Source organism: Brevundimonas sp. AVps5 (assembly GCF_058681515.1).
Window position 1 is genome coordinate 2,531,092 of record NZ_CM178740.1, and the last position, 222,816, is coordinate 2,753,907.

General features: G+C 66.9%; 221 protein-coding genes, 2 tRNA genes and 2 pseudogenes (2 of these 225 cut by a window edge). 100 read left to right on the forward strand and 125 right to left on the reverse strand.

Translation table 11 applies throughout. The features are described 5' to 3' along the window. The 11 genes from ACW18A_RS12815 to ACW18A_RS12865 all read left to right on the forward strand — a co-directional run. A protein-coding gene (locus ACW18A_RS12815; protein ID WP_492022104.1) for a S9 family peptidase crosses the window boundary here: on the forward strand, positions 1 to 932 show its 3' end. The gene continues 1,174 nt to the left of window position 1, outside the view; the window shows 932 of its 2,106 coding nt (coding positions 1,175–2,106); the start codon falls outside the window, past its left edge; it ends in the stop codon at positions 930 to 932. Positions 933 to 993: 61 nt separating this feature from the next. Continuing rightward, positions 994 to 1,332 (forward strand): acyl-CoA thioesterase, encoded by a 339-nt coding sequence (locus tag ACW18A_RS12820; protein ID WP_492024391.1) that lies wholly within the window; start codon positions 994 to 996, stop codon positions 1,330 to 1,332. A gap of 99 nt (positions 1,333 to 1,431) precedes the next feature. Beyond that, positions 1,432 to 2,004, forward strand: a complete 573-nt coding sequence (gene def, locus ACW18A_RS12825) for a peptide deformylase (RefSeq protein ID WP_492022105.1) — start codon at positions 1,432 to 1,434, stop codon at positions 2,002 to 2,004. Next, complete coding sequence (locus tag ACW18A_RS12830; protein WP_492022106.1) at positions 2,004 to 2,222, forward strand: hypothetical protein; 219 nt, start codon at positions 2,004 to 2,006, stop codon at positions 2,220 to 2,222. The genes def and ACW18A_RS12830 overlap by 1 nt, the downstream gene beginning before the upstream one ends. A gap of 27 nt (positions 2,223 to 2,249) precedes the next feature. Continuing rightward, positions 2,250 to 3,194 (forward strand): methionyl-tRNA formyltransferase, encoded by a 945-nt coding sequence (fmt, locus tag ACW18A_RS12835; protein WP_492022107.1) that lies wholly within the window; start codon positions 2,250 to 2,252, stop codon positions 3,192 to 3,194. Then, positions 3,194 to 3,937 (forward strand): tRNA pseudouridine(38-40) synthase TruA, encoded by a 744-nt coding sequence (truA, locus tag ACW18A_RS12840; RefSeq protein ID WP_492022108.1) that lies wholly within the window; start codon positions 3,194 to 3,196, stop codon positions 3,935 to 3,937. Before fmt ends, truA begins: the two co-directional genes overlap by 1 nt. Positions 3,938 to 3,968: 31 nt before the next feature. Next, positions 3,969 to 4,229: a type II toxin-antitoxin system ParD family antitoxin gene (locus tag ACW18A_RS12845; RefSeq protein ID WP_492022109.1), complete on the forward strand. Its 261-nt coding sequence runs from the start codon at positions 3,969 to 3,971 to the stop codon at positions 4,227 to 4,229. 2 nt (positions 4,230 to 4,231) lie between these two features. Next, the gene (locus tag ACW18A_RS12850) at positions 4,232 to 4,543 is read left to right on the forward strand and encodes a type II toxin-antitoxin system RelE/ParE family toxin (protein ID WP_492022110.1); all 312 of its coding nucleotides are present in this window, start codon (positions 4,232 to 4,234) and stop codon (positions 4,541 to 4,543) included. After that, positions 4,540 to 5,289: a DUF72 domain-containing protein gene (locus ACW18A_RS12855; RefSeq protein WP_492022111.1), complete on the forward strand. Its 750-nt coding sequence runs from the start codon at positions 4,540 to 4,542 to the stop codon at positions 5,287 to 5,289. Before ACW18A_RS12850 ends, ACW18A_RS12855 begins: the two co-directional genes overlap by 4 nt. A gap of 118 nt (positions 5,290 to 5,407) precedes the next feature. Continuing rightward, positions 5,408 to 6,133, forward strand: a complete 726-nt coding sequence (gene phbB, locus ACW18A_RS12860; protein ID WP_428151750.1) for an acetoacetyl-CoA reductase — start codon at positions 5,408 to 5,410, stop codon at positions 6,131 to 6,133. Positions 6,134 to 6,183: 50 nt separating this feature from the next. Next, on the forward strand, positions 6,184 to 6,966 hold the full coding sequence (locus ACW18A_RS12865; RefSeq protein WP_492022112.1) for a DUF4908 domain-containing protein: 783 nt from the start codon (positions 6,184 to 6,186) through the stop codon (positions 6,964 to 6,966). Positions 6,967 to 6,973: 7 nt separating this feature from the next. Here the strand turns inward: ACW18A_RS12865 and gloB are convergent, their stop codons facing one another. After that, positions 6,974 to 7,702 carry a hydroxyacylglutathione hydrolase gene (gene gloB / locus ACW18A_RS12870; RefSeq protein ID WP_492022113.1) on the reverse strand — a complete coding sequence of 243 codons (729 nt, stop codon included), beginning with the start codon at positions 7,700 to 7,702 and terminating at the stop codon, positions 6,974 to 6,976. Positions 7,703 to 7,749: 47 nt separating this feature from the next. Here gloB and ACW18A_RS12875 point away from each other — a divergent pair, with 47 nt between their 5' ends. From ACW18A_RS12875 to ACW18A_RS12895, 5 genes are all read left to right on the forward strand, one after another. After that, a complete protein-coding gene (locus ACW18A_RS12875) occupies positions 7,750 to 8,529 on the forward strand; it encodes a class I SAM-dependent methyltransferase (protein WP_492022114.1) in 780 nt (259 codons plus the stop codon). Between the two features lie 9 nt (positions 8,530 to 8,538). Continuing rightward, entirely contained in the window at positions 8,539 to 9,051 is a 513-nt protein-coding gene (locus ACW18A_RS12880; protein ID WP_492022115.1) for a SixA phosphatase family protein, read from the forward strand. After that, complete coding sequence (locus ACW18A_RS12885) at positions 9,051 to 9,497, forward strand: DUF952 domain-containing protein (protein WP_492022116.1); 447 nt, start codon at positions 9,051 to 9,053, stop codon at positions 9,495 to 9,497. Before ACW18A_RS12880 ends, ACW18A_RS12885 begins: the two co-directional genes overlap by 1 nt. Further along, entirely contained in the window at positions 9,498 to 10,535 is a 1,038-nt protein-coding gene (locus ACW18A_RS12890; protein WP_492022117.1) for a quinone-dependent dihydroorotate dehydrogenase, read from the forward strand. It begins immediately after the preceding gene. A gap of 157 nt (positions 10,536 to 10,692) precedes the next feature. Further along, complete coding sequence (locus tag ACW18A_RS12895) at positions 10,693 to 12,621, forward strand: hybrid sensor histidine kinase/response regulator (RefSeq protein WP_492022118.1); 1,929 nt, start codon at positions 10,693 to 10,695, stop codon at positions 12,619 to 12,621. 109 nt (positions 12,622 to 12,730) lie between these two features. Here the strand turns inward: ACW18A_RS12895 and ACW18A_RS12900 are convergent, their stop codons facing one another. Then, entirely contained in the window at positions 12,731 to 13,216 is a 486-nt protein-coding gene (locus ACW18A_RS12900; protein ID WP_492022119.1) for a peroxiredoxin, read from the reverse strand. Positions 13,217 to 13,351: 135 nt separating this feature from the next. On the opposite strand from ACW18A_RS12900, the gene ACW18A_RS12905 reads away from it, so the two are divergent. Beyond that, the gene (locus ACW18A_RS12905) at positions 13,352 to 13,921 is read left to right on the forward strand and encodes a YqgE/AlgH family protein (protein WP_492024392.1); all 570 of its coding nucleotides are present in this window, start codon (positions 13,352 to 13,354) and stop codon (positions 13,919 to 13,921) included. 152 nt (positions 13,922 to 14,073) lie between these two features. On the opposite strand, the gene ACW18A_RS12910 is transcribed toward ACW18A_RS12905, so the two are convergent. The 11 genes from ACW18A_RS12910 to coxB all read right to left on the reverse strand — a co-directional run bounded on the left by ACW18A_RS12910 (position 14,074) and on the right by coxB (position 24,567). After that, positions 14,074 to 15,741, reverse strand: a complete 1,668-nt coding sequence (locus ACW18A_RS12910; protein ID WP_492022120.1) for a putative bifunctional diguanylate cyclase/phosphodiesterase — start codon at positions 15,739 to 15,741, stop codon at positions 14,074 to 14,076. Positions 15,742 to 15,757: 16 nt separating this feature from the next. Then, positions 15,758 to 16,345 carry a GNAT family N-acetyltransferase gene (locus ACW18A_RS12915; protein WP_492022121.1) on the reverse strand — a complete coding sequence of 196 codons (588 nt, stop codon included), beginning with the start codon at positions 16,343 to 16,345 and terminating at the stop codon, positions 15,758 to 15,760. 188 nt (positions 16,346 to 16,533) lie between these two features. After that, complete coding sequence (locus tag ACW18A_RS12920) at positions 16,534 to 17,745, reverse strand: M16 family metallopeptidase (RefSeq protein WP_492022122.1); 1,212 nt, start codon at positions 17,743 to 17,745, stop codon at positions 16,534 to 16,536. A gap of 70 nt (positions 17,746 to 17,815) precedes the next feature. After that, positions 17,816 to 18,544: an SURF1 family protein gene (locus ACW18A_RS12925; RefSeq protein ID WP_492022123.1), complete on the reverse strand. Its 729-nt coding sequence runs from the start codon at positions 18,542 to 18,544 to the stop codon at positions 17,816 to 17,818. A 142-nt stretch (positions 18,545 to 18,686) separates the two neighbouring features. Further along, a complete protein-coding gene (locus ACW18A_RS12930; RefSeq protein WP_492022124.1) occupies positions 18,687 to 19,082 on the reverse strand; it encodes a DUF983 domain-containing protein in 396 nt (131 codons plus the stop codon). Between the two features lie 8 nt (positions 19,083 to 19,090). Next, positions 19,091 to 19,963 carry a cytochrome c oxidase subunit 3 gene (locus ACW18A_RS12935; protein WP_492022125.1) on the reverse strand — a complete coding sequence of 291 codons (873 nt, stop codon included), beginning with the start codon at positions 19,961 to 19,963 and terminating at the stop codon, positions 19,091 to 19,093. Positions 19,964 to 20,022: 59 nt separating this feature from the next. After that, the gene (locus tag ACW18A_RS12940) at positions 20,023 to 20,601 is read right to left on the reverse strand and encodes a cytochrome c oxidase assembly protein (protein WP_492022126.1); all 579 of its coding nucleotides are present in this window, start codon (positions 20,599 to 20,601) and stop codon (positions 20,023 to 20,025) included. Beyond that, positions 20,601 to 20,807 carry a hypothetical protein gene (locus ACW18A_RS12945; protein ID WP_492022127.1) on the reverse strand — a complete coding sequence of 69 codons (207 nt, stop codon included), beginning with the start codon at positions 20,805 to 20,807 and terminating at the stop codon, positions 20,601 to 20,603. Before ACW18A_RS12945 ends, ACW18A_RS12940 begins: the two co-directional genes overlap by 1 nt. Before the next feature lie 4 nt (positions 20,808 to 20,811). Then, positions 20,812 to 21,786, reverse strand: a complete 975-nt coding sequence (gene cyoE, locus ACW18A_RS12950) for a heme o synthase (RefSeq protein WP_492022128.1) — start codon at positions 21,784 to 21,786, stop codon at positions 20,812 to 20,814. Positions 21,787 to 21,851: 65 nt separating this feature from the next. Then, on the reverse strand, positions 21,852 to 23,543 hold the full coding sequence (ctaD, locus tag ACW18A_RS12955; RefSeq protein ID WP_492022129.1) for a cytochrome c oxidase subunit I: 1,692 nt from the start codon (positions 23,541 to 23,543) through the stop codon (positions 21,852 to 21,854). Between the two features lie 19 nt (positions 23,544 to 23,562). Further along, positions 23,563 to 24,567, reverse strand: coding sequence for a cytochrome c oxidase subunit II (gene coxB, locus ACW18A_RS12960; protein ID WP_492022130.1), 1,005 nt, complete (start codon positions 24,565 to 24,567; stop codon positions 23,563 to 23,565). A gap of 266 nt (positions 24,568 to 24,833) precedes the next feature. Here coxB and ACW18A_RS12965 point away from each other — a divergent pair, with 266 nt between their 5' ends. The 4 genes from ACW18A_RS12965 to tldD all read left to right on the forward strand — a co-directional run bounded on the left by ACW18A_RS12965 (position 24,834) and on the right by tldD (position 28,294). Continuing rightward, positions 24,834 to 25,208, forward strand: a complete 375-nt coding sequence (locus ACW18A_RS12965; protein WP_492022131.1) for a PadR family transcriptional regulator — start codon at positions 24,834 to 24,836, stop codon at positions 25,206 to 25,208. Further along, on the forward strand, positions 25,205 to 25,795 hold the full coding sequence (locus tag ACW18A_RS12970) for a DUF1700 domain-containing protein (protein WP_492022132.1): 591 nt from the start codon (positions 25,205 to 25,207) through the stop codon (positions 25,793 to 25,795). The genes ACW18A_RS12965 and ACW18A_RS12970 overlap by 4 nt, the downstream gene beginning before the upstream one ends. Then, complete coding sequence (locus ACW18A_RS12975) at positions 25,792 to 26,661, forward strand: GIN domain-containing protein (RefSeq protein ID WP_492022133.1); 870 nt, start codon at positions 25,792 to 25,794, stop codon at positions 26,659 to 26,661. Before ACW18A_RS12970 ends, ACW18A_RS12975 begins: the two co-directional genes overlap by 4 nt. A 202-nt stretch (positions 26,662 to 26,863) precedes the next feature. Further along, complete coding sequence (tldD, locus tag ACW18A_RS12980; RefSeq protein WP_492022134.1) at positions 26,864 to 28,294, forward strand: metalloprotease TldD; 1,431 nt, start codon at positions 26,864 to 26,866, stop codon at positions 28,292 to 28,294. Between the two features lie 193 nt (positions 28,295 to 28,487). On the opposite strand, the gene ACW18A_RS12985 is transcribed toward tldD, so the two are convergent. After that, positions 28,488 to 29,438 carry a TraB/GumN family protein gene (locus ACW18A_RS12985; protein ID WP_492022135.1) on the reverse strand — a complete coding sequence of 317 codons (951 nt, stop codon included), beginning with the start codon at positions 29,436 to 29,438 and terminating at the stop codon, positions 28,488 to 28,490. A 133-nt stretch (positions 29,439 to 29,571) separates the two neighbouring features. On the opposite strand from ACW18A_RS12985, the gene ACW18A_RS12990 reads away from it, so the two are divergent. The 3 genes from ACW18A_RS12990 to ACW18A_RS13000 all read left to right on the forward strand — a co-directional run bounded on the left by ACW18A_RS12990 (position 29,572) and on the right by ACW18A_RS13000 (position 32,675). Beyond that, positions 29,572 to 30,111, forward strand: a complete 540-nt coding sequence (locus tag ACW18A_RS12990) for a hypothetical protein (protein WP_492022136.1) — start codon at positions 29,572 to 29,574, stop codon at positions 30,109 to 30,111. A 121-nt stretch (positions 30,112 to 30,232) separates the two neighbouring features. Further along, positions 30,233 to 32,299, forward strand: coding sequence for a TonB-dependent receptor plug domain-containing protein (locus ACW18A_RS12995; protein WP_492022137.1), 2,067 nt, complete (start codon positions 30,233 to 30,235; stop codon positions 32,297 to 32,299). A 106-nt stretch (positions 32,300 to 32,405) separates the two neighbouring features. After that, positions 32,406 to 32,675: a hypothetical protein gene (locus ACW18A_RS13000; RefSeq protein WP_492022138.1), complete on the forward strand. Its 270-nt coding sequence runs from the start codon at positions 32,406 to 32,408 to the stop codon at positions 32,673 to 32,675. Positions 32,676 to 32,846: 171 nt separating this feature from the next. On the opposite strand, the gene ACW18A_RS13005 is transcribed toward ACW18A_RS13000, so the two are convergent. The 4 genes from ACW18A_RS13005 to ACW18A_RS13020 all read right to left on the reverse strand — a co-directional run bounded on the left by ACW18A_RS13005 (position 32,847) and on the right by ACW18A_RS13020 (position 41,491). Then, positions 32,847 to 34,775, reverse strand: a complete 1,929-nt coding sequence (locus ACW18A_RS13005) for a peptide MFS transporter (RefSeq protein ID WP_492022139.1) — start codon at positions 34,773 to 34,775, stop codon at positions 32,847 to 32,849. Between the two features lie 1,115 nt (positions 34,776 to 35,890). Then, complete coding sequence (locus ACW18A_RS13010; protein ID WP_492022140.1) at positions 35,891 to 39,271, reverse strand: error-prone DNA polymerase; 3,381 nt, start codon at positions 39,269 to 39,271, stop codon at positions 35,891 to 35,893. Beyond that, positions 39,268 to 40,887 carry a Y-family DNA polymerase gene (locus ACW18A_RS13015; protein WP_492022141.1) on the reverse strand — a complete coding sequence of 540 codons (1,620 nt, stop codon included), beginning with the start codon at positions 40,885 to 40,887 and terminating at the stop codon, positions 39,268 to 39,270. The genes ACW18A_RS13010 and ACW18A_RS13015 overlap by 4 nt, the downstream gene beginning before the upstream one ends. Further along, positions 40,805 to 41,491, reverse strand: a complete 687-nt coding sequence (locus ACW18A_RS13020; protein WP_492022142.1) for an ImuA family protein — start codon at positions 41,489 to 41,491, stop codon at positions 40,805 to 40,807. The genes ACW18A_RS13015 and ACW18A_RS13020 overlap by 83 nt, the downstream gene beginning before the upstream one ends. 148 nt (positions 41,492 to 41,639) lie before the next feature. Between ACW18A_RS13020 and ACW18A_RS13025 the strand changes: the two genes are divergently transcribed. Next, complete coding sequence (locus tag ACW18A_RS13025; protein ID WP_492022143.1) at positions 41,640 to 42,758, forward strand: GNAT family protein; 1,119 nt, start codon at positions 41,640 to 41,642, stop codon at positions 42,756 to 42,758. Between the two features lie 33 nt (positions 42,759 to 42,791). On the opposite strand, the gene ACW18A_RS13030 is transcribed toward ACW18A_RS13025, so the two are convergent. From ACW18A_RS13030 to aroA, 7 genes are all read right to left on the reverse strand, one after another. Next, entirely contained in the window at positions 42,792 to 43,166 is a 375-nt protein-coding gene (locus tag ACW18A_RS13030; RefSeq protein ID WP_492022144.1) for a four helix bundle protein, read from the reverse strand. A gap of 65 nt (positions 43,167 to 43,231) precedes the next feature. Continuing rightward, positions 43,232 to 43,651 (reverse strand): large-conductance mechanosensitive channel protein MscL, encoded by a 420-nt coding sequence (mscL, locus tag ACW18A_RS13035; RefSeq protein WP_492022145.1) that lies wholly within the window; start codon positions 43,649 to 43,651, stop codon positions 43,232 to 43,234. A gap of 47 nt (positions 43,652 to 43,698) precedes the next feature. Beyond that, on the reverse strand, positions 43,699 to 43,989 hold the full coding sequence (locus ACW18A_RS13040) for an integration host factor subunit beta (protein ID WP_492022146.1): 291 nt from the start codon (positions 43,987 to 43,989) through the stop codon (positions 43,699 to 43,701). A 282-nt stretch (positions 43,990 to 44,271) separates the two neighbouring features. After that, a complete protein-coding gene (rpsA, locus tag ACW18A_RS13045; RefSeq protein ID WP_492022147.1) occupies positions 44,272 to 45,975 on the reverse strand; it encodes a 30S ribosomal protein S1 in 1,704 nt (567 codons plus the stop codon). Between the two features lie 158 nt (positions 45,976 to 46,133). Further along, positions 46,134 to 46,784, reverse strand: coding sequence for a (d)CMP kinase (cmk, locus tag ACW18A_RS13050; protein ID WP_492022148.1), 651 nt, complete (start codon positions 46,782 to 46,784; stop codon positions 46,134 to 46,136). Beyond that, positions 46,781 to 47,092: a hypothetical protein gene (locus tag ACW18A_RS13055; protein ID WP_492022149.1), complete on the reverse strand. Its 312-nt coding sequence runs from the start codon at positions 47,090 to 47,092 to the stop codon at positions 46,781 to 46,783. The genes cmk and ACW18A_RS13055 overlap by 4 nt, the downstream gene beginning before the upstream one ends. Then, positions 47,089 to 48,405 carry a 3-phosphoshikimate 1-carboxyvinyltransferase gene (gene aroA, locus ACW18A_RS13060; protein WP_492022150.1) on the reverse strand — a complete coding sequence of 439 codons (1,317 nt, stop codon included), beginning with the start codon at positions 48,403 to 48,405 and terminating at the stop codon, positions 47,089 to 47,091. Before aroA ends, ACW18A_RS13055 begins: the two co-directional genes overlap by 4 nt. A 133-nt stretch (positions 48,406 to 48,538) precedes the next feature. Here aroA and ACW18A_RS13065 point away from each other — a divergent pair, with 133 nt between their 5' ends. Together ACW18A_RS13065 and ACW18A_RS13070 are read left to right on the forward strand one after the other, a co-directional pair. Continuing rightward, the gene (locus tag ACW18A_RS13065; RefSeq protein WP_492022151.1) at positions 48,539 to 48,997 is read left to right on the forward strand and encodes a TIGR02300 family protein; all 459 of its coding nucleotides are present in this window, start codon (positions 48,539 to 48,541) and stop codon (positions 48,995 to 48,997) included. Between the two features lie 182 nt (positions 48,998 to 49,179). Further along, a tRNA-Ala gene (locus tag ACW18A_RS13070) sits at positions 49,180 to 49,255 on the forward strand. A gap of 49 nt (positions 49,256 to 49,304) precedes the next feature. Here the strand turns inward: ACW18A_RS13070 and ACW18A_RS13075 are convergent. The 6 genes and pseudogenes from ACW18A_RS13075 to ACW18A_RS13100 all read right to left on the reverse strand — a co-directional run bounded on the left by ACW18A_RS13075 (position 49,305) and on the right by ACW18A_RS13100 (position 53,924). Continuing rightward, a complete protein-coding gene (locus ACW18A_RS13075) occupies positions 49,305 to 49,757 on the reverse strand; it encodes a hypothetical protein (protein ID WP_492022152.1) in 453 nt (150 codons plus the stop codon). Between the two features lie 57 nt (positions 49,758 to 49,814). After that, the gene (locus ACW18A_RS13080; protein ID WP_492022153.1) at positions 49,815 to 50,180 is read right to left on the reverse strand and encodes a hypothetical protein; all 366 of its coding nucleotides are present in this window, start codon (positions 50,178 to 50,180) and stop codon (positions 49,815 to 49,817) included. A 189-nt stretch (positions 50,181 to 50,369) separates the two neighbouring features. After that, positions 50,370 to 50,630 (reverse strand): hypothetical protein, encoded by a 261-nt coding sequence (locus ACW18A_RS13085; protein WP_492024419.1) that lies wholly within the window; start codon positions 50,628 to 50,630, stop codon positions 50,370 to 50,372. 130 nt (positions 50,631 to 50,760) lie between these two features. Next, positions 50,761 to 50,949, reverse strand: a pseudogene (locus ACW18A_RS13090) (LuxR C-terminal-related transcriptional regulator); the annotation flags it as partial. Positions 50,950 to 51,247: 298 nt separating this feature from the next. Beyond that, complete coding sequence (locus ACW18A_RS13095; protein ID WP_492022154.1) at positions 51,248 to 51,619, reverse strand: leucine zipper domain-containing protein; 372 nt, start codon at positions 51,617 to 51,619, stop codon at positions 51,248 to 51,250. A gap of 91 nt (positions 51,620 to 51,710) precedes the next feature. Beyond that, complete coding sequence (locus ACW18A_RS13100) at positions 51,711 to 53,924, reverse strand: AGE family epimerase/isomerase (RefSeq protein WP_492022155.1); 2,214 nt, start codon at positions 53,922 to 53,924, stop codon at positions 51,711 to 51,713. Positions 53,925 to 54,182: 258 nt separating this feature from the next. Between ACW18A_RS13100 and ACW18A_RS13105 the strand changes: the two genes are divergently transcribed. Both ACW18A_RS13105 and ACW18A_RS13110 read left to right on the forward strand, forming a co-directional pair. Then, on the forward strand, positions 54,183 to 54,599 hold the full coding sequence (locus ACW18A_RS13105; protein WP_492022156.1) for an Hsp20 family protein: 417 nt from the start codon (positions 54,183 to 54,185) through the stop codon (positions 54,597 to 54,599). Positions 54,600 to 54,681: 82 nt separating this feature from the next. Beyond that, entirely contained in the window at positions 54,682 to 54,936 is a 255-nt protein-coding gene (locus ACW18A_RS13110) for a DUF1150 family protein (protein WP_492022157.1), read from the forward strand. Between the two features lie 115 nt (positions 54,937 to 55,051). Here the strand turns inward: ACW18A_RS13110 and ptsN are convergent, their stop codons facing one another. The 10 genes from ptsN to ACW18A_RS13160 all read right to left on the reverse strand — a co-directional run bounded on the left by ptsN (position 55,052) and on the right by ACW18A_RS13160 (position 62,156). Beyond that, positions 55,052 to 55,522, reverse strand: a complete 471-nt coding sequence (gene ptsN, locus ACW18A_RS13115) for a PTS IIA-like nitrogen regulatory protein PtsN (protein WP_492022158.1) — start codon at positions 55,520 to 55,522, stop codon at positions 55,052 to 55,054. A gap of 86 nt (positions 55,523 to 55,608) precedes the next feature. Next, a complete protein-coding gene (gene hpf / locus ACW18A_RS13120; RefSeq protein ID WP_492024393.1) occupies positions 55,609 to 56,274 on the reverse strand; it encodes a ribosome hibernation-promoting factor, HPF/YfiA family in 666 nt (221 codons plus the stop codon). Between the two features lie 74 nt (positions 56,275 to 56,348). Continuing rightward, positions 56,349 to 57,851, reverse strand: coding sequence for an RNA polymerase factor sigma-54 (gene rpoN / locus ACW18A_RS13125; protein WP_492022159.1), 1,503 nt, complete (start codon positions 57,849 to 57,851; stop codon positions 56,349 to 56,351). Positions 57,852 to 58,073: 222 nt separating this feature from the next. Further along, the gene (gene csgH, locus ACW18A_RS13130) at positions 58,074 to 58,460 is read right to left on the reverse strand and encodes a curli-like amyloid fiber formation chaperone CsgH (RefSeq protein ID WP_492022160.1); all 387 of its coding nucleotides are present in this window, start codon (positions 58,458 to 58,460) and stop codon (positions 58,074 to 58,076) included. A gap of 66 nt (positions 58,461 to 58,526) precedes the next feature. Next, positions 58,527 to 59,030, reverse strand: a complete 504-nt coding sequence (locus ACW18A_RS13135; protein ID WP_492022161.1) for a hypothetical protein — start codon at positions 59,028 to 59,030, stop codon at positions 58,527 to 58,529. 128 nt (positions 59,031 to 59,158) lie between these two features. Further along, complete coding sequence (lptB, locus tag ACW18A_RS13140) at positions 59,159 to 59,950, reverse strand: LPS export ABC transporter ATP-binding protein (protein ID WP_492022162.1); 792 nt, start codon at positions 59,948 to 59,950, stop codon at positions 59,159 to 59,161. 6 nt (positions 59,951 to 59,956) lie between these two features. After that, positions 59,957 to 60,448, reverse strand: coding sequence for an LptA/OstA family protein (locus tag ACW18A_RS13145; RefSeq protein WP_492022163.1), 492 nt, complete (start codon positions 60,446 to 60,448; stop codon positions 59,957 to 59,959). Between the two features lies 1 nt (position 60,449). Continuing rightward, the gene (gene lptC / locus ACW18A_RS13150; RefSeq protein WP_492022164.1) at positions 60,450 to 61,106 is read right to left on the reverse strand and encodes an LPS export ABC transporter periplasmic protein LptC; all 657 of its coding nucleotides are present in this window, start codon (positions 61,104 to 61,106) and stop codon (positions 60,450 to 60,452) included. Then, positions 61,103 to 61,717 carry a ribonuclease D gene (locus ACW18A_RS13155; protein ID WP_492022165.1) on the reverse strand — a complete coding sequence of 205 codons (615 nt, stop codon included), beginning with the start codon at positions 61,715 to 61,717 and terminating at the stop codon, positions 61,103 to 61,105. The genes lptC and ACW18A_RS13155 overlap by 4 nt, the downstream gene beginning before the upstream one ends. A gap of 352 nt (positions 61,718 to 62,069) precedes the next feature. Further along, positions 62,070 to 62,156 (reverse strand) — tRNA-Leu (locus ACW18A_RS13160). Positions 62,157 to 62,355: 199 nt separating this feature from the next. Between ACW18A_RS13160 and ACW18A_RS13165 the strand changes: the two genes are divergently transcribed. Beyond that, entirely contained in the window at positions 62,356 to 63,348 is a 993-nt protein-coding gene (locus ACW18A_RS13165; RefSeq protein ID WP_492022166.1) for a complex I NDUFA9 subunit family protein, read from the forward strand. Positions 63,349 to 63,521: 173 nt separating this feature from the next. Here the strand turns inward: ACW18A_RS13165 and ACW18A_RS13170 are convergent, their stop codons facing one another. Beyond that, the gene (locus ACW18A_RS13170; RefSeq protein WP_492024394.1) at positions 63,522 to 64,433 is read right to left on the reverse strand and encodes an isopenicillin N synthase family dioxygenase; all 912 of its coding nucleotides are present in this window, start codon (positions 64,431 to 64,433) and stop codon (positions 63,522 to 63,524) included. A gap of 255 nt (positions 64,434 to 64,688) precedes the next feature. Between ACW18A_RS13170 and ACW18A_RS13175 the strand changes: the two genes are divergently transcribed. The 3 genes from ACW18A_RS13175 to ACW18A_RS13185 all read left to right on the forward strand — a co-directional run bounded on the left by ACW18A_RS13175 (position 64,689) and on the right by ACW18A_RS13185 (position 66,945). After that, complete coding sequence (locus ACW18A_RS13175; RefSeq protein ID WP_492022167.1) at positions 64,689 to 65,363, forward strand: YiaD family glycine zipper/OmpA-like lipoprotein; 675 nt, start codon at positions 64,689 to 64,691, stop codon at positions 65,361 to 65,363. A gap of 219 nt (positions 65,364 to 65,582) precedes the next feature. Beyond that, positions 65,583 to 65,768, forward strand: coding sequence for a hypothetical protein (locus tag ACW18A_RS13180; protein ID WP_492022168.1), 186 nt, complete (start codon positions 65,583 to 65,585; stop codon positions 65,766 to 65,768). A 43-nt stretch (positions 65,769 to 65,811) separates the two neighbouring features. Beyond that, positions 65,812 to 66,945: a DegT/DnrJ/EryC1/StrS family aminotransferase gene (locus tag ACW18A_RS13185; RefSeq protein ID WP_492022169.1), complete on the forward strand. Its 1,134-nt coding sequence runs from the start codon at positions 65,812 to 65,814 to the stop codon at positions 66,943 to 66,945. Between the two features lie 153 nt (positions 66,946 to 67,098). Here ACW18A_RS13185 and ACW18A_RS13190 read toward each other — a convergent pair whose 3' ends face one another. Continuing rightward, positions 67,099 to 68,274 (reverse strand): outer membrane beta-barrel protein, encoded by a 1,176-nt coding sequence (locus ACW18A_RS13190; protein WP_492022170.1) that lies wholly within the window; start codon positions 68,272 to 68,274, stop codon positions 67,099 to 67,101. 923 nt (positions 68,275 to 69,197) lie between these two features. On the opposite strand from ACW18A_RS13190, the gene ACW18A_RS13195 reads away from it, so the two are divergent. Genes ACW18A_RS13195 through ACW18A_RS13210 form a run of 4 tightly spaced genes read left to right on the forward strand, consistent with a single transcriptional unit; the run spans position 69,198 to position 72,764 of the window. Beyond that, complete coding sequence (locus tag ACW18A_RS13195; protein WP_492022171.1) at positions 69,198 to 69,974, forward strand: ABC transporter permease; 777 nt, start codon at positions 69,198 to 69,200, stop codon at positions 69,972 to 69,974. A 38-nt stretch (positions 69,975 to 70,012) separates the two neighbouring features. Then, positions 70,013 to 71,176 carry a KpsE/RkpR family capsule polysaccharide export protein gene (locus ACW18A_RS13200; protein WP_492022172.1) on the forward strand — a complete coding sequence of 388 codons (1,164 nt, stop codon included), beginning with the start codon at positions 70,013 to 70,015 and terminating at the stop codon, positions 71,174 to 71,176. Continuing rightward, positions 71,176 to 71,853, forward strand: coding sequence for an ABC transporter ATP-binding protein (locus tag ACW18A_RS13205; protein ID WP_492022173.1), 678 nt, complete (start codon positions 71,176 to 71,178; stop codon positions 71,851 to 71,853). Before ACW18A_RS13200 ends, ACW18A_RS13205 begins: the two co-directional genes overlap by 1 nt. Next, positions 71,853 to 72,764, forward strand: a complete 912-nt coding sequence (locus ACW18A_RS13210) for a hypothetical protein (protein ID WP_492022174.1) — start codon at positions 71,853 to 71,855, stop codon at positions 72,762 to 72,764. Before ACW18A_RS13205 ends, ACW18A_RS13210 begins: the two co-directional genes overlap by 1 nt. Here ACW18A_RS13210 and ACW18A_RS13215 read toward each other — a convergent pair. From ACW18A_RS13215 to rfbC, 5 genes are all read right to left on the reverse strand, one after another. Next, positions 72,751 to 73,635: an FkbM family methyltransferase gene (locus ACW18A_RS13215; RefSeq protein ID WP_492022175.1), complete on the reverse strand. Its 885-nt coding sequence runs from the start codon at positions 73,633 to 73,635 to the stop codon at positions 72,751 to 72,753. The two genes, ACW18A_RS13210 and ACW18A_RS13215, sit on opposite strands and share 14 nt — an antisense overlap. A 158-nt stretch (positions 73,636 to 73,793) precedes the next feature. After that, on the reverse strand, positions 73,794 to 74,666 hold the full coding sequence (gene rfbA, locus ACW18A_RS13220) for a glucose-1-phosphate thymidylyltransferase RfbA (RefSeq protein ID WP_492022176.1): 873 nt from the start codon (positions 74,664 to 74,666) through the stop codon (positions 73,794 to 73,796). Then, positions 74,663 to 75,577, reverse strand: a complete 915-nt coding sequence (gene rfbD, locus ACW18A_RS13225; protein WP_492022177.1) for a dTDP-4-dehydrorhamnose reductase — start codon at positions 75,575 to 75,577, stop codon at positions 74,663 to 74,665. Before rfbD ends, rfbA begins: the two co-directional genes overlap by 4 nt. Then, complete coding sequence (gene rfbB / locus ACW18A_RS13230) at positions 75,570 to 76,628, reverse strand: dTDP-glucose 4,6-dehydratase (RefSeq protein WP_492022178.1); 1,059 nt, start codon at positions 76,626 to 76,628, stop codon at positions 75,570 to 75,572. The genes rfbD and rfbB overlap by 8 nt, the downstream gene beginning before the upstream one ends. 24 nt (positions 76,629 to 76,652) lie before the next feature. Next, the gene (gene rfbC / locus ACW18A_RS13235; protein ID WP_492022179.1) at positions 76,653 to 77,228 is read right to left on the reverse strand and encodes a dTDP-4-dehydrorhamnose 3,5-epimerase; all 576 of its coding nucleotides are present in this window, start codon (positions 77,226 to 77,228) and stop codon (positions 76,653 to 76,655) included. Positions 77,229 to 77,440: 212 nt separating this feature from the next. Between rfbC and ACW18A_RS13240 the strand changes: the two genes are divergently transcribed. The 3 genes and pseudogenes from ACW18A_RS13240 to ACW18A_RS13250 form a co-directional block, all read left to right on the forward strand. Further along, a complete protein-coding gene (locus ACW18A_RS13240) occupies positions 77,441 to 80,194 on the forward strand; it encodes a glycosyltransferase (protein WP_492022180.1) in 2,754 nt (917 codons plus the stop codon). A 207-nt stretch (positions 80,195 to 80,401) separates the two neighbouring features. Beyond that, positions 80,402 to 81,094, forward strand: coding sequence for a class I SAM-dependent methyltransferase (locus ACW18A_RS13245; protein ID WP_492022181.1), 693 nt, complete (start codon positions 80,402 to 80,404; stop codon positions 81,092 to 81,094). Between the two features lie 106 nt (positions 81,095 to 81,200). Next, positions 81,201 to 81,446, forward strand: a pseudogene (locus tag ACW18A_RS13250) (tetratricopeptide repeat protein); the annotation flags it as partial. On the opposite strand, the gene ACW18A_RS13255 reads toward ACW18A_RS13250, so the two are convergent. Beyond that, the gene (locus ACW18A_RS13255; RefSeq protein WP_492024420.1) at positions 81,384 to 81,623 is read right to left on the reverse strand and encodes a hypothetical protein; all 240 of its coding nucleotides are present in this window, start codon (positions 81,621 to 81,623) and stop codon (positions 81,384 to 81,386) included. The pseudogene ACW18A_RS13250 and the gene ACW18A_RS13255 overlap by 63 nt on opposite strands. Positions 81,624 to 81,770: 147 nt before the next feature. Here ACW18A_RS13255 and ACW18A_RS13260 point away from each other — a divergent pair, with 147 nt between their 5' ends. From ACW18A_RS13260 to ACW18A_RS13300, 9 genes are all read left to right on the forward strand, one after another. After that, complete coding sequence (locus ACW18A_RS13260; protein ID WP_492024395.1) at positions 81,771 to 83,270, forward strand: glycosyltransferase; 1,500 nt, start codon at positions 81,771 to 81,773, stop codon at positions 83,268 to 83,270. Positions 83,271 to 83,338: 68 nt separating this feature from the next. After that, entirely contained in the window at positions 83,339 to 84,238 is a 900-nt protein-coding gene (locus ACW18A_RS13265; protein WP_492022182.1) for a glycosyltransferase family 2 protein, read from the forward strand. 97 nt (positions 84,239 to 84,335) lie between these two features. Further along, positions 84,336 to 85,139, forward strand: coding sequence for a methyltransferase (locus ACW18A_RS13270; protein ID WP_492022183.1), 804 nt, complete (start codon positions 84,336 to 84,338; stop codon positions 85,137 to 85,139). 19 nt (positions 85,140 to 85,158) lie between these two features. After that, on the forward strand, positions 85,159 to 86,814 hold the full coding sequence (locus ACW18A_RS13275; RefSeq protein WP_492022184.1) for a glycosyltransferase family 4 protein: 1,656 nt from the start codon (positions 85,159 to 85,161) through the stop codon (positions 86,812 to 86,814). Beyond that, a complete protein-coding gene (locus ACW18A_RS13280; protein ID WP_492022185.1) occupies positions 86,811 to 88,388 on the forward strand; it encodes a glycosyltransferase family protein in 1,578 nt (525 codons plus the stop codon). The genes ACW18A_RS13275 and ACW18A_RS13280 overlap by 4 nt, the downstream gene beginning before the upstream one ends. Further along, the gene (locus tag ACW18A_RS13285) at positions 88,385 to 89,437 is read left to right on the forward strand and encodes a hypothetical protein (protein ID WP_492022186.1); all 1,053 of its coding nucleotides are present in this window, start codon (positions 88,385 to 88,387) and stop codon (positions 89,435 to 89,437) included. The genes ACW18A_RS13280 and ACW18A_RS13285 overlap by 4 nt, the downstream gene beginning before the upstream one ends. Before the next feature lie 116 nt (positions 89,438 to 89,553). Next, positions 89,554 to 91,188, forward strand: a complete 1,635-nt coding sequence (locus ACW18A_RS13290) for a sulfotransferase family protein (RefSeq protein ID WP_492022187.1) — start codon at positions 89,554 to 89,556, stop codon at positions 91,186 to 91,188. 3 nt (positions 91,189 to 91,191) lie between these two features. After that, positions 91,192 to 92,838, forward strand: coding sequence for a glycosyltransferase family protein (locus ACW18A_RS13295; RefSeq protein WP_492022188.1), 1,647 nt, complete (start codon positions 91,192 to 91,194; stop codon positions 92,836 to 92,838). 22 nt (positions 92,839 to 92,860) lie between these two features. Then, on the forward strand, positions 92,861 to 93,421 hold the full coding sequence (locus ACW18A_RS13300) for a class I SAM-dependent methyltransferase (protein ID WP_492022189.1): 561 nt from the start codon (positions 92,861 to 92,863) through the stop codon (positions 93,419 to 93,421). A gap of 5 nt (positions 93,422 to 93,426) precedes the next feature. Here ACW18A_RS13300 and ACW18A_RS13305 read toward each other — a convergent pair whose 3' ends face one another. Genes ACW18A_RS13305 through ACW18A_RS13315 form a run of 3 tightly spaced genes read right to left on the reverse strand, consistent with a single transcriptional unit; the run spans position 93,427 to position 96,696 of the window. Continuing rightward, positions 93,427 to 95,100: a glycosyltransferase family 4 protein gene (locus ACW18A_RS13305; RefSeq protein ID WP_492022190.1), complete on the reverse strand. Its 1,674-nt coding sequence runs from the start codon at positions 95,098 to 95,100 to the stop codon at positions 93,427 to 93,429. Next, entirely contained in the window at positions 95,097 to 95,792 is a 696-nt protein-coding gene (locus ACW18A_RS13310) for an acyltransferase (protein ID WP_492022191.1), read from the reverse strand. Before ACW18A_RS13310 ends, ACW18A_RS13305 begins: the two co-directional genes overlap by 4 nt. 34 nt (positions 95,793 to 95,826) lie before the next feature. After that, complete coding sequence (locus ACW18A_RS13315; protein ID WP_492022192.1) at positions 95,827 to 96,696, reverse strand: class I SAM-dependent methyltransferase; 870 nt, start codon at positions 96,694 to 96,696, stop codon at positions 95,827 to 95,829. Between the two features lie 172 nt (positions 96,697 to 96,868). On the opposite strand from ACW18A_RS13315, the gene ACW18A_RS13320 reads away from it, so the two are divergent. Further along, a complete protein-coding gene (locus ACW18A_RS13320) occupies positions 96,869 to 98,113 on the forward strand; it encodes a glycosyltransferase (protein WP_492022193.1) in 1,245 nt (414 codons plus the stop codon). A 381-nt stretch (positions 98,114 to 98,494) separates the two neighbouring features. On the opposite strand, the gene ACW18A_RS13325 is transcribed toward ACW18A_RS13320, so the two are convergent. The 5 genes from ACW18A_RS13325 to ACW18A_RS13345 all read right to left on the reverse strand — a co-directional run bounded on the left by ACW18A_RS13325 (position 98,495) and on the right by ACW18A_RS13345 (position 107,768). Further along, positions 98,495 to 100,177 (reverse strand): glycosyltransferase family 4 protein, encoded by a 1,683-nt coding sequence (locus tag ACW18A_RS13325; protein ID WP_492022194.1) that lies wholly within the window; start codon positions 100,175 to 100,177, stop codon positions 98,495 to 98,497. Positions 100,178 to 100,287: 110 nt separating this feature from the next. Then, on the reverse strand, positions 100,288 to 103,518 hold the full coding sequence (locus ACW18A_RS13330) for a beta strand repeat-containing protein (RefSeq protein WP_492022195.1): 3,231 nt from the start codon (positions 103,516 to 103,518) through the stop codon (positions 100,288 to 100,290). Between the two features lie 272 nt (positions 103,519 to 103,790). Further along, positions 103,791 to 104,561, reverse strand: coding sequence for a sulfotransferase domain-containing protein (locus ACW18A_RS13335; RefSeq protein ID WP_492022196.1), 771 nt, complete (start codon positions 104,559 to 104,561; stop codon positions 103,791 to 103,793). A gap of 7 nt (positions 104,562 to 104,568) precedes the next feature. Continuing rightward, on the reverse strand, positions 104,569 to 105,945 hold the full coding sequence (locus ACW18A_RS13340; protein WP_492022197.1) for an HlyD family type I secretion periplasmic adaptor subunit: 1,377 nt from the start codon (positions 105,943 to 105,945) through the stop codon (positions 104,569 to 104,571). Continuing rightward, positions 105,942 to 107,768 carry a type I secretion system permease/ATPase gene (locus tag ACW18A_RS13345; protein WP_492022198.1) on the reverse strand — a complete coding sequence of 609 codons (1,827 nt, stop codon included), beginning with the start codon at positions 107,766 to 107,768 and terminating at the stop codon, positions 105,942 to 105,944. Before ACW18A_RS13345 ends, ACW18A_RS13340 begins: the two co-directional genes overlap by 4 nt. A gap of 143 nt (positions 107,769 to 107,911) precedes the next feature. On the opposite strand from ACW18A_RS13345, the gene ACW18A_RS13350 reads away from it, so the two are divergent. Then, positions 107,912 to 108,166 carry a DUF6471 domain-containing protein gene (locus ACW18A_RS13350; protein ID WP_492022199.1) on the forward strand — a complete coding sequence of 85 codons (255 nt, stop codon included), beginning with the start codon at positions 107,912 to 107,914 and terminating at the stop codon, positions 108,164 to 108,166. Positions 108,167 to 108,196: 30 nt separating this feature from the next. Here ACW18A_RS13350 and ACW18A_RS13355 read toward each other — a convergent pair whose 3' ends face one another. Then, a complete protein-coding gene (locus tag ACW18A_RS13355) occupies positions 108,197 to 111,799 on the reverse strand; it encodes a M10 family metallopeptidase C-terminal domain-containing protein (RefSeq protein ID WP_492022200.1) in 3,603 nt (1,200 codons plus the stop codon). Between the two features lie 205 nt (positions 111,800 to 112,004). Next, positions 112,005 to 112,856, reverse strand: a complete 852-nt coding sequence (locus tag ACW18A_RS13360; RefSeq protein ID WP_492022201.1) for a class I SAM-dependent methyltransferase — start codon at positions 112,854 to 112,856, stop codon at positions 112,005 to 112,007. Positions 112,857 to 112,989: 133 nt separating this feature from the next. Here ACW18A_RS13360 and argB point away from each other — a divergent pair, with 133 nt between their 5' ends. Genes argB through dapD form a run of 3 tightly spaced genes read left to right on the forward strand, consistent with a single transcriptional unit; the run spans position 112,990 to position 115,474 of the window. Beyond that, a complete protein-coding gene (argB, locus tag ACW18A_RS13365) occupies positions 112,990 to 113,916 on the forward strand; it encodes an acetylglutamate kinase (protein WP_492024396.1) in 927 nt (308 codons plus the stop codon). Next, positions 113,913 to 114,605 (forward strand): pyrimidine 5'-nucleotidase, encoded by a 693-nt coding sequence (locus tag ACW18A_RS13370; protein WP_492022202.1) that lies wholly within the window; start codon positions 113,913 to 113,915, stop codon positions 114,603 to 114,605. The genes argB and ACW18A_RS13370 overlap by 4 nt, the downstream gene beginning before the upstream one ends. Next, positions 114,602 to 115,474, forward strand: coding sequence for a 2,3,4,5-tetrahydropyridine-2,6-dicarboxylate N-succinyltransferase (gene dapD / locus ACW18A_RS13375; protein ID WP_492022203.1), 873 nt, complete (start codon positions 114,602 to 114,604; stop codon positions 115,472 to 115,474). The genes ACW18A_RS13370 and dapD overlap by 4 nt, the downstream gene beginning before the upstream one ends. Here the strand turns inward: dapD and ACW18A_RS13380 are convergent. Next, entirely contained in the window at positions 115,471 to 116,499 is a 1,029-nt protein-coding gene (locus ACW18A_RS13380; RefSeq protein ID WP_492022204.1) for a class I SAM-dependent methyltransferase, read from the reverse strand. The two genes, dapD and ACW18A_RS13380, sit on opposite strands and share 4 nt — an antisense overlap. A gap of 410 nt (positions 116,500 to 116,909) precedes the next feature. Here ACW18A_RS13380 and ACW18A_RS13385 point away from each other — a divergent pair, with 410 nt between their 5' ends. Both ACW18A_RS13385 and recQ read left to right on the forward strand, forming a co-directional pair. Further along, positions 116,910 to 117,830 (forward strand): class I SAM-dependent methyltransferase, encoded by a 921-nt coding sequence (locus ACW18A_RS13385; RefSeq protein WP_492022205.1) that lies wholly within the window; start codon positions 116,910 to 116,912, stop codon positions 117,828 to 117,830. Between the two features lie 84 nt (positions 117,831 to 117,914). Next, positions 117,915 to 119,789, forward strand: a complete 1,875-nt coding sequence (gene recQ / locus ACW18A_RS13390) for a DNA helicase RecQ (RefSeq protein ID WP_492022206.1) — start codon at positions 117,915 to 117,917, stop codon at positions 119,787 to 119,789. On the opposite strand, the gene ACW18A_RS13395 is transcribed toward recQ, so the two are convergent. Together ACW18A_RS13395 and ACW18A_RS13400 are read right to left on the reverse strand one after the other, a co-directional pair. Continuing rightward, positions 119,786 to 120,319 (reverse strand): phosphoribosyltransferase, encoded by a 534-nt coding sequence (locus ACW18A_RS13395; protein ID WP_492022207.1) that lies wholly within the window; start codon positions 120,317 to 120,319, stop codon positions 119,786 to 119,788. The genes recQ and ACW18A_RS13395 overlap by 4 nt on opposite strands. Then, positions 120,312 to 121,241, reverse strand: a complete 930-nt coding sequence (locus ACW18A_RS13400; protein WP_492022208.1) for a zinc-ribbon domain-containing protein — start codon at positions 121,239 to 121,241, stop codon at positions 120,312 to 120,314. Before ACW18A_RS13400 ends, ACW18A_RS13395 begins: the two co-directional genes overlap by 8 nt. Positions 121,242 to 121,318: 77 nt before the next feature. Here ACW18A_RS13400 and ACW18A_RS13405 point away from each other — a divergent pair, with 77 nt between their 5' ends. From ACW18A_RS13405 to ACW18A_RS13420, 4 genes are read left to right on the forward strand one after another with little or no spacing between them, the layout of a single operon-like run. Next, positions 121,319 to 122,029, forward strand: coding sequence for a cell division ATP-binding protein FtsE (locus ACW18A_RS13405; RefSeq protein ID WP_492022209.1), 711 nt, complete (start codon positions 121,319 to 121,321; stop codon positions 122,027 to 122,029). After that, entirely contained in the window at positions 122,026 to 122,958 is a 933-nt protein-coding gene (locus ACW18A_RS13410) for a cell division protein FtsX (protein ID WP_492022210.1), read from the forward strand. Before ACW18A_RS13405 ends, ACW18A_RS13410 begins: the two co-directional genes overlap by 4 nt. Positions 122,959 to 122,966: 8 nt before the next feature. Further along, complete coding sequence (locus tag ACW18A_RS13415) at positions 122,967 to 123,617, forward strand: YdcF family protein (protein WP_492022211.1); 651 nt, start codon at positions 122,967 to 122,969, stop codon at positions 123,615 to 123,617. Next, entirely contained in the window at positions 123,614 to 124,318 is a 705-nt protein-coding gene (locus tag ACW18A_RS13420) for a lysophospholipid acyltransferase family protein (protein WP_492022212.1), read from the forward strand. The genes ACW18A_RS13415 and ACW18A_RS13420 overlap by 4 nt, the downstream gene beginning before the upstream one ends. A 54-nt stretch (positions 124,319 to 124,372) precedes the next feature. On the opposite strand, the gene hisC is transcribed toward ACW18A_RS13420, so the two are convergent. The 3 genes from hisC to ACW18A_RS13435 are packed head-to-tail and all read right to left on the reverse strand — an operon-like array spanning position 124,373 to position 127,244. Beyond that, positions 124,373 to 125,464 (reverse strand): histidinol-phosphate transaminase, encoded by a 1,092-nt coding sequence (hisC, locus tag ACW18A_RS13425; RefSeq protein WP_492022213.1) that lies wholly within the window; start codon positions 125,462 to 125,464, stop codon positions 124,373 to 124,375. Between the two features lie 14 nt (positions 125,465 to 125,478). After that, positions 125,479 to 126,186: a hypothetical protein gene (locus tag ACW18A_RS13430; RefSeq protein ID WP_492022214.1), complete on the reverse strand. Its 708-nt coding sequence runs from the start codon at positions 126,184 to 126,186 to the stop codon at positions 125,479 to 125,481. 8 nt (positions 126,187 to 126,194) lie between these two features. Then, entirely contained in the window at positions 126,195 to 127,244 is a 1,050-nt protein-coding gene (locus ACW18A_RS13435; RefSeq protein WP_492022215.1) for a DUF2125 domain-containing protein, read from the reverse strand. 329 nt (positions 127,245 to 127,573) lie between these two features. Between ACW18A_RS13435 and ACW18A_RS13440 the strand changes: the two genes are divergently transcribed. Then, complete coding sequence (locus ACW18A_RS13440; RefSeq protein WP_492024397.1) at positions 127,574 to 128,710, forward strand: alkaline phosphatase; 1,137 nt, start codon at positions 127,574 to 127,576, stop codon at positions 128,708 to 128,710. Positions 128,711 to 128,767: 57 nt separating this feature from the next. Here ACW18A_RS13440 and ACW18A_RS13445 read toward each other — a convergent pair whose 3' ends face one another. Beyond that, positions 128,768 to 131,638: an ATP-dependent DNA helicase gene (locus tag ACW18A_RS13445; protein WP_492022216.1), complete on the reverse strand. Its 2,871-nt coding sequence runs from the start codon at positions 131,636 to 131,638 to the stop codon at positions 128,768 to 128,770. A 58-nt stretch (positions 131,639 to 131,696) separates the two neighbouring features. On the opposite strand from ACW18A_RS13445, the gene ACW18A_RS13450 reads away from it, so the two are divergent. Further along, positions 131,697 to 134,324, forward strand: coding sequence for a ligase-associated DNA damage response DEXH box helicase (locus ACW18A_RS13450; protein ID WP_492022217.1), 2,628 nt, complete (start codon positions 131,697 to 131,699; stop codon positions 134,322 to 134,324). Then, positions 134,321 to 135,064 (forward strand): ligase-associated DNA damage response endonuclease PdeM, encoded by a 744-nt coding sequence (gene pdeM, locus ACW18A_RS13455; RefSeq protein WP_492022218.1) that lies wholly within the window; start codon positions 134,321 to 134,323, stop codon positions 135,062 to 135,064. Before ACW18A_RS13450 ends, pdeM begins: the two co-directional genes overlap by 4 nt. Here pdeM and ACW18A_RS13460 read toward each other — a convergent pair. The 4 genes from ACW18A_RS13460 to ACW18A_RS13475 all read right to left on the reverse strand — a co-directional run bounded on the left by ACW18A_RS13460 (position 135,061) and on the right by ACW18A_RS13475 (position 140,357). Further along, a complete protein-coding gene (locus tag ACW18A_RS13460) occupies positions 135,061 to 135,483 on the reverse strand; it encodes a DUF3429 domain-containing protein (RefSeq protein ID WP_492022219.1) in 423 nt (140 codons plus the stop codon). The genes pdeM and ACW18A_RS13460 overlap by 4 nt on opposite strands. Next, positions 135,483 to 136,292, reverse strand: coding sequence for a TIGR02186 family protein (locus ACW18A_RS13465; protein ID WP_492022220.1), 810 nt, complete (start codon positions 136,290 to 136,292; stop codon positions 135,483 to 135,485). Before ACW18A_RS13465 ends, ACW18A_RS13460 begins: the two co-directional genes overlap by 1 nt. Continuing rightward, positions 136,292 to 137,215 (reverse strand): sulfite exporter TauE/SafE family protein, encoded by a 924-nt coding sequence (locus ACW18A_RS13470; RefSeq protein WP_492022221.1) that lies wholly within the window; start codon positions 137,213 to 137,215, stop codon positions 136,292 to 136,294. The genes ACW18A_RS13465 and ACW18A_RS13470 overlap by 1 nt, the downstream gene beginning before the upstream one ends. Before the next feature lie 166 nt (positions 137,216 to 137,381). Continuing rightward, positions 137,382 to 140,357 carry a tetratricopeptide repeat protein gene (locus ACW18A_RS13475; protein ID WP_492022222.1) on the reverse strand — a complete coding sequence of 992 codons (2,976 nt, stop codon included), beginning with the start codon at positions 140,355 to 140,357 and terminating at the stop codon, positions 137,382 to 137,384. 216 nt (positions 140,358 to 140,573) lie between these two features. Between ACW18A_RS13475 and ACW18A_RS13480 the strand changes: the two genes are divergently transcribed. Next, on the forward strand, positions 140,574 to 140,777 hold the full coding sequence (locus ACW18A_RS13480; RefSeq protein ID WP_492022223.1) for a hypothetical protein: 204 nt from the start codon (positions 140,574 to 140,576) through the stop codon (positions 140,775 to 140,777). 58 nt (positions 140,778 to 140,835) lie between these two features. Next, positions 140,836 to 141,357 carry a pyridoxamine 5'-phosphate oxidase family protein gene (locus tag ACW18A_RS13485; protein ID WP_492022224.1) on the forward strand — a complete coding sequence of 174 codons (522 nt, stop codon included), beginning with the start codon at positions 140,836 to 140,838 and terminating at the stop codon, positions 141,355 to 141,357. Between the two features lie 65 nt (positions 141,358 to 141,422). On the opposite strand, the gene argF is transcribed toward ACW18A_RS13485, so the two are convergent. The 4 genes from argF to ACW18A_RS13505 form a co-directional block, all read right to left on the reverse strand. Continuing rightward, positions 141,423 to 142,337, reverse strand: a complete 915-nt coding sequence (argF, locus tag ACW18A_RS13490) for an ornithine carbamoyltransferase (protein WP_492022225.1) — start codon at positions 142,335 to 142,337, stop codon at positions 141,423 to 141,425. Between the two features lie 186 nt (positions 142,338 to 142,523). Beyond that, the gene (locus ACW18A_RS13495; protein WP_492024398.1) at positions 142,524 to 143,705 is read right to left on the reverse strand and encodes an aspartate aminotransferase family protein; all 1,182 of its coding nucleotides are present in this window, start codon (positions 143,703 to 143,705) and stop codon (positions 142,524 to 142,526) included. Positions 143,706 to 144,003: 298 nt separating this feature from the next. Next, on the reverse strand, positions 144,004 to 144,825 hold the full coding sequence (locus ACW18A_RS13500; protein WP_492022226.1) for an ABC transporter permease: 822 nt from the start codon (positions 144,823 to 144,825) through the stop codon (positions 144,004 to 144,006). Positions 144,826 to 144,878: 53 nt separating this feature from the next. Beyond that, positions 144,879 to 145,073, reverse strand: coding sequence for a hypothetical protein (locus tag ACW18A_RS13505; RefSeq protein WP_492022227.1), 195 nt, complete (start codon positions 145,071 to 145,073; stop codon positions 144,879 to 144,881). Between the two features lie 210 nt (positions 145,074 to 145,283). Here ACW18A_RS13505 and gcrA point away from each other — a divergent pair, with 210 nt between their 5' ends. Further along, the gene (gene gcrA / locus ACW18A_RS13510) at positions 145,284 to 145,802 is read left to right on the forward strand and encodes a cell cycle sigma 70 cofactor GcrA (protein ID WP_492022228.1); all 519 of its coding nucleotides are present in this window, start codon (positions 145,284 to 145,286) and stop codon (positions 145,800 to 145,802) included. Positions 145,803 to 146,026: 224 nt separating this feature from the next. Here the strand turns inward: gcrA and apaG are convergent, their stop codons facing one another. Continuing rightward, complete coding sequence (gene apaG / locus ACW18A_RS13515; RefSeq protein ID WP_492022229.1) at positions 146,027 to 146,431, reverse strand: Co2+/Mg2+ efflux protein ApaG; 405 nt, start codon at positions 146,429 to 146,431, stop codon at positions 146,027 to 146,029. Between the two features lie 89 nt (positions 146,432 to 146,520). Between apaG and ACW18A_RS13520 the strand changes: the two genes are divergently transcribed. Next, on the forward strand, positions 146,521 to 147,543 hold the full coding sequence (locus tag ACW18A_RS13520; protein ID WP_492022230.1) for a 2'-deoxycytidine 5'-triphosphate deaminase: 1,023 nt from the start codon (positions 146,521 to 146,523) through the stop codon (positions 147,541 to 147,543). 124 nt (positions 147,544 to 147,667) lie between these two features. On the opposite strand, the gene ACW18A_RS13525 is transcribed toward ACW18A_RS13520, so the two are convergent. Next, on the reverse strand, positions 147,668 to 148,978 hold the full coding sequence (locus ACW18A_RS13525) for an MFS transporter (protein WP_492022231.1): 1,311 nt from the start codon (positions 148,976 to 148,978) through the stop codon (positions 147,668 to 147,670). Continuing rightward, a complete protein-coding gene (locus ACW18A_RS13530) occupies positions 148,962 to 149,438 on the reverse strand; it encodes a cupin domain-containing protein (protein WP_492022232.1) in 477 nt (158 codons plus the stop codon). Before ACW18A_RS13530 ends, ACW18A_RS13525 begins: the two co-directional genes overlap by 17 nt. Before the next feature lie 48 nt (positions 149,439 to 149,486). Here ACW18A_RS13530 and dapE point away from each other — a divergent pair, with 48 nt between their 5' ends. Next, on the forward strand, positions 149,487 to 150,674 hold the full coding sequence (gene dapE, locus ACW18A_RS13535; RefSeq protein WP_492022233.1) for a succinyl-diaminopimelate desuccinylase: 1,188 nt from the start codon (positions 149,487 to 149,489) through the stop codon (positions 150,672 to 150,674). Here dapE and ACW18A_RS13540 read toward each other — a convergent pair. The 3 genes from ACW18A_RS13540 to ACW18A_RS13550 form a co-directional block, all read right to left on the reverse strand. Continuing rightward, the gene (locus ACW18A_RS13540; protein WP_492022234.1) at positions 150,671 to 150,895 is read right to left on the reverse strand and encodes a hypothetical protein; all 225 of its coding nucleotides are present in this window, start codon (positions 150,893 to 150,895) and stop codon (positions 150,671 to 150,673) included. The genes dapE and ACW18A_RS13540 overlap by 4 nt on opposite strands. A gap of 38 nt (positions 150,896 to 150,933) precedes the next feature. Beyond that, positions 150,934 to 151,083 carry a hypothetical protein gene (locus ACW18A_RS13545; protein WP_492022235.1) on the reverse strand — a complete coding sequence of 50 codons (150 nt, stop codon included), beginning with the start codon at positions 151,081 to 151,083 and terminating at the stop codon, positions 150,934 to 150,936. 84 nt (positions 151,084 to 151,167) lie between these two features. Continuing rightward, the gene (locus ACW18A_RS13550) at positions 151,168 to 152,484 is read right to left on the reverse strand and encodes an amidohydrolase (protein WP_492022236.1); all 1,317 of its coding nucleotides are present in this window, start codon (positions 152,482 to 152,484) and stop codon (positions 151,168 to 151,170) included. Between the two features lie 92 nt (positions 152,485 to 152,576). Between ACW18A_RS13550 and ACW18A_RS13555 the strand changes: the two genes are divergently transcribed. Then, complete coding sequence (locus tag ACW18A_RS13555) at positions 152,577 to 152,921, forward strand: hypothetical protein (RefSeq protein WP_492022237.1); 345 nt, start codon at positions 152,577 to 152,579, stop codon at positions 152,919 to 152,921. Positions 152,922 to 152,926: 5 nt separating this feature from the next. Here ACW18A_RS13555 and ACW18A_RS13560 read toward each other — a convergent pair whose 3' ends face one another. Then, positions 152,927 to 153,328, reverse strand: coding sequence for an SRPBCC family protein (locus ACW18A_RS13560; protein WP_492022238.1), 402 nt, complete (start codon positions 153,326 to 153,328; stop codon positions 152,927 to 152,929). A gap of 253 nt (positions 153,329 to 153,581) precedes the next feature. On the opposite strand from ACW18A_RS13560, the gene ACW18A_RS13565 reads away from it, so the two are divergent. Both ACW18A_RS13565 and ACW18A_RS13570 read left to right on the forward strand, forming a co-directional pair. Further along, entirely contained in the window at positions 153,582 to 154,877 is a 1,296-nt protein-coding gene (locus ACW18A_RS13565; protein WP_492022239.1) for an MFS transporter, read from the forward strand. A gap of 37 nt (positions 154,878 to 154,914) precedes the next feature. Next, positions 154,915 to 155,346, forward strand: a complete 432-nt coding sequence (locus tag ACW18A_RS13570) for an SRPBCC family protein (RefSeq protein WP_492022240.1) — start codon at positions 154,915 to 154,917, stop codon at positions 155,344 to 155,346. Between the two features lie 6 nt (positions 155,347 to 155,352). Here ACW18A_RS13570 and ACW18A_RS13575 read toward each other — a convergent pair whose 3' ends face one another. The 10 genes from ACW18A_RS13575 to ACW18A_RS13620 form a co-directional block, all read right to left on the reverse strand. Next, positions 155,353 to 156,372: a type II secretion system F family protein gene (locus ACW18A_RS13575; RefSeq protein ID WP_492022241.1), complete on the reverse strand. Its 1,020-nt coding sequence runs from the start codon at positions 156,370 to 156,372 to the stop codon at positions 155,353 to 155,355. 9 nt (positions 156,373 to 156,381) lie between these two features. Further along, on the reverse strand, positions 156,382 to 157,362 hold the full coding sequence (locus ACW18A_RS13580) for a type II secretion system F family protein (RefSeq protein ID WP_492022242.1): 981 nt from the start codon (positions 157,360 to 157,362) through the stop codon (positions 156,382 to 156,384). A gap of 5 nt (positions 157,363 to 157,367) precedes the next feature. Next, positions 157,368 to 159,005 (reverse strand): TadA family conjugal transfer-associated ATPase, encoded by a 1,638-nt coding sequence (locus ACW18A_RS13585; protein WP_492022243.1) that lies wholly within the window; start codon positions 159,003 to 159,005, stop codon positions 157,368 to 157,370. Positions 159,006 to 159,008: 3 nt separating this feature from the next. Continuing rightward, positions 159,009 to 160,520 (reverse strand): CpaE/TadZ family protein, encoded by a 1,512-nt coding sequence (locus ACW18A_RS13590; protein WP_492022244.1) that lies wholly within the window; start codon positions 160,518 to 160,520, stop codon positions 159,009 to 159,011. A gap of 6 nt (positions 160,521 to 160,526) precedes the next feature. Further along, the gene (locus ACW18A_RS13595; RefSeq protein ID WP_492022245.1) at positions 160,527 to 161,204 is read right to left on the reverse strand and encodes a CpaD family pilus assembly protein; all 678 of its coding nucleotides are present in this window, start codon (positions 161,202 to 161,204) and stop codon (positions 160,527 to 160,529) included. A gap of 8 nt (positions 161,205 to 161,212) precedes the next feature. Then, entirely contained in the window at positions 161,213 to 162,880 is a 1,668-nt protein-coding gene (locus ACW18A_RS13600; RefSeq protein WP_492022246.1) for a type II and III secretion system protein family protein, read from the reverse strand. Further along, positions 162,877 to 163,821 carry a Flp pilus assembly protein CpaB gene (gene cpaB / locus ACW18A_RS13605; RefSeq protein WP_492022247.1) on the reverse strand — a complete coding sequence of 315 codons (945 nt, stop codon included), beginning with the start codon at positions 163,819 to 163,821 and terminating at the stop codon, positions 162,877 to 162,879. Before cpaB ends, ACW18A_RS13600 begins: the two co-directional genes overlap by 4 nt. 104 nt (positions 163,822 to 163,925) lie before the next feature. Further along, on the reverse strand, positions 163,926 to 164,453 hold the full coding sequence (locus ACW18A_RS13610; protein ID WP_492022248.1) for an A24 family peptidase: 528 nt from the start codon (positions 164,451 to 164,453) through the stop codon (positions 163,926 to 163,928). Positions 164,454 to 164,552: 99 nt separating this feature from the next. Then, the gene (locus ACW18A_RS13615; protein WP_298159380.1) at positions 164,553 to 164,717 is read right to left on the reverse strand and encodes a Flp family type IVb pilin; all 165 of its coding nucleotides are present in this window, start codon (positions 164,715 to 164,717) and stop codon (positions 164,553 to 164,555) included. Between the two features lie 346 nt (positions 164,718 to 165,063). Next, positions 165,064 to 165,228: a Flp family type IVb pilin gene (locus ACW18A_RS13620; RefSeq protein WP_298159380.1), complete on the reverse strand. Its 165-nt coding sequence runs from the start codon at positions 165,226 to 165,228 to the stop codon at positions 165,064 to 165,066. Positions 165,229 to 165,592: 364 nt separating this feature from the next. On the opposite strand from ACW18A_RS13620, the gene ACW18A_RS13625 reads away from it, so the two are divergent. Genes ACW18A_RS13625 through ACW18A_RS13635 form a run of 3 tightly spaced genes read left to right on the forward strand, consistent with a single transcriptional unit; the run spans position 165,593 to position 167,121 of the window. Further along, positions 165,593 to 166,024: a pilus assembly protein N-terminal domain-containing protein gene (locus tag ACW18A_RS13625; RefSeq protein WP_492022249.1), complete on the forward strand. Its 432-nt coding sequence runs from the start codon at positions 165,593 to 165,595 to the stop codon at positions 166,022 to 166,024. Positions 166,025 to 166,027: 3 nt separating this feature from the next. After that, entirely contained in the window at positions 166,028 to 166,579 is a 552-nt protein-coding gene (locus ACW18A_RS13630; RefSeq protein WP_492022250.1) for a TadE/TadG family type IV pilus assembly protein, read from the forward strand. Then, the gene (locus tag ACW18A_RS13635) at positions 166,576 to 167,121 is read left to right on the forward strand and encodes a TadE/TadG family type IV pilus assembly protein (RefSeq protein WP_492022251.1); all 546 of its coding nucleotides are present in this window, start codon (positions 166,576 to 166,578) and stop codon (positions 167,119 to 167,121) included. Before ACW18A_RS13630 ends, ACW18A_RS13635 begins: the two co-directional genes overlap by 4 nt. Here the strand turns inward: ACW18A_RS13635 and ACW18A_RS13640 are convergent. Genes ACW18A_RS13640 through ACW18A_RS13660 form a run of 5 tightly spaced genes read right to left on the reverse strand, consistent with a single transcriptional unit; the run spans position 167,077 to position 170,760 of the window. Further along, on the reverse strand, positions 167,077 to 168,426 hold the full coding sequence (locus ACW18A_RS13640; RefSeq protein ID WP_492024399.1) for an anthranilate synthase component I family protein: 1,350 nt from the start codon (positions 168,424 to 168,426) through the stop codon (positions 167,077 to 167,079). The two genes, ACW18A_RS13635 and ACW18A_RS13640, sit on opposite strands and share 45 nt — an antisense overlap. A gap of 2 nt (positions 168,427 to 168,428) precedes the next feature. After that, complete coding sequence (locus tag ACW18A_RS13645) at positions 168,429 to 169,208, reverse strand: tyrosine-protein phosphatase (protein WP_492022252.1); 780 nt, start codon at positions 169,206 to 169,208, stop codon at positions 168,429 to 168,431. Positions 169,209 to 169,227: 19 nt separating this feature from the next. Next, positions 169,228 to 169,530, reverse strand: coding sequence for a winged helix-turn-helix domain-containing protein (locus ACW18A_RS13650; RefSeq protein WP_492022253.1), 303 nt, complete (start codon positions 169,528 to 169,530; stop codon positions 169,228 to 169,230). Positions 169,531 to 169,532: 2 nt separating this feature from the next. Next, positions 169,533 to 170,159, reverse strand: coding sequence for a hypothetical protein (locus ACW18A_RS13655; protein ID WP_492022254.1), 627 nt, complete (start codon positions 170,157 to 170,159; stop codon positions 169,533 to 169,535). 28 nt (positions 170,160 to 170,187) lie between these two features. Continuing rightward, positions 170,188 to 170,760: a hypothetical protein gene (locus ACW18A_RS13660; protein WP_492022255.1), complete on the reverse strand. Its 573-nt coding sequence runs from the start codon at positions 170,758 to 170,760 to the stop codon at positions 170,188 to 170,190. Between the two features lie 109 nt (positions 170,761 to 170,869). Between ACW18A_RS13660 and ACW18A_RS13665 the strand changes: the two genes are divergently transcribed. Beyond that, a complete protein-coding gene (locus ACW18A_RS13665) occupies positions 170,870 to 171,616 on the forward strand; it encodes an SAM-dependent methyltransferase (protein WP_492022256.1) in 747 nt (248 codons plus the stop codon). Positions 171,617 to 171,967: 351 nt separating this feature from the next. On the opposite strand, the gene ACW18A_RS13670 is transcribed toward ACW18A_RS13665, so the two are convergent. Both ACW18A_RS13670 and ACW18A_RS13675 read right to left on the reverse strand, forming a co-directional pair. Further along, the gene (locus ACW18A_RS13670) at positions 171,968 to 173,422 is read right to left on the reverse strand and encodes an AMP nucleosidase (protein WP_492022257.1); all 1,455 of its coding nucleotides are present in this window, start codon (positions 173,420 to 173,422) and stop codon (positions 171,968 to 171,970) included. A gap of 124 nt (positions 173,423 to 173,546) precedes the next feature. Further along, the gene (locus ACW18A_RS13675) at positions 173,547 to 174,419 is read right to left on the reverse strand and encodes an alpha/beta hydrolase (protein ID WP_492022258.1); all 873 of its coding nucleotides are present in this window, start codon (positions 174,417 to 174,419) and stop codon (positions 173,547 to 173,549) included. A gap of 496 nt (positions 174,420 to 174,915) precedes the next feature. Here ACW18A_RS13675 and ACW18A_RS13680 point away from each other — a divergent pair, with 496 nt between their 5' ends. Continuing rightward, entirely contained in the window at positions 174,916 to 175,230 is a 315-nt protein-coding gene (locus tag ACW18A_RS13680) for a hypothetical protein (protein WP_492022259.1), read from the forward strand. Between the two features lie 8 nt (positions 175,231 to 175,238). Here ACW18A_RS13680 and ccmB read toward each other — a convergent pair whose 3' ends face one another. Then, complete coding sequence (ccmB, locus tag ACW18A_RS13685; RefSeq protein ID WP_492022260.1) at positions 175,239 to 175,904, reverse strand: heme exporter protein CcmB; 666 nt, start codon at positions 175,902 to 175,904, stop codon at positions 175,239 to 175,241. After that, on the reverse strand, positions 175,901 to 176,524 hold the full coding sequence (ccmA, locus tag ACW18A_RS13690) for a heme ABC exporter ATP-binding protein CcmA (protein ID WP_492022261.1): 624 nt from the start codon (positions 176,522 to 176,524) through the stop codon (positions 175,901 to 175,903). The genes ccmB and ccmA overlap by 4 nt, the downstream gene beginning before the upstream one ends. A gap of 203 nt (positions 176,525 to 176,727) precedes the next feature. On the opposite strand from ccmA, the gene acnA reads away from it, so the two are divergent. Further along, a complete protein-coding gene (gene acnA / locus ACW18A_RS13695) occupies positions 176,728 to 179,421 on the forward strand; it encodes an aconitate hydratase AcnA (protein ID WP_492022262.1) in 2,694 nt (897 codons plus the stop codon). Positions 179,422 to 179,584: 163 nt separating this feature from the next. Here acnA and ACW18A_RS13700 read toward each other — a convergent pair whose 3' ends face one another. Beyond that, positions 179,585 to 180,472 carry a hydrogen peroxide-inducible genes activator gene (locus tag ACW18A_RS13700; RefSeq protein ID WP_492022263.1) on the reverse strand — a complete coding sequence of 296 codons (888 nt, stop codon included), beginning with the start codon at positions 180,470 to 180,472 and terminating at the stop codon, positions 179,585 to 179,587. A gap of 154 nt (positions 180,473 to 180,626) precedes the next feature. Here ACW18A_RS13700 and ACW18A_RS13705 point away from each other — a divergent pair, with 154 nt between their 5' ends. Next, a complete protein-coding gene (locus ACW18A_RS13705) occupies positions 180,627 to 181,181 on the forward strand; it encodes a peroxiredoxin (RefSeq protein ID WP_492022264.1) in 555 nt (184 codons plus the stop codon). Positions 181,182 to 181,361: 180 nt separating this feature from the next. After that, a complete protein-coding gene (gene ahpD / locus ACW18A_RS13710; RefSeq protein ID WP_492022265.1) occupies positions 181,362 to 181,895 on the forward strand; it encodes an alkylhydroperoxidase, AhpD family in 534 nt (177 codons plus the stop codon). Here ahpD and ACW18A_RS13715 read toward each other — a convergent pair. Beyond that, positions 181,892 to 182,419 carry an ATPase gene (locus ACW18A_RS13715; protein WP_492022266.1) on the reverse strand — a complete coding sequence of 176 codons (528 nt, stop codon included), beginning with the start codon at positions 182,417 to 182,419 and terminating at the stop codon, positions 181,892 to 181,894. The genes ahpD and ACW18A_RS13715 overlap by 4 nt on opposite strands. Before the next feature lie 50 nt (positions 182,420 to 182,469). After that, a complete protein-coding gene (locus ACW18A_RS13720) occupies positions 182,470 to 183,321 on the reverse strand; it encodes a glutamate racemase (RefSeq protein WP_492022267.1) in 852 nt (283 codons plus the stop codon). Positions 183,322 to 183,518: 197 nt separating this feature from the next. On the opposite strand from ACW18A_RS13720, the gene ACW18A_RS13725 reads away from it, so the two are divergent. Next, on the forward strand, positions 183,519 to 185,699 hold the full coding sequence (locus tag ACW18A_RS13725; protein WP_492022268.1) for a M3 family metallopeptidase: 2,181 nt from the start codon (positions 183,519 to 183,521) through the stop codon (positions 185,697 to 185,699). 21 nt (positions 185,700 to 185,720) lie between these two features. Here ACW18A_RS13725 and ACW18A_RS13730 read toward each other — a convergent pair whose 3' ends face one another. The 5 genes from ACW18A_RS13730 to ACW18A_RS13750 all read right to left on the reverse strand — a co-directional run bounded on the left by ACW18A_RS13730 (position 185,721) and on the right by ACW18A_RS13750 (position 193,563). Further along, complete coding sequence (locus tag ACW18A_RS13730) at positions 185,721 to 187,697, reverse strand: hybrid sensor histidine kinase/response regulator (protein WP_492022269.1); 1,977 nt, start codon at positions 187,695 to 187,697, stop codon at positions 185,721 to 185,723. Positions 187,698 to 187,835: 138 nt separating this feature from the next. Continuing rightward, positions 187,836 to 188,150 carry a UrcA family protein gene (locus tag ACW18A_RS13735; RefSeq protein WP_492022270.1) on the reverse strand — a complete coding sequence of 105 codons (315 nt, stop codon included), beginning with the start codon at positions 188,148 to 188,150 and terminating at the stop codon, positions 187,836 to 187,838. Between the two features lie 168 nt (positions 188,151 to 188,318). Continuing rightward, complete coding sequence (locus ACW18A_RS13740) at positions 188,319 to 188,630, reverse strand: UrcA family protein (protein ID WP_492022271.1); 312 nt, start codon at positions 188,628 to 188,630, stop codon at positions 188,319 to 188,321. A 171-nt stretch (positions 188,631 to 188,801) separates the two neighbouring features. After that, positions 188,802 to 191,525, reverse strand: coding sequence for a phosphoenolpyruvate carboxylase (ppc, locus tag ACW18A_RS13745; protein ID WP_492022272.1), 2,724 nt, complete (start codon positions 191,523 to 191,525; stop codon positions 188,802 to 188,804). Between the two features lie 82 nt (positions 191,526 to 191,607). Continuing rightward, on the reverse strand, positions 191,608 to 193,563 hold the full coding sequence (locus ACW18A_RS13750; RefSeq protein ID WP_492022273.1) for a S9 family peptidase: 1,956 nt from the start codon (positions 193,561 to 193,563) through the stop codon (positions 191,608 to 191,610). A gap of 254 nt (positions 193,564 to 193,817) precedes the next feature. On the opposite strand from ACW18A_RS13750, the gene ffh reads away from it, so the two are divergent. The 3 genes from ffh to rimM all read left to right on the forward strand — a co-directional run bounded on the left by ffh (position 193,818) and on the right by rimM (position 196,610). Further along, positions 193,818 to 195,353: a signal recognition particle protein gene (gene ffh, locus ACW18A_RS13755; RefSeq protein ID WP_492022274.1), complete on the forward strand. Its 1,536-nt coding sequence runs from the start codon at positions 193,818 to 193,820 to the stop codon at positions 195,351 to 195,353. 21 nt (positions 195,354 to 195,374) lie between these two features. Beyond that, a complete protein-coding gene (rpsP, locus tag ACW18A_RS13760) occupies positions 195,375 to 195,971 on the forward strand; it encodes a 30S ribosomal protein S16 (protein ID WP_492022275.1) in 597 nt (198 codons plus the stop codon). 111 nt (positions 195,972 to 196,082) lie between these two features. Beyond that, positions 196,083 to 196,610, forward strand: coding sequence for a ribosome maturation factor RimM (rimM, locus tag ACW18A_RS13765; RefSeq protein ID WP_492022276.1), 528 nt, complete (start codon positions 196,083 to 196,085; stop codon positions 196,608 to 196,610). Between the two features lie 184 nt (positions 196,611 to 196,794). Here the strand turns inward: rimM and ACW18A_RS13770 are convergent, their stop codons facing one another. Next, a complete protein-coding gene (locus tag ACW18A_RS13770; RefSeq protein ID WP_298159296.1) occupies positions 196,795 to 196,971 on the reverse strand; it encodes a YegP family protein in 177 nt (58 codons plus the stop codon). 168 nt (positions 196,972 to 197,139) lie between these two features. Here ACW18A_RS13770 and ACW18A_RS13775 point away from each other — a divergent pair, with 168 nt between their 5' ends. After that, a complete protein-coding gene (locus ACW18A_RS13775) occupies positions 197,140 to 197,844 on the forward strand; it encodes a glutathione binding-like protein (protein ID WP_492022277.1) in 705 nt (234 codons plus the stop codon). Positions 197,845 to 197,981: 137 nt separating this feature from the next. Here the strand turns inward: ACW18A_RS13775 and dnaA are convergent, their stop codons facing one another. From dnaA to mutM, 8 genes are all read right to left on the reverse strand, one after another. Beyond that, positions 197,982 to 199,415 (reverse strand): chromosomal replication initiator protein DnaA, encoded by a 1,434-nt coding sequence (gene dnaA, locus ACW18A_RS13780; protein WP_492022278.1) that lies wholly within the window; start codon positions 199,413 to 199,415, stop codon positions 197,982 to 197,984. Between the two features lie 512 nt (positions 199,416 to 199,927). Further along, complete coding sequence (rpsT, locus tag ACW18A_RS13785; protein ID WP_298159288.1) at positions 199,928 to 200,197, reverse strand: 30S ribosomal protein S20; 270 nt, start codon at positions 200,195 to 200,197, stop codon at positions 199,928 to 199,930. Between the two features lie 163 nt (positions 200,198 to 200,360). Next, the gene (locus ACW18A_RS13790) at positions 200,361 to 201,149 is read right to left on the reverse strand and encodes an enoyl-CoA hydratase-related protein (RefSeq protein ID WP_492022279.1); all 789 of its coding nucleotides are present in this window, start codon (positions 201,147 to 201,149) and stop codon (positions 200,361 to 200,363) included. Between the two features lie 217 nt (positions 201,150 to 201,366). Beyond that, a complete protein-coding gene (locus ACW18A_RS13795) occupies positions 201,367 to 201,585 on the reverse strand; it encodes a helix-turn-helix transcriptional regulator (RefSeq protein ID WP_492022280.1) in 219 nt (72 codons plus the stop codon). Continuing rightward, entirely contained in the window at positions 201,582 to 202,109 is a 528-nt protein-coding gene (locus ACW18A_RS13800; RefSeq protein WP_492022281.1) for a hypothetical protein, read from the reverse strand. The genes ACW18A_RS13795 and ACW18A_RS13800 overlap by 4 nt, the downstream gene beginning before the upstream one ends. Further along, a complete protein-coding gene (locus tag ACW18A_RS13805; RefSeq protein WP_492022282.1) occupies positions 202,109 to 202,597 on the reverse strand; it encodes a hypothetical protein in 489 nt (162 codons plus the stop codon). Before ACW18A_RS13805 ends, ACW18A_RS13800 begins: the two co-directional genes overlap by 1 nt. 89 nt (positions 202,598 to 202,686) lie before the next feature. Continuing rightward, a complete protein-coding gene (locus ACW18A_RS13810) occupies positions 202,687 to 203,220 on the reverse strand; it encodes a DUF1697 domain-containing protein (RefSeq protein ID WP_492022283.1) in 534 nt (177 codons plus the stop codon). Then, positions 203,220 to 204,083 carry a bifunctional DNA-formamidopyrimidine glycosylase/DNA-(apurinic or apyrimidinic site) lyase gene (gene mutM / locus ACW18A_RS13815; RefSeq protein WP_492022284.1) on the reverse strand — a complete coding sequence of 288 codons (864 nt, stop codon included), beginning with the start codon at positions 204,081 to 204,083 and terminating at the stop codon, positions 203,220 to 203,222. The genes ACW18A_RS13810 and mutM overlap by 1 nt, the downstream gene beginning before the upstream one ends. 179 nt (positions 204,084 to 204,262) lie before the next feature. Between mutM and ACW18A_RS13820 the strand changes: the two genes are divergently transcribed. The 4 genes from ACW18A_RS13820 to ACW18A_RS13835 all read left to right on the forward strand — a co-directional run bounded on the left by ACW18A_RS13820 (position 204,263) and on the right by ACW18A_RS13835 (position 206,407). Further along, entirely contained in the window at positions 204,263 to 205,090 is an 828-nt protein-coding gene (locus ACW18A_RS13820) for a phosphatase PAP2 family protein (protein ID WP_492022285.1), read from the forward strand. A gap of 19 nt (positions 205,091 to 205,109) precedes the next feature. Then, entirely contained in the window at positions 205,110 to 205,382 is a 273-nt protein-coding gene (locus ACW18A_RS13825) for a hypothetical protein (protein WP_492022286.1), read from the forward strand. A gap of 88 nt (positions 205,383 to 205,470) precedes the next feature. Next, on the forward strand, positions 205,471 to 205,929 hold the full coding sequence (locus ACW18A_RS13830; protein ID WP_492022287.1) for a hypothetical protein: 459 nt from the start codon (positions 205,471 to 205,473) through the stop codon (positions 205,927 to 205,929). Between the two features lie 22 nt (positions 205,930 to 205,951). Continuing rightward, on the forward strand, positions 205,952 to 206,407 hold the full coding sequence (locus ACW18A_RS13835) for a COG3650 family protein (RefSeq protein WP_492022288.1): 456 nt from the start codon (positions 205,952 to 205,954) through the stop codon (positions 206,405 to 206,407). A gap of 4 nt (positions 206,408 to 206,411) precedes the next feature. Here the strand turns inward: ACW18A_RS13835 and ACW18A_RS13840 are convergent, their stop codons facing one another. After that, entirely contained in the window at positions 206,412 to 206,861 is a 450-nt protein-coding gene (locus ACW18A_RS13840; protein WP_492022289.1) for a hypothetical protein, read from the reverse strand. A gap of 48 nt (positions 206,862 to 206,909) precedes the next feature. Here ACW18A_RS13840 and ACW18A_RS13845 point away from each other — a divergent pair, with 48 nt between their 5' ends. The 3 genes from ACW18A_RS13845 to ACW18A_RS13855 all read left to right on the forward strand — a co-directional run bounded on the left by ACW18A_RS13845 (position 206,910) and on the right by ACW18A_RS13855 (position 209,596). Beyond that, positions 206,910 to 208,016 (forward strand): acyltransferase family protein, encoded by a 1,107-nt coding sequence (locus ACW18A_RS13845; RefSeq protein WP_492022290.1) that lies wholly within the window; start codon positions 206,910 to 206,912, stop codon positions 208,014 to 208,016. A gap of 73 nt (positions 208,017 to 208,089) precedes the next feature. After that, the gene (locus ACW18A_RS13850) at positions 208,090 to 208,599 is read left to right on the forward strand and encodes a CHAP domain-containing protein (RefSeq protein ID WP_492022291.1); all 510 of its coding nucleotides are present in this window, start codon (positions 208,090 to 208,092) and stop codon (positions 208,597 to 208,599) included. Between the two features lie 31 nt (positions 208,600 to 208,630). Beyond that, positions 208,631 to 209,596 (forward strand): magnesium transporter CorA family protein, encoded by a 966-nt coding sequence (locus ACW18A_RS13855; RefSeq protein ID WP_492022292.1) that lies wholly within the window; start codon positions 208,631 to 208,633, stop codon positions 209,594 to 209,596. A 98-nt stretch (positions 209,597 to 209,694) separates the two neighbouring features. Here ACW18A_RS13855 and ACW18A_RS13860 read toward each other — a convergent pair whose 3' ends face one another. Both ACW18A_RS13860 and ACW18A_RS13865 read right to left on the reverse strand, forming a co-directional pair. After that, the gene (locus ACW18A_RS13860) at positions 209,695 to 210,558 is read right to left on the reverse strand and encodes a lipid A-modifier LpxR family protein (protein WP_492022293.1); all 864 of its coding nucleotides are present in this window, start codon (positions 210,556 to 210,558) and stop codon (positions 209,695 to 209,697) included. A 200-nt stretch (positions 210,559 to 210,758) separates the two neighbouring features. After that, on the reverse strand, positions 210,759 to 212,651 hold the full coding sequence (locus ACW18A_RS13865) for a ribonucleoside-diphosphate reductase subunit alpha (RefSeq protein ID WP_492022294.1): 1,893 nt from the start codon (positions 212,649 to 212,651) through the stop codon (positions 210,759 to 210,761). Positions 212,652 to 212,910: 259 nt separating this feature from the next. On the opposite strand from ACW18A_RS13865, the gene ACW18A_RS13870 reads away from it, so the two are divergent. Further along, positions 212,911 to 213,675, forward strand: a complete 765-nt coding sequence (locus ACW18A_RS13870) for a phosphatase PAP2 family protein (protein WP_492022295.1) — start codon at positions 212,911 to 212,913, stop codon at positions 213,673 to 213,675. Positions 213,676 to 213,771: 96 nt separating this feature from the next. Then, positions 213,772 to 214,440: a hypothetical protein gene (locus ACW18A_RS13875; protein ID WP_492022296.1), complete on the forward strand. Its 669-nt coding sequence runs from the start codon at positions 213,772 to 213,774 to the stop codon at positions 214,438 to 214,440. A gap of 262 nt (positions 214,441 to 214,702) precedes the next feature. On the opposite strand, the gene ACW18A_RS13880 is transcribed toward ACW18A_RS13875, so the two are convergent. Continuing rightward, positions 214,703 to 215,164, reverse strand: a complete 462-nt coding sequence (locus ACW18A_RS13880; RefSeq protein WP_492022297.1) for a hypothetical protein — start codon at positions 215,162 to 215,164, stop codon at positions 214,703 to 214,705. A gap of 242 nt (positions 215,165 to 215,406) precedes the next feature. Between ACW18A_RS13880 and ACW18A_RS13885 the strand changes: the two genes are divergently transcribed. From ACW18A_RS13885 to ACW18A_RS13900, 4 genes are all read left to right on the forward strand, one after another. Continuing rightward, complete coding sequence (locus tag ACW18A_RS13885; RefSeq protein ID WP_492024400.1) at positions 215,407 to 215,487, forward strand: hypothetical protein; 81 nt, start codon at positions 215,407 to 215,409, stop codon at positions 215,485 to 215,487. Between the two features lie 200 nt (positions 215,488 to 215,687). Continuing rightward, entirely contained in the window at positions 215,688 to 217,718 is a 2,031-nt protein-coding gene (locus ACW18A_RS13890) for a response regulator (protein ID WP_492022298.1), read from the forward strand. Beyond that, positions 217,681 to 218,010: an SOS response-associated peptidase family protein gene (locus ACW18A_RS13895; RefSeq protein WP_492022299.1), complete on the forward strand. Its 330-nt coding sequence runs from the start codon at positions 217,681 to 217,683 to the stop codon at positions 218,008 to 218,010. The genes ACW18A_RS13890 and ACW18A_RS13895 overlap by 38 nt, the downstream gene beginning before the upstream one ends. Before the next feature lie 89 nt (positions 218,011 to 218,099). Continuing rightward, the gene (locus tag ACW18A_RS13900; protein ID WP_492022300.1) at positions 218,100 to 218,597 is read left to right on the forward strand and encodes a hypothetical protein; all 498 of its coding nucleotides are present in this window, start codon (positions 218,100 to 218,102) and stop codon (positions 218,595 to 218,597) included. A 3-nt stretch (positions 218,598 to 218,600) separates the two neighbouring features. Here the strand turns inward: ACW18A_RS13900 and ACW18A_RS13905 are convergent, their stop codons facing one another. After that, positions 218,601 to 218,906: a hypothetical protein gene (locus ACW18A_RS13905; RefSeq protein WP_492022301.1), complete on the reverse strand. Its 306-nt coding sequence runs from the start codon at positions 218,904 to 218,906 to the stop codon at positions 218,601 to 218,603. A 179-nt stretch (positions 218,907 to 219,085) separates the two neighbouring features. Here ACW18A_RS13905 and ACW18A_RS13910 point away from each other — a divergent pair, with 179 nt between their 5' ends. Then, on the forward strand, positions 219,086 to 219,754 hold the full coding sequence (locus tag ACW18A_RS13910; protein WP_492022302.1) for a hypothetical protein: 669 nt from the start codon (positions 219,086 to 219,088) through the stop codon (positions 219,752 to 219,754). A 10-nt stretch (positions 219,755 to 219,764) separates the two neighbouring features. Here the strand turns inward: ACW18A_RS13910 and ACW18A_RS13915 are convergent, their stop codons facing one another. Continuing rightward, complete coding sequence (locus ACW18A_RS13915; RefSeq protein WP_492022303.1) at positions 219,765 to 220,004, reverse strand: hypothetical protein; 240 nt, start codon at positions 220,002 to 220,004, stop codon at positions 219,765 to 219,767. 286 nt (positions 220,005 to 220,290) lie between these two features. Between ACW18A_RS13915 and ACW18A_RS13920 the strand changes: the two genes are divergently transcribed. Together ACW18A_RS13920 and ACW18A_RS13925 are read left to right on the forward strand one after the other, a co-directional pair. Next, on the forward strand, positions 220,291 to 220,878 hold the full coding sequence (locus tag ACW18A_RS13920; RefSeq protein WP_492022304.1) for a hypothetical protein: 588 nt from the start codon (positions 220,291 to 220,293) through the stop codon (positions 220,876 to 220,878). Between the two features lie 100 nt (positions 220,879 to 220,978). Next, positions 220,979 to 222,025, forward strand: a complete 1,047-nt coding sequence (locus tag ACW18A_RS13925; RefSeq protein WP_492022305.1) for a ribonucleotide-diphosphate reductase subunit beta — start codon at positions 220,979 to 220,981, stop codon at positions 222,023 to 222,025. Positions 222,026 to 222,084: 59 nt separating this feature from the next. On the opposite strand, the gene ACW18A_RS13930 is transcribed toward ACW18A_RS13925, so the two are convergent. Beyond that, on the reverse strand, positions 222,085 to 222,468 hold the full coding sequence (locus tag ACW18A_RS13930; protein ID WP_492022306.1) for an endonuclease domain-containing protein: 384 nt from the start codon (positions 222,466 to 222,468) through the stop codon (positions 222,085 to 222,087). 87 nt (positions 222,469 to 222,555) lie between these two features. Further along, positions 222,556 to 222,816, reverse strand: the 3' end of a protein-coding gene (locus tag ACW18A_RS13935) for a molybdopterin-binding protein (protein WP_492022307.1). It continues 510 nt past the right edge of the window; only the last 261 of its 771 coding nucleotides appear in the window; the start codon falls outside the window, past its right edge — the gene reads right to left on this strand; its stop codon occupies positions 222,556 to 222,558.

Below are 222,816 nucleotides of genomic sequence, written 5' to 3' on the forward strand. Positions count from 1 at the left end.
CTTTTCAGCAGACCCCGTCGGGTTTCGTCTTCGCCCAGGACAGCCTGACTTCGCCGTCCGAGCTGTTCGTGAAGACCTTCCGCGGCAAGGAAATGCCGCGCCAGATCACCGATGTGAACCCCGAGCTCGACAGCCGCCTGTTCGGCGAGGCCGAGCAGTTCAACTTCCCCGGCTGGAATGGTGAAACCGTCCACGGCTACGTCATCAAGCCGGCCGGCTATGTCGAGGGCCGCAAATACCCGGTCGCCTTCCTGATCCACGGCGGGCCCCAAGGTTCGTTCGGCAACTCCTGGTCCTATCGCTGGAACCCGGAGAGCTACGCGGGCGCCGGCTATGCGGTGGTGATGATCGATTTCCACGGCTCCACCGGCTATGGCCAGGCCTTCACCGACTCGATCTCCGAGCACTGGGGCGACCGCCCGCTGGAAGACCTGCAGAAGGGCTGGGCGGCGGCGCAGGAGCGCTATTCGTTCCTGGACGGCGACAACGCCTGCGCCCTCGGTGCCTCCTACGGCGGCTATATGATCAACTGGATCGCCGGCCGCTGGTCCGACGAATTCAAATGCCTGGTCAACCACGACGGCGTCTTCGACGTGCGCGGAATGGGCTACGGCACCGAAGAGCTATGGTTCACCGAGTGGGAGTACGGCGGCACCGTCTACGACAACCCCGAGGGCTATGAGCGCTTCAACCCGGTCCATCACGTGTCGGAGTGGAAGACGCCGATGCTCGTGATTCAAGGCGATCTGGATTTCCGGATCCCCACCTCGCAGGGGCTGTCGACCTTCACCGCCCTGCAGCGTCGCGGCATCGAGAGCCGGCTGATCGTCTTCCCGGACGAAAACCACTGGGTCCTCAAGCCGCAGAACAGCCTGCAGTGGCACAATGAGGTGTTCGGCTGGCTGGACGAATACCTGCAACCGGAAGACTGACCGCGTGACCCTTCCCTCCCCGGAAACGCCCGTCGGTGAACTCGTCGGGCGGGTCATCGCCATGCCGGCCGACACCAACCCCGAAGGCGACATCTTCGGCGGCTGGCTGCTGGCCCAGATGGACCTGGCCGGCTCGACCCCCGCCTTCGACCTGGCCCAGGGCCGTTGCGCCACCATCGCGGTCGACGCCATGGTGTTTCACCAGCCGGTCTCGGTCGGGGACGAAGTGTCCCTTTACGCGACGGTCATCAAATCGGGCCGAACATCGATCCGCGTGCGGGTCGAGGCCTGGAAACGGCCGCGCTCGACCCATGAAGTCTCCCGCGTGACCGAGGGCGTCTTCACCTATGTCGCCATCGACGAGGACCGGAAGCCGAGGCCGCTGCCGGGACAGGTGTAGCTCTTTCTTTCGTCATCCCCCGGTCTCGCTGCGCTCGCCGCAGGATGACGAAAGAGAGGCAAACTTGACCCTCCCGGCCCTCGCGCCTACCTGACGGCCATGGCTATCCGACGCATCCTGACCATCGACAACGCCGCCGACCTGGCGATCCTCAAGCAGGTGTCAAAGCCCGTGGAGATCGTCGACGACGCGATCCGCGCGCTGATGGATGACATGCTGGACACCATGTACGACGCGCCCGGCATCGGCCTGGCCGCCGTCCAGATCGGCGCGTTGCACCGCGTCGTGGTCATGGATCTGGGCGACGGCCCCACTCCCGAAGGCGCGGAGGGGCCTGCCGAGGGCGAGGAGACCCGTGTCCCCAACCCCCGCTTCTTCGTCAATCCGGAGATCCTGTGGGCCTCGGACGAGACCTATTGCTACGAAGAGGGCTGCCTCTCGATCCCCGAATATTTCGACGAGGTCGAACGCCCCGCCCGTGTGCGCGTCACCCACCTGGACCGCGACGGAAACCGCATCGAAGAAGAGATCGAGGGCCTCTATGCCGTCTGCTACCAGCACGAGCTGGACCATTTGAACGGCGTCCTGTTCATCGACCACTTGTCGCGCCTGCGCCGCGACCGGGCCATGTCCAAGGTCAAGAAGACCATGCGCCTGAGAGAGGACGCCTGATGACCCGTTTTCGAGACCGCATCGTTGACCGCTCCGGCCGTCGCCGCCTGACCCGGTCGGAAAAGATCGGCATTGGCTCGGTCGCCACCCTGGTCGGCGTCGCCGCCCTGGGCATCATCGCCGGCGTCCTGCTGGACCGGCTGCTGGAGTTCGACGACGCGCTCGACGCGGGCGGCGAATGGGACGAGGGCGGCGGCGTCTCCACCCGCTGGCAGTAACCGCCCTCAGCGTCTAAAGGCGGCCCCATGCGCCTCGCCTTCATGGGTACCCCCGAATTCGCCGTGCCGTCCCTGGCCGAGCTCATCGCCTCGGGGCACGATATCGTCGCCGTCTATTCCCAGCCGCCCCGGCCCAGGGGACGCGGCCAGAAACTGACGCCGTCGCCGGTCCATGCCTTTGCCGAGGCCATGGGCCTGCCGGTCTTCACGCCGGAGTCGATGAAGGCCCAGGATGCCATCGACACCTTTGTGGGCCTCGACCTCGATGCGGCCTGCGTCGTCGCCTACGGGCAGATCCTGAAGCCCGCCGTGCTGGAGGCACCGCGTCTCGGCTGCTTCAACCTGCACGGCTCCCTGCTGCCCCGCTGGCGCGGCGCCGCTCCGATCCAGCGCGCCATCATGGCCGGCGACAAGGAGACCGGCGTCCAGATCATGCGGATGTCGGAAGGCCTCGACGAAGGCGCGATCCTGCTCAGCGAGGTTCTGACGATCCAGCCCGACGACACGGCCGCCAGCCTGTCGGAGCGGATGTCGTCGGTCGGCGCCACCCTTTGGACCCGGGCCCTCGCCGCCATCGAGCGCGGCGGCGTCACCGAGACGCCCCAGGTCGGCGAACCGACCTATGCCAGGAAGATCACGCCGGCCGAGGCCCGCATCGACTGGACCCGTCCGGCCGCCGCGATCGACGCCCATATCCGCGGCCTGTCCCCCTTCCCCGGTGCCTGGTTCGAGGCCCCCGGGCCCGACGGCCCCGTCCGCGTGAAGGCGCTTCTGTCCTGTCTGTCCAGCGAGGGTGCCGGCGCGCCGGGAGAACTGCTCGAGGGCGGACTTCTGATCGCCTGCGGGCAAGATTCTGAAGGAACGAGGGGGGCCGTCCGCTTGTTGCGCGTTCAACGCGAGGGCAAGGCGCAGTCGTCGCCGTCCGACTTCCTCAACGGTTTCGCCCTGCCTGTCGGGACGATCCTGGGCTGATGCCCCGCTATCGGCTCGACATCGAATACGACGGCGGGCCCTACAACGGCTTCCAGTCCCAGGACGGCCAGCCGACGATCCAGGGCGCGATCGAGACGGCCATCCACGCCTTCTGCGGCCAGACCGTGCGCATCGCGGCCGCCGGACGGACAGACTCCGGCGTCCACGCCACGGGTCAGGTCGCCCATGTCGATCTCGACAAGGACTGGCCCGCCGCCACGGTGATGAACGCCCTCAATGCCCACCTGATCAGGGAAGGCGTCGCGGTCCTCGACTGCCGGGCCGTGGCCGACGACTGGCACGCCCGCTTCTCGGCGAAGGGCCGCAGATACCTCTACCGCATCCTCAACCGCCCCGGCCGCCCGGCGTTGGAGCGCGGCAAGGTCTGGCATGTGAGGAAACCCCTCGACGCCGAGACCATGCAGGCGGGCGCGAACCACCTGATCGGCCACCACGACTTCACCACTTTCCGCGACCTCGCCTGTCAGTCGAAGTCGCCGGAGAAGACGCTGGATGTCGCCCGCGTATCGCGTGTCGGCGAGGAGTTACATCTGGTGTTCGAGGCCCGCTCCTTCCTGCACCGCCAGGTCCGCTCCATGGCCGGCACCCTGGTCGAGGCCGGGCTGGGGCGCTGGACGCCCGACGACGTAAGAGCTGCGCTTGAAGCGAGAGATCGCACCGCCTGCGGGCCGGTCGCGCCTTCGGACGGCCTGTACCTGACGGGCGTCGACTACGGTTCTTGACAAGGTTTGCCATCAGGCAGACGCTGACGTCATGGCCACGATGAACATCTCCCTCCCCGATCCGATGAAGGCCTGGGTCGAAGAGCAGGCGAAAGACGGTCGCTATTCGAACTCCAGCGACTACGTCCGCGATCTGATCCGACGGGATCAGGTCAAGGCCGAGAAGATCGCCAACATGCAGCGGCTGGTCGATGAAGCCTATGCTTCCGGTATCAGCGACCGAAGCTTTGACGAGATCATCGCCTCGGCGCGGGGCGAGGCGGAAGCACGCTCCGGCTCTCAGGCCGCCTGACCTTGAATGTCCGCTATACGGCGGCGGCCGACGCCGATCTGAGGTCGATCTACCTCGTCGGCTCGGAAACATTCGGAACGCGCCGGGCTGAAGCCTATGTCGCCGGTCTGCGCGGCGCCGTTCAGATGATCGCGGATTTTCCTCTGGCTTGCCGGCTGAGAGAAACGATCCAGCCGCCGGTCCGCGCCCGCCCTTTTCAATCGCATGTGATCATCTACACCGTGGATGAGGCTGGCGTTCTGATCCTGCGGTTCCGTCACGGACTTGAGGACTGGCAGGACGACGTCTTCGACGACGGCAAGGACACCGCATGACCCACTCCGTCCATATCGGCATCGGCGGCTGGACCTTCGAACCCTGGCGCGGCGTCTTCTATCCGTCGGACCTGACCCAGAAGCGCGAGTTGGAGTATGCGTCGCGGGCCCTGACCTCGATCGAGATCAACGGCACCTACTATTCGACGTTCAAGCCTGACAGCTGGATGAAATGGCGCGACGAGACGCCGGAGGGCTTTGTCTTTTCCGTGAAGGCCAGCCGCTACTGCACCAACCGGAAAATCCTGTCCGAGGGCGGCGAGAGCTTCGCCAGGTTCCTCGACCAGGGCCTGACCCTGCTGGGCGACAAGTTGGGCCCCATCAACTGGCAGTTCATGGGGACCAAGAAATTCGATCCCGAGGACTTCGAGGGCTTCCTGAAGCTCCTGCCCGGGGAGAAGGACGGGGTGCGCCTGCGTCACGCCCTGGAGGTCCGCAACCCGACCTTCGCCACTCCGCAGTTCTATGATCTGGCAACGAAATACGGCGCGGCCATCGTCTATGCCGTCGATGACGAGGAGCCGACCTGGCCGCAGATCGATCAGCCGACCGCCGACTTCACCTATGCCCGTCTGATGTCGAGCCGCGAGGACGAACCGGCCGGCATGACCTCGGCCGAACTGGACGCGGTCGCGAAACAGACAAAGGCCTGGGCCAGGCGCGGCGAGATCTTCGCCTATTTCATCTCGGGTGCGAAGATACGGAACCCGGCGGCGGCGCAGGCCCTGATCGAAAAGGTCAGATAGCCGCCGACCCGTTTGACGAACATCCGCAGCGGACCTTCCCGCGAAACCCCCCAGCCGCTACACCGGTCGATGAACAGGCTCCGCAACAGACGGGGCCGTCAGGGAAACAGGAACGCACATGGCTCGAGTGGCTCTCGTTACGGGTGGAACCCGCGGTATCGGCAAGTCGATCGTCCAGCGGCTGAAGGAGGACGGCATGTCCGTCGCCGCCGGCTATTCGGGCAATATGGAAGCGGCCGAGGCCACAGCCCGCGAGCTGGGCGTCATGGTCGTGAAGGGCAATGTCGGCTCGTATGAGGACTGCGCCCGCGCCGTCGCCGACGTGGAGGCCGAGCTGGGCCCCATCGACGTCCTGATCAACAACGCCGGCATCACCCGCGACGGCTTCTTCCACAAGATGTCGTCGGACCAGTGGTCGGACGTCATCCGGGTCAACATGGACAGCGTCTTCAACATGACGCGCCAGGTGATCAACGGGATGCGCGACCGGGGCTTCGGCCGGATCGTCAACATCTCCTCGATCAACGGCCAGAAGGGCCAGATCGGCCAGACCAACTATTCGGCGGCCAAGGCCGGGATGATCGGCTTCACCAAGGCCCTGGCCCTCGAGAACGCGCGCAAGGGCGTGACCGTCAACTGTATCGCACCCGGCTATATCGATACGGAGATGGTCGGTGCCATGGACGAAAAGGTCCTGGCCGGCATCATCGCCCAAATTCCCGTAGGGCGTCTCGGCAAGGGCGAGGAGATCGCCGACATGGTGTCCTGGCTGTCCGGCGAGCGTGCCGGATATGTCACAGGTTGCACCCTGTCGCTGAACGGAGGTCAATACCTGGTCGGCTGACCTTCCCGTCGCCCAAAATCCGCCGCGCGCGCCACTCTAAACTTTCCGTCATGAGTTCAAGGGTCAGGCACGAGACGGCGCGATCGCCGATCCCGGCGGCGATGGCGTCCGCCGTCGTCGTTCTGGCGATCATGCTCGCTTCGGCCGCCCAGGCCCAGGTGCGCGGCAACGCCCAGGCCGAGCAGAACCGGACCTTCCAGAACGACAGCCAGCGCGGCCTGCCGGCTAACGGCCTGTATGCGTCGGAAGTCGGCGAGCGTTTCATCTTCGACGGCCGGGGCACGCGTCCCCTGTTCCGGTTCGAGCGCCGGGAAGAGACCTGGGTCCTGCGTTCTACGCCGGCGCCGCGCGGCGACGTCATCTACCGTAACGATGCGGGCGCCCAGATCCTGCGCGTCACCCCGGACGGCGGCCTGACCCTGTATACGGCGCGGGCCCCCAACGGCTCGCCGGCCTCGCGCGTCGGCGCGGCTCCGGCGCTCGAATTGCCGACGCTCGGCCCGATCCGTCTGTTCACCCTGATGAACCAGCGCGGCAGCCTGGTCAGCCAGGCTCTGGGCCGGTTGATCGTCATCAACCTGACGGGCGAACAGTCCGAGGCCCTGATGGTCGACGCCCTGATCGTGACCACAGAGGCTGTGATCCGCATGGCCCGCACCCCGACCTTCCGCGACCGGGTCAACGGGCTTCGCAGCATCACCCTGGTCGAGGGGCCGCGCAGTTCGGTGACCTTCGCGCGCGGCGACCTGCGGGTCGTCGTCAATCCGTCCGAAGGCCAGGCCGGACGGCCGTCGTCTTCCAGCATCATCCGGGCGGTCGCGCCCCGGGAGTAACCGGCGATCAGCCGGCGAAACTGTCCTTGGCCGTCCGACGCCGGGCGAACTCTTCCGCGTTTCCGGCGGTCAGGAAGGGATTGAACGACCGCTCGATCTTCATCGTCGTCGGCACCGTCGGCTCGCCCCGTTCGCGCGCAGCGAAGATGGTCTCGGCGTGCGCCAACACCTCGGTCCGGTCGTCGACGCTCAGGGTAAAGCGGGCGTTGGCAGCGGTGTATTCATGCGCCCCGTACAGCACCGTCTCGTCGGGCCAGGCGAGCAGGCGTGCCAGGCTGTCCCACATCTGCTCCGGCGTGCCTTCGAACAGCCGCCCGCAGCCGAGCGGGAACAGGGTGTCCCCTGTGAAGGCGATGGCGTCGGCCACCGAGCGGAAAACCACATGACCCAGCGTATGGCCCGGCGTCGCGGTCACGTGCAGGGGCGTCTTGCCGATCATAACCAGATCGCCTTCCTCCACCACCCGATCCAGCGGCGCGACCTTTCGCACCTCTTCCGGACCCCAGATGTCGCATCCGGTCTCGGCCTGAAGCCGGGCGTTTCCCTCGGTGTGATCGGGGTGCCAGTGGGTGTTGATGATCCGGTTGAGCCTGCCCCAGCCGAGGCTCTCGATGCCGTCCAGAATCACCTGGGCATCCGGCGTGTCGATGGCCGCGACCGTGCCCGTCGCCTCGTCCCGCGCCAGAAACGCATAGTTGTCAGTCCGCGCCGGAAACAGGTGAACGGTCAGGGGCATGGCATCGTCCTTGGTTCGGTAAGCCTCATGGCCATATAAGCGTGGTCATGCGTCGCGCCATCGAAGACCTGCGATCCTTCTACGGAGAGCCGACCGGCGCGCTCGTGCGTCGGCTGCTGGCGCGACGGCTGGAAGACGCCTGGGGCGAGGCGCCCGGCTGCGACGTGCTCGGCATCGGGTACGCCACGCCGTGGCTCGACGCCTTCGTGGGCGCCCGTCGCGTCATCGCCGCCATGCCCTCCGGACAGGGGGTCGAGGTCTGGCCCGCCGCCGGCCGAAACCGCACGCTTCTGGTCGACGACAAGCGCCTGCCCTTCGCGGCCGGATCGTTCGATCGCGTCCTGCTGGTCCATGCACTGGAGGAGGCGGACGATCCGACCCAGTTGCTGACCGAGGCCGTAAGGGCGCTCGCCCCCGCCGGTCGCATCATCCTCGCCGCTGCGGCGCGGGGCGGCATGTGGGCCCGCGCCGAGAGCACCCCCTTCGGCCACGGCCGCCCGTTCACCCGGGGTCAGCTGGAGCGGCTGGTCCGCGCTGCCGGACTGGAGCCCACCGCCTGGTCCCAGACCCTCTATGTCCCGCCGTGGACGCCGCTGCTGGGGCTCGCCGACGGGTTCGAACAGGTCGGCCGACGCGTCGCCCCGGGGGCGGCCGGGGTCATCCTGCTGGAGGCGACGCGTCAGGCCTATGCCCGGATCAGGCCGAGCGGCTCGGCCCAGCGCGTCCGCGCCGAGGTCACCGGCCTGCAGCCCCAACCGGTCACCCGTGGTCACCTCACGCCCGATCCTCTGACTCGCAGGCTGGATAGAGACGCCGAACCCGGCTAAGCGCGGGCCATGCACCGCCTGATCCTGATGCGCCACGCCAAGACCGAGCGGGCCGCCGAAAGCGGCCTCGACCGTGATCGCGCCCTGACGCCGCGCGGGCTGGACGACGCCGCCCTGATGGGGCGGATCCTGGCCGACAAGGGCCTGTGTCCCGACCTCGCCCTGGTGTCCTCCGCGACCCGCACGCGCCAGACCTGGGAAGTGATGCACGATGCGCTCGGCGACGTTGAGGTCCGCATCGAACCCCGTCTCTACGACGCCTCCACCGACACCATCCGCCGCCTTGTCGAGAGCCTTGAGGACTCGACGGGCTGCCTCCTGGTCATGGCCCACAATCCGGGCGTCCAGCTTCTGGCCATGGAGTATCTGACCGAAAGCGCGGCCTCCCCCTCCGTGCTCGACCGGATGGCGGGCGGCTTCCCGACCGGCGCGGCGGCCATCTTCGAGGTCGATGTCGCCGGCCGCTGCGTCTACGACGGCTTCCTGACGCCCAAGGCCTTCGGCGGCGGGGCCGAAGGGTGATGTCCGCCAAGGAAGCGAGGCATGGGGTCGCCTACAAGATCGTCGACGCCGCCGAGTGGCGCAGGGCCGTGGCTGAGGGCACCTATGCCGGGTCCGCCGTCGATCTGACCGACGGCTACATCCATCTCTCGACCGCCGATCAGCTGGCTGAGACGGCGCGCAAACACTACGCCGGGCGCGAGAACCTGATGCTGCTCACCGTCGATCTGACGGTGCTCGAAGACACGATCGTCTGGGAGCCTTCGCGTGGCGGTGCCCTGTTCCCGCACATCTACGGCCCCCTGCCGGTCAGTGCCGTCACCGTGGCCAGCCCCTATTCCTCCCCCCTTGGGGGAGGGGGACCACGAAGTGGTGGAGGGGGCCAACCCCAGACACCGCCTCCGCCGCACGCCCCCTCCGTCTCTCCGCTTCGCTCCGAGCCACCTCCCCCGACGGGGGAGGAATAGATGCCCGTCCCCGATATCGGCGCGGCCATCCTGCGCAATCTCGATCCGGAGACCGCGCATGGCCTGGCCATCGCGGCCCTCAAGTCGGTCCCGCTGCCCAAATCCCGCGCCGACGACCCGATCCTGGCGACGCAGATCGCGGGCCTCAATCTGTCCAACCCGATCGGTCTCGCCGCCGGGCTCGACAAGAACGGGGAGGCCCTGCACGGCCTTTCCCGCCTCGGCTTCGGGTTCATCGAATGCGGCTCGGTCACCCCCCTGCCCCAGGCCGGCAACCCGAAGCCGCGTCTGTTCCGCCTGTCGCAGGATCGGGCCATCATCAACCGGATGGGCTTCAACAACGCGGGTCTCGAGGCCTTCGCCGACAACCTGTCGCGTCGCCCCGACACCGTCGTCGGCGCCAATCTGGGGGCCAACAAGGACACGGAAGACCGCGCCGCCGACTATGTCGCCGGCCTCAAGCGCCTCGCCGGCCTGAGCGACTATTTCACGATCAACATCTCCTCGCCCAACACGCCGGGTCTGCGCGCCCTGCAGGGGCGGGATGCGCTCGACGACCTGCTCGGCCGCATCGCCGAGGCCCGCACCACGCCCGCTCCGGTCTTCCTCAAGATCGCCCCGGACCTGACCTCGGCCGAGATCGCCATGATCGTCGAGGCGGCCCTGGCTCACCGGATCGACGCCCTGATCGTCTCCAACACGACCCTCGACCGACCCGACAGCCTGACGTCGCCCGATCGCAGGGAGACCGGCGGTCTCAGCGGCGCGCCCCTCCGCGGCAAGGCCCTGGCCGCCCTGCGCGACGCGGCCGAGGCGGCCCAGGGTCGCATGCCCCTGATCGGCGTCGGCGGGATCGCCTCGGGCCAGGACGCATGGGAGCGCCTCCGCGCGGGGGCGAGCGCCATCCAGATCTACTCCGCACTGATCTACGACGGTCCTGGCCTCGTGGGTCGGATCAAGCGCGATCTGGCCGCCAGACTGCGGGCCGAAGGATTTTCGAGCGTCGCCGAAGCGGTTTCCCGGAACCTGATCGGCTGAAAGGGAATCGCTGCGCGATTCCGCTGATGCCATGAATCAGGCTCCGGATTCAGGCGAGAGCATGAAACAGGCTCGGGCGCCGTTGACGGAGCGTTAGGGGCAACGCGCCATAGTCCCCTATGCACGGCGCAAGACCGCGCGTTTTGTCGGGGGCGTGATGTCGGAGGCTGATACGAACGCGCCGCCGACAGGGGCGACAGCGATACGCCGCCGCCGCAAGGCCCTGCTGCAACGCCTGGCCATGGGCGTGGCCACCGCCATGATCTTCAGCCCCCTGTTTGGCTGGGCCTTCACGAGCCTCTGGATCGGTGCCTATTTCGCGGTCCAGCTGGTGGATCTGCTGATCTTCGGCCCCATCAACAGCGGCAAGGTCGAGCGGATGGGACCTGTCCGGTCTACCGCCGGCATGGTCATGCTGTTCCTTAACGCCGCCACGTTCGGCAGTCTGTCGATCCCGCTGTGGCTGACCGGCGGTGCCATGGGCGGGGTCTGTGCCGCCGTCCTGGCTGCCTCGGGCGCCATCTACGGCGTGGTCAACTCTCCGCGCTCGAAGGCGGTGCTCGCGATCACCGTCACGCCGCACTTCCTCTACATGCTGGCCACGCCGTTCTGGATGGCCTGGTACGGTGCCCCGACCCATTTTGTGGCCGCCGCCGCAGTCGCCTTCCTGGTATTCGGTCTTTACTGCCTGTCGACCTGGGAGCGGATGAACCAGGCCGCTGACGCCGAGATCGCCGCCCGCCTGGACGCCGATCACCGTCGCGCCGAGGCCGAACGTGTCATGGCCAGTCGTTCCGTCTTCCTGGCCACAGTTGGCCACGACCTTCGCACCCCCATCAGCGCCATCCTGACCGGCGCGGCTGAGCTGGAGCGGGGCGCGACCGATGGCGCGGCCCGCGCCCAGGCCGCCCTGATCACCGACGCGGGCATCATGATGAAGGCCCTCCTCGACGATCTTCTGGACCACGCCAAGCTGGACGCCGGCCGGATGCAGGTCGAAAACACCGACTTCAACCTGCGCGGCCTGATCGCCCAGACCCTGATGTTCTGGCAGGGCGAGGCCCGCGCCAAGGGCCTGACCCTGCGTGTCGAGGGCGCCACCAGCATTCCGCACTCGGTCAAGGGCGACCCGATGCGTCTGCGTCAGGTGCTCAACAACCTCGTCTCCAACGCGATGAAGTTCACGACCGAGGGTTCTGTCACCCTGCGGCTGCGGGCCTGGTTCGAGGAGCCGGCCCACTACGCCATCCTGATCGAGGTGGCCGACACCGGTCCCGGCATGACCAGCCAGCAGCTGGCCCGTCTGTTCACCCCGTTCGATCAGACCACGGAGGGCGTCAGCGCCCGCCACGGCGGCACCGGCCTGGGCCTCACCATCAGCAAGGACCTCGCCGAATTGATGGGGGGCCGTCTGACCGCCCGCAGCCGCCCGGGAGAAGGCGCTGCCTTCACACTGTCGCTCCTGATGCCGCGCGGCGACGCCATCGTTCTCGCCCCCAAGGGCTTTAACGAGGAAAGCCGGGGCGACATCGTCCGCAGCCTGGCACCACGCATGCCCCGGTCGGCTGCGCCCGCGCCCGTCGCGCCGGTCGTCGAGGCCGCGCCGCCGGTCGTCGAACCCGGGATCGAGGTCGCCGCCGTCGAGAGCAGCCACGAGGTCGAGGAGGACGGCGACCGGCCCCTGCGCGTGCTCGTCGTCGATGACCACGACATCAACCGTCGCGCGGTGGAGCTGATCCTCGCGCCGCTGGGCTGCGATATCGCGACGGCCGCCGACGGCCTCCTGGCCCTGGCCCAATGCGAGGCCTCGGCCTTCGACGTCATCTTCATGGACGTGCGGATGCCGGAGCTGGACGGTCGCGAGACGACCCGCAGGCTGCGCGCCGGCGGCGGCCCGAACGCCGCGATCCCTGTGATCGCCGTCACCGCCGACACCTCGCCGGACGACATCGCCGCCTGCATGGCCGCCGGCATGACCTATTTCGTGTCCAAGCCCCTGACACCGACCGCCCTGCTCGGCGCCCTCAGTCACGTGCTGGCGGGTGAGAGCTCCGAGGCCGAAGAAGCTGAGATCGCCGCCGCCTGACCGGTCACCCGACGCAGGACGGTGCTGCGCTCCTCGGGAGTGAACACGCCCGGGCTCATCACCTTCTCCGCCCACCCCCGCACTCGCGGGGATGAGCGGGTGTTTCAGATCAGAGCTGCGCCAGCAGATGCTCGGCCGAGGACACCTTGAACTCGCCGCCCTGTTCGATGTTCAGCTGGGTGACGACGCCGTCCTCAACCAGCATCGAGTAGCGCTGCGAGCGCTCGCCCATGCCGAAGCCGCGCGCGTCCAGCACGAGGCCGAGGGTGCGGGTGAAATCGCCCGAACCGTCGGCCAGCATGACCACGTCGTCCGGCGTCAGGCTCTGGCTCTCGGCCCAGGCGTTCATGACAAAGGCGTCGTTGACCGACAGGCAGGCAATCACGTCCACACCCTTGTCCGCCAGCGCCGACTTGTTGTCGACGTAGCCCGGCAGGTGACGCGCCGAGCAGGTCGGGGTGAAGGCACCCGGCACGGCGAACAGGGCGATGGTCCTGCCCTTGAAGAACTCGTCCGTCTGGACGGGTTTCGGGCCTTCCGGCATGCCCTGCGACAGGGTGGCCGAGGGGATGCGGTCGCCGATCTGGATCGTCATGGAAGGCTCCAAGGGGTGATGGATGAGGCGCCGGGCGCCGACGTTCGTCAGATAGGCGGCCAGATGGCCCGCGCCAAGCGCGAACGTGATCCGCACCGCCTTGCGAAACGGCGCGGTCGCACCGATCATTCGGTCATGGACGAATTCCAATCCCTCGCTGGCCGACTCCTGGTGGCCATGCCCGGCATCGGCGACCCCCGCTTCGAACATGCCGTCATCCTGGTCTGCGCCCACGGGCCGGACCATGCGATGGGCGTGCGCGTCGACCGCCCGGCCCCCGGGATCGACCTGAAGGCCGTTCTGACCAAGCTGTCGGTCAACGCCCCCGAGGCCGCCAAAGGTCGCCCCGTCATGGTCGGTGGCCCCGTAGAGAAGGAGCGCGGCTTCGTCCTTCACACCGACGACTGGATGATCGACGACACCTCCACGCCGTTCGGCACGGGCCTGGCCCTGACCGGAACGCGCGAGGCCCTTGCGGCAATGACCGACCCCCTCGCCGGCCCGCGCCGCTCGACCTTGCTGCTGGGCTACGCCGGCTGGGGCGACGGTCAACTGGAGGAGGAGCTGGGCGAGAATGTCTGGCTGACCGCCGACGCGGATCTGGAGCTGCTGTTCGACACCGATTTCGACACGAAGTGGTCCCGCGCGCTGGCCGGTCTCGGCGTCGATGCGGCGATGTTGTCGGGGCAATCGGGAAGGGCCTAGCCGCTTGCGTCTCCTCCCCATCGAAGATGGGGAGGAGACGCAAGCGTAGCGGAGAGACGGAAGGGTTCTTGCCGCCCTCCAGAACCCCTCCGTCAGCTCGCGAAGAGGCTCGCTGCCACCTCCCCATCCTTTGGATAGGGAGGAGACGAAAGTCAGCCCGATCGAGCCTTCAGCGGCGCAACGCCGTCGGACAGGCTTTCGTTCAGATAGACCTCGGCCTCCTGCGCCGGCAGGGCAGGCGCATAGCCGAAGCCCTGGCCGTAGTGGCAGCTGGCGTCGAGCAGCAGGGCCGCCAGTCCGGCGTTCTCCACCCCCTCGGCGACGACTTCCAGATTCAGGTCGCGACCCAGGTTGACGACCGATTTCACGATCTTCGCAGAGCCCTCGTCCTTGTCCATGGTCAGCACGAAATAGCGGTCGATCTTCAGCGTATCGAACGGCAGGCGCGCCAGATAGGACAGCGAGGAGAAGCCCGTGCCGAAGTCGTCCAGCGCCAGTGAGGCCCCGACGTCCTTCAGCTTCTGCAGGATCACGGCGGCTGACGCCGTATCGCGCATGATGTCGCCCTCGGTGACCTCCAGCTTCAGCGCGCCCCTTGGCAGGCCGGTCTCCTGGATCACCCGCGCGACGTCTTCGATCAGGTTCGGCCGTTCGATCTCGCCGACGGACAGATTGACGCTGCAGAACAGCTTGCCGGCCGAGGGATGGCGCTTCAGCCACTCCGCCAGCTGACGCGCCGACTGGGTCATCATCATCAGTCCCAGATCGTTCATCAGACCCATCTCGTCGGTCAGGCCCAGGAACTCGTCCGGCGGCACCAGTCCGCGCTTGGGGTGACGCCAGCGGGCCAGGGCCTCGAACCCGGCCACCGCGCCGGTGTTCAGGTTCACGATCGGCTGGAAGAAGGGTTCGATCTCGCCCCGCACGAAGGCGTTGCGCAGGTCGGCCTCGAGCGCGAGCCGGCTGAGGCTGTCCGACTCCATCGCCCGACCGTAGGCTGCAGCGCCGCCGCGCCCGGCCTTCTTGGCGGCGCCGACGGCGAGTTCGACCCGGCGCAGAAGCTCGGCCGCGTCCGGCGCGTCGGGCCCGCCCTCAAAGGTCACGGAGCCGATCGAGACGGTCGGGTAGATGTCGAAGCCCGCGACCCGCAACGGCTGTTCCAGCGCGTCCCTGAGCCGATCGGCGGCGTTGCCGACCCCGCGCGGCACGAGCACAGCGAACTCGTCCTCGCCGATCCGGGCGGGGTTGGCGTCAAACGAGAAGGCGGCGGCCATGCGAGATCCCAGAGCCGAGATCACCATATCGGTGCGCTCGTGGCCCAGAGCCTCGTTGAGGCGACGCAGGCGGTCGATGTCGGCGACGACCATGTCGTATTCGCCCGGCGCAGTCAGGGTCTCGGTGGCGCGTCCGAGGAAGCTCTTGCGGTCCAGCAGACCGGTCAGCACATCCTTGTCGGACCCGGCGATCCTGGTCTCCAGCGCCACCATCCCGGCGGCACGCAACCCGTCCTCCAGCCAGACACCACGCCACAGGCAGGTCTCGGCCGCACCCATGCGCAGGCGCACGGCGACCTCGGTCCCCTCTGCGGCGGGTTTCAGGATGCGTTCGGCCAGAGAACGGTCCTGCGGCAGGGCCAGGGCGACGAAGGCGGCACCCGAGCATTCCGGCGCGAGCGGGCCGAGGCCCAGCGACCGGGTCGCCCCGGTGAAGCGGATCTGATCGTCGCCCGGTGTCCAGATCCACAGGGCTGAATCGGCTGCGGCCAGCGCCTCGATGGCCGTGGTCGCGTCCCAGGTGATGGTGCGGGGTCGCGGGGTCACGGGTGCAGGCGTTCCTTCAGGACACGGCGACGTTTTCCGACACGAGGCCGAACAGGACATGATCTGCCCATACGCCGTTAATTTTAAGATAAGCCCGGGCCTCCCCCTCCTTCACGAAGCCCGATTTCTCGAGCACGCGGCGCGAAGCGAGGTTGGTCGGCAGGCAGGACGCCTCCAGCCGATGCAGACGCGCCGAGCGGAAGGCGAACCCCTTCATCGCCTGAACGGCCGCCGTCGCCACACCGCGTCCGGCGAACGGCTGCCCGATCCAGTAGCCGAGGGTCCCGGTCTCGGCGACGCCGCGTCGCACGTTCGACAGGGTAATGGCGCCCATCAGGGTCCGCCCCTGCGCATCGAAGACGAAGAACGGCCAGGCGTGGCCGACTTCCATCTCGCGCGCATAGACCCCCAGCCGCCGGCGATAGGCCGCCCGGGTCAGGTCATCGTCGGGCCAGGACGGCTCCCACGGCTGCAGGTAATCCCGGGAATGCTCCCGCAGATCGGCCCATGCCCTATAGTCGCCGGTGCGCGGCGGCCGCAGCAGCACGCCGGCCCCCTCGACCACGGGACCGGTCGCATCCGTCATCCAGTCCAGCAGGGCCATGGGAGGAGGTTAGACTGTTCCCTCTCCCGTTGGGAGAGGGCTTGAGGCCCGCAGAGCGAAAGCGAGGCGTTTCGGCCGAAAGGGTGAGGGTCGTGCGCTACCGGTGAGGTCAGACCCTCACCCTTTCGCACGAGAACGGCGGCTATCGCCGCCGTGTGCTCAAGCCCTCTCCCACCGGGAGAGGGAAATCAGGTCGCCACTCTATCGGAGAACGCCCGGCCTGCCGGCGCTGCGGTCTTCGGACCCAGCACCGCCGTCGCCGCCTTGCCAGACGACATGATCCGCTCTCCAACCGCCTTCAGGTCACCCGCCACGGCCGCCTCCATGCGCGCCGCCGTATCGTCAGACGGCACGGGCGCGCCGAACATCAAGGTCTGGGCCGCATTCCTGCCCGCGCGGCTGGCAGGGCTTTCGTCCGACATCCACAGAGCGCCCTTCAGCACCGCCTTGGCGCGCGACAGTTCGGCGTCGGTCGGGCCTTTCAGCGTCAGGTCGCGCATCTCGTCGGCGCAGACCCGGGCCAGCTCCGCTGCCCTGTCCGCCGCCGCGCCGGCGTAGATCCCCAGCACCCCGCCGTCGTCATAGGGCTCCTGATAGGCGTCGATCGCATAGGCGAGGCCCCGCTCCTCACGCGCGCTCTGGAACAGGCGCGACGCCATGCCCCCGCCGAGGATTTCGGTGAACAACCGCAACGCCGGAATGCCTGGATCTCCCGCCGCCAGCGAGGGTAGCTGGAAGACCAGATTGGCCTGTTCGATCTTGCGCGTCAGCGCCGCCGTCCCGCCGACGAAGGTTGCGGGCTCCGGCGCATCGGCGGGCTGGGCCACCGCATCGCCGAACCAGCGCTCGGCCAGGGCCAGCAGTTCGGTCTCATCCACCGCGCCGGATACCGCCACCACCATGCGGTCGGGCGAATACAGCCGCGCGCGCCAGTCACCGATGGTCGAACGGTCCGCCGGTTTCAGACTGGCGATGGAGCCCAGGATAGGTCGCCCCAGAGGCTGACCGGCAAAGGCCTGTGTCTGGGCCATTTCGAAGACATGGTCGTCGGGGGTGTCGAAGGCCTCGGCGATCTCCTGGGCGACGACGTCCTTCTCGCGCTCGATCTCGGCGGCGTCGAGCGTGGGCCGGAAGACCAGATCTGAAACGATCTGCATGGCGAGGCCCAGCGACCCGTCCAGCGCCCGGATTTCAAAACTGGTCCGTTCGTAACCGGTGGCGGCGTTGATCGATCCGCCCTCGGCCTCGATCCGCTCGACAATGTCGCGTGCGCCCATTTCGCCCGCGCCCTTGAACACGAGATGTTCGAGAAGATGGGACCAGCCGGAGCGCGCTTCGGTTTCCCATCTCGCGCCGCCCTTGACCGCCACGGTCAGCGCCAGGGTGCGCAGGCCGGGCATGGGATCGCAGACGACGCGGACGCCGTTCGAAAGGGTGTGAAGGGTCGCGGTCAGGGGGCTTTCCTTTTCCCTATCGCTCCGCACCCGGTGCGGAGTTGCTTGAGGGAGGTTTTCTGCGTCGGAAGAGCACAGCCACATAGAAACCCAGGAGGGCCAGCGCCAGTCCGTACCAGGTCAGGGCGTAGCCGAGGTGGTCGTTCGAGAAGGCCGCCGGCGGGGCCGAGGCGACCAGTGCTCCCAGCTCCGGATTAGGCGAGGTCAGGGCGAACAGGGTGAACTCCGAAGGCGTCCCGGCTCCGAGCTGTGCAGCGATCGCGGCGTTGTCCCGCCCATAGAAGCGGCCATTGGCCGGCTCCGGCGTCATCCCGCCCGGCGGAGGCGACCGCCTGAGTTCGACCGCCATGGCCAGCGGCAGGGTCGAGGCCAGCACCCGGGGCCGGGACGAAATGCTGTCGGCCAGGAAGCCGCGATCGACGAGGAAGGTCAGGGTCATCCCTTCCGGCACGCAGGCCGAGATCAACCGGCTGCCCGGCTGGCCGTCATGGATCGACTGGAGCTCCACGAACGGAGCCGTCGGCAGGCCGCGACAAACGACAAGCGCCTTCCTGAATTCCGGGTCGACGGCGGTCAGCACTTCTGTCAGCGGCGCGGGCGGGAGCTGGGCCGCCGCCCCGGCCTGGGCGATCAGCCCGTCCTTCCACGACAGCCGTTGCAGTTGCCAGGTCCCGAGCCCGCACAGGACGACGAGGCATGCGGCGACGAACAGGGTCAGCAGGATGGGGAAACGGGCACGTTGCAAGTCCTCCGCCGTCGGGGGAGGGGGCGCGGTGCCGCCTTGCGCCGTGACGAACGGGGCCTGCTCCGCATTCGGTGTCCGGGGCCGGTCCCCTCCACCACTTCGTGGTCCCCCTCCCCCGTCGGGGGAGGATTGTTGGTCGTTCTCAGTCATCGTTGCGCGCCTGGCCCGCCCGGTTGCGCATCTGCAGGGCGACCATGAAGCCCTTGCCCGGCCGCATCAGCCCCAGCGACAGGCCGACGACCAGGGGCAGGGCGACGATCAGCATGGCCCAGATCGGCGGGCTGTAGGCGACCTGTACGAACAGCGCACCGAACACCACCAGGCCGCCGGCGATCTGCATGATGAAGATGGCGGCACCGTCACCGGTGTTCAGCCGGGTAAAGTCGAAGCCGCAGACGGAGCAGCGCTCGACCACCTTGAGGAAGCCCGAAAACAACGGCCCCTTGCCGCAGTTCGGGCAGCGGCAAAGCAAACCGGCGCGGATCGTATCGATCCGCGCCGGCGCAAGAGGGTCAGGTTGGATCGGACCGCTGTCCAAGGCCGTCCCTAGCCGAACGTCACATAGACGAAGGCGAACAGGAACAGCCAGACCACGTCCACGAAATGCCAGTACCAGGCGGCGGCCTCGAAGCCGAAATGCTTCTGCGGGGTCAACTGGCCGGCGAGCAGGCGGAGCAGGCAGACGGCCAGGAAGATGGTGCCGAGCAGGACGTGGAAGCCGTGGAAGCCCGTCGCCATGAAGAAGATCGAACCGTACAGGCCCGAGTTGACGGCTTCTTCGTTGAAGAACAGGTGCTCGTGGAGAATGTGCTGGTATTCATAGACCTGAACGGCGGTAAACAGCGCGCCCAGGGCGACGGTGATGATCAGGCCCATCTGGGCGCCCTTGCGATCGCCGACCTGCAGCGCGTGGTGCGCCCAGGTCACGGTCGTGCCCGACAGCAGCAGGATGACGGTGTTCAGCAGCGGCAGCTGCCACGGATCCAGGACTTCGATGCCCTTCGGCGGCCAGGTCGACCAGGCGGCGGCGGTATCGGCCCAGTTGGAGATTTCCGGGATATGGGCACGGGCTTCGTTGAAGACCGCCATCTCGAAGAACATCCAGAAGAAGGCCGCGAAGAACATCACCTCGGAGGCGATGAACAGCACCATGCCGTAGCGCAGGCCGATCGAGACGACAGGGGTGTGATCGCCCCTGTGGCTTTCCTTGATCACATCCGCCCACCAGCCGAAGGCCGAATAGAGCACGCCGGCCAGTCCCGTGAAGAACAGCCATGACGTGCCTTCCTCAATGCCGAAGAGGCCCTTCATCCAGGCCACGGCACCGACCATCATGATCGTCGTGGCGATGGAGGCGACCAGCGGGTAGGGGCTGGGATCGACCAGATGATAGTCGTGGTGCGGAGCGGCGTGGGCCATGCGTCGTGTCTCTGAATCGGCGAGAGAAGAGAAGTTCGAACGGGCTATAGCGTCGGTGTTCAGCCCGCGCCAGTGCCCCTGCGGGAGGCGTTCTGATTAGGAGCCCCCTGATCGTCCTGCACGGGGTAGAAGGTGTAGCTGAGGGTGATCTCATTGACGCCCGCGACCTCGCGGTCATCGACCATCTCGGGCGCGATGAAATACTGCATCGGGAACTGTCGGGTCTCGCCCGCCGCGATGGTCTGATCGTCGAAGCAGAAGCATTCCAGCTTCTGGAAATAGGCCCCGGTCTGCTCAGGCACGACGTTGTAGCTGGCGCGCGCCAGGATCGGCTTGTCCGAGGTGTTGGTGACGTCGAAATAGGCAATGCCGGTCTCGCCGACCTTCACCCGCTGGGTGACCTGTTCGGCCTTGAACACCATGGGCAGGCCCCGGACATTGGTGTCGAAGCGGATCACCACTTCCCGGTCCAGGGTCTCGGTCGGGGCCTTGTCCGCCCTCATGGTTGTCCCGTTGAAGCCGGTGACCTGGCAGAACATCCGGTACAGCGGCACCGCTGCGAAGGCCGCGCCGGTCATGGTCACGACCACCCCGGCGCACAGCAGGGCGATCAGTTTTGCGGATCGGGGCGCGGCCATCAGCTGGACGCTTCCGCCATGGTCGCGGCCTGGACCGGGGCCGTCGCCACTGCGCGGTCCTGGGCCGTACGGGCCGTCAGATTCGCCTGCATCCGCATGAAGGTCGTGGTGAAGATCAGCACGATGAAGGCCACCAGACCCAGGGCGATCCACAGGCTGCGCTTGTTGCGTGCGGCGAGTTGTTCGGGCGTCAGATAGGCGGGCATGGGCTCAGGTTCCGGGAACGACGAAGCTCTCGACCAGAAGGGCCGCGAACAGCGCCATGAGATACAGGATCGAGAAGGCGAACAGGTTCCGCGCCGGTTTGGCCTCGGCGCGAACGTCATACAATGCGGCCTCTCGCCCCACGGCCTCGGCCTTGTCAGGCTCGTCTCCGGCGCGGGACCGCCACAGACGGGCGGCCAGGCCCAGGAAGGCCAGTCCGCCGACGATCGCTACGATCCTGTAGATCATGTCGCCCATGCCGACGAAGCCAGGGGCGATCGCGACCGGGACGAAGATCAGGCTGTAGAGCAGGATCTGCAGCCGGGTCGATTTCGCCCCCCTGGCCACCGGCATCATCGGGATGCCGGCCTTGGCGTAGTCGCCGGCCGAATAGAGTGCGAGCGCCCAGCTGTGCGGCGGGGTCCACAGGAAGATGATCAGAAACAGCAGCCACGCCTGCCACGGCGCGTCCCCGGTCGCGGCGGCCCAGCCGATGACCGGCGGAAACGCGCCCGCCGCCCCGCCGATGACGATGTTCTGCGGCGTCCGGCGCTTCAGCAGCATGGTGTAGAAGACGGCGTAATAGACGATGGTCATGGCCAGCAGACCGGCCGCGAACCAGTTCGTGTTCATGCCCAGCAGCATGACCGAAAAGACCGACAGGACGATGCCGAAGGCGATGGCGTCGTTGCGCTTCAGCCGTCCCGCAGCGACGGGGCGACCCCGCGTGCGGCGCATCAGGGCGTCGGTCTCGCCCTCGATGGCCATGTTCAGAGCGCCCGCCGCACCGGCGCCCACGGCGATACACAGGATGGCGATGGCGGCGACCAGCGGATTGATCGAACCCGGCGCGACGACCAGGCCGGTCGCGGCCGTGAACACCACCAGCGACATGACGCGCGGCTTCAGCAGCTGGAAGAAGTCTTCCGGCTGGGTGGTCGACGGGACGTGGGCTTGGCTTGGGCTTGGGGCTTGGGTCATCAAATGAGAGGGGCCGCCTCCCGGGGTCGGAAGGCGGCCCTTATCCTAACACGAACAGGGAAGGCCTAGTGGCTGTCGTCCTTGACCACCGGCAGTTCGTTGAACTGGTGGTGGGGCGGGGGCGAGGACAGGGTCCACTCCAGGGTCGTGGCGCCTTCGCCCCAGGGGTTGGCGACGCCTGGACGACGACGCACGGCGGCCTCGACCAGCATGATCAGGAAGACCAGAACGCCGACGGCGGTGATGGCATAGCCCCACGACGAAACCTGGTTCCACAGGGTATAGGCTTCCGGATAGTCGATGTAGCGGCGCGGCATGCCCTGCAGACCCAGGAAGTGCTGCGGGAAGAAGACGATGTTCACGCCCACGAACATGATCCAGAAATGGGTCGCGCCGAGGAACTCGTTGTATTTCACGCCGAACATCTTCTCGAACCAGTAGTAGAAGCCGGCGAAGATCGCGAACACGGCACCCAGCGACAGCACATAGTGGAAGTGGGCCACCACGTAATAGGTGTCGTGCAGGCTGTAATCGATGCCGGCGTTCGACAGGACCACGCCGGTCACGCCGCCGACGGTGAACAGGAAGATGAAGCCGATGGCCCACAGCATGGGGGTCTTGAAGCTGACCGAACCGCCCCACATCGTTGCGATCCAGCTGAAAATCTTCACGCCCGTGGGCACGGCGATGATCATGGTCGCGGCGATGAAATAGGCGCGCAGGTTCACGCTCATGCCGACCGTGTACATGTGGTGCGCCCACACGATGAAGCCGACGAAGCCGATGGCGACCATCGCGTAGGCCATGGCGAGGTAGCCGAAGACGGGCTTCTTCGAGAAGGTCGAGACGATGTGCGAGATGATGCCGAAGCCTGGCAGGATCAGGATGTACACCTCGGGGTGACCGAAGAACCAGAACAGGTGCTGGAACATCACCGGGTCGCCGCCGCCGGCCGGATCGAAGAAATGGGTGCCGAAGTTACGATCCGTCAGCAGCATGGTGATGGCACCAGCCAGAACGGGCAGCGACAACAGCAGCAGGAAGGCGGTGACCAGCACCGACCAGGCAAACAGCGGCATCCGGTGCAGGGTCATGCCCGGCGCGCGCATGTTGAAGATGGTGGTGATGAAGTTGATCGCGCCCAGGATCGACGAGGCCCCCGCGACGTGCAGCGAGAAGATCGCCAGGTCCATGGCCGGCCCGGTGTGGCCGACGGTGGAGAGCGGCGGATAGATGGTCCAGCCGCCGCCGAAGCCCTTGCCAGGGCCGCCGTCGACGAACATCGACAGGCACAGCAGCACCCAGGCCGAGACCAGCAGCCAGAAGGAGATGTTGTTCATGCGCGGGAAGGCCATGTCCGGCGCCCCGATCATGATCGGAACGAACCAGTTGCCGAAGCCGCCGATCATGGCGGGCATGACCATAAAGAAGATCATGATCAGGGCGTGGGCCGTGACGGTGACGTTGTAGCCGTGCTTGGACGCCTCGACGATGCCCAGCTGCTGGATCAGGCCGCCTTCGACGAAATACTGGATGCCCGGCTCGGCCAGCTCCAGGCGAATCAGTCCGGAGAGGAAGCCGCCCACGATGCCCGCCATGATGGCGAACAGCAGGTACAGGGTCCCGATGTCCTTGTGATTGGTCGAAAGGAACCAGCGGGTGAAGAAGCCCGGCTTGTGGTCGTGCTCGGCGTGGGCGTCGTGGCCCGGCCCGGAGTGATCAGGGGCGTGGGTGTCGGCGGTGATGTCGGTGGCCATGTCGGTCTCTGGCTCGCGGTTACTGGGCGGCCGGGGCCGCGGCGGCGGGAGCCGTCGCAGCGGGAGCGGTTCCGGCGGCGGGAGCCGTCGGCGTGGTTGCAGTCTGGGCGGTCGGAGCCGCGGCGTCGGTCGCGGTCACGGCGCCGGTCGTGCCGGCGGCGACCTGGGCGGTGGTGCCGCCTGGCGCTTCGGCGGCCGTTTTCGGCGTCATCGAACCACCCTTGGAGGCGACCCAGGCGGCGAACTCGGCCTCGGTCACGACATTGATCTGGATCGGCATGAAGGCGTGGTCGACGCCGCACAGTTCCGAGCACTGGCCGTAGAAGATCCCGGTGCGCTCGGCGCGGAACCAGGTCTCGTTGACCCGACCCGGGACGGCGTCGGTCTTCAGGCCGAAGGCCGGCAGGGCGAAGGCGTGGATGACGTCGGCGGCCGTGACCAGAACGCGGACGGTCTTGCCGACCGGCACCACGATCGGCTCGTCGGCGGCCAGGCGGTACGGAACGTTCTGGGCGCGGGCCTCGTCTTCCGGCAGCATGGACGAGATGTATTCGGCGATGCCCTGGTCCGGATACTCATAGGCCCAGTTCCACTGGTTGCCGGTCGCCTTAACCGTCAGGTCGGGCGTCGGCATGTCGTGGTAGGCGAACAGCAGGCGGAACGAGAACAGCGAAATCCCGACCAGGATCATGACGGGCAGGACCGTCCAGATGATCTCGATCAGGGTGTTGTGGCTCCACTTCGCCGGCACCGGATTGGCCTTGGCGTTGTAGCGGATCGCGATCCAGATGATCAGGCCCAGCACCAGCACGCAGATCGCGGTGATGATCGGCATCAGGATGGCGTCGTGGAAGATGTGCGCCTCGTGCTTCAGCGGTGAGGCGGCCGGCTGCAGACCGATCCCGCCCGGGGTCGGCTGGCCCATCAGGTCCTGCGCCCACGTCGGTGTGGCGAAGAAGACGGCGAGCGATGCGGAGGCCAGAACGCCACCGGCCTTGCTCAGGGCTCGTGTGCCCAGTCCCATGCGAGAAATCCTCATCAAAGTCATCTGCATCAAGTATTTGAGATTCACTCGCAAACACTTGGCCGGGCTCTCGGGAGACGCGGCGTTTCAGGGCCGGTCCATATCGCCCCGGTTCGCGGTTGCCAAGCGATTGGGCGTCGCAGGCGCGATTTCGTCGCGTCGTCGCGACGGCACGGGATTCTTAAATCGCTGTCATGTTTGAACAGCTACCTTGCGCTACAAGATACCTTGCGATAGCCTGTGAAAATCAAAGGAGGTGTTCGGACATGCCCGAAACCATAGAGATTCAGCTGAAGAAGGGGGTGTTGGGACTGTGTGTCCTGGCCCTCCTGGCCCGCGCCGACAGCTATGCCTACGAGATCGCCAGCCGCCTGTCGGATGCGATCGACATGGGCGAAGGCACCATCTACCCGCTCATGCGCCGCATGCAGACTGACGGGCTGGTGGAGACCTATCTGGTCGAATCATCGTCGGGGCCATCGCGTAAATACTATCGGCTCAGCCCGGCCGGCCGCGATGCGCTGGCCGCCCAGTCCGCCGAATGGACCCATTTCACCCGCGCCGTGGACGCCATCGTCGCAAACGACGCACCCATTGCCGCCGCCCCCCCCGTCGTCGCTGAGCCTGGAGAGCCCGCATGACCCGTACAGAATTCCTCAGTCGCCTGAGACAGGGCCTCGTCGGCCTGCCGATGTCTGTGGCCGCCGAGATCGCCGCCGACTACGAGACCCATTTCGACGACGGCATAGCCGCCGGCAGGTCCGAGGCCGAGGTGGCGGCCGCGCTCGGCGATCCCGCACGCCTGGCTCGCGAGCTGCGCGCCGAGGCGGGCGCCCAACGCTGGCATCAGGAAAAGAACCCCTCCGCCGCCGCCGCCGCCGTCTTCGCGGTCCTGGGCCTGGGGGCCATCGACATCCTGATTCTGCTGCCCATCCTGATGGGCGTGATCGGCACCCTGTTCGGCATGTTCATCGCTGTGATCGCGCTGTTCGTCTCAGGTGGTGCCATCATGGTTGCCGGGCCGTTCGCCGGGTTCCCGGGTGGCGTTGCCGCAGCGCTGCTGGCGGGTCTTGGCCTGATGGCCGGGGCAGCCTCGGCCGGGGCCCTGCTGGCCGTCGTCACCATCTGGCTGGTCAACGGCATCGTCTGGTTCGCCCGCCTCCACTACCGCCTGCTCAAGCCTGCGCTTGAGCCCCAGTCCAACACTGTCACGGGAGATCCCGCATGATCCGGACCCTTCTCATCATCGCCGCCGCCGGGCTCGTCCTGGCCACAGCCTCCCTCGCCGGCGCCTTTGCCCTGGGGGGCCGCGACATGGCCCGCAACGGCTGGGAGTGGACCTTCAACGACCCTGATGGCGACACCGTCTCGTTCAGGCGCGAGGACGGCACGCGCGGTCCTGACACGACCCGGACCCTCGAGTGGACCGGCGGCCAGACCCTGACCGTCGATCTGTCGGCCGACGTCGAATACGTCCAGGGCGATACGCCGGGCGTCACCGTCACCGGCCCGGCCCAACTGGTCGAGAAGGTGCGACTGGTCGACGGACGCCTGACCTGGGCGGACACAGACGGCCCCAACCACGAGACGGTCGTCTTCGGCCGGAACGAACACGGCCGGGGCATCTGGGTCCATTCCGAAGAGGTGAAGATCGTCGTCACGGCACCCGCCATCAACACCTTCAACGTGGAAGGATCGGCCAGTGTGCTGCTGCGCGACTATGACCAGGACACCCTGTCGGTCGATATCTCGGGTTCCGGCGAGGTTTCGGCGACCGGTCGCACCCGCGCCCTCGAAGTCGACATCTCCGGCTCCGGCGACGCCGACCTGGGCTCGCTCATGACAACTGACGCCAATGTCGCCATCGCCGGGTCGGGAGACGCGGTGGTGGCGCCAACGGGCAAGGCGGACATCTCGATCTCCGGATCGGGCGACACCGTCCTGACCACCCGCCCCGCGACGGTGAACCAGAACATCTCGGGCTCGGGCGAGGTGGATTTCGCAACGGTCTCCACCACGATCACCACCTCGCGGGAACTCGCCCGGGGCCCCGGCGTATCGGTCAGCACCTCAAGGGAAGTTCCGGCGCCTTAAGCGACCGGCAGGCGTCTCCTCCCTGTTCGCCGCTTGGCGAATGGGGAGGTGGCAGCGAGCTCTTGCGAGCTGACGAAGGGGTTCTTAACGCCGCCAAGAACCCCTCCGTCTCCTTCGCTTCGCTACGGATCCACCTCCCCGTCGCTGCGCGACGGGGAGGAGACGGTTGGACCGCAGCCCCTTCCCTCCCTATCTTCCCCGCATGACCGTCCACATCCCCCCGCCGCCCCTGCTCGAAACCTCCGGCGTCGATCCCGACGAGGCCCTGTCGATCCTCCAGGGCGCGCTGCACGGCGCCGACGACGGCGAATTGTTCCTCGAACGCTCCGAATCCGAATCGCTCGTCTTCGATGACGGTCGTCTGAAATCCGCCGCCTATGACGCCACCGAGGGCTTCGGTCTTCGCGTCGTCGCCGGTGAGACCGCCGGCTACGCCCACGCCAACGAGATCAGCCCGGCCGCCCTGCGTCGCGCCGCCGATTCGGCCGCCCTCGCCAAGTCCGGCCATGCCGGCGTCACCGCCGAAGGTCCGCGCGCCACCAACCAGAAACTCTACGACGCGATCGATCCCCTCGCCTCGCCCGCCTTCTCCGACAAGATCGCCCTGTTGCAGGAGATCGACGCCTGGGCCCGCGCCCGCGACCCTCGCGTCGTCCAGGTCTCGGCCTCCATCGTCGGCGAGCGCCGCGCCATCGAGATATTGCGCGCCGACGCCCTGACCGTGCGCGACGTGCGCCCGCTCGTGCGGCTGAACGTCTCGATCACGGTCGAGAAGGACGGTCGGCGCGAAACCATGTCGAACGGTGCCGGCGGCCGCGCCGGGTTCGAAAACTGGATTACCCCCGACCGCTGGCAGGCCCAGGTCGACGAAGCCCTGCGCGGCGCACTGGTCAACCTCGAGGCCGTCGACTGCCCGGCCGGAGAGATGGACGTGGTCCTCGCCGCCGGCTGGCCCGGCGTCCTGCTGCATGAGGCCATCGGCCACGGCTTCGAGGGCGACTTCCACCGCAAGGGCTCGTCCGTGTTCTCGGGCATGATGGGCCAGCGCGTCGCCGCGCCGGGCGTCACCATCGTCGACGACGGCTCCATCGCCGGTCGTCGCGGTTCGCTCAGCGTCGACGACGAAGGCACCCCGACGTCGCGCACCGTCCTGATCGAGGACGGCATCATGGTCGGGCTGATGAACGACCGCATGTCAGCCCGTCAGCTGGGCCAGCGCGCCACCGGCAATGGCCGGCGCCAATCCTTCGCCCACCAGCCCATGCCGCGCATGACCAACACCTTCATGGAGGGCGGCTCGGCCAAACAGGCCGACATGATCGCCTCGACAAAACGCGGTCTCTATGCGGCCAATTTCGGCGGCGGCCAGGTCGACATCACCAACGGCAAATTCGTCTTCCAGTGCACCGAGGCCTACCTGATCGAGGACGGGAAGATCACCGCCCCGGTCCGCGGCGCGACCCTGATCGGCGACGGTGCCACAGCCCTGACCAATGTCTCGATGATCGGAGACGATTTCGCCTTCGACCCCGGCGTCGGCGTCTGCGGCAAGGCAGGCCAGGGCGTGCCCGTCGGCATCGGCCAACCTTCTCTCAAGATCGGCGGCCTGACGGTCGGCGGCACGGCGGTCTGAGGCCCATACCCATCAACAGACGCGCCGATTCCGTCAATCGAATCAAGGCGCGGCCCTGCTGAAGCGTCGTTTGTCCATCACTGTCCAAAACGACCTTACACTTCTCTCCGTGCGTCCCGGGAACTGAGGAGATGGTGAATTGGCCGGACGCTTCGAACGCTACGGACGCTTCGGACGGCGTTTTGGAGTCCGGTCAGGGCTCGACCTTCCAGTCCGGGCCGAGGATGTCGGCCCCTTCGGCTTCCAGCTGGTCCAGCACGCCGCCGGGCTCGGCAAGGATGCGCAAGGGCGCGACGCCCATGGTGACGCCGGGCTGGGCGAGGGCGGTTTGCGTCGCCGTGCGCCACTGCTCGCGAAGGGCGGGGGCAATTTCCGGATCGCCGGACGGCCAGCACAGGTTCAGAGCCTGATCCAGCGGGTTTGCCAGCACATCGGCGACCCGCAGCGACCGCCACGCCTCCAGACGCTCGACGGCACCGTCCGGGCCGGCCTCGGCGGCAGCGGCGGCAACGGCGATACAGGGGATATACTGGGCCGGGGGATTGGAAATCAGACCCTCAACCATCTCGTCGCCCCGGATGATCCCGACCGGTTCGCCGGGGAGCCGGGCCTCGCGCGCCGCGCGGCGCACGACGTCGGTGGCCCCCGAGCTACGACGCTCGCGACCCGCCATTTCAAGCAGGTCGAAGCCGAGGCCGATCAGGCTCTGGGTGCGCCAACGCTGGTTCTCTTCGACCATCAGAACCTCGATCCGGGCCTGAAGGTCCGGGGGCAGATAGTCGGCGGTTGTCGTCCCTTCGGGCAGGGTTGTGATCGTGCGGATGCGCCACACCAGACGCAGCATGTCGCTCATCGAGGCCCGGCCCTCGGTTGGATAGAGCACGCGTTGCGCGCGGGCGGTGGCTGCCTGAAGCGCCTCGGGCCGCCAGGCGAAATCGCGCGGCACGCCGCTGATCGATCCGACCAGGATGACCGTGCTTTCGCCGCGGGTCACCGTCCACATCGGCGCTCCGGCCCGGCGCGCAGTGACCACGATATCCTCGACCCGGTCTTCTTCCTGAGCGGTGACTGCGTCTTGAGCAAAGCTGGGCGCCGCTCCTCCCAGGGTCGCGATCAGCGCCAGTCCTGTCAGCCACGTTTTCATGCTCGAATCCCTTGAGTCTGTGTCGCGCTGGACCATCCGCAGCGGTTGTGGCTCAAGCGTGGCAGTGGCGACGGAACCTCACCGCCGCCGCCGGGTTTCGCTCCCGACTTCCCTTGTTCAGGTCTCGCCCGCCATGGCCCACCCCCTGTCCCGCACCGACGTCCGACTCGGCCTCGCCGCCGTGGCTTTGGTCGGCGTCATCGGAACCGGCTCCCTCATGCTGGGCGGATCGGAGACGGGCCGCCCGTTCGGACGCGGCCTCGCCATCGCCGTTGTGCCTCCGGTCGAGCCCGGGGTTCTGCCCGGCGAGACGATGGAGGTCGGTGCCCTGAGCGACGGCTTCGACCGCGCCACTCTCGAACGGGTCGCCGAGCCCCCCCTGGACGACACCCTGCCACCACAGGCCTGGATCGGCGACGAATCCCCCGATGACCCAACGCCTCGCATGCCCATGCCGACGCCGGTCAGCCCTCCGCGCGTCATCGAGGTCGCCGCGCCCCCCGCCGATCCGCTGGCCGACGGCTCTCGCGCCTTCGGGTTCGACCAGCCCCGGCCGGACTACGCCCGCGAGCGCGCCCTGCGCTGGAACAGGCTGGAAACAGTCTCCCCGCAAGGTCCAGCACCGGCTCCTATCAATGACGGCGGCGAAGTCGTTCAGTATTCGTCCGAATAAGCCACAAAGATTGCGGCGCTGTAATGCTGTCGTAGATTTAATCCACCTGTCCAGCTTGTAACTGGAGATAAAGGTGCACGGCCGTCACACGTCCCTCCAGCAACGAGGGGAACCCCAGGCGATGACCAAGACCATTCTTCTGGCCACGACGGCCATCATGTTCAGCGCAGGCGGCGCACTGGCGCAGACCGCCCCCCAAAACCCGGCCCCGCTCCCGGCTTCGGCCGCCCCGACCCCCGCCGCTGATTCCACCCAGGCCGGCGTCCTGGTCTTCACCCCCGACTTCTTCGCCGACCAGCGCCCGAACACGGCGCTCGACATGGTCAACCGCGTTCCCGGCTTCTCGGTCCAGGACGGCGACGGCTCGCGCGGCTTCGAAGGCGCGGTCGGCAATATCCTGATCAACGGCGCCCGCCCGGCCTCCAAGAACGACGCCGGCTCCTCGGTCCTCAGCCGCACCCTCGTCCCCCAGGTCGAGCGTATCGAACTGATCCGGGGGGGCGCGCCCGGCATCGACATGCAGGGCTATTCGGTCGTGGTGAACGTCATCACCAAGACCCAGTCCAGCCATGAATCGATCCTGACCGGAACGGCCTTCCTGTTCGAGGGTGGCCAGGACGCCGCCAACGGCAGCTATCAGTTCACCGCCCGCGACGGCGACCGCACCTGGGGCTTCACCCTGTCGGACGGCATCAGTGTCAACGATTCCAATGGTGTAGGCCGTGTCATCCGACGTGACCGCAACGGCGTCGTGCTGCGCGATGAGGGCTATTTCAACGACCAGCAGGGAGGCGGCCAGAGTATCCGCGGCAACTACGCCGATGCCTTCCTGGGCGGCAAGATCGACCTGACCGCCCGGGTCGGCCAGTTCGACTACAGCCAGTGGAGCCGGCAGGATGCGCCGGGCGTTCTGCGCCAGAACGCCTACGAAGAAGACGAGACCAACGGCGAGGTCGGCCTGGTCTTCACCCGGCCCCTGCGCTCCGGCCTGGTCTCCGAGACCCGGTTCATCCGTGAATGGGAGGACTCCGAAAGCGCGGCCGTCTCAACCAACCGCGTCGGCGCCGTCGTCAGCCCGGAACAGCGTTTCGAAGCCAACGGGAATGCATCCGAGACCATCCTGCGGTCCTTGCTCCGGTGGGAACGGTCGTCATCGATGACGGTCGAGGCCGGCGGCGAGGTCGCCTACAACATGCTGGAGGTCGATCAGGCGTTCAGGGTCGGCGGCGTCGGGGTGCCGCTTCCTTCGGCCTCCGTGAAGGTCGAGGAGACCCGCGGCGAGGCGTTCGGCAAGGCGACCTGGCGGGTGCGCCCGAACCTGGCGATCGAGGGTGGCCTGCGCCTTGAGGGTTCGACCATCACCCAGTCCGGCGACGCCGATCAGGAAAAGAGCTTCTTCTTCGCCAAGCCGCGCGTCCAGGTCACCTGGACCCCCATGCCCCAGAACCAGTTCCGCTTCCGCTTCGAACGTGACCTGGGCCAGCTGGACTTCGGCGACTTCGCGGCCTCGTCGGAGCTGGCGGACGAGAACGTCTTCGGCGGCAACGTCGACCTGGAGCCGGAGCAGCGCTGGATCTCGGAGATCACCTACGAGCGCCGCTTCCTGGGCGACGGCATCGTGTCGGTCGGTTATCGCCACGACGAGATCATCGATGTGATTGATCGCCTGCCCCTGCCGGGAGACCTGTCTGCGACGGGCAACATCGGCGACGGCACCCTGGATCAGCTGGCGGTCAATGTCGTGATCCCGCTGGACTGGACCGGCTTCTCCGGCGGCCAATTCCAGTTCCGCAACACCTGGAACAAGACCGAGGTCACCGACCCGACCACCGGCCTGACGCGCCCCATTTCCGGCGTTCGTCCGTCCCAGCCCGGGTTCACCTTCTCCCAGGACATCACGAGCTGGAAGATCAACTGGTCGGCCACCTATCTCGATAGTCTGCGCCAGACTTCCTACGATCCGGACCAGACCTCCGGGTTCACGGGCCACGACTATTTCGAGGGCGTCGTCGAATACAAGCCGACGCCTACGCTTGGGATCATGGTCAAGGTCAACGTCTGGAACGACTTCCAGGTCGAACGCACCGTCTATGCCAACCGCACCGCGGCGCGGCCGATCGCGTTCGTCGAACTGCGCCCGGTCGATCCCCGAACCTTCTGGCAGATCCGCGTGCGCAAGACGTTCTGACCGTTCGCCACATCGCCGCCGCCGCACAGAGCACGGGATCCGCACCGACGTCCGCGGCGGAGGCTCCGGCAAGTCGGACTTCCAGCAGATCGCCCTGACCCTGCCGATGGACCGGCTGGGGCTGACGAACGCCCGGCTGCAGGCGCGGGCAACGTTCCGTCAGGCCAGAATCACCGACCCCCTGACGGGTAAAGACCGGCCTCTGTCGGGTCAGGGCGCGTTCGGCTGCGGCGTCAGCTTCAACCCGGGTCTGCGGGGCGGGCGCTGGTCCTGCGGCTTCGACTACGGCCGCAACAGCGCGCCCCTGTCGTTCCGCGAGGAACGGGGCACGAAGATGAGCCCGTGGCTGTTCATCCAGATCCGCAAGACCCTGTAGGTGTGCCGACCGGGAGGGCAACCTGACGGCTGGCGATGTCAAAGACCGTTCCGACAGAGGGCGGCCCGGCTTCGCGGCACAAGGGTCGGGTAGCGAATTAATTCCCATTCCTCGGGTTTGAAAAAGGCGGCGCCCGCGAGGACGCCGCCCTTTCTCTTGCCGACAGGCGGGTCAGCCCGTCGTGGTGGCTCCAGGCCGGGCGACGTTTCCGTCTTCGCGACCCGCGTCCGTCAGGGACGGTCCCGGGTGGTTGTCCGGATCGTTCGCCCCGTTCGACCACTTCGCGATGAAGACGCTGAGGACGATGAAGCCGATGCCGATGCCTACACCCCACAGACCGATCAGATTGAAGGTCTGCAGCGAGGTCTGGAGCGCGGCCTCGGGATTCGAGACCTCGCCGCCGACGGTGTCGGTGCCGGCCATTTTGGCGATCTCGCCGCCCAGGAAGTGGGCGATGGCGGAGGCCATGAACCAGACCGCCATCATGAAGCTGACGATCGAGGCGACCGACAGTTTCGTGATCTCGGACAGGCCAACCGGCGACAGGAACAGCTCGCCTGTCGTGTGCAGCATGTAGAGGAAGGCCAGCAGCACCAGCGGGGTGCGGAAGGCATCGTCAACCATGCCTGAGTTGGCACCCCAGACCACGACCAGGAAGCCCAGGCCGACCTGCATGATGCCGAGGCCGAACTTGACCACCGGATTCGGGTCCATCTTGCGCTGGGCCAGGAAGGCCCACAGGGCCGCGAAGATCGGCGCGAAGATCAGGATGAAGCCGGCGTTGAACGACTGGGTCTGGGAGGCCGTGATCGAGGTGTCGATCCACAGGCCCGTGGTCGGCAGGCCCGCCGCCGCGATCTGCACCGGCGTGCCGTAGGGGACGCCGAGGACGGTCCCGGCCGCGCCCGTCAACGACAGGTCGACGTTACGGTCGGCGAACAGGTTCAGCGAGGAACCGGCCTGTTCGAACAGGGTGAAGAACACCGCAGACCCGAAGATCAGCACCATGGCCAACATCATCCGCTCGCGCGCGACCTTGTCGCCCTTGAGCTTGAAGACGATGAACCAGACGACGAAACCGATCGCGGCGATGGTCGACAGCAGAAGACCCTGACCGACCAGAGTATGGTTCGGCACGATAAAGAACAGGGCGCCGACGCCGACGAAGGCCAGCAGATAGATGATGGTTTCCCGGTTCAGGAAGCCGGCGACCGGCTTCCTGATCAGCTCGGGGAACGGGCTCTCGCCCTTGCCCTGCAGCAACGGCTTGCCCAGCCAGAAGACGACCAGGCCGAAGGCCATGCCGATACCCGCGAGGCCGAAGCCCCAGCTCCAGCCGAAATTCTGGCCGAGATAGCCGCACAGCACCGCCGCCCAGAAGGCGCCGAGGTTGATGCCGTAGTAGTAGAGGGTGAAGCCCGAATCCCGCCGGGGATCGCCCTGCGGATACAACTGGCCCACCAGGCTGGAGATGTTCGGCTTCAGGAATCCGACCCCCATGATGATCAGGGACAAGGCCAGGAAGAACCAGGGCTCGCCGGTCGATTTGATCACATCGGACTGGACCGGAGCCGTCGCCAGGGGCGAACCGGCCGGCAGGCCGGCAATGGTGACCGCGCCGCTTTCGCCGGTCGTGTAGTCATAGGCCTGACCGTCGACAAGGACCTGGGCGATGTTCAGTTCGCCGCGCTCGACGCTCTGGACCTGATAGGTCTGATCGCCCGAACGCAGGACCTGCTGGGCCGGGCTGCCTTCGACGGCCATCAGGCCGTGACCCATGACCAGCAGGACGGCGCCGAACATGATGGCCTTGCGGGTGCCGATGTAGCGGTCGGCGACGATGCCGCCGATCAGCGGCAACAGATACACCAGCGAGCCGTAGGTGCCGTACTGGCCGGAGGCCTGCTCGTCGGGAAAGAGGAAATGCTGGGTCAGATAGAAGATCAGCAGGCCGCGCATGCCATAGAAGGAGAACCGCTCCCACATCTCGGCGAAGAAGCAGATCAGCAGGCCCTTGGGGTGCTGCTTCAGGATCTGCAGCAGGACCGGAATGCCGGTCGCCAGGGTGATGAACACCCCCAGAAGGATGACGATGTTCACGCCTGGCCTCCTGCACTGTTCACAAGTCGTCGAAGCCCGAGGGCCCCCTCTTCGGTCTGGATCAACCGCCCACTCCCTAACACCGCGCCGAACCGGCGCGCTCAACCCGGCATAAGCAGCACGCCGGGCAAGACCGGACAAGCCTTATGGATAACCGAACCGTCACAAGGCGGCGATGCAGCGCCGGTGAGGCGGAGAAAACGCCCTCCCCCTCGGGGGAGGGGCTTGGCGTCGCGCCGGGGCGGGGGCGGCAGGGTGATGCGGATACAGGCCTCGGTTTTTGCCTTGCCGTCCCCACCCGGTCTGCGCCTTCGGCTCCGACCACCCTCCCCCGTGGGGGAGGGAAAATGCGGGACGTGATTCATCGCTCTTCCGCTGTGAACGGGTCGGGGAAGTGGACGGAGCCCGGGCGGTCGCCCGGAACCGGGATGGCCCCCTGCTTTCGCGTTACGGGGACCGGATGGGAATTTTCGGCTCGCGCCGGGGCTCCGTCGCGACCGGTTCACGCGAGCGGCCGGTGACGGGCTTCGTGCAGCCTGTGAGGTTTTCGTCGTTTTCGACCCCCACGCTTTGCGCCGCTTAAACCCAGTCCGGCCTCAGCCCGCGACGGGCGGAGGGTGTCAGGTCCCTCCGGGCTCCATGGTTTGTCACCCCATGGACAGTCCTGCATCAGCGCCGGTTCGTGCCTCCACAGATCCAGCTCCTCGCCGGATCAGGGTCCTCGGCCGCGCGCAGCGATACAGTTTCCCGCTCGATCGCGCCCCGCCGCACGTCCGGGTCCTGGGCCCAGGACGCCTTCCCCCTGCGACGGGACGGCGAGAAGTGTAGGCGCGGTTTGGGAGGGGGCGCACATAAAGGCTCTAAATAATCCCGGGCGTTGAAATCGTTGGGGTCCTGGGGGGATGTGTTGATGGGTATGGGGCCGTTTCCCTTCTCCCCTTGCGGGAGAAGGTGGCAGCCGAAGGCTGACGGATGAGGGGTCGTACGGGCGGCTGGGTTGGGGTTGGAACGGGCTCACTGGCCAAGGGCGGTGCGACCCCTCACCCGCCCGCGCCAGGACGACGGCTACGCCGCCGTGCGCGAGCTCCCTCTCCCGCAAGGGGGAGAGGGGCTTCCTAATGAAAATCCCGCGACCCCGGCAGGATGCGGACGTCGCGGGGATGCCGTCCGCGGGTCGGGGCGTGGCCGGATCCGGGCGTCTGGTCCGTGGACAGATGGCCCAGCATCGGGGTCCAGTCGACAAGGTCCTCGACCACCAGATGGGTCACCCCTTCGGCGCGCTGGACCTTGCCGGTGACCAGGACCATGCGGGCCCCCATGGCGATGGGGCGCAACCGTTCGAACACGTCGGGCCAGACCACGAGGTTGGCCACCGCCGTCTCGTCCTCGATGGTCAGGAACACCACCCCCTTGGCGGTACCGGGCCTCTGACGGACCAGAACGACCCCGCCGACGCGGACGCGGCGGTTCTCCCTGACCGTCCTGTAGGCCTCGGCCGTCACGGCTCCGGCCTGCGTCAGCCGCTCGCGCAGGAAGGAGACAGGGTGACCCTTCAGCGACAGCCGGAGGGTCTGATAGTCGCCGACCACCTCCTCGGCCTCGGTCAGGCGCGGCAGGGCGGCCGGGGGAGCGCCGTCCGCCTCGTCCAGACCCATGGCTGCGAACAGGGGCGCGGAGGACACCGGCACCGCCCCCCTGGCCACCCACATCCCCTGACGCCGCGACAGATCCAGCGACCCATAGGCGTCCGCCTCCGCCAGCCGGTCCAGGGCGGGAGGCGACAGCCCGGCGCGGACGCGCAGGTCCTCGAGGTCGCGGAAGGGCGCGAGGGCGCGAGCGGCGATGACAGGCTCGGCCCACGCCTCCCTGAACCCGTCGATGGAACGCAGGCCGAGCCGCAGGGCGCGCTGCCCGCCTGTCCGGCCCGGTTCCAGGGTCGCGTCCCAGTCGCTGGCGTTCACATCGGGATGCCGCACCTCGACCCCATGCTCCTGCGCATCCCGCACGATCTGGGCCGGCGCATAGAATCCCATCGGCTGGCTGTTCAACAGACAGGCTGCAAAGACGTCCGGGTAGAAGCATTTCACCCAGGCCGAGACATAGACCAGGAAGGCGAAGGAACAGGCGTGGCTCTCCGGAAAGCCGTACTCGCCGAAGCCCTTGATCTGGTCGAAGCATTTCCGGGCGAAGACGGGATCGTAACCCCGGTCCGTCATCCGGCCGACGAAGATCTCTTCATAGGTCCCGATCGTGCCCATGTGCCGGAAGGTGGCCATCGCGCGACGCAAGCCATTGGCTTCCCTTGAGGTGAATTTCGCCGCGTCCATGGCGATCTTCATCGCCTGCTCCTGAAACAGGGGCACGCCGAGGGTCTTGTCGAGGACGAGCTTCAGTTCGTTCTTCGGGCCGTGCTCCGGCGCCGGATGCGGGTAGTCGATGACGAAGGGGACGCCCGCCTTTTCCGCCGCGCGCCGCTCGGCCCGGCGCTTCAGATAGGGATGGACCATGTCGCCCTGGATCGGGCCGGGGCGAACGATCGCGACCTGGACCACCAGGTCGTAGAACACGCGCGGCTGAAGTCTCGGCAACATCGCCATCTGGGCCCGGCTCTCGACCTGGAAGACGCCGAGCGAATCCGCCTTGCAGAGCATGTCATAGACCTCCGGTTCCTCCCGCGGCACCGTGTGCAATTTCAGGGATCGCCCGTAGCTCCTTTCGATCATGCCGAAGGCGCGCTTCAGCGCCGTCAACATGCCCAGGGCCAGCACATCGACCTTCATCAACTTCAGATGATCGATGTCGTCCTTGTCCCATTCGATGAAGGTGCGGTCCTTCATCGCCGCATTGCCGATGGGCACGATCTCGCACAGTGGTCCGTGGCTCAGCACATAGCCGCCGACGTGCTGCGACAGATGGCGCGGAAACCGGATCAGTTCGGCCGTCAACGCCAGGGCCAGGGCCATGCGGGCGTCGTCACGGCTGACCCCGGTGCGATCGACGTCGTCCGCCCGGACCTCCGGGCCGTAGGAGCCCCAGACCGTATCGGCCAGGCGGGCGGTGACGTCCTCGGTCAGACCCAGAGCCTTGCCCACATCCCGGATCGCCGAGCGCGGCCGATAGTGGATGATGGTCGCCACGATGCCCGCCCGGTCACGGCCGTAGCGGCGGTAGACATACTGCATCACCTCCTCGCGCCGCTCGTGCTCGAAATCGACGTCGATGTCCGGCGGTTCGGACCGGTCAGCCGAGATGAACCGCTCGATCAGCACATCCTGTTCGGCCGGATTGACGTTGGTGATCCCCAGGCAAAAACAGACGATCGAATTCGCCGCCGAGCCCCGGCCCTGGCACAGAATTTCGCTGGGCCGGCTCCGGGCCCAGTCGACGATGTCGTGCACGGTGAGAAAGTAGTTCGGATATTTCAGCTGTTTGATCAGCTTCAGTTCACTGACGATCTTGACCCGCAGGGCGGCCGGGACAGACCCGTTCCGGTCCAGACGTTCGCGCGCGCCCTTGAAGGTCAGGCGGATCAGCCGGCGCTGGGCGGTCCAGCCGCCAGGCACCGGTTCGTCCGGGTACTGATAGCTGAGCTCCCGCAGGGAGAAGGTGCATCCCCGCACCACCTCCATCGTGCGGGCCAGCGCCGCCTCGTGGCCTCTGAACAGGCGCGCCATTTCGGCAGGTGGCTTCAGGTAGCGCTCCCCGTTGGCCTGAAGGCAGAGCCCCGCCGTGTCGATCGTGGTCCCCTCGCGGATACAGGTCAGGACGTCCTGCAGCGGGCGGCGGTCGGGGTGGTGGTAGATCGCCGCATTGGTGGCGATCATCGGGACGCCGGTCCGGCCGGCCATGGCCGCGAGACGGTTCAGCCGCCCCCGGTCGTCGCCGCGCCACAGGGGCTGGGCGGCCAGGTAGAGGGTGTCCGGCCAGGCGCGTCTCCAGGCGAGGAGGCGGGCCTCGAAAGCGGCGTCCGGAACCTCGGGCGCGACGGCCAGGGCGATCAGACCTTCGCCGTGGGCCACGGCCTCGTCGAAGGTCAGGCGGGTTTCGCCCTTGGCCGTGCGGTCGGGTTTCGCCTCGCCGGCCTCATCATCCTCCGGGCGACCGGGCTCGACCAGACGAAGGTGAGGGTGGGAAGGAGGCGCAGGATCGGACGGCGGCGGCGCGTCGTCGAGAATCTCGCTCTTGCCCAGGGTCAACAGGCGGCACAGGCGGCCGTAGGCGGCGCGGTCGCGGGGGAAGACGATCAGTTCGGTCCCGTCGAGGAAGCCCAGCCGAACCCCGACGACCAGACGAATGTCGGACGCCTCCGCCCCCATCAGGGCCCGGACGATCCCGGCCAGGGTGTTGCGGTCGGCGATGCCCACGGCGGCGAGACCCAGGGTCCTGGCCTGCATCATCATCTCGCCGGGATGGGACGCGCCCTCCAGGAAGCTGAAGTTGGTCAGGGCGCCGAGCTCGGCGTATTCGCCGTCCCATGCCGGGGTCGGGGCCGTCACGGGAACATCCCGTGCATCCACCACGAGGGCGCGCGCTCGTCCTTCGCGCCCGTGTATTCGGCACCGTACAGTCCCTCCCGGAACAGCCAGTAGCGCAGGCCCTGGTCGTCCTCGATCCGGTAATAGTCGCGGGTCCGGGCCAGACGTCCGTCGGGGCGGGGCCGCCACCACTCCGGCGACAGGCGTTCGGGGCCGTCGGCGCGGGACACTTTCCGCAGCACGCGACGCCAGGTGAACTGGGCCGGGGCGCGATCCGGCAGCCCGGCGACAACCTCCACCGGTTCGGGCGGATCGAGCAGCAGCAGGGGTCGCGTCCGGCCCGGATCCGACGCGCCTTCGGCCGGGGGAGACGCCCTGCCCGGACGGTGAGCCAGGCGGGGGGCCAGGGCGGGCCGCCAGCGTTCGGCGCGTTCGGGGATCCAGCTGCCGCCCGGCTCGGCGACCCGGACCGAGGCCTCGCCCAGACGGGCCGACAGACGGTCGATCAGGGCGGCCAGACCCTCGGCATGGCGGGCCTGTTGCTCATCGCCCATGGCGACCTGAAGCGTGACCAGGGGCTCGGCGAGGTCGGCGGTCAGCATCAGGGCGTCGATGCCGAAGCCGGGGTCGATCCGCTCGATGCCGGTTTCCCGGAACAGCCGCATCCAGATCGACACGTCGCGCAGGGCGCGGCCCATGCGGACCGAGACGGCGCTGGTCCGGCCGTCGACGCGGAAGGCGGTCAGGGTCAGGGCCCGCGCCCCCTGTCCGTCGCCCTCCATCGTTCGGGCCAGGCTCCCGGCGAGACCGGGCAGGCGCGCCTCGATTCCCGCCGTATCGGTCAGGGGATCGGCATAGGCCTCCCAGCCGCGATAGCGCGGCGGGGCGCGCGTCGGGATCAGGGCTTCGCCGGTCGTGCCCAGGGCCTGGTCGAGACGGCGGACCAGTCCGACCCCGGCCCCGTCGCGGAAGCGGCGGGCGAGGCCGGCGCGCGGCATGGGATAGAGGTCGCCGATCCGCCTGAGCCCGAACCGCCGGGTCTGTTTCAGGGCGGCGTCATCGATACGCAGGGCTTCGACCAGCAGGGGGGCCAGGGCCTCGCGGACATCGGCGTCCGTGGCGATCCGCGTCGCGCCGCCATAGCGGGCCAGGGCCCAGGCGGCGCCGGGGCCGGGGGCCATGGCGGCGCGGGCGCGGATGCCGGCCTCGGCCAGGCGCTGCTCGATGCGGACGATCGCCGCGTCTTCTCCCCCGAACAGATGGGTCGCGCCGGTCAGGTCGAGGAACAGCCCCTCGAGCCCGCCCCCGGACGGATCGACCGTGACAGCCGGCGACCAGCGCTCGCCCCAGACGGCCAGGGCCTCAAGGGCGTGCAGATCGGCCGCGAGGTCGGCCGGGTGGCAGGCCAGATGCGGGATCATGGCCAGGGCGTCGGCCTGGGTCTGGCCTCGTGACAGGTTCAGGGCGCGGGCGGCGGGGTTCAGGGCATGGATGATCGCCCCCCGCGCGGTGCGCAGGATCAGGGCCAGGGGACCCGCATGGGGCACGAACGGATCAGGCGTAGCGGGTCCGGCCGATCGAGCCCAGACCGTCACCGGCCAGTCGATCAGCCAGACGGAGACGATGCGTCTCATCATCCTGCTCCAGCATCCAGACGCCCGGCCGCTCCATCCGGCTGCGGGTCATTTCGGCACGGATCATCATCCGGCCCGGCGCGCGCTCGTCGAAGGCATCGCCAGAACTCGCAAAAGTTGTGATACACCAGCGCCGACGCGCGGCGCTGAGGTCGCCGGATCGGGCGCGGAGCAGAAGACCGGAACAGCCGCCGTCGCGGGCGGCGAATTCCAGCCGCCGGGTCTGGGCCAGTTCGGCCCCGTCGACGGTGCCGATCACCAGGGCGGCGCCGCCGGACCGCAGCGCCTGCTCCATGGCCCAGAGCGCCAGAGCCTCGGTCCGGGTCTCGACCAGAACAAAGCCGTCGCGCGCCTGAAAGGCCTGCAGGCCGGGACCGTAGGGGCGGCCATTCTCGTGAAGCCAGGCCTGGGTCACGCTCATCACCACACCCCGCCTCGCGTCCAGCGACGCGCGGCCGAGGGTGAAGGCGAAGGCCGCCGCCATGTCGCGGACGCCGCCGGCGCACACCTCCTCCAGCCCCTCCGACAGGGGAGACAGGGGCGGCGGGACAGCGTCCGGCTCTGGCGACGAATGGGTGAACATGGCGGGAAAGGACTCCATGTTCATTATTTGTTCCGTTTCAGGCAGAGTCAAACCGGAATCGCCTCGTCTGACGACGACTCCATAATTTCTACCTGTGGGTGTCCGTTCTGGCCCGCCTCCTGCAGGGATGCGCGGTTGAAGGGCGACGCTGTATCGCTTTGGAGCCTGACGGATGACCTTTTCGGTTCGACCCATCGACGCGAGCGACCACGGGGCCATCAACGCCCTGCATAGCTCCGTGGGCTGGCCCACCCGCTCGGAGGCAGGCTGGGACTGGCTGGCGAGCAATCCGGCGCGGCATGAAACGAAGGCACCCGCCGGCTGGCTGCTGGAGGCCGAGGACGGCGAGGCTTGCGGCTTCACCGGTAACTTCGTCCAGCGCTTCCACCACGGCGACCGGACCCTGTATGGCGCGACCGGCTTTTCGATCATCATCTCGCCCTGTGCCCGGGGTCGCAGTCTCAAGCTGCTGAACACCTTCACGCGACAGCCGGAGATGTTCGCCCACTACGTCTTCAACGCCAATCCGAGGTCCAGCCCTCTCTACAAGCGCCACGGCATGATCGCCTGGCCGCCCGAGACCCATGACGTGAAACTGTCCTGGCGGGTCGACGCCCTCGCCTGCGCCGGCGGCCGGTTGTGGAGGGAGATCGACCGCCGCGTTCCCCGCCTGACCGAGGCGCGGGCCGAGCGACTGCTGAATCCCCGATTGAACGGACCGGATGCCCTGCATCTGCCCGCCGGGGTGACGATGCTGACCGACCTGGCCGACCCGTCGCACTACGCGGATTTCTGGGAAGCGCTGAGGGGTGAGGACCGGCTGATCGCCGACCGCAGCCCGGCCATGCTGCGCTGGCGGCTGGCCGATCCCGACCTGACACTACGTCCGCTCGTACTGGCCTTCGGTCGCGGCGAGACGATCGGCGGGTATGCCATGGCGATGATGTCCAAGGGCAATCCGATCGAGCCGCCCATGCTGGAGATCGTCGATCTGATGGCGCTGGAAGACGAACCGCGCGCGATCCCGGCCCTGATCCAGGCCCTGCTGGCCAACGCCCACCGCCTCGGGGCGGCAAAACTCCGTATACAGACGATCAACCCTGAACTGCTCCGACGTATGGGCCCGCTGGCGGATACGGCCCGACGCGAAGGTGGCTGGGGTCATTGTCACGTGAGGTTCGACCCCGGGACACCGGCAATCGAGTCCTGGGCTCCGACACCGTTCGACGGCGACTACGGCATCTGTCTGAGGCCGGTGCCGGTGGCGGGGGATCAGCGTCGGGCGGCCTGACGTGGCACTAGGCAGTAGGCAGTAGGCAGTAGGTCAGCTGTCCTGGTGCTGTTCCAGGCGCACGATGAGGGCACGAAGCATGCGGCCGAGCTCATCCGTCTCAGAGAGGATTGGAGCGGTAGCATCTCCCGTGCATATCCAGACGCGAGTAGCGAGGATCAGATGCGTTTCGACTTCCTTCAGAGAGCCCTGCGCGATCCTTAGGAAGTGCAGATAGGAGCCCTTGCTGGAACGTCCGTAGCCTTCGGCGATGTTGGCAGCGATCGAGACCGACGCCCGTCTCGCTTGAGACGTCAGGCCGAATTGCTCGTCCTTTGGAAAATCGCGGGTCAGATCATAGACGAGGACCGCCAGGTCCATCGCGCGCTGCCAGACCTTGAGGTCTCGATAGCTGTTGACCGTTTCCAAGCTCCGCCCAACCTCGCTACTGCCTAATGCCTACTGCCTACTGCCTAATGCCTACTGCCCAACACCTACGTCCGCGCCTTCAGCTCGTCGCGGATCTCGGCGAGCAGGGCCTCCGTCGGTGTGGGCGCCGGCGGGGTCTCCGGCTCAGGTGCGGCGGCCTCGGCGCGGCGCATCCGGTTGATGCCCTTGACCATCAGGAAGACCACAAAGGCCACGATCACGAACTGGATGATGGTGTTGATGAAGGCGCCGTACTGGATGGCGACCTCCTCGATCGCCTCCGTGGTCGGGTTTTCGGGCGCCAGCACCCATTTCAATTCAGAGAAATCGACCCGGCCCAGCAGAAGACCGATCGGCGGCATCACCACCTGTTCGACCAGGCTCGTGACGATCTTGCCGAAGGACGCGCCGATGATGACGCCGACCGCCAGGTCGACGACGTTGCCGCGCGCGGCAAATTCCTTGAATTCGGTCAGCAGGCCCAAGGCGTGCCCTTTCTGTTTCCTAGCGTCAGGCACTCCGGCAGAACGGCCTACGCGTCCCCGGATGCATTGAGCCGCTCGCGCAGCTCCTTGCCGCTCTTGAAGAAGGGCACCGACTTGGCGGGCACGTCCACGGTCTCGCCGGTGCGCGGGTTGCGTCCGGCGCGGGCAGGCCGTGCTCGAACGGAGAAGGCCCCGAAGCCCCGAAGCTCGACGCGGCCGCCCTCAGCCATGGCTTCGGTCATGCGCCCGAGCACGACATTGACCACACGCTCGACCTCGGCATGCGTCAGATGCGTGTTCTCGCCCGCCAATTTCTCGATGAGCTCAGACTTGATCATGGCCAGGCCCCGGCCTTTCCTGCTCACCTGGAGCAAATAGGGGTGCAACTTCAATCGTCTTACGCCGGGCACCCTAGCCTTCGCGCGGCGAGCGAAAAAGGCCTGATCGTCAGTTTCCGTCAGGGAAGATCGTTAAATGTCGGCAACCGTACACAGATCAACAATCGACGACCGGCGTGCAATCAACCGGACACTGCATCTCCGGCCCGAAAGCGGACAATGAAAAGGGCGGCCGGATCACTCCGGCCGCCCCCTCACATTCTTGTCAGATCGGAAGGAGGACTACTCCTTGCCGGCTTTCTCACGCAGGGCCGCGCCGAGGATGTCGCCCAGCGAGGCGCCCGAGTCCGAGGACCCGAACTGATCGATGGCTTCCTTCTCGTCGGCCATTTCCAGAGCCTTGATCGAGACCGAGACGCGACGGGTGGCCTTGTCGATGCCCGTAATCTGGGCGTCGACGCGATCGCCGACAGCATAGCGCTCGGGGCGCTGCTCGTTGCGGTCGCGGCTGATGTCCGACTTGCGCACGAAGCTGGAGACCGGCGCGTCGTCTTCGCCGAACTTCACTTCGATACCGCCCGACTCGATGGACGTGACGGTCAGGGTGACGGTCTGGCCCTTCTTGTAGGTTTCGCCGTCGCCGACCGGATCGCCGCCCAGCTGCTTGATGCCGAGCGAGACGCGCTCCTTCTCGACGTCGACGTCGAGGACCTTGGCCTTGACCATCTCGCCCTTGCGGTAGCGCTGGATGGCTTCTTCACCCGAGACCGACCAGTCGAGGTCGGACAGGTGCACCATGCCGTCGATGTCGTTGTCCAGGCCGATGAACAGGCCGAACTCGGTGGCGTTCTTGACTTCGCCCTCGACGGTCGAGCCGATCGGGTTGGCGGCGACGAACGCATCCCAGGGATTGTCCTGGGCCTGCTTCAGGCCCAGCGAGATGCGGCGCTTGGAGGCGTCGACATCCAGAACCACGACGTCGACTTCCTGCGAGGTCGAGACGATCTTGCCGGGGTGGACGTTCTTCTTGGTCCAGGACATTTCCGAGACGTGCACCAGGCCTTCAACGCCGGCTTCCAGCTCAACAAACGCGCCGTAGTCGGTGATGTTGGTGATGCGGCCCGTGTATTTGGCGCCCGGCGGGTATTTGGCTTCGACGCCGTCCCACGGATCGGACTGCAGCTGCTTCATGCCCAGCGAGATGCGCTGGGTGTCCGGGTTGATCTTGACGATCTGGACCTGGACGGTGTCGCCGACGGCGAGCACCTGCGACGGGTGGGAGACGCGCTTCCACGACATGTCGGTGACGTGCAGCAGTCCGTCGATGCCGCCCAGGTCCACGAACGCGCCGTAGTCGGTGATGTTCTTGACGACGCCGTCGCGGACTTCACCCTCTTGCAGCTGGCCGACCAGCTCCGTGCGCTGTTCGGCGCGGGCTTCTTCCAGGATCGCACGACGCGAGACGACGATGTTGCCGCGCGGGCGGTCCATCTTGAGGATCTGGAACGGCTGTTCCTTGCCCATCAGCGGGCCGACGTCGCGCACCGGGCGGATGTCGACCTGCGAGCCCGGCAGGAAGGCCGAGGCGCCGCCCAGGTCGACGGTGAAGCCGCCCTTGACGCGACCGACGATGGCACCGTTGACCGGGTGACCTTCGGCGAAGACGACTTCCAGACGGGTCCAGGCTTCTTCGCGGCGAGCCTTGTCGCGGCTGATGACGGCCTCGCCCAGGGCGTTCTCGACGCGCTCCAGGTAGACTTCGACGTCATCACCGACCTTCGGGATGACGGCGCCTTCGCCCTGACCGAACTCGCGGGCGGGGATGCGGCCTTCGGTCTTCAGACCGACGTCGATGATGATGATGTCTTTTTCGATGCCGACGACGCGGCCGTGAACGACCTGGCCTTCGCCGAGATCGCGGCCTTGCAGCTGCTCGTCGAGCAGGGCGGAGAAGTCGTCGCGCGTGGGGTTGAGAGTATCAGACATGAAGCTCTGGTGTTTCCGATAGGGCTGTGGCGCGTGACCTGACGGCCCCGCGCGAGGTGAAGGAGAAGTTGGAAAGTCAAACGTTTCGAGGCGAGGCGATCTTGAGCCAGAGCGCCCGCGGAAGCCGAGGTTGGAGCGTTGGATTTGCGGAACGGGCCTTAGAGACCGTGTTTCGCGCGCGCCGCCTCGACGATACGGCGGGCCGCATCGAAGGCGGTCTCTATATCCATATCGGTCGTGTCCAGCAAGACGGCGTCGTCCGCCTGGACCATGGGGGCTGAGCCGCGGCCTGCGTCGCGCTCGTCCCGGCGCTGGATGTCGGCCAGCATGGCCTCGTAGGTGATGGGATCGCCGCGCCCGGTCAGCTGCAGCCAGCGGCGCCGCGCGCGGGTCTCGGGCGTCGCGGTGACGAACAGCTTGGCCTGGGCGTCCGGGGCGATGACGGTGCCGATATCGCGGCCGTCCAGCACCGCCCCGCCCGCCTGGCGCGCGAAGGCCTGTTGCAGATCCAGCAAGGCGGCGCGAACACCCGGGAAGCCCGCGACGCGGCTGGCCGCCTCGCCGGCGTCGCCACTGGTCAGGGCCGCGTCATCGGACAGGCGTCCGGCATCGAGGGCGCGGGCCGCCGCTTCCGCCGCCTTCGCATCGCCCAGGTCGCCGCCGCCGGTGATCACGTCGAGACCCACGGCGCGATACAGCAGACCCGTGTCGAGGAAGGGCAGGCCGTACCGGACGGCCAGGCGCGAGGCGATTGTGCCCTTGCCCGAGGCGGCGGGCCCATCGACGGCGATGACGAACGGTTGGGTCATGAACGACCGCTATCACGCCGCGCGGCAACGACAAGGTCCCAGGCCGTCGACGCCAGACCGGCCAGTGCGGCCAGAAAAAGAACACCGATGACAGCGAGGGCACCGTAGAACTGATCGGGGTCAGTCAACCGATCGGCCGAAAATGTTCCCCGTGCCGACCGCGGTCCGGCTCTGATGCTGATCTCGCCTGCGGCTTGCACAGCCAGGAACCACCAGCCGAGCAGGAAGGTGAGGACGGCTGCCAGGACCAGACGCACCGGATCGCCTTCTTCGCCACGGGCGACAGGAACTCCATTGTGCAGTTTCAACGGATGTCTCCGTCCAGCCCCTGCATCATTTGGACGAAGCCCGGAAAACTCGTGGCGATCATGTCAGGCTCGTCGACGGTGACCGGGTTCGCGGCGGCGAGGCCGAGGACCAGGTGGCTCATGGCGATGCGGTGGTCGTGGGCGGTCTGGACGGTGGCGCCGCCGGGAACCCTGCCTCCGGTGACCATGAATCCGTCGGGCTCCTCCTCCACGGCGACGCCGCAAGCGCGCAGGCCGTCGACCATCAGGCGGATGCGGTCGCTCTCCTTGACCCGCATTTCGCCGACGCCGCGCATGACGGTCCGACCCTCGGCGAAGGCCGCCGTGGCGGCGAGGATCGGATATTCGTCGATCATCGAGGCGGCGCGACTCTCCGGCACGACGACGCCCTTGAGGGCCGAATGCCGAGCCGTGATGTCGCCGACATCCTCTCCGCCCGAGACGCGGCGGTTGGTGATGGTCAGGTCGGCGCCCATCTCGATCCAGGTCTCGAACAGGCCGGTGCGCAGCGGATTGAGCATCACGCCTTCGACGGTGACCTCCGAGCCCGGGACGATCAGCCCGGCCGCCAGCGGGAAGGCCGCCGACGACGGATCCCCCGGCACGGACACGGAGGTCCCGGTCAGGGGCTGACCGCCCTTAAGGCGAATGATCCAGCCCTCGCCCTGCTCCTCGACATCCACGGTCGCGCCGAAGGCCCGCAGCATCCGCTCGGTGTGGTCGCGGCTCTTCTCCGGTTCGGTGACGGAGGTGACGCCCCGGGCGTTCAGCCCGGCCAGCAGGATGGCCGACTTCACCTGGGCCGAGACGACGGTCTGGACGTGGTCGATGGCGTTCAACCCGCCGCCGGTCAGGGTCGCGGGCAGGAGGCCCGGCTCTCCGCTCCAGTCGAAGGTCGCGCCCATCCGGGTCAGGTGATCGGTGACCCGGCCCATCGGGCGGGACCGCAAGGAGGCGTCGCCGTCGAAGGTCGCCGGGATCGGATAGCCGGCCGCCGCGCCCATCAGCAGGCGCACGCCGGTGCCGGCGTTGCCGCAGTCGATGACGAGGGACGGGGTCTGGAACCCGCCGCGCCCGGTGACCCGCCAGCGGCCGCCGCCGAGTGTCTCGACCGTCGCGCCGAAGGCCGCTGCCGCCCGAGCCGTGGCCAGGACGTCGTCGCCCTCCAGCAGCCCCTCGATCTCGGTCACGCCTGAGGCCATGGCGGCCAGGATCATGGAGCGATGGGAGATGGATTTGTCGCCCGGCGCCCGAACAGTCCCGCGCAAGGGGCGGCCGGGGCGCGCGGTCAGGTGGGAGGCGGTGGAGGCCACGGAGGCTCCATGGAATGCAGTGGGGGAGGGTGCGGGCGAAGGCCAAGCCGAACACGGCTTTTGACAGCGCCCCCCCATAGTGGCAAGGGACGCGGCCGAAATCCCCTCCTCCATCCAAAGGTCTCCATCACCCGTGGCCGATCCCAAACTTGGCGCCAAGCAGGTCTGCCCGAACTGCCAGGCCAAATTCTACGACCTGGGCCGTCGCCCCGCTCACTGCCCGAAATGTGAGCACGAGTTCGATCCTGAAGAAGCCATCAAGCTCCGCAGTCGCCGGGGCCGTCCGGGCGGCTATGCCGCCGACGACGCCGAAGATCAGGTCGTCGAGAAGAAGGCGACCGACGACGAGGACGAAGAAGAAGAAGTCGTAACGCCCGAAATCGATCAGGAAGGCCACGAGCCGATCCTGACGCCGGACGACGAGGACGACACCGTGACCGATCCGTCCGAAGAGGCCGGCATGGGCACGACCGACGGCGACGACGATGTCCTGGCCGACGACGACGATGACGACTCCGTCCCCTTCATCGAGGACGAGGACGACGACGCCTTCAACGAAGACATCGCCAAAGGCGCGAAGGACGACGACTGATCGCCCTTAATCGATTGATTTCCGGACCGGTTTTGACCGGTCCGGCATCGACGGGAAGAATGCGAAAATAAATGGCGGAACCGGGTTGATCTCAAAATCGACCCGACATAGGTTCCGCCGCCTCGCCGGGCCCCACACCAGACCCGGCGGACCAGACCGAAGGACCCAAGGTCCAGAGGTTCGGGGCTTTAGCTCAGCTGGTAGAGCGCTTGCATGGCATGCAAGAGGTCAGCGGTTCGACTCCGCTAAGCTCCACCAAATTCCTGGGGGCCGACAGTTCGCTGTCGGCCCCCTTTGGTTTCCGGCGTCAGGCCCGCGCGTCGGGCCGGTCGAAGCGGTTCAAGATATGGATCGCGGTGGCGGTCGCGAGGACCAGCAACATTCCCCAGCCGGTGACGTTGAGGAACAGGCCGTTCACCGACCTCGGCAGGGATACGTCCAGCAAGTCTGAGAGATGAAGCAGGACGGCGAAGCCCTGAAGGCCCGTCAACAGGATCACCCACCGGTCGGGCCAGCGGAAACACATCACGCCATAGACCAGCAGCACAAGGAAGGACTTGGCGTCCATCAGGAGAAGACGGTCGCCGGGCGACGCGGCACCGGCCAGAAGGATGATGCCGAAGTTTTCAACAGCTTGCAGCAGGCCGACCAGACGCAGGCGCGTGGAACCGAAAGCCACCGCCGCGCCGAGAACGACGACTGCGGCCGCCATCCCGAGGATTACGTGCAGATTGCTGAAGGCGCCCGTCACTGGCGTCATGACCCCTATCGCGAGACAGACATCATGACGCCCTTGTGCGCCGGGCGGTAGCGCGGATCACGCCCGCAGGGGAACCACCGTCTCGGAGCGACCCGCGCGCGGAGCGGGATAGCGCTCCTCGGGAACCTCGTCCTCCTTCGGATTGGTCGTGCCTTCCATGAGGATGCCCAGGCGGCGCTGGATGGCGGACAGCGACTTGTGCGCGCCGATGATCGAGCCGCGCGCCGTCGTCATGTCGCCCAGGGCCGAGCAGACCGAGACGATGACCGGCTGGGCCCAGGAGGCGTGCAGACCGGCTTCGCTCTGCAATTTGGGCAGTTCCGTCACCAGAAGCGCGGCCCTGGCCATGGCGACGTCCATGGCCTGTTCGGCGTCGTTGATCAGTTGCGCGACCCGTCGGGCCGCATCATTGCGATTGGACATGAGGGTTCCTCGGCCGCGAAGAGCGGCATTGCAGGGATTTCGATGGGCGAGAGGGCGGGCGGCGCTACTGAAGCGAAAGCACGAGCCGCTGGAGCATGATGGCTCCGTAGAGGGCCGCCGGCGCCACTATCGCGAGGCCGACCGCGATCCCCGCGGCGATCCCCAGGCGGGTCACGCCGGGGTGAAGGTCTAGGCGTCCAGAATCTGCGACGGACCGACGTCCGCCAGACAGTTGGCCGATCTCAGGATCTCGAACATGACCAGTTGTCCGGTCAGGTATTTCGCCTGCTCCTGAAGGGCGGAGGCCAGATAGGGGATCATCCGCCGGTGCTTTTCGCCGACCGAGACCTGGCCAAGCGCCAGTTGCAGATCCCGATAGGTCATCGCCGGAAGCAGGGCGTCCAGGTCGTAGCCCTGTTGGGGTATGGGTTGGGTTGAAGTGGTTTGCATCGGGATCCCCGTTGTCGAGGTCCCGATAAGGCTGCTCATTCTCCCGCCCGGCTAGCGGGGCTGATGCCCATAGGGGATAATCCCCTATGTCCAGGCGAACGCCCGCGCCGATCAATTTGCGGACGGCGTCGTTGCGATTGTCGGCGCCCAGCTTCTTGCAGGCCCTGGCGATCTGGGCGTCCACGGTCTTGGGTGCCGTACCCAGCCGTCGCGCGATCGCCTTGCTCTGATAGTGGGCGGCGACATAGGCCATGACCTCCCGCTCACGCTCGGACAGGCGCGCCACCCTCGACTGCGTTTCTTCCTCGGACTGCGACATGGAGGCCCGTTACCTGCGGCTGAGAAGAGGACGTCAAGACCGGTGCCTTGATCCCGTCCACGAAGCAGTAGCCCCGATTTATGTCTGATCCCAATCCTGTTGATGTCGCAGTCGGCCCTGGCCTCACGACGTTGCGCCGCATGAAGGGCCTGTTCCAGTCCGATCTGGCGGAACGGTTGGGCCTGACCTTTCAGCGGGCCCAGCCCTACGAGCGCGGCACCAACCGCATCTCGGCCTCCAAACGATTGAAGGTAGGGGAGGTTCTGCAGGTGCCGGTCGGGGACTTGTTCGAAAGCGATCAGCAGCGCCGCAGGGTCCTGTCCCTTGTCCACTTTATGGGACCCGGCAAGGGTCTGGCATCACCTTTGTCGTCCGGACGTTGGCGCCTAGAGCTGAGATCGGCCCGCGCGATCCGGAGACCGGTCATACGCTCACGTCTGAGCCGCTCAATCTCGGCGACGCGCGTCCGCGATGTCCGGTGCGGGCAATGGCTTGTTGCCGAGCTGCGATCCACATGGCCCTCGCCCTGACGACGGCGCTTCAACCATTTGCGCGCCGTGCGAACCGACACGTCCGCCGCCCAGGCCGCTGCGTCCGCTCGCCACCCCGTCTCGATCCGTTCCGCCAGCAAGGCTCGACCCGACGGCGTCAGCCGGGCATTCTTGTGCATGTTCGTCCGAGAGGCTCCGCTGAGGGGTGGCTGGTTCGCAACCCCAGCTTCTCAGAACCCCTCGAGTGAAAAACCTTCGTAGCTTCGACAGCTAGGCCAGGCCGATGTCCGACAAGCCAACCAACCCCTCGACACGCCCCGTTTCCATCAGCTGATCGAAGCCGGCGGCGATGTGGTAGAACGAGCTGGCGGGTGCCGGCTCGTCGAGGAAGCCGCCCTGAGGCAGATGTTTGTCCCGCCACAGGCCGTCGGGCGTCAGATAGAGCCAGAGCGCACGTAGCGCCGCGGCGGCATCGTCCAGCAGCCTCTGCCGTTCGCCGTCGTTCGCGCTCTCGACCAGGATCAGCGACGCCTTCAGCCATTCGGTCTGAGGCCACAGCCTGGCCCGGCCGCTTCGGACCGTGCCGTCGTCGTTCATCGCATCGATCGCGACGGCCGGGCGCTCGGCCACGCCTTTCCGGCCGTGGGCATAGAGACGCCGGGACGCCGCGAGCAGATCGGGGCGGTCCCGCGAGCGCGCGACCTTGGCCAGCAGCCATGCCCATTCGAACTGGTGGCCCGGTTCGAGCAGCCGTCCGTCATCACCCGGCGCCGGGGCCCAGTCGGGGCCGAAGAACTCCCGCAGGAACCCGCTTTTGGCGTCGATGAACCGCGTCATGGCCAGATCGACGATCCGGTCGGCCAGCGCCGTCCAGCCCGCGTCGCCGCCGACAGCCTCCCAGCCGAGGCAGGCCTCCAGAAGATGCATGTGGGCATTGGCCTGATAGGGCTGGTCGCCCGCCTCGATCAACCCACCGGTCGAGGGCCCAGCCGCCAGGACTGCGTCGCGGAGCTTCACTGCCCGGGCCTCCAGGGTCGGGTCGTCGATTCCGGCCCGTTTCGCCGTCGCCAGGGCGAACAGAACGAAGGCCTGGTCGTAGAGGTAGGGGGTCTCGTCCAGCGGTTGGCCATCGGGGGACAGGAGAGCCCTGCACAGGCCGTCAGGCCGCAAGTACTCAGCATAGAGCCGGTCAAGCCCTCGCTCGACGATACCGCGCCACGGCCCCTTCCAGCCGTTCATCCCGGCGCTGGCGTAGACGAAGATCTGGCGCGCCTGCACTCGCGCCCGGCGCGGCAGATTCGGCGCTCTCCCATCGAGCGACAGGACCTCGACGAAGGCGCCGGCTTCCGACTGGCCAAGGGTCGACCAGGTCGGCAGGGCTCTCAGCCGCATCCAGTCGGAGACGCGGGCGGCCCCGGAAACCAGGTCTTCCGGCAACGGCCTGGCGAAGTCGAGATGGCGCGGCGAAGTCGCCCGGATGCGATCAACCACCTTCTTGACGCCTTGAGAGTGCGCCAGATCGCAAACGAGGACGGCGTCCTCCTCAACGACGATAGCGAGGTTTCTGACGCCCAGAGCCGCCACCAGGACCCCATCGGGCGCCCGGACGAGACAGCCTTCGGATCCCTCGAAGATATGCTGACCGGTATCCCCCTCGCCGCTGGCGGCGATCGCATCCCACGATCCCAGGTCGGACCACAGAAAATCGACCTCCAGCACCGAGGCGCGGGTGGTCTTCTCCATTACGGCGTAGTCGATGGAAATCTTGGGAGAGCCGCTGAATGCCACGCCAAGCGTCTGAATATCGCCAGCCTCCTCCGTCTCCAGTGAAGATAGCACGGCTTCCAGAACGGCTGGTGCGTGAGTGGCCAGTTCGTCGATGAGCGATTGCGCTGACACGATGAAGTTGCCGCTGTTCCACAGGTAGCCGGCGTCGACGTAGGTCTGGGCCAGGTTGCGATCCGGCTTCTCGACAAAGGCTTGCACCTCTGTCAGGCCGCGACCTGACGGCTTGATGTAGCCATAGGCCTGAGAGGGTCCCGACGGCGTCACACCGAGGGTGACAATGCGACCCTGGGCCGCGCTTTCCGCGGCTTCGATGATTGCCGCACGGAAAGCCCGATGATCGGGAATGTGATGGTCCGAGGCGACGAAGGCGAGGCGGGCCTCCGGATCTCTTCTGGCCGCCCAGACAGCGGCCGCTGCCATGGCGGCCGCAGAATCACGGGCTTCCGGCTCCAGCAAGATCTGGGCGTCGATCTCAAGCTCGGCAAGTTGCTCGATGATCCACACACGATGGTCGAGGCCACCGACTACGATCAGCCGCCCGTCGTCGCCGGCCAACGACGCGACGCGAGCGGCCGTCTCCTGAAGCAGGGAACGATTGCCCGCCAGCGGGATGAACTGCTTCGGACGAGAGGGGCGCGATGCCGGCCATAACCGCGTGCCGGTTCCGCCACACATGATCACCGGATATAGCGCCATCTGGCGACCGCCTGAACTGCAACTATCTGGATGCTACCGAGAGATAACAGCGCGCCCGGAAGTCGGCGGAGCTCTGGAACCTTAGTGGCTGCCCCGATGGGTCGCAACCGCGTCGTTCGCTCAGCCGGATGATCGGCCTGCACCCGCCGAGGCGAGCGCTCTTGCTCCCGCTGCCGCGCCTGCCCATATCGGGTCACGGTTGACGCCCCGCCGGTCCCGGGGGGCTTGAAGCCGCAGTCGCTTGTCGAGGACTGAACCATGACGACCCGAACCGTGCTGTTCGACAGCCCCTTCCTGCTGGGCTTCGACCAGACCCGCGCCCTGATCGACCGCGCCGCCAAGGCCGCGGCCGAGAGCTACCCGCCCTATAATGTGGAGCAGCTGGGTGATCACGCCGTGCGCATCTCGCTGGCTGTGGCCGGCTTCGCGCCCGACGACCTGGCCATCACGATCGAGGGCCGTCAGCTGACCATCGCCGGCAAGCGCGAAGGCGCCTCGCCGGATCAGGCCTTCCTGCATCGCGGCATCGCGGCGCGCGGCTTCGTGCGCAGCTTCGTCCTCGCCGACGGTCTGGAGGTCGAGGGTGCCCGGCTGGAGCACGGCCTGCTGCACGTCGATCTGCTCCGGCCGGAGAATGTCGAGCCGGTCCGTCGTATCCCGATCAGCGTCGGCTGATCACCCGGACATCCTCGCCGCGACGGGGCTGCGAACCCGCGGCGCGTCCGGGCGTTGTCTTATTGAAAAGGAAGCGGTCTCTATGACGCCGATGATGACCAACAAGGATTTCGCAGGCCTGGGCGCGCCCGACCTCGTTTACGTGCGCGAGATCACCGCCGCCGACGTGATGGCTGACGTCCCGCTGGAAGACGCCAAAGGTTTGGTGATCGACCCCGACCGGACCCTTTACGCCGTCCACAGCGCGAACGGGGAGCGTCTGGCTGTGATGATGGATCGCGAAACGGCCTTCGCCGCCGCCGTGGCGCACGAACTGGCACCGGTTTCGGTGCACTAGCCGGGTCGCGGGTATCGAGTAGCGAGTTTCGCGTTCAACGTTGAGCGCCGGGGCTCCAGGCGACGGTGGGCCGGCGAACCCCTCGCCCGTCGTCACTCGCTGCCCGCCACCCTCCTCAGGCCGCCGTGGCCGGCGCGTTGGCGTCGCGCACGAAGAGGGCGTGGATCGCATCCTCAGTCCGGGCCTGGCGCAGTTGTTCGCGCAGTTCCGACGAGCGGAGCGCCCTGGAGACCGCCGCCAGCGCCCTCAGATGCTCGGCGCCGTCGCGCGGCGGCGCGAACAGGGCGAACATCAGATCGACCGGGCGGTCGTCCACGGAATCGTAGGCGACCGGCGTGTCGAGCCGAACGAACACCGCCTTGACGCTGTCCAGACCGGTCAGACGCGCGTGAGGAACGGCCACGCCCGAACCGAGACCGGTCGAGCCCAGCGCCTCGCGCTCCATCAAGGCGTCAAAGACGCGAATCTCGTCCTGGCCCAGTGACTGGGCCGCTGCAGCGGCCAGCACATGCAAGGCCTGCCGCTTCGATGACGCGCCGCTCCTCAGGACGATACCGTCCCGAACCAGCAGTTCCCCAATGTCCATGATCGTCCCGACTCATACTCGAGGTTGTGGGCTGCCCCCTTGAGGGGCGCGCGCCGTCTAGACGGTTCGCGCGCCCCTGGGAAGTCTTATGCGCCAGAACCCTTTACAGAACCGTGTCCGTTCAACGACGCGGTGCGTTCCGGGTCTATCCACCCGACATTGCCGTCGGGGCGGCGATAGACGACCGAAAGGCCGCCATGCGCGGCATTCCTGAACAGCACCACCGGATAGCCGGTCATGTCGAGTTCCAGCACCGCGCGTCCGACCGTTATGGTGCGGATCTCCGAAATGCTTTCGGCGATGACCATGCCGACCGGCGGGGGGCCGTCGGTTTCGCCGGCGGTGTCGAACAGGGAATCCTCGACCTCATCGTCGGGATTGCGCAGCACAATGCTGCGAGCCACGGAAGCGGCGGCCAATTCGGTCTTCTCGGGCGACAGGCCCTTGGGTCCGATGTGGTGATCCTTAAGGCGGCGCTTGTATCGCCGGACCCTCTTCTCAAGCTTCTCAAGACTGTCTGTGAAGGCGGCATGGGCGTCGCCGCCGAGGCCCGTGGTCACGAGCGATTGCCCGGACGCGAGGCGGACCCAACAGTCCACCTTGAAGCCGTAGCCGTCCTTGGACACCACGACCTCGGCGTCCTGGCCGCCGCGTTCGAAATATTTTCCGACTCCGTCTTCGAGTTCCTGGGAGATGCGCGAGCCTAACGCTTCGCCGACATCCACTTGCTTGCCGCTGACCTGGACTTGCATAGGGATAGAACGCGACCGACCGCGAAAGGTGTCAATCAGGAACACCGTTTTCACAGTCACGCTTTGTTGTTCGGTTAACCCGTTTTCAGCATGCGCCGGCGCTCGACCGACGACGGAATTCTCAGCGCTTCCCGATACTTGGCTACCGTTCTGCGGGCGATATCGATGCCGGCTTCCTTAAGGATCTCGACGATCCGGTCGTCGGACAAAACGTCGCCGTCGCGACCTTCGTGGTCGATCATCGACTTGATCCGGTGACGGACGGCCTCGGCGGAGTGACTCGCGCCGCCGTCGGTCGCCTGGATCGCGGCGGTGAAGAAGAACTTCAGTTCAAATACACCGCGCGGGGTCGAGACATATTTGTTCGACGTGACCCGGCTGACCGTCGATTCGTGCATGCCGATGGCGTCGGCTACGGTCTTGAGATTCAGCGGCCGCAGGAACTCCACGCCGAAGGCCAGAAAGGCGTCCTGCTGGCGCACGATTTCGGACCCGACCTTCAGGATGGTTTTGGCGCGCTGGTCCAGCGACTTGACCAGCCAGTTGGCCTGGGCCGCGCAGTCGGCGACGAAGGCCTTTTCCGTCTCGGTCCGCGCCCCGGCCGAAACCGAGGCGTGATAACGTTTGTCGACCAGCAGACGCGGCAGGGTGTCGGAGTTCAGCTCTACCCGCCAGCCCCCGGCCGGATCGGGCCGGACATGGACGTCGGGGATCACCGTCTGGGCGACCTCGCCGGCGAAGCCCGCGCCCGGCCGGGGCGTCAGGGCCTTCAGCTCGGAGATCATTTCCGACAGGTCCTCGGCATCGACGCCGCAGGCGTTGCGCAACGCCGACAGGTCTCGCCGGGCCAGAAGATCCAGATTATCGAGGAGGGCACCCATGGCCGGATCGAACCGGTTTCGCTCCACCAGCTGCAGCTTCAGGCATTCCGGCACCGAACGCGCCATGACGCCCGTCGGCTCGAACCCGTGACAGACCGCCAGCACCGCCTCGACCCGCGCCAGGCCGCAGCCCAGCCGGTCGGCGATCTCCGCCAGTTCTGCGCGGAGGTATCCGCCGTCATCGACACCATCAATGAGAGAGAGCGCAATCGCGTGGTCCGTGGCCGAGAACCCGGCGGATGACGCCTGGGCCTGAAGGTGCTCCCACAGGGTCAGATCGTGCCGCTCGGGGCGTTCGCCGCCGTCGCCGTCGTTGAACGACCCGCCCTTGCCCGCTGCGGACCAGTCCGACAGCCCGGGCTGCTCGGCCGCCTCATCGGACAGCCGGTCAGAGGTGCGCTCGCCGGGCGTGGCGTCGCCATAGACATCGTCCTCGCGCGCATCGACGGTGGAGGACCGGTCCGACGCCTCGGTGTCGGAAAAGCTCAGTTCGGTGGCATCGGCGGGTGCCTCGCGCGCGACCTCTGAGCCGGCCTCCGCTTCCTCGCGCTGGAGCAACGGATTCTTTTCGAGCTCAGCCTCGACGTATTCGTCGAGCTCCTGGTTGGACAGTTGCAGCAGCTTGATCGCCTGCTGCAGCTGGGGCGTGATGACCAGCCCCTGCCCCTGCCGAACCTCAAGCCTCTGACCGATCACCCGGATATCCCCGCGAGGGCCGTCTTGGCCCGGAACTTGCTGTCAGGATGAAGGTCAGCAGTTAACGTGAGGCGAACGGCGGCGGGTTCAGAGCCTGATCCGTTGAGGAGGAATCGCTCCGCGATTCCGCCGATGCGGTGAATCAGGCTCCAGATATGAGCGAGAGCATGATTCACGCCTTCGCCAGAACCGCGTAGCGGTTCTGTCTCAAGCGATCATGCTCTAGAGCTCAGCCCGACGCACACAGTGCGTTGTGCCTCCCGCCCAGGACAGGTCCATTCTCGCCACCAGTCGCGTGCCGGGGGCCTGGCCCAGCGAGACGGAGCCCAGCACCTCCTCCTGGCCCGCACGGAGCGAGAAATCACCGCCCTGGGACACGCTGGAGCCACCGCCGCCCCCGGACGTCTCCACGTTGAGCCGATAGGATCCCGAAAGGTCGGCCGCAGAACGGGCGATGGGTCGCAAGCGTGTGCCCTGGGGCGTCGAGACGACTTCGATGTCGCAACGGAGCTGAGTTGAAGGAACCTCCGGGGTTGGAAGCGCCAGGGCGCTTCCGCCGAGACCGAGGGTGACCGCCGCGATCGCGACGACAGAATTGCGGGCGTTCATGTTCATCTCCATCTGGAATGAGGGCGATCGGGACGGCGGCCCGCACGCCGCCGTCCCGGTGCCGGATCAGTAGCCGCCCTGGATGGTCAGGGTGACGTTGCCGTCGCCGACCTGACGGGTGCGGGTGGTCTGGCCGCGGCCCACCTGGATGATGCCCGAGATGTTGTTGGAGCCGGCCTGCTCGGCCACGGCCGAATGGCCCGAACCGATCTGGGCGATGCCCGAGATATTGTTGTTGCCGTCCTGATAAGTCCGGGCCGAGAGGTTGTCGCCGGACTGGCCGGTCACGGAATAGTTGTTGCGGCCGTTCTGCTGGCTGCTGACGCCGTTGCGGGACCCGTACTGGGTGCTCTGGACGAAGTTGCGGAAGCCCCGCTGACGGCTCTGGGCGGCGTTCGACGACCCGAACTGTTCCGAGACCACACGGTTCCAGCGCCCGTTCTGGGCGGCGGAGGAGGAATTGGCGGCGCCATACTGGTCGATGACGATGGCGTTCTGGGCGCTGGCCTGGGTCGCGCCCAGGGTCAGCAGCAGGGTGGCGGCGGTGGCCGCAAGGATCGTGCGTTTCATGGTGTGACTTCCTCGCTGTTTCCGCGACAGGCCGGATGCCGGCGCGGATCGCAGCCAAGGTTAATCACCCGCGAACTGAGGCCAGGCTGAAGTCGGTATTCACACCCGGTTCACCGGTCCGGAAGGCGTCAGCCGTAAAGATCGCCCAGATAGACGCGGCGCACCTCGGGGTCGTGAATGACCTCGTCGGCGGTGCCTTCGAACAGGACCGAGCCGTTCGAGATGATCGAGGCGCGATCGATGATGTCGAGCGTCTCGCGCACATTGTGGTCGGTGATCAGGACGCCGATCCCCTCGCCCGCCAGATAGCGGATGACCTGGCGGATGTCGGCAATGGCCAGGGGGTCGATGCCGGCGAAGGGTTCGTCCAGCAGCATGAAGCTGGGCTTTCCGGCGAGGGAGCGCGCGATCTCGACCCGACGCCGCTCGCCGCCCGAAAGGCTCTGCGCCGGGGCGTGGCGCAGGTGGTCGATATGCAATTCCTCGAGCAGTCGTGTCGTCTCGGTCTCGATCGCCTTGCCGGTTTCGTTCAGCTCGACCACCGCCATGACGTTCTGCTCGACCGTCATGCCGCGGAAGATCGAGGCCTCCTGCGCCAGATAGCCCAGACCCATGCGGGCGCGCTGGTACATCGGCTGGGCCGTGATGTCTTCGCCGTCCAGCCAGATCGAGCCGCTGTCGGCCGGGATCAGGCCGGTGATCATGTAGAAGCAGGTGGTCTTGCCGGCGCCGTTCGGACCCAGCAGGCCCGCGACCTCGCCGCGCTGGACCGTCAGGGAGACGTCGGAGACGACCTGACGCGCGCCGAAGGCCCGGGCGATGTTGCGCACCCGCAGGCCCTTCTCGGGCACGGGTTCGGGCGCGGCGGCCGGGGCCCCGCGGTCTTCCAGATTAAGGGCTGAGAGTTCCTTGCGGGCCATAGAGGGCTAGTTGGCGCCCTGCGGATAAAAGACACCGCGGACCCGGCCGCCGTTTGCCGCGGGTCCGCCCTGGATCCGCGCCTGGCCGGTGTCGACATTGTAGGTCAGGCTGCCACCCGTCAGGACGTTCTGGCCCTGGGTCAGGATCACGTCGCCGGTCACCACAACGGTGGCGTTCGAGACAGTGTAGATCGCCCGGTCGCCCCGGATCGTCTCATTGGGGGTAACGTAATAGACCTCCCCCGAGGCCTCGATGCGGGTCAGGGCACCCGAGGCGTCGCGCACGCCCTCGATGGCGTTGGCGCGCAGACGGGTGTCGCCCTGGGTGATCTCTGCCCGGCCGCTCAGGGAGACGGCGGTATTGGTCAGTTCGCCCGTGTCGGCGCCGTAGCCGATCGGCTGGTTGCTGACGCTTGAGCGCGTCTGTGCGACGGCCATGCCGCCCAGGCCCAGGGCCAGGACGCTTGCGCCGGTCAGGATGAGGTGGCTGGTCTTCATGTCATTCACCGGAAGCGGGGTTGATGGTCCCCTGCACCTTGTTGTCGCCAGAGCCCCTGAACACGACCCGTCTGCCCTGTTCATGGATGGCATAGGACGTTGCCGAGATGGTTCCAAGGGGGCCGCGTCCCTCGACGCCCTTGTCGCCGGTCACGACACCGGTCGCAGTGTCGACCACGGCCTCGGGCGTCGTCAGGGTGAAGCCCGATCCGCCGTCGGAAATCCGCACGTTCGGACCGATGGTCACCGAGCGTTCGGCCTCGTTGTAGATGCCTGCGTCGGCGGTTATCTCGGTCACCTTGGTGCCGCCGAGATTAAGCCTCAGCACGGGGCCGTTGAGCCGGAAACGCCCGGTCGCCGGATCGCGCAACGCGCCCTGGGCACCGATGATGAAGGCGCGGCCCTCGGCGTCCTGACCGTGGAACATGGGGTTGTCGAGCCGGATTTCCCTGGCCGCGCTGGCGTCGCGCTCCACGCCGGACATGACGGTGCGGAACACGGTCCAGCTCAGGGCCCCGCCGGCCAGCACCACGATCAGGATCGGCAGAAGGCGGCGATAAAGCTGAACCCGGCGGGAGCGCGAGCGCCAGCGGCCGGCCTGCTGGGCCAGCCGCGCCTCGTCGGCGCGCTTCCTGTCATCGGCCGGGTCGAAGGTCATGTGTGCGCGAAGATATCCATCTCGTCCCAGCCGCGCAGATCAAGGCGGGCGCGGACGGGCAGGAAGTCGAAACAGGCCTGGGCCAGTTCCATCCGGCCTTCGCGGACCAGCATCTCGTTCAGCCGTCGCATGATGACATGCAGGTGCAGAACGTCGCTGGCGGCATACTCAAGCTGGGCCTGCGACAGCTCCGGCGCGCCCCAGTCCGACGACTGCTGTGCCTTGGACAGGTCGATCCCCGCCAGCTCGCGCGCCACGTCCTTCAGCCCGTGCCGGTCGGTATAGGTCCGTGCCAGTTTGGAGCCGATCTTGGTGCAATAGACCGGCCCGGTCTCGACGCCGAGATGCAGTTCCACCATCGCGATGTCGAACCGGCCGAAATGGAAGATCTTCAATACGTCCGTATCAGCCATCAGACGCTTCAGGTTCGGACAGTCGTAGCCCGGGCGGTTCAGGCGGACGACATGGGCGTCGCCGTCGCCGGCCGACAGCTGGACCACGCACAGCGGATCGCGCCGGAAGCGCAGCCCCATGGTCTCGGAATCCACCGCCACCTCGGACCCGAGATCCAGCCCGTCGGGCAGATCGCCCTCATGCAGATAAACAGTCATGCCGTCTCCTAGACCAGCAGGGGGCGGGATGCGAGGCCCGCGCCTTCCGGATGCGGGGCCGTGTGATAGTGCCAGTGCTGGTGAGCAAGAGGATCACGCCCACCCTGGGCCCCGTGCGCTCACCACCCACCCCTGGCTCTCCAGCACTATCACTGGCACCTTTCGCCGCCCGGCACGATTTGGATGATAGTGACAGTGCTGGCGAGCAAGACGATCACACCAGCCCAAGCGCACCGCACGCCCCCGCACCCACCCCTGGCTCACCAGCACTATCACTGGCACCTTTCGCCGCTTGGCACAGAGCCGGAAACGAAAACGGCGCCGCACCTTGCGATGCGACGCCGTTCGAAACTGGTGCCCAGGAGAGGACTCGAACCTCCACGACATTTCTATCACTGGCACCTGAAGCCAGCGCGTCTACCAATTCCGCCACCTGGGCCCCGGAGAACCACGTCGAAACGCGTTCCTGCCCGGAAGGCGCGGACCCTTAAGGCAGTGTACGGAGCGGGTCAACACGGTTTTCGGCGGTTTCCTCCGGCTTCCGGCCAAGCCCCGCGTTGCGGGCGTCGGGTCCATCGTCTATCCCCCGCCTGTCAGGCCCGCGCGGCCTTTCCAGACGCCCCTTCGAGGAACGCCCGATGTCCGAATCCACCCCCGGCCTGGTCACCGTCTTCGGCGGCTCCGGCTTTGTCGGAACCCAGGCCGTGCGCGCCCTGACCCGCCAGGGCTGGCGCGTCCGCGTCGCGGTGCGGAAGCCGGCGCTGGCGCAGGACCTGCGCATCCTCGGCGACGTCGGCCAGATCCAGCCCGTCCGCTGCGACATCACCAGCCCCGCCGACGTCGCCGCCGCCCTGAAGGGCGCAGACGCCGCCGTGAACCTGGTCGGCCTGTTGTTCGAAACCCCCGGCCGCGGCTTCGAGAAATCCCACGTCGAGGGCAGCCGCAACATCGCCGAGGCCTGCGTGGCCGCCCACGTCGGCCGCCTCGTGCAGATGTCGGCCATCGGCGCCGACGCCCGGTCCGAAGCCGACTACGGCCGCACCAAGGGCGAGGCCGAGGCCGCCGTCCGCGCGGTCAGGCCCGACTCTGTCATCCTGCGTCCCTCGATCGTGTTCGGAAACGGCGACGGCTTCCTCAACCGCTTCGCGTCGATGGCCACGATGTCACCCGCCCTGCCCCTGATCGGCGGCGGCGAGACGAAGTTCCAGCCGGTCTGGGTCGGCGACGTGGCCGAGGCCATCGCCCGCTCCGTCGTCCGCACCGACGCCGCCGGCCGCACCTTCGAGCTGGGCGGCCCCGCGGTCTGGTCGTTCAAACAGATCCTCGAATACATCCTGCGCGAGACCGGCCGCCGCCGCCTGCTGGCGCCCCTGCCCTTCTTCGCCGCCGAGATGATCGGGTCGCTGGCCCAGATGACCGCCGTCCTCGGCATCCCGCCGGTGCTGACGCGCGATCAGGTCCTGATGCTGAAGACCGACAATGTCGTGGCCCCGGGTGCCGAGGGCCTGTCCGCCATGGGCATCGAAGCGACGGGCCTTGAGGCCATCGCCCCCGCCTATCTCTGGCGCTACCGCCGCGGCGGTCAGTTCGCGGTGAACCCGGGCGCGGCGCAGGCGGAAGCGGCCGTCTAGCATCGCTCTCCCGTTGGGAGAGGGCTTGAGGCTCGCAGAGCGTAGCGATGCGCCAGCCGAAAGGGTGAGGGTCGTCCGCTAGAGCTCAGGTCCGACCCTCACCCTTTCGCGCAAGACCGATCGCCTTACGGCTCTCGGGCGCTCAATCCCTCTCCCACCGGGAGAGGGAACCACTACAGCAGCCGGATTTCCTTCAGCCGCTCGGTCAGGAAGTCCTCGGCCATGATCGACCTGCCCGCATAGCGATCCGGGTTCTCCGCCGAAATCGTCGACGGCAGGGTCTCGATCACGAAATCCGGGTTGAAGTGCAGGAAGAAGGGCGTCGAATACCGGGCGAAACTGGCCCGGTCCGGCGTCGGATTGACAACCCGGTGGCTGGTCGACGGAAGGACGTGGTTGGTCAGCCGCTGCAACATGTCGCCAATGTTCACGACCAGGGCGCCCGGCGGAGGCGCGACTTCAAGCCACTCGCCGTCCGCGTCCTTCAGCTGCAACCCGGCCTCTTCGGCACCGAGCAGAAGGGTGATGACGTTGATGTCCTCGTGCGCCCCGGCCCGAACACCCGACGCGCCCGCCGGCACAGGGGGATAGTGGAGCATCCGCAGAATGGAGTTCCCCAGCTCGACCTTGTCTTCGAAGAAGTCGTCGCCGAGCGTCATGTACCGGGCGATGGCCTTCAGGATCTTCCGGCCCAGCTGATCCAGCGCCTCGAACATACCGTAGAAATGCGGCCTGAAGCCCGGGACCTCGGTCGGCCACAGGTTGTCGCGCATGTATTTGCGATAGGGATGGCCCTCCGGCAGCTCGCGCCCGACGTGCCAGAACTCCTTCAGGTCCACGGCCGCCGCCCCCTTGGCCGCCTCGACCCCGAACGGCGTCAGGCCGCGCGCCCCGCCCGTGCCCGGTTGATGGTACCGGCGCTTCACCTCTTCCGGCAGGGCGAAGAAGGCCCTTGCGTCGTCGAGGGCCGCCTTGATGATGTCCTCGTCCAGTCCATGATCCGAGATCACGGCGAAGCCGTAGCGCCTGAACGAGGCTCCCAGATCGTCGCTGAAGCCTTGGAAGTCTTCGTCATGGCGCGACATGGAAACCGGCTTGATGCCTTTGGCGGCGACGGAGGGAGCATCGAGGGTGGAGGTCACGGGCGTGCCTTTCAGTTCGTGCGCGGCGATCCAGAGACCGCGGCGGGAGACGGTCATACGCCCTGCCGCCGGAAATTGGCAGATTGAGGTCGCAACGCCAGGACGATGAGGTTCGTTCATCCCGGGGTCAGGGGGGAACCTTCACCGTAAGGCCACGTTTCCGGTCGATAGGAACGCCTACACTCAAAGGACCATCTCATGCGTATGAACCTGTTCGTCACGGGCCTCGGGGTCGCCGCCATGCTGGGCGCGACCGCCTGCACCACGACCGACCCCTATTCCTCGGGGCCCCGCCGCAACAACACCGGCACGGGCATCCTGGCCGGGGCCCTGGGCGGCGCGGTGCTGGGCTATCTGACCAACACCTCCAACGGCGAGCAGGGCCGTCGCAACGCCCTGATCGGCGCCGGCGTCGGAGCCCTCGGTGGCGCGGCCGTCGGCAACTATATGGATCGTCAGCAGCAGGCCCTTGAGGCTGAACTCAGCGGCACGGGCGTCGGCGTGGCGCGCCAGGGGGATACCCTGGTCCTGCGGATGCCGTCCGACGTCACCTTCGCCGTGAACCAGTCGAACATTGAGCCGCGCTTCGACGCGGTGCTGTCCGACGTGGCGGCGGTGCTTCAGGAATTTGATCGCTCGCTGGTGGACATCGTCGGTCACACCGATTCCTCGGGCGGCGATGCGATCAACCAGCCCCTGTCGGAGCGCCGCGCCATAGCGGTCGCCGACGCCCTGATCGGTCGCGGGGTGCTGCGCGAACGCCTGTTCGTCGCCGGCCAGTCCTCGCGCGTTCCGGTCGCCTCCAACGCCACCGTCGAGGGCCGCGCCCAGAACCGCCGCGTCGAGATCCTGATCCGTCCCTTCACGGGCTGATCCCGCGCTCTGGCCGCGAGGCACCCTCCGTCGAGCGGTGGCGCAACAACTGCGCTCAAGCAGCGAGACGCCGTGCGTCGAGCGGTAGCGCAACAACAAAGTCACTGGCCGGCGCCCCTCCGGGTGCCGGCCAAACAATGTCTAGAGCACACGGTTCAGTGACTTGCGTCCCGATGTCTGTTGTGGTCCCTGAGCCTGCTGACGACTCGGGGGAGCGGCATGGATCAGGACATCTGGAGTCGCGGCGGCGGCCATCTGGCCCAGGGGGCCAGGATTGTCGCAGCCGCCGTTGCATCCGCGGTCCTCACGGCCACTCTCGTCATCGCCATCGGCCAGTCGATCGTCGACCGCCAGGCGCCCGCCCGTTCGACCAACGACGCCGTCCTGATCCGCACCAGCGGCTGAGCGGCTTCTTGCGGAAATCGACAACGCGGGGTCTCCTGCGCCGGTGACCACTCCCGCCCGCATCCCCCTGTCCGCGCCTGATCTTGGCCCCGCCGAGCGCGTGCGACTGCTCGAGACCTTCGACGCCGGCTGGATCTCGTCCGCCGGCCCGGTGGTCCCGGCCTTCGAGCGCGCCTTCGCGGAGGCGACCGGCTTCGGCCACGCCACAGCCGTCTCTTCCGGCGCGGCCGCCCTGCATCTGGCCCTGGCGATGCTGGACCTGAAGGCGGGTGACGCCGTGATCTGCCCGACCCTGACCTTCATCGGCGGCGTCAGCCCCATCGTCCATGCGGGTGCGCAGCCGATCTTCGTGGATTGCAGCCCCGCTGACTGGAACCTCGATCCTCGCCTGCTCGAACAGGCCTTCGACCGCGCCCGGGCCGAGGGCCTGACCGTCCGCGCGGTGGTCCCCGCCGACCTCTACGGCCAGTGCTGCGACATCGATGCGATCCGGGCGATTGCCGACGCCCACGGCGTTCCGGTGATCCTGGACTCAGCCGAGGCCGTCGGCGCGACCCTCAACGGCCGCCACGCGGGCCACGGCGCGTCAGCCGCCACCTTCTCCTTTGATGACAACAAGATCGTCACGACCGGCGGCGGCGGCATGCTGGCGTCCGATGACGGGGCCCTGATCGCCCGCGCTCGCCACCTGGCCGACGCAGCCCACCTGCCGACGGTTCACGACGAACAGTCCGGGGTCGGCTTCGACTACCGCATGCTCAGTCTCGCCGCAGCACTGGGTCTCGCCCAGCTGGAGACTCTGGAGGCCAGGGTCGCCCGTCGCCGCGCCATCTTCGAGCGCTATGAAACCCGGCTGGGGGGGCGTTACGGGGTCGCCTTCGCGCCCGAGGCTCCGGGCCGCCGGCATACCCGCTGGCTGACGGTCATGGTGATGGATCGGGAGTTCGTCGCCAGCCCGGACCGGCTGCGCCTCGCGCTCGATGCCGCCAACATCGAGGCCCGACCGGTCTGGAAACCGATGCACCTGCAGCCCGCATTCCAGGATGCCCTGATGATCAACGATGGGGTGGCCGAGGTGCTGTTCGCTAACGGCCTGTGCCTGCCCTCGGGCAGCAGCCTCACCGACGCCGACGTCGACCGCGTCTGCGACGTCATCGAGACCGCTGTCGACGCCTGACGGGTCATACAGGCTTTCAACCGGGCGCGGTCAGACATTCCGAACAGCAAAAAGCCGCACCCTCAGGAAGAGGTGGCGGCTTGATGCATTTGATCGGCAAAACTCCTGTTCGGGTTCCGATCCCTTTCGGGACCGGAACCCTTGTCAGGCGTCCTAGAAGTTGATGCCGATGGTGGCGCGACGGTTCAGAGGCTCGCGAACGCCGTCGGCGGTCGGACGGGCCAGGCTGGTTTCACCCTTGCCGTCGAGAGCGATCACGCCGCCGGCGACGCCTTGGGCGACCAGGGCGTCAGCTACGGTGCGCGAGCGACGGTTCGACAGGCCCACGTTGTAGGCGGCCGAGCCGGAGGTGTCGGCGTAGCCGACGACCAGCACGCGCGTCGGACGACCCGACTTGGCGTAGTTGGCGGCCTGCGTCACCACCGAACGGGCTTCGGCCGTCAGGTCCGAGCGATCCCAGTCGAAGTAGACCACGAACTCACGCGCGACCGGAGCCGGCGGAGGCGGCGGCGGCGGAGGAGGCGGCGGGGGCGGGGGAGGCGGCGGGGGCGGAGGAGGCGGAGGAGGCGGCGGGGGCGGCGGGGCGTCAGCGGCGCCGAAGGCGTAACGCAGGCCCAGGGACACCGTGTGGCTCTCGTCGTAGTCGCCTTCGAACGTGCCGTAGTTGTTCACGGCCGCCGTGGAGTTCGTGAAGCTGCTGAACTCCATGTCGCCCGTCAGATAACGGTACGTCAGGTCGATGTTGGCGCGGTCGCCGACAGCGTAGCTCAGGCCAGCCAGGGCTTGAGCCGCGAACTTGGTCGAGCTGTCGTCAGCCGCGATCGAGACCGTGCGCTGGCCGCGGATGGTGCCCACGAACTCGGTGTTGACGCGGTTGAGGCCGATGCCCACGCCGACGAACGGACGAACGCCCCAATACTCGCCGCCGATGTCATAGATGACATTGGCCATGAGCGTGGTGGATTCGATGTCGCCTTCGGGCGAGAAGCAGGGGCCCGTGGCAGGGGTGAAGTTACACACGCCCGACGGAACCGAACCCGTCGAGTGGCGGATGCGGCCGATATCGCCCGAGCGGTAACCGCCTTCGAGCTCGACGCGCCAGTTCGGGTTGAACCGGTAGCCCAGACGAGCGAACGCGGCCCAGCCGTCGTTCACTTCGGCGTTCCAGTTCACGCCGTTGCCGGACGCCTGCACGTTGATGTCGTCGATCTTGTGGTAACCGGCGTCGATCGCGCCGTACCAGCCGTCCGGCTCAGCCGAAGCAGCACCAGCGGACAGGGCGAGAGCCGCCGCCGCGCTGGAAGCCAGGAACAAGGTCTTGAAACGCATGGGTGTGAGCCCTCCGCAGCCATAATTGATCATTGCGGCGGTCTCACCGCCTTTCGGGGTCATAACAGCGTTGCCGCAGGAGGTCGATAGGTTCCGAAGGTCTTTAACCGCTCAAACTGCAAGCGTGACGTTGAAGCTACAGGAGAAATCGGCGGCCCGGGTTTCACGAACAACGTTTTGGCTGTCGGTTCTGCGGGCGCGACCGTCCCGCTACGCCCGCGTGGCATGACGGGAACCATCAACCGGTGATCGGGCCGAACACGGGCACAGGCGTCTTCACGGCCACCCGGGCGGAGTACGGCCTGCTGCGCCCGGCGCACGCCGCGATGGAGGCCTCAGGGACGATTCGCCCGCTTCTGATCGTTGCGGGCGTCCAACGGGTGCCCCGTCGCGGCGGACCCTGGTGGAGATCGAGGCGGACGGACGGCGGCCTGCGGCTCATGTTTCGTCGCCCGTGACCGGCGATGACGGCCTGTCGGCGGCATGGGATATTGCCGCGACACTGGCGGGCTGCGCGAAAAGCCGACCTTCCCACTGGCCGGCAAACGGCGGCGTCTATTGCCTCGACCGATCGGGGTCATCGCGCATCCCGCCGCATGGTCCCTGCGACATGCCCGAACTGCCAGCCAGCCCGGCTTCGGACGGAGAGATGGTCGACGCCTGTCCGATCCACGAATACTGGCTGGACATCGGCCGCCCCCGACTTCGAAAGAGCCCGGACCGATTTCGCTGTCGTCACCCCCACCAGGCCTCGGCATCGTCGACGTCTGGATCAACGATCTGCGGCGCCTCGACCCTTGCGTCGGGATACGGCGGCGTTATGGTCCAGCCGCCCTATCCAGCGCGCTCGCGGGTCATCACGGCCTGGCGACCATCGCCGAGAATGCGCAGCGTCTCAGCGTCCACCTAATTGAATTGATCGAATGATCGCGCGTTTTCTCGGCCATCACTTCCGCATCGTTGGCGCATTGACGATGCGCGAGCTCACCACCCGTTTCGGTCGCGAGGGCCTGGGTTTCGTCTGGGTCATCGGGGAGCCGTTGCTGTTTTGCATTGGCGTCCTGATCATGTGGACGCTCATCAAGCCGGCCTATGAACACGGCATACGCGTGGGTCCGCTAACAATGACGGGCTACATGGCGCTGCTGATGTATCGCCACATGATCAGCTTCAGCATGGGCGCGATCCAGGGCAATGTCGGTCTTCTACACCACCGCCAGGTGAAGATCCTTCACCTTTTCCTCGCCAGAAATCTGATGGAGTTCGGCGGCGGCACCGCAGCGTTCATCGTGGTCTATGTCGTTCTGCTCGCCCTGGGCCAGGTGGATTTGCCCAAAGACTGGCTGCTTCTCTATTCCGGCTGGTTGATGGTGGGGTGGGTCGGGTTCGGTCTATCGCTGACCCTGGCTGCCCTCTCGCTCCGGTTCGAATTGATGGAGCGGCTGGTGCCGGTCCTGACCTACGCCATGGTTCCACTGTCTGGTGCCTTCTTCATGGTTTCGTGGTTGCCCGAGCGCTGGCGGGAGCCCTTCCTTCTCATTCCACTGCCGCACGGGATCGAGATGGTCCGCGGTGGAGTGTTCGGCGAGTTCGTGCCCACCTACTACCACCCAATCTACGCGATCAGCTGCGGGGCCGTGTTGATCGGTGCCGGGTTGCTGCTATTGGCAGACGCTAAAAACCGGGTCGTTCTGGACTAGCCCATGGCATCGAACGCGCCCGAAAATATGGATCAGAAATGACGGATTCGAAACTCAACTACATCGGGCCGATCCCGAAGGTACTGACGTTCGAACGAACGCTGCCTGCATGGTGGCGTCGGATTCCGATCGCGCCACTGCTGATCATCGTGCTGCCGACACTGCTGGCCGCAATCTACTACATCGTTATCGCCACCCCCCGGTATGTTTCGGAGACACAGTTCATCGTCCGATCCGCCGGTCAGAGCGTGCCATCGAGTCTTGGGGTCGCGCTTCAGGGTGTCGGGATCGCGCCCGCCCAGACCGATGCGTTCGCGGTCCACCAGTACATCACCTCTCGAGACAGCCTGCTTGAACTCTCGCGTCGCTACGACGTCGCCGCGATGCTGGCGCCCTCCGGCGCGGACGCATTCTCGCGCTTCCCGCGTCCGTGGGAATCTCGCACATCGGAAGGTCTCTACAAGGGTTTCCAGCGTTTCGTGGTCGTCGGCTACGACTCGACAACAGGAATTTCGACGGTCCGTGTCGAGGCGTTCAAGGCGCGTGACGCTCATGCTCTGACAGAGGCGCTGCTTTCCGGCGGCGAGCAGTTGGTGAACCGAATGAACGAGCGCTCCTCCGCCGACGCCGTCGCCCAGGCAACCCGATCACGAGACGAAGCGCGCGCGCGCCTTTCCGGCGCACAGCAACAGCTCACGGCTTTCCGCAACCGCGAGCAATTCATCGATCCGACCATAGCCGCCAGAGAATCGTCGGAGCTCATCGGCGGACTGATGGCTCAGGTCGCCACCCTGCGCGCCGATCGGTCCCAGATCGCGGTCGAGGCACCCAGTAGCCCGCAACTGCCCGTGTTCGACGGCCGCATCGCCGCGTACGAACGACAGATCTCAGCGGAACGGGCCAAGGTCGCGGGCGCATCCGATTCGTTGGCTCCAAAGATCAGCATCTACGAGGATCTCGCGCTGGCACGTGAACTCGCAGACCGCGAGTTGACCCAGGCCACGGCCTCCCTGATCTCGGCCCAGCAGGAAGCGCGCCGGCAAAAATTGTATCTTGATCGTGTGGTCGCGCCGAGCCTGCCTGACGAACCGTCCGAACCTCGTCGGTGGCTGGCTATCCTGACGGTCTTTGCGTCATCCGTGCTCATCTATGGCGTGGGTTGGCTCATCTACGCCGGCGTCCGCGAGCATGGACAAGACTGATGGAGATGGTCACAGCCGATACCGTCGGCCTGAGTGTCCACCGCCTTGGCAAGACGTTTCACGGTGCGAAGAAACCCCTGTTCGGAGACCTCAGCTTCTCGCTGGGGCGTGGCGGGCGGCTGGCGATCCTGGGCCGAAACGGACAAGGAAAATCCACGCTTATCAAAATGTTGGGCGGTATTCTGCCGCACGATGAGGGCCGCATCGACTGGCGCATGTCAGCGTCCTGGCCCATCGGGTTCGGCGGCGGCTTTCAGGGCAGCCTGACCGGCCTGGACAACATCCGTTTCCTGGCCCGGATCTACGATAGGGATTTCGCCGACGTCCTGGCACGGGTGGATGACTTCGCGGAGTTGGGATCAGCGTTGAAATTGCCGGTCAAACACTATTCGTCAGGCATGCGGGCTCGTCTCGCTTTCGGCCTGTCCCTGGCTATCGAGTTCGAATGTTATCTGATCGACGAGTTGGTCGCTGTCGGCGACGCGCGCTTCCAGCAGAAATGTCAGGAAGAGCTCTTCCAGCATCGCGGAGACCGCGCGTTCATGATGGCCTCTCACGATACCCATCTGGTGGCTTCACACTGCACGCGGGGCCTGATCATCGAAAGCGGCAAGGCCAAGATGTTCGACGACATCAATGAGGCCGTGGAAGTCTACACCTGGCTGCGGGCTGCGTGATGTCTGCAGCGGCGGCACCTTTCTGGCTGGTCCTGACACCCTCCGCCGACGACGCAGCCTGGCGCGAAGCGATCCAGACCAGCGTCGCGGCCGCCGGGATGGTGCTCCGCGATTCCGAACGCGAGGTTCCGGGCAGCACGGACGATCCGGCGGGTGAGGTCTGGCTGACCACGGATTGCGATGTGGTGGCTTCCTTCGGCCGCACGCCAACCGTCGTCATCATCCCGCGGCCCGAAACGGCGCCGGAGGCGATCAGCGAGAGACTCGGCATCGTAGCCCCGCACAGCGTGTCCCACGCTTCCATCCTGCTGGCCCGCGCGGCCGCACAGGAGCTGCGGAGCACCCGGATGATCCTCGGCCGCGAGATCGCGGAGTACCGAGGCAAACCCATTCCGCTAGCCCTGGGTCTCACGATCGTGCCGCCGATCCCGAAGGAGGTGGAGATCGTCCGCCCGGCGGTCCGGACGGCCCTTGAGCTTTATGCGTCGCCGCCCGTGGCGGGTCGGGAGGTCGTGTGGTCTGAACGGATTTTCCGCTACGATGGTCCCGCGTCCCGGCGGTCCGAAAATATCGGCGAACTCGACGTCACCGGGCGACCCCGAATTCTGGTCTACGGGCCCTACCTGGGCCTGCCAGCCGGTCACTGGACCGTCCGGGTCAGGTTCCTCGTCGACAAGGCCGCAGCGAATCACGAATTTCGCATCGACTGGGGCACCTCAGCCGATTTCGCAACGCAAACGATCCAGGCGCCCCATGCCGGCGTCTACGAAGTCGAGTTGCATCACTACTGGTCCAACACCGACTATGGAGAAGTGCGGTTCTGGCTGATGGAGGGAGCGTTCGACGGCCGGATGCATTTCCTCGGCGCGACCTTGACCTATGGCGGGAAGCGCCAGGCTAACGCGGCGTGAAGTAAAGAATCTGGTCTTCCTCGTCGTCGGGAGACAACAGTGCTTCGCGAGAAACGGCGTGCAAGGCGCTGTCAAAGCCGACCGTTCGCGCCGGACCATAGAGCGCTTCCAGCCGATCCAGAAGACCGGCCGGATCCTGGCATCGCAGGCCGTTGAACTCCAGCAACAGCTCGGGACGGTCGCGTTCGATAACCGCCCACGCTCCAGACAGCGCCGCTTCCTCGGCTCCTTCGACATCGACCTTGATGAAATCCACCCGGGGCCAGTCGGCGATGAGGGTATCGAGCCGGGCGCCTGTTACTTCCACCATGTCGAGATGACCCGCGTGGTCGGAAGTCACGACGCGCGCATTCTTCGGTTCGCTGCTTGGCGCGTGAAAAACGAGCGTTTCCCCGTCGTTCGCAACAAGAGCATTCTCGAATACCGACACCCGGCTGTCGAACCCGTTGACGATCACGGTCTGACGCAAGAGGGAGGCCGTTCGCGGGCTGGGCTCGACAGCGGCCACGCGTCCCTCGGGTCCGACAAGATCGGCGAAGAAAACGGTGTAGTAGCCGTGGTTCGCGCCAGCATCGACGACGCGCATTCCGGGCTTGATGCGCGAGGCCATGAAGACGGTCAACCAGCTCTCCCAGAGGCCGTCCATCATGACGTGAGCGCCGAAGCCGACGTCAGTTGTGGGGACATAGAGCTTGTAGCGGCCGAGCACGCGACAGAGCGTCAGCTGGTTGCCGAGGAACGCGGTCTGGACCAATGCGCGACTGCGACGCTCCAGGACCCACCGATCCATGCGCAGCAGCTCATTCAGACCGATCAGGTTGAGCTCGGCGGGCTGCGGCTTTTGCAATCTCAAATCCTTAAACAGACGCATCGGTCACAGTCAGCTCGCGTAGGGGCCTGCTCTTTAGGCGCGCCCCGGCCGATTGCAAACCGCCGCGTGGGAACAAACGATCAAGCCAAGGCGATCGACCGCGAGCGCCGCCCAGGAGGCCACGCCCCCCAGGAAGTCCCGGCCCGCAGCGGGACGGGTCACGTCCGTTCAAGAACCGTCGTCCGGAGATACCGCCCGTAGTCGCTCTTGCCGAGGGCCTTCACAATCGCCTCCAGCTGGGCCGTGTCGATGAAGCCCTGGTCGAAGGCGATCTCCTCGGGGCACGCTATCTTGAAGCCCTGGCGCTTCTCCAGGGTGCGGACGAACTCGGCGGCCTCGATCAGGCTGTCGGGCGTGCCTGTGTCCAGCCAGGCGAAGCCGCGGCCCATGATCTCGACCGACAGCTGGCCGCGATTCAGGTACTCGCGGTTGACGTCGGTGATCTCAAGCTCGCCGCGCGGCGAGGGCTTCAGATTGGCGGCGATGTCGACCACCTGTTCGTCATAGAAATACAGGCCGGTGACCGCCCAGGGGGACTTTGGAACCGGCGGCTTTTCCTCGATCGACAGGGCGCGCATGGCGGAGTCGAACTCGACCACGCCGTACCGTTCCGGATCGTTGACATGATAGGCGAAGACCGTGGCCCCCGACGGTCGGGCCATCGCGCTCTTGAACAGATCGTTGATGCCGTGGCCATAGAAGATATTGTCGCCCAGGATCAGCGAGGATGGCCCGCCGGCGACGAAGTCAGCCCCGATGATATAGGCCTGGGCCAGGCCGTCCGGGCTGGGCTGGACCGCATACTGGATGTCCATGCCCCATTTAGAACCGTCCCCCAGCAGGGCCTGGAACGAGGGCGTGTCGCGCGGGGTCGAGATGATCAGCACCTCGCGGATGCCGGCCAGCATAAGGGTCGACAGCGGATAGTAGATCATCGGCTTGTCGTAGATCGGCATGAGCTGCTTGGAGGTGACCAGCGTCATGGGATGCAGGCGGGTGCCCGATCCGCCGGCGAGGATGATGCCCTTCACGTGGTCGTCTCCTGATGCAGTTCGGCGACGATCCCGGCCACGGCGTCCTGCCAGGGTCGGGGCGTCACGCCATAGTCGCGGGTGATCTTGAATGTCGACAGCCGTGAGTTCGAGGGACGACGCGCGGGTGTCGGATACCCGGCGGTGGTGATGCCCTCGACCTCGGCCGAGGGGCCGCCGTGGACGGCGCTCTGCGCGAAGATCTCGCGCGCCAGACCGGCCCAGCTGGTCGAGCCGGCATTGACGAAATGATAGACGCCGGTCGGCGCCTCCGGATCGGCGATCATCTTCAGCGTGATGGCGACGAGGGTCTCGGCGATGTCCTTCGCCGACGTCGGACAACCCGTCTGGTCGTCGACGACGCGCAGGGCGGGCCGGTCCGCCGCGAGCCGCAGCATGGTCTTGAGAAAGTTGGCGCGGTGGGGGCTGAGCACCCAGGCCGTGCGCATCACGACGGAACGCGGATTGCCGGTCAGGACTGCGACTTCGCCCGCCAGTTTGGAAGCGCCGTAGACGCCCAGCGGCCCGACCGGATCGCCCTCGACATAGTCCTGCTCGCCCGAACCGTCGAAGACATAGTCGGTCGAGACCTGGACCAGCGGAATGTTCGCCGCCCGGGTGACCTCGGCCAGAATGGCCGGCCCCATGGCGTTGGCGGCGAAGGCGGCGGCCACCTCGGTCTCGGCCTTGTCCACGGCGGTATAGGCGCCGGAGTTGATGACCGCCCTGAACGGCGTCGCCGCGAACAGGGCGCGCACGGCATCGGGGTCGCCCAGGTCCAGTTCGTCCCGGGTCGGCATATGCAGTCGAACATGGCCGGGCCAGCCGGCGCGGGCCAGCTCCAGCCCCACCTGCCCTGCCCCGCCGGTCACCAGGATGTCCCAGGTGTCGTCCGAGGCTGCCTCAGCCATTGGCGACGCCCAGCCGTTCGGTCTTGTAGCGGCCGTCCAGGATCGCCTGCCACCAGGACCGGTTCTCCAGATACCAGCGCACGGTCTGATCGATGCCTTCCTCGAAGGTCACTGAGGGGGTCCAGCCCAGTTCGTCGCGGATCTTGGTCGCATCGATGGCGTAGCGGGCATCGTGGCCCGGCCGGTCGGTGACAAAGGTGATCTGGTCGGCATAGGGCTTGCCGTCGGCGCGCGGCTGGAGCGTATCAAGGGTGGCGCAGATCGCCTTGACCACATCGATGTTTCGCCGCTCGGCATTGCCGCCGACATTGTAGGTCTGGCCCGGCCGCCCGCGCTCGAACACCGCCTGAAGCGCGCGGGCATGATCGTCCACGAACAGCCAGTCCCGCACGTTCGACCCGTCGCCATAGACCGGCAGAGGTTCCCCGTTCAGCGCACGGATGATGATCAGAGGGATCAGCTTCTCGGGGAAGTGATAGGGACCATAGTTGTTCGAGCAGTTGGTCATCACCACCGGCAGGCCATAGGTATGGCCCCAGGCGCTGACGAGGTGATCCGACGCCGCCTTGGACGCGGAATAGGGTGAGCGCGGATCGTAAGGCGTCGTCTCCGAGAACAGGCCGGTCTCGCCCAGCGAGCCGAACACCTCGTCGGTCGAGATATGATGGAAGCGGAAGGCGGCCTTGTCGGCGTCGCTCAACCCGCGCCAGTAGCCCAGCGCCTGCTGCAGCATGTTGAAGGTGCCGACGACATTGGTCTGGACGAACTCGCCCGGCCCGTCGATCGAGCGATCGACATGGCTCTCGGCCGCCAGGTGGGCGATGACGTCCGGCCTGAAGTCGGCGAGTGCCGCCGCAACCGCGGCCGGATCGCAGATGTCGGCCTGGACGAAGCCATAGCGATTGCTGGAGGAGGCGGGCTCCAGCGAGCTCAGCAGACCCGCATAGGTCAGCTTGTCGAACACCAGAATCTCGTGCTCGGTCTCGCGGATCAGGCGACGGACCAGGGCCGAGCCGATAAACCCGGCGCCGCCGGTGACCAGAATGCGCATGAAAACAGTCTCCTGAGGCGTGGACTAGCCCAGATCGCCGATGGCCGCCATCGGAACGCCGTCATAAACGAAGGGGCTGGCGAAATCCGCGAGACGCGGCAGGACGGCGTCCTTGTCCGACAGGACCGGACCGGATGGAGGCAGGGGCCAGTCGATGCCGATGTCCGGGCAGTCCCAGGCGACGCCTCCGTCACAATCGCCCGCATAGACGTCGGACACCTTGTAGGCGACCTCGGTGTCGGGCTCGAGGGTCACGAAGGCGTGGCCGAAGCCGACAGGCACGAACAGTTGCCGGCCGTTCTTCGCAGAAAGCTCGGCATAGGCGACCTGACCATAGGTGGGCGAGCCTTTGCGAAGGTCCACCGCGTAATCGACGATGTTGCCGCGCACGCAGCGAACCAATTTGGCCTGGGCGTGCGGCGGCGTCTGAAAATGGATGCCGCGGATGGTGCCTGCATGGGCCGAATAGGACTGGTTATCCTGCACGAAGCGGACGTCGACGCCCATCGCGGCGTACTTCGCTTCCGCGTAGGTCTCGGAGAACCAGCCGCGGGCGTCGCCAAAGCGACGGACTTCGATCAGTTTCACGTCCCTGGACACGTGGCCTCCTCGATCAACACCGGCATCGACTTCCTCGTCGCGGCCCCGGCAGCGGGCCTATCCCAAGGTCAGGACTATTGGCAACCCGCAGTTCGTGAAACCTTTTCTCCCCTCAGGTACGAAAATGCGTTCGTCAGACTGCAGCGCTTGCGCTTTCCTCGTGTGGCTCTATTGCGATCAGCGGGCTGACGGGGCCAGGGGCGGGCGAATACATGAAACGACAACTGCGACGGATGCTTCGGGCCGTCGGTGGAGCTGGACGTCCGATTCCGGACGAGGCCCTGCAAGAACGCACGCGCGGCGACGAAGCACGCGACGAAAAGGCCTGGAAGGAGGCCGCCGATCACTACTCAGCCTATCTGAAGGCCGCGCCGAGGGATTTCGGCATCCGTGTCCAGCTCGGACACATGCTGAAAGAGTCCGGTCGACTGGTCGAGGCCGATGCGGCCTATGAGCGGGCCCTGCGCCAGAAGCCGCGGGATGTCGATCTTCTGATCAACTACGCGCACCTGAAGAAGATGCGCCATGACTGGGCGGCGGCGCACGGGCTCTACGAGCGGGCACTGAGCGCCGACTGGTCGGACAGCGTCATGGTCGAACTGGCGGCGCCGGAAATGGCGCAGCACCTGTCGTCCAAGCGGCGACACGACATCGAAACCCGATCCGGCGCCGCGATCGCGGACCGATGTGACGGGCTTATCAGCCTGCGCTCGAGCCACGTCGTGCCGGCCGGCGATGACCGGTTCGGCCTGACGTCGGACGACCCATGGATCGAACTCGCGCCTGCACCGAGCAGGGAATCACGCGGATGCCTCGCCGAACTGTCGATCACCGTCTCCGGCCTTGTGGACCAGCGCCCCCTGTCAGGGCAGCTCTATGTCGACTACGGGTCCGGCTACAGCGAGGAGCTCAAATTCCACCTCGGCCAGCAGGGCAAGATGGACGGGCCCTCGTCGACGACCCTGTTCCTGGCTGCACCGGACAAGATCAAGCGCTTCCGTTGGGACCCCGACGACAAGCACAACATGATGCGCCTGACCCGCATCGCGTTCCGCCCGAACGTCTCGCCGGAGAAGGCCAGGGACATCGTGCGATCGACCTACCCGGCGGACATGGATGTCGAAGACGACATGAACCGCGCGTTCGACATGCTGGACTCCGACCACCTCGATCTCGCCTCGGCGGTACAGGTGACCAAACTCCTGGCGCCCGGGAAGCCGGATCGCGATTTCGACTACGGGTTCTGGCTGAAGCGCTTCATCTCGCCACGCCCCGCAGACTACGAGCGTATCGAGGAGATGACCCGGGCCTTCGAACGCCGACCCACCTTCTCGTTCGTCATGCCGGTCTACAACACGCCGCCGGAGCTTCTGGTGGAGTGCATCGACTCGATGCTGAACCAGACCTATCCGGACTTCGAGATCTGTATCGCGGACGACCGTTCGACCAGCGCCGAGGTCGGCGACATTTTGCGCCGCTACGCAAAGCAGGACAGCCGCGTCAAATACATGCGGCGCGAGATCAACGGCCACATCTCGGCCGCCAGCAACTCCGCGATGGCCCTGGCGACCGGCGACTATATCGTTCTGGTCGACCACGACGACCTGATTCCGGACTACTGCCTGTTCATCGTCGCCTACTATCTGAACCAGAATCCGCAGGCGCGGATCGTGTTCTCGGACGAGGACAAGATCACCATCGATGGCGTCCGCTTCTCGCCCTACTTCAAGGGCGATTTCGACCGCTTCCTGCTCTATGGCCACAACATGGTCAGCCATCTGGGCGTCTATGAGCGCGCCCTGCTTCAGCAGATCGGCGGCTTCCGGATCGGTTTCGAGGGCAGCCAGGACTACGACCTGTTGATCCGCGCGATGGAGATTGCGGGAGAGGACACCATCCTGCACATCCCTCATGTCCTCTATCACTGGCGTGCGATCCCCGGTTCGACCGCCGTATCGGCGGACCAGAAAGGCTATGCGATCACAGCGGCCCAGCGATCGATCAACGGCCACTTCGAGCGGACGGCGACGCCGTTGCGTTCGATCGAGGGCATCGCGCCGGGCCTCAGCGCGATCAGCAACACCCGCGAGCCGACCCAGAAGGTCTCGATCATCATCCCGACCCGCGACGGTCTGGACGATCTCAAGGCCTGCATCGACTCGGTCATCAAGAACCCGCCTGAGAACGTCGAGATCATCGTCGTCGACAATGGATCGGAACAGCCGGCGACCCTGAAGTATTTCGAGGCGCTTCAGCGGTCCCGGATTGCGACCGTCGTCAGCTACCCGGAAGAGTTCAACTTCTCGGCAATCAACAATTTCGCCGTCCGGCACACCACCGGCGACATCCTGTGTTTCCTGAACAACGACACCGAGGTCGTAAACAGGAATTGGGTCGCCCGGGCGCGCACCCTGCTGCTGCTCGACGACGTCGGCATGGTCGGCGCTCGTCTCCTTTATCCGGACAGGACGCTGCAGCATTTCGGTCTGGCGACTGGCATGGGCGCTCACGGCGTCGCCGGCGCGCCTCACCAGGGTTCAGGTGCCGACGACCCCGGCTATTTCGGCAAGGCGCGCCTTGCGCAGCAGTTCTCGGCGGTGACCGCGGCCTGCATGTTCGTCAAACGCAGCGTGTTCGATGCGGTCGGCGGCTTCGATGAAGACCTGCGCGTCGCCTACAATGATGTGGACCTGTGCCTGAAGGTCCGTCGGGCGGGCTTCAAGATCGTGGGCGATCCCGAAGTGCTCCTTGTACACAAGGAGTCAAAGACGCGCGGATCGGATGACAACGGTGAAAAGGCGTTGAGACTCGAGGCCGAGGCGGCCTTTATGCGGGAACGGTGGGGAACGACGCTCAGTGCCGATCCTTTCTGGTCGCCGAACCTCAGCGACAAACGAGATGATTTCGCATTGGCCAGTCCGCCGCGGGTTCCGATGCCCTGGCGCCTTGCGAAGGCCGACCTCTAGGGGCCAAAGTAGGTTATGTCTTTCGCCGCACAGTTGTCTCCCGAAGTCGATCCGGTCCTCATGCGTCGTCTCTATGCCGACCTGGCCGATCACGACGACACTGCCCTGCGCGCCCATTTCGATGCCTTCGGCCGGACGGAAGGCCGGACGGCTTCGGAGGATTCAACCCGCGAGGGCCTGATCGCGCGCATCGGGACCCCGGCTTCGATGCTTGAAATCGGCCCGTTCTGCCAGCCGGTGTTTCGCGGACCGCACGTCAGATATCTTGATGTCCTGACCGCTGAAGAACTCGGTGCGCGCGCGCGGGAGATCGGTCTCGATCCGTCGGGATGTCCTGAAGAAATCCATTACCACAACGGCCTGGGCGAGGCGGCTGGCGCGGCGTTCGACGTGATCTTCAGCAGCCATAATTTCGAACACCAGCCCGACCCGATCCGGCATCTCAACGACGCGGCCGCAGCCCTGGTTCCGGACGGCGTCTACGCCATGCTGATTCCGGATCGCCGGTTCTGTTTCGACCATTTCCTGGCCGAAACGACGATCGCCGATATTCTCGAAGCCTTCATCCAAAGGCGTGAGCGGCACGCCCCGCGCCACGTGATCGAACACATCGCCCTGACCTGTCACAACGACCCGGCAGCCCATTGGCGCAGCGAACATGGCCTGCGTCCTCTGGGCGACGACGGGCGGCTGGGCGTGGCTTTGGAGAAGCTGGCCGCTGCCGGCGACGACTATATCGACGTGCATGCATGGCATTTCACGCCGACGAGTTTCCGCGAACTCATGCAAGGCCTGGCGGCCAGCGGCCTCTCGCGAATGCGGCCTCTTCGGGTCTATGATACGCCCCATGGCCGCAACGAGTTCGTGGCCGTCCTGCAAGTGTCGCCTTCCGCGATTTGATGACGGGCCAGGAAGCCTCATGAACCCCTGGGCTGTATTTGTGAAATGGCGAAAGCAGAGGCGCGCCGCGGTCGCCACGCCCACTCAATCCGCTGACCGCCTTCAAATGATTGGAGACCGGGCCCGGTCTCGCGGAGACTGGAAAGCCGCCGCTGAAGCCTATCGATCCGCGATCGACGCCAACAAGCCCAACGGCGTGCTTAGTTTGCAGTTGGGTCACGCGCTGAAGGAATCAGGGGATCGCGAAGGCGCGGTCGAAGCCTATCAGGCGGCCGCAATCGAGCCTGGTTCAACTGTGGAAGGCTACCTTTATCTGGGTCACAGCCTCGTGGATCTGGGTCGAACCGAGCGAGCGGTGGATGCCTACGCCGCCTGCCTGGAGGTGGCGCCTGGAACCATAGATGCGCGCGATGCGATGATCCGACTTGGAGCCCGCGATCGACTGCCGGAAAATCAGTTCGATCGTCGCGCGGCTGAGCAGGCCCTGTCGCTCGGTGCCGCCGCTGCCCGCGAAGCCGTGGCCGCTCACAGAGCCTTGTCGCAAGCTTCGATCTTTCCCGTCTCAGCCTGGAACAGATTCAGGGCGACCTGTCCCGTCACAGCCCCTCCCCCGGGCAAGGAGCCCCTGCCGACCTGTACCGTAGTGGTTGATGCTCGCGGGCTTCCCCCATGGGCGGTGCGCACTACACTGGACAGTCTGGCCGATCAGACCACCCGGGACTGGGTCGCGTGCGTGCTGTCGTCGCCCGGGGATGACCTGGCGAAGCATTCGGTGGCCGCGGCGAGCGCCATGGATGACCGAATATCTTTCTATTCCACGGCCGACGCCGTCCTCCTGAACGATCCCGGCGGCCCAGTCGTCATCGTGTCGGCAGGGACGCGACTGGACCCGACGTCGATCGCCTGGCTTTGCTTCGCCGGGCATCGCACGGGGGCGGGAGTCGTCCACGCCGACCATGACCGCTTCCGTCAGGACTGGCGTCTGGGCCGGGCCTTCTATTCGCCGAACCTTTTCCCCACACCCGAGCGGGGGCCGCCGGCAGCGCCTTCGAAAGTTCCGGCCATGCTCTGGATCGCCGCCGCGCACCGCGATCTGATTGGACAGGCGCTCGAACAGACCGGGTGCGAACTACGTCGCAAATTGATCGAGCGGATCGCCGCGGAAGGCCGGATCGGCCATCTCCCGCGAATCCTCTCCAGCACCGCCGAAGGGATGGATCCGCCGCCGGTCGACGACGACGTTCGCGGCTCGGTTTCTCCGGCGGGAGACAGCGTCATCACTGCCGTGATCCCGACCCAGAACCAGCCCCGTCTCCTCGCAGAAGCCGTCGAAAGCCTGTTCTCCAAAGCGGCGAAGACCGCCTTGCTGCGAGTGGTCCTCGTCGAAAACCGCCCGACGCCGGAGAGCCGGCAGGTGGCGGCTCGTCTGGCTCTGATCCCGGGCGTCGAAATCGTGCCCGTCGATGAACCCTTCAACTGGCCGCGCCTGAACACACTCGGCGTCGATGGCCGGGCCTCGGACATTCTGCTGTTCATGAACGACGACGTTTCGCTTCTGACAGAAGGGTGGGACAATCGGCTGAGAACACATCTTGATCGACCCGAGGTCGGAGCGGTCGGCGCGCGACTGTTGTATCCCGACGGGACGATTCAGCACGCCGGGATCGTCTTCGGCCGGGACGAGAACGGGCCCGCTCACGAGGGCGTCGGCGCCGCTTCCGCGGACGGCGGACCACTGGGCCGGTGGAGAACGACCCACGCGGCCTCGGCCGTGACGGGCGCATTCATCGGATGCCGCAGGCACACCTACGACGCGGTGGGCGGGTTTGACCCGCGTTTCGCCATCGGCTTCAACGACATCGACTTCTGCCTCAAGATCCGCTCGGCGGGTCTTGATGTGGTGTACGCCGCCGACATCGAAGCGGTGCACCACGAATCCCCGTCCCGAGGGCTCAATGACACGCCCGACCGGGTGCGCTGGGATCGTGACGAACTGTTCGACCTGCATCAGAAATGGGGAGACGTGTTGTTTGTGGAGCCCGGCGTAAACCCCTGCTGGGCCTCCAGTGTCGGCCGGCCCTATGACGGCTATCGCGAGCCCCCTCTCAGCGAGATTCTGGCCTGGCTCGACCGCAGCGCGTCGACACATCCCTGGTCTGCGGCATCCGCCGCATGAGCCTGGCTCCAGTGACGGTCGCAGTACCGGCCTTTCGCGCGACCTGGTTGTCGCAATGCCTGGCGAGTGTGCTCGCCCAGACCTTCGGCGACTACGAACTGCTGATCTCCGATGATTGCCCGGATGGATCGGTCAAGGAAGTCGTTGCCCAATTCTCCGATCCGCGCATCCGGCTTATCGAAGGGCCGAGGCAGGGTCTCGTCGCCAACAGCCTGCACCTCTGGAACAGCGCCAGACATGACTTCCTGAAGTTCCTGTACGACGACGACTTCCTGATGCCGTTCGCATTGGCCGAGATGCGTGATGCGCTGGCCCGTCATGCGGCGGCGCCGCTCGTGTTCGCGCGACGACACATTGTCGATCCGAAGGGAAAAATAGTCCTGTCGCCCGACATTTTCCCGGGCACCAAGTCGATCCAGCTCAAGGAAAGCCTGCTGGCCAGGTCAGCGATCCTGACCCTTCACAGCCCCGTCGGGGAGCCCAGCAGCATGTTGATCCGGCGTTCAGCGTTCGCCTCGGCCGACTGCCTGAGCTTCTATCGCGGCCTTCCCGTGCGGCACCTGATCGATGTCGGCCTGCTGTTCAACTCCTGCGACGTGGGGCCGACGGTCGGGATAGCCAACTTCCTGTCAGCGTTCCGTCGCCACGGCGGACAGGCCACCGAGGGCCGAGACAATCCAGCCTTCTCGGCCGGCCTGTTCGAGTGGGAGCTTTTTATCCGCGGATCGATAGATGCCGGGTATGTGTCGAATGCAGTCGCGGACGGGGCGATCGTCAGGCTGGCCAAAGCCTACGAAGCGCGCGCTGCGGCCTTCCCGGAACTGCAGGCTCTCCTGCCCGGTCTTCTGGGTCTGCGGGCCGATCTGGAGCAAGGGAGCGCGTGCGGAATCACGGACGATTTCCGGCGCGATTATCTGGCTGCGATGGCCGTGATCGATGAGCGTGTGGCTGCTTCGCTCGCGCGATGACGAGCACGAGCCCGACGGTTTGACGCTGACTGCAAGCCGTGCCAATCGAGCCACCAGCCAATTTTCGCCGATGACACCGTCGGCGAGGGAGCCTGTCTTGCCCAGCACCTCTGACACCGTCAAAATTCTGCGGGCGCGATGGTTCAACAACCCGAACCTCGAATCGATTCCGGCGCTGAACGAACTCTTGCGCCTGATGGGGCGTTGGCGGGCGACAGTGCTGGTGAACACCTACGTCAAACTGCACGGGAAGGTCGTGTATTCGGGGCCCTTCGAAGGGATGGAATACCTCGACTATGCGACCGAGGGGTGCCTTCTGCCGCGGTTGCTCGGCTGTTATGAAGACGAGTTACATGCTGACCTCGCTCGATTCCAGAACGCGGGTCTTCGCACCGTCGTCGATATCGGCTGCGCCGAGGGCTACTATGCGGTCGGCCTGGCCCGGATGATGCCCGAGGTTCGCGTCGATGCGTTCGACATCGATCCCAAGGCGCGGGAAGCCTGCGCAGATCTGGCGCGGCGCAATGGCGTCGAGGATCGGGTGTCGATCAGCGGCGAGTTCACGGGTGATATGTTCGAACGCTATGTCGACCAGGACGCCCTGGTCATCATTGACGCGGAGGGGTTCGAGGACGTCCTGATGAACCCCGAGCTCTATCCGGCGCTGCACAGGCTCAACATCATCATGGAAACCCACCCGATGTTCAAGCCGGGGATCGTCGACCGGATGCATGCGCGCTTCGGCGCCACCCATGACATCGTCGTCCACCTGCAGGGTCCCAAGGTCCCGAAACTGCCCCAGTGGCTTCAGGACCTCGGGCATCTGGATCATCTGATCGCAGTGTGGGAGTTCCGTGCCGGACCGACGCCGTGGTTCGTCATGACCCCCAAGGCCGGCTGACCTGAGTGGCGCCTCGACGATGACCCTGAGTTCTTCCCCGAACTTCGCCTTCTACTATACAGGCGACGCCTACACGACGACGCGCAAGATCATGGGCCGCCAAAGCGCCGGGAAGGCGCTGATGAACGGCGTCGCCCGGCGTTGGTCGACAGGCGAAATCCACGCGTTCGGCGCTGATCGAAAAGGCGGCGAGCAGATGCTGGCCCAACTGCGCGCGAATGGCCATTCCGGATCTGTTCGCTGGCGTGAAGCGCCGGGTGACGCCGCCATGACCCAATTGGGCGCGCTGTACTATCCTGCTCCGCCCTCGAACGATCTGGCCAAGGCTCGAAACACGCGCGGGCCTGCGGCCTACAGCCTGTTCGGAGTGACCCACACACTGTCCTCGGCCGGTGCCATGGACCAGATTTCGCAGATGGTGCTTCCACCCTTCCAGCAATGGGACGCGCTCATCTGCACGTCGAGCGCAGCGCTGGAAATCGTGACGCGCATGCAGGAGCAGATGCGGCAGTGGATGGCGGAGCACACTGGAGCCACCAGGTTCAACGCCATTCAGCTGCCCGTGATTCCGCTGGGGATCGACGTTCCGGCATTTCTAAGCACCGAGGACGACCGAAAGGCTGCGCGCGCACTGCTGGGGCTGGACCCCGACGAAGTCGCATTCCTGTTCGCCGGGCGTTTGACGTTCCACGCCAAGGCCAATCCCATTCCCTTCTACCAGGCGGTGCAATCTGCGTGCGAACGCATGGGGCGCCGTCTCACGGTCGTGGAGGCGGGTGTCTATCCCAACGATGCGATCGCGGCGGCGTTTGATCGCGCGCGCACGGAATTGGCCCCGTCCGCCCGCTTCATCTACGTCGATGGTCGCGACGACGCCCGTTTTCGTGCCGCCTGGCGGGGATCCGACGTCTTCGTTTCGTTGTCGGACAACATTCAGGAAACGTTCGGCCTCACGCCGCTGGAGGGTATGGCCGCCGGCCTGCCGGTGCTGGTCAGCGACTGGAATGGCTACAAGGACACCGTGAGGGACGGTGTCGATGGGTACCGGATTCCGGTCCTCGCCCCACCTGAAGGCATGGGCAATGTTCTGGCGGCGCGGCATGCGCTGGAACAGGACACCTACGACTTCTACATCGGGCGAGTTTCGCTGAGCACCGTGGTCGATCCGGATGCGCTGATCCAGCGCGTGGTCGAGCTGGCGAGCGATCCCGAATTGCGACGCCGTCTCGGCGAAGCGGGTCGCCGCCGGGCGACACAGGAGTTCGACTGGCCGGTGATCCTTGATCGCTACTTCGACATGGTCAAAGGCCTTGGAGAGATTCGCGCTGCGGCCGAGCCCCGCCCGCCACAGCCCTGGCCGATGAGGCCTGACCCCTTCAGCCTGTTTTCGGGCTACCCCACCGCGGTCGTGGGACTGGAATGGCGCGTCGCAGTTCGCGATGCAAACGGCAAGGCGCTCGACGTACTTCTGGAAATGACCCCTGCGCGTTACGGGCTGCACGACACCCTGCTGCCAGCGGCGACCATTCGGGCGATCCATCGTTCGCTTTCCGTCCGGGAACAGACGGTGGGGAATCTGTTGGCCGCGGTCCCCGGATCCCGGGCGACGAACTTCCGCGCGCTCATGTGGCTCGCCAAATTCGGACTGGCCGCTCTCGCCCCCGGGTTGCGGTGACCAGCGACGCGCCGCAACCCTCGCCCGAGGATCTGGTCGAGGCGGAATTCGACGTCGACTTCTATCTGGCGACCAACGAAGACGTTGCGGAATCGGGTATCGATCCGTGGCTGCACTTCCGGACCTTCGGCTGGCGGGAGAAGCGCGATCCCACGCCGGATTTCTCCGTCGCCAAATACCTCGATCTCCACCCTGACGTGGCTGTGTTGCAGATCGATCCTTTCGACCACTACGTCCGTCACGGACGCGCGGAGGGTCGACCCACCGACCACGAATATGGCCTCCGCTACGATATTCTGATCGGACGGCCCGCCTTCGAGGAACGGATTCAGATTCGCTCCCGACTGGCCGAACGGCCCAGGCCGGATTCGGTCGCCGCCCTGGATGAGGCGCTCTTGTCGGCGGGCGAGCGAACAGGACCGTCGGGCGGGCTCCATCTGACCTTCAGTCACGACGACTACACAGCGATCCCGGGGGGCGTTCAACTTTGCATCCGGCTGGAATCCGAGGCGGTCCAGGCAGCTGGACGAACACACCTGAACCTTCATCCGGCCCCGCCGGGCCAGACGATCGAGGTCGAACGTGAAGCCCCTCTCGTCCGCCTGCACCTGGATGGACGCTCGATCGGCTGCTTCAGCTATGCGGACGTCGCGGCAAGTCTGGCGGCATGGTCCGGGGGGCGGCCTTCAAGCATCGCCGTGCACAGCCTGATCGGCCATTCGGTGGACGGCGTTCTTCAGCTGGCGGCAGCTGTGCAGGCTCCAGAAACCTATGTCTGGCTCCACGACTTCTCCAGCCTGTGCGCGAACTACGCGCTGATGCGCAATGACGTGGAATATTGCGGCGCTCCGGACTTGCTCAGCAACGCCTGCACACTCTGCGCCTACGGGCAGCGGCGCCCGATCCACCTGGCCGAGCACGCCAGACTGTTCAATGTCCTGGACGTTACGGTCCTGGCTCCGTCCAGCGCGGCGGCGGGCTTGTGGGCGGAACGGTTTCCCGGCCGCCATGAGGTCCGCGTTCATCCGCACGCCCGGCTGGTCCCCCGGCCCGGAAGCCGCCAGAAGGCGCGCACCGGCCCTCTGCGTGTCGCCTTTCCCGGCATGGCGACGCTGCACAAGGGGTGGCCCGTCTTCTCGGAGCTGGTTCGACGCTTCGAAGGCGATCCCCGGTACAGCTTCCATCATCTGGGTCGTTCGCCCGACCCGAGGGTGCCGGACGTGGCCTTCACTCGCGTCGCGCCCAGCGAGGCCGAACCGGAACCGATGATCGCCGCGATCGGCGCGCTGGATATCGACGTCGCCGTCGTCTGGTCTGTCTGGCCCGAAACCTTCTGCTTCACCGCCTATGAAGCCGCGGCCGGCGGAGCCTTCGTTCTGACCGGACCGCTGGCGGGGCATGTGGTCGAGCTCGCCTCGCAAGCCGGAAGAGGTTTTGTCGCCAGAGACGAGGACCACCTGTTCAACCTGTTCGAAACGGGCGAAATCGCCGCGCTGGCCAGGCCGGGGCGCGTGAGACAGGATCTCGAGTACAGCCGTATGAGCGCGGACTTCATCGGGGGGCCGGCCACGTGAAGGTCCTGTGTTTCACAAGCTTCACCTTTGCCTATCTGGATCGGGCGCGTGTGTTGTTTCAGACGCTGCGGCGCCATCATCCGGACTGGACCCTTGTCGCACTGATCACGGACCGGCCTCCCGAAGGCCTGTCGATCGACGTCGCGGACGAAGATTTCGACCGTCTTGTCTGGTTCGAGGACCTGAACCTGCCGAATGCGACGGGCTGGCTGTTCCAGCATGACGTCGTGGAGGTCTGCACGGCCGTGAAGGGGCCCTTTCTGCATCAGACCTGCGAGGCCGGCGACCACGACGCCGTCGTCTACCTCGATCCCGATATCGCGGTGGTCAATCCCCTGATCACAGTCCTGGATGCGTTGGAGACCCATGACGGCTGCCTGACCCCTCACCTTCTGGAGCCTGAAGACGAAGAAGGCGCCATTCTGGACAATGAACTGGCGACGCTGCGAACCGGCATCTTCAACCTGGGATTTGTCGCCATCCGGACGACGGGCCAGGGCGCGGCCTTCGCCCGCTGGTGGAACGACCGCCTCCTCGCGTACTGCCACGACGATATTCCGCGCGGACTGTTCGTCGATCAACGCTGGTGCGATCACGTTCCGGCCTTCTACGACCGCTTCGCGATCCTGCGCGACCCCGGACTCAACGTCGCCAGCTGGAACCTGTCGAAACGTCATGTGGCGATCGGCGTCGATGGCGTCGTGCGGATCAACGGCTCGCCGCTCAAGTTTTGGCATTTCACCAAACTGGGCCCGACCGGCGATATCATGACCCGCCGCTATGCCGGCGCCAACTTCGAGGTCCACGAGGTTTGGAACTGGTACAAGCGGCTCGTGGCCGTCGCCCGCGATCCGCGCATCCCCGACCGATACTGGGCCTATGATCGGTTTGACGATGGACGGCGGATCGATAAGCGTCATCGTGTGCTGTACCGGGAACGCGTTGACATCAGGGACGCCTTCCCCGACCCCTTCGCCGCAGGGCCCCACACCTATTCGGCCTGGCTGGAACGCGAAGGCGAGTTGACGCCCGCGACCGCGGTCGCCTAACCCTGCCTCACCGTCCCGCTTGACCGTTCCGAGGTAGTTGCAGAGTGGCCGAGGCCAAATCGAAGCGATCCGCGCCCGCAGCACCCACCGCGCCCGCGTCGACGCGAAAGGCGCTGATGGTCGTTGGGATGCATCGCAGCGGCACCTCGGCCGCCGCACGGTTGCTTTCGTTGGCCGGGGGCGCACTGCCCGAACGGCTGATGAACGCCGGGCCTGACAATCCGGAGGGCTTCTGGGAGCCGTGGGAGATGGTGGCCCTGAATGACCGGATGCTGGTCGAGGTCGGCTCACGTTGGGACGATGTCTTCATTCATCGCGCCGATGCCGCTGTCTGGGACGCGCGCGCCGACTACATGGAAACCGCAACGATCTTCATCGCCGAAAACTACGGCGACAGGGACCTGCCGATCCTGAAGGACCCCAGAGCATCCGCAACAAGCCGGTTCTGGCGCGAAGCCTTGGCGCGGCAAGACCTGACGCCCGTCTATGTGATCATGGTTCGCCACCCGTCAGAGGTGGCCAGGTCGATCGCGGCCAGGAGCGGTGCCACGATCGCTGCCTCCGAAATGTCGTGGACCGCGACCATGGCGGCGGTCGAGCGGGATACTCGGGGCTGGCCGCGCGTCTTTGTAGGGTATGACGCCCTGCTGACCGACTGGCGTCAGGAACTGGCGCGGATCGAGACGGCCTTGTCGCACGCCATTCCCGCCCGATCGGCGGAAGCCGAAGGCAACATCGATCTCTTCCTGTCGGGTTCCCACCGACATCACAATGTACCCGACGAAGACGCCAACCTGGCACCCCTGACGCGCGAGACCTGGTCCTGGATGACAGAGGCCTGTCGCGACCAGGATCCGCCGGGCGAGATCATCGATGGCGTGATCCGACAGTTAGACGAGCTCGCGCTAGCCGTGTCGCCCGCCCTGAGCGATTTGCGTCGGGAACTCGCGGACTATCCAGGGCTTCGCCTGCGCCACACGGAAGCGTTGACGGAGAACGCGGCCCTGCGCGCGCTTTGCGACCGCTTCCATGGCGAGGCCGACCGTGCGACCCAGGCGGCCGACGCAGCGGAAAAGGCGTTGGCGACAGCGCGAACGATTTCGACCGAAACGCCGCCCCAGAGGTCTCTCGAGGCGGCCGGTTCCGACGATAACCTGAACCAGGCCATCGCAGAGATCGCGCGTTGCGAGACCCGACTGATCCGCGAGCGCCGACTGCGCGCCGAACTCGCCGAGGCCGACCGGGCCATCTACGAACACCGCAAGGCCGAAGCCGTGCAAGCCATCGCCGACCGATGGGCGGAGGAGCAGACCGCGCATTCGATCACACAGCACGGCCTCGCCGAAGCGTACCGTCAGCTTGGACTCGCCGCCGAGGCCGGCCGCGCCCTGACGGCCGCGAGAGAGGCGACCCAGGGGATCGCCGACGCCGCGACGACGCACGCGGCAGCTTCGGCGGCCGAGGCCGCGGAGCTGCGAACCCTTGTTGCGACGCTGGACGCGGCGAACGACCGTTCCATCGCGGAAAGGGACGCGGCGCGCGCCGAGGCCGACCTCATCGCAAGCCGGCTTGTACAGGCCGAGCGACGCGTCGCCGGTCTGGAAGCGGATCTACGCCTGGCTCGCGCTGCCGAGCGTGGAGCCACGGACCGATACGCCGCCGCAGCCCAGCGCCTCGCCCAACTTGCGACGAACCACCAGAGCGTGACGGACCAGGATCAGACGAGCCCGCTTTCGCCGCGTGAGACCTGAGCCATGCCCGCGACGGAAGCGGAAACAGTCCGGGCGGCGACTCTCGCGTATCTGCCGCTGACCGCCTCAAGGATTCTGGCGATCGGGCAGCAAGCCGCGTCAGAGCGTCCCTATCGTGCCCGCAACCCCCTGGTTGACTGGATCGCAGCGCCCGACGGGCGGGAGACGCCGTCGCAATCGATCGTCACCGCGGACTTATGGGGATCCATAGATGCGACCGGTCAGGACGTTCCGTTCGACGCTCTGATTCTGGGCGATCTGAACACCTTCTCCGAGCCCGCAGACCTTCTGATGACAGCTCGCGCCCGAGCTGCGCCTGCCGCTGTTTGCCTCGCCTATGTCCCGAATCCCGCCCACTGGCCGAGAATCGAACGGCTGATCCGTGGCCAGGATACAGACGCGAACGAGACGCCACCCGTCCTGACGCTTTCCGCCGCCCTGACCCTTTTCAAAAACGCTGGCTGGCATGTTCTCGACAGCAAGGCCGTGTCGCAGGGGCCAGCCCAAGGAACGGCGCTCCAGCATCTTCTGCAGGCCGCGACGGAACTGGGGCTCGGCGCGGATGACGCTCGGGCCAGACTGGAGCCCATGGGATGGGTGGTACGCGCAACGAAATCACCCCCCCCGCCGACGATCGCCCTGGCCGCGATCGGTTTGAAGAATTTCGCGGGCGTAACCGACGCCCGCGTCGATCATCCATGGACGGCATTGACCAGCCTGCCCGGCGTGAGGGCGGCATGGGGGGAAAACACCGTCGTTCTTCCCAAGGGGCCCCCGGGGGTTCTGACACTGCACCGGCAGTTCATGAACGGCGGCGAGCTGATCAAGGCTGTGGATCGTCTGATCGCGTCGGGATGGACGATCGTTTCCGATATGGATGACGACCCGCATCACTGGCCGGCCTTCGTCGAATCCGATTTCAGGGCCTACCGCGGTGTCCACGCCGTCACCGTGACCACGGACACCCTCGCGGACATGGTCCGGCAATGGAATCCCAATGTCCGGGTCTTCCCGAACGCTATCCTGGCTCTGCCGGACGCGCCCGTGCCCACCCCGAAGACCGGCGACAGGCTGCGTCTTTTCTTCGGCGCGTTGAACCGTATCGACGACTGGACACCCGTGATGCCGGGCATCCGCGAGGCGTTCGAGAGGCTGGGCGATGGAATCGAAATCGACGTCGTCCACGATCGCGCGTTCGCCGAGGCCTTGCCTCGCGGAAGCCGGATCCGCTTCCGCCCGACGCTTTCGCACTCTGACTACATGTCCGTCCTCGCCGGCTGCGACATCTCCTTGCTGCCGCTCGCTGACACGGTCTTCAACCGGCTCAAGTCCGATATCAAGTTGATCGAGTCCTGCGCGGCGGGTGCCGTGCCGATCTGCTCTCCCGTCGTCTATGGCGAAATCGCTCGCCATCGGGAGGTGGCCATGTTCGCAGAGACGGCGAACGAATGGCGGGATGCGATCCTCGACCTGTGCGAGAACTCCGATAAGGTGCGTCAGTGGCGCGAACGGGGACGGGCCTATGTTCTCTCAACGCGAATGCATGCGCAGCAGGCGCCGGAGCGGGAGGCCTGGTCGCGTTCGATCATGGCCGATCGCGCCGAGCTGGAACGTCAGCGCGTGGAAAGACTAGGCGCGATCAATGCCTGATCCGGTTGAAGGGAAATACGCGATGAGAAAACTCAACCTGGGGTGCGGCTTCGACAAGCGCGAAGGATTCGTCAACGCCGACAGCTTCCCCGAGTGCGATCCGGACGTGATGATGGACATCGAGTCCTTCCCCTGGCCCTTCGAGGACAACGCCTTCGACTATATTCTGATGAAACACGTTCTGGAGCACGTGGGCGCGACGTTCGAAGTCTTCACCAAGGTGATGCAGGAGCTCTACCGGATCACCGCCAAGGACGGGATCGTCGAGATCCACGTGCCTCACTTCCGGCACGACACCTTCTGGTCCGACCCGACCCACGTCCGCGCCTTCACGCCTCTGACCTTCGAAATGATGTCGCGCAGACGCAACGACGACTGGATCGCCAGGAAGGCCAACTATTCGATGATCGCCTATGCAATGAATGTCGATTTCGAGGTCGAGCACGCATCGCAAACCTACGATTCCCGCTGGATCGCCAGGGAGCAGCGCGGAGAGATCACCCGCGAGCAACTGCGGGTGGCGGCGAACGAGACGTGGAACGTGGTCAAGGAACTGCAGATTCGCATCCGCGCGGTGAAATAGTCTGATTACGGATCCAGCCAGTCCAGAACGCCTGTCTTGGCGAGCCAGAGCAAGGTCAGCCGCAGGCGCTGGTGCCTCTGCGGCGGGAATCCGGCCAGCAGCTCTCCTACCCGCCGGGGCTGTCGATCTTCCAGTGCCAGCAGCAGGGCAGCCGCTTCCGCCGTGGTCGCGCGCCAGTTGCCCGCGAAGCTGTCCAGCCGGAGCGATGCCGAGCGGATCAGATCGTCGGAGCCGGCGCCGTCGCGCAGGTTGACCCTGGTTTCCGGCGACAGGGTCTGGCTGGCGAACCCTGCAAAGTCCCGGAACGGCTCGCCCCGAACAGGATGTTCGCCGACCGTCGGAGACCCGCCGGCCTTGCGAATCGCGGTGAGTTCACCTGCCAGCTCCACGTACTGAGGAGCCACTACGGACCAGTCCAGAAACTCCCTGACCCGACGACGCCCTGCGGCACCCATCCTGGCTCGCAGTTCCGGCGAGGCGATCAGGGCGCCGAGAGCATCGGCCGCGCGTCCCACGTGGACGGCCGTATGTTGTGCAATCACGCCGACGTACTGCTGGTAGGATTTCGTCGTCAGGGCGTGACCGTCGACGAGCCCCCTTGGAGATCCGCCCGGCGGGCCGCCCAGGGTCGGGATGAGGAAACCCTCGACCTGGTCTCGCACGGTGTAGCGATAGCCGTCCCAGTCGCTGACCACCACGGGCAGTCCCGCCGCCATCGCTTCGATCGGAGTGATGCCGAACGTCTCCTGGATATTGTCGACCAGGGAGATGAAGATGTCCGCGCCGGCCCATAGATCTGCGACGAGACCGCGGTCGTTGCCGTCCAGCACATGAAAGGCGACATCGGGCGCGTAGGCCGATGCCGCTGCGCGATAGTCCTTTTCGTCCCCTTCGCCTCCCGGAAACCAGCCGGCCATCGCCAGATGGACCCGGCAGCCCTGCCTGGCGGCGGCTTCCGCGACGGCGCGCATCATGGGTTGCGGGAAGGCCTTCTCGAAGAACGACAACCGTCCGACCCAGACAACGACGATATCGCCATCTTCGGCAGCCAGCCGCCGCCGAAAATCGACGCGCGCACCCGGCCGATCAGCCATAGCCGCGAACCGGGCGCTATCGATACCCAGAGGGATCAGGGGAAGTTGCGGCCTCGGTCGCGTCGTTCCGCCGAACCGTTCTGCAAGGTAGGTCGTCCATTCGTCGAACATGACGTGCATGGCCGACTGGACAGAAGGCGAGGTGCAGATCAGCGCATCCCACGCCTGAACGGGAGCGACGGATGCAGCCGCGATTTCCTGGCGCATCGCGGGCGGAGCGATGGTGTGGATCAGACCCATGAGGCTGTATCCGGCGTCGCTTGAGCGAGACCGGCGAAGCCACGCGAGGTCCTCAAGCTTGGCGGAGCCGCGCAGGACCACCCCTGACGCCGGCGCGGCGGTCGGGTCCAGCATGGACGCTGTTGCGATCTCGGTCTTTCCCCTTCCACTACCTGTCAGTCCCCGGACGATCTGCTCCAGAGGAACGGGCTCGTTGGTCAGGACATCCAGGCGATCCAGGCCGGCGTTCACCGCGAGAGCGCGATAAAGCTCCGTATTGGCCACGGATACGCCGAATACGTTCTGGCCCGTGCCGACCCTTCCACTCGGCTGATAGATGCCCAGCCGTTTCACCGGCGGCGTCATTCGATGACCGGAGGCGTGTCGCCGAAGTCCCGGCTCCAAACGATTTCGCTGCGCATGATGCGCATCGGCGGGCCGGTGACGATCGCATGCGCGGGCGTCTCGCCACTGATCATTGCGCCCGCCGCGATGACCGTCCCGTTTTTGATATTGGCACCCTTCAGGATCATGGATCGCAGACCAAGCCAGACATGCCGGCCCACGACGATGGACCGCGCCGGATTGATACGGGCACCTGTCGTTCGATCATAGATCGGATGAATGTCGCTGATCGAAATATAGACCTGACTTGAGATCATGCAGTCTTCCCCGATCTCGATCTCGCCGGGTTCGTGCAGCTGCAACCGGCCATCAACCATCGTCGTCCCCCGGCCAATGCCCAGGCGGGCGCCCTGGCCCATCAGGTTCACCGCGCCGGTCAGGTGGCAGGTCTCCCCGATCTCGATGACACCCCCGGATCCCTTCACGGTGATGTTGAGGTTTGCGGTCGTATTCTCCCCGATCGACACGCAGTGGCCCTCGCCCGCGATCACCATCGCACCACTCTCGGGCGCGAACCGGACGCCTGGCCCGACCCGCAGGGTATTGGCGGTTCCTCGCACCTTGATGGTGGAAGACAGCATGGCGGAGGGGCTGATCTCGATCCGGTGTCCCTCGCCCTCCACCTCCAGGTATTCCGCATGGTCCCCGGTCATGATCGCTTTTCGTAGCGCGGTGAATCCGTCCGTCTCACGGGGTATCGGGCTTTCGCAGGACGGCGGCGAACTCGAGCCGCGGGGACGGAGTATCGTAGACCCTTTCGGTAGTCAGCGTCATCAGGTCCAGCGTCCTCAGTCCCTGCATGATCCGGCGAAAGTTCTCCGGCGTGAACTTCCAGGCGTGAGCATCGAGATACGTATCCTTCTTGCTCTCGTAGTATGCGATCGCCGCCTTCAGGCGCGGCAGGCCGTCTTCGTCGTCCGGTCTCGCCCCATGGTCTCCGACCCAATGCGCGAAGCAGTCATTGTGGGTCGTCATCGACAGTTGGCCGAGAACGGCACCGGCGGTGTTCCGGGTCCTCTTGTCGAGATAGGCCGCAACGACATCGGTGATACCCGACTCGGGTTGAAAATGATCAAAGCAGTAGCGCTTGTCCGGGCAGAGAATGATATAGTGCCCTCCGGGGGCGAGGACGCGCTCAACCTCCTGCAGATGGCGAGCCAGGTCGGGCTGATGCTCTATGCTATGGCTGCCGAACACGATGTCGAAGGTCTCGTCGACTTCGCCAAGGGAGCCGACGAAGTCAATGCTAGGGCACTGATCGGGATCGCCGCCGACCTCGACGCTCAGCGCGCGAAGCTCTTCCGTCGAGAAGACATCCAGATACTTCACATTCGGCCCGCGCAGGACCGGGGAAAAATACGGGCCGATCTCCAGTGCCCTCGCATCCCGTGGGATCAGCGGCAGAAGCAACTCTCTCAGCGCACCCCGGGAAGCGTTCCGCCCTTCCACGCGTCCGTACTGATTGTAGTGGGCGATAATCGCCGGATCTGACAGATCAGCGAGATCAGAGTTTCTCTCTCTCAGGAAATCGGGTTGAATTTCGGGGGGAAAGTCCATCAGTCATCGTCATCGGAACTCGGTTTCCCGTCAAGGGCGGCGTCTTTTGGCGAAGGGTGTGCTGATCTGCTTGATGATTTACCGGCTTTATCAACGCGAGATGCCGGGTAAATAGAAAGCGGTCGTCCCGCGAAACGGACGCAACCCAGTCTCACAGTCGCCGGGGTATCGCGTGGTCAAACGCATTCTTTTTGTTCATCAGAACTTCCCCGGCCAGTTTCCGCACATCGCCGACGCCTGTGTAAAAGCGGGCTACAAGGTTGCGGCAATCGGCGGCCAGTCAGCGAAAGGGAGACCGGGCGTTGACCTCCGTCGTTGGTCCCTGAATCGCGGGACCACGGCCGGGCTTTTCGATCCGGCCACGCGCGCCGAGGCCGACCTGATGCGAGCCTATGCAGCGGCCGAGGCGGCTGTGAAATTGAAGGCCGACGGCTTCCTGCCCGACCTGATCGTAGGCCATCCGGGTTGGGGAGAGACGCTGCAACTGAGCGAGATCTTTCCCGGCGTCCCCCAGATCATGTTCGGAGAATTCTACTACCAGTCCCATGGAGCCGATGTCGGGTTCGATCCCGAGTTCGAACGAAACAGTCTCCAGGCGGACATGCGGGTCCATGCGAAGAACATGGGGCTGGCGCTCGCCTACGCCACCGCCGAGAGGATCATCTGCCCTACGCCTTTTCAGGCGTCCGGCCTGCCTGACGTTTTCCAGCCCCGGATCCGGACCTTCCACGAAGGGGTGGACATGGATCGGTCCGTGAAGAAGGCGAACGCCCGTCTGCGCGTGACGGGCGGGCGGTTTCTCGACGGCTCACGACCGGTCATTACCTTCATCAATCGCAACTTCGAACGCCTGCGCGGCTTCCATATCTTCATGCGCGCCCTGCCCGAGTTGCAGCGGAACTGCCCGGACGCGGACGTGGTGATCATCGGTTCGGACGGGAGCGGCGGGTACGGAGGTCAACTTGCGGGGGGGCAGACCTGGAAGACCCGCATGCTCGCGGAGATCGGCGACGCCCTTGATCTGTCCCGTGTCCATTTCGTCGGCAAGCTCGAGCATTCCGAAATGATTGCGGCGCTCTCGCTGTCCTGGGCGCACGTCTACTATACCTACCCGTTCATACTGTCCTGGTCGGTCGTCGAGGCGATGGCTTGCGAATGCCTGATCATCGGATCCGACACCGCGCCGGTGAGAGACGCGATCACCGATGGCGTCAACGGCGTGCTGAACGACTTCTTTGATGTGTCCGCACTATCGCAAGCGATGATCGGTGCCTGCCAGCGGCCCCGCGATTTCGATCCACTGAGACTGCAGGCGCGCGCGACGGCCCTCGCCCTCTACGATCGGCATACCGTGGGCGTGCCACGCTGGATGGAGGCGATCTCGGAGGTTCTCCAATCATCGAGCAGGGCGGACTAGGCACCCCGCGTCACACAATTTCGTGAGCGTTGGAGTCATGGCCCCGGGCGTTCGAAGCCGGGTCTACTGCGCTCGCGGTTTATCCACGTGCAATGGCTTGATATTTCCGGGCCTCGGCCCGGGACTACCAAGGCAGATCTGCGACCGGTTCGCAGCTTCAGCCGAGATCAGCTGCAATCTGTCACCCTGTGCTGATTTGGCGTCGCCGTAGCCCTTTTGAAACGACGGCGACTGTGGCATGGGTTGAGATCGGCCTCGTTCTCCAACTGGCTGTGTGTCGTCGGCCGGATCGCAGATTCTTTAGACACCTGCGATCCGGCCATTCGCCCCCCCCTCCCTCGAAATGCGACGGGCGCGACGGCGTGAACCCCAGGCTGACGCCTATCGGGCTATCACGTCGGAACGGGGAAGGATCCTGACGAGATCATATTTCGCCAGATAGAGGACGCCGCGTTCCACAAAGGGACGGCGGCCCGTCGCGAACACCCCGACCAGATCTCCGACCGTCATCTGTCGAACCGCGCTGAGTCGCTCGATCAGCAGGGTCAGTTCGCTCGTCGTCGGCAGGGCGTGGGACCCATAGACGGCGAGCGACAGTCCCCGAATGGCCGCAAGAGCGGCTTCGTCGGTTCCAGGGCGCAATGTGACCATCGTGGACGAGGTGAGCCACTCCGTCGCGTAACCGCCAAACAGCAGGAACGGATCGAGACGGCGGGGATGGGGCGCGAGGTTGCGAGGGCGTGCGACCCGGCCGGCCGAGGCGAGACGACGGCGCGTCTGTTCGGCCCAGAGGGCTTCATACTGCGGGATCACGGCTGTCCAGTCGAAGGTGTCGCGGGCGCGGGCCGCGGCGGCCTGGCCCATTCTCTTGCGGAGATCGGGATTCGACACGAGGTCGGCGAGAGCCCGCGCGGCTTCGGCCACGTCGACCGCGATCAGCTGGCTGGTCGCCCCTGCGTAGACGTCGTAGCTGATCCACTGGTTGGCGTACTGATAGGCGAGATCCTGGCCGGCGCCGGCCTTCGGGGCGTAGGTCGCGGCGCGGAAGCCGTCGATGCCGTGGCGGATCGTGTCGCGGTAGCCGTCCCAGTCCGAGACGACACAGGGAATGCCGGCCGCCATCGCCTCAACCGGGGTCAGGCCGAAGGTCTCCTGGATGTTGTCGGACAGGGAGATGAAGATGTCGCCGACAGACCAGATCGAGAACCGCGCGTCGGGTTTGCGGGCGTCGACGACGTGGTAGTCGATGCTCGGGCACAGCGACCGGCTCTGGTCGTGATAGGCCTTTTCGTGAGCCACGCTCTGGCCCCAGCCGGCCTGGACCCAGGCGATGGGTTTCTTTGAGATCTGTGCGGCCTGTTCGAGGGCCAGGGCCATCGGCAGAGGGTTCATCTTGGCGGCGGGATTGAACCGGCCGACGTAGAGGACAACGACGGCGTCGTCGGCGATGCCGAGCTCCTTGCGCCAGCGGGCGCGATCGCCCTCGCTGACGGCGAAGTCGTCGACATTGATGCCGAGGGGGATGGTGGCGATCTGCGGATCCGACAGGCGCGTCGCGCCGACGCGCTGCTCCAGATCCGCGCGGACGGCCTCCAGCTCCAGCTCGACGCTGGCCCGGACGGCGGTGGAGGTGCAGATCAGCGTGTCCCAGGACTCCACGGGCGCGGTCAGCATGTCGGCCAGGGCGTCCATGATATTGTCCGACGCGGTCGTGTGGGTAATCGCGGTGATGCCATAGGCGTCGGTCAGGCCCGCGACGCGGCGGTGCCAGCTTTCACGCGCGACATTGGGCGACGGCAGGAACACATTGCCGGCGACGCTGAGGCCACGGCGGTCGTTGCGCGGGATGACGGTCATCGGCTTGCCGATCGAACCGATGGCCTCAATGAACCCCTGAAGCGTATGCGGCGCGGCATTGGCGACGTTCCAGAAGTGGAAGTCGTCGGCGGTCGAATGGCGCAGATAGCCTTTCAGGAAGCTCTCGCCGGCGGACTGGCGACCCATCAGGGCAGGCAGTCCGGTGTTGAAGGCCTCGGGGTTCAGATAGAGCGCCGCATTTCCCATGCCGTTCCTGGTGTCCTTTTCCCTTGGCCGCTGGCTCGGCCACCCTTGTCGATAGAGCAAAAAAAAGGGGCCGTCCCGAAGGACGGCCCCAATCTTCCTAGTCGCTAGTCTTAGTTGAACACGAACGCGTTGCCCACGTAGGCGGTCAACTTGATCGCCACATCGGCAGAGCCGTTGTTGTCCGAGTCCCAGAACACGTAGGTGTCTGCGCCGACGACGACCGAAGTGATGGTCACCGCATCCGCAATGTTGGCGAGCGTGACGTTCGCGGCCGTCAGAGCGAGGCCGTAATCCCCCTGAGCAGCCGTGAGCACGTAGTTGGCAGCGTTCGTGTTGGTTCCGGTGAAGTCGATGACCTCCGTGTCAACGAAGGCAATGATCTCGTCGATGTTCGGCGTGACGCCGACGCCCGAGAAGACCGTGCCGGAGTCACCAGCCGCGAACACGTAGCGGTCGATACCCAGGCCGCCGGTGTGGGTGTCGAGACCCGCACCACCGTTCAGGGTGTCAGCGCCGTCACCACCGGTGAGGGCGTCGTTACCGGCGCCGCCCGAGAGGGAGTCGGCAACCGCGTCGCCTGCGGTGGAGAGGGTGTCGTTACCCGCGCCGCCGCTCAGGGTGTCAGAACCGGCAGCATCAGAGATGGTGTCGTTGCCGTCACCGCCCGAGAGGTTGTCGTTGCCCAGGCCACCCGTGATGGTGTCCTGATCGTTGCCGCCGTCGATGACGTCGTTACCGGCGCCGCCTTCGAGGGTGTCGTTGCCGTTGTTACCGGTGATCGTGTCGTCGTTCAGGCCACCGTCGATGGTGTCGTCGCTGTTACCGCCGGTGATGGCGTCGTTGCCGTCCCCACCGGTGATGCTGTCCAGACCTTCGCCACCGTTGATGGTGTCGTTGCCGAGACCGCCGTTGATGGTGTCGTTGCCACCGTTGCCCACCAGCGTGTCGTTGCCGTTGGTGCCGGTGATGACGTCAGCGCCTGCGTCGCCCGTCGTCAGGGCCACGAAGTTGACCGAGTCGATGGAGGCCAGGGTGGCGCCGTTGATGAAGAAGGCGTCATCCGCAGCGGAGGTGCCGCCGTTGTCGACGAAGACATAGACACCGCCGGGGACTGCGACGGTCACGATCGCGACACTGGCGTCAACCAGGGCAGCGTTCGCAGCCAGCAGAGCCGCGTCGTAGATCTGCTGAGGCGTCGCGTTGAGCGCGAGGCCGTTGGCGCCCGGAACCACCGAGGTTTCGGCGTAGTTGGCGGCCGTGATCGTCGGCAGGCCGCTGATGGCCGTCGAGATGATGTCCGTCAGACCGAAGTCGGTGATGGTGTCGAGCGTCGTCGTCGTGGTGGTCACCAGGGCGCCCGTAGCGACCGAGTCACCGGCCGTGAAGACGAAGGTGTCGTTGCCGTTGCCGCCCGAGAGGACGTCGTTACCGCCGGCACCGATGATGGTGTCGTTGCCTTCACCACCCGACAGGGTGTCGCCACCCGTGCCGCCGTTGATGGTGTCTTCGCCAGCGTCGCCGTTGACGACATCGTTGTCGGCACCGCCGTCAACCGTGTCGTTGCCTTCGCCGCCGCCGACCAGGTCATTGCCCGCGCCGCCGAGGACGGTGTCGTTGCCGGCGTCGCCCGAGAAGGAGTCGCCGTCAGCACCGCCGTCCATGGAGTCGTTGCCGGCGCCGCCCGAACCGAAGTCGAAGCCGGTTCCGCCCAGCACGGTGTCGCCGTCGTCACCACCGAAGAGGCTGTCGTTTTCCGAACCGCCATCGAGGGTGTCAGCGCCGTTGTCGCCGTAGAGGGCGTCTTCGTTGGCGTCGCCGAACAGGGAGTCGTTGGCGTTGCCGCCGAAGACGCTGTCGTTCTGGGCACCGCCGCGCAGGGTGTCGGCACCTTCGCCGCCGACGACGGTGTCGTTGCCGCCACCGGCCGAGATGCTGTCGGCGTCGTTGCCGCCGTCCAGCAGATCATTGCCGGTGCCGCCGGTGATGGTGTCAGCACCCACGCCGCCGCTGACGGTGTTTTCACCGTTGCCGGAGTTGATGGAGTCGTTGCCGGCGTCGCCGCCGATCAGGTCGTTACCGGCACCAGCGGTGATGACGTCGTTGCCGTCGCCGCCGTTGACGGTGTTCTGGCCGTCGTTAGCCGTCAGGGTGTCGTTGCCGGCTTCGCCCGACAGGACGTCGTTGCCCACGCCGCCGGTGATGCTGTCGTTGCCTGCGCCGCCGACGAGAACGTCGTTGCCGCCGGTCATCGTGATGGTGTCGTCGCCGCCACCGCCGAAGACGGTGTCGTTGCCGGCACCGTCGGTGACGGTGTCGTTGCCGTTGCCGGCGTCGATGACGTCGTTGCCGAGCGTGTCGGTGATGGTGTCGTTGCCTTCACCGCCGTAGAGGAAGTCGTTGCCGCTGGCATCCGTGAGGGTGTCGTCGCCGAGGTCGCCGTACACGAAGTCGTTGCCGGCGCCGCCGTCAACGGCGTCGTTGCCCTGGCCGCCGAGGACGGTGTCGTTGCCTTCGTTGCCGTTCACGGTGTCGTCGCCGGCGTTGCCCTGGACGTCGTCGTCGCCTTCGTTGCCGTTGATGGTGTCGTTACCGTTGCCGCCGTCGATGATGTCGTTGCCCTCACCGCCGGTCAGGCCGTCATTGCCGGCACCGCCGTCGATGATGTCATCGCCGTTGTTGCCGAAGACGGTGTCATTGCCGAGATCGCCGAACATCAGGTCGTTGCCTGCGTCGCCGTTCAACGTGTCGTCGTTCTGGCCACCCAGCATGGTGTCGTTGCCGTTGCCGCCGTTCAGGACGTCATCGCCAAGGTTGCCGTGCAGGTAGTCGTCGCCGTCGTTACCGAAGATGGTGTCGGCGCCCTGGCCGCCCAGGAGGGCGTCGTTGCCGTTTTCACCGCGGAGGAGGTCGAGACCCTGGCCGCCGTTGATCGTGTCGGCGCCGTTGCCGCCCAACAGCGAGTCGTTGTCGTTGTTGCCGAACATCAGGTCGTTGCCATTGCCACCGTTCAGGGTGTCATTGCCTGCGTTGCCGACCATGTAGTCGTTGCCGCCGCCCGAAACGAGGTTGTCGCCCACAACAGCGTCCGTGCTGCCGTAGTAGAAGCTGGAACCGTCGGCGAACACGGTCGCCGAGTCGGTACGGCCGGCGAAGTCGGCTTCGTCGAAGTTCAGCGTCTTGCCGTTGATGGTGATCGACAGGCTGGCCGGGGTCGCGCCGATGGCCGGGTTGGCCACGAAGGTCACGCCTTGAGCGGTTCCGGTCGGGAAGAAGAGAATGTCCGTGTTCGTAAACAGGTTGGCGTCTGTTTGCGTGCCGGTGTCAAAATTAAGCGTAGCCATGAAAAAAGTTCTCCAGTTGTGTCCAGACCGTGGTCCGCCCCGTCCGCCCCCGAATTGGAGAACGTCTAAGCGCAAGCCCGCCCTTGGCCGCTTTTAGCCGAGGCCCCGATTATTGCAACCCGTTTGGATCGCTGCCCTTTCCGCCGACCCTACAGTGGGCGACGAACGCTCGACAGGCGGGAGGCTTATCGAACCGTATTGTCCGGACCACGCCGTGAGTTAATTTTTCGTAAATAAAGGCAGAATGTGGCAGTCATGCAGGATGGCTGAGATCAAGGCCTGATTTCGGCGTTAGCAACCGGGCCATTTTCTCTGAGAGTAGAGAGTAGTTGCTGATCGTCTGCATAAAGGCCGGCCAAGTATTTCCGGTCTTCGGTCGTTATGGAGTTCAACCCGGTCACGGATATACCAACGTGACTTTCTTTTGGTTCAACGTGCGAAAGCGGACCCACTTCCAAAAATCTGCAGACGTTGCCCAGAATCCACGCGGGGTTCCCGCGAAGATCGACGGAGTCGATGAGCAATACCTGCTCACGGGGGAAAAGCGAAAACACCCTCCGGAGCTGGGCACCGTAGAAGCCGCGCTCGACGTAGCTGTGGACGCGATGAAAGCCCGGCGCGGCCGGGTCGGAGGCGACGCGCGACCGGCCCTGACGGATGCACCAGGCGAAGGGCTCGGTCTCCGCCCCGCGCGCATACTCCATCCGCCAGTGCGACCAGGCCCGCTCCACGGGGTCGCGAAGGACGACGATCAGCCGGATCGCGGGGTTATAGGCCGCGATCCGCTCCAGCGCGTTCGGCCAGTAGAGGTAGATCGGCGTCGCCTCGCCCCGGACCATCCCGGCCCGGTGCGGCCGGAACAGGGCGTGGTAGGGCCCGTAGTCCGGAGCGTTCCAGTCCACGCCGGTCTCGTCGTCGAAGAAATGCGCCTCCTTTATCGAGGGCATGTCGATCCGGGGATGTTCGACGAGATAGTCGAACAGCGCCGTGGTGCCGCCCTTCTGGACGCCCGCGACCAGGAAACTCAGCCGCGGGTCGTCCATCGCGGCCCTACTGCTCGCGCAAGGCGTTGTTGCTGATCTCGCCGATCGGACCCAGGAGGTAGGACATCACCGTCCGCCGCCCCGTCCGGATCATGGCCTGGGCCGGCATGCCCGGATCGAGCCTGGCACCCTCAGGGAGCTTGCGCAGTTCGTCCGGCCCGATGCGGACGTCGGCTTCGAAATAGGAGACCCCGTCGTCGGTCATGAGCGCGTCCGCCGAGACGGCGGTCACCTTGCCGAGCATCTTGGGCACCTTGTTGCTGCTGAACGCCAGCAGGCTGACCTCGGCGTCCATGCCCAGTCGGACCTCGTCGATGTCGGTCGGTCGCACGCGGACGCGGACCACCAGGGGCGCATTGACGGGCACCACGTCCATCAGGACCTCGCCCGGCTGGGCCACGCCGCCGACGGTGAACTGGCTCAGGGACAGGACATAGCCGCTCATGGGCGCGACGATCCGCGTGGCTTCCAGGCTGAGCCGGGCCGCATCGAGCCGGGGACTGACGTCGGAAAGCCGCGCCTCGGCGTCGCGCAGGCCCGTGGCCGCTTCGGCGGCGCGCTGTTCGTACAGCTGGGCCAGCTGAAGGCGTGTCTCGCCCGCCTGCTGCTGATTGCGGGTGATGTCGGCGGCCAGCGCGCCGCGGCGACCGCCGATCTCGGCCAGGGCCCGTTGATTTCGCAGGATCATGGTCCGCGGCGCGAAGCCGCGGTCGTACAGGGTCTGGAGGCCCTCGAGCTCCTGGCGGATCAGCGCGACCTGCTCGTCGATCGACTGAACCTGGACGTTGAGGCCTGACCGCGCCGTCTGCAGCTGTTCGAAGCGCTGGTTGAGGATGGCCCCCTGCCCCTGGATCGCGGCCAGGCGCGAGTTGAACAGGGTCGTCTCGTTCAGGATGGTGGCCGCCACGCGAGGATCCGACGACCGGGCCCGAAGCTCGGCAGGGGCAGAGACCGACGACAGGCCTGAAACCTCGGCCTGGAAACGGGCGCGCTGCATGACGGCGACGTCGTACTGGTTGGTCATCACATCGACCTGGGCCTGGGGAACGCCGTCATCGAAGCGCAGCAGGACCTGACCCTGTTGCACGAGATCGCCGTTGCGAACGAGGATCTCGCGCACCGTTCCGCCCTCGCGGCTCTTCAACGTCTGCCGGTTGCCCTCGACCCGAACGGAACCGGAGGCGACCACCGCGCCCCAGATCGGAGCCACGGACGCCCAGATGCCGAGACCCAGGACGAAGATGATGACAACCGCCATCCCGGCCACAATCGGTGCCCGCATGCTTTCGCGGGCTTCGGCCGACAGCGGCGTATCGGGCGCTCCGACGACAGGGGCCTCAAGCTTGCGCTTGTCCGCAAAAATGCGGTTGAGGTCGAAGTTCATCGCTTGGCCTCCACGACCTTCATGCCCGGCGGGATGAAGGGCTTGGCCGCCGCCTGCCCCGGGCTGCCGGCGGGCGGCGCCGGCGCGTTCGCGAACGCTGCGGGCGCTGCACCACCGGTGCCGGCACCGGCGCCGGCGAGCTTCGCCAGGACTTCGTCGCGCTTGCCGAACATGTTGATCCGGCCGTCACGAAGCACGAGCAACTGGTCCGCGCTGGTCAGTATGCTGGGCTTGTGTGAAACGACGACAACGGTGACCCCTCGCGATTTCATGGCAGCGAGGGCCTCCATCAACGCCTGTTCACCCTGTGCGTCGAGGTTGGCGTTGGGTTCGTCCAGAACGACGAAGGCGGGATTTTTCAGAGCCGCTCTGGCCAGGCCGACACGCTGGCGCTGCCCGACCGACAGAACCATACCGCCGGTTCCCAGTTCGGTGTCATAGCCGTGGGCAAGGCGAACGATCAGATCGTGAACCCCAGCCGTGCGGGCGGCGGCGATGACGTCTTCATCGCTGACGTCCTGCTGGAAGCGGGCGATGTTGTCCCGGACCGTGCCGGCGAAAAGTTCCGTGTCTTGGGGCAGATAGCCGACGTATTGTCCAAAGTCGGTCCGGCTCCAGCCGAACACGCTCGACCCGTCCAGACGAACGGAGCCGTTGAGAGGTGTGGTCACCCCGACGAGGAGCCGGGCCAATGTCGACTTCCCCGCCCCTGACGGACCGATGATGCCGAGGAACGTGCCCGGAGCGAGATCGAAATTGATCCCCGTCAGGATAAGCTGGTTCGTCCCCGGCACGGCATAATTCAGCCCTTCGACCGTCAGGCGGCCCTTGGGGCGCGGAAGGGCCGTGCTCGGCTTGGTGGCTTGATAGTCCGCGAGCAGGGAATTCAAGCGCTCATACGCCTGGCTCGCAGCGACCAGAGACGGCCAGGAGGCAACCGTTCTCTCGATCGGCTGAAGCGCCCGGGATGAGAGAATCATATTGGCGAACAGCAGGCCGGGCCCGATGTCGCCCTTGATGATCAGGAAGGCGCCGACCCCGATGATCAGGATCTGGACCAGCATCCGCACGAACTTGATCCAGTTACCCCAGAATTCGGAGGACCGATTGGCCACGTCGCTCTGCGCCATGGTCTCAAGCCTGTGACGGCCCCACTCTCGGCCGATATTCGGAAGCATACCCATGGCCCGGACTGCCTCGCTGTTTCGCAAGCCTGTTTCGGTGAACGCATAGCTCCTGAGCGCGGCTTCGTTCGCCGCCATCAGGGCGGGGCGACTGGCGCGGTCCTGAAGCAGGGCGAAGACCAGCAATACGCCGCCGCCCGCCAGGGTAATGGCACCCACGGCCGGATCGATGACGAACAGGACGATAATGTAGAGAGGCACCCACGGCAGATCGAACAGGATGCTGATCCCGTTGCCGGTCAAGGTCTGGCGAAATCCATCGACATCACGAAGGGCTTGGGCGCCCGCTTGCGGCGCACGCTGAATGACGCCGTCGAACAACGCGGTGAACGCATGCCCCGCAACCCGTTGATCCAGCACGGCGCTGAAGTTTGACAGGACGCGAGCCCGATAGTTGTCGAGAATGCTCGACACCGCGAACACCGCGATCGTGCCCGTCGTCAGGACGATGAGCGTGGATATGCTGTAGCTTGACAGCACCCGGCCGTAGACCTGGTTCGTATAGATCGGCAGCGCCATATAGAGCGCATTGGTGATCAGACTGAACAGCCCTGCGAACAGGAACGCCGGCCGCCCCTCCCTGATTGCCGCGACGAGCAGAGTATCAGGGGCCTTCTTCTGCGATTGCGGGCGCTTCATACCTGTATCTTTCCTGCGTCAGAGGCCTCTCGAGGCGACACGCGGTCGAACGTTCACGATCTTCCCGGACGCATTGAGGCGATAGCGACTTGCTGTCAACGGCATTTGTATCGTATTCGATGACAAATGCATTGAAGATGGCGATGTCGCAGACGATCGAACCTCAGGTCCGAAAACTCACTGGAGAGGATGTCAAAGCCATTCTCAAAGCCGAGCTGAAACGGCGCGGCCTGACTTATGGCGACCTGGTCGAGCGTTTGGCGGAACGCGGAATTGTCGAAAGCGAAGTCAACCTGCGCAACAAGATCAGTCGCGGAGCCTTCACGGCCGCTTTCTTCGTTCAATGCCTGCTCGCGATTGGCTGCGAGCAGGTGAGCATTCAGAATCCGAACAAGTGAACCAAGGCGGCAGTCGCCGCTTCGCCCCAGTCAGGCAATCCATCCGGAAAGCGACAAAACCGGCTCCGGCTGAAGTTGAACGGGCATGTTCTCGCTCCAGTCGCTCCAATTCGTTGGGACGTTCGCAAGATCGAATTCAAACGCGCTCGCGGCGGCCATCAGGGCGAACTGCGCGAGAACGGCATCGGCGTGCGGATCCGCCGGGGAGGCCGAGGACTCGGCGGCGTCCCCGGCGATCGCGGGGCCTGCGGAGAAGGTTCCGGTGATCCGCACGTCGTACGCGCCTGTTCCGCCATTGACCCCCGAAACAACCACATAGAAAGTTCCGCTGCTCGTCGGAACGTAAGTCAATTCTCCGTTCGCAGCATTCGGCAGCGAGGCGATCAGGGTCCCATTGGCACTGTACAGCTGGACCGTACCGCCTCTCATGAGCCCTGGCCCGTTCGGCTGGTCCACCAGGTCGAGCACGACCTGCCGGCCCGCAGTCAGTTGTACGGAGAACCAGTCGCGATCGGTCACGGAATCAATCTTGCCGTTGGTGAGTCCGCCCGTCAGCGCATGGCTCGTCTGCTCGCGTCCGAAGATCGCATCGCCGGAGCGACCCTCGTCGGCGCCGTATGCGAGCCAGTGAGTGAGAGCCCCGCCAGCCCCAAGGCCGCCCAGGTCTGGATTGCTGAGAAGATAGCCGACGGCATCGAACCCGGCGGTGGCCCGCCCTTCGTTGAACCCGAACGAAATATAGTGGCGCGTCGCCGCGTCCTGGTCGCCGCCGAAAATGCGGGCCAGGTCCAGGTTGCTGGCGGAATAGGCCAGCCCGTTGAATGTTATGCCTCGACCCTCCAGCGAGCCGAACTGAACATAGTGGGCGGCGCCCGCTGCCGCATTCGGTCCGAACACGCGGATCAGGTCGGCTTGACTCGCGATGTAGCCCAGCGAGTCGAACGCCGTCGCGGATCGGCCTTCGGTTTGGCCGAAGCGAACGAAATGGTCGTAGGCCGCCGAGGGATTGCTGCGGAATACCGAAAGCAAATCGTTGTAGCCCGCGATGTAACGGTTCGGGTCGAACCCGTTGCCGGCGGCCGCAACCGCGATCGCCATCGGTCCGGAGCCTGCGGCCTGAACCCATTCCACGTCCACACGATCAAGGCCGCCCTGCGGATCGAGGATGGTCCAGATCCCGTTCCCGAGCGAGCTGAAGACGTAGTTCCCCATGGCCTGGTCGAGGATCAGGGTGTCGATTCCGGCCCCGCCGGTGATCATGTCGCTGCCGCTACCGCCGATAAAGATATCGTTGGCCGAGCCGCCCGTGAGCGTATCGTCGCCGGCACCGCCATCCAGGGTCGAGCCGACGGGGGCTGCGGTGATGAAGTCGTGTCCCGAAGCCGAGACGTGGAGCGTGTAGGTGCCGCCGAGGGGGGGCGCGACGCTGGTGAAGTCTGCGCCGGATCCGGTCGACCACTGACCGACCTGAATGTAGTAGACGCCCCCCGTGGTCGCTGTGAAGGTGATCTGCGAATCCGTCCGTTCGCCACCGTCGGGATTGGCATCGTCGTTCGAGGCCAGCTCGATCCCCGCCGCATTGAACAGCCGCAGGGTGGTGTCGAAACTGCCGTTGTCGATATCGAGCGTCAAAGACGCGCCTGCGGCGAGGGTGACCGAGTAATATTCAAGACCGCCGTGGCATGTGGCGACGACCGTGGCATGCGGAATGGTCGTGGAGTTGGCGACCCCGGTTCTTGCATCCTTGTCAAAGCCGCCGTCCAGCGAGATGGCTGTCCCGCTCGCGGCGTTTGCCGTTGCGGATCCCTTGATGATGTCCGGAGCAGCCACGACCGTCGGGGTGCCGCTGAGGATAAGCGTGTCGTTGCCGCCGCCGCCGATCAGGACATCACTGCCGCCGCCGCCGTTTAGAATGTTCGCCTGGCCGTTGCCGACGAGCCGATCCATGTCAGGTGAGCCCCAGACGCCCTCGATATTCGACAGGACATCATTGCCCGCCCCGCCCGTGGCGCGCCCCGTCCCGAGATCGACCGTCACGGACGAGGTCGATGTCGTGTAGTAGGCCCAGTCGAAGTCCGCGCCGCCGTCAAGGGTATCGGCACCGGCGCCGCCGAGGAGCGTGTCGGTCCCGGCCCCGCCCGAGAGGCGATCGTTCCCGGCCCCGCCGTCGAGCAGGTCGGCTCCGTCCAGTCCGTTCAGTATATCGTTGCCGCCCAGACCGTAGAGACCATCCGCGAACCCGGTGCCCTGGATCGTGTTGTCGGCGGCGTCTCCGGTGATCGAAATTCCACCGACAGGAGCGGCCAGAACCAAGGTCTGGTCCGAAAACTGGACCCGCTCGACATTCCTCAGACTGTCCACGCCGTCGGGACCAGTGATGATCGCCGTCTGGCCCTGATAGGTGATGGTGTAGGCCGAGCGCGCGCCGGTGTAGACGGCGATGTCGTCACCCAGCCCGCCGTCTATCGTGTCGTTGCCGCCGCCGCCGGTCAGCCGATTATTGGCGGAATTGCCGAACATGGTGTCAGCGCCGGTTCCGCCGATCGCGTTTTCGATCACCGCGCCGTAGGCGATGGAGACATTCCCGATCAGACCGCCCAGGTCCGAGAATGCGCCCTGACGAAGATCAAGCACCTGGTTCTGCGAATAGCCCGATGCATCGAGCGTATCGGTCCCGCCCGCGTCCCAGATCGCCATGACGAGCGCGCTCGTGGCGCTCGTGGCGGAATACCAAGGCTGGCCGGCGTTTGAGTTGAAACCATAGACCGTGTCACCGGTGCGAGTCGTCATGTTGGCGCCGTAGAGACGCTGAGCCGCAGCGATGTCGTCCATTAGAGGTGCGGAAGAAAAGTTTCCACCCAGAGACGCTCCGGTGTTCGTCGAAGCGAAGTAACTCATCACGGTATACTGTCGCGAGTCCTCGTAGTAGACTGCGTCAGCGGCATAGGTGATGGTGACGTTCTCGCCCGCATTGTACGCGGCGGGGTGAGACAGGCCGATGGCATGCCCGATCTCGTGGGTCAGGACCTGTTGTCCGTAGGCCAGAAGAACCGGGTTGGCATTGGAAGGTTGTGAGACGTTGACCCAGACGTCACCGGCGTTCGACGTCGTCGAGGCGGAGCCTGGCAGATAGGCGAAGGCGGCCGAACCCGCCTCGCCCGAAGCGTAATTCGAGAACAGGATCGTGGCGTTGTTGCTGTAGGCACCTTCAGTAGTGACCCGCTGGAACGTGATGTTGGCCACGTCCGACCAGGAGGCCAGCGCCAGAAGCGTGGCGTTGATCTGTGCCTCGGTGAAGCGCGAGAAGCCGGCGACGTCCGTAGGCAAGGTGCCCGGCGCGGTCGACCGGAAGGCATAGGTGACCGTGACGGCCTGGCCCAGTCCGGTCGCCCAGCTGAGTCCGGAGCGCGTCAACTGCACGGCGGCTTCGTTCGTGTCGAACGAGACCTTTCCGTTCGGCTGTACGACACCTCCGCCGCGATCGTCGCCGTTCAGGGCGTTGAACGGCAGCAGTTGTCCATCATCGACAACGACATGTGCGGATCCGCCGCATCCGCAAGAACATCTGCCACTCAGGTTATAGGCAAGGCCCTGCACGCCGTCAGCCTGACCGCCACCTTCGAAATTCGACATGCGCCGCTGCTCCGCTCTGACGCGCCCCGAGGTCGTCTCGCAGCTGATCTATAAGCCAACATAGCCACTTGCAGCGGTCATAGTTACAACTTCTCGCGAGCAAGCAATATGTGCGCCTGCTGGCCAAGCCGGGACGTCGTTCAAGGACGGTTCCCTGGCCAGCCCGGACAACCGACTCGCGTTGCCGGGTCGGGACGGATACGGGTTAGCAGGCCCTAGCCCAGGTCTCGATCTGAGCTTGCATCTCCTGACGCATCTTGTGGTGCAGTTCCAGCCGGTGGGCGGCGATCGCGGCGGGATTCGGTCCCGGGCCCTTGACCAGACTTGCGTAGAATTCGCACCCCCACGGTTCGAACATGTCTTCTGTCTTGAAGGGAACCAGACCCAGTGCGCTGAGCTCCAGCACGATCAGGGCGAAACTCGACGGAGTGAAGAACCAGGCGTGACAGTCGGTGTAGACTTCGTCCTCGCCCGGCTGGGGCGGAACATAGCCGAGGACGGGATTGTTCAACGTCAGATCGCCGATCGCATCACCGACCCCCCAGACGCCGGCTCCGTTGTTGTTGACGCTGAAATAGTTCAAATAATGCAGAGCCTTGCGCGTATGACGGTCGCGTTTCAACTCATAGGCTTCAAGAAGGTCGGCCGATGTCGTAGTCGGCTTCAGCAGATCGAAGCAGTAGCGCTGATCTGGATTGGCGAGGGACAGCACGCCACCGTCCTTCAACAGCAGGCCGACTGACTGGAAGAAGCGGATCGGATCGGGAATATGCTCCAGGACGTGACTCGCGATCACGGCATCGAAGGTGCCGTGAAGTTCTCTCGGGATCGCCTCATCGATCGGCCCGCCTTTCCAGACGAAATCGACAGGCTCGATCTTGCTGATATCGACGCCCAAGGGCTCGTATTTCGCCCGGAGTTCGGTCTGATCGCCATGATCGAGCGTGAAGACATTGTCTCGAAAGGCTTTCGGGACGACTGGAGCGAAACTGGGACCAAACTCCAAGATCCGACCGCCGTCCGGAACGCGGGCCAGGATCTTTTCGGTTCTGTCCATGAATCAGCCCTGCACGCGTCGTCCCGCAGGACCTGACGGATCGACCGTCTGCACAACTGATGGCATTGGATCAAGAGCGATCCACCAAGGTTGGGCCGTGACACGGCGAGGCCTCGCCGGTATCAGCCCCGCCATGGACGAGAACGAGCGGCAATCCGAGGAACGCGGCTGGGCCACGGCGAAGACGCTGGCCGAAGCCCTTCCCTTTATCCAGATCTATGACCGCGAGACCGTGGTCATCAAATACGGCGGCCACGCCATGGGCGAGACGGCCGTAGCGAAGCAGTTCGCCGCCGACGTCGTCCTGCTGAAGCTGATGGGCGTGAACCCGGTCGTGGTCCACGGCGGCGGACCCCAGATCAGCGCCATGCTGGAGAAAGCGGGGGTGAAATCCAGCTTCGTCGACGGCCTGCGCGTCACCGACAGGGACACCATGGCCGTTGCCGAGATGGTCCTGTCGGGCGCTGTCAACAAGGAGATCGCCCACTGGATCTCGGTCGCCGGCAAGGAGGCCGACGTGCGCGGCATCGGCCTGTCGGGCAAGGACGCCGGCCTTCTGACGGTCGAGAAGACCACCCGCACAAAGCGCGATCCCGACAGTCTGATCGAACATGAGGTCGACCTCGGCTTCGTCGGCGAGCCCACGAAGGTCGATCCCAAACTGATCGCCGGCCTGATCGCCTCAGAGACCGACGACTGGGTTCCCGTCATCGCCCCCATCGGCGTCGCCGAGGACGGCCAGACCTACAACGTCAACGCCGACACCGTCGCCGGCGCTGTCGCCGGTTCGCTGAACGCCAAACGCATGCTGCTGCTGACCGATGTGAAGGGGGTGCTCGACAGGAACGGCGAGATCATCCGCCAGATGACGCTTGAACAGGCGCAAACCCTCATCGATGAGGGCGTCGCCTCGGGCGGCATGATCCCCAAGCTGGAAACGGCGATGGCCGCGGTCCGCGCCGGCGTCGAGGCCGTGGTCATCCTGGACGGCCGCCGTCCCCACGCCATGCTGGTCGAGCTGTTCACCGAATACGGCGCGGGCACTCTGGTGAAAGCGTGAGAGCCGCCGTTTCCCAACCGGACCTCGGCCACATCGACGCCTGGGTCTTCGACCTGGACGACACCCTCTACCCGCCTGAACAAGGCGTGATGGGTCTCGTCCAGGGCCGGATCAACGCCTTCATGGTGGACGCCGTCGGCCTGCCTGCCGACGAAGCCAGGACGCTTCAGCGTCAGTTCCTGAACGAACACGGCACGACCCTGGCCGGGCTGATGGCCAACTACGCCGTCGATCCGGAGAAATTCCTCCGCGAAGTCCACGACGTGCCGCTGGACTCGCTGGAGCCCAGTCCGGCACTGGCAAAGGTGATCGCCGGCCTGCCGGGGCGGAAATTCGTCCTGACCAACGGGGCCCGCAGCCACGCCTCGCGCGTGCTCGATCGCATCGGCATCACAGACCTGATCGACGGCGTCTTCGCCATTGAGGACATGGACCTGACGCCCAAGCCCGCCCCGGCGACCTATCGCCATTTCCTTGAGCGGTTCGGGATCGATCCGAAGCACGCGGTCTTCTTCGAGGACACGCCCCGCAACCTCGAGCCGGCCAGGGCCATGGGCATGACCACCGTGCTGATCGCCACATCCGAACACCTGGCGGCCCGGGGTCTGGCGACCGGCGACTGGATCGACGCAACCGCGCCCGACCTCCTCGACTTCCTCACCCCCTACGCCCTGAAGGACGCCGCATGACCGACCTCGCCCAGCTCGAAGCCGTCATCGAAGCCGCCTGGGAGGCGCGCGCCGACCTCTCGCCCTCGACCCACGGGGAAGTCCGCAAGGCCGTCGACACCGCCATCGACCTGCTGGACTCTGGTCAGGCCCGCGTCGCCTCGCGCGGCGACGACGGCGTCTGGACCACGCATCAGTGGCTGAAGAAGGCGGTGCTGCTGTCCTTCCGCCTCAACGACAACGAGATCATGCGCGCCGGCGAGAGCGGCCTGTCGGCGCCTTCCTCCAGCGGCGGTGCCCCCGCCGTCGGCCCCTGGTACGACAAGGTGCCCAACAAGTTCGCCGACTGGACCGCCAACGAGTTCAGGGAGGCCGGCTTCCGCGCCGTCCCCGGCTCGATCGTAAGGAAAGGCGCCTTCGTCGACCGGAACGTCATCCTGATGCCGTCCTTCGTGAACATCGGCGCTTACGTGGGCGAGGGTTCGATGGTCGACGGCTGGGCCACCGTCGGCTCCTGCGCCCAGATCGGCAGGAATGTGCACCTGTCGGGCGGCGTCGGCATCGGCGGCGTCCTCGAGCCGCTTCAGGCCAACCCGACCATCATCGAGGACGGATGTTTCATCGGCGCCCGCGCCGAGGTCGCCGAGGGGGTCATCGTGCGCGAGGGCGCGGTCCTGTCGATGGGCGTCTATCTGTCGGCGTCCACGAAAATCGTCGACCGCGCCACCGGCGAGATCACGCGCGGCGAGGTCCCCGCCTGGTCGGTCGTCGTCCCCGGCTCCCTCCCCGACCCCGCCGGCGGCCCGTCCCTCTACTGCGTCGTCATCGTCAAACGCGTCGACGCCCAGACCCGCGCCAAGACGGCCGTCAACGAGTTGCTGAGGGATTAGCGGTTCAGGTCTGGCCCTCGGGTCAGCACGACCGTTCCTTCCAGCATCATCGCGCGCTTTCCTGCAGCGGTGATGGCGTCGTCGAACTCGTCGAGGATGCCGTTCGCCCAGGCCGGCATCGCGAGGTCGGATCGACCGGTCGCCAGGCCCAGCTGGATATTGCCAAAGTTCCGGAACAGGTGGGAATTGTCGCTGTGGGGTACGAAGGCGACCCGCGCAAAGCCGGCGGCCGAAGCGGCGGCCTCGATATACTCCCGCGAGAACAGCCATTTGTCGTCAAGCCCCCGCCAGGCGGCCGAGGACGAGTCCGGGTGGGTGCGAGCTGCAGTGTCGGCGATCATTCGGCCCAGCACCTCGGCGATAACCGGGTCGAGCGGCAAGTGGCGACTTTCTGCGAGAATCCTCTGGTGAGCCAGTCGCAGCAAGCAGTAGCCGTCGAACGGCTCGAAGAAAATCGCCGTGCCCCCCGGCTTGAGCGCTCGAAAAGCCGCGGCGAGACAACGTTCGGGCTCCTCCAGGTGATGAAGAATGGCAGCGCCTGTCACCAGGTCGAACCGGCCGGGCTGCACATGCTCTGACATCGCGTCCATCACCACCGGCAGAACCCGGGCGGTCCGGCCGTGGTCGGCGATGCGGCGCGCGAGCATGCCGATCAGCTGCGGCGAGAGGTCGGTGGCGACGATAGCGGGGTCATCGAAAAGCTCGAGGCACGGCAGCACCGAGTTGACGCCCGATCCGCTGCCCAGATCGAGAATGGTCGGGCCGGCCGGAAGCGCCACTCCGGCCGCAGCGAACGCTGTTTTGAAAAGGCGGAGGAAGTGCTCAGAATGGGCATAGCGGCTGTCGTATTCGGCTGCACGGACAGTGAACTGCTCTGTTAACGTGGCGTTCGATAGCGGATCTTCGACGGTCCACATCCTTGCGTCACCCGCGTCTCCGGCCGCGACCAGAGACGAGGCAAACAGGGCCTGCGCCCAGGAGGGCGGGCTGGGATGCATCCGGTCGGCAAGGTTCATCGAGAGCATGAGCCAACCTAAACCCTGGAGCCGGTACGACAAGGCCGAGGGGGTTTCTCACCTGCGGCAACTGCGCCGTAAGCGACGCAAGGCCGTGATCGTCCAGGGGCGGGCCGGACCGGGATCGTCCCGATCGTGACATCCCCAGCCGAGTGCGTGTTCGGTCAACCGGACGAAAGTCGATCCCGTGCTTGCCTTCTTGAACTCCACCACCTTTAAAAGCGCCCATGCCATCAACACTGCCCAAGCCGCTTCAGAAGCCCTTCGATCAAGGCGTGGCGTGGATTCGTGATCACTTGCTCAATCACGCCGAACTCGGTCTGAGACGCGTGCTCGCCCAGGCTCCGGGACACGCTCCGACACAAAGGTTTCTCGGAATCGCCCTGGTAAAATTGGGGCGCGCGGACGAGGGGCTCGAGATGCTCAGGGCCGCTGCGGCCTCGGATCCCGAGGACTGGGGAATCCGCTCGGATCTCGCTGTCGCGCTCGGAGCCCCCGGCGCTCCGCCGATCTTCAGCACCGACGACAGAACGCGCGAGTTCAACGCGATCGACTATCCTTACCGCGCGACGATCCGCTACGGCGCGGGCCGACCGTCCCACCCTGAGCTGACCGAGATCATCGAAAAAGGGCGTAGACGCTACGAAGCCGTCATCGACGACATGGGGGGGCTGCAGTCCGACTTCACCGCCGTGCCTCTGGGCGGAAGCTACGGCGACCGGGATCCCTTCTGGATAAATGCCTGGTTCCCTCCGCTCGACACAATGGTTCTGACGCACTTCCTGAGGCAGCTCGACCCCCCTCGCTTTGTCGAGATCGGGTCGGGCGTCTCAACCAAGGTCGCCCGCCGCGCGGTCGAACTCTACGGCCTGAGAACCCATCTCACGTCCATCGATCCACAGCCCAGGAATGAAATCGACACCCTGTGCGATCAGGTCATTCGGCAACCTCTGGAAGAGACCGATCTCAGCCTGTTCGAAGCGCTCGAGCCGGGGGACATCCTGTTTCTCGACAGCTCACACCGCTGCTTCCAGGGATCGGACGTCACCGTCTTCTTCATGGAAATCCTCCCCCGTGTGAAACCGGGTGTTATACTCCATGTCCATGACATCTACCTGCCCGACGACTACATTTCGGGACACGTGGATCGCTTGTGGAACGAGCAGTATTTGCTGGCCACTGCCCTGCTGTTCGGCGAGAACCGGTTTGAGATCCTGTTCCCCTGCTGGTTCGCCCACCGGGACGCTGAATTGTTCGAGCGCGCCGCTTCGGCTCTCCGAAAAGGCCCGCTGGAAAAGCTGAACCTCTACGGAGCCTCTTTCTGGTTCAAGAAGGTCTAGCCGCCGACGCGATCTCGCGGACTGGGTGGGCGGAACCGCTCACAGCGGCGTGACACCCCGGAACAGATCGGGCACAAGCCGCCGATGCTCGCCGACTCACAGACACCTCTGCCCGGCCTCGACGCCGCGCGGCAGACGCTGGAGCGGGTCTGGGGCCATGCCGACTTCCGCGGGCTGCAGGCCCGGGTCGTCACCGAGATCATGGCCGGGCGCGACGTCCTCGCGGTGCTCCCGACCGGCGGTGGCAAGAGCGTCTGCTACCAGATCCCGGCCATCCTGCGCCCCGGTCTCGGCCTGGTCATCTCGCCCCTCATCGCCCTGATGACGGACCAGGTCGAGGCGCTGAAACAGCAGGGCGTAGCCGCCGCCCGTCTCGATTCCGGCCTGTCGCTGAACGAGCGCACCGATGTCCTGCGCGCGGCCCAATCCGGCGAACTGGACCTGCTCTATGTCTCGCCTGAAGGCCTGGCCTCCGGTGCCCTGACCGACCGTCTGCGCGACCTGCCCCTGTCGCTGATCGCCATCGACGAGGCCCACTGCGTCTCTCAATGGGGCCATGACTTCCGACCCGACTACCGGACCCTGGGTCGGCTCGGCGAACTGTTCCCCGGTGTGCCCCGGATCGCCGTCACCGCCACCGCCGACGCCCGTACCCGCGACGACATCCTGGCCTCGCTCCACCTCGAACACGCGGCCGTCTTCGTCGACAGCTTCGCCCGCCCGAACCTGCAGCTCTCGGCCATCCGCAAGGAAAGCGCCTCACGGGCCAGGACCGACGCCCACGTCATCGAACTGGTCCGCGCCCGGAAGGGCCAGTCGGGCGTCGTCTATTGCGGCAGCCGCGACGGCTGCGAGCGCGTCGCCGACGCCCTGAAATCCGCCGGCACCAACGCCATCGCCTATCATGCCGGTATGCCGGGCCAGGAGCGCGACAAGCGGCTCGAACGGTTCCTGGCCGAGGACGGTGCCGTCATGGTCGCGACCATCGCCTTCGGCATGGGGGTCGACAAGGCCGACGTCCGGTTCGTCATCCACGCCGATCCGCCCGGTTCGCTGGAAGCCTACTGGCAGGAGATCGGCCGCGCCGGCCGCGACGGCGAGCCGGCCGAGGGCATCACCCTGTATGGCCCGTCCGACATCACATGGACCCTGAAACGCCTCGACAGCCGCCCCATGGCCGAGGATGTCAAACAGGTCCAGACGCGCAAGGCCCGGCAGTTGTTCGCCATGCTGGACGGCGCGACCTGTCGGCCCCAGGCCGTGCGTCGCTATTTCGGCGAGACCGACGCCGGCCCCTGCGGCGTCTGCGACGTCTGTTCCGACCCGCCGGCCCTCTACGACGCCACCGTCCCGGCCCAGAAGGCGCTCGCGGCGGTCCAGCGCCTCGGCGGCCGGTTCGGCAAGGGTCGGATCGTCGATCACTTGCTGGGCAAGACCAGGGATGTCCAGCCGTGGGAGTCTGACCTCTCCACCTGGGGTATCGGCAAGGACATCGCCCCCACCGGCTGGCGCGACATCGTCGACCACCTGATGTTTGAAGGCCTGCTGCTGGAAGACCCCAACGACGGCAAGCCGCTGGTCGGTCTCGGCGACGCTGAACGCGTCCGCGCCGTCTACCGCGGCGAGATCGCGGTCGAGGTGCGCCGCACCCCTGCGGGCTTCGACGCCGCCACGCGCTCGGGCAATCCGCGAAGCCGGACCCGCAACGACCGGAACGCCGCCGTCGAGGCCCTCGATGCCGATGTCCGCGCCCGCTTCGAGACGCTGCGCGCCTGGCGTCGCGACCGCGCCGCTGAACAGCACGTCCCGCCCTATGTCATCTTCCAGGACAAGACCCTGCTGGAGATCGCCCAGCGCGAACCGGGCTCGCTCGACGCTCTCGCCGCGATTTCAGGCGTCGGCCAGTCCAAGATCGATCGTTACGGCAAGGGCGTGCTGGCGGCCCTGGCGGGGGACTAATCCAGCGCGCAGATGTCCGGCAGGCCGCGCAGCGCGCCCGCATGGTCCAGGCCATATCCGACCAGGAATCGGTCCGGAGCCTCCCAACCGACGAAGTCCGGCTCCGGCGCGCGCGGCTTCGGCCAGGGTTTGCGCGCGAAGACGCAGGTCAGGACCTCGGCGGCGCCCGCGTCCTTTGCATGGCGCACCGCCTCCGCCAGCGACAGGCCGGTATCGAACACGTCGTCGAGGATCAGCACCTTGCGGTCCTTCAGGGACCGCTGGAACGGCGCATGGACGTCGATCCGACCCCTGCTCGACTGTTCGTCGCCATAGGACGCCAGCCACAGGGCGTCGAAGCGGACCTGCCGCCCGATCCGCGACAGGGCCCGGGTCAGGTCGGCCGCGAACCAGAGCCCGCCGGTCAGCAGCACTGCCGCGACCGTCTCGTCGTCGATGACGGGTGCGATCCGTTCAGCCAGATCAGCGACGATCCTGCCGATTTCGGCTTCGGGGAGAAGAAGGGTGGGCGTCGGGGGAGCTTCAGCCATGCGAGGCGGATACCGCCTCGGCCCCATGGCTGTCGATAGCCCCATGGCTTTCCGCTGCATCATGCGCCGGTTCGGCATGGACAGGTTCGGCCTCGACCGGCTCTTCGTGAGTCGTCGGGGTCTCCTCGATCAGGGCCGGACGCATTCCATGCTCGTCGGGCGTCGGCAGCGGACGGGCGTGGGCGGCCGGGGCTGCTTGCGCATGAGTGGCCTGTTCCGTCCCGGCGCTGGCCAAGTCGTACTTGATCTCGACGCCGTGGGCGCCCGGATCGCGGATCAGGGCGGCGAAGCCCTGGACGCCGCCCGGCAGGACCGGCGCGCCTTCCAGTTCGATCAGGGCGAAGCCGACCTCGGCCCCGTGAGCGTCCAGCAGGGCGACCCGCACCGGCGGCGCGACGATCTCTCGATCGCGGACATTCCTCAGGGCACCCGACACCATGACCATGTCCGGACGATCGGCCACGGCCTTTGCGGTCACAGCTTCGAACTCCAGCCCGACCGCGTTCACCGGTGTGCCGACCATGGCGTAGGCGGCGGCGGCACGGGGATACAGCTCGACCACTTCGACGCGGAACAACCATCCGGCGCCGATCAGGCCGACGAACATACTGGCCAGCCCGGCCCAGACCGCGCCGTGGGTCGCGGCGCGACGCAGTCGACGCTGTTGCTCGGCGCGAGCACGGAAAGCCTTGGGCAGCTCCGGTGCCGGGGTCTCGGGCGCGACCGGCGGAGCGTCGTCGAACGTTCTGGGCTCCGGCGCGACGGCCGACGCGCTCTCGGCCGTCAGCTCGAGCGGCTCGTCGGTCGGCACTCCGTGCCAGACGTGGGCGCAGGACTGGCAGCGGACCTTGCGTCCGCCGGGCGGAATGGCACCGTCGGGGGCAAAATAGCTGGTGGCGCAGGACGGGCAGGTCAGTATCATGGTCGCTGACTGCGAGGCCGCTCGCCGGCCCCCTCCTGTCGGAACGCTACGCGCTCCGGTCCTAACGAAAACAATCGATGCCTCAGTCGCCCCGTCGCGCCGCCGAATCCGCGCCTTCGCCCGAAACCGTCCGCCTGTCGGCGGTCAGCTTCGGCTATGCCGAATCGCCCGGCGTGCTGCGGGACGTTAACCTCATCCTGCCGCGCGGCTCTTTCCACTTCCTTACCGGCGCGTCCGGAGCGGGAAAGTCTTCTCTGCTGCGTCTTCTGACCCTCGCCGACCGCCCCACCGACGGACGGATCTCGCTGTTCGGGCATGATCTCACGGAGGTCTCGTCGAAGGACCGGCCCGACTGGCGCCGACGTATGGGCGTGGTTTTCCAGGATTTCCGCCTGCTGGATCATCTCAGCGTCTTCGACAACGCCGCCCTTCCTTTGCGGGTCAGGGGCGGGAAGCGATCCGACTACGCCGCCGACGTCGAGGAAATGCTGGCCTGGGTCGGGCTGGCGGACAGGGCGAACGCCCTGCCGACCGCCCTGTCCGGTGGAGAGAAGCAGCGGCTCGCAATCGCCCGCGCGGTGATGGCCAGGCCGGACCTGATTCTGGCCGATGAGCCGACCGGCAGCGTCGACCCGGCCATGGCCGACCGATTGTTGACGCTGTTCCAGGCCCTGAACAGGCTGGGCACCACAGTGCTGATCGCCAGCCACGACGAGTCCCTGGCGGAGCGATCGGGGGCGCGGCGGCTGGTTCTGCGGGATGGCCGCATTTCGGGGGCCGCAACGTGATTCGCTGGTCCACAGTGTTCGGCCCCGCGCCGGCTCGCCGCCCGGCCCGGCCCGAAAGCGGCCTGTTGCCCCGCGACGCGGCCGGCGAGCCTTGGCTGGGTGCGGTCATCGCCGTCCTCTGTTTCCTCGCCTGTCTCGCAGCCGTCGGCGCCGTATCGGCGGACCGGGCGGCGCACGGCTGGGCGCGGGCGCTCCGCGCGGAAGCCACCGTCCAGGTTCGGCCCCGCGTCGGCGAGAGCGGCGACACCGCCGCCGCGCGCGCCGCCGAGACCCTGGCCGGGGTCAACGGTGTGGCCGAAGCCGCCGCCATGGACCGCGAGACCGCCGAGGCCCTGCTGCGGCCGTGGATCGGCGAGGCGGTGCTCGCCGACCTGCCCCTGCCCTATCTGGTCACGGTCCGCCTCGACAGGGACGCGCCCGCCAGCGCCCTGACCCTGGGCCGCGCCCTGGCCGAGGCGGGGCTCGACGCCACCGTCGACGACCACAGCCTCTGGCGCGGCGAGGTCGAACGGTCTGCGATGCTGATCACCGTCCTCGCACTCGCCGCCTTCCTGACAACCGCCTTCGCGGCGGGCGCGGCCATCATCTACGCCGTCCGTGCGGGCATCCAGGCGCGCCGCTCCGTCATCGAGACCCTCAGCCTGTCGGGCGCCACCGACGCCTCTATCGCCTGGCTGTTCCAGCGGCGGTTCGCCCTGCTGGCCCTGGTCGCCGGTGCGGCCGGATCGGCGACAGCCACAGCCCTTCTGGCCCTGCTGCGGGTCCTCGGCGGATCCGAGGGGCTGACCCCCGCCCTGCCCGTCGCCTGGGCCGACATTCTCATGCTCTCGCCATGCCCTCTGGTCGCCGCTACGGTGGCGCTTGTTGCGGCGCAACTAAGCGCCGGGCGAGAGATGGCGAGGCTTGGCGCGTCCCAGGCCGGCGGCTAGGATCAAGCATGAAGTTTCTGGCGCTTGTGGGCATCGTGGCCCTGATCTGGCTGGTGGGGCTGTTCGCCTTCGCCGACCGGGTCCGCGCTTTCACGCCTGCGCCCGAGCCGGAGCGCGCCGACGGCATCGTCGCCCTGACCGGACCCTCTGCCGAACGGGTTAACGCCGCGATACGCCTTCTGGAGCAGGACAAGGGCGAACGCGTCCTGATCTCCGGCGTCAACCGGGAAGTCCGTCGCCAGGAGTTGCGCGAACTGACCCCCGGCTCCAACCGCCTGTTCAACTGCTGCGTCGATCTCGGCTTCGAGGCCGAGGACACGGGCGGCAATGCCCGGGAGATCGCCGCCTGGGCCCGGGCCAAGGGCTATGACCGTCTGATTGTCGTCACCTCGGACTACCATATGCCGCGTTCGCTGCTGGAGCTCCGCAGCGCCGCGCCGGATCTGGAGCTGACGCCCTATGCGGTGTCGACGCCCACGCTGGACAACTCGCGCTGGTGGCGGGCGGCGGTGACGGCGCGCCGGATGACGCTGGAGTACGTCAAATATCTCGCAGTCCTCGGCCGTGAGGCGCTGCACAGGGTGACCGGCCACAACGAACGACCGTCCGTCGAAACGCCCACAGAAGAAGCCCCCGCCCCGAAGGCCGACAGCCAGTGAACACGATCCGCTCCCTGGTCTTCGTCGCCTGGCTCTACCTGTCGCTGGCGATTTTCGCGGTCGGCATGTCACCGGCGCTGGTGCTGCCGCATCGCTACGCCCTGGGCGTCGTCCAGATGTGGGCCCGCTCCGTTCTGCTGGGCCTGGACTGGATCACCGACATCAAGGTCGAATTCCGCGGGCTCGAACATCGCCCGACCGGCCGCGCCCTGCTGGCCTGCAAGCACCAGGGGATGCTGGACATCATCATCCCCTTCGTGGTGCTGCCGGACCCCTGCATCATCACCAAGAAGGAGCTGATGATCCTGCCCTTCTTTGGCTGGTTCGCCTGGAAGACGAAGATGATCTCCGTGGATCGGTCCGCCGCCTCCAAGGCCCTGCGCGACATGGTCAAACAGGCCCGGGCGCGCTCGGCCGAGGGTCGTCAGATCTGGATCTTCCCGGAGGGCACCCGCGCCCCGGTCGGCGCAGTTCCCGACTACAAGCCCGGCGTGATGGCCATGTACCGCGACCTTGAACTGCCCTGCACGCCCGTCGCGACCAACGCCGGGGTTCACTGGCCTGCCCATGGCTTCCGCCGTTATCCGGGCACGGTCGTCTATGAATTCCTGCCGCCGATCGAGGCGAATATGAAGCGGGCACCCTTCATGGCCGAGCTGGAACTGCGCATCGAGACGGCGTCCAACGCACTCCTCACCTGAAGCAGCCCGCGCTCAAGCAGCGAGGCTCCGCAAGCCGAGCGGTTGCGCCCTACATCAAGTCGCGGCGAACTCGCTGAGAGCATCGATCACCGCACGGTTCTGGTCCTCAGTGCCCACGGTGATGCGCAGGCCGTCGTGGATGCCATAGCCGCCGACCGGGCGGACGATGATGCCTTTGGAGTTGAGATAGTCGCTGGCGGCCGCGGCGTTGCGCTTCTCGTCCCGGAACAGGACCAGGACGAAGTTGCCGGCGCTGGGCAGGACCTCGAAGCCGAAGCCGCGGATGGCCTGGGTCAGGCGCGGACGCCAGGTCTGGACCAGGTCGCGTGACGCCTTCTGGTGTGCCTCGTCCCCGAGGGCGGCGGTGGCCGCGTCGAGGCCGGGCACCGAGACGTTGAACGGCAGGCGAATGCGGTCGACCGCTTCCGCCACCGCGACGGGCGCGTAGCCGAAACCGATGCGAAGGCCGCCGAGGCCATGGATCTTGGAGAAGGTACGGGTGACGACGATGTTGGCCGCATCGCGGGCCATCGGGAAGGCCGTCTCCCAGTCCGACTCGGAAACGAACTCGGCATAGGCCTCGTCGACGACCAGCAGGATGTGCGGTGGCAGGGCCTCGTGCAGGCGGCGGATTTCCTCGCCCGAGTTGTAGCTGCCGGTCGGGTTCGAGGGGTTTGAGACGTAGACGATCTTTGTCCGCTCATCGACCTCTGCCAGAAGCGCGTCGACCTCGGCCTTGTATCCGGGTTCGGGTGCCAGCTTGACCTGGGCCTCGCAAGCGAGGGCGCTGATGCGATAGGCGAGGAAGCCGTACTGGCCGGTGACGATGTTGTCGCCCGGCGTCAGATAGGTCTGGTTCAGAAGGGCGAAAACCTCGTCCGAACCGTTGCCGAAGATCAGCCGCTCGGGCTCCAGCCCATGGTGCTCGGCCGCAGCTGTCCGCAGTTTGGTCGCGCGGCCATCGGGATAGATGTGAATGTTCTTGATCGCCGCTTCGTATGCTTCGCGAGCCCTGGAGCCGGCACCGAGCGCGTTCTCGTTCGAGGACAGCTTCATCGGCTCGGCGATGCCGACGATCGACGACTTGCCGCCGACATAGGGGGCGATGTCGAGGATACCGGGCTTGGGCGCGGGCGCGTCGGTCATGGGAAGCCTTGCGATCAGAACAGGGGAGCGGCGCCGATCACGCCCTTCAGGGCGCCGGGGGCCGCCGATAGCCGCCCGTCTTCGGCCTGCACATAGCCCGCCAGCATGAACAGATTCAAGCCGCCTGCCGAGGCGAGCGGACGCGCGACGAGGCCGCAGGCCGACAGGGTCTCGACGATCCGATTGCCCGGCAGGCTGGAGTCCGTCACCCAGAAGGTGCGGTCCTCACCGGTCGGGCCGGTGGGCGAGGCGGCGACCATCAGGGCGGAGGGAAGGCCGTCACGATTGTCGGGCAGGGCAGCGATGACCTGAAGCTCGGGCCGGGCCAGCAGCTTGCCCCACCAGGGACGACCGGTCGCGAGGTCGACCAGGGCCCGGGCCCCGGAGGCGGCCTGGGCGAGGGCCGCGTCGGGATCGGCGGCGACCTGGGCCGACAGGCCGAACCGGTCTGCGGCCAGAAGCCGGGCGGCGGGGCCGGCGACGACCAGCGGGGCTCCGTTTCGGGCCTCGATCCGACCCCACAGGGCGCGCAGCATCGCGGACTGATGCCCGTCACAGGTCTCGGCCAGCAGGGCGCGCAGGGCCAGGGTCGAGGCGTCGGGCGAGGTCTCCGGACCCGCTGCCAGCCGGCCGGTCAGGGCCTCGATCAGGGCCTGATCCAGCACCAGCCGGTCGGTGTCGACCTTCGGTTCTTCCAGCAGTGCGCCGTGCTTCCTCGCCATCGAACCGCTCAGAACAGCTTGGGCGCCGGGACGATGGCGAACGGTCCGAGGAAGGTGCGGCCGTCCCGGAAGGTCAGCTCCAGCGCCATGTCGTCGTCGCCCCGGACGGCGGTCGCGGCGGCGGCCCCCGCAGCCCCCACGCGATTGACCGAGCCGCCGTCCGACCCGGCCAGGCCGGCGATGGCGGCCATCGGCTTGACGGCCTGCAGGGAGATGACGCCCTGGAGGCGACCGTCGGCGGAAGCCGACAGGACGTCGCTGGACAGGGTGGCGCGGCTCTCTCCCGCCGAGAGTTCGCCGCGCACGGCGGTGAAGCGGCCCCCGGCACGGGTCCAGGCGGCGAAGACCCCGGCGGCGTCCGCGCCCTGAAGCCTGTCGGCGTCCTCGATGACGGTCTCGATCTGGGCGGTCAGCCTGCCGTTACGCGCCATCCCCTCGACCGGGCCGCCGGGCCGGCCCTCGGCGTCGATCAGGCGGAACAGGAGGTCGACGCTGGTGTCGGCGCCCGGCGTTCCGGCGGGGGCCAGATGCGGACGCAGATAGAACTCGACCTTGGCCGCGCGCGAGATGGGGAAGACCTCCGAGCCCTCGTGTGAGGTGAACTCCGGATCGGCCATCTCGACCGCGACATTGGGCCAGCGCTGGGTCAGGCCGTGGACGCTGGCGCGGATGAACCGGCCCCGCACCGCGACCTTGCCCTTGCCGGGCCGGTCCACAACCAGACCGTCGCCGACGATCAGCACCCATTTGTCCGGATTCCAGGCATTGGCCTCGGCCGCCAGATCGGGTGCGGCGACCGCCAGACCCGAGGGCGCGGTGATCGAGACGTTCCCGGCCCCCAGCCGCACGCGGAACGGCCAGCCCGTTGTCCCGAGACCGGTGTAGGTCACGTCCCAGCCGCCGGCGCGCATGGCCTCGACCCGCTGGTCCAGCTGGCTGCGGACCTGACCGGCCAGCACGAACCACCAGATCGACCAGGCGATCAGGGCGATGATGAACAGGCCGATCGGCGCGAACAGGCCGGAGCGTCTGTGGCGGGGCGGCGGGGCGTCGGTCATGCGGTCTCGATACAGCATGACCGGGGCGAATCCACGTCCTTGCTGCAGGATCAAGGCCGACTGGGGCGTGACGGCGATGTCCGGCCACTCCAGGCCCGAGCCGCCTTTCAGGGAACGGCCGCAAACCGTGGGGAGGCAGCACCGGCGTCACCAGAGTGACACCAAACCGGGATAGCTCGCTGGTCGTTCGGTGAGAAGACGTGGCGGAGCCCGCCCATTCTCTGTCCCCACTCTTTTCCTGATCCAAAGGTTTACCGCAGATGCGATCGCTCCGGCGCCCCATCACCCTCACCCTCGCGGCCTGCCTCGCACTGTCTGCGGCTCCCGCGATGGCGCAAGATGCTGCTCGCCAGTCTGGCCCGTCGCAGTCTCACGAAGGGTCGGCTGCCGGTCCTGCGAGAGCGCGGAATGTCATTCTGTTCCTCGCCGATGCGGCCGGGGTGACAGTTCTCTCGGCGGCCAGTCTGATAGGCTATGGCGAGCCTCTGCGACTGCATATCCAGCAATGGCCCCATCTCGGATTGAGCGAAACCTCACCGGTGGACGAGTTTGTGTCCGACTCCGCCAACGGCATGTCGGCCATCGTGACGGGCGTGAAGACCCGCAACGGCGTCATCAGCCAGGGTCCGGATGCCGTGAGGGGCGAGACCGACGGGACGCCGACCAAGACCCTGCTCGAATATGCCGAGGAACGCGGCCTTCTCACCGGTGTGATCTCGTCGCAATCGATTGCCGACGCGACGCCCGCAGCCAACTATGCCCACAGCAATGATCGCTCGAACTGGGGCGAGATCTTCCCCCAGGTTTTCTCTCCGCGCTTCGGAGACGGGGTGGATGTCCTGTTCGGTGCAGGGCGCGAGCCGATCGGGGAACAATTGGCCGCACGGGGCACCGGCTTTGATGCGCTGGGCGCAACCCACGACCGCCCGATCTACAGTGCCCTTGCCGACGCGCCGGCCGGGAACAACCGGCCCGTTGTGGTCGCAGACGCTCTGGATGTCCGCGCGGCAACGCTCAGGGCGCTCGATATCCTGCAGGACTCACCGACAGGATATTTTCTGGTCGTGGAATGGGACGCCCACACAGACGATCCGCGCGAAGGCCTGCAGAACGTCGTGGATTTCGACAGGCTCGTCGCCGAGGTGCAGAGCCGTGTCGATCTGACCGACACCCTGTTGCTGTTCACCGCTGACCATTCATTTGGCCTGCAGGTCGACGACGGTGCCCGTGGCGCGCCCCTCCTTGACGGCTACGACGAATGGAAGGCCTCCGACGTTGAGGGCGGGATCATCCGTCTCGAGAATGTGCTGGTCAACGACACCCATACCGCCGAGGAAGTGCCGGCCCTCGCCATAGGCGTCGGCGCGGATCGCGTTCGTGGCTACTTCCCCAATACCTATCTGTTCGACGTGATGATGGACGCCTGGGGATGGGACGCCGATCCGGTCATTTCGACCAATCCCTGAGCAGGGTCGGGCGGGTGCCCCGGGGTGTCCGCCGCGCCACACCCGGAATGGCGGGCCTCAGGTGAGGAACCCCCGCGTCACCTCGATCGCCTCCACCAGACTCATCCGCTGGACCTCCGTCCCCGGCGGCAGGGCGGCGAACAGGCGGGTGGGGGTGGCGGCGTCCAGCATGACGAAGACCCCCTTGTCGTCGGCGCGGCGGATCAGGCGGCCGAAGGCCTGGGCGATGCGGGCGCGGGCCAGGGCGTCGTCATAGCCCTTGGCGCCGAACTTCTCGCGCCGGGCCTTGTGCAGCAGGTCGGGGCGGGGCCAGGGGACGCGGTCGAAGGCCAGCAGCCGCAGCGACCGGCCGGGCACATCGACGCCGTCGCGGACCGCATCGGTGCCGAGCAGGCAGGAGTCCTGTTCGGCGCGGAAGATGTCGACCAGGGCGCCGACCTCCAGCGGATCGACATGCTGGGCGTAGAGGGGGATCTGGGCCTTGGCCAGATCGGGGCCGAGGCGCTCGTAGACCGATTTCAACCGACGGATGGCAGTGAACAGGCCCAGCCCGCCGCCCCCGGCCGCGAGGAACAGTTCGCGCATCGCGGCGGCCGTCTGGCGCGGGTCGTCCTTGGCCACGTCGCCGACCACGATGACCCGGCTGTTCGAGGCATAGTCGAACGGGCTCTCGACCTTCAGCGTCCGGGCCGGTTCGATCAACCGGGCGGCGCCGGTACGCATCCGGGCCATGCCGAACAGGTCGCCGCCGGCGGCCTCGGCGATCGGATCGGACAGGGTGGCGCTGGTCACCAGCACGCCATGGGCGGGCAGGATCACGGCGGCCTCCAGCGGCACGGTTGGGTCGATCCAGTGACGGCGCAGGGCCACGTCGTGGATACGGCCGAAGGCCGTCTCGACCGACAGCCAGTCGACGAAGTCCGGATCGGGGGCGTCGCCGCCATCCTCCAGCGCCGCCAGCATCGATCGCCATCCGGGCAGGGTCATGCGGGCGCGCCGGTCGAGGCCGCGCAAGGCGCCTTCGATCCGCGCCCGCGACGCGCCGTCCAGCTCGGACGCCTCGTCGTCGAGGATGTCCTCCAGATGGCGGGCGAGGGCCAGCAGGGGGGCCTCGACAGCGGCGATGGCCTGGGCTGCGCGCCGGGCTGTTTCCAGCAGGGGTTCGGTCGCGGGGCGGACCGAACATTCGGTGCCGAACTCCGACGACCCTGACGAGGCGGCCTCCGACGTGCGGCCGCGGATCTGTTCCAGAGCGGCCATCAGGAACTGTTCGATCGGCCCGACGGGATTGACCTCGCCCGACGGCGGGGCGATGCGGCCCGAGATTCCTTCGCCGGGCAGGGCCGCGGCGGCGCGGATGGCGTCCTGCAGAGCCTTCGCTGCCGCCTCGTTGTCGGCGCACAGGTCGCCGAGCCGCTGTTCCAGACCGCGTCCGCGACGGCCGCGTCCCTCCGGTCCCCGGATCCAGCGGCGCAGCTCGGCCGCCTCCTGGCCCGACAGACAGGCGGAAAAGGCGCTGTCGGCCGCGTCGAACAGGTGGTGGCCCTCGTCGAAGACGATCCGCTTGAGGGCGGCGGTCTCCCCGTCCTGTTTCAGCCCGCGCGCCGAACGGGCCCCGTCGAAGGCGGCCTGGGTCATCACCAGCGCATGGTTGGCGACGACGAGGTCGGCCCGGCGGCTGGCGCGGATGGTCTTCTCGACGAAACAGGTGCGGTAGTGGGGGCAGGCCGCGTGGACGCATTCGCCACGCCGGTCGACGAGGTTGCCTGCGCTGGCCTGATGGCCGGCGGGCGTGGCGAACAGGCCGGGCAGCCAGCCGGGGAAGTCGCCGCCGGTCATGTCGCCGTCGCGGGTGTGCAGGGCCCAGCGGCTGGTCAGGGCCAGGCCGATCAGGTCGCCGTTGCCCAGCTGGGCCGCCTGGACCATGTCCTGAAGGTTCAGCAGGCAGAGATAGTTCTCGCGTCCCTTCCTGACCACGGTCTTGCGTTTGCGCTCGACCGGGTCGGGCCACAGGGCGGCGCTCTCGCGGTCGATCTGGCGCTGGAGGGCGCGGGTATAGGTCGAGACCCAGGCGGCGCCTTGATTCCGTTCGGCCCAGAGGGAGGCGGCGGCGAGGTAGCCCAGGGTCTTGCCGGTGCCGGTGCCGGCCTCGGCCAGCAGCATGCGCGGCCGGCCCTCCTCGTTGCGCGGCGAAAAGGCATAGGCGGCCTCGGCGGCGTAGTCGGACTGGGTCGGCCGGGTCTCGTCGAGGCCCGAGGCCTGAAGCAGTTTCTCCAGCCGGATGCGGGCGGATTCGGAATCGACCGGGGCCGACCCCGCCTCCCCGCGCGGCGCCTCGTCCTCCCATTCCGGCAGGCGCGACCAGGCGTCGAGGCCCGAACCACGATACTGGCGCTGGCGCAACGGCCCGGCCTGAAGCGCGCCCGAGACCCGCCAGGCCCAGGACCAGCCGGCGCTGCCCCCGGAAGGTTTGGCGAGCGTCTCGGCCAGGGTGAAGGCGTCCTCGCGATGCGGATAGGCCGGGTCGGCCAGTTCTTTGAGGAGGACGGCGGCGGCGTCGCGCAGGGCCGCCGCCTGGGCCTCCGCCCCCTTCGGTTCGGCCATGCCGAGCGCCAGGGCCAGGCCGCTCGGGGACGGGGCGCAGAAGGTGGCGGGGCGGACGAAGGCCCACAGCTCCAGAACATCCAGCAGGTCGGGCGACCGGGGCGGGGCGGACAGGCCGAGCCTGCGCGCCGTCAGGCTGGCATGCGCCACCAGCACCGGGCCGCCCGTGAACACCCCCTCGGCTGCGCCGCGCCCGATCTTCCTCGCCCCCTCGCCGTCGCAGATCGCCCCCGCGCCCGGGGGCACAGCGAGCGCCGGCGGCAGAACGAGCCAAGGCTCGGCGCCGGTCAGGCTGAAGTGGGAGAGGACGGATTCGTCGGACACCCCGGAGAGATAGCGTCTGACGGGGTGAAACGGAACGGGAACATGCTATATCCCGCTCGTGACGTCGCCCGCCGCCAGTCTGCCGCCTCTGTTCGCCGACTGGTTCGCCTCTCGCGGCTGGAGCCCCCGCAGGCATCAGCTGGAGATGATCGCGGCGGCCGGGTCGGGGTCGCACGCCCTGCTGGTCGCGCCGACCGGGGGCGGCAAGACGCTGGCGGGGTTTCTGCCCAGTCTGATCGATCTGGCCGAGCGCGGGCCGAAGCCGGCCTTCGGGCCGAACAGCGGCATCCATACGATCTATGTCTCACCGCTGAAGGCGCTGACCACCGATGTCGAGCGCAACCTGATGACGCCGATCCGCGAGATCGGGCTGAACATCCATGTCGAGAGCCGCACCGGCGACACCAAACAGTCCAAGAAGCAGCGGCAGCGGGAGTTTCCGCCGGACATCCTGCTGACCACGCCCGAACAGCTGGCCCTGTTCTGCGCCTGGGGCGGGGCGCGGGCCTGGTTTGCCGACCTGAAATGCATCGTGCTGGACGAGGTCCACGCCATCTGGTCGGGCAAGCGGGGCGACCTCTTGAACCTCGGCCTGGCCCGGCTGCAGAGCTTTTCGCCGGGGCTGAGACGGGTGGCCCTGTCGGCAACGATCGACGATCCGAACCTGATCGCGGAGTGGCTGGCGCCGATTCCTCCCCCATCGGGGGAGGGGGACCGCGCAGCGGTGGAGGGGGCCAACCCCAGACGGGGTGCTGCGGACAAGCCCCCCTCGTCGGCTTCGCCGCCACTCCCCCCAACGGGGGGAGATCAGATTGTCATCGTGCGCGGCGACCCCGGCGCGCCTGCCATCATCGACGTGCTGGTCTCTGAGGGCCGCGTGCCCTGGGCCGGCCATACCGGCCAGCATGCGATCCCCGAGGTCTATGCGGCGATCAAGCGCTCCGGCCTGTCGCTGATCTTCGTCAACACCCGCTGGCAGTGCGAGTTCGTGTTCCAGCAGCTGTGGGCCATCAACGACGAGAACCTGCCGATCGGCCTGCACCACGGATCGCTTGCGGCCGAACAGAGGCGCAAGGTCGAGGCGGCGATGGCGCGGGGGGATCTGCGGGCCGTGGTCTGCACCTCCACCCTGGATCTCGGCATCGACTGGGGCGACGTCGATCTGGTGATCCAGATGGCGGCGCCCAAGGGGTCGAGCCGGCTTGTCCAGAGGATCGGACGCGCCAATCACAGGCTGGACGAGCCCTCCAGAGCCCTGATGGTGCCCGCCAGCCGGTTCGAACTGCTGGAATGCCAGGCCGCGAAGGAGGCCGTGGCCGACAACGCCTTCGACTGGGAGCCGCATCACACCGGCACGCTCGACACCCTGGCCCAGCATGTCATGGGCGTGGCCTGTTCGGAGCCGTTCGCCATGGATGATCTGTATACGGAGGTCGCGAGCTGCTCGCCCTATCGCGACCTGAGCTATGAGGCGTTCGAGGAGGTGGTCGATTTCGTCGCCACCGGCGGATATGCCCTGCGCACCTACGACCGGTTCGCGCGCATCGTGCGGACGCCGGAAGGCCAATGGACCGTGCGCAACCCGCTGATCGCCCAGCGTCACCGGATGAACGTCGGGGCCATCGTGGCGGCGGGGACGCTGAACGTGAAAGTCGCCTCACGGCGTGGAGGTGCCTCCAGGCAGTTGGTCGGCGGGCGCAAGGTCGGCGAGGCCGAGGAATGGTATTTCGAGCAACTGACCCCCGGTGACACCTTCGTCTTCGCCGGTCAGGTCTGGGCCTTTCAGGGCATCAACGGCATGGACGCCCTGGTCACCCATGCGACCGGCAAGGATCCCAAGATCCCGAGCTGGGGCGGGTCGCAGTTTCCGCTGGGCACGTCGCTGGCGGCACGGGTGCGGGCCATGGTGCAGGATCGCGACCACTGGCGTGTCCTGCCGGTCGACGTACAGGAGTGGCTGGAGCTGCAGCAACAGCGCAGCCTGATCCCCGACGCCGACAGTCTGTTGATCGAGACCTTCCCGCGCGGCAGCCGCCATTTCATGGTCGGCTATCCGTTCGAGGGGCGGCTGGCCCATTCGACCCTGTGCATGCTGCTGACCCGGCGGCTGGACCGGCTCGGCATCGGGCCGCTGGGGTTCGTGGTGACCGACTATGCCTTCGCCATCTGGTCGATCAAGCCGATGGACGATCTGGACTGGAACGCCCTGTTCCAGCCCGACATGCTGGGCGACGACCTCGAAGCCTGGCTGGATGAGAGCTTCATGATGAAGCGGACCTTCCGCAATTGCGCTCTCGTTTCCGGCTTGATCGAGCGTCGACAGCCGGGGGCCGAGAAGACGGGACGCCAGGTGACCTTCTCCACGGACCTGATCTATGACGTGCTCCGCCGCCATCAGCCCGATCATCTGTTGCTGAGAACCGCACGGTCGGACGCCGCGTCCGGCCTGCTGGATGTCGCGCGCCTTGGGCAGCTTCTGTCACGTATCGCGGGCCATATCCGTCACGCCCCACTGGAGCGGGCCTCGCCCTTCTGCGTGCCGGTACTGGTCATGATCGGGCGCGAGCGGGTCGGAGGCGACGCGGCCGAGATGATCCTGGACGCCTCCGCCGCCGACCTGATCGCCGAGGTCATGGAAGACGCCCATCCCAGGCAAGGCGGACCGGAACTGCAGGGGGCGGCGTGAACGCGGCCCTGCTGAGGATCCTGGCACCCGCCCGACGGCCGTGCGGCTCCCTGTCCGTGCGGGTGATGGGCGAGCTGTGCCTGCTGCGCTGTTCGGGGGCGCTGTGGCTGCCGACATACGGGACGCTGGTGGCGGGCGATCTGCACCTTGAGAAGGGCTCCGCCTTCGCCGCGCGCGGACAGATGCTGCCGCCCTACGACAGCCGGGCGACGCTGGACCGGCTGGAGGCGGAGATCGCGGCGCTGAAGCCTGACCGTGTGGTCCTGCTCGGCGACAGTTTCCACGACACGAAGTCTATCGGCCGGATGGCGGCGGACGACCGGGCGCGGCTGGACCGGCTGGCCTTCGGGCGCGACTGGGTCTGGCTGGAGGGCAATCACGACCGCGACGCCCTGACGGCGGCGGATGCGGACGCGGTCTCACGCCTGCCCGGGCGAATCGTCGGCGACCTGCGGCTGGGCACCCTGTTCCTGACCCACGAGCCGATGCCGGAGGCCGAACCCGGTGAGGTGGCGGGCCACCTGCACCCCTGCGCCCGCGTCGTCGCCCATGCGCGGATGGTGCGCCGGCCCTGCTTCGTGACCGATGGGCGCAGGCTGATCCTGCCGGCGTTCGGGGCCTTCACCGGCGGTCTGAATGTGAAGGATCCCGCGATCGCCGGCCTGTTCGGGGAACCGCCGATGGCGGCGGCGCTCGGCAAGGATCGGGTCCATGCCCTGGCTTGGGCAGGCTTGGTCTAGACGGTCCACCAGGCGGCGAGCGCGAGGCAGCTGACCGCACCTGCCGTCGCCATTGAACGCAGGCTCCGATACCAGGCCGGCTCCTCGAGCATGTCCCATCCCCATGAAACGAGCATGCAGCCGGCCAGCAGGAGAAGCTGCAGTCGGTCCAGAGACGTCGGCATGAAGAAGGTCGACCACGCCGCCACTGCCAGAAGATTGCTCGCGACCAAATTGCGCAGGCGGGGTGTGCCTCGCGCGTGCTCAACCCCCCAGCGTGCGCCTCCGAGAAACGATACAATGATTGCCGCGTAGACGGACAGCAGATCAATGAAGAGCTGGTCCAGGCCGGCGTTGAGAGCCAGTCCAACTGCGCACGCGACAAATGGGATCAGTCCCGCGAGCGTCAGCGTCCAGACAGTCAGTCGCGCCCGGTCCATCAGCTTCTCCTGAAGACCCGGCTGGCCAGATACCCCATCCCGCCCGCCAGCAGCACGCACAGCACGCCGTAGCTCCACGGGCGGCGGTGCGCGAACTCGTAGATGTCGCGTTCGAAGCCGACTTTCTCGACCGTCAGGGTGAGGTGGGAGACGCCCGCCGGTTCGCCGTCGCGGAACAGCCAGACCTCGGCGTGGTATTCGCCGGTGGGGGCGACCGTGGGCAGTTCGACCTGGGCGCGGAACAGGCCGCGATCGACGAAGGTCACTCCGTCCGGGTCGGTGTCATAGAGCTGCGCCGCCTCGCGCAGCCGGATCACGGCGCGGCGCCAGTCGAGGTAGTCCTCGCCCAGACGCGAGATGACCACATCGCGCACGCCATAGCGGGTGACCGTGCGGCTCTCTTCCGGCGCGTCGATACGCAGGTGATCGACCCCGACGCCGAGCCGACGCAGCTGACCGAAGCCGGCGATGTCCGGCAGGGGCCGGGTCGAGGCGGTCATGTAGAAGCCGGGCGCGCCCTCGAACAGGACAGGGCGGCTGTTCAGCCAGACGCCGAGGTTGCGGGTCTTCTTGACCAGGCGGATCGGCGCGTCGGGTCCGCGCACGACGACAACCACGTCGGTGGGGTCGTCGGTCGGGTTGAAGACCGCGCCGTAGAGGACGATCGACGCGCCGCGGAAGCTGGAATCGACCTCGACCCGCGCGTCGGTCAGGGCGGCGGCGACACGCAGCTCGCCCTGGGTCCCGACGGACATCTCCGGGGCGGGCACCTCGATCGCAGGCGGCGGAGGGAGGGGGGTCTGGAACATCAGCTCGACATTCCCGGAGCGAGCAGGAAGATGTCATGCGGCCGGACGAACAGCTCCGTACCCATCCGGATACCGACGAACAGGATCAGGACGGCCAGCGCGGCCCGCAGGATATCGGCGCGGAACCGACCGGCGTAGCGGGCGCCCAGTTGCGCCCCCACCACGCCTCCGACCAGCAGAAGGCTGGACAGGACGATGTCGACCGTCTGGTTGCGACCGGCCTGAAGGATGGTGGTGATGGCGGTGGTAATGATGATCTGGAACAGGCTGGTACCGACGACGACGCCGGCCCGCATCCGCAGCGCATAGAGCATGGCCGGGACCAGGATGAAGCCCCCGCCGACCCCCATGATGGCCGACAGCACGCCCGCGAAGATGCCGAGGCCGAACGGCGGCAGGGCCGAGATGTAGAGGCCCGATTTCGGGAACCGCACCTTCCACGGCAGGCCGTAGAGCCACAGCGGTCGGCGGCGCTCCTTGTGCGGGGCGATTTCGCCGCGCTGGCGGCGCAGGATCTCCGTCAGGCTCTCGCGCAGCATCAACAGGCCGATGGCACCGAGAAAGACGAGGTAGGACAGGGCCACGACCAGATCGGCCTGGCCCAGAAGGCGCAGATAGCGGAACACCTCGACCCCGCCGAGCGCGCCGACCGCGCCGCCCGCGGCCATGATGCCCCCCATCTTGAAATCGACTGCGCCCTGGCCCGTATAGCGGATCACGCCCGAGGTGGAGGAGGCGACGACATGGCTGGCCTGGCTGGCGACGGCCACGGTCGGGGGGATGCCGAGGAAGACCAGCACCGGCGCCATCAGGAAGCCGCCGCCGATGCCGAACAGGCCGGACACGAATCCGACCAGCGCGCCCAGCAGAACCAGGAGCGGCCAGTTCACCGAAACCTCGGCGATCGGCAGATAGATCTCCAAAGGGCGGGCCTTCCCCTTCTTTACCGCTCATCCCCGCGAAAGCGGGGACCCAGTACTGTGGGCGCTCAATGGGCGGGGTTTGAACGGAAGGTCAATCCGACGCACCGTGCAAACGAAAGATCGGGCTCCCCGCCTTCACGGGGATGAGCGGAAATCAAGTCAGGGTCTAGGCGAGCGGCTCCAGGGCGAAGGCCTCGGCCTGGGCGCGCGCGGTCTGACGGGCGGCGGCCGGAAGGGTCGGGGCCAGCCGGTCGACGGCGGCCTGGGCCTGCGGATCGCCGGCGCGCGCCGCGATCAGATACCAGCGGTAGGACTGGGTCGGGTTCGGCGCGATGCCCTCGTCGCCGTTCTCATAGATGCGGGCGACATTGTACTGGCTGTCGACGAGGCCGAGGTCGGCGGCCTTCCTGAGCCAGTCGAGGGCCTCGGGCCGGTTGCGGGCGCCGCCGACGCCCTCGAACAGATACATGCCGAAGGCGTGCATGCCGCGCGCGTCGCCGCCCTCGGCCGCGCGACGGGCCCACAGCCGACCTTCCTGGTCGTTGGCGGTGACCCCGTTTTCGCCGGTCTGGTAGAGGCTGACGAGCTTCAGCTGGGCCTGGGGTTCGCCGAGATTGGCGGCGCGGGTGAGAGTTTCGACGCCGGCCGGGTCGTTGCGGTCCAGCTGCTCCAGCGCCTGGGCGTAAAGGGTCTCAGCCTCGGTCGCATCGGCGGGTGCGGCCTCCAGCGGCGCATCGGTCGGGCTGAGCGCCAGGGCCGCGATCGGGGTCGCTTCAATGTCGGTCGGGGCGCCGCCGAAGACCTGGTTCAGGTCGGCGATGTCATAGCCGGTCACGCGAGCGAGCGAGATGACGCCGGCCACGATGGCCACGCCGGTGACCGAGGCGAGCAAGGACATCTTGACCGTGCCGTCGCGCGACGCCTGTTTGTCCAGACGCTCCTGCAGCCGCGACTTGCCGCCCTTCTTCATACCGCCCAGGCCGAAGCCGGAGCGGGGGGTGACCTCGGCGACGGCCGGGGTGTTCATCGCGGCGCGGGCGGCAGAAATGGCGTCGCGGGTCGAGGCGGCGCGACCCGTCGCGGCACCGCCGACCAGGCCGGCGCGCAGGCGGCGGGCGTCGACGAACTCCGTCTCGGCCGCGAAATCGTCGTCGCCGCCGTCGTAGGCGCGCGGCGAAGGAAAGGCCTCGGCGACCGGGCCGGCGAAGGCGGGTTGCGGCGCGACCTCTGCGATGGCGTCCAGGGCGTCGGTGACGTCTGCGCCGCCGAAACCACCAAAGGGTTGAGCCGCCGAACCGAACGGGGCCGGTTCGGGTGCGACCGGTTCGAACCGGCGTGGCAGGGCGTCGAAGCTGTCCTCCGCCGGCAGGGTCGACGCGACCACGGGCGCGGATGCGAACGCCGGCTCCGGGGGGGCCTCGGGGAAGGGTTCGATGTCGGCAGCGAGGGAATCGATCGACCAGCCGTCCTCCGGCGAGGCGAGATCCTCGGCAGGGAAGGCGGCGGCGCGCCAGTCGGGCTGGGCAAACTCGGCAGCGGCCAGTGGCTCGGCCTGGGGCAGGGGCTGGGGCGTCGGGTCGAAGGCGGCCGGCTGGGTCAGACGCTGGTCGAGCGTCTCGCGCGCCTCTGCCAGCAGTTTCGCCGTGCGTTCCTCGGACAGCCGCATCCGCTCGGCCAGTTCGCCGGAGGCGCGGTCATAGCGCTGCCCGATCCGGTCGGAGCCCTCGACCATGCGGCGGCCGATGTCTTCCAGCGCCTGGGCGGACTTGCGCTCCGACTGGGCGATTCGGTCGGCGAGCCGATCGGAGATTCGGGTGATCTCGACACCCAGCTTCTCCAGGGCGATGGCGTGCTGGTCGTCGGCGCGGTTCAGCCGGTGCTCGATCGCCTGACCATAGCGGCCCATGTCCGAGGCGATCTTGTCCGACAGGGTCTTGGTCAGGGCCTGTTCGAACTGGCCGAGGCGCGAGTCGCCCGCCGTCTCCATCCTGTCGACCCGGCTGTCCAGGTTCTGGGCGATACGCAGGACCTCACGGCCCATGGCGTCGATCCCCTGGGCCGAGCGCTGCTCGGCCGACCGGGTCTGTTCGCCCAGCGAGGCGATGGTCGCCTCGATACGGGCCATGCGGCCTTCGCTCTCGGCGGTCTCCAGCCGGCGCATCATCTCGGTGCGGTTGGCGTCGACCTGACGCGACAGGGTCTCGGCCAGTTTCTCGAAACGGGCAGACTCTCGCGAGCCTTCCGGTTCGACGCGGGTCTCGGCGGCGCGCAGCCGCTGGTCGAGACCGGCGAAGGAGCGCTCCAGATTTCGCAGGGCCTCGGTCGTCTGGCCCTGTGCGGCGTCAAGACGTTGGCCGACGCGCGCGAGAACGTCTGCGCCCACGCCCGGGCCGGCGGCCTTCTCGACCGCCTCCAGTCGCGACAGCAGGGTCTGGCCGTGGGCGCGGTTGCGCTCCTCCAGATCGTAGAGACGGCTGGTCAGGGCGGCCACGGCCGTATCGGTCTTGCCCGAGGCGTCGGCCTTCTCGACACCTTCGAGACGCTGGCGCACCTCCATCAAGCCGGACCGCTGGCGCTCCTCGATGTCGTAGAGTCGACCGGCGAGACCGCCCACGGCCTGCTCGACCTTGCCGATGGTCTCGGCGGTCTTCGGACCGGCATCCTGTTCGAAGCGACGAAGGCGCTTGTGGCCCTCCTTCAGTTCCTCGGAAATGTCGTCGATGCGGCGGCCGACCTGGCCGGCCTGCTGGTCCTGCGCCTCCATCTTGCGCACCAGGCCGGCGACGGCCTGATCGACGCCCTGGATAGCGATGGTCGAGCGACGCTCGGCGGCTTCGAGACGGGAGGCGATGGCCTCGACCGAGGCGGCGACGCGTTGCAGGGTCTCGTCGTCACGACCATAGCTGCGGGGTTCCGGCTCATAGGCGTCGTCCAGGCGGCGCGAGCGGCCGCGACGGTCGAACATCTCGGCGGCATGAGGACGGCGCGGCAACGGCGAGACGCCGTCGTCCTCGTCGTCCATAATCATCGTGTTCAGCCACTCGCCCAGCGTCATGCCCGAGCGGCGGGCCAGATCCTTGGCCACCTCACGCGCTTTCGGGTCGATACCCTTCACGCTCCAAGGCGCAGCGGCTGCGCTCACTGATTCGACTCCCGACCCATAGGCATCACGCTAATCGCCCATATCCGGGGTGTAAACGTGTGGTTAACCCCAACATCTTGACGGTTGCCCATTCACCTGTGGATAGGCCCCGTCGCAGCTCATCTCATCGGGCCGACGTGGTTAACGAGCGGTGAAGATTAATATCCCTGAAAGGGTTTGCTTGCGCTTGCGGGGCCGGGCCGCCACATCGCGCCCATGTCGATGACCCTGACCCTTTCCCTGCTCGCCGGAGCCCTGATCGTGGGCGGCTTCGCCGGCTGGCGCGGTGCCCGGCCGAGTGATTTCCTCAGGCCCCGGATGGTGCCCTGGCGTTTCATCATGCTGCTGGCCGGGGCGCTCGCCTTCCTGCTGCTCATCCATCTGGGAACACTGCTGGGCGTGACGCCTCGACAGGGATGACGGAACGGCATGGCGGCTGGGCGGTTATCCCGGCCGAACAATCATGCAGGAGCCGAACATGGCCGACGAACCCCTCTCCGCCGCCGACGCCGAAAAGGAATTCTGGAAGCACCTGAAGGATTCCAACACCGGCATGCTGGGCATCGACACCCCCGGCTATCACTCCCAGCCGATGACCGCCTACCGCGAGGAAGCGACCGGCACGATCTGGTTCTTCACCCGCGACAACACCGACCTGGCGAAGGACGCCGGCGTTGGAGGCGTCGGGGGCGGCGGCCAGAGCGCCATGTTCCACTATGGCTCCCGGGATCAGAACACCTGGGCCTGCATCCACGGCGAACTGTCGGTTCAGGGCAACGACCGCGAGATCATCGACCGCTACTGGAACCCTGTGCTGGCCGCCTGGTATCCGGACGGCAAGGAGGATCGCCACCTGACCATCCTGCGCTTCGACGCCGACGTCGGCCGGGTCTGGGTCAACAAGGGCGGACTGGTCAGGTTCGCCTTCGAGATCGCCAAGGCCAATCTGACGAATACGACGCCGGAGGCCGGCGGCGTCGCGGACGTAAACCTGCAGTAGGTCAGAGCGGCGAAGAGATCAGGGCGCCGTTTCGCGACGGCGCCCTTTTCATGCTTGCAAGCGGCTCAGCCCGCGAAACACCAGGCCAGCACGGCCTTCTGGGCGTGGATGCGGTTTTCCGCCTCGTCCCAGACCAGCGAGCGCGGCCCGTCGATCACCGCGTCGGTGACCTCCTCGCCCCGGTGGGCGGGCAGGCAGTGCAGGAAGACGGCCTCCGGATCGGCCAGGTCCATCAGGGCCTCATCGACCGTGTAGCTCTCGAACGCATGCAGGCGGGCTTCGTAGTCGCCGTCGCCCATAGATACCCAGGTGTCGGTGATGACGACGTCGGCACCCTTGACCGCATCACGGGGGTCCGAGGTCAGGCTGACCGCATGGCCGCCCTTGGCGAGATCATGAAGGTTCGGGTGATACTCCGCCGGGCAGGCCACGTTCAGATGGAAACCCAGCTTCGGCGCCGCGTGCATGAAACTGTGGCAGACGTTGTTGCCGTCGCCGATCCAGGCCAGCGTCTTGCCCTCGATCGGACCGCGCCGCTCCTCGATGGTCATGATGTCGGCCAGGATCTGGCACGGGTGCGAACGGTCGGTCAGGCCGTTGACCACCGGCACGGTCGAGACGCGGGCGAAGCGTTCGACGTCCTCATGACTGTTGGCACGGATCATCACCGCATCGACCATACGCGACAGGACGCGGGCGGTGTCCTCGACCGGCTCGCCGCGCCCCAGCTGCATGTCCGAGGCCGTGGCGATGATCGAGTCTCCGCCCAGCTGGCGGATGGCGGCGTCGAAGCTGAACCGGGTGCGGGTCGAATTCTTCTCGAAGATCATCGCCAGGACGCGATCCCTGCCCGGCGCGTCGACGTCGACCCAGCCCTGGGGCCTTCCCTGGCGGGCGGCCTTCCGGGCATGGGCGTCGTCCAGGATGGCGCGCAACTCGACGGCCTCCAGCCGGTGGATGTCGAGGAAGTGTCTGACCATGTTCGATCTCCTCCCTCTCCCGTCGGGAGAGGGCTTGAGCGCCCGAGAGCCTTCAGGCGATCGGCCTTGCGTGAAAGGGTGAGGGGTTAAGGTGCGAACCGGTGAGGGCAAAACCCCTCACGCCGTCGGCTGGCGGATCGCTGCGCTCTCCGAGCCCCAAGCCCTCTCCCGCCGGGAGAGGGAGGGTCATGCCGCCGCCTTCGCCTTGCTCCGCGCGGCCTCGCAGGTGCGCTCCAGCTTCTCGACAGCCTCGCGCGCCTCATCCAGCGTCAGGTTCAGGGGCGGCAGCATACGCACGCAGTTGTCGCCGCCGCCGGCGATCAGCAGATGCTGTTCGTCGCGCGCCCAGCCCATGAAGTCGCGGTTGTTCGGGACCAGCTTCATCCCGATCAACAGGCCCTTGCCGCGCACGTCCACGATCACATCGGGGAAGCGTTCCTTCAGCCCGTGCAGCTGCTGCTTCAGGTAGCCCGCGATCTCGTTGACGTTACCGAGAATGTCGGCCGAGTTGATCGTCGTGAAGGCCGCCAGACCGACCGCCATGGCCAGGGGATTGCCGCCGAAGGTCGAGCCGTGGGCGCCGACTGTCATCCCCTTGGCCGCAGTCGTGGTGGCGAGGCAGGCACCGACGGGGAAGCCGCCGCCGAGCGCCTTGGCCACGGCCATGATGTCGGGGGCCATCCCGGCCCATTCGTGCGCCCACAGCTTGCCGGTCCGGCCCATGCCGCACTGGACCTCGTCGAAGATGATCAGCACCCCATACTCGTCGCACAGGTCGCGCAGGCCACGCAGGCAGACATCCGGCATGGCCCGGCACCCGCCCTCGCCCTGCACCGGCTCGACGATGATCGCCGCGGTGGTGGGTTCGGCGATGGCGGCCTTGAGCGCCTCATGGTCGCCCCAGGTCAGCTGGTGGAAGCCCTGCATCTTGGGGCCGAACCCCTCGGTATAGCTGGGGTTCGCGGCGGCATTGATGGCCCCGTAGGTCCGGCCGTGGAAGGCCCCGTCGAAGCCGTAGATGTCGATCCGCTCGGGCTGGCCGTTGGCCGAGTGATATTTGCGCGCCGTCTTCAGCGCGCACTCGACCGCCTCGGTGCCCGAGTTGGTGAAGAAGACCACGTCGGCGAAACTGGCCTCGGTCAGGGCGTCGGCCAGTTCCTCCTGGCCCGGAATCTTGAAGATGTTGGAGACGTGCCACAGCTTCTCGGCCTGGGCCTTCACCGCCTCGACCAGCACGGGGTGGGCGTGACCCAGACCGTTGGTCGAGATGCCCTGGACGCAGTCCAGGTACTCGGTTCCGTCTTTCGCCCACAGACGCGCGCCGCGCCCGCGTTCCACTTCCAGCGGCGCGCGATTGTAGACACCCATCAAATGACCGGACACGGAAGACCTCCAAAAGAAACGAAGCCCCGGCGCGGTTGCGACGGGACTTTTCAGGAATTTCCGTTGTCGGATGGGAGCGGGGGTGAGTCAACTCACACACCCTATGCTTTCGTCATCCTCCGGCCAGCCGCCGCTTGGCGGCGCTGACCGGGGGACCCAGCGGCGCCGAAGCGCAGCGAAGGCGACAAGGCACAAGCAGGGTCATCCGCAACAGGTTCGCGCTCGCGCGCGCCACTGGGTCCCCCGGCCTCGCTGCGCTCGCCGGAGGATGACGAAAGTTGGTTCAGCTTTTCAGCCGCCAGCCGGACTTGAACACCAGCCAGCACGCCACCGCCAGGAGCACCGTCAGGCCTGCCGACATCACGACCCCCACGAGAAGGTCACCCTCGGCATGGCCGATGAAGCCGTAGCGGAAGCCGTCGATCAGATAGAAGAAGGGGTTCCAGTGGCTGATGGCCGCGAACGGCGGAGGCAGGTTCTCGACCAGATAAAAGGCGCCCGACAGGAAGGTCATCGGCAGGACGACGAAGTTCTGGACCGCCGACAGCTGATCGAACTTCTCGGACCACAGACCGGCGAGGACCCCCACCATTCCCATCAGCAGGGAGGCGATCAGGCTGAAATACAGGATGGCCGCAAGATGGGTCACGCCGAGTTTCGCGAACGGCATGACGCAGACGGCGGTGACCAGACCGACCACGATGCCGCGGGTCGCGGCGCCCAGGGAGAAGCCGATGGTCAGCTCCAGCGGGCTCAGGGGCGGCGTGAGAAAGTCGGTCGATGTGCCCATGATCTTGGCCTGGATCAGGCTGGACGAGGCATTGGCGAAGGCGTTGTTCAGGATGGCCATCATGATCAGGCCCGGGGCCACGAACTCGGCGAAGGGGGTGCCGTGCAGCGGCGGCCGCGCGCCCTTCAGCGCCACGACGAACACTAGCATATAGAGCAGGGTCGTCACCACCGGGGCGGCGACCGTCTGGGCCCCGACCTTCCAGAAGCGGCGAATCTCGCGCAGATACAGGGTCTGCACCCCGATCCAGTTGACCCCGGCGTAATGGCGCGGCGTGGGAAGGCCGGAAGGCCGCGTCGAGGCGAGATCGGTCATGGCCGTCAGATGCGGCCGCGTGACGCGGCGCGCAAGGGGTCAGGCACCCGACCTCAACCGACGGGGTGGGCCCTGCGCCGCGCCTCGTCCGCCTCGGCGATCAGGCGCAGCCCGGAAATCTCTGCGGCGTCCGGCGTCAGGGTGATGGCGAGCGGGGGCGGATCGACCACCCGGACACAACCGTCGCCCGCCAGGGGCGTCAGGGGTTTGCGGGTGATTGGCGGGTCTTTGGCGTGGGTATCGGGCATCTGTCGTCAACCCGGCGCAGGCGCGCCCGTTCCATATCGCAGCGCCGGGTCCGCCCGGAGAACGCCGATTCAAGATGTAGTTCCTGTGGACGACTGATTCGCACATCTTGCGTCTGTTAAGGTCTCGTTTACGATTAGTTGTGGCTGACGAGACCCGGGAGGGACCTCAGGCGCCAAATGTTGAATCAAAACTGTTCCCCGGAGGGTGGCATGACCGCAGGCTGGACCGAAGATCGCGTCGGAGCGTTGAAGAAGCTCTGGCTGGAGGGGCAGTCGGCCTCGCAGATCGCCAAACAGCTGGGCGGCGGCGTCACCCGCAACGCCGTCATCGGCAAGGTCCACCGCCTGGGCCTGTCGGGCCGGGCGACGCCGTCGCAACCGGCGCGCACCGCCACCACCTTCCGCCCGGCCCGCACGCGCACCACGCCCCCGGCCCAGCCGTCGGCTCCGCGTCGCATCGAGGCCGCGCAGCCCGCGCCGCGTCCGGTGGCGGCCGCCCCGTCGCTGCCCGCCGTCGCCGAGATGCCCGGCACCGCCACGGTGATGACCCTGGGTGCCCACATGTGCAAATGGCCGATCGGCGACCCGTCCTCGACCGAGTTCAGCTTCTGCGGCCGCCGGGCCTCGGAAGGCGTCTATTGCGTCGAACACGCCCGCGTCGCCTACCAGCCGCAGATGAAGCGCGGCGGCAAGGAAGAGCTGGCCCGCAGCCTTCGGCGCTACATCTAGCTAAGGGGCGCTACCGCTACGCGCGCGGCGCTTCGCTGCTTGAGCGCGTTCGGTGTCTGGTTCGCCAGATTCGCGCCTTTGTCATCCCCGCGAAAGCGGGGACCCATCCGCCTCGCCAGGGTCCCCTGGCGAGACCGGGGCGGGGCTGCGGTTCTCCGGGTTGACGCAGCCCCCCACCCTCTCTCCTTGCGGGCTACCGCTCGACGCGCTCCCGCCCGGCCGCGCTAGTTCAGAACCCGGCCACCCGGCAGGTCCAGACTGAACGCCGGGATCAGGGCCTCGAACGACCGGCCGTTGGCGTCGGTCATCATATAGGCCCCCTCCATCGACCCTGAGGGCGTCGGCAGGGGGCATCCGGAGGCGTAGGAATAGCTGTCGCCCGGCGCGATCAGGGGCTGTTCGCCGACCACGCCCGGTCCCCGGACCGTCTCCACATGGCCGGTGGCGTCGGTGATGACCCAGCGTCGCGCCAACAGTTGCACCGCCTCCGGGCCGCGGTTCTCGATCTCGACCTGATAGGCCCAGACCCAGCGACCCTCCGCCGGATCGGACTGGCCGGCCAGATAGCTGGGCCGCACGCGCACGATGACGCCTTCTGTTTCAGCCACATAGGGTTGGGTGTCGTGCATGACCCATGGTCGCCCGGCAACGGGATGGTGGCAAGCGGGGTCGCCCCACCCGCTATTTCCGGCGGCGGCCGACGTGTATGGCGTTCTTCATGACTCTCGAATTCCCTACGCCCGGCATCCTGCCCTGCCAGTCCATCGAGGCCCTGATCGCCGCCGGAGCCATCAGATCGGCCACCGCCTGGGACGCCGACCAGGTCCAGCCGGCCAGTCTCGACCTGCGCCTGTCCGACCGCGCCTGGCGCGTGCGCGCCTCCTTCCTGCCCGGCAAGCGGCTGGTGTCCGAGCGGATCGCCGACGTCGAGATGCACCCGATCGACATGACCAACGGCGTCGTTCTGGAAAAGGGCTGCGTCTATATCGCCGAGTTGCAGGAGCGGCTGAGCCTGCCGCCCGGCCTGATCGCCCGCGCCAACCCCAAATCCTCGACCGGCCGCGTCGACGTCTTCGTGCGCCTGTTGACCGATCGGGGCGGCGCGTTCGACGACGTCGACGAAGGCTACGAAGGGCCGCTCTATCTGGAGATCGCGCCCCAGACCTTCTCCATACTCGTGCGCCCCGGCACCCGGCTGAACCAGTTGCGCCTCAAGGCCGGGGAGCCGCCGAAGCTGGAGACCCGCAGCGTCGGTGTCGATCTGCAGGGCGGCGACATCGTCGGCTTCCGCGGCCGTCGCCATGCGGGCGTGGTGGATCTCGACAAGATCGACGGCCACGACCCCAGGGACTTCTGGGAGCCGCTGACCCTGAGGCGCGGCGAACTGCTGCTGGACCCGGGCGAGTTCTACATCCTGGCGTCCAACGAGGCCGTCGAGATCCCGGTCGACCAGGCCGCCGAGATGACCCCGATCGATCCGTCGGTCGGCGAGTTCCGCGTCCACTACGCCGGCTTCTTCGACCCCGGCTTCGGCACCGACGAGGCGCATGGGGCCGGCTCGAAGGGGGTGCTGGAGGTCCGCACCCACGACACCCCCTTCCTGCTGGAACACGGCCAGATCGTCGCCCGGCTGGTCTATGAACCGCTGACGGAACGACCGACACGGCTGTATGGCGAAGGCGGCAGCCACTACCAGCGGCAGGGCCTCAAGCTGTCGAAGCATTTCAGGGCCTGGGGATAATCCTCCCCCGTCGGGGGAGGTGGCTCGAAGCGAAGCGCAGAGACGGAGGGGCTCACCCCGGACGCCGGCGTTCGCGGTTGGCCCCCTCCACCACTTCGTGGTCCCCCTCCCCCGGGGGGGAGGATCAAACCAGCCGATCCGCCTTCCTCAGCCCCGGGAACAACTTCGCCCACACACCCGTCGCCGCCAGCGCCCCGACTCCGCCGAACACCGCCGCGCCGATGGGACCCAGGAACCGCACCATGACGCCGGAATAGGCCTCGCCCAGCTCATTGGACGCCCCGATGAACAGCATCGACACCGAGGACACCCGGCCCCTCATGTGATCGGGGGTCGACAGCTGAATCAGGGTCTGGCGGATGTTGACGCTGATCATGTCGGCCATGCCGCCGACGAACAGGGCCGCCGCCGAGATCCAGACGACCTTCGACAGGCCGAAGACGATGGTGCAGACCCCGAACACCGCGACCGAGGCGAACATCAGCATGCCGCCCCGCCCCGGAATCGGATAGCGGGCCAGGACCAGGGCCATCAGGAAGGCCCCGCCGCCGAACGAGGCCCTCAGCAGGCCGAACCCTTCCGGCCCCACATGCAGGATGTCGCGCGCAAAGATCGGCGTCAGCAGGGCCACCCCCGCGAACAGAACCACGATCAGATCGAGCGAGATGGCACCCAGCACGATCTTCGTGTCCCAGACGTATTTCAGCCCGTCCTTGACCGCCTCCCAGCGGCTGCCGACGGCCTCCATCGGTGCGGGCTTGCCGCTGGTCTTCAGGATCAGGAAGCAGGTCAGGCCGATACCGAACAGGGCCAGCGACACCCCGTAGGCCAGGGGTACGTTGATCCCGACGATCACGCCGCCGAGCGCCGGCCCCGCGATGGCCCCGGTCTGGAAGGCGATCGACTGGGCCGCGATAGCGCGCGGCAGGGCGGCCCGGCCGACCACCATGGGCAGATAGGCCTGGCTGGCCGGGGCGAGGAAGGCTCGTGATGCGCCGAAGCCCACGGCGACCGCCAGCAGGCCCCACAGCGGAGGATGACCGTGGATCGCCATGGTCAGGAAACCCAGCGCACAGGTCCCCTCGGCCACGATGGCCAGGATCACGGTCCCGCGACGATCACGCCGATCCGCCATCTCCCCGGCAGGCAGGGTCAGCAACAGCAGGGGGATGAACTGCGCCAGGCCGACCATGCCGAGGTACAGACTGGCCTGTTCGATCGGATGGTCGCGGCGCGCGATCTCATAGACCTGCCACAGCAGGGCCGAGGACTGGATCTGGATCGCCAGCACCGCCGCGATCCGACCCAGCCAGATCAGGCGGAAGTCGCGGATAGCCCAGGGGTTGGTCCCGTCGGCCCCCGACGGACCCGCAGCCGGCGCGGCCTCGGCGGTCGACCTGGTGATCGGCTCGGGCGGCTCAGGTGCGTCGGTCATGTTTCGGGTAGGGCGTTCCGTCTCGGTGGAAATAGCGGTCCCCGCCGAGCGGCAGGACCATGTCGATGTCGGGATAGTCGGCCCCGTCGCCGCCGGGGGTGCGCGTCCCGACCTCCAGCAGAACCGCCTCGGTGCCGGACCGGTTCTCGATCCTGTGCCCGTTCGGGACCCCGGCCTTGAAGCCCGCGCAGTCGCCGGCCTTCAGCACCGCCTCGCCGTCCTGCTCGATCAGGACCACCTCGCCCGACAGGACCCAGACGAACTCGTCCTCGGTCGTGTGCCAGTGGCGCTGCGATGACCAGGCCCCGGCCGGAAGCCGCAGCAGATTGACCCCGAACTGATCCAGCCCGACAGCGTCACCCAGCTTCCAGCGACGGCGCGGCAGACAGGGACCGGCGAATTCATCCGGATAGCTGGTCCCGTGGCCTGTGGGTGCGGCATCGATGTCGATCTTCGGCATGGCGACTCCTCTTTCCGGCCCGGCGTGATCTCCGTAAAGCATGGCGATATGAGTCCCGCATCAACTCCTGTCATCGATCCTGTCGAACTGACCCGCAGCCTGATCCGCAGGCCCTCCGTCACGCCCGCTGACGAAGGCGCGATGGACACGCTGCAGCGCGTCCTGACCGAACTCGGTTTCACCTGCCGCCGCATGGCGTTCGAGGGTCCGACCGGCGCAGGCGCCGATGCCCGGATCGAGAATCTCTACGCCCGACGCGGAACCGCCTCGCCCAACCTCTGTTTCGCCGGCCATACCGATGTCGTGCCGACCGGCGAGGCTGCGGCCTGGTCCTCCGGTCCGTTCGAGGCGGAGGTCCGGGACGGCGTCCTGTTCGGCCGGGGCGCCGTGGACATGAAGGGCGGTATCGCCGCCTGGGTCGCCGCCGTGTCGCAGGTGCTGGCCGAGGGCGAACCGGCAGGCTCCCTCTCCTTCCTCATCACCGGCGACGAAGAGGGCCCCGCCCTGCACGGCACGAAACGGGTGGTCGAGACCCTGATGGCCGAGGGCGAGGTCATCGACGCCTGCGTGGTCGGCGAACCGTCGTCGCAGCAACAACTCGGCGACATGATCAAGATCGGCCGGCGCGGCTCACTGAACACCTGGATCACCGTCCACGGCAAGCAGGGCCACGTCGCCTATCCCGCCCGAGCGGCCAATCCGGCGCCGGTGCTGGTCAGGCTGCTGGCGGCGCTTGACGCCCATGTGCTCGACACGGGCTACGAAGCCTTCCAGCCCTCGAACCTGGAGATCACCACCGTCGACATCGCCAATCCGGCCACGAACGTCATCCCGGCGGAGGCCCGGGCCCGGCTGAACATCCGCTTCAACCCGGCCCAGACCGGCGACGGCCTGATCGACTGGCTCAACCGCGAGGCCGGCCGGGTCCAGGCCGGGACCGGGCTCCAGATCACCCTCGAACACATGTGTTCGGGCGAAGCCTTCCTGACACCGGTCGGCCCCTTTGTGACGGCGGTCCAGGACGCGGTCGAGGCCGCCACGGGCCTCCGCCCGGAGGCCTCGACCACCGGCGGCACCTCGGACGCCCGCTTCATCCGGGCGATGTGTCCGGTTCTGGAGCTGGGCCTCGTCGGCCAGACCATGCACCAGATCGACGAGCGGGTTCCCGTCGCGGAGCTCGAAGCCCTGACCGCAACCTATCGCCGGGTCATCGAGACAGTGCAGGCGACGGTCTAGTTCAGCGGACCCGTCGGCACCGCCGCGATCAGTTCCAGCTTCGCGATGCGCCGGTCCATGTCGGCCACGACCTCTTCCAGCCGCGCCTTTTCCGAAGCCATGTCGACGGGGGTACCGTCGTCGTAGGTGATCCGCGCGCCTCGCGCGATCAGGTCGAGGCGGTGGATGGCCGTCACGCGCGCGGCCTTGAACCGGTCCAGTTCGGTGTCGGGGGAACTCATCGCCCTCCCCTCGCCGCGCTTGCGTCGCAGGTCAAGCTTCAGGCGAGAACCGCGGCCGCGTGGTTCATCATCACCACCGCCCCGCCCATGGTCGCAAGGAACGATGCGAGGAAGAATCCGGTCTCTCGCCAGAGCTCACGGCGGGGCATGGGCTCGATCGCGGGCAGATGGAAGTTCAAGACCCTCATGGTCGCTCTCCTGGCGTAACCCACGGAGGTTGCGCCCGGTTTCTTGAGCGATCGTGCACGAACGTGGCGAACGCGCCGGTGACTCTATTCGCGCTCCAGGAAACGCAACGCCGACAGGGCGTGGGTCTTCACCCCCAGGACCAGCACGTCCTCGTTGACATCGAACTGGGGCGAATGGTTCGGCGCGGTCGAGGCCGGATCGACCCCGTCGGCGGTGCCGCCGAGGTGATAGAAGACGCCCGGGACTTCGTTCTGGAAATAGGAGAAGTCCTCCGCCACCGTTGTTGGCGGGGTCGCCGGATTGACGTTCCCCTCGCCCGCGGCCTCGGTCAGGACCGGGGCCAGCCAGGCGGACAGGTCCTCGTTGTTGAACACCAGGGCGGCGTTCTGGCGGATCGAAAAATCGGCGGTCGCGCCATAGGCCTCGGCGACATGGTCGATCGCCGCCTCGGCCCGTTTCACCAGGTCGTCGCGCTGGGCCACGTCGAAGGTGCGCAGCGTGCCCGACAATACCGCCTGGTCCGGAATGATGTTGTAGCGGACGCCCGCCTGGACCGTGGCGATGGTGAACACGGTCGGGGTCGTCGTCGGGTCGACGGTGCGTGCTGTCAGGGTGTTGACGGTCTGGATCACCTGTCCGGCGACGGCGATCACGTCGATGCCGCGCCACGGCCAGGCGCCGTGCGTCTGTCGCCCGTGGAGGGTGATATCGACGCGGTCCGACGCCGCCATGAAGCCCTGCGGCCGATAGAAGACCGTGCCCGCCCGGCCCGGCACGACATGCAGGCCGAAGATGGCCTCGACCTTCGGGTTCTCCAGAGCGCCGTCCTGGATCATCAGCCGCGCCCCGCCCAGCGGTTCGCCCGGAGGGGCCCCCTCCTCGGCCGGCTGGAAGAGGAAGACGACGGTTCCGCTGAACCGGTCCTTCATCCCGCTCAACACCTGGGCAGCGCCCAGCAACATGGCGACGTGGGCGTCGTGTCCGCAGGCGTGGGCGACCGGCACGGTCTGACCCTGATAGGTCCCGGTCGCGGTCGAGGCGAACGGCAGGCCCGTCGCTTCCAGCACCGGCAAGGCGTCCATGTCGGCGCGCAAGGCCACGACGTGCTGCGGTCCCGAGCCGGTTCCGCGCAGGACCCCGACGACGCCGGTGCGACCCACACCCTCGCGTACCTCGATGCCCATCTCGCGCAGATGTCCGGCGACGAAGGCGGCCGTGCGCGTCTCGGCGAAACCCAGTTCCGGGTGGGCGTGCAGGTCGCGGCGCCAGGCGATGACGTCGGCCTCGACGCCTTGGGCCGCCGTCGCGATGTCGGTGCCGGGGACCTGGGCCAGGGCGGGAGCGGCCATGAGGGTCAGGGCTGCGGCCCAGATGGCGGAGTGCGCGGCGATGCGGATCATGAAAGCTCCCGGGAAGGTGCGGGATGATGACGGTGTCGTGCCCGCCGAAGCAAGCGACTTGCGTCACGCTGCGCCTTGACCGACATCAGGGCATGGCCATCAAGACCTCGAAGACGAAATGGCGCGACGTCATCCTGGTCTGCAGGAAGTGCCAGAAGAAGCTCGACGGCGGCTTCGGGCCCCACGGCGACAAGAGCCTGAAGAAGGCGCTGAAGAAATATCTGAAACCCGGCGACGGCAAGGGCCGAAAGGCCGAGCTGGCCGTGATCGGGACAGCCTGTTTCGACGTCTGTCCGAAGAATGCCGTGGTTTGCGTCAATGCGTCAGAGCCCAAGGCCCTGCTGATCGTCCCGGTCGGCGCCGACCTGTTCGAGGTCAAGGCCCGGCTGCGCCTCGACGACGGGCGACGGCTGAAACCGACGCTGACGATCGTCTAGAGCCCTCACCCCACCGCCTTCTCCATCGCGGCTTTGATCGCGTCGGCTCCAGCGTTCATCATCGCCTCGACCCGCTCGCCCGGCCCGTCCGGGAGGAAGTCGACGATCCAGATGAACCGGCACCGGTCCTCGCCCTCGGGCACGAGGGCGTTCGAGGCGCTATGGTGTTCGAACAGGTCGGCGAGGATCGAATACACGATGCGGCGATGCTGGTCGTCGATGGCGATCAGCCGTTCACGCAGCACCAGCCCGCCCTGGAACATGACGGTCCGAACGTCGCCCTCGACCACGGTGTCGAGGATGAGGCCCGGCGCGACCTTCGTATGCAGGGCGCCGAAATCGCGCAGCCGGTCCCAGACGAAGTCCGCCGGTGCCTCAATGATCCGTTCGATATGGAGGGTTGCCATCTCTCTCTCCCGTTCGGCGGCAAGGTGGCGGACCTGTCGCCCGATGTCTCGCGGCAATCGACAATATCGCCCAATCCTCCCCCCATCGGGGGAGGTGGCTCGTAGCGCAGCGAAGAGACGGAGGGGGCTCACAGCGAACTCGGTGTCCGTGGCCGGCCCCCTCCACCGCGGAGCCTGTCCTCCGGCCGAGCGAAGCTCGGACCGGGGGGCGGTCCCCCTCCCCCGATGGGGGAGGAAAGGCTATGCATCTCGAATGTCGCCCCGCTCCCCCGCCTTCATGATTCTGTTCGCCGTCAGCCTGATCGCGACGGCGGGGAACATGGGGCTGCAGTCGGTGCTGCCGGCCATCGGACGCGAGTTCCATCTGGCCGACACCCTGGTCGCCGGGGCCTTCGCCATCTCGGCTCTCATGTGGACGATCACCTCGCCGTTCTGGGCCCGGTGGTCCGACAGGATCGGACGCAAGAAGGTCATCCTGATCGGCCTGGCGGGATTTGTTGTGTCGATGACCGGGTTCGGTCTGGCGGCCACATCGGGCATCGAAGGCTGGCTGGGCGCCGGCGTCGCCTTCATCCTGATGGCGACGGCGCGGACCATCTACGGCGTGTTCGGCTCGGCCTCGCCGATCGCCTCCCAGGCCTATGTCGCCGACCGCACCAGCCCGGAACAGCGGACCCAGGCCATGTCGCTGCTGGCCTCGGCCCAGGGCCTGGGCACGGTCATCGGGCCGGTGCTGTCGCCCTTCTTCATCCTCCCGCTCGTGGGGCTGGCGGGACCGATGTACGTCTATGCCCTCGTCGGCCTGGTCGTGCTGCTGGTGGTGTGGTTCAAACTGCCGAGCGGCGAGGTGATCCGCACCCCCTCGCCCAGCGGGCGCCGTGGCGACGCCGCCAAGGGCCTGTGGCGCGACCCGCGCGTGCGCGACTTCCTGCTGTACGGCCTGTTCATCACGGGGGCGCAGGCGGTCAACATCTCGGTGCTGGGCTTCCACATCATCGACGAGCTGGCGGCCACCGGGATGGACGCCCGCCAGGCCCAGCCCTTCATCGGCCTGGCCATGTTCGCCGGCGCCCTCGCGACCCTCATGGTGCAGTGGGGATTGATCCCGCTGCTGAAGATGCAGCCGCTCCAGTTGATGCGCTGGGGGGGGATCCTGGCCCTGGTCGGGAATCTGATGACGATCGCGGCCCCGGCCTATTTCGGCGTGGTCGTCGGCTATGCCGTCGTGTCGATGGGTGTCGGTTTCGCCAGACCGGGCTTCACCGCAGGCGCCTCGATCGCGGTCGGGCCGCACGAGCAGGGTGCGATTGCCGGGCTGATGATGTCGCTGGCGGGGCTCAGCTTCCTGGTGCCGCCGGTCGCGGGAGTGGCGCTGTACGAGCTGGTCGAGTGGGCGCCTTTCGCGGCCAACGCAGCCCTGCTGGCAGCCGGCGTGGCCCTGGCCTACCTCAGTCCGGTGCTGCGCTTCGACCCCACGCCCGGCGTCGAGGACAACCCCGCGCCCGACGCCCCGCCGGCGTCCCAGCCGGGGCCGGAAGGCAACCGTTAGGCTTGCGTCGTTCCAACCGGCTTGCGACATCGTCAGTATGACCTTCAAGATCGAGAAACGCGTCGGCGTCCGCGCCCCTTCCGACAGGATCTGGGAGGTCATCGCCGACCTGCCGGGCTGGGACAGCTGGAACCCGGTCGAGACCGGCGTGAGCGGTACCATCGCATTCGGCGGCCAGATCAATCTCACCGAAACCATCGACGGCCTGCCCGGGCGCGAGGTCACGGGCCGTGTCGCCGACTGGCAGCCGAACGCCCAGCTGGTCTGGACCGAGAAGCGCGGGTGGCTGTTCAACGTGGTCCGCTACTACGAGATCGAGGAACTGGAGCGCGGCAGCTGTATCGTCGCAAACGGCTTCATCTTCTCCGGCTTCCGGGGCGAAGGCTTCTACGAAAAGCACCGGAAGACGATCCGCACCGCCTGCGAGACGATCGGCGAGGCGCTGCGACTAAAGATCGACAGCGTCTAAACCCGGCTACTCCTCGGCGCCTTGCTCGGCACGGGGCACATCCTTGGCCGCATTGGAGGCCATCGTGTCCTGGATCTTGATGATCGCCGGACCCAGGATGACGGTGAACAGCACCGGCAGGAAGAACAGGATCATCGGCACGGTGAGCTGGGCCGGCAGGGCCGCGGCCTTCTTCTCCGCCGCCGACAGCCGCAGATCGCGGTTTTCCTTGGCCATCGTCCGCAGGGCCGAACCCAGCGGCGTGCCGTACTGTTCGGCCTGAACCATGGCCGTCGCGACGGCGCGGACGCCCGGATGGTTGGTCCGTTTGGCCAAGCCCTCATAGGCCATTCGCCGCTCGGGCAGATAGCTGAGCTCGGCGGACAGCAGGCTCAGTTCCTCAGCCAGGGCGATGGAGGTGGTGCCGATCTCCTGGGCCACCTTCACGATCGCCGACTCGATCGACATGCCCGCCTCGACGCAGATCAGCATCAGGTCCAGCGCGTCGGGGAAGGCCTCCATGATCGACTGCTTGCGCTTGGCGATCACGTTCTGGAGGAACATGTTCGGGGCATAGAAGCCGGCCGCTGCGGCGAACATAACGATGCCCATCTTGATCGTGACAGGCTGACCGAAGTCGTTGATAAAGAAGATGTATATCCCGGCCAGGGCGAAACCGACGAAAGGCGAGGCGAAGCGGAAGAAGTAGAAGGTCGTCAGCGGCCGGGGCCCGCGGAAGCCGGCCTGGGACATCTGTTCGACGACCTTGGGGTCCTCGAGCATCTTGGTCAGGTTCAGCCGGTCGACGACCGTCTTCTTGAACCCGTCGTCGGTGTGGCGAAGACCACCGCTGCCGGCGGCGATGGCCTGACGCGAGCGACGCTTGAGTTCCTCGCGACGGACGGCGACTCCCTTCATCCGCTTTTCCAGCGCCACGCCGCTGCCCATGCCGCCCAAAAGGGTCAGGACCGTCGCGAAGACGAGCAGCGCGACCAGGCCGCTGATCAGGTTCACCGGCTCGACGATGGCGCGCATGATGGATTCCATGTCGCCCTCCTAGAACTTGAACGAAATCATGCGCTTCATCACGAAGATGCCGATCGCCATCCACGTGCCTCCGCACAGCAGCATGATCTGGCCGCGGAAGTCGGTGAACATCAGCAGCATGTAGCTGGGGGTCGTGATCGACACGAGAATCATGACCACGGGCGGCATGGAGCCGATGATGCCGGCCGAGGCCACAGCCTCTGACGACAGGGCCTTGATCTTTTCGCCCATCATCCGGCGCGCGCGCAGCACGGTCGACAGGTTGCCCAGCGCCTCGGCCAGGTTGCCGCCGGTCTTCTGCTGGATGGCGATGACGATGGCGAAGAACTTCAGCTCCGGGGTCGGCATCCGCTCGTACATCCGGTCCAGGGCCTGGGCCAGGGTCAGGCCGACGCCCAGTCCCTCGACCAGCTTCTGGAACTCCGGGCCGAGAGGCGCGGGGCTCTCCTTGCCGATGATCTTGAAACAGTCATGGACCGGCAGGCCGGTCTTGATGCCGCGGACGATGACGTCCACGGCGTTCGGGAACTCGGCCGCGAATTTCTTCATCCGGCTCTTGCCGATGAAGCCGACGACCCAGCGCGGCAGGCCCAGACCGGCCACCAGGCCGGCACCCAGGGCGACGAAGGCGTTGGGCCCGAACAGCAGGGCCAGCAGGAAGACGACGACGCCGGCGGCGATGCTGATGATCGTGAACGTGCGGATCGTCATGGCCATGCCGGCATGCTTCAGCTTGGCCGCCATGGTCATGCGGGCCTTGCGCTCCTTGCGGTCGGCCTCCTTGAGCTGAAGCTCGATGACCTTGCGCCGGGCCTCAGGCGTATTGGCTTCGGCCTTCGCGGCCTTGGCCCGGGCGTTCCGCGTCGCGGGCGAGGTGAATCCTTCGGCGCGCTTCAGGGCCTGGCCGCTGGAATCGTCGCCGCCGACGAAGGCCCAGCCGAGGCCGCCGATGGTGATGAACGCCAGGACCGCCGCGAGGATCGGGAGCATCTCGCCTACTCCGCAGCGTCGAGGGCTTCGGCCAGCTCGCGCTCGAGGCCGTAGTAGCGGGCACGGTCCCAGAAGCGGGGACGGGCGATGCCGGTCGAGCGGTGACGGCCGACAATCTTGCCGTTCTCGTCCTCGCCCGTGATCTCGTAGACGAACAGGTCCTGGGTCACGATCACATCGCCTTCCAGACCCACGACCTCGGTGATGTGGGTGATGCGGCGCGAGCCGTCGCGCAGGCGGGCGGCCTGGATGATTACGTCGACCGAGCCCACGATCATCTCGCGGATGGTCTTGGACGGCAGGCCGTAGCCGCCCATGGTGATCATCGATTCCATCCGGCTGATGGCTTCGCGCGGCGAGTTGGCGTGCAGCGTGCCCATCGAGCCGTCGTGGCCGGTGTTCATGGCCTGCAGCAGGTCGAAGGCCTCGGGTCCACGGACCTCGCCGACGATGATCCGCTCGGGACGCATCCGCAGGCAGTTCTTGACCAGATCCCGCATGGTGATCGTGCCCTGGCCCTCGAGGTTGGGCGGGCGGGTTTCGAGACGGACCACGTGTGGCTGCTGCAGCTGCAGTTCGGCGGCGTCCTCACAGGTGATGACGCGCTCGGTCGGGTCGATAAAGGCGGTCAGGGTGTTCAGCAGGGTCGTCTTGCCCGAGCCCGTGCCGCCCGAGATGACGATATTGCAGCGGCAGGCGCCGATGACGCCCAGGACGCGGGCCCCTTCCGGGCTGATGGAGGAATACTCCACCAGGTTCTTCATCGTCAGCTTGTCTTTTTTGAACTTCCGGATCGTCAGGGTCGCGCCGTCGATGGCCAGGGGCGGGGCGATGACATTGACGCGCGATCCGTCGGGCAGGCGGGCGTCGCAGATCGGCGAGCTCTCGTCGACGCGGCGGCCGACCTGCGACACGATCCGCTGGCAGATGTTCATCAGCTGGGTGTTGTCGCGGAAGCGGACGTTGGTCAGCTGGACCTTGCCGTTCACCTCGATGAACACCCGGCCGGCGCCGTTGACCATGATGTCGGCGATGTCGTCGCGGCCCAGCAGCGGCTCCAGCGGACCGTAGCCGAGGACGTCGTTGACGATGTCCTGGACCAGGTGCTCCTGCTCGGCCACCGACATGGAGACGTTCTTGATCGCCACCAGTTCGGCGACGATGTCGCGGATCTCTTCCGATGCCGCCTTGGTGTCGAGCTGGGCCAGCTGGGCCAGGTCGATGGTGTTCATCAGCGCGTTGAAGATCGTCGTCTTCGTGGCGTGGTAGTAGTCGCTCTGCTCGCGAACGATCTCGGCGACCGCCTGGGCCTTCTTCAACTGCTCGAAGCCTGCCGTGGCCTTGGGGCCTGGACCGGCGTTCAGCGGCGGGGCGGCGGCGGGCTTGGGTCGGGCAGCGAGTGCATCCAGCCGGTCGGCGGCCGCCGAAGTTGGAGCGGAAGCCCCGCGGCCCGACGTGTGGGCGAAACCGGTCTCGGCGGGCGGAGCGTCGGCGTTGAAGGCGAAGGCCTGGGTCTGCTGGCCCTGCGCCGGCTGGGGCGGGAAGGCGTCGTCGAACGCCTCGGCCGGCTGAGGCGCCGGCGCGGGTGCCGGGCTGGGCTCGACGGCGACGCCGCCGGGCTGGGATGTACGCTTTCCAAACACCCGTCAGGTCTTCTTCTTGAACAGGCCGGCGAACATCGACTTCGACTCGCCCCTGGCTGGCTTGCCGGGAGCGGCCAGCATTGGCAGTTCGCGGCGTGAGACGATCTGGGCCAGGGTCTGGAAGGCCTCGGCGGCCTTGGACCTGGCGCCGGCGTCCAGGATCATCTGGCCGTTGTTGGCTGCCGCGCCGAACAGCTTGGCGTCGAACGAGATCGACAGGCTGGGGTGGATGCCCAGAGCCGCACCGAAGTCCTTGGCCGGGATTTCCGGACGACCCGGCACACCGACCTGATTCAGGACCAGACGGGGCGGCGCATCGTTCGGGCGGCCCGAGCGGATCAGGTCGATCATGTTCTTGGCGTTGCGCAGACTGGCCAGGTCGGGCGTCGCCACGACCACGACCTCATCGGCCGAGATCAGGGTCTTGCGCATCCAGCCGGTCCAGATGTGGGGCAGGTCCAGCACCACAAAGGGGGCGGTGCCACGGATCTGGCTGGTCACCTCTTCAAAGGCGTCCGGCGAGATGTCCCAGTCGCTGTCCAGGGTCGCCGGCGCGGCGAACAGTGACAGCTTGTCGGTGCAGCGCACCATCATCCGGTCGAGCAGGACGGCGTCCAGCCGGTCGGGCTGGCCGAGGGCCTCCGCGATGCCTGACAGCGGGTCCTGATTGAAGTCGAGCCCGGCTGTGCCGAACGGCAGGTCGTAGTCGACGATGACGGTGTTGGCGCCGATCCGTTCGGACATCGCATAGGCGGTGTTGTGCGCGACCGAGGAGGCCCCCGCCCCGCCCCGCGCGCCGACGAAGGCGATGGAGCGGCCGACGAACGGCTGGGCGGGGTCCGAGAACAGACCCCCGATGGCGGCGATCAGCTGCAGCGGCTGGATCGGAGCGACCAGATACTCGCTGACCCCACGCTTCATCAGCTCGCGGAACAGGATGATGTCGTTGGTCGCGCCGATGACCACGACCTTGGTGCCCGCGTCGCAGACCTCGGCCAGGCGATCGACCTGCGACAGGAGGCTCTGAGGGTCCTGCAGGCATTCGACGATGATCAGGGGCGGTGTCGGCTCCTGCGAATAGGCGTCGAGCGCACCCGGGATGCCGCCGACGCGGATCTGGGTCGTCGCGCGGGACATGCGCCGGTCCTGACCCGCGCGCTCTGCGGCGGCGAGGGTATCCTGACGTTCGGCGAAGACGTGGATCGCGATCCGGGGAACGGTCACCTCGACCTGCAGTCCGCCCAACTGGGGCGTCAGGGCGGCGGAGGCTCCGGCGACCAGATCGCCCACGGGATTGTAGCCGGGTGCCGGTCCCGGCGCCTGGGTTGCCGGCAGGCCGGGGTGGGCCAGGACCGGGCCGCCCGGGACCGGGGCGCCGGGTGCCGTGAATTGCAATGGCTCACGCGGATTGATGTCCGCGTCCAGCGAGGGCGCGGCGGGCGGCATGAAATCCAGATCGGCGTCGAACTCGTCGTCGAGGTCGTCGAAAGGGCGCGAGGCGATGGCATTGGTCATGTCGCGTCAGTCCACCGCATTCGAGACGCGCTGGTTCTCGACCATCGGTTCGCGCGTCGCCGCCGTCGGCTCGCCCAGGCGGTATTTGTCGAACACGACCGCGCGGCGGGCGGCGCTGCCCGGCTGGATGGCGCGCGGCGAAACGATGTCGCGGGGATCGGCGATCTGGGCGGCGAGGTTGGCGTTCACCGCGCACCCGAAATTGGCGTAGCCGGCGTTCGCGCCGGTGCGGCCGAGATTGGTCCAGCTGGTCCCGCACGTGGGAACGGCGGCCCTGACGGTGTCGAACCCGACCAGCACCGGGGCTCGGGGATCGGGCGCGATATAGGTCACGAGCCGGACCTGATACGGCGGCACGCCCTGCGCTTCGAGCGCGCCCTTGATCCGCCAGGCGACGTCCGACGACACGGGGTCATCGCCCGACGGCGCCTCGACCGTCAGCATCGGCGCGCCTTCGCTGGCGAAGCGATTAACCATGTCGCCCAGGGCCAGGGTCTGATTTTCCGACAGACCCGTCTCGTGCACAGCGAAGGCCACGCGATCGAGACCGGGTTCGATCTGCAGGGCAAAACGCGAGGTCGGGGTCAGGGGGATCGGGCCGGGGCCGGCGGCACCGCCGCAGGCCGCCAGCGGCGCGGCCAGCAGGATCGCCGAGGCGAGCACGATCAGGGAAGAACGGGTCATGGCGGCGCTCACTCGATCACATAGCCGACGGGGCCCTGCCATCCGGCCGAGGGCGAGGCGGTGGGGGCGGGGGATCCATAGGCCTGGTTCAACTGGCCGAAGAAGATGGTCTGGGCGTCGTTGGCGATACGCAGGCCGTCGGCGGGCGTCTGCATCCGGCCAGGCGAGGTCGGACTGACGATATAGGGCTCCACGATCATCACCAATTCGGTTTCACCCGACAAATAGTCGCGCGACCGGAACAACGAACCGAGCACCGGCAGGTTGGTTACGCCGGGCAGGGAATCGACCGTCTGGCGGGTGCTTTCCTGAAGCAGGCCGGCGATCATCATCGAGCCGCCCGAGGGCAGCTCGACCGTTGTGGAAGACCGTCGCACGCCCAGGCCCGGCAGGGTGATGGACGACGGCGTGCCGGCACCGAGGGTCAAGCCGCCGCCCGCCTGCAGCTCGGAGACCTCCATCGAGATCTGCAAAGAGATGTTGCCGCCCGAAAGCACGATCGGGCGGAAGGCCAGGCTGACGCCATAGGGTTTGTATTCGATGGTGACGTTACCGTCGCGGTCGCGACCGGTCGGAGTCGGGAACTCGCCACCGGCAAGGAAGCTGGCGCTTTCGCCGTTCACCGCCGTAAGGTTGGGCTCCGCCAGGGTGCGCACCAGGCCCACACGCTCGAACGCCTCCAGGCAGTTCGACGTATTGGTGCCGGTGACGGTCGAATAGAGCGTCTGGGCCAGGCCGGTGATGGCGTTGGTCACCGTGCTGCCGAGCGTGCTGGTGATCGCCCCGGTAACGGCGGTTCCGACCAGCGAATAGGGGCCCGGTTCGCCCTCCATACCGACCTGCACCTGGTTGATGTTGGTCGTGCCGTTGTTGGTGGTCGTGGTCGTGCCGTTGGTCGTGTTCGACCCGGTCTGAACCTGGTTGTCGTAGTTGGTCGTGCGGGCGTTGTTCTCGCCGTAGCAGAGGCCGCTGCCGCCCAGGTAATTGCCGTTGGCACCCCAGGTATTGCCCCGGCCGAATCCGATCGACGAGTTACCGTCGTTGTAGACGACGTTGGTGGCGAGCCCGAGCTGCTTGATGGCGTTGCGCTGAACCTCGACCACGCGAACCCTCAGCGTGACCTGGTCCGAGCCGGCGACGCTGAGCATGTTCAGCACCTTCTCGGGTGCCGAGACGAAGGCGCGCGCGACCGAGACGATCCGTTCGGCCTCGGCGGCGCTGGTGACCATGCCGGTCAGGATGATGCTGTCGTTGACCGCCTCGGCCTGGACCTGGGCCCCGGGCGCGATACGGCTCAGGGTGTCCTGAAGGGCCGAGGTACCGGCGTCCACACGGACACGCAGGGTCAGGATCTGGCGACCGGCGGCGTCGAGGAAGACGGCGTCGGTCTCGCCGGGCGCGATGCCGATGACGGTGATGCGGCGCGGCGAGTGCACGTTCGCCTCGGCCACGGCGGGGTTCGACACGATCACGTCCCGCGCATCGGCGGGCAGGTCGACGGCGAAGGATGTGCCGCGCGGCAGGTTGACCAGTTGAGGACCCGAGCCTGCCGCGACCGTCTGGCGCGCGCCATGGGTCTGAGCGCTCACGGGAGCGGCGGCCCCGGCGGCGACGAGGCCGGCGCAGGCCAGGGCGACGACGCTCTTGACGGCGGGGTGGTTCAAACGAGAGCTCATTGGACGCTCACCACTTCGGGTTCTCCGCCGCGGAAGATGCGCACGGTGGCAGGGCGGCTGGCGACCGGCGTGCGAGCCGGCGCGCCGACGCGGCCCGAGGGACCGGCGGTGTCGGCATAGGACCGCAACGTCAGGGACAGGGTCCCGGCCGCCTTGGCCAGGGCCAGGGTCTCGGTATCAGCCGGGGCGACCTCGAGGGTGGCCGTAGCGCCGACCACGGCCTGCTGGTCGTCCTCGGCGCGGGTCGACTGGTCGATGGCCAGGACCTTGACGTTCTGCAGCACCAGGCGGCTGGCGAACTTGGCCTGGTTCGGGGCGTCCTCCGTGTCGCGTTCCAGCTCGACCGTCACGATCACATCGACGCGGTCGCCCGGCAGGATGAAGCCGCCGGCGGCGGTCTCCGTCGAAACGGCGATGGCCATCGCCCGCATGCCGGGCTCGAGATAGGCGGCCATGTAGCCGCTGTCTCCGGCGCGAACGATCTTGCGGCCGATGATCGGCTCACCGGCCAGGATCGGTTCGCGGACGACCGATCCGAAATACTCCGACTTGGCCCCGCCGCTGGTCAGTGCCTCGGCGGCGCGGGCGACGCGGGCGACCGTGCCTTCGGGTTTCGCCTCATCCTCGGCGGGAGCGGCGGCGGCCTCCTCGCCCTCGGCGGGTTCGGCCTGCAGAACCGGGACAGAACCATCGGTGATGAAGGCCGGATTGACTTCGTCGGCGGGCCAGTCCTTCCACTCCAGATCCGTGTCGGTCAGGCGTTGACCGGGGGCGAGATCACGGGCGGCGACCAGCACCTTGGCCATAGGGCGCGCGGGTTCGGCGGCTGCGGCGACCGCTGCGGGCTCGCCCGAGGGCGATCCCATGGCGCGCACGACCAGGGCCAGGCCGATGGCGGCCACGGCGGCGATGCAGATGACGGCGATACGGGCGGGCTTCATCGAGGGTCTCCGGCGAGACCACGCGCGCGAATCGTAACGCGGACGGCCTGCCGTTAACGACCATGGCGGGCGCGGGTTAACGGGGCCCTAAACGCCGACGCGTGTCAGCCGGCGGCGAAGGTGGTCAGAAGAGCGCTGGAGGGAAAGGCCATCAGGGCACCGATGCAGATGGCGATGCCGTAGGGGATGTCGCCCTTGGTCTCCAGTAGGGTGTGGACCCAGCCCGGGCCGCCGACGATGTGCGGCGCGACATCGCGTCTTGCGACGATCAGGGCCAGTGACAGCAGGCCGCCGAACACGGCGGTCCAGAGAATGAATTCGAACGAGGCCGACGGACCCAGCCACAGGCAGGCCGCGGCGATCAGCTTGGCGTCGCCGCCGCCGATGACCCGCAGCGCGAACAGTCCCATGCCGACCAGAAGGGCGATGACGGCCACGCCGCCGTGCATCCCGACCACATCCAGCGGCAGGCCTACGGCAAGGGCGGCCGGGAAGAAGCCGAGGATCAGCGATCCCGAGAGCCAGTTCGGAATCCGCATCGTCGTCAGATCCGACAAGGCCGCCGCGATGACGAGGCCGGGCAGAACGCTGAGGAGGGCGAGCGAAACAAGATCCATGACGTCAGTCTGCATGGTGCGGGTTAAATCCGGGTTGCCGCGACGACCTGGCCGGAAAAAACAAAGGGCCGGCGCGTTTCCGCGCCGGCCCCTGCTTTCAAGACCCGTGAGGTCTTAGCCGAGCTTGGCCGAGACCTTGCCGAACGTAGCCGACAGGTTGGTGCCGACGAGCTGAACGGCGCCGATGATGACGACGGCGATCAGAGCCGCGATCAGGCCGTACTCGATGGCGGTGGCGCCCGACTCGTCCTTGGCGAAACGCGAAACGAACTTGGTCATGGTGTTCTTCCTTGTGAAAACTGTGAAGCGAGCAACGATGGCTGGGAGGCTCGGTCGCCCGCTTGTCCCCCAAACGCATGGGCATATTGTCCCGGACCGGTTAAAACTGGGCTAGAAGGCATGGTTACCCGGCTGTTCATTGTAAAAAGCCGGATCGGATCGGTCCGTCGCATCAGCAGATGCCCCCCAGCGCTGAAGAGTTCGACGCCCTGCAAGACCACCGGCAAAGTCATCCGTTCGGCCGCACGCGGGCGCGATCCGGTTTGCCGGGGGGCCTCGTCGCAAAAAACAAAGGGGCCGGCGCGTTTCCGCGCCGGCCCCTTGCGGTTTCAAGACCGATGAGGGTTTAGCCGAGCTTGGCCGAGACCTTGCCGAACGTGGCCGACAGGTTGGTGCCGACGAGCTGAACGGCACCGATGATGACGACGGCGATCAGAGCCGCGATCAGGCCGTACTCGATGGCGGTGGCACCCGACTCGTCCTTGGCGAAACGCGAAACGAACTTGGTCATGGTGTTCTTCCTTGTGAAAACTGTGAAGCGAGCAACGATGGCTGGGAGGCTCGGTCGCCCGCTTGTCCCCCAAACGCAGGGGCAGAATCCTGCCTGGCCGGTTAAAGAAGCTCTAGAAAGTGTAACTAACTAGTCGTTTACTGTGATTATCTGACCAGGCCCGTCCCTCACCGCAGCACAGTGTCGTCGTCGCGCAACAAGCCGACCATCCGGCAGGCGGCCGGCAAGTTCATTCGTCTACGTTTGTTCAACCGTATGAACGAAACATAGCCGAAGGGTTCTCACTTCAGGATTTGTAGAGGTTTCAGGCCGATCTTCGCGTCTCGCCCTCGCGCGCGCCCGTTGAGCTAGAAGGAAACCAAGAATGGCCGGATCGATCGCCGCCCTGCTGCGCCCCGCCCTCCTCACGGGTGCTCTGCTGGCCGCAGGGGCAGCCCAGGCCCAGACACTGAACGTCGAGATCGACCGTTCGGCGCGCGTCGCACTGATGGGATCAGCCGCCTCGGTCATCGTCGGCAACCCGGCCATCGCCGATGTCACTGTGGTGGACGCGAACACCCTGTTCGTCACGGGCAAGGGTTATGGCGTGACCGAGGTCGTCGCCGTGGACGGCGTCGGCCGGACCATCTTCCAGGGCGAAATCGTCGTCACAGGCGGATCGACAGGTTCGGTGCGCGTCTGGCGCGGCGCCCAGGCGACGGAGATGGCCTGCGCCGCCTCCTGCGCGCCGAGCATCCGCAACGGCTCGGGGCCCGGCTCCGCCTCACCCGCTCCGGCGGCCGTGCCGACCCCCTGATCCATGAGCCGCTCCCTCTTTCGCAGGCGCGGCCGGGCCGCTCAACGCCCGCGCCGTGAAGGCGCCGCGGCGGTCGAGTTCGCCATGGTCGCGACCCCGTTCTTCTTCATGATCTTCGCCGTGCTGGAGCTCGGCCTGGTCTTCCTGATCGACTCGACCCTGGAGAATGCCGTGCTGACCGCCAGCCGGCTGGTCCGCACCGGCCAGGCCGACACCGGAAATATCTCTTCAGCCCAGTTCAAGACCGCCCTTTGCGCCGAGATGAGCGTCTTCCAGGGCGACTGCGCCACCCGCGCCGATGTCGATGTCCGCGTGATGCCCCGGTTCAGCGACGGCATTCCGGCCAGCCCGATCCGAGACGGCGTCATGAACACGGGCGATCTTCAGTATAGCCGAGGCGACCCCGGCGACCTCATGCTCGTGCGTGTCTGGTATTCCCAGCCGCTGGTCACGCCCTTCATGCAACAGGCCATGTCGCGGCTGAACTCCGGCGCCGCGGTGATCTCGGTCGCCACCGCATTCCGCAACGAGCCCTATCGCGGGTCCACGCCGTGAGCCTGCGCCGCTCCGCCAGCCTGGGCTTCCTGCGCCGTTTCGGCCGCGACGGTTCCGGCGTGTCGGCCGTCGAGTTCGCCCTGCTCGCCCCCGTGCTGATCCTGATCTATTTCGGTCTCGCCGAGTTCTGTCAGGCCTATATGGCCCAGCGCCGCATGGGTCACTCGACCTCACAGGTCGCCGACATCGTGGCCCAGTACCAGACGGTGGACACGTCCCTCATCGACGACACCTTCGCCATCGGCGGCCTGGTCCTGGCACCCTTCCCGGACAGCGCGCTGAAGCTCCGCGTCACCGCCATCACCCGGGGAAACGACGGGGTGGCCCGGGTGACCTGGAGCCGGGGCAAGGGCATGACCGTGCGCACGGGGGTCGTGACCGTTCCCGCCGGCCTGATCGAGAACGGCGAAAGCATCATCATGAGCGAGGGGACCTACGACTATGTCTCGCCGCTCGGCCAGGTCCTGACGACAAAGCAGTTCAGCCACACCTACTGGCTACGACCGCGGCTGGTGAACACGATCACCTGCACCAACTGCTAGGCGGCCCTGGCCGGTCAGGGCCCTGCGGATCGCCGCGATCTTCGTCTCCGTTTCCTGAAGCTCCGAAGTCGGGTCGCTGTCCGCCACGATCCCCGCCCCGGCCAGGGTCCGGAACGCCCAGGTCTCCCCTTCGCGCCAGAAGGCGATGGTCCGGATCAGGACCGAGGCCGTCAGGGTTCCGTCGTCGCCGAGCAGGAACAGGCTGCCGCACCACGGGCCGCGCGGCCCCTCATGGTCCGCGATCACCTGCATGGCCTGATGCTTCGGAGCGCCCGTGATCGAGCCCGGCGGGAAGGACGCTGCGAGCACCTCGGCCGGGCCGACGTCCGGGCCAACCTCGCCGGTCACGGTCGAGACCAGATGGTGGACGGTGGCGAAGCTCTCCAGCGCGAACAGCGACTCGACCACGACGGAGCCCGGTCGCGCGACCCGCGAAAGGTCGTTGCGCATCAGATCGACGATCATCAGGTTCTCGGCCCGGTCCTTGGCGCTGGCGACCAATTCGGCCGCGTTCGCCGCGTCGATACGGGGATCGGGATCCCGGGAACGCGTCCCCTTGATCGGTCGGGTCTCGATCCGCCGGGTTCGTGGATCGAAGGTGAGGAACAGTTCGGGCGAGTTTGACACCAGCACCCGCGCGCCGACCCGCCAGAAGGCGCTGTACGGCGCCGACCCCGCAGCCAGCCGGACGAACACGGCGAACGGATCGACGTCTGGTTTGAGCCCGCCGCACCAGGCCCGGGCGATATTGGCCTGGAACAATTCTCCCGCTGCGATCCGCGCCACGACATCCGTGACGGCGGCGGTGTAGTCCTCGTCAGGCCTCTCGGACTCAAAGCGTGCGGCCGGTACACCGCCGGTCGCCACCGGCGTTGCTCCATCGACCCAGCGGACAGCCTCGTCCGCGGCCGCGACCGCCTCGGCCTCGTCCCGTCCCAGCCCGACGGCCGAGACCGTCCCCGCCTCATGATCGAAGACCAGCATGGCGGGATAGCGGGCCAGCATCAGATCCGGCCAGTCTCCCGGCGACACCCCCCGGTCTCCGATCGCGGGACGGGCCCCCGCGTCATAGGTCGCCAGCCCGACCACGAACCGGTCCATGCCCTCCCCGGCCAGGGCGGCGAACGGTTCGTCCGCCTCCATCCGTGTCGTCACGATCCGGTCAGGGTCGCAGGTGACCCAGGACTGCCGCCCATTGGGGCCGCCGTCAGACAGGAGGCACAGAGCCCCCTCGCGATGCGCCAGCCCGGCCGCGACCGCCAGGGGCTCGACCCAGTCCAGGGCCCTGACGACGCGAACCGTCATGGTCACGCCGCCAGCCGCTCCGCGATCCTGTCGCGCAGGGCCGTGTCGACACCGAGCGCCTGTTCCAGATAGCCGTCGATGGAGCCGTGCCGTTCGGTGATCGCGGCGATGGCGGCGTCCAGATAGTCGGGAAGGACCCCCATGAAGGCGACCACGGCGTCGTGCGACGCCTCGCGTCCGGTGAACCCCTTCAGCTGTTCGGCGATGGCCGGCGCGCGGCCGACCAGATCCACCGCCGTATTGGTCAGGAGATAGTCCTCCATCAGATCGTCCTGGCCGACGCCCAGCAAATGATGAGTCAGGGCCGCCAGCATGCCGGTTCGGTCCTTGCCCGCCGCGCAGTGGATCAGCACCGGACGGTCGGCCTCGCCTAGCGCATGAAAGTAGCGGCCGAACAGATCGATGTGGGCGGGTGCAAAGGGAAGCTCGCGATAGGTCGCGGTCATGAAGCGGCGGCCCGAGTCCGGCGTCAGATCGGCGGTCTTCAGGAAGGTGATGTGCGGCGCCTCGCCGGCCTCATCCAGATCGCTCTCGAACACCTGGCCCGTGAAACTTGCTGGCCGCTTCGACGGTTGGCGCCGGCGTTCGACCGGCCTGCGGAGATCGACGACGACGCCGAGGTCCAGCGCCGCCAGCCGATCCAGATCCGCCTCCGAGGCCGAGGCCTGATGCGCCGACCGGAACAACCGGCCTGTCTTGAGCGCCCGGCCGGCGGCGGTGTCGTAGCCGCCGTAGTCGCGGAAATTGTCGAGCGCGTCGAAGGCGTGGATGCGGGAGGTCATGGCCTCCCTATAGGGTGTTTCAGCGCGGCCCGACCAGCCCGGCCATGGCGTCCAGATAGGCGACGAAGGCCTTCCTGCCCGGCTCGGTCATCGAGGCCTCGGTCAGGGGCTTTCGGCCCACGAACCGTTTGGTGACGGCGACGAACCCCGCCTCCTCCAGCTTTCTCAGATGGACCGACAGATTGCCGTCCGTGGTCTGGAGCCGAGCCTTCAGCGTGCCGAAGTCCGCGCTCTCGACGCCGGACAGGGCCGCCATGATGCCGAGCCGGACCCGCCCGTGAATGACGTCGTCGATCCGGCCGATGTCGAAATCGTCGGCCATCCTCAGCCCCGGCTCGCCTGGCGCATCAGGAGGAACCCGGGCAGGGCCATGAGCAGATAGAGGGCGGCGGCATAGGCCAGATACTGGGCGGTCGATCCCGAGAGCAGGGCCAGCAACGGTGCCGCGATAAAGGAGCCGATCGCCAGGAACCAGAGCATCCTCTGGCGCAGCATCGTCGCGGAGACGGCCCAGCCCATGCCGTAGAAGGCGATGATGATCGAGGGAATCGCCAGCGACCATTCCGCCATGTTCACCTCGCCGGTCCGGTTGACGTCGAGCAACATCAGGGCCGTGAACAGCGAGAAGATGCCCCATCCCAGAGCCGACCAGACGCTGCCGAAGGCGCGATTGGCCGCCGTCTCGACCCCGGCGCGCGCCTTCAGCCGATTGATCAGCACGACGAGCGTGACGAAGAAGACGAGCAGGGCGATGCCCCAGACCAGGCCGTAGCCGGCGGGATCAACGGGGAGCAGGCCCGAGATAATCGTCCAGTGCACGACGCTGGCCGTGCCCCAGATCAGGCCGGCCGCGAACAGGATGGCTGCGCCCTGGGGCGGCGTGTTCGCGCCCTCTTCGGCCAGGCTGCGGAGCCAGGCGATATCGGCGGTGTCGTTGTCCGGATCGGTCATGACGGGTCTCTCCAGTTCGTGTTCAGGGTCAGCGGGCGCGGCCGAGGGCCAGCACCAGACCGGGGATGAGGGCGGCCCAAACCAGGCCGTAGGCATAGGCCAGATACTGGGTCGGCGTTCCGACCAATGCCGCAACGCCCAGGGCTCCGAAAACGGTGCCGGCAGCGACGCCGACCGTCCAGCCCGGCCCGCCTCGAAGGGCCGCCACGGCCCAGGCGACGCCGTAAAAGGCCAGACCGACCGGCGACATCCACATCATCAGGGCCCAGTTCTGCGTCACGCCGGACAGGATCGCCAGCGACGCCGCCGCGACGATCTGGAACAGGATGGCCCAGCGGGACCACGAGGCGGCCCGGCGGGCCGGTTCTCCGCCGGCGCTGCGCAGGCGTCGCAACGTTATGATGAAGGCAGCGACCGCCACCGGCCAGCTCAGGGACAGCATCGCCGGATGCAGGTGCAGGGCCCCGCTCATCACGCCCCACTGGAACAGGTTGGCGGCACCGAAGATCGAGCCGGCCGCGATCAGGTTGCGACCGGCCGCAACGCGGAGCGTCGGCTGGCCGGGCAGGATGGAAACGGGTTCGAAGGTCGTGGCGGTCATCGCGGGTTCGTCCGTGCTTGATGGGCCTCAATCCCACATTCACTTTGTGATGTAAAGTTCTTTCTATATGCCGGATGCGCACCCGCCTCGCCTCGGCTAGAAACGGCCGATGACGCCGACCTTTCACAGCATCGCCTATGCCGGAGTCGAGGTCGCCAACCCCGTGACGCTCGACGCCATCCGGGCTCTCGTCGCCCGGACCGGCCTCCCGGACGGCGCGACGGCGATGGACATCGGCGCCGGCGCCGGCGGGGTCTCGATCGCCCTCGCGCGCGAGTTCGGCCTGCGGGTCCAGGCGATCGAACGCTATCCCGACATGGCGGACATGATCCGCGCTCGCGCCGGGGCCGCAGGCGTCGCCGACCGGGTCTCCATCGTCACAGAGGGCTCCGGCACCGCCCTGGATCGCCTCGCTCCCGCCGACCTGATCGTGGCCCTGGGCTCAACCGAACCGGCAGGCCCCGGCATCCGCTCGGCGTCGGACATCTTCGCCCACCTGTCCGGCAAGCTGGCCTCGCCCGGCTGGCTGCTGTGGGGCGACCTGACCTGGAAGGGCGAACCGCCGGAACCGCTGCGTCGGGTGATCGGAGCGACCGGCGACTATGCCACCCACGAAGGCTGGCTTGTGGCGGCGGAACGCGCCGGACTGGACGTCGTCTCAGCCGGGATCGCCCCTGACCCTGACTGGGACGCCTTCTTCGGCGGCGCTGACGCGCGGGTCCGGGACTGGCTGGACGCCAACCCGAACGACCCGGCCGCCCCGTCGATCCGCCAACGCGCCGACCTGACCAGGGCCACCTTCGACTTCGGCCGGCCCTGGCTCAGCTTCGGCCTCTACCTGTTCCGGAAGGCATGACGGCCTGGCTGATGACTTCCGTGCATCCCCGCGAAGGCGGAGACCCAGCGCTTTGGGCGATAGCAGTTATCGAGCGCTCGCTGACAGCCACCCCGCGCACGGCGCTACAGTTCAAACCTGGGTCCCCGCCTTCGCGGGTATGATCGGACTGGGCCCATACCCATCAACACATCCCCGGAATCCGCCTGTGAATTCAATCCCCGGCCCTGACGAAACGCCTTTTGTCAGGCGCCCCTTCCAGCCGGGGTAGAATACTCGCGCACCGGGCTTTCACCGGCTGCCAAGGAAAGGAGATTTCGTCCGTTTCGTCCGTTTCGTCAGGGTGTTTTTCGTCCGGACGAGCCGGACCGATCAGCGGAACGGCGGCTCGTCGAAGGCGCGCAGCTTGCGGGAGTGAAGGCTCGCTCCCTCCTTGCGCAGCAGGTCGATGGCCTGGATGCCGATCTGCAAATGCTCGGAGATCGAGCCCTCGTAGAAGCGGTTGGCCTGGCCTGGGAGTTTGATCTCGCCGTGCAGTGGCTTGTCCGACACGCACAGCAGGGTCCCATAGGGCACGCGGAAGCGATAGCCCTGGGCCGCGATGGTTGCGGATTCCATGTCGATGGCCACGGCCCGCGACTGGTTGAAGCGCAGCGCCGACTTGGAGTAGCGCAGCTCCCAGTTCCGGTCGTCGGTCGTCACGACGGTGCCCGTCCTCAGGCGGCGTTTGACCTCCTCGCCCGGCGCGCCGGAGACCATCTTGGCGGCGTCATAGAGGGCGCGCTGGACCTCGGCGATCGAGGGGATCGGAATGTCCGGCGGCAGGACCGCGTCCAGCACATGGTCGTCGCGCAGATAGGCGTGGGCCAGGACATAGTCGCCGATCGTCTGGGACGGACGCAGGCCCCCGCAGTGGCCGATCATCATCCAGGCATGCGGGCGGGTGACCGCCAGGTGGTCGCAGATCGTCTTGGCGTTCGACGGTCCGACCCCGATGTTGACCAGGGTGATGCCGTTATGACCCGGCGCGGTCAGGTGATAGGCGGGCATCTGGTGCTTCTTCCAGGCCGCGTCCATCACCGCATCGGCGTCGGCCGTGTCGCGCGTGATCACCAGACCGCCGGCGCAGGACAGGGTCTCGTAGACACTGTTGGGATCCTTCAACTGCTCGCAGGCCCAGCGCACGAAGTCGTCGACGTAGCGGTTGTAGTTGGTGAACAGGATGTAGGACTGGACGTCCTCGACCGGCGTGCCGGTGTAGTGCCGCAGCCGCGCCAGTGAGAAGTCGGTACGCAGCCCGTCGAACTGCGACAGCGGGAAGTCCTTGTCGAGGTTGAACAGGCCGTCGGAGATCTCGTCGCCGATATGAGCCAGGTCCGTGGTCGGGAAATAGCGCGCGATAGCCGCTGTCTGCGACGGGTTCAGCACTACGTCCGATCCGTCGAGCACATAGGGGAAGGGGATTTCCTGCTCCGAAGCGCCCACATCGAACGCCACGTCGTAGTCCTGTTGCAGCAGGGTCAACTGCTCCATCAGATAGGGCCGGTACAGATCCGGCCGGGTGACGGTGGTCGAATAGACGCCCTGGCGCGACATCCGGGCATAGGAGCGGATCGGCAGATGGGTCGGACGGTCGCCGAACCAGCTGATCTTCAGGGAGGGGTAGGAAAACAGCCCGTTCGCCCGGGCCTCGGGGTCCGCCCGTTCGCCGGTGGCGAGGAAGGTCCGGACGGCGTCCCGCAGAGCGGCCACGGATTGGGTGTAGAGGTGTTCGAGGCGATCCAGCGCCTCGGGCGCCGACAACGCCCCGTTTTTCTGTTCTGTCATGACCTCCTCTAGCGGATCATCATGGCGATGGCGAGACAGCAGCGCTTCAACACGCCCTACGGCGCGTTACATCTGGTGCGCTACCGCTCGCCACGCGGCGGCCCTGTGCTTGAGCGCATGGCCATCAGCCCAGCTGGCGGTGGAAGAAGCCGGACACGTCGGCCAGCACCGGGGCCTTCTTGCGGAACAGGGGAGAGAAGGTCGCGATCAGGTCCGCGTGGTTGAGGCCTGGATAGAGTTTCGCCTCGCAGCGCCCGCCCAGCTCAAGCATCCGGGCCTCCAGCAGGATCGTGTCCTCGTCATGAACAACGACGTCGGCCGTGCCGTGGCCGAGCCACAGGGGCGGAGCGTCGGCGCGGGCGAAATGCAGTGGCTGGGTCTGTTCCGGATCCGGCGTGTGGCCGAAGGCGTTGATCGAGGACGCCACGTCGAACGGCAGGAAGTCGTAGGGCCCGGCCAGTCCCGCCGCCGCCTTGATCAGGTCCGGCTTGCCGACGGCCGCCATATAGCGTCGATCCAGCGCAATCATCATGGCCAGATGGGCCCCTGCCGAATGACCCACGACGCCCAGCCGCGCTGGATCGCCGCCGTACCGGGCAACGACCTCGGCCACGCGGGCGGTGGCGGCGGCCGCGTCCTCGATGAAGACAGGGAACAGGACCTGAGGCACGAGACGATAGTCGGCGACGGCAACGACGAACCCCTGCGCCGCCAGAGCCTGGGCGACCCAGCCGTAGAGGTCCCTCGACCCGGAATCCCAGCCGCCGCCGTAGAAGAAGACCAGCACCGGCAGGGGCGCTCCCATGCTGGCCGAGCCTGGGGCATAGAGGTCGAACCTCTGACGCGGGTCGGCTCCGTACTCCAGATCGCGCGCCACACGCCGCACGCCCGGGTCGCGCGGGCCAACGGCGTTGAGCACGCCCAACGGGCTGCAGGCTGCGGCGATGGACGCAACCACCGCGCCGAGCGCGGGGGCAAACAGGCCTCTTCGGGTCATCGGCACGGCTCTTTCACGGACAGGTCATCGTCAGATACGACCAAACCCGCCGTCCGGCCTCATCGTGAATTGTCGATCGGCGTCCCGCATTCAGAGTCCCGGCCAGGCCGTGATCAACGAAGGCGAACGGGGCGGCGACCGGCGCGATGCCGCCCGCACCTGGAGCGATCGCTTCCGGCGGATGGCCGGCGAGGCGAAAATCGACGGCACTGCAGGGCACGGCCCGCGTCGCATTGATCCCCGCCGGAACCAGGGAGAGGGTTCGTACTCCCGCTCGTTCTATCTCAAATTCAATGAGTTGCCGGGTCGGCACTTACCGGTGGATCACAATGCGGCAGGCCCGGGAAAGGCACCATCGGTCCCTGGCGGGGGTTGCGATCCAGGGTCAATTTCATCCGTTTGTAGCGGAATTGTCTTATTTTCTTTACATGGAGCAAATCGCGCGCATTATTACTCCGAACCCAGACTTCTTTCGGGTCTTGAGGAGGTGCCCGCCATGAACCGTTTCACCACCATCGCCGCAGTCGCAGCCCTCGCGGCGTCCGTCGCCGCCCCCGCTCTGGCTCAACAGGCGCGTCTGCCGACCGAGGCGCCAGCCGGCGCCCAGCGTGTCGTGATGATGTGCACCAATGACGCCGCAACGCGCAGCGCCTTCCGACGCGAGCACGGGGCCGCTCCGACCTTTGTGACCGCCGAACAGGCGCTCCAGGCCCGCGCCACCGGCGAGACCTGGTCGGCCCCGCGCTGCATGAGTGCGCGCGAGCACGGCCGCCTGACCCAGACCCTGAATACCTACGCCGCGGTCCGCTAGGCCGACGACTACCCCTGGGCGCTGCGGATCGCCGCGGCGCCCGCCGGAGGGGCGATGACGGCCGCGAACAGAGCATAGGCCGCCAGGAGCGCAAGCGCCGGGAGCGGGCTCAGCCCGTCCGCCGCCCTGTCCAGTGCGCCTGACCCGAACACCACGGGCGGAATGAACAGCGGCAGGACCACCACCGCAATCAGCAGCCCGCCCCGTTTCGCGCCCAGCGCCAGGGCCGCGCCCAACGCGCCGGTGAAGGCGAACCCCAGTCCTCCGATCAGAGCCGACAGCGCCGTCAGCGGTGCCAGTTCGACCGGCTGACCGAGGGCGAGCGCCGCCACAGGCGCGGTCAGGGCCAAAGGCAGGCCGGTCGCCAGCCACTGACTGACCGCCTTGATCGCAAACACCGCCTCCAGCGGCAGCGGCCCGTTCGCCAGCAGGTCCAGCGCTCCATCCTCCAGATCCCGCTCGAACAGCCGCTCCAATGACAGCAGGCTCGACAGGGCCAGCGCCAGCCAGGCGATTCCCGCCGCCACCGGTTTGAGAACGTTCGGATCGCCCCCGGCCGCCAGCGGCACGACGGTCGTCAGACAGGCGAAAAATCCGCACGCCAGCAACGGCCCGCCGCCGCCGCCCCAGGCCAGGGCCAGTTCGCGCCGGAACAGGACGGAGGCCGCGCTCATCGCCCGGCTCCCAGATCGAGCGACCGCGTCGGGACCGGCAGGGGATCATGCACCGCCGCGAGGATCAGCCCTCCCCCGGCCAGATGCCGTGCCATCATCACCCCGACCGCCTCGCGCCAGCGTGCGTCGAGCGGGCTCAACGGCTCATCCAGCAGCCACAGGCCCCGCGGTGATCCGATCAGGCGGGCCAGGGCCAGTCTGCGTCTCTGCCCGGCCGACAATTTGCGCACTTCCAGGTCGAGCAGCGGCTTCAGACCCAGGGTCTCGATCGCCTCATCGATGCCGTGGTGGCTATGGCCCAGCCATTGCGACTGGAACACCAGTTCGTCGCGCGCCGTCCGGGCGCCCTTCAAGCCGTCGAGATGTCCCAGCAGATGGATCTCGTGCGCCCTCGCCAGATCGGCCTCGATCAGCTCCCGGTCTTCGTCGTGAAAAACGATCTCCCCCGCCTCCGGACGGATGAACCCGGCGACGGCGCGCAGCAGCGACGTCTTGCCCGCCCCGTTCGCCCCGGTCAGGGCCACGGCCTCTCCGGACGACGCCGCAAACGACAGGGCGCTGAACAGGGTGCGCTCGCCCCGGATCAGCCTGAGGTCGGTGACGGACAGGGTAGAAATCACGTCCGAAGACCGATCATCTTGCGACCCGTTCTCAATGTCCCCACAGCCGACGTGGATACATGGACGCACCCCGCAACCACGGCTATATCCGGCCTCGCCGCAGCAGGCTGTCGCCGCGCGCGCCGGGGACCTGTGCGCCCCTGCGATCGCCGCGAGACGGCGCAACCGGATGTCCGGGCGGCTTTGACCAGAGGACTTCTCCCATGCCGTCAGTCGACAGCCTCTCCACCCGTCGCGATCTTACCGTCGGGCGCAAGAAATACGCCTATTACAGCCTTCCCGCCGCCGAGGAAGCCGGTCTGGCCGGGATCTCGCGCCTGCCGCGCTCCATGAAGGTGCTGCTGGAGAACCTGTTGCGCAACGAGGACGGCGTTTCGGTCACCGAGGCCGACCTCAAGGCCGTCGCCGCCTGGATCGAGAACAAGGGCGCCGTCGAGCACGAGATCGCCTTCCGCCCCGCCCGCGTCCTGATGCAGGACTTCACCGGCGTGCCCGCCGTCGTCGACCTGGCCGCCATGCGTGACGCCATGGCCAAACTCGGCGCCGACGCCGCCAAGATCAACCCGCTGGTCCCCGTCGACCTGGTCATCGACCACTCGGTCATGGTCGACAATTTCGGCACGGCGAAAGCCTTCGGCCAGAACGTCGAGCGCGAGTACGAGCGCAACATCGAGCGCTACAAATTCCTGCGCTGGGGCTCCTCGGCCTTCAACAATTTCCGCGTCGTGCCCCCCGGCACCGGCATTTGCCACCAGGTCAACCTCGAGAACCTCGCCCAGACCGTCTGGACGGTGGCCGAGGGCAAGGCGACCGTCGCCTATCCGGACACCGTGGTCGGCACCGACTCGCACACCACCATGATCAACGGCCTGGCCGTGCTGGGCTGGGGCGTCGGCGGCATCGAGGCCGAGGCGGCCATGCTGGGCCAGCCGATCCCGATGCTGATCCCCGAGGTCATCGGCTTCAAGCTTTCGGGTGCCATGCCGGAAGGCACGACGGCCACCGACCTGGTGCTGACCGTCACCCAGATGCTGCGCAAGAAGGGCGTGGTCGGCAAGTTCGTCGAATTCTTCGGCCCGGCCCTGCCCAACATGACGATCGAGGACCAGGCGACGATCGCCAACATGGCCCCGGAATACGGCGCGACCTGCGGCTTCTTCCCCGTCTCGGCCGCGACCATCGGCTATCTGACCGCCACGGGCCGCGACAAGGCGCGCGTCGCCCTCGTCGAAGCCTATGCCAAGGCCCAGGGCCTGTGGATCGACGAGACCTCGGAAGACCCCGTCTTCTCCGACGTTCTGGAGCTGGACATCTCGACGGTCGTGCCGTCGCTGGCCGGCCCCAAGCGTCCGCAGGACAAGGTCGAGCTGACCATCGCCGCCCCGGCGTTCGAGACCGCCCTGACCGAGGTCTTCAACCGTGCGACGGACGCGCCCCGCGCCGCCGTCTCGGGCCAGACGTTCGACCTCGGCGACGGCGACGTGGTCATCGCGGCCATCACCTCCTGCACCAACACCTCCAACCCGTCGGTCCTGATCGCCGCCGGCCTGGTGGCCCAAAAGGCCAACAAGCTCGGTCTGAAGACCAAGCCCTGGGTCAAGACCTCGCTGGCCCCCGGCTCGCAGGTCGTCACCGACTATCTGACGGCCGCCGGTCTGCAGAAGGAACTGGACGCCCTCGGCTTCAACCTGGTCGGCTATGGCTGCACCACCTGCATCGGCAACTCGGGCCCGCTGGACCCGGCGATCTCGCAGACGATCAACGACAACGCCATCGTCGCCACCTCCGTTTTGTCGGGCAACCGCAACTTCGAAGGCCGGGTGAACCCGGATGTCCAGGCCAACTACCTGGCCTCGCCGCCGCTGGTCGTCGCCTACGCCCTGGCCGGCTCGATGCGGATCGACATCACCAAGGATCCGATCGGTCAGGACAAGAAGGGCAAGGACGTCTTCCTGAAGGACGTCTGGCCGACCTCCGCCGAGATCGCCGCGATCCAGAAGAAGTCGGTCACCTCGGCCATGTTCGCCAAACGCTATGCCGACGTCTTCAAGGGCGACGAACACTGGCAGGGTATCTCGGTCGAAGGCGGCCAGACCTACGAGTGGGACGCCGCCTCGACCTACGTCGCCAACCCGCCCTATTTCGAGGGCCTGTCGATGGAGCCGACCCCGGTCACCGACATCGTCGAGGGCCGCGTCCTGGCCATCTTCGGTGACTCGATCACGACCGACCACATCTCCCCGGCCGGTTCGATCAAGAAAACCTCCCCCGCCGGTCAGTATCTGACCAACCGCGGTGTCGAGGCGGAGGAGTTCAACTCCTACGGCGCGCGTCGCGGCCACCACGAGGTGATGATGCGCGGCACCTTCGCCAACATCCGCATCCGCAACAGGATCACGCCGGACATCGAAGGCGGGGTGACCAAGCATTTCCCATCGCAAGACACGATGTCGATCTATGACGCCGCCATGCGCTACCAGTCGGAAGGGCGTCCGCTGGTCGTCTTCGCCGGCAAGGAATACGGCACCGGCTCGTCGCGCGACTGGGCGGCCAAGGGCACCCGTCTGCTGGGCGTCCGCGCCGTCATCGCCGAGAGCTACGAGCGCATCCACCGGTCGAACCTGGTCGGAATGGGCGTCGTGCCGCTGCAGTTCAAGGCGGACGGCTGGTCCAAGCTGGGCCTGACCGGCGAGGAGATCGTCACGATCCGCGGCCTGTCCGACGTCAACGTCGGCAAGCTGCGTCCGCGTCAGGACCTGTGGGTCGAGCTGTTCCGCCCGTCGGACGGCAAGATGGCCCGCTTCCCGGTCCGCTGCCGCATCGATAACCAGACCGAGCTGGACTACTTCAAGGCCGGCGGCGTCATGCCCTACGTGCTGCGCAACCTGGCGGGTTGATATCCGGTCCCTCTCCCGGTGGGAGAGGGCTTGAGCGCACGGCGGCGATCGCCGCCGTTCTTGCGCGAAAGGGTGAGGGTTCGGAGTCTCCTCCTTGAGGCCCGACCCTCATCCGTCTCGCTTCGCGAGCCACCTTCTCCCAACGGGAGAAGGAAGAATTCCCTCAATCCAGCCGCATCGCCTCGGCCAGCAGCCGCGCTTCGGCGGCCCGGCTCGACCCCGATCGCCAGGCGACCACGATCTCGCGGCGAGGGGCCTCGGCGGCGAAGTGGCGGATGACGACGCCCTTGTCGTCGGCAAGCCCGGCCCGCACCGCCATCGCTGGAAGGAAGGACACCCCCAGCCCCGACGAGACCATCTGCACCAGGGTATGCAGCGACGTCGCCGCGAACACGTCCTCTCCTCGCGGTGCCTCCATGTCGAGCCCGGCCAGGGCCTGGTCGCGCAGACAGTGGCCGTCTTCCAGCAGGATCAGATCCCCGGCCTTCAACGCCCCCGGCTGGATGTCGCCGGGGGCGGCCAGCGCATGGCCGACCGGTGCGACGGCGAGGATCTCGTCATCACCGATCCGTGCGTGTTCGATGCCGGCGGCGTCATACGGCAGGGCGATGACGGCGCAGTCCAGCTGCCCTGCCTTCAACCCGGCGATCAGCCTCGGCGTCAGGTCCTCGCGGATGAACAGTCGCAGCGCCGGATAGGCCTCTTTCAGCCCCGGCAGGGTCGCGGGCAACAGGAAGGGTGCCACGGTCGGAATGACGCCCAGCCGCAGCCGCCCGGAAAGGGGGCGTCCCGCATTCTTCGCCGCCTCGACGAGGTCCTCCGTTCGGGCCAGCACGTCCTCGGCCCGACGACAGGCCTCGGCCCCGACGGCCGTCAGCTGGACGTTGCCCCGCGTGCGCTCGACCACCGGCGCGCCCAGGACCCGCTCCAGCTCCTGCACGCCCGACGATAATGCGGGCTGGCTGACATGCGCCGCCTCGGCCGCGCGGCTGAACGAGCCGTGCTCGGACAGCAGTTTCAGATACTGCAGCTGGCGCAGGGTCGGGAGCATAGGCGGCCTCTCTCGATTCCATAGATATTATCTATGGTTGGAAGGTGTTCTATCGGTTGACTTTGTGCAGCGCAACCGCCATTTCGCACCTGCGGTCAGCCCTCCCCGGCGACCGCCTCAGTGACATTCTTGTTTCCTCCGGAAGGGATACCCTATGTTCGGCGTCGGCGAAAAACTGCCTGAATTCAGAGTCATCGGCGTGAAGCCGGGCTTCAACTCCCATGAAGAAAACGGCGTCTCGGCGTTCGAGGCCGTCACGAACGCCTCGTTCGAAGGCAAGTGGAAGGTCATCTTCTTCTATCCGAAGGACTTCACCTTCGTCTGCCCGACCGAGATCGCCGAGTTCGCCTCCCTGGCCCGCGATTTCGAAGACCGCGACACCGTCGTCCTCGGCGGCTCGACCGACAACGAGTTCGTGAAACTGGCCTGGCGCCGCGACCACGCCGACCTGTCGAAGCTGCCGATCTGGCAGTTCGCCGACAACGGCGGCAAGTTCGCCCGTCAGCTGGGCATTCTGAACGAAGAGGAGGGCGTCGCCCTGCGCGCCACCTTCGTCGTCGACCCGCACAACGTGATCCAGCACGTCTATGTCACCAACCTGAACGTGGGTCGCGCCCCGGCCGACACCCTGCGTGTCGTCGATGCGCTGCAGACCGACGAACTGTGCGCCTGTAACCGCCCGGTCGGCGGCGAGACGCTCGCGGCTTAAGACCGCATGTGAGGGCGGCGGCAGTGATGCCGTCGCCGCTCGCTTCATTTTTTCGGGTGCTACCGCTCGACGCGCGGCGTCTCGCTGCTTGAGCACGAGAGCGCTGGCCGGCTGACGCATCAATCGGGCTCAAGTAGCGGAGCGACCGCGTCGCGAGCGATAGCCCACCAAGGATCTCCCATGTCCATCGACACGCTCCGCGACCTGATGCCCGGCTACGCCAAGGACATCTCGCTGAACCTCGGCTCCCTCGCCTCCGAGACCGTCCTCAACGACCAGCAGAAATGGGGCTGTTTCCTCGCCTCGGCCCATGCCGTCGGCGTCGCTCCGGTGGTGCGCGCCATCGAGGCCGCCGCGGCTGAAAAGCTCTCGCCCGAGGCCATGACCGCCGCCAGGGCCGCGGCCGCCATCATGGGCATGAACAACATCTACTACCGCTCCCTGCACCTGATGAAGAACCAGGAATACACGACCCTCCCGGCCCGGCTGCGGATGAATGTCCTGGCCAATCCGGGCGTGGACAAGCTTGATTTTGAGCTCTGGTCGACGGCGGTCAGCGCCATCAACGGCTGCGGCGCCTGCATGGACGCCCACGAGAGCGAACTGCGCAAGCATGGCGTCCCCGCCGCCCAGGTCCAGACGGCGCTCCGCATCGCGTCCGTGGTCCACGCCGCCAGCCGTATCGCGGCCTCGGAGACCGCTCTGGGTTCCTAAGGCGCGGGCGTCCCGGCCAGATGGGCGGTCAGTCGCGTAAACTGTTCGCCCATCACCCCGTCGATGACCTCCGCCATCGGCCCGACGCCCGGCCCATTGGCGACGAACGTCCATTTCAGCTGACGGGTCGACGCGTTCGGCGTGTCGGCCCAGCTCATGGTCAGGACGGCGTTCGCCCCCATGATCTGCAGCGGACCGAACGGCGCGTCGACGCGGATCAGCCGTTGCCCCGGCCAGACCAGCACCACCTCGCCGTGCCTGACGCCTCCGCCCGGCAAGGCCTCGCACCAGCAACCGCCGGGGCGCAGATCGAGCGTGATATTGGCCGAGTCGCCGGAATAGGTATGGTCGCTGCTCCACCAGGCGGCGGGGCGGCCGAGCGCGGTCAGCACCGCGTCCGCCGAGGCGACCACCGGGGTCTCATAGGTCAGGGTGAAGCCCGCGTCGGTCCGGGCCGTGACCTCGGCGAAGGATGGGGTCGCAAGACTGGCGACGGCCAGGGCGATGGCGATCATGCGGTTCATGGTGACGTCCTCCCGGGCGCATCGGGCTCCCGGATGGACCCGCCGTCAAGTCAGGCCGCGTCGAAACTGAGCGGCGCGCCCCAGAACTGGCTGACCATATCCGACTGCGGACCGGTCTTGCCTGTGGTGATGAAGTCGCGACGGCCGGTCTCGCCCAGACCGTATTCAGGATGCCGCTCGAAATACCGCTCCAGCGCATCGGCCACCGCCGTCGGCTGGTGGATCAGGGGTGTGCCCGGCGGCAGGGCGGCGGCGAAGATGTGCGCCACGATCTCGTAGTGGGTACAGCCGAGGATGGCCTTGTCCGGATGACGGCCGATACGGCGGCGCAGGGCGTCGACGTGGTCGCCGATCACCACCGTCAGTTCCTCTGCGGGAGCGCCCAGCTCGATCAGGCCGGCCAGGCCCGGGCAGGGCTCGGAGAAGACCGCCAGATCCTCGCGGCGCTTGTCGATCTCGATCTCGTAGACCCGGCTGATGGCCGTGGCGGCGGTGCAGAAGACGCCGGTGATGTCGATGGCCTCGACCTTGTCGCCGCGTCGTTCGGCCTCGTAGGTCCAGGGCAGGCCCGTCGCGGCCTCGATGGTCGGGACGATAATGCCCAGCACATTGACCGGCCGGCCGTGACGCTTCGAGGCCTCGGGCACCCAGGTCTGCTGCAGCCGCCTCAGGGCGACGGCGGACGCCGTATTGCAGGCCAGGACGATGACGCTGGCTCCGGCCTGGAACAGCCGCTCGCAGCCGTTGCGGGTGATGTCGACGATCTCCTCGCCGGTCCGGGACCCGATCGGCGCATTGGCCTGATCGGCCAGGTAGACGAAGTCCCGCGTCGGGAACCGCCGGGTCAGTTCGCGGTGGACCGTCAGCCCGCCCACGCCGCTATCGAATACGCCTATCGCCATGGGTCGGCGTTTAGAGCCTGATCAGGAAAAGTGTAAGCGGTTTTCCGGCGAGATCAGGCTCCACATCAGACCGGGCCTTGAAACAAGGCCCGGGCGCTTGCGTCCTCGTCCAACGGGATTACTTCCTGTTCAGGTGACGGTCAGGCGACTGAGGCCTAGGGTGCCGCCCAACAGAGTCAGATGAACAGGATTCCACTATGCAAAGACGCCAGGTCCTTATCGGCGGCGCGAGCCTGATGGCCCTCGCCGGATGCGCCAGTGCGGGTGCCGGCTCTGCCGGTTTCACTGCCCCGGACGCCGCCTCGGTCGCTCAGGAAGCGCGCATCGCCCGCGCCGTCCTCCCCGCCCAGACGCCGCGCGCCGAACTGCTGCAGGCCTGGGCCGGTCCCTACGAAGGCGTGCCGCCGTGGAACGCGATGACCGCCGACAAGCTGAAGGCCGCGATCATCGAGGGCATCGAGCTGAACCGCGCCGACATCAACGCCATCGCCAGCAATCCGGATGCCCCGACCTTTGCGAACACCGTCGTGGCGATGGAGCTTGCGGGCCAGCCGCTTGACCGGGCCGTGAACCTGTACGGCGTCGCCACGTCGAACATCGGCGGCGAGGCCTATGACGCCATGGACGTCGAGGTGTCGCCCCTGCTGTCGGCAGCCGGCGACGAGATCACGTTCAACACCGCCCTGTTCCAGCGGATCAAGACGGTCGCCGACCATGCTGACCGGGACGGCCTGAACGCCCAACAGAAGCGCCTCGCCGAACGCAGCCGGGACGCCTTCATCCGTTCGGGCGCCAATCTGGACGCCGCCGGCAAGGCGGATCTGGGCCGGATCAACACCGCCCTGTCCAACGCCTTCACCGCCTTCGGCCAGAAGGTGGTGGCCGACGAGAACACCTGGACGGTCATCGCCAGCGAATCCGGCGTCGCCGGCCTGCCTGACTCGAACAAGGCCGCTGCCCGCGCCGCGGCCCAGTCGCGCAATCTGCAGGGCTGGGCCATCGTCAACACCCGCTCCAGCGTCGATCCGTTCCTGACCTTTGCCGATGACCGTGCGCTCCGCGAACAGGTCTGGCGCAAGTTCGTGAACCGCGGCGACAACGGCGACCGCAACGACACCAACGCGACCATCGCCGAGATCGTTCGCCTCAGGAAACAGCGCGCCACCCTGCTGGGTTACGGCAGCCACGCCGCATGGCGGATGCAGGACACGATGGCCAGGACCCCGGCCGCCGCGCAAAGCCTGATGAACCGCGTGTGGGAACCTGCCAAGGCGCGCGTCGCCGAGGAGGTCGCCGACATGAAGGCGATCGCCGGTTTCGACATCGAACCGTGGGACTACCTGTATTTCGCCGAGAAGGTCCGCAAGCAGAAGTACGATCTCGATCAGAACCAGCTGAAGCCCTATTTCGAGCTGGGCGCGGTGCGGAACGCCTCCTTCTACATGGCCGAACGCCTGTACGGCTTCGTCTTCACGGCCAAGCCGCAAACGACGGCCCCGGTCTTCCAGGACGACGTCACCCTGTACGAGGTCACCGACAAGGCCTCAGGCCGTCTGATCGGCCTCTACTACGCCGACGACTTCGCCCGTGCGGGCAAGCGTTCGGGGGCCTGGATGACCACCTACCGGTCGTTCTCGACGCTGGACGGCTCCAGGCCGATCCTCGCCTCCAACAACAATAACTTCGTCAAGCCGGGTGCCGGCGAGCCGCTGCTGATCTCGCTCGACGACGCCGAGACCCTGTTCCACGAGTTCGGCCACGCCCTGCACTATTTCTCGTCGGTCGTGACCTACCCGAGCTTCGGCAACACGCCGCGCGACTTCGTGGAGTATCCGTCCCAGGTGCACGAGCACTGGGTGCTGAGCCGCCCGATCCTGGACCGCTTCATGAAACACTATGAGACCGGGGAGCCCATGCCCCAGGCGCTGGTCGACAAGGTCGAGGCCTCGGCCACCTTCAACCAGGGCTATGCGACGGTCAGCTATCTGTCGTCGGCGATGGTCGATATGGACCTGCACACCCAGGTCACGCCGCCGACCGACATCGACGCCTTCGAGAAGGCTTCGCTGGACCGTCTCGGCATGCCGCACGAGATTGTGATGCGGCACCGCCTCCCGCAGTTCAATCACCTGTTCACGTCCGATGCCTACTCGGCCGGCTACTACAGCTACCTGTGGTCGGAAGTGATGGACGCCGACACCTGGGCCTATTTCGAGCAGTCGGGCGACGTGTTCGATCCGGACATCGGCGGCCGGTTCAAATCGAACATCCTGGCACCGGGCAACACCACCGACCGGGGCGACGCCTATCGCGCGTTCCGGGGCCGCGACCCCGACGTCGCCGCCCTGCTGCGGGTCCGGGGTTTCCCGGTCTCGTAGGCGACAATCAGCCGTCGCAGCTCAGGCTACGGCGGCTTTGTCTTGCGCGGGGCGGGCGTAGGCGTTGAGCGCCGCCATCAGGGCGCGCGGGTCGATGGGCTTGGCGACATGGCCCTGCATCCCGGCCGCGCGGCACTGTTCGATCTGTTCGGGCAAGACGTTGGCGGTCAGGGCCACGATCGGTGTCTGATCGCCCAAGGCGCGGATCGCGCGGGCTGCCGCCGGTCCGTCCATGACCGGCATCTGCATGTCCATCAGGACCAGGTCGTAGGCCGTCCCTGAAACCGCACGCACAGCCTCCTCGCCGTTCTCGACCATGTCGAGGGCGACATCCATCGCGCCCAGCAGGGCCGCGACCAGGGTCCGGTTGGCCGGATTGTCTTCGGCCAGGAGGACACGCAGCGGACGATCCAGCCCGCCGCCCGACGTCTCGGAGACCTTCGCGGTCTCGTCGACGGCCAGCGCCAGGGGCACGCGGAACCAGAAGGTCGAACCCGTCGCGCCGTCGCTCGACGCCCCGATCTCCCCGCCCATGATATCCATCAGCCGGCGCGAGATGGCGAGGCCCAGACCCGTGCCGCCGAACTTGCGCGACACCGAGCCGTCCGCCTGGGTGAAGCGGTCGAACATCTGGTCGATCTGGGCCGGGTCCAGCCCGCAGCCGGTGTCGGTCACGCGGGCGACCAGCGCGGTCGATCCATCGCCGCCGTCCTCCGCCGACAGAACCAGACGGACCGTCCCGGCGTCCGTGAACTTCACCGCATTGCTGAGCAGGTTCAGCAGCACCTGGCGCAGACGCGTCACGTCGCCGGTCAGACGCACGTCATCGGCGACCTCACAGGTCAGGTCCAGCCCCTTGCCGTCGGCCTGGTCGCGCAACAGGGCCGTCGCCCCCTCGCCCAGGGTGGCGATCGAGAAGGGCTCGGGATCCAGCGTCAGGGCACCGGCTTCCAGCTTGGAGAAATCGAGAATGTCGTTGACCACGGTCAGAAGGGTCTCGCCCGCGCTGCGGATCAGATCGAGATAACCCTTGTCGCCCTCCGAAAGACCGCCGCCGGCGCCGATCAGACGCGAGAAGCCGAGGATGCTGGTCAGGGGCGTCCGCAGCTCATGGCTCATATTGGCCAGGAATTCACTCTTGGCGCGCGACGCCGCCTCGGCCTCGAGACGGGCGACATGCAGTTCGGCCTCGGCCTGTTTGCGGGCCGAGATGTCGCGCACGACATCGACGATCTCGATCAGCTCGCCGGCGCCGTTGATCACCAGACGCGGGTTCGCTTCGAGCCAGACCTGATGGCCATCCTTGTGGATACCCCGATATTCGTAGCCTTCCGCCGAGACGGCTTCGCGACGGGCGATCCGTTCGGCCAGCAGGCCGCGGATGCGGACCACGTCCTCGGGCGCCACCAGCTCGGCGGGGGCCTTGCCCAGCATTTCGGACGGCGAATAGCCGATCACGGAACGGGAGGCCGGCGAGACATAGGTCAGGCCCACACCCATGCGATGACGCACGACCATGTCCGAGGTGTGATCGGCGATGAAGCGGAAGGCCCGTTCGCCCTCGATCAGACCGGCGTCATCGACATGCTCGGTCACGTCCATGACCATCCCGACCAGCCAGCGATTGCCGTCAACGTCGACCGGCTGGCGACGTCCCCAGGTCATGTGCTGACGGATCTCTCCCGAAGGGTGCACCGCACGGTAGCGCAGGGTCACCGGCTCGTCGGACCGGAACAGCGTCATGAGGGCGCGCGCCGCCATCTCGGCATCGTCCGGATGGTAGAGCCGGTAGAGGCCTCCGACGGTCGGCACGCCGCTGTCACGGGGCAGGCCGAACAGGTCGAACATCGTCGGCGACCACCAGGCCGTCTCGGTGTCCAGCACCCGCCACCAGCCCGCGCCCGAGCTTTCCATCGCCCGCAGGGCGATAGACCCGGACGCGGTCTCGGGGGTGTGCTCGGTCATGCGCGACTGCCGTTGCTGAACCGGCAGGATCATGGACAATCGCTTCAAACCCGTGAACGCTGGCGCAGGTCGAGCGACACTCCGAGACGGATCAGGCTCTGGATATGAGCGAGAGCCTGAGTCACGCCTTCGCCAGAACCGCGTGGCGGTTCTGACTCAAGCGATCATGCCCTAGCGTCGAGTGACGGGCGTCAGAACCACCATCCGGTCGCTACGGGCGCGGGCGTAGTCCTCGCGGTGAGCCGCCGGCAACTGGCTCAGGGCCTCGACACGGAACCGCCTGACGCACTGAGCGTCCGGCAGCGGCGCGCCGACCGTGCAAGCGGACCGCGCCAGGCGATCGACCCGAAGGTCGAACCGGGCCGCACCCTCGCGCGAAGCAAGGTCGAGATCGCCGAAGGCGATGCGGTAATCAGACGCCGAGGCGGCCCCGGCGGAAAGGATCGCGACGGCGAGAACGGCCGAGGCGGCGGCGAAACGGATCATCTCTTGGCTCCTGGTGTGTGTGTGTCGCTCTTTGCGGCGGCCCGACCTGAGTGCGACCCGATTGTTTCCTGACCGTGTGCGACCGGCGGCCGAAAAGCGACGCTTGATGAATTCGCGGCCATGGAGAGCGGCCGTTCCCGGGACGGCGTCACCGTCCCGGGAGTCAGGTCAGCCGTAGAAGATGGGAACCATGGCCAGGACCCGGCCGGAGCGGGCGCGGGCGTAGTCGTCGCGGCGGGCGGCGGGCAGCTGGCGCAGGGCTTCGCTGCGGAAGCGAGCGCGGCACTGGACATCCGGCAGCGGCGCGCCAAGCCGGCAGGCGCGATCAGCGGCGTCCCGGACGCGTGCGTCGAAGGTGGCGGCGCCGGCGAGCGAACCGAGATCCAGATCGCCGATCACGATCCGGTGGTCCTGGGCAGAGGCGGTGCCGGCGGAAAGGAGGAGAGATCCGGCGAGGGCGGCGATGGCGAAGGTCTTCATGGCTGGGGCATCCTGCTGAGCGTCGCGGGGAGACGACGCCGCCCCTATGACGGCCTTCGGTGACAGGGCTGCGCGCCGACGGTGACGCTGCGATGAATCCTTTCGGACAATCCCGCCCTGAGCGTTAAGTCGTGTTCATGTAGCCTGCGGACGGCACGATCATGTCCCCAACTAGCCGCTGTTGCGCAAACCCGCTGCTACGCCGTTGATCGCCAGCAGAATGCCCTCGCGTACCCGGGGGTCATCGTCGCCTGCCCGACGCCTGCGGATCAGTTCGATCTGTACGTGGTTCAGCGGCTCGACATAGGGCATCCGCAGCCGGATCAGCCGGTCGAGCTCCGGCTGGCTGCCCAGCAGTTCCGTCTGACCGGTGACGGCAAGGACCGCGTCGCGCGTCCGGTCCCACTCGGCCTGAAGCGCGCCGAAGAGGGTCGCAGCGAGCGCCTGATCCGGAACGAGCGAGGCGTAGCGACGGGCGATGGTCATGTCCGACTTGGCCATGATCATCTCCATGTTCTGGATCAGGGTCCGGAAGAAGGGCCACGCCCTGGCCATGGCCTGCAACTCGGCCATGTCCTGTCCCTGAACTGCGGAGCCGAAGCCGAACCAGCCCGGCAGCATGACCCGGCTCTGCGACCAGCTGAGCACCCAGGGGATGGCGCGCAGATCCTCGATGGCGGTGGAGGCCGTGCGCGACGTCGGCCGCGAGCCGATCTTCAGCTCGGCGATCTCGTTGATCGGGGTAGCGGCGCGGAAATAGTCGACGAAACCCGGCGTCTCATAGACCAGGGCCCGATAGGCGGCCATGGAGGCGACCGACAGGGCCGAGGCCGTCGCGCCATGCCTGGCCGTCATCGCCTCGTCCGGCGGCGGCGCGAGCGAGGCGATCAGGGTCCCGGCGGTCAGGGCGTCCAGGTTCCGGCGCGCCACGTCGGGTTCGCCGTATTTGTTGGCGATGACCTCACCCTGTTCGGTGATCCGGATGCGCCCGGCCACTGTGCCCGTCGGTTGGGACAGGACGCCGGCGAAGCTGGAGCCCCCGCCGCGTCCCACTGCTCCGCCGCGGCCGTGGAACAGCTGCAGCCGCAGGCCCGCCGCCCGGGTCACGCTGAGCAGGGCCCGCGACGCCTCGTGCAGCTCCCAGGTCGAGGTCAGGTAGGAGCCGTCCTTGTTGGAGTCAGAGTAGCCGATCATCACCTCCTGCACCCCGCGCGCCCTGGCGACGGCGAGGGCGGACGGCTCCTGGAACAGGCGCTCCAGTGTGGGCTTCGCGGCGCGTAGATCGTCGATGGTCTCGAACAGGGGGGCGGCCTGGATCGGGCACTCGCCGGGCGCATCGGGCCGGTAGAGGCCGACCTCCTTGAGCAGAAGATAGACTTCCAGCATGTCCGAGGCCGCGTCGGTCTTGGACACGATATGGGTGCGGATGGCGTCCGGCCCGAACGTCGCCAGGGCCTCCGCCGCAGCCTGGAGGATCGCCCGCTCCTTCAAGGTCTCGGGGGCATAGCTCGCATAGGGGCTGAACAGCAGGCGGGGCGCCGCCAGCTCGGCCGCCAGCAAGGCCAGCCGCGCCTCCTCGTCCAGCGCCGCATAGTCAGGACAGACCCCCGCCACCTTCAGCAGATCGCCGACGACGCGCGCATGGACGTCGGAGTTCTGGCGCAGATCCAGCGTCGCCATGTGGAATCCGAACACATCGACCGTGGCGATCAGGCGCGACAGACCGTCGTCGGCGAAGACCGCGCCGTGGCTGGCGACCAGGCTGTCGTGGAGGATGGCGAGGTCGGTCCGGAACTCGCCGGGCCCGGCATAGGGTGGAGCTGCGAACGGCGCCGGGCGCGGCGTGGTCTGGCCCGTCAGGATCGGATGGGTCGCCGACAGTCGCGCGTAGATCTGGCTCAGCGCCCGTCGATAGGGCTCGTCGGCCCGGTGCGGCGACAGGTCTCCCGATCCATCGGCCAGGGCCTTCAGCGCCGGACTGATTTCCGCCAGCGATCCCGACAGGCTGAGTTCCGCGCCGAGGGCGTTGGTCGCCTCCAGATAGTGGCGCATCACCGCCTTGGCGGGGGTGGCGAAGGCGGCTCTCAGCGCATTGGCGTCGACATTGGGGTTGCCGTCCCGGTCGCCGCCGACCCAGGCACCGATGCGAATGAAGGGTTTGAGCTCAGGCGCGTCCAGCCGACGACGCCAGTCGATCAACTGTTCCGGCGCGACCCTGAGGAAGACCCGCTCAAGGAACGACACCACCGTGTCGATCTCGTCCTGCACGACAAGACCCGTGGTCCGGACCAGCCGGGTCGCCCAAAGGATCACGGTCTGGCGGCGCAGGCTGTTGATCATCCCCTCGGGCGCGCCGGCCAGGCCCTGTTCCTCGAAACCCGGGCGGTCGCAGGCGTCGAGCAGGTCCGACACGGTCGCGATCCGGTCGATGACGCTCTTCCTGCGCACCTCCGACGGGTGGGCCGTCAGCACGGGCGAGATCAGGGCCTCCGACAACAGGGCCCGCGCCTCCTCGACCGTCCGCCCAGCCGCCGTCAACCGCGCCAGCGCGCCTTCGGGCGTGTCGGGCCGCGCGCCCTCGGCGGTCTGGCTGCGCGCCCGTCGCTTGCCGGCCCGGTCCTCTGCGACATTGGCCAGCAGGGAGAAAACCGCGAATCCGTGCGCGAGCCCGACCGCGTCATCGAGGGACAGCTCGTTCAGAAGCCGCTCCAGCTCGGCCGAGCCCTTGGCGCCCGGGTGCCTGTGATAGCCGACCGAGGCCACCCGCACCGCCTCGATCCGGTCGTAGAGGTCCTGGCCACCTTCGTCGCGAATGACCTCGCCAAGCAGGCCGCCGAGTAGCCGCACCTCCTCGCGAAGGCGATCGTCAGCAACGGGTTCGGCGGAAACGGGCATGGTCATCTCGTTCAGCGGGGAGGCTGGAGCGAGACCGTAACAGCGGTCGGCGGCGTGACCAGCCCCCGAGGCGGCGTGAAACCTATTGTGCGCCCACTGTAACAGGCTCGATCGCCAGCACCTGGCGCAGGAACAGGCTCGTCACCTCGGCCTGACCATCGGAGTTGAACTTCTTGCGGAATCCGTGGCCCTCATTGGTGGCCAGCAGATACCAGACAGGGCGGCCCTCGGCGCGAACGGCGTCGACGATCTGTTCGGATTCGCTCTGGGGCACGCGCGGATCGTTGGCACCCTGAATGACCAGCAGCGGCGCGGTCATGGCGTCGGTCAGGTGGATCGGCGAGATCCGGTCGAACACGGCCCGCATGGCCGGGTCGCGCTCATCGCCGTATTCGGCCCGGCGCAGGTCGCGGCGATAGGCCTCGGTATTCTCCAGGAAGCTGACGAAGTTCGCGATGCCGAAAATATTCACTGCCCCGGCCAGCCGGTCCGAATAGGCCGCCAGCGAGGCCAGCACCATGAAGCCCCCATAGGATCCGCCGTGGACGACCACTCGCTCCGGGTCCAGATCGGGCTGGGTCGCGATCCAGTCCAGCAACGCGCCGATGTCCTGCACCGAGGCCTGACGCAGCGGGCCGTTGTCGGCTGCCAGCCAGGTCTTGCCGTAGCCGGTGGACCCTCGCACGTTGGGCACGATGACCACCGCCCCAAGGTCGGCGACCCACTGCTGGTAGGTCAAGCCGAAGCCCGGTCGCGCCTGACCCTCAGGCCCGCCGTGGATATCAATGATGACCGGGCGACGCCCCTCGCCGCCCGGTGGGCGATAGACGAAAGCCGGAATCTGCAGGGCGTCGAAGCTGGGATAGCGCACCAGTTCGGGTGTGACGAAGGTCCCGGGGTCCAGCGGACCGACCTCGGACCGGGTCCACCGCGTCAGCCCGCCGCCGGACACGTCCCAGCTCCAGACGTCGCCCGAGCTGGTCGGGGTCGACATGCCGATCGCCAGTTTCGAACCGTCGGGCGAGAATGCCAGCGACCCCAGGACGCCGGCCGGCAGCTCGGGCTGAGGCAGGGCGCGGCGGGTGATGAAATCGCGCACGGCCACCCTGGAATAGCCGTCCTCGTTGATCGACCAGGCCAGCAGCCGGCCGTCATCCGACAGGTCGAAATCGTCAACGTCCCAGGTCGAGGCCTCGGTCAGGGGCGTCACGGCACCGTCCGCCAGCGCGATCTCGACCAGCCGCAGCGCCTCGCCGCCTTCGTCGGAGGTGGTGACGATCGAGCGGCCGTCACGGGTGAACTCGCCACCACTGTAGGCCACCGGCGTAGAGCGCTCGCGGATGCGGCTCGCCTGACCGGTCACCAGGTCGAGCAGCCACAGGCGGACGTCCAGGACCGAGATGTACTGGGACAACAGCGCCTTCGTCCCGTCCGGCGAGATATCGACCGGCGAAAACTGGCCTGTTCCCTCGAACACGACGCGGCGGCTCGACGGATCGCCGACCGTCATGGCCAGGATGTCGTAGTCGGACTGGCCCCGCTCGACCCGGTTCCAGATCGCAAGCCTGCCGTCGTCCGAGAACACCGGACCGCCGTTGCGTGTGTTCGGCTCGGTGATCGCGACATCGCCGCCGGTCAGACCGGCCACGAAGGTCTGGAAATTCTCGGCCCCGCCGGCGTCGCGCTGATACGCGAACCGGTCGGTCCCCGGGATTGTTCGGGCACCCGAGACGGGCTCGGAGAAGAAGGTGATCTGGGTCCGGTCTGCGCCGGGGGCGGCGACGCGGTGGAGCTGGGCCGTCTCCCCGAAGCGGGTCGAGATCAGCATCGAGCCGTCCTCCATCCAGTCCTGGAAACCGGCCGACCGGGCATTGCGATAGCGTTGCAGGTCGGATTTCAACTCAGCGGGAATCTCGGGGATGCCGCTGTAGATCAGGGTGCCGGCTTCGCGGCGCTCTGGCGCGGCGGTCTGGGCCAGGACGGGGGCCCCGCCGATCGAGACTATCAGCGCGAGGGTTAGGGGACGGGTGAAACGCATGGGACTTCCTCCGGAACCAGGCGAGGATAGGAGGCGCATGACGCTGACTTGGCAAGGCGACGTTCGCCCGGACCTTGTCTTCGCCAGCTTTTTCCGCCATAGACCGCCGCTTCCGGCGCAAGTGAACCCTGCGTCTCCACCATCACGACCCCGGTTTCGACCGGACGAGGATGGCGAGAACCCCCTGCCGACGTGATCGTCGCCAGGGGCCGTTGTCGTATGGAGCCGCCTCACCCGCCAAATGAGGTAGTGAATTGTTCGAGGCTCTGAACGAGCGGCTGACAGGCGTCTTCGACCGGATCACCGGCCGCGGTGCCCTGTCCGAAAAGGACGTCTCCGAGGCGATGCGCGAAGTGCGCGTGGCTCTTCTGGAGGCCGACGTCGCCCTGCCGGTCGTCAAGGACTTCATCGCCTTCGCCACCGAGAAGGCCACCGGCGAAGACGTCATCCGCTCGGTCAAGCCGGCCGATCAGGTGGTCAAGATCGTCTATGACGGCCTGGTCGAGATGCTGGGCGGCGAGGAGCCGACCCCGCTCAACCTGAACGCCACGCCGCCCGCCGTCATCCTGATGGCCGGCCTGCAGGGCTCGGGCAAGACGACGTCCTCGGCCAAGCTGGCGCTGCGCCTGACGAAGTTCGATCGCAAGAAGGTCATGATGGCCTCGCTGGACACGCGTCGTCCGGCCGCCATGGAACAGCTGGCCCAGCTGGGCAAACAGATCGAGGTCGTGACCCTGCCGATCGTAGCGGGCGAGAGCGCGGTCCAGATCACCCGCCGGGCCCTGACCTCGGCGAAGCTGCAGGGCTTTGATGTCCTGATCCTCGACACCGCCGGCCGCATCACCCTCGACGAGGGTCTGATGGCCGAGGTCGCCGAGGTCGCCGACATTTCGAAACCCGTCGAGACCCTGCTGGTCGCCGACAGCCTGACCGGCCAGGACGCCGTCCGCACCGCCAAGGCCTTCCACGAACGCCTGCCCCTGACCGGCCTGATCCTGACCCGCGCCGACGGCGACGGTCGTGGCGGTGCCATGCTGTCGATGCGCGCCGTCACCGGCCTGCCGATCAAATACATGGGGTCGGGCGAAAAGGTCGACGCGCTGGAGGTGTTCGACGCCCGCCGCGTCGCCGGCCGCATCCTGGGTCAGGGGGACATCGTCGCCCTCGTCGAAAAGGCGTCCCAGGACCTGGACGCGTCCAAGGCCGAGGCCATGGCCCGCAAACTGGCCAAGGGCCAGTTCGACCTCAACGATCTCGCCGCCCAGCTGCAGCAGATGAAGCGGATGGGCGGTCTTCAGGGCATCATGGGCATGCTGCCCGGCGTGGCCAAAATGAAGAACCAGATGGCGGAGAGCGGCGTCGACGACCGCATGATCCTGCGCCAGGAAGCCATCATCTCCTCGATGACCAGGGCCGAGCGCAAGAAGCCCGACCTGCTCAACGCCTCGCGCCGCAAGCGGATCGCCGCGGGCGCGGGCGTCGAGGTCCAGGACATCAACCGCCTGCTCAAACAGCACCGGCAGATGGCCGACATGGTCAAGTCCATGTCGAAGGGCGGCCCGCGCAAGATGCAGCAGATGGCCGCCATGCTGGGCGGTCTCGGCGGCGGCGCGCCCGGCATGGGCGGCGGCCCAGACCTCAACCGTTTGAAAGCCATGGGGGGCGGCAGGATGCCCGAACCCTCGGCTGACGAAATGAAAGCCATTCAGGACCGGCTCGCCGGACTGGGTGGCGGACAACTCCCGGGAGGCCTTCCGGGTCTTCCCGGCCTACCCACCAAGAAAAACTGATCCCGTAGAAAGAAGACTGAAATGCTGAAGATTCGTCTGGCCCGCGGCGGTGCCAAGAAGCGCCCCTACTACTATATCGTCGTTGCCGACTCCCACGCTCCCCGCGACGGCAAGTTCATCGAGCGCGTCGGCACCTACAACCCGATGCTCGCCAAGGACGGCGACAAGCCGCGCGTCACCCTGAAGGCCGACCGGATCTCGGAATGGCTCGGCAAGGGTGCCCAGCCGACCGACCGCGTCGCGCGCTTCATCAGCCAGAGCCAGGACGAAGCCCTGGCCGGCAAGGTCAAGTGGACCCAGTCCAACAACCCGAACAAGGGCGCGCCGGGCAAGAAGGCCCAGGAACGCACTGCCGAGCGCGCCCAGCGCGAAGCCGACCGCGCCGAGGCCGAGGCCGCTGCGAAGATCGAAGCGGCCGAAGCGGCTGTCCGGGCCAAGGAAGAGGCCGCCGCCGCCGCCGAGGCCGCGAAGAATGCGCCGCCGGTTGAAGAGGCTCCTGCTGCTGAAGAAGCCGCCGCTGAAGAGGCTCCGGCCGCTGAAGGCGAAGGCTCCGCCGAAGTCAGCGTCGAAGAGGCTCCGGCTGCGGGCGCTGCTGAAGAAGAAAAGACCGAGGCCTAAGGGTCTCACTGGAGCCCTGACGCAGGTCGGGGTCCGGATGACGGAAGGGCAGTGTTCGGTTCGAACGCTGCCCTTCTGCTATCTGGTGCGAGGATGAACGGAGACGCGGCGATGGCGAACGACCAGAAACTCATCCTCGTGGGCCATGTCGCCGGCGGGTTCGGGGTCAAGGGCGAGGTGCGGATCACGGCCTACACCGCCGACCCGCTGGCGCTGACCGCCTATGGTCCGCTGCTGCGCGGCGACGGCTCGCATGGGCTGACCCTGATCCAGACGCGGGCGACCAAGGACGGCGTCGTCGGGCGGGCGAAAGAGATCGCCACCAAGGAAGAGGCCGACGCCCTTCGCAATCTGAAACTCTATGTCCCGCGCGACGCCTTCCCGGAGCCCGAAGAGGACGAATTCTATCTCGCCGACCTGATCGGCCTGGAGGCCCGCGACGCCGGGGGCGTCGTTCTGGGTACGATCAAGGCGGTGCAGAATTTCGGTGCCGACGACATGCTCGAGATCACCCCGGTCGCGGGCGGCCAGACCTGGTACCTGCCCTTCACCCGGGCGGCCGTGCCGGACCTGCATCTGTCCGACGGCTGGCTGCTGGCGGTGCGTCCCGAGGAAGTCGGGGAGCGCGAACCTGACTAGCAGCGCCCTTCTCCCCTTGCGGGAGAAGGTGGCCGAGCGCAGCGAGGTCGGATGAGGGGTCATGCTGACGCCTGAAGTCAGCGTGACCCCGCCCATCATCCGCCGGCACGACCCCTCATCCGTCAGCCCCCCGATCAAGTCGGAGGACTGCCACCTTCTCCCGCAGGGGGAGAAGGAAAGGAGACTATTCGATCTCGACGGTTTCGGCGTCGCCGACGTATTTCTTGATCGACTCGATCGCGCGCTTGGCACCCGACTTGTCCGAGTAGCCCTCGGTCGAGAAGATGATTTCCGAGTTGTATTTGAACCGGACGCGGAACTCGCCGGCCTTGTCCTTGTAGACTTCGAATTTGTGGGCCATCGGGCGCCTCCTCGTTGGTGAGGCCCGGATAAAGCCCCGCTTCCCGCCGGACGACAACCTGACAATGTCTGACGGCGCACACAGGCGCGTGAGGCGGCGCGGCGGCGCCCTTGCGGCGAGCGGACCGTCACCCGACATGCAGACCATCAGCAACCGACACGGTGTCTTATGACCGACCTCTCCGCCTTCCCGATCACCCGCCAGTATCCGGCCGTCCATCCCGACCGGCTGCAGCTCTATTCCCTGCCGACACCCAACGGGGTGAAGGCCTCGATCATGCTGGAGGAGATCGGCATCCCCTATGAGGTCCACCTGGTGGACATCATGAAGAACGAGACCTGGACGCCCGACTATCTGTCGCTGAACCCCAACGGCAAGATCCCGGCCATCCTCGATCCCGACGGCCCGGGCGGACAGCCGATGGGTCTTTGGGAATCGGGTGCCATCCTCGTCTATCTGGCCGACAAGACCGGCCAGCTTATCCCCACCGATCCCGCCGCCCGCTACGAGACCCTGCAGTGGGTCTTCTGGCAGATGGGAGCCGTGGGCCCGATGATCGGGCAGATGGGATTCTTCCACAAGTTCGCGGGCGCGGCCTATGAGGACAAGCGACCGCGCGACCGGTTCGTGACCGAGGCGAAGCGGCTGCTGGGCGTGCTCGAGGACCGGTTGAAGGACCGCGCCTTCATCATGGGCGACGGCTTCACCATCGCCGACATCGCCCTGATCGGCTGGGTCCGGGCGGTGCCGGGTTTCTACGGGGCCGGCGATCTGGTCGACTGGTCGTCGCTGACGGCCGTCCAGGCGTGGGTCGCGCGGTGCGAGGCCCGTCCGGCCGTGGCACGCGGCCTGAACATCCCCGCCCGTCCCTGATCATCGAACCGGCGGCGGTCACGGATGATGTCCGGGCCGCCGATCCGGGCCACCCGTGAACGGCAGATTGTCCCGGAGGTGAACCGCCGACACCGCCATCTCCACGGCCGGGACCGCCGAAAACGCCAAACGGTCGCCTAACCCCGGAGCTTCCTCGTCAGGGCCTCGACGTCGCGGGCGATCTGGTCGTCCTGGGGCATGAGTTCCTCGATCTTGCGCACGCCGTGCAGGACCGTCGTGTGGTCGCGCCCGCCGAAGCGACGGCCGATATCGGGATAGGACCGGGTCGTGTGCTGTTTGCACAGCCACATGGCGATCTGGCGCGGGCGGGCGACGGCGCGGGTGCGCCGCTCGCTCAGCAGATCGGCCTGCTTCATGTTGAAATGCTCGGCCACCGTCTTCTGGATCTCGTCCACGGTGATGCGGCGCTCGGGTCCGCCGCGCAGGGCCGAGCCGAGCAGGGCCAGGGTCTCTTCGACGCCCAGCGACGACAGCCGCGATCCGGCGGCGGCGGCCAGGGTGTTCACGGCGCCCTCCAGTTCACGCACCGAACCCGGGGTCCGGTCGACGACCTGTTCCAGCACCTCACGCGATGCCTCTCCGGACACCACGCCCATCCTGGCGAAGGCGGCCAGACGGTTCTCGGCCACGGCGATCTTGAGCGCGCGGTCGGCCGGCTCCACCGGACAGGTCAGGCCGGCGGCCAGATGGCTGCGCAGACGCGGCTCGACCTCGGTCAGGGCCATGGGCGGGCGGTCGGCCGAGAGCACGATCCGCTTGCCGTCCTCGATCAGGGCCGTCAGCGTCGACAGCAGTTCCTCTTGCGTGGAGGCCTTGCCGCCCACGAACTGGACGTCGTCCAGCAGCAGCATGTCGGCCGAGCGCAGGCTGTCCTTGAAGGCGGCGGTCGAGCGGTCCTGCATCGCCTTGACGAAGGTCGACAGGAACCGTTCGGCGGTCAGATAGACGACCTTCGCGTCCGGGCGCAGACGCTGCGCCTCCCAGGCGATGGCGTTCAGCAGGTGGGTCTTGCCGTAGCCATAGGGGCCGCAGAAGAAGATCGGGTTGAAATGGCCGTCGGCCCAGCTGGCCGTCTGGCGCGCGATGGCCAGGGCGAAGGCGTTGCCCTGACCCTCGACGAAGCTGTCGAAGGTCAGACGTTCCTGCAGGCCCGCCGCGCGCACGGCGCGGGCGCCGTCGGTCACGGGTCCGACCGTCGGAGAAAAGGCGGTCGGCGCCACCGGTGTCTCCCCCTGGGCTCCCGACAGGGCCTGGAGGGCCACGGACGAGGCCATGGACGAGGCAGGAGGGGCCGAGGTCACCTCGGCGCGGCAACGCACCTCCAGACGACGCGACAGGCCGTCCAGGCCCAGCCACAGCTCGTTCAGACGGCGAAGCGCATTCTTGCGTACCCAGTCGCGGGCATAGCCGGTCGGGGTCACCAGGATCAGCTGGCCGGCTCCGTCCATCCGCACCGCCGAGGGCGCGATATAGGAGCTGAACGGTCCGTCGCCGATTTCGGCCCGGAGCCTCAGCGAGGCCTCGTTCCAGATCCGGTCCGGGTCCGTCATGTTCGCCAACGCCAAGCCCCCCATCGTCGTTACACCCGCCTTGAATTGGTCATGCCGCACCGGAACCTTCTGTTCCGAAGTCCACGCCGGGTCGGTCGATCCAGGGACGCGTTCTCCTGACCTCCGAAGCGTGAGCTTCGAAAGCGGGGGCGACCTCGCGGACAGACGTCTCCCGCCGGCGCAGGGATTCGCCCCCGCTCCGTCTTCATCCGTGTGGGGATGGAAGTGCGTTAGAGCCCAAAACTTACGCTCGACGGGGCACGGGTCAACGCTGATTCGCGAGCCGATTCGCAGTTAAATTGTTTGACTCCGCTAAAGCCAAATCAGGCCTAGGAAAATGCCGATTTCGCCTGTTCGGCGAGCGCGATTCTCCCAGTGAACACTTATCCGCACACGGCGAAACGGCGAGTAAGCTTGAGCTTACTCGCCGTTGAAATCGTTCGATTTACATATGACAGAGGCGTGAAGGGCCTCCGGGAACCGCCTGGGTACGTAGTCTTACCTAGAGGGTTTTATGCCGCAGACATCTTCTTCAGCTGGGCATGCAAACGGCTCACCTTGCGCGAGCCCGTGTTCTTGTGAACCACGCCCTTGGTGACGGCGCGCATCAGCTCGGACTGGGCCTCGACAAAGGCCCCCTGGGCGGCGGCGGCGTCACCCCCGGTCACGGCTTCCTGGAATTTGCGCAGGAAGGTGCGGACGCGCGTGCGGCGCGACTTGTTCACTTCGGTACGCGCGGCGATCTTGCGGATCGCTTTCTTGGCGCCGGGATTGTTGGCCATCGTCAAACCTATCAACGGAAACGCCGCAGACACCCGTCCACGGCGCGGAAAATCTTCAAGAGCGGGCGGCTATAGCGGAAGGGGTCGCAGGGGTCAACGCGAGTCTGGACGGCCGCGACGGATCAGCAGGATTTGCGTCATGACGGCCCGGGCGCGCTTCATGTCACCGCCCCGTGAATACCGGCTGCCGCTTCTCGACGAAGGCGGCCATCCCCTCCTTTTGATCCTCGAAGGCGAACAGGGAGTGGAACAGGCGGCGTTCGAACTGGACGCCCTGGGTCAGGGTCGTTTCGAGGGCGGCGTTGACCATCTCCTTGTTGGCCATGACGGCCAGGGGGCTCTGGGAGGCGATCTTCGCGGCGATCTTGCGGACCTCGTCCAGCAGGGTCTCATGCGGGAAGACGCGGCTGGCGAGGCCGGCGCGCTCGGCCTCGACCGCGTCCATCATCCGGGCGGTCAGGACCATGTCCATGGCCTTGGACTTGCCGACCAGACGCGTCAGCCGCTGCGAACCACCGATGCCGGGCGCGACGCCGAGGTTGATCTCGGGCTGGCCGAACTTCGCCTTGTCACTGGCGACGATGAAGTCGCACAGCATGGCCAGCTCGCAGCCGCCGCCGAGGGCGAAACCGTTGACCGCCGCGATGATCGGCTTGCGGAAACGGGTGATGCGGTCGTGGCCGAGGGCGAAATAATTGCCCTTGTACATGTCGGCATAGGACTGATCCGCCATCTCCTTGATGTCGGCGCCGGCGGCGAAGGCCTTGTCGCCCGATCCGGTCAGGATCAGGCAGCGGACCGTATCGTCATGTTCGACGGCATCCAGAAAGTCGGCGAGATCCCTGAACAGGGCCGAGTTCAGGGCGTTCAACGCCTCGGGCCGGTTCAGGGTCACCACGGCATATCCGTCGGCGTGCCGCTCGATCAGCAGGGTGGCGTAGGTGTCGGACATGGTGCGGTCTCCAAACAGTCCCGTCGTCTTATCCATCCCGCGGTGCCTGAGAAAGCCCTGCCTCTCCCGGTGGGAGAGGGCTTGAGCGCCCGGGAGCGAAGCGATCGGCTTCGCGCGAAAGGGTGAGGGTCGAGCGCCAGGGGGACGCGGGTCAGATCCGCCCCTCATCCGTCTCGCTGCGCTCGCCACCTTCTCCCAACGGGAGAAGGAACGCCGTTCACCCCTCCCACTGGAACACCTCGGTCACGGGCACCCCGAACACGGCGGCGATACGGAAGGCCGCTTCCAGGCTGGGTGAGTATTTGCCCTGTTCCATGGCCACGATGGTCTGGCGCGTCATGCCGATCCGGGCGGCCAGATCGGCCTGGGTCATCTCGCCGGCATGGAAGCGCAGCTCGCGGATGCGGTTCCGGATCGGGGGCGGGCCTTTGGTCAACGGCCGCGCCTGAGCAGGGCGAGTTCAGCAACGGCCCGGAAAACCGAACTGACGACCAACGCCAGCAACATCCAGTGGGAAGCGTCCCAGATCATGTTCGCCATCCACACACCCGGCAGGACCTGGTTTGGCTGCGGATCGGACGCCCCGCGGAAGATGCCCTCAAAAAAACTGCCAAGCCCGGCAATCTGGACAAAGGCAAAGATGAGATAAAGCCAGAGGAGGGTGAAAGCCCAGGCACCGGCGCGGTGGCGGGCCGCCCGTTCGCGCTCGTCCCGTGCGTTGCGCTCGGCCTTCGGGGTCAGAAACCTTGTCGCGAGCGCGAGGGCGATGGACACGAGGATCGAGAGAAACAGACAGAGGATGAGAGTTATCATAGTTTCATGGATGAAACCGGTTGGCCAGATTCCGTCCGACCACATACCCCGCTGCGGCCAGGCGGTTCTGACCCAGAGGAGATAGCCGCCCCATATCGCGAGGGAGGCGCACAACTGTCCCCAGACCAGCTTCTCCCGGAACGACATCAGCGCAACCCCCGCAGCAGGGCCAGGTTGAAGACATAGCGGATCAGCTCCGACACGATCACCGCGCCCATCAGCAGGTTGGCCGCGAAGATCAGGGCGTTGGTCGGGGTCATCAGCAGGGCGACGGGCCCCGGCGCGGCAGCGTTCGCGAAGCCCAGCAGATAGGCGGCGATGGCCAGGCTGAAGACGATGGCGATCAGGGCCATCAGGGAGACGTGGCTGGCCTTCAGCGAGGCGACCAGTTCCCGCTCATCCCGCGCCTCGCGCTCGGCGCGCCGGGTGGTCGCCGTCGCGAGCAGGGTGAGCCCCACCTCCAGCACGACCACAACGACCAGACAGCCGATGAACAACCCGCCCGTCGCGAAGGCGAAGCCCGGATCGGTCAGCCCGCCCCCGGCGATCGTCTGGACCAGACGCCAGCCGTAGAAGCCCCATACGCCGACGGTGGCGACGATGCTGATCCAGAGATGTTTTTCGCGAAACGACATGACAGGTCCCCGGCCGCAGCAGGCGGCCCGGTTCGATGTCGCACGATGCGGACATCGTGTCTATTATTTTTTACATTAAGTCCAAACGATCAGACACTCACCATCTCTCCCAGCTTCCGGATCGTGTTCCAGTTCCGCCCGGTGCCCATGCCGAGCATCTTCGGCGTCGCCTTCCTGAAGATACCGCTTTCGCCCTGACCGTTCGGGAACCAGAAATAGAGCACGTTGTCTCTCGCCTCGACCGCCTCGCCGCCCTCGGCGAGGACGCGACAGGCCTCGAGCGCCCCGGCCCTGATCCCGTCCTTCATGACCATGGCGACCATCTTGGACGGATGCCCGGCGGCCTCGTTCGAAAAGGGGTTGGCGGCGATCAGCCCGGCCCACTGCTCCGGCGTGCGAACCATGGCGGCGACCCTGACGCCGAAGCGGCCCTCCATCTCGCGCTCGATATCCGTCTCGAGCCCGGCCGGTTCGCGGTCGCTTTCGACCACCAGATTGCCGCTGGCCAGAAGCGTGCGTGGGTTCTTCAGCCCCATCGCCTCGGCCATGGCGCGCTGCTCCCCGACCGGAGCGCGGACGCCGCCGGTATTCATGCCGCGAAACAGGATGATGCGGTGGGTCATCAGCGCCTCTGGCAGGAGGGACAGTAGAAGGTCGACCGGCCGGCCTGGACGACGCGTTTGACGACGCCGGCGCAGCCTTCGCCGAGGCAGGGCTGGCCCTCGCGGCCATAGACGTCGAACCGGTGCTGGAAATAGCCCTGGCCGCCGTCGGCGTTGGCGAAATCCTTCAGCGTCGAGCCGCCCGCCGCGATGGCGTCGCCGAGGACATCGCGGATCACGGACGCCAGCGTCTCCAGCCGGGCCTTGGAGATCTTTCCCGCCGCGATCACGGGCGAGATGCGCGCCCGGTACAGGGCCTCGCAGACATAGATATTGCCCAGGCCCGCGACGTTGCGCTGATCCAGCAGGCTGACCTTGATGGACTGTGTCTTGCCGTCGAAGACCTCGGCCAGATGGGTGCCGGAGAAGCCGTTGCCCAGAGGTTCCGGCCCCATGCCGATGAACCAGGGATGGATCTCGACCTGATCGGCGGGGATCAGGCCCATGAAACCGAACCGGCGGGCGTCAGCGAACCCCACCCGCGTGGCGCGGCCATCCTTGAGGGCGCAGAAGCTCATATGCTCGTGTTTGCCGGCGATCGGGGCCGGCTCCACGAACTCGGCCAGCTGTTCGCCGTCGACGGTGAACCGGCCGGTCATGCCCAGATGGGCGACCCAGGTTTCGCCCGTCGACAGTGCCGCCAACAGATATTTGGCCCGCCGGTCGATGCGTTCGACGGTCGCGCCTTCCAGCCGCTCGACGAACCGGTCGGGGAAGGGAAAGCGCAGATCCGGCCGATTCTGTCGCACCCTCGTCAGCCGCGCCCCGACCAGGACCGGCTCCAGGCCGCGTCGGACCGTCTCGACCTCGGGAAGTTCAGGCATGTCCCCGTCTAGCCTGTCGTCCGATCCGGGTGAAGCCGGACGGCCGACGCCATAAACCATGCGGCCACGGACGGGTCGACATGCGCCCGACGCCGAACTGCCGCCGAAAGCCCATGTTTCCGTGACGCTGCCGCCGCACGCTTCAGTCATCCTCGTCCCACGGCTCGATTGGGGGATCGATGACGGACGTCACAGCCATCGGCGGACGGGGTCGGCGCGCGCGTCGCCTGTTCAACATCCACGCCCTGCGGCGGGGCGCGACGCGGTTGCGGCTGTCGCTGGCCTCGGGCCTGCGCGCCGACGAACCCGTGACCGTGGCCTTTGTGGCGGCCGTTGTCCTGTCGTTGTATTTCGCCCTTCTGCCCGGCGTCGACATGGCGGTCAGCGCCCTGTTCTACAGTCCGGGCGCGGGCTTCGCCCTGGCCGACAATCCGGTCCTGAAGGGGCTGCGCAAGTCCTCGACCTGGGTGCTCGGACTGATGCTGCTGGGCCTGATCGGCGAGATCGTCCTGGCTCTGCGTCGAAAACCGCGCCGTCTCACGGGCTGGGGTCGTCGCGCCGCCGTGCTGCTGATCGGCCTGGTCATCGCCTCGGGCTTTCTGGTCAACGGCGTGCTGAAATCGATGTGGGGTCGCGCCCGGCCGATCCAGATCGAGGACTTCGGCGGCGACGCCGACTTCACCCGCGCCTGGCAGGTCTCGGACAATTGCCTGTCCAACTGCTCCTTCGTCTCGGGCGAAGGATCGTCCGCCGCCTGGATGGTGGCCGTGGTGGTTCTGATGGTTCCGGCCCCGTGGCGTCGCTGGGCCCTGCCCGCCGTCCTGGCCTATGCCGCAGCCCTGTCGATCAACCGGATCGCGTTCGGCGGCCATTTCCTGTCAGACATCCTGCTGTCGTGGGCGCTCACCGGCCTGGTCATCGCCGCCCTGCACCGGCTCGCGCTCGACTGTCCCCGGGCAGCGCGTCAAATCCGCCGGGCCCGCCGCCGGAGCGGCATGCCGGCCTGAGACCTGCTACAGGTCGGCCATGTCCGGTCCTGTCCAGCGTTTCTTCATCCACACCCTGATCGCCCTCGTCCTCTCGGCGGCGGCGACCTGGGGGCTGGGCCTGTTCTGGGTCGCCATCGGCGGGGGTGCCCTGCCGCTGCACGGCTGGATCGCCATGGCGCTCGGGGTCGCGGGGACGGTCGGCCTGACCTGGGTCCTCATGGCCCTGGCCTTCAAGTCGCACCGCGAGGGCTGGGACGAGCGGGTCGATAACAGCCTGGATCCCGGCAGGGACGAACCGGAGGTCTATTAGACAGACGCCGACCGTATGGTAGCCGCACAGGCTTGACCATCCGCGACCGGGCTGCGTTTCTGCCTCACCGTCCTTCTGGAGCTGACCCATGCGCGCCTTCATCGCCTCCGCCCTTGTTCTGATCCTGGCCGCCTGTTCGCCCGCCGCCGAGCCGGCGAAGTCCCAGACGGAAACCGTGTCGGCAGCAGCGGCCACAAGCCAGCTGGGCGCAATAGACCTGACCCAGCCGGTCCGGGCGTCCGGGACCGAGCCGTTCTGGACTATCGATATCGCCGACGGCGTCATGACCTATCGGGACATGGAGGATTTCGGCGGCGACATCACGACCCCGCGCACCGGCCCGGCCACCCCGGTCGTGACCGGCGACACCGCCGTCTACGCCGTGACGCTCAGCGACGGAAAGACCCTGACACTGACGCTGACGGCAACCGAATGCCCCGACATCGGCGAGGAGACGCGCGCCCTGACCTCCAGCCTGGCCATCCCGGGCTGGATCACGCAACAGGCCTGCGCCGACGCCCGCACCGCCTATCCGCCCGAGGCCTGATCGACCCAAGGAGTTCAACGTCATGCGTCTGTTCCGCGCCGGCCTGCCGATCCCGGTTCTCGTCCTCGGCCTGACCCTCGCCGGCTGTTCCGATCCGGCACCGACCGGTCCAGAGGCCCCGCCGGCCCCGGCCCCCGCGGTGCTCGGCGGCGTCGATCTGAACCAGCCGCTGCGGGCCCTGGGCACAGAGCCCTTCTGGGCCGTCGAGATCACGCCACAGGACCTGACCTATACGGCCGTCGACGCCGTCGAGGTTCGTGCCTCCAGCCCTGGCCCGACGATCCAGGGCACCACGGCCGTCTATGCCGCCGCCGCGCCCGACGGCACGGCCCTGGTGGTCACCCTGATCGCGACGGAATGCTCGGACGGCATGAGCGACCGGATCTACCCCCTGACCGCGCGGGTCGAGCTGGGGCCGCAGACCCTGAACGGCTGCGCCGCCTCGGTGGCCTTCCTGAACAGCCAGCCGGCGCCCTGATGGTCTAGCTGTCCCCCAGAAGCGGCCCGACGCCCGGCACGCTGCGCACGGCCTCGCCCAGCAGATCCCGCCCGGTCGCGGCCCGGACTCGCTCGCGCGCGGCAGGCAGGAGGCGTTTCAGCGCGGCCTTGTCCACGCCCTCGTCCCTGAGCCGGTCCAGCAGCCCCATAGCCTCGGCCACGGCCGCGCCCGACACGCCTCCGGCCGAGGCCATGATCCCTCCAAACAGGCTGCGCCTCGGCCGTTCGGCGGCCCTGGACCGCGCCGCCGCCTCCGCTCCGTCCACGGCGGCGTAGAGAGCCGCCAGGGCTTCGCGCCCCGCATGGCGATCCAGCAGGCCCAGGGCCCCCGTCAGGGCGGCCCGGGCCTGGGCCCCGGTCAGGCCCGAATCGGCCGCCGCTGCGGCGGTGACGGCGTCGAAGGTCAGGGTCGGGGTCACGTCTGCATTTTTCATGGGGAGGATTTAACAGTTCTGGAACCGGGTCGGCTGCATATGGGAGGAATGACCCAACTGGAAGCGCCCGCGGACCTCCGCCCCCTGACCGCGCTGCGTTTCGGCGCCGCCATCTGGGTGGCCCTGTTCGCCTTCTGGCCGGACCTCGACGTCAGCTGGATGCCGAACCTGGTGGCCAAGGGCTATCTGGGCGTCGAACTGTTCTTCGTCCTCTCGGGCTTCATCCTGTGCCACGTCTATCTGGCGGCCCATGGCGAGAAGCGGTTCAGTTATGGGTCCTTCCTGTGGGCCCGGATCGCGCGGGTCTACCCGTTACATATCGCCACCTTGGTCGGGGTCGGCGTGCTGGCGTTCGGTGCCGTCGCGGCGGGCCTCAGCATCAACGGCAACATTCTCAGCTGGGCGTCCCTGCCCGCCAACGTCCTGATGGTTCACGCCTGGGGCTTCGCGCCCGTGGCCGGCTGGAACCATCCGTCCTGGTCGATCTCGGCGGAGTGGTTCGCCTATCTCAGCTTCCCCGCCTTCGCCTTCGTCGCCTGGCGTCTGCGCGAGCGGCCGATCGCCGCAGTCATCGGTGCCGTAGCCTTCCTGGTCGGCCTCTACATCGTCTTCCAGATGCTGGCCGGCTTCCCCCTGACCCAGGCCACCATCCTGTGGGGCGCGTTGCGGATCGTCCCCTGCTTCGCCCTCGGCTGCGCCCTCTATCTGATGCATCGCAAGATCAGCCTGCCGCGTCCCGGCTGGATCGCCGCCGGGGCCGCCGGGGCCATCGCCGTCGCCGGATCGCTGTCGGCCCCTGACGCCCTGATCGTGCCCCTTTGCGGCGCCCTGATCCTGGCCCTGGCCTCGCTCCCCAACGCACGGGCCGGATGGCTGGCGTCGAAGCCCGCCGTCTATCTCGGGGAGATCAGCTACTCGGTCTATATGGTCGTGGTGCCGTGGAAACTGCTGGCCGTGAATGCGGCGTCGAAGCTCACGGGCGGGGGCGACAAGCTTCAACTTTTTGTGTGGCTGGGCGTGGTCCTGACCCTGCCGGTCGTCGCGGCGGTATCCTATCACCTCGTCGAATTCCCCGCCCGGCGGGCGCTCCGCGGCATCGCGCAAAGGCGCGCGGCGCGGGCACAGGCGCGCACAGGCGGGGCACAGCTCGCCTGAAAAGGGGCTTTTACCCCACGCTAACTATCGTCTAGGGATAGTGCCGGGCGTAACAGTCGGAAACAATTCGAACATGACGAAACGGATCACCGCCGCTCTGGTTGCCGCTTGCCTGGGCTTTTTCGCCCTGTCTCCCGCTCCTGCCAAGGCCGACGATCCGTACTGGCAGTGCGTGACGTTCGCCCGCATGTTCTCGGGTATCAACATCTTCGGCGATGCCTGGACCTGGTGGAATCAGGCCGTTGACCGCTTCCGCACCGGCCGTGCGCCGGAGACCGGCTCGGTCCTGGTGTTCCGTCCCGAAGGCCGGATGAGCCGGGGCCATGTCGCTGTCGTTTCCGACATTCTGACCGACCGGGTCATCCGCGTGACCCACGCCAACTGGGGCGGCAGCCGCGGCCGCGTCGAGGAGAACGTCACCGTCGTCGACGTCTCGGGCCAGAACGACTGGAGCCAGGTGAAGGTCTGGTACAATCCGATCCGCGACCTGGGCTCGACCGTCTATCCGACCTATGGCTTCATCTATAACGGCGCCCGCGACGCCTATGACACCGCGAACGCGACCCACACGGCCCAGAACTAGCCGACCCAGCCCCACAACCGGGACCGCCCGAATGATCCGCCTCTATCGTTCGGGCTGCGCCGCCTGCGAGGCGGCCGAGATCGACGTCATCGGCGGCTGGGACATGCCCGCCGACACCCTCTGGATCGACCTGATCGACCCCACGCACGGCGAGGACGCCGCAGTCGAGAAGGCGCTCGGCCTCTCCATTCCCACACGCGCCGAGATGAGCGAACTTGAGGCCTCCAGCCGGCTTTACCGTGAGGGCGGCGCCACCTATGTGACCGCCGACATCCTGCATCGCGGCGACGACGACCTGCCCGCGATTGACCCTGTGACCTTCGTCCTGACCAGCGGACCGATGGTCACCATCCGCTATTTCGACCCCCGCCCCTTTACCATGTTCACCGACAAGCTCGAGCGTGAGCCGGCCCTGTGCAGCACCGGGGCCGACATGTTCCTGAACCTGATGGAGGCAATCATCGACCGCGCCTCCGACGTCCTGTCAGGCCTGACCGGCACGGTCGAGGGTGTCGGAACCCGCGTCTTCTCCGAAGCAAGGGGCGTCGGATTCAAACATCTGGTGACCCGGCTGGGCCGGGCGCACATGGCCAATGCCCGGATCGAACACAGCCTGGCCGGCCTGTCGCGGGTCTTCGCCTTTGTCGCCGTCGACGACTGGTTCGAAGCCGCGGGCGAACCGCGCGAGCATCTGCGCTCGCTCAGCCGCGACGCCACCAGCCTCATCGCCCACAATCAGGCCGTCGCCTCCGGGATCAATTTCCAGCTTTCGGCGGCGCTGGGCCTGATCAACATCGAGCAGTCGTCGATCTTCAAGATGTTTTCCATCTTCACGGCGGTGCTGATGCCACCGACCCTGATCGGGGCGATCTACGGCATGAATTTCGAACATATGCCGGAGCTTCGCTGGATGGGCGGCTATCCGATGGCCCTGGGCCTGATGGCGATCTCGGCTCTGGTGCCGCTGCTGTATTTCCGGCGGAGGGGCTGGATATAGAAGAGGCAGTAGGCAGTAGGCAGTAGGCAAGGATTCGGCGCGTCAGCGGGCAAGGGCGCTTCCCTATTCCCTGCTGCCTAAGCCCTACTGCCTCTCTCCTACCACTCCGGCTTGATCGACAGCTGGAAGGCGACGAGGCCTTCGGAAACGTCGTTGTCGATGCCGTGGCCGGCGTGCATGCCCTCGGCCTCGATCTCGCGATAGACGAGGCCGAACGAGCCCTGCATGTCCCCCCGGCGCATGGCCACGCCGACCGAGGCGTCGCCGAGGAAGGATCCGCTGTCGCGGCTGTAGCCGGAGCGGGCGTATTCCCCGTCCCGGGTCCGCGCGAAATTGTAGCCCACGGCCGTGCCGGATCCGGCGGCATAGATATACCAGCGGGCCCGTTCGCCGAACGCGGCCGCGCCTTCCGGCAGGATGCGGTCCGCCGTCGAACCGATCCGCAGGGTGGCGCCGGCCTCGGCAGTGCCGCCCCGGTCGCCCGCGCCGATCCCGACATGTGGCGTCAGCGTCACCTCAAGGCCGGAGGCCGTATAGCCGTGCGCCGTGGTCCAGCCTCGCGTGTAGCTGACCTCATAGCCGTCGGCATCGATCATCGCCGGATCCATCGGCGTCGGCGGGACCGGCGAGCCGTCGGCGCGGCGCAGTTCGCCCCGGGTTCGCAGTCGCAGGCGATCGCTGAATCCCTCACCCTCGCGCCAGATGTCGCGCGTCGTTGTGGCAGCGAAAGGATTTTGCGCCTCGATCGGCACATAGTCGGTCGCGAATTCCAGGACGGGCCCGAATTCGCGGCCCGCGGCCACGTTGAAACCAGCCTGGCGGTTCAACCGGGCCGTGATGTTGGCGGAGGTTTCCTGCTCGGCGTCGGACCAGTTCTGGTTCACCCACGTCTGGGCGCTCGCCGGAACGGCCACGGCCGCCAGTGCGATTACGCTCAGAACAAGTGACCTCAGGTAGATCAACGGTCCCCTCACAGTCCGTTAACAGGCTTCACCCTGCACTGGAATCTCGTCAGGTCCAACCGCGTTTTTGCGACACCTTCCCGACATGATCGCCCAACGCGACTTTGACCGCGAAGGTTCCCCCGGCAGGGGTATGAGGAAGGATAAGGCCCTCCGGACCTAGACCATCGGTGCGATTTGTGGGCCCTCCCGCCCCCGGATCACTGGCAGGCCAGGCACTCTTCGTAGTCGGTCGGGGCGGCCGAGAAGAGATCGGGCTGGTTGGGATCGACCTCGGCCTCGACCTTGTCCTCGGCACCGGCGAAGGCGGCGCGCTGCACCGACTTGGAACGCAGATAGTAGAGCGATTTCACGCCCTTCTCCCAGGCGGACCAGTGCAGCATGTGCAGGTCCCATTTGTTGACGTCGCCCGGGATGAACAGGTTGATCGACTGCGCCTGACAGATTTCCGGCGAGCGGTCGGCCGACAGTTCGACGACCCAGCGCTGGTCCAGTTCGAAGGCGGTCTTGAAGATCCCCTTCTCGTCGTCGTTCAGCATGGTCAGGTGCTGGACCGAACCTTCATGCTCCAGGATCGAGTTCCACACTGCCTCGATGTTGGCGCCGTAGCCTTCCAGCAGTTTCTCAAGATACGGGTTCTTGACCGCGAAGGAGCCCGACAGGGTCTTGTGGGTGTAGATGTTGGCCGGGATCGGCTCGATGCCCGCCGAGGTCCCGCCGCAGATGATCGAGATCGAGGCGGTCGGTGCGATGGCCAGCTTGTGCGAGAACCGCTCCATGATGCCGCGTTCGGCGGCGTCCTCGCAGGCGCCCTTTTCCTCGGCCAGTTTGACGCTCGCCTTGTCGGCCTCGCGACGCAGGTGCTTGAACAGCCGCATGTTCCACGACTTGGCCATGGCCGATTCAAAGGCCACGCCCTGGGCCTGCAGGAAGGAGTGGAAGCCCATCAGGCCCAGACCCACCGAACGCTCGCGCTTGGCCGAATAGACGGCGGCGGCCATTTCCGGCGGGGCGCGGGTGATGAAGTCCTCCAGGACATTGTCCAGGAAGCGCATGACGTCCTCGATGAAACGGGGCTCCTCGCGCCACTCCAGGAACATCTCGGCATTGACCGACGACAGGCAGCAGACCGCGGTGCGATCGATGCCCAGGTGGTCGGGCCCCGTGTGCAGCATGATCTCGCTGCACAGGTTCGACTGTTTCACCTTCAGCCCCAGCTCGCGCTGGTGGCGGGGCATCTGGCGGTTCACCGTGTCGGAGAAGATCAGATAGGGCTCGCCGGTCTGCAGCCGGATCTCGAGGATCTTCTGCCACAGCGAGCGGGCATCGACCGTACGCAGGACCTCGTCGTTCTTGGGCGAGCGCAGGCCGAACTGGGCCCCGGCCTTCACGGCCTCCATGAACTCGTCGGTGATGTTCAGGCCGTGATGCAGGTTCAGGGACTTGCGGTTGAAGTCACCCGACGGTTTGCGGATCTCCAGGAACTCCTCGATTTCCGGGTGATGGACGTCGAGATAGACCGCCGCCGAACCGCGACGCAGCGACCCCTGCGAGATCGCCAGCGTCAGGGAATCCATCACGCGGATGAAGGGGATGATGCCGCTGGTCTGACCGGCACCCTTGACCTTCTCGCCGATGGAGCGGACGCCGCCCCAGTAGGTCCCGATGCCGCCGCCGTTGGAGGCCAGGGAGACATTCTCGTTCCAGACGCGCTGGATACCGTCCAGGCTGTCCTGCACAGAGTTCAGGAAGCAGGAGATCGGAAGGCCACGCTTGGCGCCCCCGTTGGACAGCACCGGCGTCGAGGGCATGAACCACAGCTTCGACATATAGTCATAGACACGCTGGGCGTGGTCCGCGTCGTCGGCATAGGCCGTGGCGACGCGCGCGAACATGTCCTGATAGCTTTCGCCGGCCAGCAGATAGCGATCTTCCAGCGTCTTCTTGCCGAAGTCCGTCAGGAGGTCGTCGCGGGTCCGGTCGAGTTCGAGGCTGCGCACCACGGTCAGATGGGGCTTCTCAGAGCTCGGCGCAGCCTTGAGGGCCTCGAATTCCACTGTCTTCAACGCTTCGCCACCAGCCATAATCGTCATCGCCCTGAACAAAAATCGAAGTGAAGCCGCCCGCGTCCGAACCACTGCATCTAGTGGCCGAAGCGCTCCCCGAACCAACATATGGGGCGCAGATGCCTAACCAACCGTCAACGGGCTTGACGGCTGAATTCGTCTCGAATCGCTTCGGGACGGGGGATGAGCCTGTGCAAAAGCCGCGACGGCCGTGCGACGCAGCGCTATGACACGATTCACGAAGCCGTGATCAGGAACGGCTCCCCGGCCTGGCAGTTAGCGAGCGATGCAATCTTCCGATCTCGTCACTTTTCTGCGCCGCGCGCTCACCGTGGCGCGGGCCGAATTCGCCGCCCTCGGCGCCCTTGCCGTCGTCACCCTGGGGATCATGACCTTCGTCGAGATCGCCGATGACATGACCCAGGCGGACGGCCAGGCCTTCGACCAGAGCGTCCTGCACTGGATGCAGCCGGTCGCAGGACAGCCCCGGGGGCCCTGGTGGCTGCATGAGGCGGCGACCGACATCACCTCCCTCGGCGGGATCGCCGTCCTGACCCTGTTCGCCGTCGTCGCCCTGGGCATGCTCCTGATCCTCAGGAAGCGGTTGTCGGCCCTGCTGCTGGTCGTGGGCCTGGCCGGGGGCTACGGCCTCAGCGAAGGCCTGAAGGCCTTGTTCGGACGCGAACGCCCGCCGGCCGCCTTCCAGGCGGTCGAGACGCTGAACGCCAGCTTCCCGTCCGGTCACGCCCTGCTGTCGACGGTCTTCTACCTCACGGTCGCGGTGATGATGACGCGCGCCTTCCCGAAACGGCGGCTCAAGGCCTATGTGCTCGGCGTCGGCATGGTCTTCGCCCTGATGATCGGCCTGACCCGCGTCTATCTCGGTGCCCACTGGGCCTCGGACGTCATGGCCGGCTGGTGCGTCGGCGCGGCCTGGGCCATGGCGCTGTGGCTGGTCAGCTATGCCGTCGAACGCCGGCAGAAACGGCACCACGCCCACCTCGTCGACGACCCGCCCGCGGCCCGCAAAACAGCGGTCGACGAGGGCTGAGATTTCACTAGGTCCGCTCTCGCCAAAAGAGTTAATATCCACGCTAGCCGACCGCCGGGGGCCCGCCCGTCCCCGTCTCTGCGGCAGGAGGCTTCGATGATCAGCCTGATGTTCGCCCTGCTCGCCGGCCCGGCCCTGGTCGAGCCGCAGGCCGTCCAGGCCACGCTACAGTCCTGCGCCCTCGAGAACGGCCGCTATGTCTGCCGCTACGCCGTACCCGACATCGTCATCGTGCCCGTCCCCGGAACCGACATCGTCGCCGATGCACCCGCAGTCGTCCTGGGCAGTGGATCGGGGCCGGAAGCGGCCTCGCCCGAGACCCTGACGCTGACGCCGACCGTCGCCATCCCCCCCGCGCCTCCGGTCGTGCCGCCGGTGGTCGCCGATCCCGGCCCGATCCAGCCGATCGACACCGGCGTCCTGACCGAGCGTGAGGCGCGACTGGTCTCCCGCTGCGCCGACGCCGGCTGGGTGTCCCTGTGCCTGCCCGACGACCGCCGCGCTGCCCGCACCCTGAGTGAAAAGCAGACCGCCTATCTGGCCGTCCGCCGCGAGGTCACCCGGCTGCTGGGCGCCGATGACTGCGACGCCGCAGTCAAGGCCGCCCTCGACGGCGGCTATCTCGGCCTGGCCCGCGAAGCGCGCGACTATTGCAGCGTGCCGGGGGCGGGCACTTCGACGGATCCCGGCCTGGCAGCGATCGCCGTTCCGGCGACGCTCGAAGCGGACACTGCCACCAAGGCCGACGAAGCCGCCGAGGACTAGCCGCCTTGCCTCTCGTCATCCTCCGGCCGATCGAAGATCGGACCGGGGGAGGCGCACGCGAGCGCGAACCTGTCGCGGACACCTGCGGCGTCCGCAATCGTGCCTGAACAGATCGCCTTCGGCGCCGCTGGGTCCCCCGGTCTCGCTTCGCTCGCCGAAGGATGACGAAAGGAAGCAAAACGAACCCGACGTTTCCGCTCCGCCATAGAAAAAGAGCCCCGGCGTTTCCGCCGGGGCCCTTCGTCATTTCAGCCTGACCGGATCAGTGACCCGGGCTGGCCGGGGTGCAGACGGTGCCGTCGGCGCAGTCCGAGAAGTGGACTTCAGGCGGCTCGACCAGGATTTCCGACGGCCGGACGTGAACTTCCGGACGCTGGACGTAGATCTGGGCCGGCGCGATGCGGATCGGCGGCGCGTCGACATAGACCGGAGGTCCGTCGATGTAGATGGTCGGGCCGGCGACGTTGATCGGGCGACCGATCACGCGAACGCCCGGCGAAGCGACGTGAATGGCCGGGCCCGGATGATTGATCGGCGGGCCCCAGCCGCCCGGTCCCGGCCAGCCGGCACCGCCGCCGGTCCAGGGGCCGTAGAAGTCAACGACGCGCGTGCACGAGCAGGGCACATCGCCGTAGTGCGGTGCTTCGGGACAGCCATGGCCGTCCGCCGGCGCCGCGGCGCCGGAGATCAGCATGGCGGCCACGATCGAAGTAATCGGATCCATGGTCAGCTCCCCTCAAGTCCTTGCGAGACCTCGCTATTTCCCCTCACAGGCGAACCCTGAAAAGGCGGGCGAGCCGCGTAACCAGCGTTATATTAACCATTTCGACCTGTCTACCATCCACCGTCGCGCTGGCCTCACGGTGTTGCCACCACCTACACGCACCGCCCGGATCGGGACGCCTCCTCGACCCTTTTCTGATCCCGGTCGCACGCGTCTCCCTGGCCGAAATCGGGGACAGGACGTTGCTGCTGGCCCTCGCCCTGGCGGCGACTTGGCGGCGACCGGCCCCTGTTGTGCCCGGCATTCTGACGGACCCTGGCTGACGTCCGGCGCGACTAAGGGCAATTACGGATCGTCCGACCACCAATACATTAACCCTCTCATGCCATGACCAGTTGATGGCGTGGCAGGGAAAACGCTGATGCAAGGTCGCTGGCGGGTTTTCCGCCATGAAACAGGACGCGAGGCAGGCCCCCCGGCCTGGGCCTATGTGGCGCTGTTCTGCGCAAGCCTCCTCATAGGCATGTGGAGCACGGAAAAGTTCGACGCCGTCGTCATATGGCCCGCCAACGGCATCCTGCTTGCCGCCTTCCTCCAGCTGCATCGCAGGAAGGCGCTCGCCGTCCTGGCCGTCTGTTTCGCGATCAATCTCGTCAGCAACGTCGTGCGCGGCGACCCGATGCCCTTCCTGTGGCTCAACGCCGTCCTGAACATGACCCAGGTCGTGATCGCCGGCGTCCTGGCCCGCCGGCTCTGTGGCGCGGCCCTGGACCTGCGACGTCCGCGCCGGCTCGCCCTCTTCGCCGTCGCCGCCGTGACCCCCGCGGTCCTGTTCTGTACGTTCGTCATCGTCGGCGTGGCGGCCGTGCTGCGTGACTATTCGACGGCCCTCTACGTCTTCACCGCGGCGCGCCTTTTCGCGATGGAGGCCCTGGGCCTGCTGATCATCACCCCGACCCTGCTCCTGCTGGCGCGCCACCACCGGTTCGCCGACCCCAGCGAGGTCGCGAACGGGAAAGAGACCTTCGCCCTGTTCAGCCTGCTGACCGCCACAACCCTGGTCGTCTTCTTTCAGTCCAGCCTGCCGATCTCCTATCTGATCGTCCCCCCGCTTCTGCTGCTGGTCTTCCGCGTCTCGACGACGGGTTCGGCCCTTGCCATCCTGCTGGTGACCGTGATCGGCGGTTTCGCCACCGTCACCGGCCACGGCCCCGTCACGCTCCAGCGGCTCGCCGAAGATCCGGAGCTGGCGAACGTCCCCGACCTGGTGCGCCAGCTGAATGTCTTTTACGGCTTCCTGCTGACCCTGATCGTTGTCGCCCTGCCGATCTCGACGATCGTGTCCGAACGCCGACGCATGGTCCTGCGGCTGCAGACGCGCACGCTTGCCGCCCAGGCAGCGCGACGTCAGGCCGAAGCCGCCGATGCCGCGAAGTCGCGCTTCCTGGCCCTGATGAGCCACGAGATGCGGACCCCCCTTCATGGGGTGGTCGGTTATGCCGAGATCCTGTCTCGCCGATCGGGCCTGCCCCGGGAGGTCCGTCATCAGGTCGAGGAGATCCAACAGTCGGGTGCGGCCCTGCTCACCCTGGTCGAGGACCTGCTGGAGGTCTCGCACGGTGACGTCATCGGTGGCCTCGAGACGATCGACCCCGCCGGTCTGCTGGCCCAGGTCGCGGCCGCAAGCCGCGATGCCGCCGCCTCCAGACGCCTGCCCATTCACATCCGCGTCCTGCCGGGCGCCGAGGCACCGCTGATGGCCGATCGGCGCCGCCTGCGCCAGATCCTGCATCGGCTGGTGTCCAACGCCGTCAAGTTCACGGCCGTGGGCGAGATCGTGGTCAGCGTCGCGCGGGAAGGGCCCCTGACCGTGTTCAGGGTCGCCGACACCGGCCCCGGCGTCCATCCCGACCTGATCCCGACGCTGTTCGACGCCTTCGTCCAGGCCGATGACTCCATCAGCCGCGCTCACGTCGGCTGCGGCATCGGCCTGGCCGTCGCGCGTCGTCTCACCGGCGCCATGGGCGGCCGGATCGATCTGGAGACCACCTCGCCCGGCGGCTCGACCTTCGTCGTCCGCCTGCCCCTGCCTCTGGCGGACGAGGACGGGACCGCCGTGGCCTTCGATCCCGCTGTCGCCGGTACCGATGGCGCGGCCCGGGTGCTGATCGTCGACGACCATCCGACCAACCGCGAACTGGCCCGGCTGATGCTGGCTCCGCTGGGTTGCGAAATTTTCGAGGCCGTCGACGGAATCGAGGCGGTGGAGATGGCCTCGGCCGCGCCGTTCGACCTGATCCTGATGGACGTGCGGATGCCGCGCATGGACGGCCTGGCCGCGACCCAGGCGATCCGCGGTCTGGGCGGCGAATGCGCCCGCACTCCGATCCTGGCCGTCACCGCCGACGCCATGCCGGAGGACGCGGCCCGTTGCACCGCCGCCGGCATGAACGGCCACGTCGCCAAGCCCCTGACCCACGCCAGCCTGTTCGCCGCCATCGATGCCGTGATGGCGGGTGCCCGGGACACGGAGACCGTCGAGGAAGCGGCCTGACCGCTACGCCTCGGTCGGCGCCGTCGCCGACGAGGCGCTGACCTTCTTCGCCGGGGTCTGGACGCCCCACGCCTGCGTCCGGAAGATCAAGACCGGCTGGGAGGCGTTCGACGCCTTTGCCTTCCTGACGACCGATGCCGCCGAACCGGTGAAGACCTGGCACCGCAAGGCCATGCCGGTGATCCTGACCACGGAGGAGGAGCGTGATGTCTGGATGCGCGCCCCCTGGGACGAGGCGAAGGCGCTGCAGCGGCCGTTGCCGGATGGGTTGCTGGAGGTCGTCGGAGCCTGAAGATCAGCGAAGCGGCCCATAGTGCCGGGTCACCGCTACACGGCCGGCTCCGACTCCACAACCGCCGATCAGCGTGTCAAGTTCCCACCATGACCAGAGACGAGATTCATCGACAGATCAAATCTGCAGAGGGCGCACGGATCCAGGCCGTCCTCGGGTCTGTCGGCGCGCTGCCCGCCGGCGCTTTGGTTTTCGGCGAAAGCGCCACGATGATCGCACCCGGCGCTCCGTTCTACTGCGCCGCAGTCTTCTTCACCGTGGGAGCCTACCTTCACTGGCTTTACCTCGACGCCAGCTTCCACATGGCGGATGACAGCGGTGTTGCCGAGAAAAGCACGCAGCAGCAGGCTTGGCTTCACCGGCTCTTCCCGTCGAGCGACTACCACCAGACGATGATTTACGTTTACGGCGGGTTGAGCCTTTTAGCGACGCTGGGAGGGGCCGCAGGTGTCTATGGCGGGATACGGACCGGCGTTGCGTCCCCTTGGGGTTTCGCTGGTTCTCTCGCGGTTCTGATCGTCGTCTTCGCTGACGTTTTCCATAGCAATCTGCGCCGCAACAAAATGGTCGATTCAGACCCTTTCTAGTCATCAGCCGGCCGGCAACGGCCCGTAGAAGTCCCTCAGCCATGCCGCGTCGTTCGAACAGACGTGCACCCGCTCCTCCAGCTGCACGATGTAGCCGGCCACGATGCCCTCGCGAGAGTGGACGGACGCGATCAGCCGGGTGACCTCCGCCCGGGTCGCCTCGCCGCCGGCGACGACCTTGGTCCAGTCCACGACGTATTCGGACGGGATAGTCGGGCGCCCGGTCAGCTCGTACCGATCCAGGCTGCTCGCGCTCGTGTTCTCGACGCCGTCGGCGCATTGAACGCCTCCCCCGCTTGACTCGCGCAACAGTTGATAAGACCTTCTCTGCATAACGTTGATCGGGGCCCGAAATGTTGAAGCTGTCGTCCGTGTTGGTTGCCGCAGCCCTTGTCGCAAGCTGCGCAACGCCCAACCCGCCACCACTTCCTCCGCCGCCTCCCGCGTTCAATCCGCCGCCGCCTCCACCGCCACCGCCACCATCTGGGGTGGCGCAGCAACTCGAGTACGCCGTGTTCGGCCGCGCGACGCTTCTCCCCGGTCAGGACCCCAGCCGTCCGCCCGCTGTGGTTGTCGTTTTGAAACAGGACAACCTCGGTCGAAACACGGCTTTCTGTCAGGCCTTCATGGGTCTCAACCCTGCAAGCGAGATCGCAGCTGACGACCCCGATGCCGAGGTGATCCCGGTCCGCTGGCTTCTGCGGGGTGCGGTCACAGACGAGAATAGCTGCAGCCAGCTCACCGGCCGGTACGATTTCATGCGGGCAAACGACCTTCTGGCCACGGCCAGCCCAACCGCGAGGGGTCAAGGACCGTTCCTGATCGAATATCTACGGGTGGATGGTCGGCCCAAGACCTTTGTGGTCGATCTGTCCGACGTCAAACCCGATGATTTCGGCGGTTTCCCGGGCCAGCTGCGAAATGTCCTCACCGCCCAGGCAGCGGTTGTTCGAGCCGCCGAGGCCGGGACCCCTCAGACGCCGCAGACCGTGGCGGCCCGCGTCGGCAACGTCATTGCGACAGCCTGCAAGGTCCAGGAAAATCCTATCGCAGGCGCCGTGGCGGCCTTCGTCGTATCTTTCCTTCCTGCGGGAACGAAGGTCTGGGAGGGTATCGAAGCTGCGTGCGATCGCATCCTGCCGGATCAGCCCGCCTGACTCTCGGGTTTCAACGACACGCCAACCCCGCCGCCCCGTTCGCCGCGGCCCAGCGGCAGATCCGACCGACGGCCTTCCAGCCATCTTCGCCCCACGCCTCGATCGCGATGTCGTGGCGATCGAGCGCGGCTTCACTGTCGAGGTCAGCCGGGGCCAGCTGCGGCTTGGGCTCGACCCGCAAGTCGGACACAGGCGGGAACAGCGGCTGGATCCGTTCCCTGCTGGCGCAGCCGCTCACGGCTGAGAGCAACACGGCGATCAGAAGGGCGGGCGTTAGGGAGCAAAGAAACCGCATCGGTCATTGCGCGATTTTCAAACGAGCGAGTTCTCAGGCCTGGACCGTGATCACCTGGCGCGAACTGGTCCGCTCCCCACCCCCCGGCGGACCGTCAACGCGTCCGCCTCGGGGCCGGCCGACGTATCCGATGATTTTCAAACAAGGCGCGGATCGACCCGGGACGCCTTTGAATTCAACGCCCGGCTCTGATTAGAGCCTTTATGCGCGCCCTGGTCTGAAACGGGGTGACACTGTCGGCATGACCCATGCCGAACCCCCATCGCGCTCAGCCGAAACCTGGAACCGGATCCGCGCCGACTTCATGGCCGGCGTCAGCGGCCCCGTGCTCGCCGAACGCTATGGTGTACCGCTGCGGACCCTCCGCCATCGGGCGGCTGCCGACGGCTGGCGTCGTCAGGACGACGATCCGCAACGGCGTCGCGACGCCGCCGTGGAGACCGATCCCGAGCTGGCCGAAGTGCTGGAGGACCAGGGCCTCGATCAGTTCCGTCTGCTGTTCCAGCCCCAACCGGACCTCCTGCGGCGGTTCGCCTTTCGCAAGGCGTCGGAAGAAGCGGCCATGGATCGGCCGCAGCAATCCCTGATCTGGCTGCGCGTCGCGGAACGGCTGGAACGTTGCGGCGACCGTATCGACGCCGAGGCGCCGCTCTTCCGGGACATCGACCATCTGCGCGCCGCCTATCTGCGACGGGTGGGCGACCGCCCCGATGCGCAACACCCGTCCCCGGACCCCGACGAGGATTGCACTGTCTTGCACTCCGAATTCGAGGAACAGTGCAAAACCATCCCCCGGCCGACACAAGATGTTGATGCTGGGGATCGTTAATCCTCAACAGGTAGCAATTGGTGCGATTCTGGAGTTCAGTGGCTCCAGTCCCATCCGTTCATCCCGGCCCAGGCCGGGACCCAGTTCCCGAGCTCCCCCCATGAACGCCCACACCCTCATCACGCCCGCCCGCGCCGGCCTGCTGACCCCCTCGGCGGCCTACAAGCCGTTCCGCTATCCGTGGGCGTTCGACATGTGGAAGAAGCAGCAGCAGGTCCACTGGATGCCCGAAGAGGTGCCGCTGGGCGAGGACTGCAAGGACTGGGCGGCGAACCTGAACGACAAGGAGCGCAACCTGCTGACGCAGATCTTCCGCTTCTTCACCCAGTCGGACATCGAGGTCGCGGACAACTACATGGAAAAATACGGTCGGGTGTTCAAACCGACCGAGGTGAAAATGATGCTGTCGTCCTTCGCCAATATGGAGACGATCCACATCGCGGCCTATGCCCTGCTGCTCGAGACCATCGGCATGCCCGAGAGCGAGTTCGGCGCCTTCATGGAATACGAGGCCATGAGGGACAAGCATAACTACATGGGCCAGTTCGGGGTCGAGACCGACGCCGACATCGCCCGGACCCTGGCCATGTTCGGCGGCTTCACCGAGGGGCTGCAACTGTTCGCCTCGTTCGCGATGCTGATGAATTTCCCGCGTCAGAACAAGATGAAGGGCATGGGCCAGATCGTCAGCTGGTCGGTGCGCGACGAGAGCCTGCACTGCGACGGCATCATCAAACTCTACCACGCCTTCAACGCCGAGACGGGCTGCGTCACCGCGTCGGTCGCCGACGACATCGTCGAATGCTGCCGCACCGTGGTCGGTCTGGAAGACAAGTTCATCGACCTGGCCTTCGAGGCCGGTGACGTCAACGGCATGACCCCCGAGGACATCAAACAGTATATCCGCTTCATCGCCGACTGGCGCCTGCGCCAGCTCAAACTGCCCGAGCTCTACGGCGTCAAGGAAAACCCCCTGCCCTGGCTGCAGTCCCTGCTGTCGGGCGTCGAACACGCCAACTTCTTTGAGGCCCGCGCCACGGAATATTCCAAGGCCGCCACCACCGGCGCCTGGCACGGTGCCGAAGGCGTCTGGGGCGAGTTCGACAAGCTGCTGGCCCGCCGCGACATGAGCATGGTCGCAGGGTAAAGCCGAACACGCGTCTCCTCCCCATCGCCGCAGGGCGATGGGGAGGTGGCTCATCGCGATCAGCGATGAGACGGAGGGGGCGACCCGGTCCCAACCCGTGAGCCCGCCACCTCGGCGATAAACGTCAGGACGCCTTCCAGTTCGTCCCTCACATGGAGCGCCCGGATCCTGATCACCCGAACGCCACGCTCTGCCAGCCATTCCGTCCGTCGCCTGTCATGGCGCACCTGATCTTCGACACCGTGAATCGCTCCATCCACCTCGACAGCCAGCCGGGCCGCCGCGCAGTAGAAGTCGAGAATGTAGGGCCCGACCGGGTGCTGGCGTCTGAACTTTAGCCCCGCCAGCCGCCGGCCGCGCAGCGCGACCCACAACCGGGCCTCCGGCGGCGTCAGGGCCGACCGGAAAGACCGCGCGCGTTCATAGCTCTTGCCGTCCGCCACCGCCTCGCACCCTCCGTCTCCTCGCCCAGAAAGGCTCGGAGCCACCTCACCATCCGCCGAAGGCGGACGGGGAGGAGAAGCCTGACTTCAGATCCCGGCGTACCACTCGTATCCTCGGTCTTCCCAATAGCCGCCCTTGCCGCCCTGGATGTCGGCAAAGCTCTCCACTGCCTCGATCCGGCGGATGTATTTGGCCTGTTTGTAACCCAGCTGCCGCTCGACCCGCAGCCGCAGCGGAGCCCCGTTCGGAACCCCGAGGACCTCGCCGTTCATCTCATAGGCCAGCAGGGTCTGGGGGTGGCGGGCGTCGATCAGGTCGATGCTCTCGTAATAGCGCGGCCCGTCCTC

Bases quoted from the DNA above. Each gene is read 5' to 3' on its own strand.
- ACW18A_RS12820 (WP_492024391.1), top strand. From the start codon at position 994: ATGCCGGCCGACACCAACCCCGAAGGCGACATCTTCGGCGGCTGGCTG.
- def (WP_492022105.1), top strand. From the start codon at position 1,432: ATGGCTATCCGACGCATCCTGACCATCGACAACGCCGCCGACCTGGCG.
- ACW18A_RS12830 (WP_492022106.1), top strand. From the start codon at position 2,004: ATGACCCGTTTTCGAGACCGCATCGTTGACCGCTCCGGCCGTCGCCGC.
- fmt (WP_492022107.1), top strand. From the start codon at position 2,250: ATGCGCCTCGCCTTCATGGGTACCCCCGAATTCGCCGTGCCGTCCCTG.
- truA (WP_492022108.1), top strand. From the start codon at position 3,194: ATGCCCCGCTATCGGCTCGACATCGAATACGACGGCGGGCCCTACAAC.
- ACW18A_RS12845 (WP_492022109.1), top strand. From the start codon at position 3,969: ATGGCCACGATGAACATCTCCCTCCCCGATCCGATGAAGGCCTGGGTC.
- ACW18A_RS12855 (WP_492022111.1), top strand. From the start codon at position 4,540: ATGACCCACTCCGTCCATATCGGCATCGGCGGCTGGACCTTCGAACCC.
- phbB (WP_428151750.1), top strand. From the start codon at position 5,408: ATGGCTCGAGTGGCTCTCGTTACGGGTGGAACCCGCGGTATCGGCAAG.
- ACW18A_RS12865 (WP_492022112.1), top strand. From the start codon at position 6,184: ATGAGTTCAAGGGTCAGGCACGAGACGGCGCGATCGCCGATCCCGGCG.
- gloB (WP_492022113.1), bottom strand. From the start codon at position 7,702: ATGCCCCTGACCGTTCACCTGTTTCCGGCGCGGACTGACAACTATGCG.
- ACW18A_RS12875 (WP_492022114.1), top strand. From the start codon at position 7,750: ATGCGTCGCGCCATCGAAGACCTGCGATCCTTCTACGGAGAGCCGACC.
- ACW18A_RS12880 (WP_492022115.1), top strand. From the start codon at position 8,539: ATGCACCGCCTGATCCTGATGCGCCACGCCAAGACCGAGCGGGCCGCC.
- ACW18A_RS12885 (WP_492022116.1), top strand. From the start codon at position 9,051: ATGTCCGCCAAGGAAGCGAGGCATGGGGTCGCCTACAAGATCGTCGAC.
- ACW18A_RS12890 (WP_492022117.1), top strand. From the start codon at position 9,498: ATGCCCGTCCCCGATATCGGCGCGGCCATCCTGCGCAATCTCGATCCG.
- ACW18A_RS12895 (WP_492022118.1), top strand. From the start codon at position 10,693: ATGTCGGAGGCTGATACGAACGCGCCGCCGACAGGGGCGACAGCGATA.
- ACW18A_RS12900 (WP_492022119.1), bottom strand. From the start codon at position 13,216: ATGACGATCCAGATCGGCGACCGCATCCCCTCGGCCACCCTGTCGCAG.
- ACW18A_RS12905 (WP_492024392.1), top strand. From the start codon at position 13,352: ATGGACGAATTCCAATCCCTCGCTGGCCGACTCCTGGTGGCCATGCCC.
- ACW18A_RS12915 (WP_492022121.1), bottom strand. From the start codon at position 16,345: ATGGCCCTGCTGGACTGGATGACGGATGCGACCGGTCCCGTGGTCGAG.
- ACW18A_RS12920 (WP_492022122.1), bottom strand. From the start codon at position 17,745: ATGCCCGGCCTGCGCACCCTGGCGCTGACCGTGGCGGTCAAGGGCGGC.
- ACW18A_RS12935 (WP_492022125.1), bottom strand. From the start codon at position 19,963: ATGGCCCACGCCGCTCCGCACCACGACTATCATCTGGTCGATCCCAGC.
- ACW18A_RS12940 (WP_492022126.1), bottom strand. From the start codon at position 20,601: ATGGCCGCGCCCCGATCCGCAAAACTGATCGCCCTGCTGTGCGCCGGG.
- ACW18A_RS12945 (WP_492022127.1), bottom strand. From the start codon at position 20,807: ATGCCCGCCTATCTGACGCCCGAACAACTCGCCGCACGCAACAAGCGC.
- cyoE (WP_492022128.1), bottom strand. From the start codon at position 21,786: ATGACCCAAGCCCCAAGCCCAAGCCAAGCCCACGTCCCGTCGACCACC.
- ctaD (WP_492022129.1), bottom strand. From the start codon at position 23,543: ATGGCCACCGACATCACCGCCGACACCCACGCCCCTGATCACTCCGGG.
- coxB (WP_492022130.1), bottom strand. From the start codon at position 24,567: ATGGGACTGGGCACACGAGCCCTGAGCAAGGCCGGTGGCGTTCTGGCC.
- ACW18A_RS12965 (WP_492022131.1), top strand. From the start codon at position 24,834: ATGCCCGAAACCATAGAGATTCAGCTGAAGAAGGGGGTGTTGGGACTG.
- ACW18A_RS12970 (WP_492022132.1), top strand. From the start codon at position 25,205: ATGACCCGTACAGAATTCCTCAGTCGCCTGAGACAGGGCCTCGTCGGC.
- ACW18A_RS12975 (WP_492022133.1), top strand. From the start codon at position 25,792: ATGATCCGGACCCTTCTCATCATCGCCGCCGCCGGGCTCGTCCTGGCC.
- tldD (WP_492022134.1), top strand. From the start codon at position 26,864: ATGACCGTCCACATCCCCCCGCCGCCCCTGCTCGAAACCTCCGGCGTC.
- ACW18A_RS12985 (WP_492022135.1), bottom strand. From the start codon at position 29,438: ATGAAAACGTGGCTGACAGGACTGGCGCTGATCGCGACCCTGGGAGGA.
- ACW18A_RS12990 (WP_492022136.1), top strand. From the start codon at position 29,572: ATGGCCCACCCCCTGTCCCGCACCGACGTCCGACTCGGCCTCGCCGCC.
- ACW18A_RS12995 (WP_492022137.1), top strand. From the start codon at position 30,233: ATGACCAAGACCATTCTTCTGGCCACGACGGCCATCATGTTCAGCGCA.
- ACW18A_RS13000 (WP_492022138.1), top strand. From the start codon at position 32,406: ATGGACCGGCTGGGGCTGACGAACGCCCGGCTGCAGGCGCGGGCAACG.
- ACW18A_RS13015 (WP_492022141.1), bottom strand. From the start codon at position 40,887: ATGATGAGACGCATCGTCTCCGTCTGGCTGATCGACTGGCCGGTGACG.
- ACW18A_RS13020 (WP_492022142.1), bottom strand. From the start codon at position 41,491: ATGAACATGGAGTCCTTTCCCGCCATGTTCACCCATTCGTCGCCAGAG.
- ACW18A_RS13025 (WP_492022143.1), top strand. From the start codon at position 41,640: ATGACCTTTTCGGTTCGACCCATCGACGCGAGCGACCACGGGGCCATC.
- ACW18A_RS13040 (WP_492022146.1), bottom strand. From the start codon at position 43,989: ATGATCAAGTCTGAGCTCATCGAGAAATTGGCGGGCGAGAACACGCAT.
- rpsA (WP_492022147.1), bottom strand. From the start codon at position 45,975: ATGTCTGATACTCTCAACCCCACGCGCGACGACTTCTCCGCCCTGCTC.
- cmk (WP_492022148.1), bottom strand. From the start codon at position 46,784: ATGACCCAACCGTTCGTCATCGCCGTCGATGGGCCCGCCGCCTCGGGC.
- ACW18A_RS13075 (WP_492022152.1), bottom strand. From the start codon at position 49,757: ATGACGCCAGTGACGGGCGCCTTCAGCAATCTGCACGTAATCCTCGGG.
- ACW18A_RS13080 (WP_492022153.1), bottom strand. From the start codon at position 50,180: ATGTCCAATCGCAATGATGCGGCCCGACGGGTCGCGCAACTGATCAAC.
- ACW18A_RS13085 (WP_492024419.1), bottom strand. From the start codon at position 50,630: ATGCAAACCACTTCAACCCAACCCATACCCCAACAGGGCTACGACCTG.
- ACW18A_RS13095 (WP_492022154.1), bottom strand. From the start codon at position 51,619: ATGCACAAGAATGCCCGGCTGACGCCGTCGGGTCGAGCCTTGCTGGCG.
- ACW18A_RS13100 (WP_492022155.1), bottom strand. From the start codon at position 53,924: ATGGCGCTATATCCGGTGATCATGTGTGGCGGAACCGGCACGCGGTTA.
- ACW18A_RS13105 (WP_492022156.1), top strand. From the start codon at position 54,183: ATGACGACCCGAACCGTGCTGTTCGACAGCCCCTTCCTGCTGGGCTTC.
- ACW18A_RS13110 (WP_492022157.1), top strand. From the start codon at position 54,682: ATGACGCCGATGATGACCAACAAGGATTTCGCAGGCCTGGGCGCGCCC.
- ptsN (WP_492022158.1), bottom strand. From the start codon at position 55,522: ATGGACATTGGGGAACTGCTGGTTCGGGACGGTATCGTCCTGAGGAGC.
- hpf (WP_492024393.1), bottom strand. From the start codon at position 56,274: ATGCAAGTCCAGGTCAGCGGCAAGCAAGTGGATGTCGGCGAAGCGTTA.
- csgH (WP_492022160.1), bottom strand. From the start codon at position 58,460: ATGAACGCCCGCAATTCTGTCGTCGCGATCGCGGCGGTCACCCTCGGT.
- ACW18A_RS13135 (WP_492022161.1), bottom strand. From the start codon at position 59,030: ATGAAACGCACGATCCTTGCGGCCACCGCCGCCACCCTGCTGCTGACC.
- lptB (WP_492022162.1), bottom strand. From the start codon at position 59,950: ATGGCCCGCAAGGAACTCTCAGCCCTTAATCTGGAAGACCGCGGGGCC.
- ACW18A_RS13145 (WP_492022163.1), bottom strand. From the start codon at position 60,448: ATGAAGACCAGCCACCTCATCCTGACCGGCGCAAGCGTCCTGGCCCTG.
- lptC (WP_492022164.1), bottom strand. From the start codon at position 61,106: ATGACCTTCGACCCGGCCGATGACAGGAAGCGCGCCGACGAGGCGCGG.
- ACW18A_RS13155 (WP_492022165.1), bottom strand. From the start codon at position 61,717: ATGACTGTTTATCTGCATGAGGGCGATCTGCCCGACGGGCTGGATCTC.
- ACW18A_RS13165 (WP_492022166.1), top strand. From the start codon at position 62,356: ATGTCCGAATCCACCCCCGGCCTGGTCACCGTCTTCGGCGGCTCCGGC.
- ACW18A_RS13170 (WP_492024394.1), bottom strand. From the start codon at position 64,433: ATGTCGCGCCATGACGAAGACTTCCAAGGCTTCAGCGACGATCTGGGA.
- ACW18A_RS13175 (WP_492022167.1), top strand. From the start codon at position 64,689: ATGCGTATGAACCTGTTCGTCACGGGCCTCGGGGTCGCCGCCATGCTG.
- ACW18A_RS13180 (WP_492022168.1), top strand. From the start codon at position 65,583: ATGGATCAGGACATCTGGAGTCGCGGCGGCGGCCATCTGGCCCAGGGG.
- ACW18A_RS13190 (WP_492022170.1), bottom strand. From the start codon at position 68,274: ATGCGTTTCAAGACCTTGTTCCTGGCTTCCAGCGCGGCGGCGGCTCTC.
- ACW18A_RS13195 (WP_492022171.1), top strand. From the start codon at position 69,198: ATGATCGCGCGTTTTCTCGGCCATCACTTCCGCATCGTTGGCGCATTG.
- ACW18A_RS13200 (WP_492022172.1), top strand. From the start codon at position 70,013: ATGACGGATTCGAAACTCAACTACATCGGGCCGATCCCGAAGGTACTG.
- ACW18A_RS13205 (WP_492022173.1), top strand. From the start codon at position 71,176: ATGGAGATGGTCACAGCCGATACCGTCGGCCTGAGTGTCCACCGCCTT.
- ACW18A_RS13210 (WP_492022174.1), top strand. From the start codon at position 71,853: ATGTCTGCAGCGGCGGCACCTTTCTGGCTGGTCCTGACACCCTCCGCC.
- ACW18A_RS13215 (WP_492022175.1), bottom strand. From the start codon at position 73,635: ATGCGTCTGTTTAAGGATTTGAGATTGCAAAAGCCGCAGCCCGCCGAG.
- rfbD (WP_492022177.1), bottom strand. From the start codon at position 75,577: ATGGCTGAGGCAGCCTCGGACGACACCTGGGACATCCTGGTGACCGGC.
- rfbB (WP_492022178.1), bottom strand. From the start codon at position 76,628: ATGCGCATTCTGGTCACCGGCGGCGCCGGGTTTATCGGCTCGGCCCTG.
- ACW18A_RS13240 (WP_492022180.1), top strand. From the start codon at position 77,441: ATGAAACGACAACTGCGACGGATGCTTCGGGCCGTCGGTGGAGCTGGA.
- ACW18A_RS13245 (WP_492022181.1), top strand. From the start codon at position 80,402: ATGCTTGAAATCGGCCCGTTCTGCCAGCCGGTGTTTCGCGGACCGCAC.
- ACW18A_RS13275 (WP_492022184.1), top strand. From the start codon at position 85,159: ATGACCCTGAGTTCTTCCCCGAACTTCGCCTTCTACTATACAGGCGAC.
- ACW18A_RS13290 (WP_492022187.1), top strand. From the start codon at position 89,554: ATGGTCGTTGGGATGCATCGCAGCGGCACCTCGGCCGCCGCACGGTTG.
- ACW18A_RS13295 (WP_492022188.1), top strand. From the start codon at position 91,192: ATGCCCGCGACGGAAGCGGAAACAGTCCGGGCGGCGACTCTCGCGTAT.
- ACW18A_RS13300 (WP_492022189.1), top strand. From the start codon at position 92,861: ATGAGAAAACTCAACCTGGGGTGCGGCTTCGACAAGCGCGAAGGATTC.
- ACW18A_RS13305 (WP_492022190.1), bottom strand. From the start codon at position 95,100: ATGACGCCGCCGGTGAAACGGCTGGGCATCTATCAGCCGAGTGGAAGG.
- ACW18A_RS13310 (WP_492022191.1), bottom strand. From the start codon at position 95,792: ATGACCGGGGACCATGCGGAATACCTGGAGGTGGAGGGCGAGGGACAC.
- ACW18A_RS13315 (WP_492022192.1), bottom strand. From the start codon at position 96,696: ATGGACTTTCCCCCCGAAATTCAACCCGATTTCCTGAGAGAGAGAAAC.
- ACW18A_RS13325 (WP_492022194.1), bottom strand. From the start codon at position 100,177: ATGGGAAATGCGGCGCTCTATCTGAACCCCGAGGCCTTCAACACCGGA.
- ACW18A_RS13330 (WP_492022195.1), bottom strand. From the start codon at position 103,518: ATGGCTACGCTTAATTTTGACACCGGCACGCAAACAGACGCCAACCTG.
- ACW18A_RS13335 (WP_492022196.1), bottom strand. From the start codon at position 104,561: ATGGACGACCCGCGGCTGAGTTTCCTGGTCGCGGGCGTCCAGAAGGGC.
- ACW18A_RS13340 (WP_492022197.1), bottom strand. From the start codon at position 105,945: ATGAACTTCGACCTCAACCGCATTTTTGCGGACAAGCGCAAGCTTGAG.
- ACW18A_RS13345 (WP_492022198.1), bottom strand. From the start codon at position 107,768: ATGAAGCGCCCGCAATCGCAGAAGAAGGCCCCTGATACTCTGCTCGTC.
- ACW18A_RS13350 (WP_492022199.1), top strand. From the start codon at position 107,912: ATGTCGCAGACGATCGAACCTCAGGTCCGAAAACTCACTGGAGAGGAT.
- ACW18A_RS13355 (WP_492022200.1), bottom strand. From the start codon at position 111,799: ATGTCGAATTTCGAAGGTGGCGGTCAGGCTGACGGCGTGCAGGGCCTT.
- ACW18A_RS13360 (WP_492022201.1), bottom strand. From the start codon at position 112,856: ATGGACAGAACCGAAAAGATCCTGGCCCGCGTTCCGGACGGCGGTCGG.
- argB (WP_492024396.1), top strand. From the start codon at position 112,990: ATGGACGAGAACGAGCGGCAATCCGAGGAACGCGGCTGGGCCACGGCG.
- dapD (WP_492022203.1), top strand. From the start codon at position 114,602: ATGACCGACCTCGCCCAGCTCGAAGCCGTCATCGAAGCCGCCTGGGAG.
- ACW18A_RS13380 (WP_492022204.1), bottom strand. From the start codon at position 116,499: ATGCTCTCGATGAACCTTGCCGACCGGATGCATCCCAGCCCGCCCTCC.
- ACW18A_RS13385 (WP_492022205.1), top strand. From the start codon at position 116,910: ATGCTCAGGGCCGCTGCGGCCTCGGATCCCGAGGACTGGGGAATCCGC.
- recQ (WP_492022206.1), top strand. From the start codon at position 117,915: ATGCTCGCCGACTCACAGACACCTCTGCCCGGCCTCGACGCCGCGCGG.
- ACW18A_RS13395 (WP_492022207.1), bottom strand. From the start codon at position 120,319: ATGGCTGAAGCTCCCCCGACGCCCACCCTTCTTCTCCCCGAAGCCGAA.
- ACW18A_RS13400 (WP_492022208.1), bottom strand. From the start codon at position 121,241: ATGATACTGACCTGCCCGTCCTGCGCCACCAGCTATTTTGCCCCCGAC.
- ACW18A_RS13405 (WP_492022209.1), top strand. From the start codon at position 121,319: ATGCCTCAGTCGCCCCGTCGCGCCGCCGAATCCGCGCCTTCGCCCGAA.
- ACW18A_RS13415 (WP_492022211.1), top strand. From the start codon at position 122,967: ATGAAGTTTCTGGCGCTTGTGGGCATCGTGGCCCTGATCTGGCTGGTG.
- hisC (WP_492022213.1), bottom strand. From the start codon at position 125,464: ATGACCGACGCGCCCGCGCCCAAGCCCGGTATCCTCGACATCGCCCCC.
- ACW18A_RS13430 (WP_492022214.1), bottom strand. From the start codon at position 126,186: ATGGCGAGGAAGCACGGCGCACTGCTGGAAGAACCGAAGGTCGACACC.
- ACW18A_RS13435 (WP_492022215.1), bottom strand. From the start codon at position 127,244: ATGACCGACGCCCCGCCGCCCCGCCACAGACGCTCCGGCCTGTTCGCG.
- ACW18A_RS13440 (WP_492024397.1), top strand. From the start codon at position 127,574: ATGGCGCAAGATGCTGCTCGCCAGTCTGGCCCGTCGCAGTCTCACGAA.
- ACW18A_RS13460 (WP_492022219.1), bottom strand. From the start codon at position 135,483: ATGGACCGGGCGCGACTGACTGTCTGGACGCTGACGCTCGCGGGACTG.
- ACW18A_RS13465 (WP_492022220.1), bottom strand. From the start codon at position 136,292: ATGTTCCAGACCCCCCTCCCTCCGCCGCCTGCGATCGAGGTGCCCGCC.
- ACW18A_RS13480 (WP_492022223.1), top strand. From the start codon at position 140,574: ATGTCGATGACCCTGACCCTTTCCCTGCTCGCCGGAGCCCTGATCGTG.
- ACW18A_RS13485 (WP_492022224.1), top strand. From the start codon at position 140,836: ATGGCCGACGAACCCCTCTCCGCCGCCGACGCCGAAAAGGAATTCTGG.
- argF (WP_492022225.1), bottom strand. From the start codon at position 142,337: ATGGTCAGACACTTCCTCGACATCCACCGGCTGGAGGCCGTCGAGTTG.
- ACW18A_RS13495 (WP_492024398.1), bottom strand. From the start codon at position 143,705: ATGGGTGTCTACAATCGCGCGCCGCTGGAAGTGGAACGCGGGCGCGGC.
- ACW18A_RS13500 (WP_492022226.1), bottom strand. From the start codon at position 144,825: ATGACCGATCTCGCCTCGACGCGGCCTTCCGGCCTTCCCACGCCGCGC.
- ACW18A_RS13505 (WP_492022227.1), bottom strand. From the start codon at position 145,073: ATGCCCGATACCCACGCCAAAGACCCGCCAATCACCCGCAAACCCCTG.
- gcrA (WP_492022228.1), top strand. From the start codon at position 145,284: ATGACCGCAGGCTGGACCGAAGATCGCGTCGGAGCGTTGAAGAAGCTC.
- apaG (WP_492022229.1), bottom strand. From the start codon at position 146,431: ATGCACGACACCCAACCCTATGTGGCTGAAACAGAAGGCGTCATCGTG.
- ACW18A_RS13520 (WP_492022230.1), top strand. From the start codon at position 146,521: ATGACTCTCGAATTCCCTACGCCCGGCATCCTGCCCTGCCAGTCCATC.
- ACW18A_RS13525 (WP_492022231.1), bottom strand. From the start codon at position 148,978: ATGACCGACGCACCTGAGCCGCCCGAGCCGATCACCAGGTCGACCGCC.
- ACW18A_RS13530 (WP_492022232.1), bottom strand. From the start codon at position 149,438: ATGCCGAAGATCGACATCGATGCCGCACCCACAGGCCACGGGACCAGC.
- dapE (WP_492022233.1), top strand. From the start codon at position 149,487: ATGAGTCCCGCATCAACTCCTGTCATCGATCCTGTCGAACTGACCCGC.
- ACW18A_RS13540 (WP_492022234.1), bottom strand. From the start codon at position 150,895: ATGAGTTCCCCCGACACCGAACTGGACCGGTTCAAGGCCGCGCGCGTG.
- ACW18A_RS13545 (WP_492022235.1), bottom strand. From the start codon at position 151,083: ATGAGGGTCTTGAACTTCCATCTGCCCGCGATCGAGCCCATGCCCCGC.
- ACW18A_RS13550 (WP_492022236.1), bottom strand. From the start codon at position 152,484: ATGATCCGCATCGCCGCGCACTCCGCCATCTGGGCCGCAGCCCTGACC.
- ACW18A_RS13555 (WP_492022237.1), top strand. From the start codon at position 152,577: ATGGCCATCAAGACCTCGAAGACGAAATGGCGCGACGTCATCCTGGTC.
- ACW18A_RS13560 (WP_492022238.1), bottom strand. From the start codon at position 153,328: ATGGCAACCCTCCATATCGAACGGATCATTGAGGCACCGGCGGACTTC.
- ACW18A_RS13565 (WP_492022239.1), top strand. From the start codon at position 153,582: ATGTCGCCCCGCTCCCCCGCCTTCATGATTCTGTTCGCCGTCAGCCTG.
- ACW18A_RS13570 (WP_492022240.1), top strand. From the start codon at position 154,915: ATGACCTTCAAGATCGAGAAACGCGTCGGCGTCCGCGCCCCTTCCGAC.
- ACW18A_RS13575 (WP_492022241.1), bottom strand. From the start codon at position 156,372: ATGGAATCCATCATGCGCGCCATCGTCGAGCCGGTGAACCTGATCAGC.
- ACW18A_RS13580 (WP_492022242.1), bottom strand. From the start codon at position 157,362: ATGCTCCCGATCCTCGCGGCGGTCCTGGCGTTCATCACCATCGGCGGC.
- ACW18A_RS13590 (WP_492022244.1), bottom strand. From the start codon at position 160,520: ATGACCAATGCCATCGCCTCGCGCCCTTTCGACGACCTCGACGACGAG.
- ACW18A_RS13595 (WP_492022245.1), bottom strand. From the start codon at position 161,204: ATGACCCGTTCTTCCCTGATCGTGCTCGCCTCGGCGATCCTGCTGGCC.
- ACW18A_RS13600 (WP_492022246.1), bottom strand. From the start codon at position 162,880: ATGAGCTCTCGTTTGAACCACCCCGCCGTCAAGAGCGTCGTCGCCCTG.
- cpaB (WP_492022247.1), bottom strand. From the start codon at position 163,821: ATGAAGCCCGCCCGTATCGCCGTCATCTGCATCGCCGCCGTGGCCGCC.
- ACW18A_RS13610 (WP_492022248.1), bottom strand. From the start codon at position 164,453: ATGCAGACTGACGTCATGGATCTTGTTTCGCTCGCCCTCCTCAGCGTT.
- ACW18A_RS13615 (WP_298159380.1), bottom strand. From the start codon at position 164,717: ATGACCAAGTTCGTTTCGCGTTTCGCCAAGGACGAGTCGGGCGCCACC.
- ACW18A_RS13620 (WP_298159380.1), bottom strand. From the start codon at position 165,228: ATGACCAAGTTCGTTTCGCGTTTCGCCAAGGACGAGTCGGGTGCCACC.
- ACW18A_RS13625 (WP_492022249.1), top strand. From the start codon at position 165,593: ATGGCCGGATCGATCGCCGCCCTGCTGCGCCCCGCCCTCCTCACGGGT.
- ACW18A_RS13630 (WP_492022250.1), top strand. From the start codon at position 166,028: ATGAGCCGCTCCCTCTTTCGCAGGCGCGGCCGGGCCGCTCAACGCCCG.
- ACW18A_RS13640 (WP_492024399.1), bottom strand. From the start codon at position 168,426: ATGACGGTTCGCGTCGTCAGGGCCCTGGACTGGGTCGAGCCCCTGGCG.
- ACW18A_RS13645 (WP_492022252.1), bottom strand. From the start codon at position 169,208: ATGACCTCCCGCATCCACGCCTTCGACGCGCTCGACAATTTCCGCGAC.
- ACW18A_RS13650 (WP_492022253.1), bottom strand. From the start codon at position 169,530: ATGGCCGACGATTTCGACATCGGCCGGATCGACGACGTCATTCACGGG.
- ACW18A_RS13655 (WP_492022254.1), bottom strand. From the start codon at position 170,159: ATGACCGATCCGGACAACGACACCGCCGATATCGCCTGGCTCCGCAGC.
- ACW18A_RS13660 (WP_492022255.1), bottom strand. From the start codon at position 170,760: ATGACCGCCACGACCTTCGAACCCGTTTCCATCCTGCCCGGCCAGCCG.
- ACW18A_RS13665 (WP_492022256.1), top strand. From the start codon at position 170,870: ATGACGCCGACCTTTCACAGCATCGCCTATGCCGGAGTCGAGGTCGCC.
- ACW18A_RS13670 (WP_492022257.1), bottom strand. From the start codon at position 173,422: ATGACAGAACAGAAAAACGGGGCGTTGTCGGCGCCCGAGGCGCTGGAT.
- ACW18A_RS13675 (WP_492022258.1), bottom strand. From the start codon at position 174,419: ATGACCCGAAGAGGCCTGTTTGCCCCCGCGCTCGGCGCGGTGGTTGCG.
- ACW18A_RS13680 (WP_492022259.1), top strand. From the start codon at position 174,916: ATGAACCGTTTCACCACCATCGCCGCAGTCGCAGCCCTCGCGGCGTCC.
- ccmB (WP_492022260.1), bottom strand. From the start codon at position 175,904: ATGAGCGCGGCCTCCGTCCTGTTCCGGCGCGAACTGGCCCTGGCCTGG.
- acnA (WP_492022262.1), top strand. From the start codon at position 176,728: ATGCCGTCAGTCGACAGCCTCTCCACCCGTCGCGATCTTACCGTCGGG.
- ACW18A_RS13700 (WP_492022263.1), bottom strand. From the start codon at position 180,472: ATGCTCCCGACCCTGCGCCAGCTGCAGTATCTGAAACTGCTGTCCGAG.
- ACW18A_RS13705 (WP_492022264.1), top strand. From the start codon at position 180,627: ATGTTCGGCGTCGGCGAAAAACTGCCTGAATTCAGAGTCATCGGCGTG.
- ahpD (WP_492022265.1), top strand. From the start codon at position 181,362: ATGTCCATCGACACGCTCCGCGACCTGATGCCCGGCTACGCCAAGGAC.
- ACW18A_RS13715 (WP_492022266.1), bottom strand. From the start codon at position 182,419: ATGAACCGCATGATCGCCATCGCCCTGGCCGTCGCCAGTCTTGCGACC.
- ACW18A_RS13720 (WP_492022267.1), bottom strand. From the start codon at position 183,321: ATGGCGATAGGCGTATTCGATAGCGGCGTGGGCGGGCTGACGGTCCAC.
- ACW18A_RS13725 (WP_492022268.1), top strand. From the start codon at position 183,519: ATGCAAAGACGCCAGGTCCTTATCGGCGGCGCGAGCCTGATGGCCCTC.
- ACW18A_RS13730 (WP_492022269.1), bottom strand. From the start codon at position 187,697: ATGATCCTGCCGGTTCAGCAACGGCAGTCGCGCATGACCGAGCACACC.
- ACW18A_RS13735 (WP_492022270.1), bottom strand. From the start codon at position 188,150: ATGATCCGTTTCGCCGCCGCCTCGGCCGTTCTCGCCGTCGCGATCCTT.
- ACW18A_RS13740 (WP_492022271.1), bottom strand. From the start codon at position 188,630: ATGAAGACCTTCGCCATCGCCGCCCTCGCCGGATCTCTCCTCCTTTCC.
- ppc (WP_492022272.1), bottom strand. From the start codon at position 191,525: ATGCCCGTTTCCGCCGAACCCGTTGCTGACGATCGCCTTCGCGAGGAG.
- ACW18A_RS13750 (WP_492022273.1), bottom strand. From the start codon at position 193,563: ATGCGTTTCACCCGTCCCCTAACCCTCGCGCTGATAGTCTCGATCGGC.
- rpsP (WP_492022275.1), top strand. From the start codon at position 195,375: ATGCTGAAGATTCGTCTGGCCCGCGGCGGTGCCAAGAAGCGCCCCTAC.
- rimM (WP_492022276.1), top strand. From the start codon at position 196,083: ATGGCGAACGACCAGAAACTCATCCTCGTGGGCCATGTCGCCGGCGGG.
- ACW18A_RS13770 (WP_298159296.1), bottom strand. From the start codon at position 196,971: ATGGCCCACAAATTCGAAGTCTACAAGGACAAGGCCGGCGAGTTCCGC.
- ACW18A_RS13775 (WP_492022277.1), top strand. From the start codon at position 197,140: ATGACCGACCTCTCCGCCTTCCCGATCACCCGCCAGTATCCGGCCGTC.
- dnaA (WP_492022278.1), bottom strand. From the start codon at position 199,415: ATGACGGACCCGGACCGGATCTGGAACGAGGCCTCGCTGAGGCTCCGG.
- rpsT (WP_298159288.1), bottom strand. From the start codon at position 200,197: ATGGCCAACAATCCCGGCGCCAAGAAAGCGATCCGCAAGATCGCCGCG.
- ACW18A_RS13790 (WP_492022279.1), bottom strand. From the start codon at position 201,149: ATGTCCGACACCTACGCCACCCTGCTGATCGAGCGGCACGCCGACGGA.
- ACW18A_RS13800 (WP_492022281.1), bottom strand. From the start codon at position 202,109: ATGTCGTTCCGGGAGAAGCTGGTCTGGGGACAGTTGTGCGCCTCCCTC.
- ACW18A_RS13805 (WP_492022282.1), bottom strand. From the start codon at position 202,597: ATGTCGTTTCGCGAAAAACATCTCTGGATCAGCATCGTCGCCACCGTC.
- ACW18A_RS13810 (WP_492022283.1), bottom strand. From the start codon at position 203,220: ATGACCCACCGCATCATCCTGTTTCGCGGCATGAATACCGGCGGCGTC.
- mutM (WP_492022284.1), bottom strand. From the start codon at position 204,083: ATGCCTGAACTTCCCGAGGTCGAGACGGTCCGACGCGGCCTGGAGCCG.
- ACW18A_RS13820 (WP_492022285.1), top strand. From the start codon at position 204,263: ATGACGGACGTCACAGCCATCGGCGGACGGGGTCGGCGCGCGCGTCGC.
- ACW18A_RS13825 (WP_492022286.1), top strand. From the start codon at position 205,110: ATGTCCGGTCCTGTCCAGCGTTTCTTCATCCACACCCTGATCGCCCTC.
- ACW18A_RS13830 (WP_492022287.1), top strand. From the start codon at position 205,471: ATGCGCGCCTTCATCGCCTCCGCCCTTGTTCTGATCCTGGCCGCCTGT.
- ACW18A_RS13835 (WP_492022288.1), top strand. From the start codon at position 205,952: ATGCGTCTGTTCCGCGCCGGCCTGCCGATCCCGGTTCTCGTCCTCGGC.
- ACW18A_RS13840 (WP_492022289.1), bottom strand. From the start codon at position 206,861: ATGAAAAATGCAGACGTGACCCCGACCCTGACCTTCGACGCCGTCACC.
- ACW18A_RS13845 (WP_492022290.1), top strand. From the start codon at position 206,910: ATGACCCAACTGGAAGCGCCCGCGGACCTCCGCCCCCTGACCGCGCTG.
- ACW18A_RS13850 (WP_492022291.1), top strand. From the start codon at position 208,090: ATGACGAAACGGATCACCGCCGCTCTGGTTGCCGCTTGCCTGGGCTTT.
- ACW18A_RS13855 (WP_492022292.1), top strand. From the start codon at position 208,631: ATGATCCGCCTCTATCGTTCGGGCTGCGCCGCCTGCGAGGCGGCCGAG.
- ACW18A_RS13865 (WP_492022294.1), bottom strand. From the start codon at position 212,651: ATGACGATTATGGCTGGTGGCGAAGCGTTGAAGACAGTGGAATTCGAG.
- ACW18A_RS13870 (WP_492022295.1), top strand. From the start codon at position 212,911: ATGCAATCTTCCGATCTCGTCACTTTTCTGCGCCGCGCGCTCACCGTG.
- ACW18A_RS13875 (WP_492022296.1), top strand. From the start codon at position 213,772: ATGATCAGCCTGATGTTCGCCCTGCTCGCCGGCCCGGCCCTGGTCGAG.
- ACW18A_RS13880 (WP_492022297.1), bottom strand. From the start codon at position 215,164: ATGGATCCGATTACTTCGATCGTGGCCGCCATGCTGATCTCCGGCGCC.
- ACW18A_RS13890 (WP_492022298.1), top strand. From the start codon at position 215,688: ATGTGGAGCACGGAAAAGTTCGACGCCGTCGTCATATGGCCCGCCAAC.
- ACW18A_RS13900 (WP_492022300.1), top strand. From the start codon at position 218,100: ATGACCAGAGACGAGATTCATCGACAGATCAAATCTGCAGAGGGCGCA.
- ACW18A_RS13920 (WP_492022304.1), top strand. From the start codon at position 220,291: ATGACCCATGCCGAACCCCCATCGCGCTCAGCCGAAACCTGGAACCGG.
- ACW18A_RS13925 (WP_492022305.1), top strand. From the start codon at position 220,979: ATGAACGCCCACACCCTCATCACGCCCGCCCGCGCCGGCCTGCTGACC.